We start from the raw sequence: 222359 nt of genomic DNA, 5'->3' as shown, positions 1-222359 counted from the left end.
GTGCGGCGCCGGGCCAGCCTGGTCCGGAACTGCGGCGACTGGATCAGGCAGACGGTGATCACCACGACAGCCTTGAACACCAGGGTGGTCTCGGGCGGGATGCCGATGGTGTAGATGGTGGTGGACAGCGTCTGGATCACCAGTGCGCCGAGCACGGTACCGCCGAGTGAGAACCGGCCGCCGTTGAGCGAGGTGCCGCCGATCACCACCGCGAGGATGGCGTCCAGCTCGATCCAGAGGCCGGCGTTGTTGCCGTCGGCGGCCGACACGTTGGAACTGATCATCAGGCCTGCGACGGCCGCGCACAGCGCGCTGAAGACGTAGACCAGGGCGATCAGCCGGGTCGCCCGGATGCCGACGAGGCGGCTGGCGACCGGATTGCCGCCGACGGACTCCAGCAGCAGGCCGAGCGCGGTGGAACGGGTGAGCAGCGCGGTCAGGAGCACCATCGCGGCGCTGAGCAGGATGGAGAACGGCGCGGTCAGCCAGTAGCCGCCACCGATCAGCTGGTAGGGCGCGCTGGTGACGGTGATGATCTGGCCGTCGGTGATGAGCTGGGCGACGCCGCGGCCGGCCACCATGAGGATCAGGGTGGCGATGATGGGCTGGACGCCGACCCGGGAGACCAGCAGGCCGTTGGCCAGTCCGAGGACGAGCGCGACGGCCAGGGCGAGGGCGACGGCGGTGAGGACGGTGCCGACGCTGCCGGGGTCGGGGGCCTCGCTGATGTGCAGGCAGGCCAGGGCGCCGGCGATGGCGACGGTGGAGCCGACCGAGAGGTCGATGCCGCCGGTGGCGATGACCAGGGTCATGCCCAGCGCCACCAGGATCAGCGGGGCGCCGAAGTGCAGGATGTCGATCAGGCTGCCGTAGAGGTGGCCGTCCTTGATCCGGATCGCGAAGAAGTCGTGCGTGAAGGCCACGTTGGCCAGCAGGAGTGCGGCGAGCACGGCTGCGGGCCAGAAGAGGCGGTGCTTGGTCATCGCTGTGCTCCGCTCGCGATCGTCGTCATGATGCGCTCCGGGGTCAGCTCGCCGTCGTTGCGGAGCTGCGCGACCATCCGGTGGTCGCGCAGGACGCCGACCTTGTGGCTGAGGCGCAGCACCTCCTCCAGCTCGGCGGAGATGAAGAGCACGGCCATGCCGTCCTCGGCGAGCTTGGCCACCAGCTTCTGGATCTCGGCCTTGGCACCGATGTCGATGCCGCGGGTGGGCTCGTCCAGGATGAGCAGCTTCGGGTCGGTGATGAGCCAGCGGGCCAGCAGGACCTTCTGCTGGTTGCCGCCGGACAGGTTGCGCACCAGCGCCTCGGGGTTGTCGGGGCGGATGTCGAGGGCGCGGATCCAGCGGATGGCGAGTTCGTCCTGGGCGGTGCGGCCGAGCGGCTTCGTCCAGCCGCGGGCGGCCTGCAGGGCGAGCACGATGTTCTCGCGGACGGTGAGTTCGCCGACGAGCCCCTCGGTCTTGCGGTTCTCCGAGCAGAAGGCGATGCCGTGGCCGATCGCGGTGCGCGGGTTGCGCAGGGCGGTCTCACGGCCCTCGATCCGGACGGTGCCGCCGTCGGCCTGGTCCGCGCCGAACAGCAGCCGGGCGGCTTCCGTCCGGCCGGAGCCCAGCAGGCCTGCCAGGCCGACGACTTCGCCCGGCTGGATGGCGAGGTCGTAGGGCTCGACGGCGCCGCGGCGGGCGAGCGCGTCGGCCCGCAGGAACGGGGCGCCGCCGCGGAGCGCGGCGGGTTGCTTGCGGGCGGTGCCCGACAGGCTCTCCAGGCCCTCCAGTTCGGCGCCGATCATCCGGGAGACCAGCTGCATCTGGCTCAGGTCCCGGGTGAGGTACTCGCCTTCGAGCCGGCCGTTGCGCAGGATCGTCATCCGGTCGCAGATCTCGTAGATCTGGTCGAGGAAGTGCGAGACGAACAGGATCGCCACCCCGTGGTCGCGCAACCGGCGCATCACGGCGAAGAGTCGGGCGACCTCGTCGCGGTCGAGGCTGGAGGTCGGCTCGTCGAGAACGAGGACCTTGGCGGAGACGTCGACCGCGCGGGCGATGGCGACGAGCTGCTGGACGGCGATCGAGTGGTCGGCCAGCGGTGTCGTGACGTCGATGTCCAGGTCGAGTGCGGCCACCGACCGGGCGGCGCGGCGGCGCAGTTCGGCCCAGTGGATGAGGCCCCGCCGACGGGGCTCGCGGCCGATCAGGATGTTCTCCGCGACCGAGAGGTTCGGGCAGAGGTTCACCTCCTGGTAGACCGTCGAGATGCCCGCCTGCTGGGCCTGCAGCGGGCCGGCGATCCGTACCGGGCGGCCGGAGAGCAGCACCTGGCCGCCGTCCGACGCGTACACGCCCGTGAGGACCTTGATCAGGGTGGACTTGCCGGCGCCGTTCTCACCCATCAGTGCGTGCACCTCGCCGGGGAAGAGCCGGAAGTCGACCCCGTCCAGCGCCAGCACGCCCGGGAACTCCTTGCGGAGCCCGTGCACTTCCAGGACCGGTTGCTGTGGCATCGGCCCTCCTCTCGTGGTGGATCGGGGTGCGGGGCGCCCGCCCGGGGGCAGGTCGGGGGGGCGCCCCGGTCTCCGGGCCGGGTCAGTACTGGCGGTTCGGCAGGGCGGCGGTGGCCTGCTCCGGGGTGAAGGTGCCCTCGGTGGTCTTGATGCGGCGTTCGACGCTCTCGCCGGCCTTGACCTTCTGGGCGAGCTCCATCAGCTGGTCGCCGAGCAGGGGGTTGCACTCAACGTCGAAGTTGATCTTGCCCTGGGACATTGCGGTGAAGGCGTCCTTGACGCCGTCCACGGACACGATCTTGATGTCGGTGCCGGGCTTCTTGCCGGACTCCTCGATCGCCTGGATGGCGCCGAGCGCCATGTCGTCGTTGTGCGCGTAGAGCACGTCGATCTTCGGCTGGGACTTCAGGAAGGCCTGCATGACCTCCTTGCCCTTGGCCCGGGTGAAGTCGCCCGTCTGGGAGGCCACGATCTTGAACTTCGAATCGCCCTTGATCACGTCCGCGAAGCCCGACTTGCGGTCGTTCGCCGGGGCCGAGCCGGTGGTGCCCTCCAGCTGGACGATGTTCACGTCCCCCGGCTTGCCCTGGTACTCCTTCACCAGCCAGTCGCCGGCCTTCTTGCCCTCCTCGACGAAGTCCGAGCCCAGGAAGGAGACGTACAGCGAGGTGTCCTGGGAGTCGACCGCGCGGTCGGTGAGGATCACCGGGATGTGCGCGGCCTTGGCCTCCTTCAGCACGGTGTCCCAGCCCGACTCGACCACCGGCGAGAAGGCGATCACGTCGACCTTCTGCTGGATGAACGAGCGGATCGCCTTGATCTGGTTCTCCTGCTTCTGCTGCGCGTCGGAGAACTTCAGCTCGACGCCGGCCTTCTTGGCCGCGTCCTGGATCGACTTGGTGTTGGCGGTGCGCCAGCCGCTCTCGGCGCCGACCTGCGAGAAGCCGATGACGAGCTTGTGGCCGGAGCCCTTGGCGTCGCCGGCGCCGGCGGCACCCGAGGAGCAGGCGGACAGGGTGGCGATCATGGCGCCGGCGATCACGGCGGCCGCAGCTCTCTTGGACATGGGGTTCTTCCTCTCGGTAGTTCCGGTCCCCCTCCGGCTGCGGGGCCGCGGGGCGGCCGTGGGGCGGCAGATCGGAAGGGTTGTGCAGCGGCCGGGCACGGGGTGCCGGCCTCCGGGGGAGGGGTGGGTGAAGCGTCGGAAGGAGGTGGAGCGGGCGGTGCGGGTGGGGGCCTGGACCGGTGCCCGTGTGTCGGTGGGACGGCGCCGGCGTTTCGCTCAGGTGAGATTGTTAGCGCTAACAAGATGTGGGTGCAAGAGGGGTGCGGCGCGTTATCCAATCTTGACCACGACCGGATCCGGGGTCTGAAGTTCCCCTGGGGAAAGGGCTGTTAGGCCTGGTCCGGGATCGCCTTGCCGGGCTGCGGTGCGGTTCTCCGGCGGGGCGGGAGTCGTGGCGACGGGTGCTCGGTGCGGAGGTCGCGCTGTGCATCGGGGGTTGGTTGGCCCGGCGGCGGTCGGACCTGCGGCGATGTCCGGCACGGGCCGCCCTGTGCGGCTCGCCCTTGTCCTGTGCGGCTTGTGTGGTCGTGGGTCGGCCCTGCGGGCGCGGTTCGGCGGGGCGGTCGCGGTGGCCCGCGACGACCGGTGCGCCGGGGGTGGCGGCGGTGCGGCCCGTTCCGTCCGGTACTGCCGAAGGTCTTGACAGGATGTCTGTGAACGCTAACATCCAATGCGCGAAGCACCACACACCCCTGAGCGCAAAGGTGTTGGGCGGATCACCGCTCCGGCAACCCCATTGGCGCCCGCCGTGCACCGCGGCCCTGCGCCGCAGCCCTGCGCCGGACCCGTTCCGCCGACGGGCCGGCCCGAGAGCCTGCGCGCAGGGGCCCGGGCCGGTGAAAGCCGTGCACGGCCGGGGCGCCCGTGCGGCGCCGCCGGCCGTCGGGGTCAGCCCAGGTGCTCGGCGACCAGGAGGGCGAACTCCTCGGGGAGAGCACCCGGATGCCCAGCTCCTCGGCCTTGGCGCGCTTGGAGCCGGCCTTCTCGCCGGCGACGAGCAGCGTGGTGCGCTTGGAGACCGAGGACGCGGCCTTGCCCCCGCGCGTTCGATCAGCTCGTTCACCGCATTGCGGGAGAGCTCGGCGAGGGCGCCGCTCATGCTGCCGGTGACGACCACGGTCTCGCCGGCGAGCGGACCGGCCGTGGCCCCGGTGTCCTGGCCGGCCGGAGCGGCGGTGGGCTCGCTCACCGCGGTGCCGACGTTCTGGACGATCAGCTTGTCGATGACCGGCGCCAGGGACGCCAGCTCCGCCACGATGACCCGGGCCTTCTCCACGCCGATGCCGTCGACCTCCGCCAGGGTGTCGGCGTCGGCCGCCCTGATGGCCGCCATGCTGCCGAAGTGCGCCGCGATCCGGCGCGACAGCGACCGGCCGGTGCCGCGGACACCGAGCGCGGCGAACACCCGGCCCAGCGGCCGGGTGCGGGCGGCCTCGATCCCGGCGAGGAGGTTGTCGGCGCTGGTGTCGCCCATTCGCTCCAGCGTGAGGAGCTGCTCCTTGGTGAGGGTGAACAGGTCGGCGATGTCGGTGACCAGGCCCGCGTCGACGAGCTGGACGGCGCGGGTGCCGCCGAGGCCCTCGACGTCGAGCTGGTCCCGGCCCACGGCGTAGCGGATGGAGGCGACGGCCTGGCAGCCGCGGCCGCGCACGCAGCGCCAGCGCTGCTCGGAGGTGTCGATGGCGTCGCCGCAGCGCGGGCAGACCTCGGGGAAGACGATCGGCTGCTCCGCGCCGGTGCGCTCGTCGGCCAGCGGTGCCTCCACGCGGGGGATCACGTCGCCCGCGCGGTAGACGAAGACCCGGTCGCCGAGCATCAGTCCGCGGCGGGTGATGTCGGCGGGGTTGTGCAGGGTGGCGTAGGTGACGGTGACGCCGTCGATGACCACCGGTTCGAGGACGCCGCGGGGGCGATGATGCCCGTCCGGCCGACATTCCACTCCACGTCCAGCAGCCGGGTGACCTTGTGCTGGGCGGCCAGCTTCCTCGCGACGGCCCACCGGGGCGCGCGGGAGCCGGAGCCGGCCTGCTCCTGGTCGGCGGCCGAGTCGGCCTTCACCACCACGCCGTCGATGCCGAATGGCAGCGCGGCCCGCAGCGCCGCGATCTCCTCGACGCGCTGCTGGACCTCCTCGACCGTCCCGAAGCGGGCGGGGTGCGCGGCCGTGGTCGCGGCGGTGTTCGCCCCGAGGGCGCCGATCCGGTCGAGGAGCGCCGCGTGGCCGAGATCCCCGTCCAGGCCGAGGGCCCCGTAGGCGAAGAAGGTCAGCTCGATCCGGTACGGCCGGTCCTTCGCCCGCAGGGTGCCGGCGGCTCCGCTGCGGGGGTTGGCGAAGGGAACGGCGCCGTGCTCGGTGCGGACCTGGTTGGCGTGGTCGAACTGATCGCCCGTCAGGAGGACCTCACCGCGCAGCTCGACGTCGATCGGCTCGGCGAGCCGGCCGGGGAGGCCGAGGACGGCGTCGGCGGAGTGGGTGATGTCCTCGCCGGCCAGGCCGTCGCCGCGGGTCAGGACCTGGACGAGCTCGCCCGCCCGGTAGCGGGCGGCGATGGCGAGGCCGTCGAGCTTGGGCTCCACGCACCAGCCCGCCACCGGCCGGCCGAGGCGCCGCTCCAGGCCCGCCGCCCAGGCCGCCAGCTCCTCGGCCGAGAACACGTTGTCGAGGCTGAGCATCGGGGCCTGGTGCGGCACGTCGCCGGTGGCCGCGCCGCCCGCGACCTTCCCCGTGGGGGAGTCCGGCAGTACCTGCTCGGGATGCGCGGCCTCGTACGCCTCGATGCCGCGCACCAGCGCGTCGTACTCGTCGTCGCCCAGGGCGTCGTGCCGTCGGCGTAGTAGGCGGCGGCCGCCGCGACTGCGGTGGCGACGGCATCGGTGTAGGCGCCGGCGGTGGCCAGCGGAGCAGCGTGGGTCATGGATCCATCATCCCGACCGGCACTGACAACGGGCGCCGCCACGCTCCCGGCCGCTCCCGGCTCCGTCCACCCCGGCCGGGCCGGTGGCGGACGGACGGCCACGGCGCGCGCCTGCTCCGCGGGTGCTACGACGCACCGCTCTGCCGCACTACTGCGGGGTCAACTGCCGCAGTCCGTTCTCCAGCAGGTCGAAGGCGTGCTCCGCGTCCGCCAGCGCACCCGCGCTCCGGCCGTCGGCCGACTCCCCGTACGCCAGGCGGTCGGCGTTGTCCTGGGCCAGCGCCCAGTGGACGGCGACGATCTGGACGGCAGCCAGCCGCGCGGTGAGCTCCGGCGTGTCCGCGGTCTCCTGCAGGGCTTGGGCGAGCGCCCGTTCGGCACCGGCCTTGAACCGGTCCATCCGGGCCACCAGCGTGGGCGCGTCGAGGATCATCCGGTGGACCCTCCGCACCTGGGGATGGTCGTTGAGCCCGGTGATCGGGTCCCGGTCGTGCAGCCCCCGGAGGAAGTGCTCGCGGACGGCGCGCAGCGGGGTGGTGCCCTGCGGGCGGGCCCGCACCACGCGGGCGAGCTCGGTCTCGTGGTCGGCGAGGCGGTGCACCACGAGGTCCTCCTTCGCCGGGAAATAGGCGAAGAGCGTGCGCTTGGACACCTCGGCCGCCTCGGCCACCTGGGCCACCGTGACCTGGTTGAAGCCGTGTTCGAGGAAGAGCGTGATTGCCGCATCGGAGATCGCCGCGTGGGTCCGCTGCTTCTTGCGCTCGCGCAGTCCTGGCTTGCCGTCCACGGCAGACACGGTAGCAAGGAACTCTCCCGGGATCATTTCTGCACCTGGTATACATTTGCCCTGAGGCGAGATGAGTAAGGGAGTGGCCATGGTGACGGAGAGCGCGACCGAGGTCGTCGTCGCGGGCGCAGGCCCGGCCGGACTGCTGCTGGCGTACGAGCTGGCACTGGCCGGCGTGGAGACGGTCGTCCTGGAGAAGCTGCCCCGGCGCATCGAGCAGGCGAAGGGCGGCGGGATCCAGCCCCGGACGGCCGAGCTGCTGGAGTCGCGCGGGCTGCTGGAACCGCTGCTGCGACGGACCACGCCGGGCGACCCGGTCGGCGCGCACTTCGCGGCGCTGCCGGTGCCGTTGGACTGCACGCCCTGGCGGACCAGGCATCCCGTCCCGATCGCGATCCCGCAGTGGGAGATCGAGGAGGAGCTCGAGGAGCGGGCGACGGCCGCCGGCGCGAAGATCCTGCGCGGCACCGCCGTGTCAGGGGTCGAGCCGGATGGCGGCGGGGTGGTCGTGACGGCCGACGGTCTGCGGCTGCGGGCTCGCTACCTGGCCGCCTGCGACGGTGCCCACAGCACGGTGCGCAAGCTGCTCGGGCTGCCGTTCCCCGGCAGGCCCGGGACGCATCGGGCGGTGCTCGCCGACGTCCGGCTGTCCGCCGCCTCGTCGCTCGTGCCGCAGCAGTTGGGGCACATGAGCACCATGATGCGTCACGCGGGCGGTCACTGGGCGATGCTGGCCCCGCTCGGCGGCGGCCGGTACCGGTTCACCTTCGGGCGCGCGGAGGGTGCGGACACCGCGGGCGACCCCGGCGATGCGGACACCGCCGGGGGCACCGCCGGCGACACACCGGTCACCCCCGAGGAGATCGCCACCGTGCTGCAGGCCGTGTACGGCCGGGACACCGTCCTCGGAGCGGTGGACAACGCGTCGCGGTTCACCGACGCCACACGGCAGTTGGAGCACTACCGGGCCGGCCGGGTGCTGTTCCTGGGCGATGCCGCGCACATCCACCCGCCCCTGGGCGGCCAAGGCCTCAACCTCGGCCTGCAGGACGCGTTCAACCTCGGGTGGAAGCTGGCCGCCGTCGTCCAGGACCGCGCCCCGCGCGGGCTCCTCGACAGCTACCACGCCGAACGGCATCCGGTCGGCGCCCAGGTCCTCCAGCACACGTCGGCGCAGCGGGTGCTGGCGGATCCGCGACCCAGCGAGGACGTGGCCGCGCTGCGCGACATCGTCGTCGACCTGCTGCGCCTGCCCGAGGCCAACCGCCACCTCGCAGGACTGGTCTCCGGCCTCTCCCTCGCGTACCCGCTGCCGGGCGACCATCCGATCACCGGCCGGCGCGTGCCGGACGCCGACCTGGTGACCGAGGCCGGTCCCCTCCGGCTGTCCACGTTGTTCGGTTCGGGGCACGCCGTTCTGCTGGACCTGGCCGGGGCTGTCCCGGCCGGCCTCCGGCTCCCGCCGCGGGTCGACCTCGTCCGCGCCGCCTGCCCCGACGGACTGGGCGCCGCCGCCCTGCTCATCCGCCCCGACGGCTACGTCTGCTGGGCTTCCGACGGTGCCGCCACCGACACCACGAGCCTGCTCGCCGCAATCGCCGACAACCTGGCGAGGGTGAACTGAGGGGGCACCCGTCATGGGTGGGCAGCCGGTGGCGGGGACGGTCGGCGTCACCAGAGCCAACGGTCGAGGAACGCCGGCCAGGTGAAGGCTTCGTAGCCCTCGAATGCGGAAGGGTCGATCTCCTTGAGGTCGTCGGCCAGGGCCTGCAGTTCGTTGACTGCGGCGTCTTCGTCCTCGAACGGATCGTCGAGCACCCGGGACCGGCTGAGATGGTGGCCGACGTGGTGGAGGGACCGGAGCCACAGCTCGACGGAGCTGTTGGTGAACCGGGCCTCGCCGGTCCACAGGATGTGGTGGACCTCGCCGGTGATCGGCTGGATGCCGAAGGCCTGCCAGAAGTCGGGGTTCGGCTCGCTCCGGATGATCGCGAGCTTGTAGAACTGTCGGCCGCCGGACGCCAGTAGCTCCGGAGAGGGCCCGCCCTGGTAGCGGACGTGGGTGACGATCTGCTCGGTGATCGGGATTCCGACCTCGGTCAGCAGGCGCTTGGCCTCGGGTGGGATGTCCCACGCGGCGACGGTCCGCCGGGCCGCGCGGTGGACCCTGTCCGGGCCCGCCCAGGTGGTGAGGTCTGCGTGGGTGACCATGACGCCGTCCTGCTCCTCGCCGCCGGGATGCTTTCCAGGGCACTCGGGCCTCGGCCCCTCGGCCTGAACCCTCCTGGACCGGACCGGCCAGTGTCTCGATGGGCAGGAGCGGCCACTTCGGCGTCTTCCGGGTGAGGCATGCCAGCTCGTCCGGCGGTTCGGCACCGTCCCGAATCGATGCGACGTAGGCCCGTGCGTCCTGCGGGCTCAGCCGCGGGGCCTGCTTGCGCAGGTGGCTCATCGCGGCCACGACGCCGGCGGAACGAACGAGCGCGCGCGGAGCTGGGCCTTCGGGGCGACGACGTGGTCGTCCTCCACGACTCGGACCGCGTCGCGCTGCGCCTGCTCCCGTGCGATGTTCTGGTCCGGGTCGCGCCTTGGGGGATCGGGCCGACTCCGCGTTCGAAGTGGAGGTCGACCGACGAGCCGCGCCGACGGTTTCTCAGGCCCGCGTGCCACCGGACGGCAGGCGGAAGGCCCAGGCCGAGACGGCGAGGCCGCTCACCACGACGACCACGGGGATCCAACTCAGGCTCTCGCTCCACGCTGCGGAGACGATGCCCAGGGTGCTCCCGATGCCCACCAGTCCGGCGCCGGCGGCCCACCGTCGGGGCGCCTGCACACGCCCGCCGAACCAGCGGGGCTGATGGCCGTGCATCAGACAGGGCCACGCCTGGACGAGGAAGATTGCCCAGATTGCCGCCACACAGGCCCACCTGTAGGTACTCACGCCCCCACCCCCTCGGGTGACACCCTGTCACCGCGTTCGGGATCATCGCACAGCCGCTGCGCCGGAAGGGCCGGCGGGCTTCGGGTCGGCACGCGCCCGGGCCCGCTGCTGCGACATCCTGCAGCCCGGTTCGGCCCCCGGTCCGCCGCGCGGGTGGACTTCCCGGTCTGACGCCGCAGCCTCACCCGTGGGTCGGCCGCCCCGTCAGACCGGTGCGTCGAGTTCGCGCACCAGGCGGGCCGCTTCGCGGGTCATGATCTCCGGGTCGCGCAGGGCGTTGGCGAGCAGCGACATGCCCTGGTAGGCGCCGACGAGGGTCAGGGCACGGCCCTCCGGGTCGGCGGCGCCGAGGAGGCGGTACTGCTCCTCGACCCAGGTCAGCAGCCGCCGGATCACTCGGGCCGCCGCGAGGTCGAGGCCCCCGTCCGCCCGTTTGTCGACCTCGGCGGCCAGGGTGCCCGTGGGGCAGCCGTAGCGGGCGGTGGTGTCGGGCCGGGCTGCCCATGCGTGGACGAGGCCCTTGAGGCGGTCGCGCGGGTCGGCGAGTCCGTCGAGGCGGCCGGTCAGCGTGTCGAGGTGCCGGGTGTGTTCGTCGAGCGCGGCTTCGACCAGCTCGTCCTTGGTCTTGAAGTAGTAGTAGACGTTGCCGGCCGGCACGTCGGCGGCGCGGGCGATGTCGGCGATGGTCGTGCGTTCCACGCCCTGCTCGTGCAGGACCCGCGCGGTGGCCTCGACCAGCCGCTGTCGCTTCGCCGTGGCCGCGGCCCGGGGGCGGCGGGATTCCGATGAGTCAGTCACCCGACTGACTATAGGCGGCGGAGGGCCGCTCCGGTGTGCTAGCGTCCTGACCCACGAAGTAAGTCAGTCAACTGACTAACTGGAATGGAACCGGGGAGATTTCCATGATCGTTGTGACGGGTGCGACCGGGAACGTCGGGCGCGCGCTGGTCCGCGGCCTCACCGCGGCGGGGGTGCCGGTGACGGCCGTGGCCAGGCACATCACCGCTGCCGACGTGCCGTCCGGTGTGCGGGCGGTGGCGGCAGACCTGGCCGATCCGGCCGGTCTCCAGGACGCCTTCCAGGGGGCCGGAGCGCTGTTCCTGCTGGTGGCCGGCGAGGACCCGCGCGGAGTGCTGGACGCGGCGAAGCGGGCCGGGATCCGCCGGATCGTCCTGCTCTCCTCGCAGGGCGTGGCGACCCGGCCGGACGCGTACCGGCACCCGGGTCTGTTCGAGGCGGCGGTCCGGGAGTCCGGCCTGGAGTGGACGGTGCTGCGGTCGGGCGGGATGGCCACCAATGCGTTCGCCTGGGCCGAGTCGATCCGCGGCCGCCGGCAGGCCGCGGCGCCCTTCGGCGGCGTGGGGCTGCCCTTCGTCGATCCGCAGGACGTCGCCGAGGTCGCGGCCGCCGTGCTGCGCCAGGACGGCCACCAGGGCGCCGTCTACACGCTGACCGGCCCCGCGCCGACCACGCCGCGCGAGCGGGCGGCGGCGATCGCGGCCGCGCTGGGCGAGCCGGTCGACTTCGTCGAGCAGACCCGGGAGCAGGCCCACGCACTGATGGCCGGATTCATGCCGCTGCCCGTGGTCGAGGGCACCCTCGCCATCCTCGGCGAGCCGACCGGCGCCGAGCAGCAGGTGAGCCCCGACGTCGAGCGTGTCCTCGGGCGGGCGCCCGGCACCTTCGCGGCGTGGGCCGAGCGGAACGCCGCAGCCTTCCGGTGACCGTGCCCGGGCCGGCCCGGCGCCTCCTGCACCACCCTCACCCCACCCCCAGATGTCAGTACGGAAGGGAACGGACGATGCCCGTCCAGCAGATCCTCGGTTCGACCATGTACCACCGGGAGTCCGGCGCCGGCGCGCCGATCGTCTTCCTGCACGGCAATCCCACCTCCTCCCACCTGTGGCGCAAGGTGATGCCGGTGGTGGGGCGGGGCCGGTTGCTGGCCCCCGACCTGATCGGCATGGGCGAGTCGGGCAAACCCGGTATCGCCTACACCTTCCACGACCACGCCCGGTACCTGGACGCCTGGTTCGACGCCCTCGATCTCCGGGACGTGGTCCTCGTGGGCCACGACTGGGGCGGGGCCCTGGCCTTCGACTGGGCCGCGCGCCACCCGGAGCGGGTGCGCGGCATCGCGTTCACCGAGACCATCGTCAAGCCCATGACCTGGGAGGAGTTCCCGGAGGGCGGCCGGGAGCTGTTCCGGGCGATCAAGGCCGACGGTGTCGGTGAGGCCATGATCCTGGACGACAACGCCTTCATCGAGCAGGCCCTGCCCGGCACCGTCGCCGAACCCCTCGCCGAGGACGACCTCGACGTCTACCGCAAGCCTTATCCGACCCGGGAGAGCAGGCGGCCGCTGCTGCAGTGGCCGCGCGCGATGCCGTTGGGCGGCGATCCCGCGGACGTCGTCGAGCGGATCGAGGCGTACGGGCGGTGGCTGGAGAGCAGTCCTGACGTGCCGAAGCTGCTGGTCACGTTCGCGCCCGGCCCCGGCGCGATGATGCACGAGGGCATCGTCGCCTGGTGCGCCGCCCACATCGCCGGCCTCACCGTCCAACACTTCGACGTCGATGCCGGGCACCACACGCCGGAGGACCGGCCGGACCTGATCGGACGGGCGATTTCGGCCTGGCTGGACGGGCCGGCCGCCGGGAATCCGTGACGGCGGGGGCCCGCGAGCGGAATCCGGTGCACCATTTGTGAATCCGCAGGTCCGGGCAGGTGCGATGACGGGGCCTCGCCCGAAAGGGGGTCGGCGTGTGAAGGTATGGTGCCTCCCGAAGGAGGCAGTCATGATTGCTGGCCCGGGGTTCTGGGATCTGGAGATCGAGCGAGCGGGCTGGTCGCGTGTCCTCTCGCCGGGGGCCGTCGACTTCCCGGAGATCGGTGGCCGCGGCAGGGTGTGGGGCCGGAACTGCTACGTGCGCGGCCGCGAACGGCTGGTCATCGAGTGGTCCGACCAGGTGTCGATATCCGCCGCCCTCCTCAACGGCAGGCCGTGCCCGGCCGGGTCCGCGGACGAGCTCTCGGCCGCCATAGCGCCGGGCAGCCCGGTCTGACGGGACCGGCGGCAGGGCGTTCCGGACGGCGAAATCGGGCCCTGCGGCTCGCTGTTCGCCGTGTCGAGCCCGCCCGACCCGGCCTCCGGTCACCTCAGCGACCGGGTCGGGCGTCTCTTGTCCGCGACTGGGTCCTCGACGCTCAGGGGCATCACTGCCACCCCACCAGGTGAGTCGTCGACCGTACCCGGGCGTGATCCCTGGCCGGGGAATCCCGGCTGAGCGCCCCTCCGCTCTCCGGCCCGGTGAGGGCCGGCCCGGCCGACGTCGGTGGCGTTTCGGCCGCAGGATGGCAGGGAGGGACCGTGCGGCCGGTGCGGCCGGGACCGGGAGGAGGCGGACATGGTGATCCGGTGTGTCGTCGCGGGGGTGGACGGCTCGCGCGCCAGTCTGAAGGCGCTGGACTGGGCGGCCGACGAAGCCGTTCGCAGGGGCGTGCCCCTGCGGTTGGTCCATGCCTGCCCGTGGGAGCGCTACGAACGGGACGTCGACGACGAGGGCGACCCGATCTCCATCCGTGCCGAGACCAGGGTCCTGGTGGCCGGCGCGCTGGACCGTGCCACCCGTCGCCGGCCGGAGGCGGTGGTCTCGACGGAGGTGCTCCCGGAGGGCGCGGAGACGGCCCTGCTGGGCCTCGCCCACGATGCTCCGCTGCTGGTGGTCGGCTCCCGTGGCCACGGCGGCTTCCCCGGCCTGCTGCTGGGTTCGGTGAGCCTGCGCGTCGCCGCCCGGGCCACGTACCCGGTCGTGGTCGTCCCGGACGTCCCACTGCCGGATCGGCCGCGCGGCCGGGTGGTGCTCGGCGTCGGGGACGAGGCCGGGGCGGCGGTCGGGTTCGCCGTCGAGGAGGCGGGTCTGCGGCGGGCCGAGCTGCACCTGGTGCGCGGGCGCCACCCGGACTCCCACGCCGCGGGTGCGGCCGACGCGGTTCCGGCCGGCGGGTCGGGCGGCTCGGCCGGGGCCGCCGGGGGCTCCTGATCGGGGCTGCCGGGCGCGACCTGCCGCCAGGCGTCACCGTCCACCGCCACGAGGCGACCCGCCGTGCGGCGCACGCCCTCCTGGAGGCCGGAGCCGAGGCCGACCTGGTGGTGGTGGGTTCCGTCCACCGGTCCGGCCGTACCGGTCTGCACCTCGGCCCCGTCAGCCACGCGCTGCTGCACCACGCGCCCTGCCCCGTCGCCGTCGTCCCGGCAGACTGACCGGCGCCGGGCTCGCTCCGGCCCGCTCGAACCCGGCCGGACCCGGCCCGACCCGGTCGGGCGGTCGCGCGGCCCGGCCGGCTGGACCGCGCGGGTGAGCGGCGGGCGGCGGGCGCGTGTCGCCGAGCCCGGGGCGGGCGGCGTGGCCTTGAGTGGGCGAGATGTCGGCGACCGCCGGCGGCCCGTCGCGGGCAGCGGTCCGTGTGCGTGGGGACCACGAGTCGAGCGGAGGCGCGATGTACCAGCCGGAGACCGATCCCGTCGAGGGTGCGGAGACCGATCCTGTCGAGGGTGACGCGGTGGTGGTGATCGAGGCGGGGTCGCACGTGAACGTGCGGGCGGCGGAGGCCATCGGCCGGGCCGCGGCAGGGCATGTGCGGCGTGCGGCCAGCGGGATCGCGCTGGATCTGGCCGGGACGGTCACCCTCGACCGGGCCGGCGCCGAGGTGCTGGCGGAGGCCTTCCAGGAACTGGCCGGGGCAGGCGTCGGCGTCGCGGTGTTCGGGCCGTCGCCGGAGGTCGAGCAGGCGGTGCACGTGGCGGGCATCAGCCGGCGCGCCACCGTCTGCGACACCCGGGCCGAGGCGCTGGCGCTGCTGGGCGCGCACTGACACATTCCCGTCCGGCACCGCTCCGGACCTGTGCTGCGGGGCGGGCCGAGCACCAGGCGTCTGGACTGTTCGTCCAGTCTGGACGTACAGTCCAGGCATGGAGACCGAGAACCGCGACCCCCGGGTGCAGAGGTGGGACCCGGTGTGCCGGGCCGTCGCGCTGCTGCTCGGCCCGTACGCCGAGGTCGTCCTCCACGACCCGCGCACCGACCGGGTGCTGGAGATCTGGAACCCGATGACCTCCCGCAGCGCGGGCGATCCGTCGATGCTCGGCGAGCTGGACGCGCTCGACCCGTCCGCCCGCGACGTCTTCGGGCCGTACGAGAAGCTGCTCGCGGACGGCCGCCGGCTCTCCTCGGTCAGCGCGGTCCTGCGCGATGCGGACGGCGAACCCTCGGCCGTGCTGTGCATCAACCTCGATCGCACGCCGCTGGAGCGTGCGGCGGCGGTGCTCTCCGCCTTCGGCGCGCCCGCCGAACCGCGGCCCGAGCCGCTTTTCGACCAGGACTGGTCCGAGCGCGTCCGGCACATCGTCGGCGGCCACGTCCGGGAGACCGGCCGCCCCGTCGAACGGATGACCCGTCAGGACCGCCTCGCGGTTCTCGGCCTGATGGACGAGGCCGGGGTGTTCGCCGTACGGCGGGCCGCACCGGTGGTCGCCGAGGCCCTGCAGGTCTCCCGCTCCACCGTCTACGGCCTGCTGGCCGAGCTCAGAACACCCCGCACGGAGGACCCGTCACGATGACCCGGCTGCCCGACTTCCGCCTGGAAACCTACTTCTCCCGCTGGGAGTTCACTGCCCGCCACCACCTCACCGCCTCCGACGTCCAGACCATGACGCTCGGCGAGCTGCTCGCCCTCGCGGACGACGAGGACCGGGCCGCCTTCGAGAACCTGCCGCTCGGCTACACCGAGACCTTCGGCGACCCGGCCCTGCGGGAGGTGATCGCCCGGACGTACGACCACGCCGTCGCCGACGACGTGATCTGCTTCGCCGGCGCCGAGGAGGCCCTCTACCTCGCGATGAACGTCCTGCTCGGCCCGGGCGACCACGCCGTGGTGGTGACCCCCAACTACCAGGCGGCCGAGACCGTGCCGCTGGCCCTGTGCGAGGTCACCGGCGTGGCCCTCGACCCCGACCGGGACTGGGCGCTGGACCTCGACTGGGTCGCGGACGCGATACGGCCCACCACCCGGGTCGTCTCGGTGAACTTCCCCAACAACCCCACCGGCAAGGTCGTCGACCCCGGCGAATTCGCCGCCCTCGCCCGCCTCTGCGACGAGCGCGGGGTCCACCTGTTCAGCGACGAGGTGTACCGCGGCCTGGAGCGCGACCCCGCCCGCGTGCTGCCGCAGGCGGCCGACCTGTCCGAGCGCGCACTGTCCCTGAACGTGACCTCCAAGTCACTGGGCCTGCCGGGGTTGCGGATCGGCTGGATCACCTGCCGCGACCGCGCGCTGCGCGCCCGGCTGGAGCGGGCCAAGCACTACACCACCATCTGCAACTCCGCGCCCAGCGAGGTGCTGGCCCGCATCGCGCTGAAGGCCCGTGCCACGATCCTGGACCGCAACCGGGCCCTGATCGCCGCCAACCTGCCGCTCTTCGACGCGTTCTTCGCAGAGTTCGCGGACGACTTCCAGTGGCAGGCCCCGGACGGCGGCTGCGTCGCCTACCCCCGCTACCTCGGTCCCGACGGGGTGGAGGAGTTCTGCACGCGGCTGGTGGAGGAGGCGGGCGTCCTGCTGCTGCCGGCGAGCATCTACCGCTCCGAGCTCACCCCGACCCCGGCCGACCGCTTCCGGATCGGCATCGGCCGCCGGCAGCCGGAACGGGGCCTCGCTGCCTTCGCCGACTGGCTGCGGGCCCGGCGCTGACCCGCGCCTTCACGTGCGTGTTCACCGCGGCGGACCGCCCGCCGCCCCCGGAGGCACCGGACGGGGTGCGGCTGCCGGGGGCGGCGGGCGGCGACGGCCTGGTTCAGCACTGCGGCCGCTTGCCGTGGTTCGCGGCGTGGTTGCGACGGGCCTTCTTCTTGCGGCGCCTCTTCGACGACATGACCTGTGCTCCTTTCGACCGGGCGGTTCGGGCCCCCATCCAACGTGCCACCTCCGCGTCCGGTCGGCGCGTCGGCGGCGGTTCGGGCCCGGACGGGAGGCACGGCGCACCGGGGGAAGGCCGCAGTCCGCCGGGGCTGCTGCCGGCCCGTCGCGCTGGGATAAGGTCGCGGGGATCAGTAGCCGTACGGGAGGGGACCGGCCCGCGCCATGTCCAGAGAACTCGCCAAAGCGTCCCGGGTGCGGATCAGCGAGCTGACGCCCGACGCCGACCTCTACCTCGGCGTGCACATCACCGGGCCCGGGCTGTCCTTCGACATCAGTTGCTTCGGTCTCGACGCCGACGAGAAGCTGAGCGACGACCGCTACTTCGTCTTCTTCAACCAGCCGGCCAGCCCCGAGCAGTCGATCCGGCTGCTGGGCGCGCAGAACGGTGACAGCGAGTCGTTCGCGGTGGCCCTGCGAGCCGTGCCGGAGGCCGTCCACAAGCTGGCGCTGACCGCCACCCTCGACGGCGACGGGCAGATGTCGCAGGTCGCCTCCGGGTACGTGCGGATCGTGGCGGGCGGGGCGGAGGTCGGCCGCTACAGCTTCACCGGCGCGGAGTTCTCCACGGAACGGGCCGTGATGCTGGCCGACGTGTACCGGCGCGGCGGCGAATGGCGGTTCGCGGCGGTCGGCCAGGGGTTCGACGGCGGCCTGCGAGCCCTGCTGGAGAACTTCGGCGGCGAGGCGCTCGACGAGGACGAGCCGGCCGCCGAGGCCGCCCCTCCAGTGCCTGCTCCTGCGCCGGTGCCCGCTCCCGCGCCGGTGCCTGCTCCTGCACCGGCGTACGACGCGACCCTGGTCGCGCTGCCCGCGCAACCGCTCCAGCCCCCGTCCGTGCCCCCGTCCGTGCCGCCGTCCGGGCCCGCTGCCCCGGTGGGCTTCGGCGTGGAGCCGGCTCCCGCGCCGGCCGGCGTGCAGGTCTCGCTGACCAAGTACGCCGAGGTGCCGGAGAGCCCGGGCTGGGTGAAGCAGAACGACAAGCTCGTCCGGATCACGCTGACCAAGGGCCAGGACGTCCTCGCCCTGCAGGGCAGCATGGTCGCCTACCAGGGCAAGGCCGACTTCGCGTACGAGGGCTCCGGCATGCTGCGCAAGCTGGTCGGTAACCTGACCGGCCAGCAGCTGAAGCTGATGCGGATCACCGGCGAGGGCCAGGTCTTCCTCGCCGACGAGGCCTGCGACCTGCACGTCGTCCGGCTGGAGGGCGACTCGCTCTGCGTCGGCTCGGACCGGGTGCTGGCCTTCGAGGCGGGCCTGGAGCACGAGGTCCGCCGGATCGAGGGGGAGGGGCTGCCCAACGGCGGCTTCTTCACCCTCCAGTTCAGCGGGCACGGCACGGTCGTGGTGAAGACCAACGGTGTCCCCGTGGTGCTGCCCGTCACCCCTGCCCCGGAGACGTACGCGGACGTGCAGGCGCTGGTGGCCTGGTCGCGCGGGTCGCAGGTGATCACCACGGCGCCGGTGCGGATCCGCCGCTCCGCGTACGCCGGGCACGCGGCCGAGTCCTACAGCCTGCAGTTCCGCGGTGCGCCGGGGAACTTCGTCGTCGTCCAGCCGTTCGAGGTCTGAGGTCCGGGAGAAGTCATGCAGGCACAGTTCCTCGCAGGTGGCGGGCTGGACGGGTACCGGGCCGCCGACACCGCGGCGCGGATGAGCAACCACGGCACGCAGATGTGCCGGGTCGCGCTGACGGCCGGGGCGGACGTGTACGCCAAGGCCGGGGCGATGGTCGCGTACGACGGCTTCCTGCAGTACGAGCCGGTCTCGCAGACCTTCCGCCGGGCGCTCGGCGAGTGGGCCTCCGGCGAGCGGAACCCGCTGCTGCGCTGGATGGGCGACGGTGCGCTCTACCTCGCCGACGCGGGCGCCGACGTGCTCAACCTGCACCTCGCAGGGGAGTCCCTGTCGGTCAACGGCACCCACCTGCTGGCGATGGACGCCACCCTGAGCTGCTCCGTGGAGAAGGTGCGCGGCGCGGCACTGCTGGCCGGCACCGGCCTCTACAACGTCACGGCCTCCGGCACCGGGTGGGTCTCCGTCACCTCCCGCGGGGTGCCCGTGGTGCTGGACTGCGCCGAGGCCGAGACCTACGTCGACCCGGACGCCCTGGTCGCCTGGACGACCGGGCTGGAGGTCCGCACCCGGCGCACGGTCAAGGTCGGGTCGCTGGTCGGCCGCGGCAGCGGAGAGGCCCTGCAGCTCGGCTTCCGCGGCACCGGCTTCGTGGTCGTGCAGCCCAGCGAGGACACCGCCGACCGCCTCAAGATCCGCGGCTGAGAACGAGTTCGAGGAGCCCCTCCGTGCAGAGCCCCCTCCTGGCGCACACCGCCGGCACCGGCACCGACCGCTTCGCGCTGCAGAACGCGCAGATGCTGCGGGTCGCACTCGACGGCCGGTCCGAGGTGCTGGCCCGCACCGGCGCGATGGTCGCGCACGTCGGCAAGATCGCCTTCACCGCCTGGACGCCGCCCTCCGGGAACCGGCGGGCACCGCGGCGCGACCCCGGTGTGCTCGACATGATGCGCTGCGCCGGGACGGGCACCGTCTACCTGGCCAATCTGGCCCAGCACCTGCACATCCTGCCGCTGCGCGACGAACGGCTGGTGGTCGCCAACAGCTTCGTGCTGGCGCTCGACACCTCGCTGGCCTGGCACACCGTGGCGCTCGACAACGGCGACCGGATCGCCGGGGTGGGCGCGCAGTGCCTGGAGTTCTCCGGCACCGGGAGCCTGGTGCTGATGACCTCGGGCCGCCCCCTGGTGCTGCCGGTCGAGCCCGGCCGCTACGTGTACGGCGACGCCGATGCGGTGGTCGGCTGGTCGTCCGGGCTGGAGGTGCAGCTGCAGGCGCAGAGCAGCAACACCGAGGCGTGGCGCCGCCACGGCACCGCCACGGAGGGCTGGGAGCTGGCCTTCACCGGTCGCGGCCATGTGATCGTCCAGCCGAGCGAGCTCCTGCCGCCCCGGCGGGTGCCCCGCGGCTGACTCGCCCACCTCGCAGCCCTCGTCGGCGTCGCAATCCTCGCAGTCCTCGCAGCCCTCGTCGGCGTCGCCGGGGTCAGGCCTGCGGGTGGACCTGCTGCCAGCCGTCCAGCGACCTCGTGACGAACGGGGTCACCCGGTAGACCTTCCGCATCCAGACGGACGCGCCCGTCCCGTAGTCGGCGAGCTCCTCCAGTGCCTCCTCCTCGGAGTCGTACGCGTACGACTTGCCCTTGCGATTGACGATCTTCCACTCCACCGACGGCATGCTCTCAAGACCCACGGACGGACCCTTTCCACCACTCCGGTCGATCCTCCGATGATCGATCCCGCACGGACCCTAGCGTCGGGGGCGACGGCCCGGCAGGTCATTTCCGCCGCGGCCGGACCGGTCCGCACCCCTCGCCGTCAGCCGCCGAGCGGCACCGCCTGCGGGAAGCGGAACATCCCGGTCGGGTCGTAGCTGCGTTTGACGCTCCGCAGCCGGGCCGCGTTCGCGCCGTAGTAGGCCTGCTCCCAGCCGTCCAGCCGGGGGTCCACGTAGTTCTGGTAGGCCTGGCCGCTCGCGTAGGGGCGCATCGCCGTCCAGACGCCGTCCAGCCAGCTCCACGAGCGGTCGGCGCCGGTGCCCCCGGTCACCCCGGCCGGGTAGTTGGCGGTGTACTGCGCGGTGAAGAGGCCGTTCCGGTGGACGAACGCGGTGTCCGCCGCACCGACCCGGTTGATCGCGCCGCCCAGGGCGTCGAAGGCCACCCCGGCGCTGCCGCCCTGCGGGCCGGTGCGCGGGTAGCGGTCGATCGCGGCGACCAGGGCACGGGCGCCGGCGGCGTCGAGCGGCCGGGTGAAGACGTCCGACTTGGCGCCGTAGGACTCGCGCGACAGCCGGCCGGCCGGGTTCTGGCCGGGCAGGCTGCCGGGCAGGTGGGAGGCGGCCTGCGAGTACCCGGAGACACCGCCCATCGCCTGCATGGTCGCCAGGTAGGACGCCGTGTGCAGCTTCGGGGCGGCCGGGGCGACGGCCAACCGGTCGATCAGGTTCGCGAGTTCGTCCTTGGGGCCGAGGTAGTTGACCGTACTGCCCAGCTGGGTCCGCCCGTCCGCCCACACCAGCAGGTGCAGGTCCGCCCAGAGCGCGTCCGGCGCCGCCGGTGCCCAGGCCTGCCAGGCGCCGATCACGGCGGCCGCCTGGGACCACGGCCAGCTCAGGAACGCGTACGAGCAGTCCGCGGCCGGATGGGTCCGGAAGGAGAACGAGGTGACGATCCCGAAGTTGCCGCCGCCCCCGCCGCGCAGCGCCCAGAAGAGATCCGGATCGTGCGAGGCGTCGACCGTCCGGACCCGGCCGTCGGCCGTCACCACCTCCGCCCCGGTGAGGCTGTCGCAGGTCAGCCCGTAGGCCCGGCCGGTGACGCCGATGCCGCCGCCGAGCGTGAGGCCCGCGACGCCGACCGACGGGCAGCTCCCGGCGGGCACCGTGACACCCGCGGCGGCCAGCCCGGTGTAGACGTCGATGAGCCGCGCCCCGGCACCGACCCGCGCCCCGGCCGCACTGCCCGAGACACCGGCCAGTCGGCTCACGTCGATCACCAGCCCGTCCCCGGACGACCAGCCGGCATAGCTGTGCCCGCCGCTGCGCGCCGCCACCGGCAGGCCGTACCGCTGGGCGAAGGCCAGGCAGGTGGCCACGTCCTCGGCGTGCCCGGGGTAGGCCACGGCCTGCGGGCGGAGGGCGTCGTACTGCGGCTGGAACAGCCGGCCGGCGGCGGAGTACCGGGCGTCTCCCGGGCGGATCAGCTGCCCGTCCAGGCTCTGGGCCAGCCCCGCCCAGTCGGCGGCCTTCGGCGGGCCGGGGGAGGCGGACACCGGCGCGCTCGCGGACGGCGACGGGCCGGTGGAACCGGCGGCCCGCGGCGACCGCTGCGGCGCGGGCCCGCTGCCCGCGCACCCGGCCAGGCCCACGCCACTGGCCGCGCCCAGCACGCCGGCCCCCAGGACGGCCCTGCGGGAGACGGTCCGATCGTCCATGCGCTGGCTCGCTCTCTCAGCTCGGCCCGGTCGGTGCGGGGCACCTGCCGCCATTCGCCGGCCACCGGTACGGGGCCGTCGGCCAAGCCTAGGCCTTGCCCCGCACGGCTTCACCGGCCGCCCGCACCCGCAGCGACGGGAGGCAGCGACAGGAGGCCGGCCGGGTGCCGGGTGCCGGGTGCCGGGTGCCAGGTCACGACGGCCGATGCTCAGAAGATGCTCAAGAGGCCTCCCGTGGGCACCCCGCGGTCTGCCAGCATGGGCGCGCTCGCTCAGCAGGACGTTCAGGGGGTTCCATGGCAGGGATCGAGGACGCCGGACCGCCGGTGCTGCAACCGTGCCCGAGCTGCGGGCTCGCGGACCAGGTCGCCGGTGTCCCGGCGGTGTACCTCGCGGGGCGGGACAGCGTCAGGGTCACGACGCCGGCCCGCTTCGACGAGGCGGAGCAGACGGTCACCCGTGAGGTGACGACGGCGTTGTCCCAGGCCCTGGCCCCCGCTCCGCAGCGGCTGACGACATCGCTCGGGGGCTGTGCCGGCGTGCTCCTGGTGATGGTGTCGGTCGGGACGTTCCTCGGGGGCGGCCTCGCCGGCCACTGGTTCAGTGACGGGGCCGGGGCGACCGACCCGCGGAGCACCCCGTTCGATCCCACCCCGTTCGATCCCACGACGGTCACGTCGTCACCGCACCAGGACTTCGCCTTCCTCGGATGGATCTCGGCGCTCGCGATGGTGGCGGCGGTCGCGCTCTTCGTCCATACCGCGCGGCGGCGGTCGGCCCACGCCCGGCTGATGGCGGGGCAGGCGGCCGCGGAGCGGCTCTGGTCACAGGGCTGGTACTGCCGGCGGTGCGGCAGCGTCCACTTCCGCGCCGAGTCGGGCGGTCGGGCGCTCAGCCTCCAGGAGTTCCGGGCGATGGTCTGGCAGGCCGGAGGGTACGGCCACCTCGTCGACCGCACGCCGGTGGCCGGGTGACGCGGACGTTCACCGCACCGCATCGAGCCCACTGCGCGAGCGACAGTGTGCAGCCGTTCAGGCCCCGGTGCCCCCGGCGTCGCCGGGGCCTCCGCCCCGCAGCAGCTCCACCTCCGCCTCGAGTTCGGCGACCCGGGACTCCAGCCGCTGCACGTCCTGGAGGGCGTCCCGGCGCCCCTCCTTGTTGCGCTTGGCGACCTCGCTGAGCGTGTCGACACGGTCGGCGAAGGCGTCGCGTTCGTCGGCGATCGGCTGCACGACCTGGACGGCGACGACCTCGGCGATCCAGCTCACCCATGCACCGATGTGCCGCTCGCCCTCGGGGCCCTGGAGCACGGCGCCCTGCAGCCCCGTGACCATGGCCGGGCGGATGGTGTCGGCGATGCGCTCCTGCGGGCCGAGCGGCTCGGGCACTGCTGCTCCTGCAATGTCGGTACGGACGGCCCCCGGAGATCGGTCCGGTGCCGGTACCACCGATCCTCCCATGCGCCGCGCCCGGCCATCGCGGCGCCGCGGCGGTCGACCGTCCGCGAGCGGCCCGGCGTCCGGTTCAGGGCCCCGGTTCAGGCCTCCGGGGCCGGATCCTGCAACGGCTCGGGCTCGTGGGTGAGGAAGTGCGGGCCGGCCTCCCGCAGCATCAGGAACCGCCCGCGTCGTGCACCTTGCTCAGCGGTGTCCCCCGCGGCCCGAAGCCGACGAGGAGTAGAAGCGGACCGCCCCCTGGTTCCGCGCGAGGATGCCGGCATGGAGGACCGTCACCCCGCGATCCGCGGCTGCCCGCTCGGCCGCCGCCACCAGGGCAGACCCCACCCCTGGCCGCGATGCCCGTCCAGCCCCACGGTGTGGATCTCGGCCGCGCGGCGCGGCACCAGGATCTGATGGTCAGGGGCTCCGCCGGCAGGACGACCTCCACCATGCCCACCGCCTCACCCGCCGCCTCGGCGACCAGGATCACCACGGTGGACCCGTGGGCGAGCACCCCCTCGAAGTACCCGCGCACGGCCTCGACGTCGGGCATGCGGTGGACCCCGGGATCGAGATCGAGATGCCTCGCCGCATTCGCGAGACGCAGACGGACGAGTGCGGGCACGTCGTCCCGCTCCGCGGCCCCGATCACGATCGACATGTGCCGGAGCCCGCCACCCCGCCTTCCCCGCCACAAGGCGACCGGGACCCCTCCCGCGGCTGCGGAGAAAGGTCGGCGGGTGCTGCAACGCAACCGCGGGCCGTCCGCGTTAGCCAGGCATGGACCACTCACCGACGACCGATCAGGAACCACCGGGGCCACTCGACTTCATGGAGTTCGCCGCAGGCTGCGCCGGGCACCTGCAGAAGACGGCGTACCTCCTCACCGGCGGTGATCTCCACCTCGCCGAGGATCTCGTGCAGGAGGCACTGAGCCGGATGTTCGTCCGCTGGCGCAGGCTCTCCCGCGTGGAGAACCCCGCCGGCTACGCCCACACCGTCCTGGTCAACACCTTCCTCTCGCTCCGCCGCCGGCGCAGCAGTACCGAACGGGTGACCTTCGAGTTCCCCGAGATCGCGGTCACCGACGCCGACCCCGCGGTGCGCCTGACCCTGCTGCGGGCCCTCCAGTCCCTCTCCGCCCGGGACCGCGCGGTCCTGGTGCTCCGCTTCTGGGAGGACCGCAGCGTCGAGGACACCGCGGCGGTGCTGCGCCTGAGCGCCACCGCCGTCCGTTCGCGCAGTCACCGGGCGCTGAACCGGATACGCGACCTGCTCGGCGACGGCTTCGTCGAGCGGACCACGGCCGAACCGCGGTGACCGGCGTCCACCGCGCCGATCTCCCGCCACCCGTGGACCTTCCGTCACCCGCGAGCCCTCCGCCACCCGCAGACCCGCTGTCACCTGTCGGACCTCCGGCACCGTCCGACCCCCCGACGTTCCCACCAGATCTGGAAGCAGGCCTCCGCCATGCCCTTTGAGGACGAATTCAGTCACGCCCTGCGGGAGACCGCCGAGGCCTCGCCACCCGCCCGGCTCGGGCTGATCGCGACCGGTGCCGCCGAGCGGGGACGGCGCCGCAAGCGCCGGCGCGCCCTGACCGCGAGCGTCGCCACCGTGGCCGCGGTGGCGTGTGCGGGCATGCTGGCATTCCAGCTGCGCCCCGCGAACGGGCCGACCGGCCCGCTCGACCCCGGGCGGTCCGCCGGTCCGGCCTCTGCTGCCCCCGCCTCCGCGTCCGCGTCCGCCTCGACCGGTCCCTCGCCCTCCGCGGCCACCGGTCCCGCCCAGCTCCTGGAGGTCCTCCGCGCGAAACTGCCCGCAGGTCTCCAGGCCAGCCGTCCGATGTCGTCGGGCCGCGGCACCTCGGGACCGGGCGCAGGCCTGCTGGAGGTCGGCTACACGATCACGAACGGCACGGGCACCGGTAGCGTCCAGGTCACGGTCAACCGCGTCGCACCGGGGGCGCTCCAGGATGCCGATGGCGCCTGTGAGCCCGGACTCGCCGGCTGCACCTCCGTCAGGCAGTCCGACGGGGGCCGTCTGAGGATCTACCGGCCGGCCCGGGCGGCCGGTGGCGAGCAGACCGCGGACGCCACCTTGCGGCGGCCGGACGGGACGGTGGTCTCGGTCAGTGCGGGCAACCTGCCCGGTCCCGGCTCCGGCCGGACGGAGCCCTACCCCAATGCGCCGCTGCTGACCGCGGAACAGCTCGGCGCCCTCGCCCTCGACCCGGTCTGGCAGCCGTTCGCCGCGAGCCTGCCCGTGCGCTGACCCTCCGCGAAGCCGGGGACGCCGGAAGGGACGGTGGCGGGGACGGTGCCATCGAGGGGCAGCGAGGGTGACGGTCGCGCGGGGCGCCAGCCGACGTCCGGGCAGCCGGCTGTCTGAAATCCCGCCGGGCGGGCAGGCGGGGTGGGAACACCCGACCCCGGAGGTGACCGTGAACGTGATGATCCTGCTCCTCGTCCCGCTGGCCCTGGCCGGTGTCCTTGCGGTCGGCCTGTCCGACACGCGGGGACGGCACCGCGGCCGTCGGCTCCGCCTGTGGCAGCCCTCCCACCATGCCGGCACCGCGGCGAAACACCGCGCGTGAGCGCAGCGGTCCCGTCCCGGCGACCGGCCGCCCTGATCGTCCCCACCGGACCGTCCCGCCCGGACCGTCCCGGCGGACCGTCACGGGGCAAGGCACTCCGGCGGCAGCGGGAACCAGCGCAGGGCCTCGAAGTCCGCGGGGAGGCCGCACGGACCCGCGTCGGCCGGTTCGGGCCGCCCGGCGAGCAGCGCGCGGGCCTCGGCCAACTGCTCTGCCAGGACCTCCTCGCCGACCCTGGCCCGGCCGCGGGGCCAGCCCAGGCGCCCCTGCGCGTCGTAGAGGGCGTCGGTCAGCCGCAGCGGCGGTCCGGCCGCGGCGTCCCGGTGGCGCCACAACCCGCTGGGAGGGTCGAAGCGGTAGTCGGGCAGCAGTCGGTGCCCGTGGTCGGCCAGCAGGCCGACGGCGTCGATGAGATAGTCCCGGACGGTGTCGGAGAGGAAGTAGTGGAAGTTGATCCGCGTCCAGCCCGGTTTGATCCCCTCGCACCGGTGCCGGACGATCTCGTCCCGGAAGGCGTGCGAGTGCGACGCGTCGATCGCCAGCAGCCGGTGGCCGTAGGGCCCGGCGCAGGAGCAGCCGCCGCGCGACTGTATGCCGAAGAGGTCGTTGAGGACGGCGACCACGAAGTTGTGGTGCAGGAACCGCTCGCCGTGCCGGATCCGGAAGGACACGATGGACAGCCTCCTGGCGCGGTGGCTGCCGAGCACGTCGATCCCCGGGTTCCGCTCCCAGCGGTCCAGGGCCGTCCGCCACAGGTGCTCCTCGCGGGCCTGGATCAGGTCGGTGCCGACGGCCTGCTTGAGGCCGAAGACCAGCCCGGCGCGGACGGACTCCACGATGGCGGGCGTCCCGCCCTCCTCCCGGGCGACCGGGTCGTCCAGGTAGCGGTGGGTGCGGTGGTCCACGAACATCACCGTGCCGCCCCCCGGCATGGTGGGCACCCGGTTGCGCACGAGGTCCCGGCGCACCACCAGCACGCCCGGCGTCTGCGGTCCGCCGGGGAACTTGTGCGGTGACAGGAAGACCGCGTCCTTGTGGTCGCCGCGCCCGGGCGCGCTCTCGCCGACCCGGATCGGAACGTAGGGGCCCGCGGCCGCGTAGTCCCAGAACGAGAGGGCGCCGTGCTCGTGCAGCGTCCGGGCGACGGTGTCCGCGTCGGTGAGGATGCCGGTCACGTTGGACGCCGCGGAGAAGCTCCCGATGACCAGCGGCCGGTCCGCGAAGCGTCGCAGCCGGGCCCGCAGGTCGGCCAGGTCGATGTGGCCGTCGGCGTCGGCTCCGATCTCGACGACGTCGGCGATCGTCTCCCGCCAGGGCAGCTCGTTCGAGTGGTGCTCGTAGGGGCCGACGAGCACGGCCGGGCGCTCGGCCTCGGGTATCCGCCCGCGCAGGCCGTACCGGTCGTCGAGACCGGCCGGCAGGCGCAGTTCGAGGATGCCGACGAGCTTGTTCACCGCGGCGGTGGCCCCCGACCCGCAGAAGATCACCAGGTGGTCGTCGTCGCCGCCGACGGCGTCCCGGATCAGCCGGCGGGCGTCCTCGCGCAGCCGGCCGGTCTGCAGGCCGGTCCCGGAGCTCTCGGTGTGCGTGTTCGCGTAGCGGGGGAGCACGGCGTCGCGGATGAAGTCCTCGATGAAGTCCAGCGAGCGGCCCGAGGCGGTGTAGTCGGCGTACGTGACCCGCCGCGGGCCGTACGGGCCGTCGAGGATCTCGCCCTCGCCGATGATGCCCGCGCGGATCCGCTCCAGCAGCGGCGAGGTCGGAGCAGGGGGCGCCGACCGCTCGCCCGACGCGATGGTGCTGCTCACGTCGGCCTCCTTCCGGGCCTGCCGGAACGGCCGGTGCGGTTCCGGGGGAGCCCTGTCCTCCCTCAGCATCCCGCAGGGGTAGCCCGCCGGACCAGAGGCGCGCAGCAGCGCGGACGAGAGGCGCGCAGCACCCCGGGCCGTACGTCGCAACCGGGCCGGACGCCGCGGCGCCGCTCAGCCGTCGTGTCCGAGCAGGTACCGGACGGCGCGCCCGAACAGCAGGCGGCCGCACCATGCCGTCGGGGCGTCGAACGCGCGCGGCAGCGCCGCCACCCGTACGTCCTCCCGCCACTGGACGACCGACCCCTGCGGATGGGACCGGACTTCGATCTCCGCCCAGCCGGTCACCACGGTGCCGCGCTTCTCGAGCCGGCACAGCCCCGGCCGGCCCTGCTCCGGCGGCTGCCAGGACGTCACCTCCATCGGGTCGTCGAAGCCCGCCGGCCCGAGGGCCGTCCGCGCGGTGAACAGCGTCCCCACCCCCTCGGGCCGCGCACGGACGACCCGGACCGCCGTGAACGGGACGGGACCGGAGTGTCGTTCCCAGTCGGTCATCCGACGCCAGGCCGCGGCGGGCGGCAGGGCGGAGCGGCGGGTGATCCGGAAGAGCGCCATGGGGCGATCGTAGGCACGGACGGCCGGTCGACCCCGCCTCTCCCGCGCCTCGGGCCTCGCGTCGTTCCGGGCACCGCCGGCCAAATGCCCGTGGGCGACGGACGATCCCTGGCGCACCCTCACCTCTCGGACGACCGGTCCCCGGGCACCCGACCGGCACCTGACCTGCGCCGTCGCCGATGCCGCCGCCGGCCGGGGCATCCGGCGGCGCTGCCGGTCCCGTTCGGGGGAAATCCCCGGCGCGGCGCGGTTCGCCCCGATCGGGGCGGCTCGGGCGGGGAACGCTCCGGCAGCCCCAAGGAGGACCTCGTGCACCGAACCCCCGCACCCCCGGCCGGCCGCAGTCCCGGGCGCCCCGGTCGACGGACCTTCCTCACCGCGATGGCAACCGCAGCCACCGCCCTCACCGGTTCTGTCACCGCCGCCCGTCCGGCCGACCGGCCGACGACGGTGGCCGCGTCGACGGAGGTGGCCGCCACGGCCGGTTCCAAGCGCCAGATGCGGGGCCTGTGGATCACCACCCTGGACAACATCGACTGGCCGGACAGCCCCGGGCTGGACGCCGACACCCTGCGGGCGGACTTCGTCGCGCTGCTCGACGGGGCGCGGGCGATCGGCTTCAACGCCGTGTTCGTCCAGGTCCGTCCCGCGGCCGACGCGCTGTGGCCGTCACCGTTCGAGCCGTGGTCGCAGTGGCTGACGGGCACCCAGGGACAGGACCCCGGCTGGGATCCGCTGGCGTTCATGGTCCTGGCCGCCCACGAGCGCGGACTCGCTTTCCACGCCTGGTTCAACCCGTTCCGGGTGGCGCTGCAGCCGGACCGTTCGCAGCTGGTGGCCACCCACCCCGCCCGCCGCCACCCCGACTGGGTGGTCGCCTACCGCGACGAGCTCTACTACAACCCCGGGATCCCCGCCGTCCGCGCCTTCGTCCAGCAGGCGATCATGGACGCGGTGGTCCGCTACGACCTCGACGGCGTCCATTTCGACGACTACTTCTACCCCTACCCGTCCGAGGACGAGTTCCCCGACGACGAGGCGTTCGCCGCCTACGGTCGGGGGTTCGGCGACCGGGCCGCCTGGCGCCGGGACAATGCCGACCGGATGGTGCGGGAGATGCGCGACCACGTCCGCGCCGCCCGCCCCGAAGCCGTCTACGGCATCAGCCCGTTCGGTGTCTGGCGCAACGACACCACCGACCCGGACGGATCCGCCACCACCGCCCTGCAGTCCTACGACAGCCTCCACAGCGACACGCGCGGCTGGGTCCGCAAGGGGTGGGTCGACTACATCGCCCCGCAGCTCTACTGGCACATCGGCTTCACCGTCGCGGACTACGCCGTCCTCGCGCCGTGGTGGGCACGGCAGACGGCCGGCACCGACACCCAGCTGTGGATCGGACAGTCCGCCTCCCGCCCGGGGGCCCCGGGGCGCCCCGCCCCCTGGCAGGATCCGGCCGAACTCTCCCGCCACCTCACCCTCAACGCCACACTCCCGGCCATCGGCGGAGACCTCTTCTTCAGCGCCCGTACCGTCGGCATCGACCGCATCGGCGCCGTCAGACGCCTCGCGGCCGATCACTGGCAACGCCCGGCCCTCGCCCCGCTCCTGCCCCGGCTGGCGCTCGCCGCCCCTCCCGGCCCGCCGCTGCTCACCCTCGCGCCCGACCGGACGAGCCTGCGGATCACCCCCTCGCCGCACCCGGGCGGCCCGCGCCCGTTCCAGTACGCGGTCTACCGGTACGACAGCCACCCCGGTCCGACCCCGCCCCTCGAACTCCCGTACCTGACCGCGTTGCTGCCCGCCCTCGCCACCGACCACTACCTGCCCGCGAACGCCGCCGCCGGCGCCGCAGGCACCTGGTACGCCGTCACCGCGGTGGACCGCTCCGGCCGTGAGAGCCACGCCGGCCCACCGGTCGCGATCACCGCGGGGTGATCCGCCGTCCGGGCCCCGTCGGACGTGACCTTTCGGATCAGCACGACATCGTTCTGCCCCAAGGGCCGATCCGGAGCGCCTCCGTCGACGGCACCGTCCACCGGCCCGTACGCGCGTGCGGGCGGCCGGGCCGGTGCGTTGGCGGTGCCCGGGCGGTTTGGTTGCGCCGGGGTGCGCCCCGCCCGGCCTGGCGAGTCCGGCCTCTGGGCCGTGGGGCGGATGTCCGCGCTTCCGCCGCGGTCCCGTACGCCCTCGACACCCTGCGACAGGTGCCGGAAGGGTGGGGTGACGCCGCCGGAGCACGGTGGCAGCACCCAGGGGAGGCAGATGTGGGGACCACTCGGAGGTTCCAGCGGTCGGTCGCGGCGACGGTGTTGGCCGCTGCGGCGGTGCTGGCGCCCGTGACGTTCGCCGTGACGCCCGCCGCCGCGCAGGTCGGCAACTGCAGCAAGGGGTACAACAACGCCAACACGGCCTGGGGCACGTGCACCACGGGCAGCGGTGCGTGGAGCCTCACCGTCCAGTGCTACTTCTGGGCGGCCCACACCTCCTACGGCAACGGCCCCGGCAGCATCTACTCCAGCTGCCCGGCACAGTCGCACATCACGAACATCATCCTGCAGACCACCGTCTGACCCCAGGCCCGGCCCCGGTCCCGCTGCCGTGCGCCGGCGCCCCTGGCGGGGGCACGGTTGCGGCTCGGTGACGATGCCCGCGGATCCCGCCCGGACGGGGCGCCGCGGTGCCGGGGCCGGGGCGTGAGGCCGGATCGTCCGGGCGCTGCGAGGCGGCGACCCGGACGTGGCCTTGCTGTTCTTCGCCGTCGCGGTCTGCTTCGGTGCCTGGCTGGTGTCCGGCTTCCCGCACGAGCGGCCGGCGGCCACCGCCGTGCTGACCCTGATCACCCTCGCGGGTGCCGCCTCCGCGGTGCTCATGGCCGGACCGGCCCATGTGCTGAGCCGCCTCCTCCGCGGCACCTACTGACGGCCCGGCCGCCGAAGCACGATCGGGTCTGCCCCCGGGAGCCCGTCAGCCGTCGGCCGCAGCGCCGTCGGAGATTCGACTGTCGGCCGGGAACCAGTCGGTGTCGAGGTCGAACGTCACGCGGTAGCCCGTCAGCGTTCCCTCGGCTCCTGGCTCCACGCACTCGTCATCGCGCTCCTCCGCGGGGGCGCCGAGGGCCAAGCCGTCGACGTAGGTGCCGGTCAGGGCACGGCCCCCGGCCCGCACACGCACGTCCACCCGTCGGCAGAGCGCGGATACCAGAGACAGGTGCAGGGCCGGCCAATGGTTCGCCAGGCGCCCGAAGACGCCGTCCAGGTCGAAGCTGCCCCTCTGCTCCGTGCCGGGAAGACCGTGCCCGTGGACGTCGAGGACCAGCCGGGTGGGCGACGCGATCCGAAGTGCGAACGACCCGACGACACCGGCCGCTACGGCCTCCGTGTACTCCGTGTGCAGTACCTGGACGACGCGGTCCGGCAGGGAGGGATCGTCACGCCCCACCCCGAAGAACATCCCCGGGTACCTCCGGACCGCGGTGAACCCCTCGAACACCACGATGTGCGCGGCGTCGTAGTCCTCGGCGGGGGAGGCACAGTGGCGGCCATGGCCATCCAGTCCTCCGGTCGCGCCGTGAGGCCGTTGGGCGCGAAGAGGGCCGTGCGGGCTGCCTCGGGCAGGCGCCACAGCGCCGCCTCCCCGGCAATGGCCCCGGCGAATGCACGGTGCAGGGGAGGCAGCGGCGGAACGGGTGCGCCGTCAGGGAAGAAGGCCCGCAGATAGGGGGCCAGGGGATGTGCCGCTGACCGGGGCGCGAGTGTCACGGCGGCGAGTGCACAGGGGAGCAGGGCCGACAGGTCGTCCGATCGCCGGACGAGAGCCTCCGCGAGCTGGTCGCGACACGGCCGCACCATGAACTGCACCGGTGCGGCCATGTCCCCAAGGGACGCGCCGAAGGCACGCGGGGAACGGGCCAGCGTGAGCAGCACCTGCACGGCGGCCTTGTCCTGCGCGAGCGTCTCGGCCACGGCCGCGCTGCCGCGGACGGCGGGGGTCGGATCGTCCAGCCACCGGCGAGGCTCACCGCCGAGGTCGCCGATCGCGTACACCAGCGTGGCGCGCTCGTAGGCGCCTGTGGCGTGCTCGGCGAGCCTCTCGATCCTGTCCAGCAGGGCGGGGCGTTGCGCCGCTGCGGCCGGGTGGCGGGCGAGTCTGCCGATGGCGGCCGCCGCGCAGGCCTGCTGCTGCGGACGGTCGGCGACGAGATGCGGAACCACGGCGCTGAGGAGCTCCGGCGCGGCGTCGTAGCAGGCGAGTGCCGCCGCGCGTTCACCGCGCGCCCGAAACTCCTCGGCCTCCGCGCCGAGGTCGCCCGCCACAGCGACCCGGTGGAGGTAGGCGAGCAGGGCGTCGCGTATCGACGGGTCGTCAGGCCCCAGCCGCGGATCGTCCAGGAGCCCGGCGACGACGAGCGCCACGGGCGCCGTCACCGACCAGGCTCCGCCGTCCGGATGCAGGGTTTCCGACCAGAGGTGGGAGTATCCGGCCACGAAGGCGCGCGCGTCGTCGTCGGCGAGCAAGGCGCGCAGGTGCCCGGGCGTGTCCGTGGCCGGACCGCGGGCGTGGGCGAGTCGGGGCCAGTCGAAGTCGCCGAGGCGCTTCGGCACGTCGCGATCCTTCCCTGAGGCGGTCGGCCCGAACCGGCGGAGTCGTCGCGGTGGGAGCGGGTTCGGACGAGCGGTGCGGAGTGCGGGCCGGTGCGTCCGCGGAAGACGGCGGGCCGCGCGTCCGGTGTCAGCTGCGGCGGAACAGTCTCCCCAGCCAGCCGCCGGTCTGCCGGGTGGCCTTGTCGCAGGCGCAGCGGTTCGCTGCCGGCACCCCGGCGAGGACCTGCTCCACGTGCATGCCGCAGCCCGCATAGGTGATCCTGCTGCAGGTCCGGCAGATAGCGCGTCGGCACATCCTGTGCTCCTCTCCTCCGTGGCCCTCGGGTGAGCCTCGGGCTCCACTATACCCCGAGGGGTATAAGACCGGACGGCAGCGCCGGGCGTCCGCCCCTCGTGCCCATGCCCGCGCGGACCGTTCGCGCGCGCTGTTCACACCCGCCACACCCGGTGCACGGCGTGCGGTCGGCCGCGGTTGGGCCGAAGCTGTGAGGGTGGCGGCGCCGATGCCGCCCGGTCGGCACACCCGCCGCCCGAAGGACTCCACCGTGAAGCGCACCGTCTCGTCCGCCGTGGCCCTGGCCGTGACCCTGGCAGCCGCGGTCACCGCCGCCGGCAGCCCCGCCGCTGCCCAGGCGCAGCGACGCGCCCCCGCCCGGACCGACACTTCTACGGTACGAAGACGCCCTACGCCCCGCAGGAGGACCTGCGCGCCTACCAGCCCGCACCGCGCGGATTCACCCCGGTCTTCACCGAGAACGTCGCACGGCACGGCTCCCGGGCCATGACCGACAGCGGCGACGGCGACGCCGTCCTCGCCGTGCTGCAGAGCGCTCAGGACCGCGGCGCGCTCACCGCCCTCGGCCGGCGCCTCGGCCCGCAGGTCCGTGCGCTGCTCGCCGGCGCCTCGTCGATCGGCTACGGCAGCCTCTCCGCCCGCGGCGCCCAGGAGCAGCAGCAGGCCGCGCTGCGCCTGGAGCGCCGTCTGCCCGGGCTCTTCGACGCTATCGCCGCCGGGCAGCAGCCGATCGCGGTCGAGACGTCCGGCGTCGCCCGGGCCGTGGCGAGTGCGAACGCCTTCACCGCGGGGCTGACCGCCGGTGACCCCGCCCTGGCAGCCGTGATCCGGCCGCCCGTCACCGACAAGAACCTGCTGTACTTCCACAAGCAGCCGCAGAACGCCGACTACCAGGCCTACCTCGCGAGCGATCCCGACCTGGCCGCCGTGCTCGCCCGGATCGACGGCGAGCCCGAGACCGCACGGGCGGCCGCACAGGTCGCCGCCCGGCTGTTCCGGCCCGACTTCGCCGCCGCGATGACGGGGGAGGAGCGGCTCGCCTTCGCCCGCTCGCTCTACCAGCTCTACGGCGCAGCGCCCGATCTGCGCGCCGAGGCCCCCGACGTGGACCTCGACCCGTTCCTGCCGGCCGAGGACGCCCGCCGGCTCGCCTACCTCGACGACGCCGAGGAGTTCTACCAGAAGGGCCCCGCCTTCAGCGGACGCACCATCACCTACGGCATGGCGCAGGTCCTGCTCGACGACCTGCTGTCCCAGGCCGCGGCGAAGGCGCACGGCACGAGCGACAAGGGCGCCGTCCTCCGCTTCACCCACGCCGAGGAGATCGAACCGCTCGCCGTCCTGCTCGGCCTGCCCGGCAGCACCGAGCCCGCGGACCCGGCGCAGCCCTACAGCTACGGCACCAACCCGTGGCGCGGCGCCCGGGTCGCCCCGATGGCCGCGAACGTGCAGTGGGACCTGTTCGCCGGCCCCGCGCACGGCGGTGCGGACGCCCGCGCGGCGGGCGGCCGGACGGCGGGGGGCGCGACCGCGCCGGGCGGCACTCGGTACCTGGTCCGGATGCTCTACAACGAGAAGGAGACCGCATTCCCCGCCGCCTGCAGGCCGATCGCCCGGGGCAGCTACTTCTACGACCTCGACGAGGTGGAGCGCTGCTTCGGCCGCCACTGACCGGTCACCCCGCGGCCGGGGGTCCTCCACCGGTCCGCCGACCGCCCGCTGCGCTTCCGTCGTCCGCCGACCGCCCGCTGCGCTTCCGTCGTCCGCCGACCGCCCGCTGCGCTTCCATGCGCCCCCCGTGCACGGCGCAGGCGCCCGGTGTATTCGTGCGCGCGACCGCCGGAACCGGCCAGGATGTGAGCGGAGTCGCCGAGGGGCCCGATCGGGCCGGAGCCGGGGGCGGGCCGGCGGCGAGGCGGGGGAACGGTGCAGGGCGGGGTGGACGTGGTCGGCGGTGCGCCGGAGAGCGAGCCGTGGCCGGAGTTTCTTTCGGGCCGGCCGGTGCTGGTCGTCCCGGCCGCACCCGGCAGGGCGCCCGCGCCGGAGGACGGCTGGACGGACGCCGGTACGGCCCTGGCCCTGACACACCCGCGGGCGGGGTGGTCGGCCGTCCTGAGCGGCCGGCGCCTGTCCCTGCGGCGGCCCGGCGGCGAGGCCTGGTTCGAAGGGGAGGTCGCCGCGACCCGGGACTGGCGCCGGTCGCTGCGCACGCACCGCTCGGTCCTGCTGGTCACCGGCCCGTTCGCCAACCCCTTCGAGCTCCCCGCCGCGGCCGCCGCAGGCCGACTCGTCGTCCTCGCCGCCGCCGCCCGTCTGGCCGACGACTGCCTCTGACCCCTGCCGCCCGCCCCGCGGGGTACGGCCGCGGCTGCGGGCGGCGTGGAGCGGTCTCAGCGGCGCAGGGCGGTCTCCCGTTCCATGCGGGACAGCTTCTCCGGATTGCGCACCGCATAGAGCCCGGTGACGAGGCCGTCGTCGATCCGCACCGCCACGACCGTGTCGAGCACGCCGTCGAGCCGCAGGATCAGCGCAGGGTGGCCGTTCACCTGGGCCGGCACCAGTGACGTCGTGGCGGTGATCCTGCCCAGCCCGCCGGCCAGCAGCCGGGCCACCTTGTCCGCCCCCACGACGGGCCGCAGCACGGCCTGCTTGATCCCGCCCCCGTCACCCAGCAGGACGACGTCCGGCGCGAGGATGTCGACCAGGCCCTGCAGGTCGCCCGTCTCGACCGCCCGCCGGAACGCAACGAGCGCATCCCGGCTCTCGTCCGGGGACACCACTCCGCGCGGACGGCGCGCCGCGACGTGCGCCCGTGCCCGGTGCGCGATCTGGCGGACCGCGGCCGGGCTCTTGTCGACGGCTTCGGCGATCTCGTCGTACCCGACGTCGAACACCTCGCGCAGCACGAACACCGCCCGCTCGGTCGGCGCCAGCGTCTCCAGGACCAGCAGCATCGCCATCGAGACGCTGTCGGCCAGCTCGACGTCCTCGGCCACGTCCGGCGTGGTCAGCAGCGGCTCGGGCAGCCAGGAGCCGACGTAGGACTCCTTGCGGCGGCCGAGCGTCCGCAGCCGGGTCAGCGCCTGCCGCGTGGTGATCCGCACCAGGTACGCCCGCTGCTCCCGCACGGTGTCGAGATCGACACCCGCCCACCGCAGCCAGGTCTCCTGCAGGACGTCCTCCGCGTCGGCGGCCGAGCCGAGCATCTCGTAGGCCACGGTGAACAGCAGGTTGCGATGGGCGACGAACGCCGCAGTCGCCGGGTCCGTGCCCGGGCTGCCGGCGAACCGGCCGCCGGTGTCCTCCACGCCCTCACTGTGCTCGTTCCGCACGGCTGCTCCTTCCCCTCGCTCCCGACGATCCCACGCGCACAGGACGCCTCGCCCCGCCGTTCTGTGACACCCGGTCGCGGTGGCGCACGTCACACCGCCGACCCTGTCACGCGGCGCGGGCCGCCGGCATCTGGTGGTCGTCAGCGCACCACCACGAGTGAGGACGAGGTCATGGACACCCGCATCAACCTCTTCGAGAACGAGATCGGCGCCCGGTTCGCCAAGCGGTTCGCCAATGCGGCCCTGGTGATCCACGGGTCGCCGCTGCCGAGCTCCACCCAGGAGCTGGTGTCCCTGCGCGCCAGCCAGATCAACGGCTGCGGGTGGTGCATCGACCTGCACACCAAGGAGGCCGCGGCCGCCGGCGAGAGTGCCGTCCGGCTCCACCTCGTCGCCGCCTGGCGCGAGTCCACCGTGTTCACCGAGGCGGAGCGGGCCGCGCTGGCCCTCGCCGAGGAGGGCACCCGGCTGGCCGACGCCCACCAGGGCGTCTCCGACGACACCTGGGCCCAGGTGCGCAAGCACTACGACGACGACCAGATCGCCGCCCTGGTCTCCCTGGTCGCCCTGATCAACGCGGCCAACCGGCTCGCCGTCATCACGCACCAGCGGGGCGGCTCCTACGAGCCCGGCATGTTCGCCGCCGCCCTCGACTGACGAACAGCCACATCCGGCCCGGCCCGGGCATCCCCTGCCGGGCCGCTCAGCGGACGGTTTTGCGCAGCGTCCCTCCCGCGTGACTGCCGTGGAGCGCTGCCGCCTGAACGCCGTCCAGCCCGTCCGAGGAGGTCCCCTCGGACGGGCTGGACGGGTGGGAGTCGATCCGCACCGACCGGCTGTTCGCGTGGGCACGGGAGATGACCGTGGAGCCGGGCCGGGCGGTGCGGCGCGTGACGGGCCCGGTCACCTCGATGAGGCCGCTCGACTACTCGCTCCGACCGCCCGGCAGGGCGATCGGCCGGTAGCGGAGCGCCTCGTCGACGATCTGCACGGCGGAGGCGTCCCGGAGGCGGGCCGGGGGATGGAAGATCAGGTCGGCCATGCGGGGATGCGGCACGTTGGCGTCGAGAAGTCGCAGGCAGTGGTGGCTCTCCGGGGCAGCCGCCAGGACCCGCCGGACGAGTTCGACGAGCTCGTCCCGGGTGATGCCCGGAACCCGGGGCCGAGCGGGCCGGGCAGCCTCCACCGCGAGGTCCACCAGGTCGCGGCTGCCGTCGTACTCGGCGAAGTCCAAGGGGCCGTAGTCGTGACCGGTCCTTGCGTTGAATGCCGCGATCGCTCGCTCGGCGCCCGCCTGGTCGGCGGTGAGCATCCCTGCGATCCGCTCGATCTCGCGGCACAACTCGTCCAGCTCGAGCTGCGGAACGGACGGCGGCAGCAGCTCGGGCCTCAGATCCATGCTCCGGACGATGCCAGACGGCGCCGACACCCCCGAGCCGTCAGGCCCGGACGGCCGCTGCCCCGGCCAGGCGTGGTCGGCCGGGCACCGGCAGCCGGATGGGGTCAGCTCGCGGCGGGGGTGTGGCGTGCCGCCGCGAGCCCGGCCAGTGTCCGCAGCTGTGCGTAGAAGGACCGGCAGTCTTCGGTGCCGATCAGCGGCAGGATCCTGTCGAGGTTCGCGATGCATGCCCAGAGGATCGCGATGCCTTCGTCGTCGAGCCCGCGCGTGAGTTCCCTCTGGACGAGGCCGGCCACGTCCGCGTCGAGGAGGATCAGGTCGACGTTCTCGATGTCCACGCCGCGGAAGCTCGCTGGGAACGGCGTGCCTCGGTGCTCGGCCCACAGCCGGGCGAGCCGGTTGTCGGAGGGTGTGCCGCCGCCGTCCTCGGTCGTCGTCCCCGCGGCGGCCGGCGCCGGGAAGAGCAGGGCCGCCGTGTCGAAGGCGGCGCGCACCATCTCGACGGCCCTGGGCAGCGTGAGCGCGGCGCTGGTCACGGTGCCGCGTGCGACCTGGTCGCGCAGCAGACGGCAGGCCTGGAGGAGGTCGGCGGCCCCGGGTGGGACGAGGCCTGCTGCGGCCGCCTGCGTGATGAGGTCCGGGAACGTCGGCCCGACGCCGCAGCGTTCGCCGAGGGCGTGCTCCACGGCGACCAGCGCGTGCGTGACGGCCACGGTGCCGAACTCGTAGCGGTAGAAGGCGTGGCGGACGAGTTCGCGGGAGGTTTCGAGCGCACTCACGACGTACGAGGGTGCGTGCGCGGGCAGGACCAGGTCGGCCACCAGGTCGTCCATGCCCGCGAAGTCGGCCGCGAGGCCGTGGGCCCGCGGGTCGGGCCGCGGAGCGTCGGACGGCTTGAGGGCGGGCGCCAGGGTGTTCACCGCCGCAGTCTCGCCGCCCCCAGGCTTCCGCCGCCAGAGGATTCCACCGTGGCGATGCACGGGGGACCGGGTGGCGGCCCGGCCGACGGCTGCTCTGCGGAGGGGCTGCCGGGGGCCGGTCGGCTCGCTGCGGAGCGTGCCGTCGACCACGGTGACGGCCCGTCCGCGGAGCATGACCCGTTCCCCGGTGACGAGGCAGGCCATCAGTCCGCCGCGCGAGGAGGCCTGGTAGCCGGTCACCTCGGACCGGCCGAGCCGTGCCGCCCAGTACGGTGCGAGAGCGGTGTGGGCGCCACCGGTGACCGGGTCCTCCGGGATGCCGACGGCCGGGCAGAAGTTCCGGGAGACGAAGTCGTAGCCGGCCGCGCGGTCCTCCGCAGGGGCGGTGACGGTGACGCTCCTGATGGGCAGTCGGGCCACCGCGGCGAGGTCGGGGGTGAGGGCGCGCACCGTGCGCTCGTCGGAGAGCAGGACCAGGGCCTTGTCGAGGGCCGCGGTGCGGAGGACTGCCAGCGGGGTGCAGCCGAGGGCGCTCTCCAGGCCGGGCAGCGGCTCGGCCGGGACGGACCTGCTCGCGGGGAGGTCGAGCGTGATCGATCCGTCCGCCTCGGGACGGGCCCGCAGCACCCCGCTGCGGGTGCCGAAGCGCACCCAGTCGCGGCCGATCAGGCCGTCGGAGTGGAGGGCGTGCGCGGTGGCCAGCGTGGCGTGCCCGCACAGATGGGCCTCGTTCACGGGGGTGAACCAGCGCAGGCCCCAGTCCGTCCCGTCAGGGGCGGCGCGCCGCAGGGCGAAGGCGGTCTCGGACTGGTTCATCTCGGCGGCGACCCGCCGCATCCAGGCGTCCTCGGGCCAGGTGCCGTCCGGCCGATCCGGTCCGTCGGGCTGGTGCGTCCAGCCTGGCCGATCCGCCCCGCCCGGGCGATCCGTCTCGTCCAGCACGCAGACGGCGGCCGGATTGCCGCCGAAGGGCCGGTCGGTGAAGGCGTCGATGATCCGGATCCGCATGCGGCGACCCTAGGCGCCGTTGGCGCTCCCCGGGAAAGGCCAATTCCGATCAGGTGGACCGGAATGCCGACGCGGGCCGCGGCGGCTGCGTGCGGAGAGGCGGGCTGCCGGCCGGGCACGGACCCGGAACCGGCCGCCCGGCAGGCTGGTGCACAATGGCACCCGCGGGTCGAGACGACGGAGACAGCGGCATGGTGCAGTGGCGGGGGATCGACTTCACCGTGGACGGACGTGAGCCGACGACGGCCGAGGAGTTCTACCGGATCGGCCTGCACTGTTGGACGGGAACGCAGTACCGGGAGGCGGCCGCCCACTTCCTGGAAGGCGCGGCGTCCGCCGGTCATGCCGACGCCGTCGAGCTCCTGGGACACATCGACTTCGTGCAGGGACGCTACGCGAGCGCGGTGCCGCGGCTGCGGCAGAGCACCGGATCGCCGCGGGCCGCCCACTACCTCGCGACGCTCTACCAGCAGGGATGCCCGCAGGCGGGCATCGCCCGGTCGCTCGACGAGGCGGCCCGCTGGTACCGCACCGCCGCCGAACTGGGCGAGCCCGAAGCCATGCTGGCCCTGGGGGAGCTGTACCTCGAACGGCTGCTGCCCCTGACCCGTTCCCCCGCGGACCACGCCCTGGAGTACTTCCTGGCGGCCGCCGCGCGCCACCACCCCTACGCCCAGTACCGCGCGGCCGAGCTCTACCGCACCCTCCACCAGGACGCCGAGCGGGCCGTCGCCCTGTACCAGGACTGTGTGGACAACCCGCTGACTCCGCGCCATGCGCTCGGGTCGATGATGACCCTGCAGAGCTGGGCACACCTGCGCGAACTGTCGGCGACCCGCACGGCCCGGCTGCTGCAGCAGCGCCGTGACGCCGTCAACCCCGGGCAGCACCGCGGCGACTTCTACTGAACCCACCGTGCGGGCACCCCGGGCGGGACCGGCTGCTCGACCGGTCAGCTGCAGGCCAGGAGCCACAGGAACACGGCGACCGCCGTGACCACGTGCCCCGTCTCCTCGGTCTGGACCTGGAGCGCGTGCGGTACCCGGGCCCGCTCCCAGATCTCCGGGTCCGCGGGCTCCCGCGGCTCGGTCCGCCAGAGGCGTTCGATCTCCTCGGCGCTGGTCCGCAACGCGGCGCAGGCGAGCGCCGTCGCGCCGAGGACCTCGGCCAGTGGACCCGGGCGCCCGTCGTCCGCGGACGGCAGTGCGTCGGCGGTTGCCGCCAGCGCGGTGCCGGCACGGACCAGCCGCGACGCGCGCTCCAGCCAGCTCGGCCCCGGGCCCGCCGGGCCCGCCGGGGCGGTCGCGCGCTCCAGCTTCGGGCCGGTACGCCCGGCGACGAATCGGTCGTGGTCCGTGGGCTGCCAGGTTGCCGCGGCCCGGAGGTCGTCCGCCCGCTGCATGGCCTGTCGCGCCAGGGCCAGCAGCGCCGGCCAGTCTCCGTGTTCCCAGTCCGGTGTCGCCCGCAGCTCCCGGACGCGGTAGCCGAGGGTCCGTTGCACCTCGACGGGGTGATGGCGCGGCAGGTCGGCCGCGAGGTTGGCCTGGAGCACGTCCCTGATCCGGGCCACGGCGCGGGCACCACCCGACAAGGCCGCACCGGGATGGACCGCGCCGGGCCCCGGACCGTCCGACCGAGGACTGTCCGGCAGGAATCCGGTCGGCAGAAACCCGTCCGGAAGGGGCCTTCCGGCAGGGCTTCAGCGGACTCGGGGCCGCACTGGCGCACGGCCTCCGCCAGGGGGACGTCGTCGACCAGGACCCCGGCCTCCCGGGCCGCCCGCCACAGCACCAGGCCCACGGTGGGAGGACTGCTCCGCCACGGCCATTTGGTGCGCGGACCGGGCTGTGCGAGGAGCCGGCCCGTGCGGCCACCGAGGACGAGCGGCTGCTCCTCGTACCAGGCGACCAGCAGGTCCCCGTGCCGGCGCGCCCGTTCCCATGCCCCGCAGCCGTACGCGGCCCGATGCCCGTCCTCCCACCCGCTCATGTCCACGCGACGGACCGTAGCAAACCCCCACCGTTCGTCCCTTGGGCAGGAAATTCTTCGGCACGTCCCTGCGGCGGAGCCGCCAATTCGGCCGTCCTGGCCGGAGGATTTCCTGCCGTCAGCGCTGACCGATGGTCTCGGAACGAGGTCCGGAGGCGGCGAGGACGGCCGGCGGCCGCACAGCCTCGCCCGTCCGGTCTGGACACCGTGCATAGTGTGCCCATGGATCGATTCGTGGGTCGGGCCCGCCTCGAGTGGTGGGCCAATCACTCGACGTACCTTGAGATGTACGACATCGACATCACCGTCACTGTCGACGCGGCCGGCAGCTGGCGGGCAACCGGTCGGCATGCCACGGACCTCGACGCGACCGAGCGCGAGGGCTGGGACTTCCTCATGGGGATGGACCCCCACTTCTCCCTTGCGTTCGCCGACGAGGATCGCGGCGGCATCATGGTGCGGGTCGACGAGGCACAGAACGGCACCCTCACGCTCACGGAGGCGCCGGACTGGGACGGCTCCGTGAACGTCACCTTCGACCTCACCTGAGTTCAGACTCAAGGGCAGGAAACCGACTTCCACGGCGCCGGCCCGTCACCATCGAAACCCGGTCCTTGGTCACACTCGAAGAACCCGTGCGGCCACGGTCACCTCATGGTCGCCCGGCGGTGGCCGTCGAGCGAGTCGTCAAGTGCCGTCCCTCGGACGGGACTTCGGCCAAGTCGAGTTCGCCGACCCGCTGATCCCCGCTCGTCTCCCCGGTCGGCCGGAACCCCAGCCCCAGGTAGAAGCCTTCCGGGCCGTTTCCGCCCGGGTGCCAGGTGGTCGTCAGACGAGTGCCGCCGCGTCGGCGGATCTCGGCGGCCACGGATTGCACCGCGAAGCGGCCGTATCCACGCCCCTGTTCCCCCGCTGCGACGGTGAGGCGCCAGAGGCCGGAGCGAAGGTCGGTGCCCTGACCGTCACCGGCGAAGTCGACGTCGAAGAACGCCATGAGGAAACCGACGGGCCGGTCGCCGTCGAGGATGAGTCGGGGCCAAGCCGTGTCGGGGTGCACATACGCCTCGGCAAGTGACTTCACGACCGGAGCGACCAGGTGCTCCTGATCCGGGCGCACGTTCAGGTTGATCGCGGCATCGAAGTTGTCAGGGGTGATGTTCGCCAAGCTGAGCACGGTCTTCATGCGGGAACCATAGGCCAGTGGATCAAGCGGGTTTCGGCGACCGTCGCGAAGCCGTGCCGGATGACCGCGTCGCTCCACGGGCGTCCAGGTCAGGCGGCGGGCCGCGGGGCGGATCCGTCGCGGCGGCCGTCCCCGGTCACGGAGACGATCACGGCGGAGACCGCGGTGGTCACCAGGAGGCTCGCCACCATGACGAGGCCCACGCCGATCGCGAAGAGGCCGCTGGAGTCGTCCGACCAGTCGTACCAGGCGGCGGCGGTCAGACCGGCCGTGGTGCCGAGCGCCGCGGTCACGGTGTGGCGCCGGGCGGCTGCCCAGCACACCGGTACCAACAGGGTCAGCACCAACCCGATCACCTGCCAGGCCTCGTAGGGGCCCGTCACCGAACCGTCCGGGTGCACGTCACGCTGCTGGTCCCAGCCGAGCCAGGCGGCCCAGGCCGCCACGGGAGCGAGGGACAGCAGGAGGAGGGGAGCGGGATTCACGGTCTTCTGGCGCATGGCCCAAGGATCCCGGGATGCCCCGGCAGCGGGGCAGAGCACGGGTACTCACCTCCCGTTGAGTACCCGGCCGCCTGAACGCCCCCGGGCGGCGGCCGGTTCAGGAGTTCGCGAGCGCCGTCCAGACCCCCTCGGGGTGCGCGGCGGGGTGCAACCACAGCTGCGGCTGGGACCGGCGGTACTGCTCGTCGCTCTCGGGCTGCCACAGGAAGGAGCCGCCGGTGTCGGGCCACACCACCTCCAGGACCGGGAAGGGCGGCCGCCGGTAGAAGGCGATCGCGCAGCCGAAGAACGTCCGGTACCAGCGGAGATCGACGTTCTTCAGTACGACCGGAGCGCCCTCGACGACCCCGTGGTGCTCCTGGTCGGCCGCCGGCGCGGTCCCCGCCGCGGCCTTGTCGCCGAGCGCATTGAGCAGTGTCTGCATGGTGCGGACATCCAGGCCGAACATGGCGAGCTCGGGTGACCCGTGGGTGTGCCACAGCCCGATGGTGTAGGCGAACGCCGGCCCCTCGTCGTCGGCGGGGACCATCACCACGCTCCAGCCGTACTCCTGGACCTGCTCGACCGTCCTCCGGTCCATGTGGTCGGCCTCGTCACGGTCGCCGTAGTCGTGGCAGATGACGCAGCGACAGGCAGGACGATCAGGACGATCAGGGTGCATGCCACCGACCGTACCGGGCCCCGCGCGCGCCGGCGTCCCACCCCGGCCGGTTCAGGCCCGGTGGCCGGCGGCCGGACGGGGGCCCGGCGCCTGCCGCCCCCGCTGCGCCGGGGCCCGGGCTGGGCCTCCTCACGCAGCCGGTGGGTGTGCTGCTGCTGGATGCCACGGCTGAAGGCGAGGAAGTCGATGACCACCTCCAGCTGTTCGGGGGTGAAGCGGTCGAGGACCCGGCGGCCGGCGTCGTCGAGGAACGGCGCCATCAGGGCGTAGGTGCGGTGCGCGGCGTCGGGGGTGACGCGGACGAGGGTCTTGCGCCCGTCGGTGGGGTGCGGGGTGCGGGTGAGATAGCCGAGCTTCTCCAGGCGGTCGAGCATCGTGGTGACGCTGCCCGTGGTGAGACCCAGCTCGGAGGCGAGCTCGCGGGGGTGGTCTCCTCGGTGGCGAGGAGGATCTCCAGGCAGCGCAGATCCGTCTCGTTGACCCCGAGACGGTGCGCGATCACCCGGTCGAAGTCGTCGACCGCGGACTGATAGCCCTGCACCGCTGCTCCGAGCCGGGCCATGACCGGATCCACTTCGCTTGACATTCGAGCTATCTCCCCTCATGGTTGGCCTCACTAGCTTGAAAGCCAAGATACATGACGGCCGAGCCGGGCTGCAGAAGCGCCCGGCCCCGCCGTCTCCTTGCCGCGCCCGCATACCCGCCGCGCCCTGTGTCACACGACTTGAGGTCACCATGGTCACCACCGCACCCGGACCCGGCGCCGGACCCGGCACCGGATTCGTCCCGTCCGCCACCGGCCGCCGCCGCAGCATCGCCCTGTTCGTCGTCCTCCTGGCGATGTTCATGGACCTGCTCGACAACACGATCATCAACGTGGCGCTGCCGTCCATCCACAAGGAACTCGGCGGCAGCTACTCCGCCGTGCAGTGGATCGCCGCCGGCTACACCCTCGCCTTCGCCCTCGCGCTGATCACCGGCAGCCGCCTCGGCGACATCCTCGGCCGCAGACGGCTCTTCCTGATCGGGACCGCCGGATTCACGGTCGCCTCCGCGCTGTGCGGCGCCTCCCGGAGCGGGAGCGAACTGATCTCCGCCCGGGTCCTCCAGGGCGTCACGGCGGCGCTCATGGTCCCCCAGGTCCTGGCCGTCGTCCAGACCATGTACGCGCCCAGGGACCGCGGCAAGGCGGTCGGCATGTTCGGTGCCCTGGCCGGGATGGCGACGGTCGGCGGACCGATCCTGGGCGCGCTGCTCACCAGCGGCGACATCGCGGGCCTGGGCTGGCGCTCGGTCTTCCTGGTGAACGTCCCCGTCGGGATCCTCGCCCTGGTCCTCGGCGCCCGGTACCTGCCCGAGTCGAAGGCCCCGCGGGCGGGCCGCCTGGACCTGGCCGGCGTCGCACTGTCCGCGCTCGCGCTCCTCCTGCTCGTCCTCCCGCTGATCAAGGGGCAGGACCTCGGCTGGCCCGCCTGGACCTTCGTGTCGATGGCCGGCTCGCTGGTCGTCCTTGCCGCCTTCGTCGCCCAGCAGCGGCGCCGCACACGCACGGCAGGTTCCCCGCTGGTCGAGCTCGGACTCTTCCGTCATCGGTCGTTCGCCGGCGGCCTGCTGGTCAACCTGCTGTTCATGGGCGGCGCCATCGGCTTCTTCCTCGTCCTCACCGTCTTCCTGCAGACCGGGCTCGGCTTCAGCGTCCTGCGCTCCGGCCTGACCGGGATCCCGTGGGGGCTGCTGGTGCCCGTGTTCGCCGGCGTCGGCGCCGGTGTCCTCGCCCCCAGGCTGGGCCGGCCCGTCCTGCAGCTCGGCCTGGTCCTCGACATCGTCGCGATGCTCGTCCTGATGTGGACGGTGGGGCGGGGCGACGTGACCTCCGTCGCGCTCGTCCCCGCGCTCGCGATCGGCGGCGCCGGCATGGGGCTCGTCGTCGCCCCGCTGCTCGACTTCACCCTCGCCGACGTCCCGGTCGCCGACGCGGGCTCCGCGTCCGGCCTCTACAACACCGTCCAGCAGATCGGCAGTGCCCTCGGTGTCGCCGGCCTCGGAGCGTTCTTCCTCGGTCGCACCGGCCACGCCGTCCCCGGCGCGACGGCTTTCGGCCCCGCCTTCCAGCACACCCTCTGGCTTCCCGGCGGAGCCTTCGCCGCAGCCCTGGCCGCGACCTTCCTCATGCCCCGGCACGCCGCCCACCACGACGACGTCGCCTGACCGACCCTGTCCGTCCCTGTCGTCCACCACAGAAGAGAGACCGTGATGTCCGAGAACGCCACGCCCGCCACCTCCCTCTCGACCGCACCCGCCCTGACCGCCGAGGACAGGCTCACCCTGCAGGTCGCTGCGCACGGCGTCGTCGCCCTGATGGCCGTCGCCGACCCCGGCGCCATCTCCTCCACCCGGGCCGGGATCGCCGGCGGCAAGGCGCTGTCCGCCGCCACCGGTCTGGTCGGCCATGTCCTGGCCGGCAAGCCCGCCGGCATGAGGCTCGGCGGCACCTCCACCGCCGACCTGGCCGACCAGGTGTTCGCCGCGCTCACCGCCTCCGTGCGCCTGCTCGGCGCCAAGGCCCCGCAGGAGGTCGAGAACTTCCGGGACACCGTCGGCACCGTCATGGCGGCCGCCTCCCGCGCCCACCGCGGACAGCCGGGTCCCGCCGAGGCCGCCATGATCCGCAAGATCACCGCGGCCCTCGACGCCGCTTGATCCCGCCGGCCCGACGGCCCGACCCGTCCGCTCGGTCCGTCCGCCCGACCCCCGTCCGCCGCGGGTGCGGCGCAGGTTACCCGAACGAGAACGGGCGGGCGTACGGCTCGGCCCTCACGCGGTCGTGGACCCCGCGCAGCCACGGCTGACGGACCGCAGGCAGCCGGGCCAACGTGTGGAGGAACACGGCCGAGTCGGGCCGGAACAGGTGGGGTGGGTGCATCGGCAGCGGATCGTCGCGGAGGACACCCTCGGGCGTCCCGCCCGTGACAGGGACGGCCGACCGTTCGTCGTGGAAGGCCAGATGCAGCCACACGTCGGCGGCCAACGGCACGGCAACGGCAGTGCCGGGCGGCTGCCACGCCCTCCCGGTCTGCGGGTGCCGTGGCACCAGGGCGATGTCGGGAGCAGGGTCCGGGGAGGCAGGCCCGGTCCGGCCAGGGCCAGGCCCTTGGTCGGTAGCTCCCGGGGGAGCAGCGCATCGAGCGCGCGGCCGAACGCGCTCGTGACGAGGCCGCCCGGGAGGGTCACGGGGGCGCCGGCCGAGGCCACCAGCAGGTGGGCCAGCGCCGACCCGACGGCCGCCTCCCACCGCGGGCTCCAGTGCCCGGACGGCTCGACCGGCGGCGTGCTCTCCCGTTCCTCCGCCAGCACCGCCCACTCGACCGGCCGGGGAGTCGGGCCGTCCCCGGGAACGCGGCGCACGGCGTTCGGGGCGAGCCTCGTCGACTGCCAGTACGAGCAGTCGTCGATGCGGGTCGCCACGGCCTGCCCGCAGTTCGCGCACGCCAGGTTCGGGCCGTCCCTCCCGTCCAGCCCCATGCAGCGGCCGTCGCACCGCTCCGGGATCAGGACGGTGCTGCGGGTGTCGCCCGGCGCGAGAACGATCGCTCCCGGTGCCCCGAAGGACAGCGAGGGGACCGGCGCGAACACATTGCGGGCTTCCGCTTCGTCAGCTCCGATCTCGCTCCACGAGCGCCAGGGAGGCCCGGCCGGCTCGGGGTCGACGGCGTACGTCCCCGGTGCCATGAGTGCGGGGAGCAGGAGGTGTCCGTACCTCTGGCGGGCATGGACGGGAAGCGCGACCCGGGACACGGCCCCGGTCAGTGCGGTTCCGCACCGCGCACACGCGAACACGGCCATCCGCCCTCCCACGCCCCTGGAGAGCCGAAGTATCCCCGCTCGGTGATCGACCGCCAACACCTTTCCACCGCACTGCCGAGGGCCGCACCGGGGCAGCGCACACGCCGGAGACGGACGACGGGTAACGGACGGGGCCGCCTCGACGCCGCCGGCGGTGGGCGGCAGCGTACCTCAGCGCATCAGGGCCGCGAGCACCCGCCGGGCGGCGGCACGGAACTCCTCGTCGCTGCGGATGATCTCGGTATGACTGCCCGAGCCCACGATGCGGCGGTCCCCGTCGGCGAGCAGCCGGACGCGTTCGAGTCGGGCGGGGGTGAAGGCGGTGGGGCCGAGTGCGGCGAGGGCCTCCAGCGCGGCCAGTGCGGAGTGGAGATGGGCGCCCGGCCGGAGACGCGCGAGAACGCGGTCGGCGAGCTCGGTGCGGCGCACACCGGCGGGGCGGTCGCTGTCCGGGTGGGTGGCCACCAGGGCCCGGGCGGCGGCCGCGACCGTGTCCGGTCGGTCGAGCATCGGCAACAGGTGGGGGACGGTCGGCAGGGCAGCAGGCCCGAGGGCGACGGCGACCTCGGCCGCGCGGTTTGCCGCCCGGTGACCCCAGGGTCTGCCCGCCCACGCCAGTCCTGCCAGGACGACGGGCAGGACCGGCGCCGGATCGTGCGTCAGCTCCCAGACCACGGCGGCCACCGCCAGCTCCGCGACGACCACGGTGCCGTGGGTCCGGGTCTCGGCCGGTTCGGCCAGCAGCGCCAGGAGTCGGGGAGCAGCGGACGGGCATGCTCGCCGAGCGCGACGACCGCCCCGGCGAACTCGTCGCCGATGCCGCTCGGCTCGCCGGGTGCCGGACGCAGGACGGCGAGCAGGGGGCCGGGGTCGCCCGTCTCCTGCTCCTCGTGGCACTACCCGCGTCCGGGCTCCGCGGAACCGGGAGACGCTCTACCAGCGGACCGCCGAGATCAGTCCGCCGGGCTGCTCCTCGCGCTGCGGCGGGGTGGTGATCGGGCGGCCGTAGGCGGCGGCACGCTCGCGCAGGGTGTGGCTGTCGGCCTCCCAGCCGTGTCCGGCCAGCCAGCCCACCGGGTCGTCGGGCATCTCCGAGACCCACATGGACGCTGCCGAGCCCGGTGCGGCGTCCGCGCCGAAGCGCTCGATCACGCCGCGCGAGCCCAAGGTCAGCCCCAGCCGGCTGCCTGCCGCCGACTGCGCGCCGATCCGGGCCAGCAGCAGCTCCACCGCGTCCTCGGGCAGATAGATCAGCAGTCCTTCGGCGATCCACACGGTCGGCGCGTCCGGGTCGTGCCCTGCGGCGGCCAGCGCAGCCGGCCAGTCCTCACGCAGATCCACCGCGACGGTGATCCGCTCGCAGCGTGCGACGGCCCGCTCCTGACGCAGCACCGAAGCCTTGAAGCCCAGTGGCGCGGCGGTGTCGACCTCGAACAGCCTTGTGCCCTCGGGCCAGTCCATCCGGAAGGCCCGGCTGTCCATGCCGGCGCCGAGCAGCACGACCTGCCGGATCCCGGACGCGGAGGCCTGCTGCAACAGGTCGTCGAGGAACTTCGTCCTGATGACGATGGAGAACGACACGGCGAGCCGGCGTCGTCGCGCGGCCTCGTCATCGGGCAGCGGTGGCGGGGAGGGCCACAGGCCGCCGGCGGCGGCGAAGGCCCGTGCCAGCGGGTCGCGGAACAGCGCGCCCTCCCGCTCGGTCTCCAGCGCCCGCACCCTGGCCACCCCCACCGCCGTGGCCCACACTCCCGACGGCTGCACCCGCTCCTGCTCATCAGTCACCGCGCCAGCCTAGATGACCGCTTCATAAGGGCCCGGTGAAGGAAGCCAGGATCATGCGCGGCCGGTCGGTCATGAGCGCACCGACCGCCCACGGCTGCCAAACCACCGTGATGCCGGATCTCGGGCGGCAGCCCGGAGCTGACCGTCGAGCCGGGAACGGGCAAGGGTCACGACCTGTGGATCACTGCAGTTCTTGGTCGGCCTTCGCTGAGAGGCTCTCCAGTTGTCGGCGAAGGCGCCTGACCTCTGCGACGAGGAGAGGAACGGTGTTGCGGGCGGCAGCGATGAAGAACGCGTTCTCGTCCCAGCGTTCGTCGGCGACGTCGACGTAACGGGGTTGCTGGACGAGCGTTGCCGCCACGATCTCGCGGTGGTCGAACCCGGGCCACCGCTTGGTAGGGCCGAGGTCGGGCACGGTGCTCACAGCGACGAGATTCATCGCGTTGGCATCGTCGAGGCCTTGGACATACCACGGCCCTGGGGTCGCGGCCTGAGCGAGTTCGTCGAGCTCGTCCAGCTCTTGGTCGGTAAGTCGTTCCGGGATGGCCATCGAGCCACCAGCTCCTCTCTCCACGAGTCGACCCCCGCGGACTCCACCAGCTCGAACACCCTGGCGAGGGCGACGGTCGTGCCTCCGGCAGGACACACGAGTGGGCCTGGCGCCCCACTCCCGGGTAAGCCGGGTCACGCCCCGGTGAGAGCCCGGGGGCCGATCGGGGTACTCTCGCCGGTCAGCGACAGGCGTTCTCACAAATCGGCTTTGGCACACATTCCGTGAGGACGATCGACGGCGCTGGCGTCCGTCAGCACCAGCAGACCGTGCCGTCAATCAGCCCAGCCCTCGGTGTTGGAGCAGGATTCGTAGGAGTAGCGGGTGTCGCGGTCCCACTCCTCACCTGTGATGCGCTGATATGCGCGGTCCGGTGCGTAGAGCAGGGGCTCGGCCCAGATGAGGTCGGTGGCGTAGGGAGTGAAGGCCGTCGGGTCCTGTAGGACGCTGTCGAACGCGGTGCGGCCGTCGGCAACGACCGCGGCACGGGTGTAGAGGAAGGCGTCATCGGACAGGTTGTGTCCGTACTCCTTGCGGTCCAGCCGGTAGAGCGCCCATGACAGCTGCTCGGCAAACCCGGTGACCAGCGACAGCGGGGACCGGGCAAGGCGTTCGGTCACTGTGGAGGCGAGGAGTTCGGCGTCAGGGTCGGCTTCCGTGGGCCTGCAGTCCTCGATGAGTTGCCAGAAGGCGTCCTCGTTCATGCCGGCGAGCATGCCGCAGGCGTCTGACAGTCCTGTCGAATCAGCACGCCACGAGGTCATCGCACCGCACCCTCGGATGCTGACGATTGCGCTTCGGAGTGACGATTCGTCGCGGGGCCGGCGGTCGGCACTTGCCCGCACCAGATCAGGTGACAGGAACGGGAGCGGCTGCCAAGGATGTGGCCGTGCCGACGATACGAACCGCCTCGCCCGAGGACGCTCCCCTGCTTGCGAGCCTGAACGGCATCGTTCACCAGCTGCATGTGGGGCACCGACCCGACCTGTTCGTCGACTCCCCGGATCAGGACGTCCTCGAAGCGTTCTTTCGGGCCCGGCTGACCGATCCCGCAGTCACAGCTTTCGTGGCCGAGCATCCGGACGGCAGGACCCTCGGGTACGCCCAGGCACGACTCGTCAGCTGGGATTCCGGGGCACTGGTCCGGTCGGACCTGGTCGTTTGTCTTGATCAGATCGCGGTGGTCCCCGATGCCACCGGCACGGGCGTCGGCTCGGCGCTGCTCGAAGCGGTACGGGAAGCGGGGCGCAGGGCCGGGTGTCGACGCCTGGTGACGGAAGTCCGGGACTTCAATGAAGGCGCGCGAGCGTTCTACGACGCCGCCGGTTTTCGGCGCATGAATGTGCGGCTGGATCAGCTGCTCTGACTCAGGCACCAAGGGTGAAGCCAAGTCGATGCATCGGTCGGGGCCTCCCGAGACGCCGGAGGAGGCGTGGGACCTCCGCCCGGGGCAGAACGGGCGCGGTGACTGATGCGTGACTGATTCCGCGGCGCCCGCCGCTTCCTACCGTGGGAACGACACCCGTACAGGAGGAGAATCTGATGACCGCCTACGCCGTCGCCCACGTCCACTCCGTCGAGTTCTGCCCGGACATCGTCGAGTACCTGGAGCGCATCGATGCCACCCTGGACCCTTTCGGGGGCCGCTTCCTGATCCACGGCGGAGCGGTGGAGGTGGTGGAGGGCTCCTGGGGCGAGGACCTCATCCTGATCGAGTTCCCCGACCGTGCGAACATGCTCGCCTGGTACGACTCGCCCGCCTACCGGGAGATCCTGCCGCTGCGCACCCGGCACATGGTGGCCGACGCGGTCATCGCGGACGGCGTGCCCGAGGGTACCGCGCCGCGAGCATGGTGAAGAAGATCCAGAACATGTGACGGACCGACGCTGGAGCGACACGCCGGGCGGGCGCCATCGACCCGCACCTGCCGGACGCGACCGGACGGTGCCGTGGCCCTGAATTCCGGGGTGCACCGTACACCGGGCGGACGTGGCGTCCGCCGGTGCCGGCGTGCCTCCGCACGCTCTGCCCGCCCGCGCTGCGGGGCGGCACGATGGACGGACCGGCCGGGGGACACCCGTTGGTCGTCCTGGGAGTGCGCCGCACGGGTGGGGACGGTTGGCTGGTGCGGGACGGGTACGTCGCTACCGAGCAAGGGGAACGATCATGGCTGTGGTGATGTCGATGGGCTGGGCCGGCGTGACGCCCGCCCAGTACGACCTGGTGCGGGACGCGGTCGACTGGGAGGAGGTCCCGGCGGCCGGTGGCCAGGTCCACGTCGCGTGGTTCGACGCCCAGGGTCTGCGCGTGACCGACGTGTGGACGTCGCAGCAGGCCTTCGAGGCGTTCATGGCCGAGCGCCTGGCGCCGGCCGTCGCGAAGGCCGGGATCACCGGCACCCCCGAGGTCTCCTTCTCGCCGCTCCACCGCCGGTTCGTCGCCCCCGGCATCAGCGGCGCCGAGTAGACCCCGTTGCGGCGGTGGCCCGGGCGTGCCCGGGCCACCGCCTTTTGGCATCCCGGTGACGGTTCGTCACCGACGCCTCGGCCCGCCCCTGATGTCCTGCGCCGGCGGGGCCCGGCCGACGATCGCCGGCAGTGCGTCGCGAATGCGATCCCGCTGCTGCCCAGCGGCCCGCCCCGACCTGAGGCGCGGCGAAGCGGGGACACCGCCGCGCGCTCGGCCCGCGGCCCCACGGCCCACGTCCGCCACAGCGATCCGCGACGCCGGGCTCTCGAACTGACAGGTCATCACCACTGAGTCGCCACCCCCTCTGCGCCCGCCCTCCTGCTCCGCTCGGGGCTCACGCGCGCCGACTTCTGCGCGCTTGATCCGCCCCGGCGATCTCCTGGCCTATCGTCATCACTCCATGGCTGATGCTGATGTGATCAACATTCCTCAAAAGGCCTGAGAATCCGACAGCTCGCGCCTATGATCCGAGCCTGACAAGAGTGATGTGGTGGGCGACACACCCATCCGTGCGCCTGCACGGGCCGTGCGACGTGCGCTCGGCAGCATGCCCACCCACCGCCGACCATTCCACGTGGGGGTTCCATGGCAGCAGGTGTCACCCGGCGGAGCGCCGGACGGAGTGTGGTGGCAGCGATGTCGCTGCTCGCCGGAGCGTTGACCCTCGGTGTTCCGTCCGCGTACGCCGACGGCGTTCCCGGGGACCGGGTCGCCCTGGAGGGGACGAAGCCCGCGTGGACGGCCGCGGCCGCCGACCAGGGCAGCACGGCCGCGTCCGCCCGGGTCGAGGCCCGCGTGTACCTGGCCGGCCGCGACGCGAAGGGCCTGACCGCGTTCGCGGAAGCGGTCTCCGACCCGCAGTCGCCGCAGTACGGCTCGTACCTGACGGCGCAGCAGGCCCAGGAGCGGTTCGGTGCGACGCAGGAGCAGATCGCGGCGGTCACCGGCTGGCTGCGCGCCTCCGGCCTGACCGTGACCGGCACGACCCAGCACTACATCGCGGTGGCGGGTGATGCGGCGGCCGTGCAGCGGGCGTTCTCGACCTCGCTGCACGACTACCGCAAGGACGGCCGGACGTACCGGGCGCCCGACCGTGCGGCCTCCGCCCCCGCGGCGGTGGCCGGCGCCGTCCTCACCGTGACCGGCCTCGACGGCGCGCCGCGCCGGGCGAAGCCGCAGGACACCCTGCCCGGTCCCGGGGACGGCTTCCGCAACGCCGGGCCGTACTCGACGTACTTCGGCTCGAACACCGCGTCCGGCCTGCCCTCCGTCAACGGCGCCAAGATCCCCTATGCCGTGCACGGCTACACGGGCCGTCAGCTGCGGGCGGCGTACGGCGCGGAGGGGTACACCGGCAAGGGCGTGACCGTCGCGATCACCGACGCCTACGCCTCGCCGACGATGGCGGCCGACGCGAGCACCTACGCCAAGCGCAACGGTGACCGCGCCTACCGCAAGGGCCAGTACACCGAGGTCCTCCCCGACTCCTACAACAGCGTGGACGACTGCGGTGGATCCGGCTGGTACGGGGAGCAGTCACTCGACGTCGAGGCGGTGCACGCGGTCGCCCCCGAGGCGAACATCGTCTACGTCGGCGCCGCGTCCTGCAACGACTCCGACCTGCTGGACGCCCTGACCAAGATCGTCGACCACCGGCTGGCCGACATCGTCTCCAACTCGTGGGGCGACATCGAGGGCAACGAGACCCCGGACAGCGCGGCGGCGTACGACCAGACCTTCAAGCTCGGCGCCGTCGAGGGCATCGGCTTCTACTTCTCCTCCGGCGACAACGGCGACGAGCTCGACAACACCGGGAAGAAGCAGGTCGACAGCCCCACCAACTCGGCCTGGGTGACGGCCGTCGGCGGCACCTCGCTGGCGGTCGGCCGCGGCGACACCTACCAGTTCGAGACGGGCTGGGGCACCCGGAAGGCCCTGCTGTCGGACGACGGTGCGAGCTGGACGGACTTCCCCGGTGCGTTCACCGGCGGCGCTGGCGGCGGTACGAGCGCCATCGTCAAGCAGCCGTTCTACCAGCGCGGCGTCGTGCCGGACACGCTGGCCAAGGCCAACGGCTCCACCCGGTTGCGCACGGTGCCGGACATCGCGGCCGTCGCCGACCCCAACACCGGCTTCCTGATGGGGCAGACGCAGTCCTGGCCGGACGGGACGGTCAGCTACGACGAGTACCGCATCGGCGGCACGTCGCTCGCCTCGCCCGTGATCGCCGGCGTTCAGGCGCTCGCCCAGCAGGCCCGCCGCGTCCCGATCGGCTTCGCCAACCCGTCGATCTACGCCCGCTACAACACCCGGCTGCTCCACGACGTGACGGACCAGCCGCTCGGCGCCGGTCACAGCCTCGCCGTGGCCCGGGTCGACTACGCGAACGGTGTCGACGCGGCGGGCGGCACCCGCACGTCCGTCCGCAGCCTCGGCATGGACAGTTCGTTGAACGCCGTCCGCGGCTACGACGACGTGACCGGAGTCGGCACACCGGCCCCCGGCTACGTGGCCTCCTTCGGCTTCCCGTTCCGCCGCTAGGTCCTTCCAGGGATCCCGTACGGCACGACGGTCCGACCCCGGCGCCCTGCGCCGGGGTCGGACCTGTTCGGCGGGGCGCCGAAATTGGCTCCCGCCCGTGTCCGCCCCCGGGATACGCTCCGCCGGTGATCGACAACGACGGGCGCGAGCCCGCGACATCCCCGAAGGGCAGCACCGCGAGCGTGCAGGTGCTGGCAGCGGTGCTGCTGACGGTCTGTGCCGTGGCCGGCGTGTGGGGGACCAGGGTGTTCGGCGGATCGTCCGCCCCGACCGCGAAGCCCGCTCCGTGCAACACGCCGAGGGCCGACGACTCGCCCGAGTACCCCGCGCTGTGCGCCGCGCTCAACCGCCCCGACCTGCCCGCCCTGCTCGGCATGCCGGACGACCACGTCTCGATCGCGCAGTCCGGGGGCGGACAGATCACCTTCGCCGACGGGACGAAGGAGTTCGACGCCTCCGCGCAGATCCAGATCGGTGCGGTCTGCGTGCGGATCTCCCACGACCCCCACTCCTCCGTCGAGGACCTTTCCTTCTTCCCGGGCCTGTTCGCCGAGCGGACGTCCGTGCTCGGCCGTCCCGCGGCGACCTACTCGGCCGGCACCGTGGCCCTCCTGGCCGGCGGCGCGAAGCCCGGGACGCGGCCGGGCGGCCTCGCGCACCACCTGGTCGTCGCGCAGGACCCGCACGCCGGCGGTGACGGGACGTACGAGATCGCCGTCTGGCGCCAGGACGACGTCGCGCCGGACGCCGATGTGCTGCTCCGGATCGCCGAGCAGGTCCTGCCGACCGTCCCGGGCTGGGGCACCGCGTCGTAGGACCGGGGCCCGTCCCCCTTCCGTCAGTCCGCGACCGGCCAGCTGAGCAGGGTCCGCAGGTCGGCCGGATCCATGTCCGGGGACGGCTGTGTGACGTAGGTTTCCCAGCGGTCCTCGCCGGCCCGCAGTCCCTGCGCCTGCAGCCAGGAGCGCAGGCGCTCCCAGGAGGCGCCGAGGCCGTCGAACGACCCGGCGTGCGTCAGCCGTGCGGCCCGGCCACCGGGGAGCGACCCGACCACGACCCCGGCCTCGGGACGGACCTCCCCGTCCGTGACGAACCCGACCTCCAGGTCCACGGTCGCCCCGGGTGTCCCGCGGTAGAGGCCGAAGGCGGGGCTCAGGAGGGTGATCCGCTGCGCCTGGACGGTGCGGGCGAGGGCGCCGAAGGAGGTGTCGAAGAAGTCCCGGAGATCGGACATCGGCACGACGCCGCGGACCACGGCCGTCGTCGCCGGGCGGAGATCCACGAGTTCCGGCTCCGGGGCACCGGCCGTGGTGTCGGGCGTGGGACTGTTCATGCTGCTCCGATCCGGGGTTCGCCGTCGCACGCCGGGTGCGGCCGGTGGTGGGCGCCGAGGGCCCGTGGGCCCCGCTCGCGCGGGCGCGGCCGGGGAGGCCGGCCGGGGGTCAGACGCGCTCGGCCACCGCGAGGTAGCGGTCGTCGGCGTCCGTGAAGGCGGTCATTCGCCAGCCCGAAGCCGCGAGCAGCGGGCGGAGGTTGGCTTCGGCCCGCAGGTCGTCCGGGGTGATCTCCCGCCCGTGCCGGGCGGCGAGCGCGGCCCGGCCGATCGGATGGAAGAGCGCGAGGCGGCCGCCTGGCCTGCAGACCCGGGCGAGTTCGCGCAGGCCGTCCGCGGGGCCGGACAGGTGGGAGATCAGCCCCGCGCCGAAGACCAGGTCGGCGACACCGTCGCGCAGCGGCAGCCGCGCGCAGTCCGCCAGCACCAGGGCCGCGTCGGCGCGGTGCGCGGACGCCTGCAGGAGCATCTCCGGGGTGAGGTCGACGCCGAGCACCGTGCCGGACGGCCCGACCGAGGCCCGCAGCAGCGGCAGAGCCCGTCCCGTGCCGCAGCCCGCGTCGATGACGAAGCCGCCGTAGCCGGGCGACACCTCGGCGATGGCGTCCGCGTAGCGCGGCGCGTCATCGGGGAACTTCGCGTCCCACCCCGCCGCCCGCGCCCCGAAGAACTCCTGCGTGCGTACCCGTTCAGCTCGGTCATCGCCCATGCGGGCAGCATAGGGCCCGGCCGCCGCCCGGACGGCCCGTCGGCGCGCGGCGGGAATCCTGCGCGATCCCGGTCGACCCCGCTCCGTCCCGATCGATCCCGGCGGACGCGTCGGGCCGGCCGGGCGAACGTGAGAATCAGCCGGGAGGTAAGGCTAGGATTGCCTCACCGGGTCTACGCTGCGGCTCCATGGAATCACTGCGGACGCTGCTGGAAGCGGTCCTCGCCGACGGTCACGCCGACCTGCCCAACGAGGCGGACGGCACCACCACCCTGTCGCTGGAGGCGGTGATCGCCCTGTGGGCGGCGGGCCCGGGAGCGCGCGGACGGCAGACCGTCGCCGCGCCCGGAACGTGCGTGGGTGGTGGCCGAGAGCGGCGGTGTGGTGCGCTCCGTGCTGCGGGTCGGCGGACACCGGTACCGCATCGACGTCACCGGCCGCGACGACGCCCTGTGCGGCGTGGCCGGCTGCCCGTGCCCCGCGATCGGCGCCGAACCGCTCCGGACGTGCAGTGACCACCTCGACCGACCCGGGTGCGCACCCCGAGCCGGCATCCGCGACCCGGACGGACTCACCGCCGAGCGCACCAGGGCCTGGCGTGAGCGGACGGACCTGGCTCGGGAGCAATTGCTCGACGACGAAGCCCTGCTCGCCCGATGGGAGGCCGTCGTCGAGCAGGACGTCCGCCACCCGGGCGACTGCGCCTGACCCGGCGGCGCGTCGCGCACGGGCCGAGGGTCTGCCGGACGTCCACCGGCCGCACGCTGCACTCGGCGCGGTGGGACGGGACCGGTGGAGCCCCGGGCGACGAGCTCGGTGGCGCGTTCGACGTGCAGGGTCTCGACGGCGTGACCCTCCATCAGGCGGATCAGCAGGCTGACCATCCGGCCGAGTTCCCCGAGCGGCTGCCGGACGGTGGTGAGCATCGGGACGGTGCTGCTGAGGTAGACGTCGTCGAAGCCCGCGATCGACAGGTCCTCCGGCACCCGCAGGCCGCGTTCGTGGGCGGCCCGGAGCACGGCCGCCCTTCGCTGTTCGAGATGATGGGGCTGTGGATCTCCGTTACTTCAATCAGACCGGCTGGACAGCGATCTTCAACGGCACCGAGACCGAGATCGGTCGCATGCTGCGTGTGGAGGGCTGGGACCGGCCCACCGGGGCGGCGCTGGTCGTCGACCGGAAGCGCGGAGCCCTTCGTCCGGTGACGGACTATGAGGACTTCTCCCATCTGGAGCCGGCCGACCAGGTCGTCGCCGCCGTGCCCGGCGGGGGATGGCGGGCTCACTGGACGGACCAAGGTCCCGGCGGAACCCCGCTGACCGAGCAGGTCCTCGCGTGGCTCATCACGTCGAAGGGGCGGGCGACGGCCATCACGGTCGACGCGTACGGCCATGTCGAGGACGCCGACAGTGCCGACACTTTCATCCCGCCGGGCGAGGAGCTCGGGCCGCAGACGGGATCGTGATCGGCGCAGCCGGCATTGCCTGACGGATCCGAGAGGGCGATGCACGCGTTGATATCCGGATCGTGAGTGGGTTGGGTGAGGTTGGTGGGTCGGGCGTCAGCGTGAGGGTCAGGGGCCGGGCTGGGTGATCACGTGCCGACCGGCTCACCCGGCCGGACCCCGACGAAGTCGCCGAGCTGTACGTTCCACTCCTGCAACCCCTGCTCTGCGGCGACTCCCCGGCCCTCCCGCCCGCATAGGCTCGTCCTGTCAACGGCGAACGCCGGCACAGAACTTCGACATCCTGGAGGTTTCCATGGCCAAGGGCTACTGGGTCAGCGTCTACCGCACCATCTCCGACCCCGAGAAGATGGCTGCCTACAGCAAGCTGGCCGGTCCGGCCGTCCGGGCCGCGGGCGGACGGGTCCTCTCCCGTGGCAGCCGGGTCGTCGCACACGACGACGGAATCGCCGAATTCACCGTCCTGATCGAGTTCGACAGCTTCGAGCAGGCCGTCGCCGCGCGCGAGAGCGAGCCTTACCAGGAGGCGCTGGCCGCTCTGTCCGACGGCGTCGAGCGCGACTTCCGGATCGTAGAGGGCGTCGACTGACACCGGCGATCGCATGGTGGCCGCCTCCCCGGCGGTCACCATGCCCGGGCCACCCTGCATCGGCAGCCGTCGCGACCTCACCCCGCGTCAGCTATCGATGCGGGTCGGCTGCTGCAACAGGTCCACCGACATTGACAAGCGATTGGATCTGATTCTGTTCCCTGGGGGCATGCTTGCTTGCGGCGCGCCTCGGACCGTGCGGCCCGCGCAGCGAACTGACTGGGTCAGGAAGAGCAAGGGTGTGCGGAGTGGTGACCGAGGAGGCTCGCGGCACCGCCCACCCAGACACTGCGTCCTTCCCCCTTGGTCAGGGTGAGGACCGCCGAACGGCCCGTCTGGGTGTATTGGGTGATCTGCAACTGTCGGCCTGCGTGGATGCGGGGGTCGGCGCTGACCTGGGCCGCGCTTGAAACGCCGGTGGCCCGGTCCACGGCGAGATCCCGGCCGAGGTACGCGTTCGTCTGGATCGCGCGTTCGGGCATACCTGTGATGTCGTTGCGGCAGAACAGATGGATCCCGTTGACGTTCAGCTCGCGCTGCAGGGCCATGAGCCGGTCGTAGTCCAGACCGCCCAGTTGTCGCTGCAGTCGGGCGAAGGCGCCGGGTGCCACCTCGACGGTCAACTTGGGCGAGCCGACGGACAGGACCGGCAGCCCGGCGGCCAGGGACGGAAGCGGCACGTGGAAGATCTCCTCCAATGCCTGCGCGCGGCCGTACGCGATCAAGGGCTCACTTGAGTCGAACTGAAGCATGACCGTGCCGTCGCCGGCAAGCGAGGCCCGTGCCGATCCGCCCGACGGCGTGGTGATCAGCAGGTCAAGGCCTGCGGTGATGGCCCCGGTCTGGGTGAGCGCGTGCACGGTGCCGATGAAGCCGTGGGCGCACGCTCCGAGTGCCTTCCCGGTCGGTGTCAGGACGGTCAGGTCGAGCTCGTACCCGGAAGGGCTCTGAAGCCCGGTCCGTTGGCGGACGGCATCGACGAAGACGGTCTCGGGGGCGCCGGTGCGCCGGGCCAGATCCCGGCGTTGGGCTGAGCTCAATGCTGCGACGTCGGCGCCGATGACGACAGCGAAGGGGTTGCCCAGCCCGTTGTTCGGATCGCGGGGGTCGACGAACGCCGAGCCGAGAACGACCCGGACACCGGCCTGCGGCACCACGCGTCGGTCTGCCGTTCTCGCCGCCGGGGAGCCGTGACGGGGCCCGGTCTGGTCCGTGCCGCTCATGCGTCGGGGCACAGGATGAACAGCGGGAAGGCGCGGTGGCTGGGCTGGTCGCCGGCCTGCCTCAGTGCCTCGCGGATGTCACGCAGGTGGCCGGTGGTCATCTGCAGTGGGGGCTCGTCGGGCTGGTAGACGGCGCGGATGGGATAGTCCACGCCCGGTTTCCGGGTCATCTCGATGTGGCAGCCGAGTACATGGGTGACCGTCCGGCGGTCGCAGAAGTCGATCAAGCGATCGATCGTCCGGCTGAATGCCTGCCAGTCCTTGATGGAGAGGCGGCCGGGGTAGACCGTGTCGCCGGTCAGGAGGAACCCGGTCCACGGGTCGTAGAACGTGACGGCGGCCTCGTGGTGGCCCGGGGTGGCCAGACATTCCAGCACTCGGCCCCCGAGGTCGATCTGCGCCACGGCTTCGGGGTGGTCGGTGAATCCGAAGTACGGCCAGGCGGTGGCCGGCTCCGCGCTGACAACCGTGGTGTCAGGGCGATCGGTGAACTGGCCGTCGCCCGCAATGTGGTCGCCGTGCGGATGGGTGTGCAGCACGAGCAGTTGGTACCCGTGCCGGGGGTGACGGGCGAGCCAGGAATCGATGAGCTCGTCGACCGCTCGGCGCAGAGGGAAGAACTCGGACGATGCAGTGGCCCCGGTGTCGATCAGCACCGCCCGGGCGTTGCCGAAGAACAGGAACAGGAACGGCGCCTCGTAGTCGATCGCCATGTTCTGCCGCAGGACGAACGTGTGCTCGTCGTAGGCATGGACCTGGATGTCCGGGTCGGTGTTGTGCTTGGCGGACGGTGATCCGTGGATCCACCGGACGTCCAGTCCATGAGGGCTGAGGGCCTCTCCGGTGAAGTCGATCAGGCAGGTGCGTGCGCCCATGACGTCTCCTCGAGTGCGTCGTCTTGGCGGGCCGGGTACGGCGCACATCTCGTCCGGGGCAGGCAGATCCAAGCCTCCGCCGCAACGCTAACACGGACGGTCGGGTCGCTTCACTGCCCACCGCAGCCACGCCCGTGTGACATGCCAGGCCCCGCCGAGCTGGAAGTCCGCACCCCGGCCGACCGCCCCCGGGGCGCAGGTGGGAGTCCGGGGCCCCGGGGCCGCCGTCCGGCGCGGGGGTCCTCGATGTCGATGCCGACCGCACCGGCGGCGGCGTCCCGGCCGGCGGCGGTGGGGGACCGGCGTGTCACGGGGCGGGGTGGGAGCTGTCCTGGGCGTCGTCCCCGCGTTGGTGGCCACGGCGGGCGTCGCGGTCGAAGATGCCCAGGACCTCGCAGGGCCCGCCCTCGGCGCCGATGGCGTGCGGCAGCATGGTGGGGAACTCCGCCGCCTGGTTCGTCTCCACGCGGATGCGCCGGTTGCCCAGCAGCAGGACCGCGGTGCCGGACAGGACGACGAGCCACTCCCGGCCCGGGTGGGCGCGCAGGCGGCCGGGGTTGTCGGGCGGCGGGTTCGTCATGCGCTGGCGCACCACGCTCATGCCGGGCTCCGCCTTGATCGGCCAGCGCATGAGCCCGCGGGCCCCGTCGATCGTCGGGCTGATGATGACGTCGTCGGCCGCGTTCTCGACGAGCTGGTCCAGCGAGGTGTCCAGGGCCCGGGCGAGCGTGACGAGCTGGTCCAGGGCGAGACGGCGCCGGCCGTTCTCGATCCGGCTGAGCGTGGACGGGCTGACCCGGGCGCGGGAGGCCAGTTCCTCCAAGGACCAGCCCTGCGCCACCCGCAGGGCGCGGATCCGCTTGCGTACCAGGCTGTCCAGCTCACCGTCCTCTTGCGTCATGGGCAACAGGATATGCGTTGACGGCAAGGCGTGGGCTGCCGTGGTGACATGGCCCGTACGTGACGGGGGCGGGGTCCGGCCCTGGGTGCTCGGCTCGGTCCGGAGCCGGCGTGGAAGTCCGAGGCGGATCTCTGATGGTCCGACACCAACGCTCCAGCTCAGCACATGTGAGGACCGTCGCGCGAACGGCCGGCGCAACTCGGCATCCCCACGAAAGCCAAAGAAGACGTTGACAATGATGAATGCCAAAGTACTCTTTGACATATGCGACTGAGCGATCCCAAGGCGATTCGCGCCCTGGCTCACCCGACCCGGCTGGATCTGCTGGAGACACTCGGCAGGATCGGGCCGGCCACGGCGGCCACCTGCGGGCGGCTGCTGGGCGTGTCCCAGGCCAGCTGTTCGTTCCACCTGCGCCATCTGGCGAAGTACGGCTACGTCGAGGAGGCCGGGCCGGGCAGTGACCGGCGCGAGCGGCGCTGGCAGGTCGTCGACCGGCAGATGCTGTTGGCCGGCAGCGGGCAGGTCGATCCGCTGGTGGTGCAGCAGCTGAGCCGGGTGGTGGTCGAGCGCGAGGCCGCCCGGGTGCTCGACTGGGTGGACCGCTCGCCCGGCGAAGACACCGAGTGGCGGGACGCGGCCCGGGGGATGGCGGCCACCGTGCGGGTCACGGCTGCCGAGGCCGCCGAGATCAAGGCGCAGTGGCGGGCGATCCTCGCCCCGTACCTGGCGCGGGACGCGGCCGAGGCCGTTCCGGGCGCCGAGCCGGATGCACCCGTCGCCGACCGGCGGCACGTCCGGTACTTCATGGCGGCATCGCCGCTGGCCGACACGGACCTGGGGGAGAACACCGATGACTGCTGACACCACCACGCCGATCGACTTCACCGGTAGTGCGCCGATCGCCGGAAGCCTCGACGTGCGCTGGAACCACGGCGTGCGGTCGCGGCGGGCCGACGCCGAGCCGCTCATCCAGGTGCACGCCTACGATGAGCACACCTTCGTCCTGCGCCAGAGCAAGAGCGTCAGCTACGAGGCGCCCTTCCTCTACCTGCTCTTCGGCAACGAGCGTGCCCTGCTGCTGGACACCGGGGCCACGGCCGACCCGGCCCGGTTCCCGCTGCGGACGACCGTCGATGCGCTGGTGGACACCTGGCTGCGCGAGCACCCGCGCCCGGACTACGAGTTGGTCGTGGCCCACACGCACGGGCACGGCGACCACGTCGCCGCCGACGCGCAGTTCGCCGACCGGCCGGCCACCACGGTGGTGGCCAGGGAGGCGGAGGCGGTCCAGGAGTTCTTCGGCTTCACCTCCTGGCCGCAGGAGACCGTCGTGTTCGACCTCGGCGGCCGCGTGCTGGAGGTGATCGGCTCTCCGGGCCACCACAAGGCCGCCGTCACCATTCACGATCCGTGGACGGGCATCCTGCTCACCGGTGACACCGTCTACCCGGGCCGGCTCTACGCCTTCGACTTCGCGGAGTTCACCGCGACGCTGGATCGGCTGGTGGACTTCACCCGGAGCAGGCAGGTCACCCACGTGCTGGGCTGCCATGTCGAGCTCACCGACCGCCCGGGCAAGGACTTCCCGCTCGGGGCGCGTTACCAGCCGGGCGAGCGCGAACCGCAGATGACGGTGGAGCAGTTGGTGGCGGTACGGGACGCGGCACACGCCGTCGCCGACCGGCCCGGGGTCCACGTCTTCGACGACTTCATCCTCTTCAACGGGCCGTGCACCTCCGCACAGCTCGGCATGATCGTCCGAGGACTCGCCCACAAGGCGGGCCGGGGCCTCGCCGCCGCCGTCGGCCGGTGACCCACGTCGACGCATCGTCAGATCGGTCTGCTCTCGGGGAGTTGCCCTCCGGGGAGGCGGCCCCGGGTCGGGGTGTCAGGATCGATGTGGCATCGTGGCCCGCATGGCCGAATCGATCGATCCTTCGCTCGCCGATGCCGAACTGACCGCCTTCGTCGAGGCAGTCCGACAGGACCCCGACCTCCGGCCCGTGCCGTGGGCGCGGCGGAGCTGCGGCGCGCCCAGCGTCTCCGTGTCGACGCCCGGCCCCGCGGCCCCGAGATCGCCCACGTCGATGATCTGACGATCGGTCCGGCTGCCGTGGGGGTCCGTCTCTACCGGCCCTCGGCGGCCTGCGGGCCGCTGGTGGTGTTCCTGCACGGCGGGATGTGGACGATCGGCGATCTGGAGTCGCACGATCGGTTGTGCCGCCGATTGGCGTTCAGGACCGGTGCGGCGGTGCTGAGCGTCGACTTCCGCCGGGCTCCGGAGCATCCGTGGCCGGCTGCCGTCGACGACTGCGTGGAGGTCGTCCGATGGGCGGTCGCCGGCGGGGATTCCGGCACCGGGACTGCCGGCCCGATCGTGGTCATGGGTGACAGCTCCGGCGGGAACCTGGCCGCGCTCGCCTGCCTGCGTCTGCGCGACGAGGGCGGGCCGCTGCCGGCCGCCCAGATCCTGGCGTACCCCAACACCGATCTGACGCTCTCCTGCCCCAGCGCACGGTCGAAGGCCGCGGGCTGGGGCCTGGCGGCCGACGACGTCGCGTGGGGGGCCGAGCAATGGGTCCCGGACCCGTCCCGGCGGGCCGACCCCGGGATCAGCCCGCTGTTCGCCGCCGATCTCGGCGGGCTCCCGCCCACCGTGGTGATCACTGCGGAGCACGACCCGCTCCGTGACGAGGGCGATGCCTATGCCGCCCGGTTGGCCGCCGCGAACGTTCCGGTCGTCCACCGTTGCGAGGCAGGAATGATCCATGGATTCCTCACCCTCGACACCCTCTCGCCGGCCACCGCTGCGGCGGGAGAACGGCTCTTCGCGGATCTCACCGACCTGCTCGGCCGGAATCGCTGAGCGTCCCGCGCACAGGGGAGGGCGCCTGCTGGTCGGGCAGGGGGCAGGCCGTAGGATCGCGTGCCATGCCTGCCTCTGAGCCCACCATCCTCGCCACCTCGGGCGGACACCGCGCCGGAGCCCGCACCATGGTCGAGTTCGACGCCCTGGTGCACCACGCCGTCGATCTGTCCGGCGCCCACGGTCGCCGACCCCGGGTGATGTACGTCGGTACGGCCATCGGCGACGCCGAGCACTTCACCTCCCGGATGACGGAGGCCGCCCGGATCGCCGGGTTCGACCTGACCCCGCTCCACCTGTTCCCGCGGCCCAACCACGAGGACGTCGAGGCGACCGTGCTGGAGCAGGACGTGGTCTGGGTGATGGGCGGCTCGGTCGCCAACCTGCTGGCGGTCTGGCGGGTGCACGGGCTGGACGCGATCCTGCGGCGGGCGTGGGAGGCGGGCGTGGTGCTGAGCGGGGTGAGCGCCGGCTCGATCTGCTGGTTCCGCGGCGGCACCACCGACTCCTTCGGGCCCGAGCTGCAGCCGATCACCGACGCCCTCGGCTTCCTGCCCTACGGCAACGGCGTGCACTACGACGTGGACCCGGGCCGCCGCCCGCTGGTCCACCGCCTCGTCGCGGACGGCACCCTGCCCACCACGCACTGCACCGACGACGGTGTCGGTCTCGTCTACCGGGGCACCGAGCTGGTCGAGGCCGTCGCCGAACGCTCCGGCAAGGGCGCCTATCTGGTCACCCGCGACGGTGACGCCGCCGTCGAGCACCGGCTGGACGTCCGGGCCCTCCCCGCCCCCTGATGCGGCGCCGTGCCGACGGCTCGGCGGCTCCGACGGCCCGGAAGGTCCGTTCGGCCGTCCGGGTGGGGTGCCGCGCCGTCGTGTCCGGCGGCACGCGCACGCCCCGCCGAAGAGCCTCCCCCACCTGCCACGGGGCTGACGGCGTGTCGGATGGCGGTCACCGGTCGGCGCCGCAAGAGTGACGGACGGACCTCACGACAAGGAGCGAGCGATGCCCGAAGTCACCACCCCGTACGCGACCGGCACGCCATGTTGGGTCGATCTGATGGCGAAGGACCAGCAGGCCGCGCTGGACGTCTACCGCGACCTGTTCGGCTGGCAGGGGCAGCCCGGCCCGGCCGAGTTCGGCGGGTACGCGGTCTGTGAGCTGAACGGCAAGGCCGTGGCCGGCATCGGTCCGGCGATGGCCCCCGAGGGCATGCCCACCCCGCCCACCGTCTGGACGAGCTACCTGGCCAGCACGGACGCCCAGGCCACCCAGGACGCCATCGTCGGCGCGGGCGGCACCCTGCTCGCCCCGGTGATGGACGTCGGCAACCTCGGCCGGATGCTGATCGCCGCGGACCCGCAGGGCGCGGTCTTCGGTGTCTGGCAGCCCGGCGAGTTCTTCGGCGCCAAGGTGGTCAACGAGGCCGGCGCGCTGACCTGGAACGAGCTGCACACCAACGACGTCCCCGGTGCCACCGGCTTCTACGGGGAAGCGTTCGGCATCGAGATCGAGCCGATGGAGGGCGCCGACTCCTACTGGGAGCTGCGGGTCGGCGGCCGCGCGGTCGGCGGGGTGACGCTGCTCGCCAACGACCCGCCCGGCACGCCGGCGCACTGGCTGACCTACTTCGCGGTCGACGACACGGACTCCACCGTGGACGCCCTGGTCAAGCGCGGCGGCACCGTCCTCGCCCCGCCGTTCGACATGGCGGCCGGCCGGATGGCCGTGGTCGCCGACCCGCAGGGCGCCCCGTTCGCGATGATCAAGCCCACCCCGATGTAGTCCGCACGGCCGGCCTGCCCGCCCGGCCTGCCCGCCCGGGAGCCGCCGGGCGGGCCCAGGCCGTCCATCGGGCCGTGTCGCCGAGCCGTCACCGGGCCGGACGGATCCGGGCCGGCCGCCGCCGTCACTCCGGGGGCATGACCGCCCTCGGAGGTCAGGATGCGTGGCCGGGGGCCCGGTGACCGGTCCGGTAGCGGCCCGGGGTCGTTCCCATGACGTCGGTGAACGCCGCGATGAAGCCGCTGGGGTTGGCCCATCCGCAGGCGTAGGCCGTCCGGGTGGCGTCGTGGCCGTCGGCGAGGAGCACGAGCGCGTGGTGGATGCGCAGTTGGGTGCGCCACTCGTGGAACGTCATGCCGAGCTCGCTGCGGAAGAGCCGGCTGAGGGTCCGGGTGCCGGCCCCGACCGCCTTGCCGAGCTCGGCCAGCGTGGCGTTGTCCGCCGGCGTCTCGTACAGGATCCGGGCGATGGCCCGCAGCCGGTCGTCCCGTGGCTCCGGCAGGTGCAGTGGTTGTTCGGGCGCCTCGCGGAGTTCGTCGACGAGGACCCGGAGCAGGCGCAGGCGCGCCGAGCGGCTGTGGTCGGGCCCGGCGTCGCCGTCCTGACCGGGACGGGTCAGGGCGAGCAGGACCTCGCGGGCGAGGCCGGAGGCCAGGAACACGGCCGGCTGGCCCGGTACGCGCCGGGCGAGGGACGGCGGGAGAAAGACGATCCGCATGTCGGTGTCGCCGTGGGCGCGGTGCTGGTGCGTGCATCCGGCAGGGGTCCAGGCGACCCGGTCGGCGGGGACGATCGAGGTGCCGCGCTCGGTGCGGACGGCCAGGACGCCGCCGGCCGCGTAGACCAGGTGTCCCCGTGCGTGCGACTGCACCGTGCTGGTTCCGCCGGACGGCCAGAGGTGGCGGCCGCCGGACGGCCACGTCTGTGAGGTCACACCCGCGGCCGGGCGGGATTGGCCGTGAACGGGCATCAGTTGGCCTCCTGGCGCTAACGAGCCACACCTTGAGCCGGTGACACTACCTTCCATGCGGAGTGGCCTCCGGCCGGGGAATCGCCCCGGCCGGACCCATGCCGTCGCGGCAGCGTGCCCCGGTGCCGCGTCCCGAGAGAAGGAGCGGCACATGGCGACATTCGTTCTGGTACCCGGCGCGTGGAAGGGCTCCTGGTCGTTCGAGGCGGTGGTTCCGCTGCTGGAGCGTGCCGGGCACACGGTGCATGCCCTGACCCTGACCGGTCTGCGGCCGGACGACGACCGCGCGACGGTCGCGGCCGCCAATCTCGACACGCACGCGGAGGACGTCCTGCGGCTCCTCGATCGTGCCCGCCTCACCGACGTGACACTGGTCGGCCACAGCTACGCCGGGATGGTGGTCGCCGCCGCGGCCGATCGCGCCGGCGGCCGCGTCTCGCGACTGGTGCACCTGGACGCCTACGTGCCGCGCGACGGCGAGTCGTGCTGGTCCTCGACGAACGAGCACTTCCGGGAGGTGTTCGCTGCCGGGGCCGCGGCCACCGGCTACGCCGTCCGACCGCCGGACGGCGGCGATCCCCGCCGCCGTCCCCATCCCCTCGCCTCGTTCCTGCAGACGATCCGGCTCTCCGACCCGCCCGCCCGCATTCCCCGCCGGGAGTTCGTCTACTGCTCGGGATGGGAGGACCGGACGCCGTTCGCCGCACTCCGCACCCGGCTCCGCGCCGATCCCGCGTGGCAGGTCCACGACCTCCCGACCGGCCACGACGCCATGCACGAGGACCCCGAGGCGGTCGCCGCCCTGCTCCTCGGTGCGCCGCACCAGAGGTGATCTGGAAATCAGATCACCTACAACAAAAACGTCTATTAGACAGAATTACCGCCTCGCCCGAGGATTTCTCATGCGGTAGCAACAGTCGTCGCGACACCGGATGGACTACCGCCTGAGTGGAGGTTGCAATGCCCAGTGAAGAGACCGACGTCGTCGTCGTCGGGGCGGGCCAGGCGGGTGTGGCGATGAGCGAGCACCTGGGAGCCCACGGCATTCCGCATGTCGTCCTGGAGCGGCACCGGGTCGCCGAGCGGTGGCGTTCGGAGCGGTGGGACTCCCTGGTCGCGAACGGGCCCGCGTGGCACGACCGGTTCCCGGGGCTGGAGTTCTCCGACATCGACCCCGATGCCTTCGCCTCGAAGGACAGGGTCGCGGACTACTTCTCCGCGTACGCGGAGAAGATCGGCGCCCCGATCCGGTGCGGTGTCGAGGTGACCTCCGTCCGCAGGCACGCCGGTCGGCCCGGATTTCGGGTCGAGACCTCGGAAGGCGTGATCGACGCGCGCTTCGTCGTGGCCGCGACCGGGCCGTTCCAGCGGCCGGTGATCCCGCCCATCGTCCCGGCCGGTGCCGTCCCCGTGCAGATCCACTCCAACGAGTACCGCAATCCGCAGCAACTGCCCGACGGCGCCGTCCTCGTGGTCGGCAGCGGCTCCTCGGGCGTCCAGATCGCGGACGAGCTGCGCCGGTCCGGTCGGCGGGTCCTGCTCTCCGTCGGCCCCCACGACCGCCCTCCCCGCGAGTACCGCGGGCGGGACTTCTGCTGGTGGCTCGGCGTGCTCGGGCTCTGGGACGCCCAGACGCCCCCGCAGGGTGCCGACCACGTCACCATCGCGGTCAGCGGAGCCCGGGGCGGCCACACCGTCGACTTCCGGGCCCTGGCCGCCGAGGGCATCGAGCTCGTCGGTCTGACCACGTCCTACGACGACGGCGTGCTGCGCTTCGCCCCGGATCTCGCCGCGAACATCGCGCTCGGCGACAGCAAGTACCTCGAACTCCTCCGGGCGGCCGACGCGTACGTCGAGCGCAACGGGCTGGACCTCCCCGAGGAGCCGGCGGCCCACATCCTCGGACCGGAGCCGGACTGCGTCGCCCGCCCCGTCCTGGAGCTCGACCTGGCCGGGGCCGGTGTCACCTCGATCGTCTGGGCGACCGGCTACGCCACCGACCACAGCTGGCTCGACGTCGACGCGTTCGACGAGAACGGCCGGCCGGACCAGCGACGGGGAGTCTCCACCGAGCCCGGCGTCTACTTCCTGGGCCTGCCGTGGCAGTCCCGCCGCGGGTCGAGCTTCATCTGGGGTGTCTGGCACGATGCCGCGTACGTCGCCGACCACATCACCACCCAGCGTGGCTACCTCGCCCACGGCACCGCCGACCGACCGGGCGGGGCAGCCGGATAACCCGGTAGCCGATCGCCGGGACGACCGGGGAGCGGGTGGCCCTGCTGTGGCCGCCTGCTCCCGAGGAGTGCTCAGCGGGTTGTGTCAGGAACGTGGGTGGTGAAGCAAGCAGATCCCGGTGCTTCGGGTCCACAGAACCGGTCGACGAGCAGGCGGTTGCCGTCGAGCCCCAGGGAGTCCATGGACGGCCGATGCGGCGGGCGCGCGTCGGCCGCCTGCTTTCCACGGCCGGCGGATCGGCCTCGGGCGTGGCAGCGGGCCTTCGTGTCGTGTGATCCTTTGACGGTCACCGAGGAAGGCCCGCGTTTCCGTGTGGGCCGGGAAGGCGCGCCCGTGCCCACGCCAGACCATGACGACGGCTCCCAGGACCGCGCGGGGAAGTACGCCCTGGTGGAGCGGGAGCGGCGCTTCCTGATGGCCGGTCCGCCGCCGGCCTCGTCCGTCCGGGAAGTGCGGCGGATCACCGATCGGTATCTGACGGGCACCCGGCTGCGTCTGCGCCGGGTGGACCGGGCGGCTCCCGTCCGGACCGAGTTCAAGCTCACCCAGAAGGTGCCCGCCGCCCGGCCGGGCCCCGTGCAGGGGACGATCACCAACACGTACCTGTCCCGGGCCGAGTACGACGTCTTCGCCACGCTGCCCGCCCTGGTGCTGACCAAGACGCGCCTGAGCGTCCCTCCCCTGGGCTTCGACGTCTTCGATCCGCCGCTGCACGGTCTGGTCCTGGCGGAGGCGGAGTTCGGCACGGACGAGGAGACGGCGGCCTTCGAGCCGCCTGCGGACATCGTCGCCGAGGTGACGGCCGATCCGCGCTTCACCGGCGGGCGACTCGTCCGCGCCGGCCGCGCCGACCTGGTCTCCTGGCTCGGCGACTACGGGATCGACCTCGTCCCGGACGACGGGGGCCGTGACCGCACGGGCCCGGCCGCAGCCTGCCGGCTCCTGGTCCGCGCAACGGGTGCGGCGGTCCAGGAGCCGGCGCCGTCAGGGCGTCTGCGGGGCCCCTGTCGCGAAGGCGAGGTTCTCCGGGCTGAGCAGCCGGTCGAGCTGCTCCTCCGTCAGGAGTGCGCGTTCGAGGACGAGGGCGCGGATGCTGCGCCCGGTCGCGAGGGCCTCGGCGGCGACGCCGGTCGCGGCGGTGTAGCCGATGACGGGGTTGAGCGCGGTGACGGTGCCGATCGCGCGGTCGACGTTGCTGCGCAGGTGGTCGGGGTTGGCGGTGATGCCGGTGACGCAGCGTTCGGTCAGGGTCGCGCAGGCGCGGGTGAGCAGGGCCAGCGAGTCCAGCAGGCTGTGGGCGATGACCGGTTCGAAGGCGTTGAGCTGGAGCTGCCCGGCCTCGGCGGCCAGGGTGACGGTGGTGTCGTGGCCGATGACGCGGTAGGCGACCTGGTTGACGGCTTCGGGGATGACGGGGTTGACCTTGCCGGGCATGATGCTGGATCCGGCCTGGACGGGCGGCAGGTTGATCTCGCCGAGCCCGGTGCGCGGACCGGAGGAGAGCAGCCGCAGGTCGTTGCAGATCTTGGACAGCTTGACGGCGATGCGCTTGAGCACGCCCGAGAGCTGCACGAAGGCGCCGACGTCCCAGGTGGCCTCGACCAGGTCCGGGGCGGTGCGGAGCGGAAGGCCGGTCACCTCGCGCAGGTGCGCGCACACCGTCCCGGCGTACCGGTCGGGAGCGTTGAGGCCGGTGCCGATCGCCGTGCCGCCGAGGTTGATCTCCAGCAGCAGCCGGCCCGCCTCGGCCAGACGCTCGACGTCCTCACGGACGGTGGCCGCGAAGGCGCCGAACTCCTGACCGAGTGTCATGGGGACGGCGTCCTGGAGTTGGGTGCGGCCCATCTTCACCACCGGCGCGAACGCGGCGGCCTTCACCGAGAACGCGTCGGCCAGGCCCGTGAGGCCGTCGCGCAGTTCGCCCGCGCCGGTCTGCAGCGCGATGCGGACGGCCGTGGGGTAGGCGTCGTTGGTGCTCTGGCTGAGGTTGACGTGCTCCAGCGGGTGGAGTTCGTCGTAGTCGCCGCGGGGTGGCCGAGCAGTTCCAGGGCGCGGTTGGCGATCACCTCGTTGGCGTTCATGTTGGTGGAGGTGCCGGCGCCGCCCTGGAGCACGTCGACCACGAACGCGTCGTGCAGGCGGCCGGCGCGGATCTCGCCGCAGGCGCGGACGATGGCGTCGGCCCGGCCGTGGTCGAGCAGGCCGAGGTCCCGGTTGGCCAGCGCGGCGGCCTGCTTGACGCAGGCCAGCGCGACGACGAGGGCGGTGTGGACGCCGACGGGCGTACCGGTGAGCGGGAAGTTCTCCACCGCCCGCAGGGTGTGGACCCCGTAGTAGGCCCCGGCCGGGACGTCGCGCTCTCCCAGCAGGTCGTGTTCGGTGCGCTGCGGTGCGGTGGCGGGGGCCCTCATGCCTGGTACTCCGGGAGGATCTCGGTCACCGGTGCCGGCGGAGTGCGGCGGTCGGCGCGCACCGCGACGGCGCGGCCTGCGACGCCGAGCGCGAGCAGCACGGCCACCGTGCCCAGGGTGAAGGTCTCGAAGACGGTGCGCGACACGCCCCAGGTACCGGCGAAGTCGTAGCCGACGCCCAGCGCGTGTTCCAGGACGCCCGGGAAGAGGGCGATCCAGGACCCGAGGGCGATCCACGCGTAGACCAGGCCGAGGCTGATCCGGAACCCCCAGCGGCCGAACGGCACCCGGTACGGGCGCTGCACGTCCGGGTGGTTCCTGCGCAGCGTGCCCAGGGCGGGGACGACGACCAGGTAGGACAGCAGCAGCGTGGTGACGGCCACCGTGAGGACGACCTTGAAGACGGCCGCCGCGCTGCCGTCGACCAGCAGGGTGGCGGCCAGCATGAAGGCGGTCGCGGTGACGCCGGAGACGAGGTTCATCCGGACGGGTGTGCCCAGGCGCGGGTGGAAGGCGCCCAGGGAGCGGCTGAAGAACCCGCCGTCCGCGGCGGCCATGGCCTGCATGCGGTCGCTGACGATCATCCAGGCACTGCCCTGGGTCATCAGCACGAGGACGAACAGGGCGCTGGTGACGGCGAGCATCGCGTGGCCGGCGGCGCCGTAGCTGCCGAACACCAGGGACGCGGCGTCAAGGAAGCCGCCGACGCCGGTGATCCGCTCGGCCGGGACGACGGCGAGGACCGCGAACACCGGCAGCAGGTAGCAGCAGGTGGCGACGGCGCCGGACACCCCGATGGAGACCGGGACGTCCCGCCGGGGGTTGCGCATCTCCTCGCCGGCGGCGTTCGGGGCCTCGAAGCCCACGTAGGCGAACAGCAGGATCGGCACCAGCGCCAGGAACCCGCCGGCGGTGGGTCTGAAACCGGTGTCCGTGAGGCCCTTGAAGCCGTGCTGGAGGCCGTAGACCAGCGCGGTCGCGGTGACCGTCAGCAGGACGACGACCTTGGCGATCGCGCCGACCGTGGTGATCCACTTGCCGCGCCGGAGGAGACCACCGCGGTGAGGATGGCGACCCAGATGAACACCAGCTTGAAGGTGTAGTCGGCGACGGTGCCGCTGCCGAGCCGGGTGATGTGGCCGTCCCAGGCGCCGGCGGCCGCGAAGACCAGCGACCCGCCCAGCCAGACCGGGTTGGTGACCCAGTAGAACAGGGTGGTGAGCGCGGCGGCGGTGCGGCCGTAGGCGAGCCTGACCCACACGTACGGGCCGCCCTCCTGCGGGAACGCCGCGCCGGTCTCGGCGAAGAGCAGCGCGTACGGGACGAGGAAGAACAGCGCCAGGGCGGCCGTCCAGGTGACGGCCTCGCCGCCGCCGGTGGCGATCTGGCCGATCACGTCGGCCGAGATCACCGCGGCGACGCCGAGGGCCATGATGTCGAAGCGGCCGAGGCTGCGGTGCAGGTTCGGCACGGAGTCGGGTCCGTCGCCGGCTGCCCGGCCGTCCGGTGCGGGGGTGGTGGACACGGGAACTCCTCGGAGGGCTGGCGGAGATGGGGGACGTTCAGCGCAGTGCGAGGGTGGGGACCGGGCCGTCCCGACGGGGGCTGGGGACGGCCCGGTGGTCCGTGGGCTGCCGCGCCGTCAGGCGCGGAGCTCACCGGTGGGAAGCACGCGCTCCAGGACCTGACGCATGGCGTCGACGGCCTCCTTGGCCTCGGCCTCCGTCATGATCAGTGCGGGGGAGAGGACCAGGGAGTGCGCGCAGTCGCGGACGATGACGCCGGTCTCGCGGCGGATCACGTCCGGCAGCAGCGGCTGGAGCATCGGCAGCGGCTCGCGGGTGCCTCGGTCGGCGACCAGCTCGACGGCGAGCATCATGCCGACGGACCGGATCTCGCCCACCACGGGCAGGTCGCCGAGCTGAGCCTCCAGCTCGCGGTGCAGGTGGCCGCCGATCTCGGTGGCGCGGGCGAGCAGGCCCTCGCGCTCGATGATGTCCAGGTTCTCCAGCGCGACGGCGGCGGCGACGGGGTGCCCGTTGTAGGTGTAGCCCATCGGGAAGCCGTGGTCGGCGAGCAGCTGCTCGGCGACGCGGTCGCCGACGAGCAGCGCCCCGAGCGGGATGTAGCCCGAGGTGATGCCCTTGGCGGTGACGATGATGTCGGGGGTGATGCCGAAGTGCTGCGCGGCGAACCAGCTGCCGACCCGGCCGTAGGCGGTCACGACCTCGTCGAGGATCAGCAGGATCCCGTGCCGGTCCAGCACCTCGCGCACGCGCGGCCAGTAGTCGGCCGGCGGGACGAGCATGCCGCCGACGCCCATGATCGGCTCGCCGATCATCGCGGCGATGTTGCCCGGGCCGATCTCGGCGATCCGCTCCTCCAGCTCGGCGATGAGGAAGTCGGTCGGGTCCTGGCCGCCGTAGAGCTCGCTGCGGTACGGCCACGGCGGGGTCAGGTGGGAGACGTGCGGCATCATCGGGGCGAAGCCCTCGTGGTACACCGGGAAGCCGGTCGCCGAGCCGCCGCCGTAGCCGATGCCGTGGTAGGCCTTGTGCCGGGCCAGGATCCAGGTGCGGTCCGTCTCGCCGCGCCGGTGGTGGTAGAAGCGGGCCATCTTGATAGCGGCCTCGTTGCCCTCCGAGCCGCCGGAGGTGAAGTAGACGTGGCCCAGGCCCTCGGGCGCGATCGAGGTGAGCCTGGTGGCGAGCTCGATCGCCCGGTCGTTGGAGAACTCCCAGAAGCTGGTGAAGTACTCGAGCTTCGCCATCTGCTCGTAGGCGGCGCGGGCCACCTCCTCGCGGCCGTGGCCGATCTGCGCGAGCCAGAGGCCGCCGGTGGCGTCGAGGTACGAGCGGCCGTCCACGTCGGTGAGGCGGCAGCCGGAGCCGCCGGTCATCACCACCCGCTCGGCCACGGTGCCGGGCAGGTAGGGGTGGATGATGCGGGCCCGGTCGGCGCTCCTCAGCTCGTCGGGAGTCATCGGGGTGCGGCTCATGGTGGTGCCTTCCGTGCAGGGGGTGGGGGAGAAGGTCGGCTGGGAGTCCGGCGGGTGGGCCGGCGTCAGCCGAAGGACAGCCAGGTCGTCTTCAGGCCGGTGTACTTGTCGAAGGAGTGCAGCGAGAGGTCGCGCCCGAAGCCGGACTGCTTGAAACCGCCGAAGGGCGTGGCCGGGCTGAGTGCGTCGACGGTGTTGACCGACACCGTCCCGGCGTGCAGCGCCTCGGCGACGCGGTGCGCGCGGCCCAGGTCCCGCGTCCAGACGGACGCGGCCAGGCCGTACGGGGAGTCGTTGGCGATCCGGACGGCATCGGCCTCGTCCCGGAACGGCAGGACGGTCAGCACCGGCCCGAACAGCTCCTCGCGGGCGAGCGCCGCGTCCTCGCGCAGGCCGGTGACGATCGTCGGCTCCAGGTAGGCGCCGATGCGGCCCGGCCGGCGGCCGCCCACGACGACCTGCCCGCCCGCCGCCCTGGCCTCGTCCACGGCGCCCAGGAGCCGCTGCGCCTGTGCCTCGTCGACCAGCGGGCCCAGCCGGGTGGCCGGGTCGAGCGGGTCGCCGGGTACGTAGCCGGCGGTGTGCGCGGCGACCCGGGCGGTGAACTCCTCGGCGATGTCCGCGTGCACGAGCAGCCGGGTGTTGGCGGAGCAGACCTGCCCGGCGTTGAAGCAGAAGCCGAAGGCGGCGCGCTCGGCGGCGGCGTCGAGGTCGGCGTCCGGGAAGACCAGGTTGGGGCTCTTCCCGCCCGCCTCCAGCCAGACCTGCTTGCCGTTGGACTGCGCGGCGTAGGAGAGGAAGAGCCGTCCGACCGTCGTGGAGCCGGTGAACGCGAGCACGTCGACGTCCTCGTGCAGGCCGAGGGCGCGCCCGGCGCTCTCCCCGAGGCCCGGCACGACGTTGAGCACGCCGGCGGGGATGCCGGCCTCGACGGCGAGCCGGGCCAGCAGCAGTACGGACTGCGGCGACTGTTCGGCGGGCTTGAGGACGACGCTGTTGCCGGCCGCCAGCGCCGGGGCGAGCTTCCAGGAGGCGAGGTCGAGCGGGAAGTTCCACGGGACGACGGCGCCGACGACGCCCAGCGGGACGCGGCGCACCAGGGCGAGGTTGCCGGGCGCGGCCGGGGCGATCTCGTCGTAGAGCTTGTCGACGGCCTCGGCGTGCCAGGCGAAGCAGCTTGCCGCGCCCGGCACGTCGACGGCGAGCGCCTCGGCGACGGGCTTGCCCATGTCCAGCGAGTCGTACAGGGCGAGTTCGGGGCCGTGCCGCTCGATCAGTTCGGCGAGGCGCAGCAGGCGCTTCTTGCGCGCTTCGGGCGCCAGCCCGGACCAGCGGCCGTCGGCGAAGGCCGCGCGGGCGGAGCGGACGGCGGCGTCCACGTCCGCCGCGTCGCAGGAGGCGATCTCGGCGAGGCCTTGCCGGTGGCCGGATCGGTGTCGGTGAAGGTGGCGCCCGAGCGGGCGTCACGGTGGTCGCCGTCGACGAAGGCGCGGGTCTGCGGGGTGAGCGCGGCGGCCCGGCGCTGCCAGTCGGCGTGGGAGTGGGATGCGGTGGAGTCACTCATGGGAGGGGTCCTCAGCTGCGCGCTCGCGAGTTCTTTGATGCGAGATTCAAACAATGGGTCGGACGTACGTCAATGATCGAGAGGTATCAGCGCTGTAAATTTTGATCCGCGTGTCAGAGAATGGCCGGCATGGCACGACCGAAGAACCAAGGGGCCCGACGGGGCGAGCTGATCGACGCCGCCGGGCGGGCCATCGCCGACCGCGGCATGGCCGGCCTGCGCATCAAGGACATCGCCGCCGAGGCCGGTGTCTCGGCCGGATCGGTCCTGTACTACTACCCGGAGCTCGACGACCTCGTCCTGGCCGTCCACCAGGATGCCGTGGAGCGGTACCTGGCCCGGCGCCGCGAGGCCACCGAGATGCCCGAGGGCCCGGTCGCGCGGCTGCGCGCGGCCCTCGGCTCCGGGCTGCCCGAGGGCCCGGACGACGCCGTGCACCGGCTGCTCTTCGAGCTGCACGGCCTCGCCGACCGCAGCGCCGGGCACGCGGCCCTGATGGGCTCGCTCTTCGCCCGCGAGGTCGCGCTGTACTCGACCCTGCTGGAGATCGGCGCGATGACGGGTGTCTTCGCGCTCGCCCTCCCCGTCGCCGACGCCGCACGCAACCTGGTTGCCCTGGAGGACGGGTACGGCCTGCACATCGTCGCCCGGAACCCGGTGGTGGACCGGGCGGCCGCACTCGGCCTGCTGACGGTCCACGCCCGCGCGGTCACCGGCTGCCCCGGGCTGTAGCGGCCGCGCCCAGGTCCGCCGCGGTCAGCGCGAGCGCCAGCGCGCCGTCGAGCAGGGCCGCGTCGGCGGCCGGGGTCGCGCAGGCGGCGGCGAACTCGCGCTGGTGGTTGACGGCGGGCAGCGAGCCGATGCCGATGTACGGGTGCAGTGCCCGCACCACGCGGGAGACGTTGCCCAGATCGGTCGAGGCCCGGTTCATCCGCGCGGCCGGATCGTCCGGCGCGGCGAAGCGCCGGCCGAGACCCTCGGCGTTGCGCCGGTACAGCGCCACCAGCTCCGCGTCGTTGCGGAACTCCGAGTACGGCGGGCTCTCCGGCTCGATCTCCAGCGCGCAGCCGGCGGCCAGTGCCCCGGCCTCGAAGCAGGCCTCGACCCGCGCCTGGACGCGTTCCAGCTCCTCCAGGTTCGCCGCCCGCACGTACCAGCGCCCGTCGGTGCGCTCGGGGATGGCATTGGGCGCCTCCCCGCCGCGGGTCACCAGCCCGTGCACCCGCGTCGTCGGCGGCAACTGCTGGCGCAGCAGGCCGATGCCGACCTGGGCCACGGTGAACGCGTCGGCGGCGTTGCGCCCCTGCTCCGGGTAGGCGGCGGCGTGCGCGGCGCGGCCCGTGTAGTGGACACCCAGATGGGCGACGGCGAAGGGCTCGGCCTCGGCCACGTCGACCGGGCCGGGGTGGACCATCATCGCCACGTCCACGCCCGCGAAGGCGCCGCGCTCCAGCATGACGATCTTCCCGCCGCCGCCCTCCTCGGCCGGGGTGCCGAGAACGGTGACGGTCAGCCCGAGGTCGTCGGCGACCCGGGCCAGCCCGGCGGCCGCGCCCACCGCGGAGGCGGCGATGATGTTGTGGCCGCAGGCGTGGCCGAGGCCGGGCAGCGCGTCGTACTCGGCGCAGAGCGCGACATGCAGTGGACCGCTGCCGACCGTGGCGGCGAACGCCGTCGGCAGACCGTAGGCGCCGGGGGTGACGGTGTAACCGAGGTCGTCGAGGAGCGAGGCCGTCCAGCGGGCCGCCCTCTCCTCCTCCCAGGCCGTCTCCGGGTTCGCGTGCAGCCGGTGCGACAGCGCGACGACCTGGGAGGAGGCCCGCCGCACGGTCTGCGCCAGCACCTTCCGGACGGCGGCGGGCGCCCGGCCGGGCGTGGTCCCGCGGGCCGTCGCGGGCGTCATCGGAGATCCCCGGGGACGCCGTAGCCCGGCGCCAGTTCGGGCGCGAGGGCCCGCCGGACGTAGGCGTCCTGCTGCGGCTCCCACACCCGCCACAGCGCGCCCAGGCCGGCGACCGGGTCGTCCTCCGTCCAGTCGACCCGCAGGTCGACCACCGGCCACGGCGCGGCGTCGGCGACCAGCAGGCCGGCCGAGTGCACCGGCCCCTCCTCGCCGCCCGCCGTGGCACCGGCGGTCAGCGCATCCAGCAGGCGCTGGGCGAGCGGGAGTCCGGGTTGCCCGGCGAAGGCGTCGATCATGGCCTGCGGCACGCCTTCGTGAAGCAGCATGTTGCCGGCCGCCACGCAGTCCGGGCCGACGGCCTGGGCGTGCGTGCCGAGCGCGTGCTCGCCGGAGAACGCGGCCGGGCTCCTCGGTGCCGACGGCCGTCAACTGGCGCCAGGCGATGAGCGTTTCGGTGTCCGCGGTGTGGCGGACGGCGTCCGCGGCGCTGGACCCGGCGGCGATCAGGTCGAGCAGCCACGGGCCGAGCCGGGGGTCGGTGACGTTCTGCGTGCACGCCGCCCCGACCCCCGCCCGCACGTGCGCACAGCGGGAGGCGACGGCCGGGCTGGAGGAGGCTATGGCCACCCCGACCTGCCCGGTGCGGGCGCAGCGGGCCGCGATGGAGAAGGTCACAGCAGCTCCCCGCGTTCGGCGGCCTTCGCGTGCCGGATCCCGGCCGCTTCCGTCCGGCGCGAGGCCGGGATGACGGCGGTGGCATCGATCTCCACCAGCCACTCCGGCCGGGCCAGGGCGGAGACCACCAGGCCGGTGGAGACGTAGTGCACACCCTTGAGCCGGCGGCCCATCACCCGGTAGACCGGCTCCCGGAAGCGGATGTCGGTCAGGTAGACCGTGATCTTCACGATCTCGTCCAGCGCACTGCCGGACTCCTCCAACAGCATGGCGATGTTGGCCATCGCCTTCTCCGCCTGTGCCTCGACGTCACCGACGCCGACGTTCTCGCGGGTCGTGAGGTCCTGCCCGATCTGTCCGCGCAGGTAGACGGTGCCCTCGGCGACGACGGCCTGGGCCAGGTCGTTGGCGAGGTTCTGTTCGGGATAGCTGGCCGCGGTGTTGAAGCGGCGGATGCGGTGGAACGCCATCACGCGGCCCTCCTGCCGCGCGCGCAGCGCATGCGGTCGGACGGCGGCGCGGTGGCCGGTGCCGTGGCCAGGGTCGTCATGACACACCTCTCCCGGGGTCGGTGGGGTGGGGGGATCGCGGCCGGAGGGGCCGCACCACCACTATGGGAGCGGTGCTTCCGCCGGTAAAGCAGATCTTTTAGGGTTGGGTCATCTCGGATTCAGATGAGGCAGGGAGGCGGCGCAGGCATGTCGGAGGCGGTCGGGTTCACGCTGGTGCAGTTGCGGTACTTCGTCGTGGCCGCCGAGGCCGGCAGCATGACCGCCGCCGCCGAACGGCTGCTGATCGCCCAGTCGGCCGTCTCCACCGCCGTCTCGAACCTGGAGCACGAGCTCGGCGTCCAGTTGTTCATCCGCCGCAAGGGCAAGGGGCTCGTCGCCACCGCCGCCGGCGAGCGCCTGCTGCTGCAGGCCCGCGAGCTTCTCGGCCACGCGCGCGACGTGGCCGCCGAAGCCCGCGGCGTCGAGGGCGGCCTGAGCGGGCCCGTCCGGCTCGGCTGTTTCGTCACGCTCGCCCCGTTCGTGCTGCCGCGGCTGCTGGCCGCCGCGGCGGAGCGCCACCCGCAGCTGCGGATCGACGTCCTGGAGGGCGAGGCGGACGACCTCGACCACGCCCTGCGCACCGGCCGGATCGACTTCGCCGTCACCTACAACCTGGGCCTCGGCCTGGGCATCACGCGCGAGACCGTGGCCTCCCTGCCCGCCCACGCGCTCGTCGCCGCCGACCACCCCCTGGCCGGGCGGGGCACGATCGACCTGGCCGCGCTCGCGCACGAACCGTTCGTCCTGCTCGACCTGCCGCACAGCCGCGACTACTTCTGGTCGCTGGTCACCGCCACCGGGATCACTCCCGTCGTCCGCCACCGTTCGCACAGCTACGAAGCCGTCCGCTCCCTGGTCGCCCTCGGCCACGGCTTCTCCGTCCTGCACCAGCGGCCGGCGACGGACCACACGTACAGCGGCGCCCGGGTGGCCGTGCTGGAGCTCAGCAACGAGCACCCGCGGCTGGACCTCGTCCTCGCCCGGATGGACGGCATCCGCCACACCGCCCGGGCCACGGCCGTCGCGCAGCTCGCCCACGAGCTCCTGGCCCCGCCGGCGCCCGCCGGCCGGTCGTGACCGGCGCCGCCCGGCGGGCCTACCCGAACGCTGCACATTCGCTGCGCCTCGCGCGCCGGGTGCCCGGTGCGAGAGTGGAGGCGCGGGAGTCGTTCGACGTGGGAGGTGCTCGATGTCCGATGGCGGATTGAGCGACGAGGACAGCGCTCTGGTGCGCGACTTCGTGGATGTCCCGCCGGGCCTCTCGGTGGACCGCACGGACGTCCAGCGGGCCCGGCTCGCGCAGTCGGTGGGCGGGCGCTTCAGGAAGGTGGCGCCCGGCCTCTACGAGATCGTCACCCACGCCGCGGACCGTGCGGACGCGTGACGCGTGACGCGTGATGCGTGATGCGTGACGCGTGAGGATCGACGCCGGACGCTCGCAGCGCCCGGCGTCACTGCTGTGGCCGCGGCGCCGGCGCCGCGCCTGCCGTCCCCGTCCACGCGCGGAGTTTCTCCGGGTTGCGGACGGCCCAGATGTGCGTGACACGGTCACCGGTGATCCCGAACGCCGCCACCGTCACGGTGACGCCGGCGTGCTGGGCGACCAGACCGGGACGGCCGTTGACCGTCCGTTCCAGGAGCGCGAGGCCGGGGGCCTTGGCCGCGATGTGGATCAGGTACTGGGCGATGCGCGCGCTGCCCTCCACCGGGCGCAGAGCGGCACCGGCCAGGCCGCCGCCGTCGGCGGTCATGGCGGCGTTCGGGTCGAGGAGGCCGACCAGGGCCTCGATGTCGCTGGACTCCCAGGCCTGCTTGAACTGCCGTACCAGAGCGGCCTGTCCGCCGACCGCCGCAGTGGCAGCCGCCGGCGACGGGGCCGCCGAGGCCCGCGCGGCGCGGACGCGCCGACGGGCGGAGGAGGCCAGCTGCCGGCAGGCCGCGGGCGTCCGGCCGACGATCGCGGCCACCTCGGCGAAGGGGTACCGGAACACGTCGTGCAGGATGAACGCCACGCGTTCGGCCGGCGTCATCGCCTCCAGGACGACGAGGAAGGCCATGTTCACCGACTCGTCGAGCGTGATCCGGTCCGCGGGATCGGCCGACTCGGCCCGGCCGTCCGCTCGCCCGTCGATCCACTCCGAACGGTCGGGCAGCGGCTCGGGTATCCATGCGCCGACGTAGCGCTCGCGCCGGGCGCGCGCCGAGCCGAGCACGTCCAGGCAGACGCGGCCGGCCACCGTCGTCAGCCAGGCGCCCGGCGATGCCACGGCCTCCTGCTGCTGCCGTGGCATCGCGTACCAGCGGGAGTAGGTCTCCTGCACGGCGTCCTCGGCCTCGGCCAGCGAACCGAGCAGCCGGTAGGCGAGATTGATCAGGTGCCGCCGCTCGCCGACGACCGCGCCCAGCTCCGGCTCGGACCGCTCGTGCCCCGGCGTGGACGGTGTGCTCATGGTCGTCACTGCTCCCTGGTCCTCGCGTCGGCCGCGGCTCTCTTCCCTTCGACGAAACGCGGCACCGGGTTGTGAGGCCCCACCTCGCCTGACATTTCGCGGGCCTGCGTCGTCGGACGGTCGAGACACTACCGATCCACCGCCGCACGGCAGACGAGAGGACCCCTCATGGCGACAGCGACACGGACGACACCGGCACCGGGCGGAGCGGCCCTCCTGCGGGCCGCGATCACCCTGCAGACCCTGGCCATCCTCTTCCAGGCGGTGACCGCGGGGCTGCTGTTGGCCTCGTCCCACGGCGAGGTGCTGCACAGCGTCGGGGCGCGCGTGATGTACGGCGCGTCGATGCTGTACGTGCTCGCGGCGATCCTGGCGTGGCGCCCGGGCGGCGGGTCACCGCGCCCGGTGCTGTACGCCTCCGGCTTCCTTGCCCTCGCCTCGGTCCAGGTGGTGCTCGGCATCGCGCACAAGCCCGCGCTCCATGTCCCGCTGGGCGTTGTCATGTTCGGCCTGAGCGTGCTGGCACTCGGGCAGGCGTGGTCCGCCGGACGAGCCTCTGCGGGCAGGCGGTGAGAAGACGCGATGCGTGGCAGGCCCGGCCGCCGCAGCCGATCCGGCTACCGGCCGCGGCGGCCGGCGGGCGCGAGGAGGGCGAGGCGCTCGTCCTCGCCGAGTCCGCCCCAAACACCGTAGGGCTCGCGGACGGTGAGGGCGTGTTCGAGGCACTGCGGGCGGACGGGGCATCGGGCGCAGATCCGTTTCGCGGCGGTCTCCCGGTTGTCGTGGGCCTGGCCGCGTTCGCCGGACGGGTGGAAGAACAGCAGTTCGTCCGCTTCGCGGCAGGCGGCGCGCAACTGCCAGTCCCAGCGCTGGTGGACCGGTCCGGGAAGGCGGGATATGACCGTCACGAAGGCTTCCTCCTCGGTGAAGACACGGGCGCCGGCGTTCGGAAACCGGCTCCCTGGAGGGCGTCTTGCCGCCGACCCGTGTTCCACACCCCCGTTCCGGCGGTCATCCGGACGGGGCTTCAACCGGTCGCTCCGGAGTGCGCAGCCGAGGCCTGGGGCCCGCCCGCCCCAGGCGGAGGACGTCAGACGCTGCTCCAGGGAACATCCGGCGTGAGCATCTCGTGGATGCAGCGGCGCAGCCCGCTGCCGTAGTAGTCGACCGGGGGAGCCATGGAACCTGCTGGAACAGCTCGCCGAGTCGGTCGGTGCGGGGGTCGGTGAGGAGGGTGCGGAGTTCGTCGGGGACGGGGTCGTCGACCAGGCACAGCCAGGCAAGGGCAGCGCCGACGCGCGTCTCGAGCGGCTGGTCGCCGTCCGACCACAGGGCCCGGGCCCACGCGGGAGCGTGTTCGTCCTGCTCCTCGCGGGCGAGTTGGGCGATCGCCAGGATCAGGCTCACCCGGACCGCGGGATCGTTCTCCTCGGCCAGCCTGCTGTGCAGGGCGGAGGAGATGCGCGGCATCCCGCCGGTCCCCGTCGCCAGGACGAAGGCGGTGGCGGAGCGGACTTCGGGATCGGGGTCGGGGAGAACAGGGAACAGGAGGTGCAGGTCGGCGGTGATGGCGGCGCGAGCGGCCTGGATCGTCCAGTCCACCGGACACATCGTGGTGCCCTCCGCATCCTCCGGATCCTCGGCGACCTGGAGGAGGCCTTCGCGTCTGCCGTCCCCGAAGTGCTGGCAGCGGGCGATCTCGGCGACCAGGCGAAGGGTCGACGCGCGGAGCCCGGGGAACCCGGTGGCCGCGATCCGGAGCAGGAACGGGACTGCCAGTGCCGCCACCGCGATCGTGCTGCCCTGGTGGTGGAGGCCCTCCCACAGTTCCCCCAAGGCCCGGCGGGCAGCTTCGGCGTCCCGGGAGGCGAGCGTCGCAAGGAGACCGGGAACCTCGTCACCCGGGCCGTAGAAGTGCGAGAACCGCCGCCAAGGGATCTCGTCGTACCTGAACCCGTCCTTGACCGCCTGCGGGATCGCGCCCACGACCGTCCGCATGTCGTCATCCGTGCCCACCCACGGCTCCGGCCACCGATCCCAGCGATCATCGTCCACGGCTTGGCCTTCCCGCCCACCGGCACCATGCGAACTCCGGGAGTCCACCGACCTGATGATCATGTCACGGCCGCTCCTGCCGTACACCGGCGGCGCCGGGAGGTGACTCGGCCCAGGGGCCCGCGAGCCGCGATGACCTGCGGCGTACGGCGGTCGTACGGTGGGACCCGTTGCCGAGGAGGACTTCTGATGCGCAGTGTGACCTATTCGATGGGCGTCTCGCTCGACGGCTACATCGTCGGGCCGGACGGCGGCTTCGACTGGACGGCGCCGGACGCGGAGGTCTTTCGCTTCTGGATCGACGAGATCCGAGAGGTCGGCGTCCACCTGCTGGGCCGACGGCTGTACGAGACGATGCTGTACTGGGAGACCGCCGATCAGGATCCGTCGCTCGACGACTCGATGCTCGAATGGGCCGCGCTCTGGAATCCGCTCCCTAAGGTGGTGTTCTCGACCACGCTGTCGGCGGTGCAGGGCCACGCCCGCCTGGCCTCCGGCAGCCTGGCGGAGGAGATCGAGCGGCTGCGGGCCGAGCCGGGGGACGGCGACATCGCGATCGGCGGGGCGACTCTCGCCGCCGAGGCGGCCGCGTCGGATCTGATCGACGAGTACCGGGCCGTGGTCCACCCGGTGCTGGTCGGCGGCGGCATCCCGTTCTTTCCCCGTCGCGAGCGCCGGGTGGATCTCGAACTCGTCGAGACCCGCACCTTCAGCTCGAAAATCGTCTACCTCCGCTACCGCGTGGTGCGCTAGCCGGCGCGTCCGCCGAGCCGCCCAGCCGGAAACTCCGGGCACCACCGACCTCTTCGGCCGGAATCCGGGCCGCGATTGCCTGGCGTCGTACGCACCCGACCACGCACGTCCGGACCTCGACCGTCGCGGCCGTGTTCCGGGTGAGGGCTTTTGGTCGGGGTGGACCGGGGCAGTCGGTCGGTGCCACAACCACGACGAGGACGGGAGTGCGCCATGGCCGGCCAGGGTGCAGACGTGATCGCGGAACTCGAGGCGGACCACCGGGAGATACAGGAGATCTTCGCGCGGATGTCGTTGGCTCCCGCCGCCGGGCGCAAGGACCTCGTCCACGAGGTCACGATCGCGCTCGTCCGCCACTCGATGGCGGAGCAGGCCCATCTCTACCCGGCGGTGCGCGCCCGCATCCTGGACGGGGACCGCCTCGCCGACGAGGAGGTCGCCGACCACGCGCGGGTCGAACGGATGCTCAAGGATCTCGAAGGCAGGCCCCCGGCCGGTGCGGGCTTCGGGCGGCTGCTGCGGACACTGGTGCGGGAGGTCGGACTGCACATCCAGGACGAGGAGCAGCGCCTGTTCCCGGCCCTGGCTTCCGTCGCCGCGCCGGAGGAACTGGAGAGGCTGGGGAGCAGGTCCGCGCCATGAGGGTGCTGGCGCCGACCCGACCGCATCCCGACCTGCCGTCCTCGCCGACCGCCCGCCGGCTTCTCGCACCGGGCATCGGCCTCGTCGACCGGGTGCGGGACTACGTCTCCGGTCGGGGCTGAGCCCCCGGTGCCGCGTCCCCCGGGGCGCCGGGCCCGGGCCCCACGACGAAGACCTCGTCGGCGCCGGTGGTGTGCAGCAGACCGGTGACGGCCGGGGAGGGGCGGGCGAGGACGAAGGGGATGCCGCGTTGCTCGGCCCGCCGGCGGGCGAGCAGCAGCCCGTTGAGCCCGGCCGAGTCGCAGAAGGTCACCCCGGCCATGTCGACGGTGATCCGGCCGGGCGCGGGGCGGTCGGTGAGGGCGTGCTGAAGGGCGTCGTCGAGCGGCGCGGCCTGGTCGTAGTCGAGTGACCCCGTCACCACGATGACCAGGCCGTCCGCCTCGGCGCGGATCTCGACGGCAAGCTCGATCATCCTGCCAGCATCGCCGGGCCCGCGGCGCCCCGCGAGCGGACCCGTCCGGTCGCGGGGAGGTGGAGGGCCGGCTCAGTGCAGGACGCTGACCGCGCGGGCGATGACGAGCAGCGAGGTGAGCAGGGCGGCGATGCTCTCGATGCTCATGAGGAGCTTGGCGCGGGTGGAGAGCGGCATGGTGTCGGTCGGGCTGAACGCGGTCGAGTTGGTGACCGAGACGTAGAGGTAGTCCGGCAGGGTGGGGACCCAGTCGGACGACCCGCTGGCCCCGTCGGAGACCTCCTGGACGGCGTCGTCGTTCTCGTCCTGGGAGAAGCGGAAGTCCGCGAGCGGGAGGTCGGCGCGCGGTGCCTGGGTACGGGTGACGGGGCCGCCGCGGTCGAGTTCCCAGTAGGCGAGCCCGAAGACGATGATGTTGGTGAGCCAGACCTGCAGGGCGGCGACGAGCAGTTGGCCGCCGTCCTTGACCTGGGACGAGACGAGCGCGTGGATGAGCACGCCGAGTGCGGTGAGGTTGCCGGCGCCGATCAGTGCCACGAGGGTGAGGGAGCCGGCGCGGGAGAGGCGGGTCTGGCGGGTCAGCCGCCGGGGGTTGACGGCGATCAGCGGGACGAGCAGCAGCACCTCCAGCGTCGGCAGCAGGTAACGCGGGGCGACCAGGAGCCGTTCGGGCAGTGCCAGATAGAGCAGGATCGCGGCCAGCGTGGCCGCGACGGCGGGCAGCCGGGCCTCACCGCGTCGTTCGTGCCGCGGATGGCGGTGTCGCAACTCCTCGCGACCGCGCGTCATGATCGTCTCCCCTCGCCCGGAGAATCCGGAGGATGCCGCCGCGGCATCCCCATGACCGTCTGCACACCCGGCTGCCGTTCACACCTGGCGTCCACCGGTCCCGGCCGCCGTCGTCGTGATCGGCAGGCCCGTGGATGGTCGGGAGACCGGTGGAGGGTCGGGAGGCCCGGTCGGACGGCGGCCGGTCATCGGCCGCGGCGGGGATCGGACGGGTCCGGCTCCTTCGCCGCCGCCAGCGCCTGGCCCGCGATGGCGCCGCCGTAGATGGTGTAGCCGACCCCCACCAGCCACGTCTGCAGGACGAGGACCGTCCCGACGGCGCCGTAGGACACCGCGTTGGAGACCAGCAGCGGGGCGAAGACCAGACGGGAGAAGAAGCGCAGGCCGGCCAGGCCGGCCATGGTGGCCACGGCTCCCGGCAGCAGCCGCCGCCACGCGACGCGCGATCCCAGCAGCAGGCGCTGCAACCACCAGAACAGCAGGATGCCGCCGAGCAGGGTGGCCGTGAGGCGCAGGGCGGGCTGGGCCGCGCTGTGCTGCCACGGGTGGCCGCTCCAGGCGGCGACCAGGATGTAGCCGGTCAGGCCGGCCAGGCCGAGGGCCTGACGCCAGGCGGCGTGCCAGGGGCCGCGGTCGAGGTGCCAGATGCGCTCGTAGACGGTCTGGATCGATGCCATCAGCGAGACCCCGAAGACCGCGAGGGCGGCGATGCCGATCCCGGTGGTGGTGCTGAGGACCTGTCCGCGGGAGGTGAAGAGGTCCCGGGTGGCCCGGGAGCCGCGCTCGGTCAGCCCGAGGCCGTCGGCGAACCAGCCGGTAATGCCGCTGCCGCGGGTGGCGGAGGCCGCGGCGATCACGATCAGCAGCGGCACGAGCGTGACGAAGGACAGCGCGGCGAAGGCCATGCACCGCTGGAGGAGCTCGACCGTCCGGGCCTGCCGCCAGACCTCCCGGGCGACCGAGACCGCCCTGCCCCGGCGGGCGGGAGCAGCCCCGGGGCCGGGGTGCTCCCGGGTGCGGTCCTCGTCGGCCACGCCGGCCTCCACGCCTGTCGGCTCCGCCCCCGGTCTACCACAGCCCGCGCCCGCGGGCCCGGTACGACGACGACGGCAGGTCACGCCCCGGCCCGGCCGACGCCCGGGCCGCCCACGCGTGCCGGCGCAGCGGGGGCACCGAGGTCCGTGGTCGCGCCGGCCGGCGGCGCCGTCACGACCACCGGTGTGCCGAAGTCCGTGAGGCGGAGGACGACCTCGGCGGCCGCCGTCGGCGATGCCGTCGCGGAGCCGTCCCCGCGGGTACTCTCGGTGGCCGTCACGTCCAGCCGGACCTTCTCCTGCCGGATCCGGTGCCGGTCGTCGACCCAGACGTCGACCGGGACCCCGGACGGCAGCGAGGCGCCGAGCAGCTGCGCACCGGCGGTCCCCAGGTCGAGCCGGCCCCGGTAGTGCACGGTGGCTGCGCCGTCCACCGTCTCCTGCCCCAGCCGGGTGACGTCGGTGACCCGGGTCAGGAACGCGAGCTGCCGGGACACGTCCGGGATGCCGGTCGTGCCCTGCGCGTCGGCCTTCGCGGTGTCGATCCTGACCCATGACCGGCCCGTGCCCCCGCCGGGCGCTGCGCGGCGGGCAGCTGCTCGTAGACGACCCCGTCCACGATGCGCAGTTCCGTGGCGCGGCCGTCGGCGGTGACGGTGAAGTGTCCGTTGCCGGCCCCGCCGAGCCGGGCGACGCCCTCGCCGTGCACGGTGGCGGTCTTCCCGTCGCTGACCAGGGACTCCTCCAGGACCACCCGGGCGGAGCCGGCCGATGCGGTGGCACCGGCGGCCTGGCGGAGTTCGGCCGCCGCACCGGGCACGGGGGAGACGGCCGCGGCGTCACCGGCGGCCGGCGTCCCGCCGGGGGCCGACAGCCCGCCGCGCCGAGCACGACGACGAGGGCGGCCGCGGCTGCTGCGCCGGCCTGGCGGGGGTGCGGGAACGCGGTCGCTGATCGGCCATGGGGTCCTCCGGCGTCGTCGGCCCGCAGCCGGCCGGATGTCTCGGCCGGGGCCGGGCGGCATCGGGATCCGCTCGGCGGGGACGGGCCTGCGGGCCCTGGTCGGCTCGCGGATACCCGGCCGGGGAGCGGCCATGCCCGAGCCGGGCCTCCGGTGACAGGACGTCAGAGCGGAGCGACGGCCGTCCCGAGGACGGGGAGCGGGCGGCGTCGAACTCCGCCCAGACCGCTTTGCCGTCGCCGTGGGCGACCGCTCCCCAGCGCTGGGAGAGCCGCTGAACGATGTGCAGGCCGTGTCCGCCGGGCGCGTCGACCAGGTGCGGCGGGCGCGGGCTCGGCAGCAGCATCTCGCAGTCCAGCACCTCGACCCGCAGATGCGCGGGCGAGGCGGTGAGGACGAGCTCGCGCGGGCCGCCGCCGTGCAGGCAGGCGTTGGCGAGCAGCTCGGAGACGATCAGCAGGATGTCGTCCGTCCGGGTCTCGGAGTCGCTCCAGCCCCAGTCCTCCAGGGCCTGGCGGGCGAAGCGCCGGCCGTGGCCCACCGGGCCCGGCACCGCCGTGAGGGCCAGGCGACGGCGTTGGCCGGTCTGCGGAAGGTGCGCCCGCGCCGGCCCGCCCGTACTCGGGTCGCTCGAAGTCATGTCGTTCTCACTCCGCCGTTCGGCGTTGTCGGTCAAGCCGGACTCACCGGGATTCTGCGCCGGAGGCCAGGTGCTGCCGCATCCGGCCGACCCCGTGCGCTGTGACACGCCTGCCCACGGAACGCCGGGAGACACGGGCTGTTCCCGACCGCCACCTGTTCCGGTGAAGCCGCCGGACCGACCTCCGCCGGTGGGCGGTCGGACCGGGCGGGTGAAGGCCGCTCCACGGCGGTCCACGGGGGTTCGGGCGGGCGTCATCGGACGGCGAGGGCGCTTGCGAGGGTGGGTTCGAGAGCGAACACCCGGTCCGTGCCGGTGATCTCGAACAGCCGGAGCAGCTGGCTCCGTGCGGCGGCCAGCCGCAGGTCCATGCCGGCCGCCGCCGCGTCGGCGCGCGAGCGGAGCAGCAGATTGAGGCCGGAGGAGTCGCAGAACTCCACCCCGGACAGGTCGAGCACCAGCAGCGGCGCCCCCGACCCGACCGCCTCCGCGAGCACGGGTTCCACCACGGCGGCGGCGTCCAGGTCGAGCTCGCCCGTCAGGGTGCAGACCAGGGCACCGTCGCCGGTGTGCCGGATCTCTCCGCCCGGCAGGTGCTGTGCCGCAGGCCCCGGGGAGTGCGCCGGGTCGTTCATGTCCGTCGTCCAGTTCTCTCGCTGTCGGCGACCGCCGACCGATCCGTGCCGCCCCTGCCGTGCCGCCCCTGCCGTGCCGCTTGTCGGCGCGGGAGCCTCGGCCCGGGTGCCGCGGCGGCGTCCGGGCGCGCCGGGCCTACTTGTCGCTGAGCAGCGCGGTGCGCAGCTGGGCGAGGGTGCGGTTGAGCAGCCGGGAGATGTGCATCTGCGACAGCCCCAGCTCCTCGCCGATCTGCGCCTGGGTCATCTCGGCGCCGAAGCGCATCGAGAGGATCGCCCGGTCGCGCTCGGGGAGGGCGGCGATCAAGGGCTTCAGCGTCTCCAGGTGCAGGACGGCCTCGAAGCCGGTCTCCTCGACGGAGAACCGGTTGGCCAGGCCCGCACCGGAGTCCGGGTCCTCGCTGTCGGCGGGGGCGTCCAGGGAGTGGGCGCGGTAGGCGTTGGCGGCCTTCCGCCCCTCGATCACCTCGCGCTCGGTCAGGCCGAGGTGGGCGGCCAGTTCGGCGGTGGTGGGCAGCCGGTCGAGGACCTGCTCCAGCTCGTCGGAGGCCTTGGCCAGCGCCAGCCGCAGCTCCTGCATGCCGCGCGGCACGTGGACCATCCAGGAGGTGTCGCGGAAGAACCGCTTCATCTCCCCGGTGATCGTGGGCAGGGCGTAGGTGGCGAACTCGAACTCGCGGGTGGGGTCGAAGCGGTCGATGGCCTTGATCAGACCGATGGTGCCCACCTGGAGGATGTCGTCCATCGGCTCGGTGCGGTTTGCGAAGCGCCGGGCGGCGAACTTCACCAGCGTCATGTTGAGCTCGATGAGGGTGCCGCGGACGTACGAGTACTCCTTGCTGCCCTCGTCGAGCTCCCGCAGGCGCAGGAAGAGGTCCTTCGACAGCACCCGGGCGTCCGCGGGCGCGACCGCTCCCAGGTCCTCGATCCCCGCCACCGGGCCGACCGGGAGGTCGTACGCGGACGTGCCGGACGCGGCACCGAGGCGGGTCGCGACGGTGGTGGCCTGGAGGACTGTCATCAGGATCGCTCTCCCGGGGTCGTGGCGTCGCCGGACGGTGGCCCAACGTTACGTCAGCGGCCGCTACCCCCCATTCGCGAGGGCATGCGCGATTCCCCGAAATCGGTCCCTTATGCGTGCTATGTCATGGTTTGCTGCGGCGATCCACGCCACGGACCCGACCATGGTCGTGACGTTCGAGGGCACTTCTGCCCGGATCCGCCCGGAGCACACCCCGGCAGGCCCGAGGGTTTGCCGGTGCCCGGGCGGGGCCAGACGCGGGAAGATCATTCACCGAGGACAGGAGCTTCCCGATGCTGTCGATCCTGGTTCTGCTGAGCGCGCCCGTGCTGCTCGCCGTCATCCTGCTGCTCGGCCGCACCCCCGCACGCCGGTGGGCCGGCCGGTCGTCCGGCGGGTCCGGCAGCGCCGGGGCGCGCCGGCGGCTGATCGCCCGCCACGGGCGACCGGTCCGGTGACCCCGGGGGTCGGTCCGGCCGGCCGGCCCCGCACCGCACCGGGCCGGGGCAGGCGCAGCGGTGGACGGTGGGTCCCACGGGGATAGAGTGGCCTGTCAGGGGCGGGGCAAAGGAGCTGGGGTGAGGACAGCACACGGTGTGGCGACACTCGATCCGGTCGACGTCGGGGACCACGTCTGCTGGCTGGTCGGTCCGGGCGAGGACACGGCCGGGCCGGCGCGGGCGTTCATGGCCGACGGCGAGCTGTTCGGCGACATGGTGCTGGTGCTCGGGGGCTCGGACGGGGCGCGCCGCGGCCCCGCGTCCTGGGAGTCGTTCTTCAGCGAGGTCAGCAAGGGCGCCGAGCGCGCCGACCGGCAGGGGTTCCGTGCCCTGCGGGTGCTGGCGGACCTGAGCGGCCTGCCCGCCGACGACACCCGTCCGGAGATCCTCGCCCGCCACGAGCTGCGACTGGACGCCCTCGCCGCCGACAGCGGCGCGATCCTGGTCTGCGTCTACGCCCGGGCGGCGCTGACACCGCAGGCCATCGACCAGGCCGCCGGCGTACATCCGCACCATCTGGGCAGAGGAGCGGTCGGCCCGGCCTTCCGACTGTTCAGCGCGGCCCGGGACCGCTGGAGCGTCAGCGGCGTCGTGGACACCGAGGGTGCCGAGTCCTTCCGGACGGCGCTCGGCGAGCTGCTGACGCTGGCGCCGGTGCTGCACCTGGAATGCGGGGGCTGGAATTCATGGACAGTGCCGGGTTGACCGTCCTGGCGGGGGCCGCGCGCGGGCTGCCCGAGCGCCGGATCGAGATCCACCACGCCAACGACACCCTCCGCCGCAGCTGGTCGCTGCTCGGGTTCGAGAACCCGGAGATCCCCGTGGAGCTGAAGCAGTGAACCACTCCGACACCGCTCCCGCTCCCGCTGCCGCCCCGGAGAAGGGCGTGCGCCACATCCTGTTCCCCTACGCGGGCGAGGACGGCTTCCTGACCGGCACCCTCTCGTTCGTCGAGCACGCCCTGGGCGCGGGCGAGGCGGTCGTGGTCGCCGTCTCGGGCCCGCGCGAGCAGCTGATGCGCGAGGCGCTGGCCGGCGCCGGCACCGGGGACCGGGTGTCCTTCCTCGACACCGGTGAGCTGGGCAGCAACCCGGGCCGCCTGATCCCGGGCTGGCAGGCGTGGATCGGCAAGGTCGCCGAGGCGGGGCGGCCGGTCCGTGCCATCAGCGAGAACCGGTGGACGGGCCGGACGGTCGCCGAGACCGCCGAGCTGCGCTACCACGAGTGGCTGCTGAACCGGGCGTTCGCCGAGTCCCCGGTCTGGTGGCTGCTCTGCCCGTTCGACACCGGCACCGTCCCCGGCGGCACCCTGGAGGTGCTGGAGCGCTGCCATCCGCTGGTGCTCGGCCCGGACGGGCCGGTGCCCGGACTCGGCTACGCCGAGGGGCCGTACGCCTTCGAGGTCCTCGGCGACCCCAGCGACCCGGACGAGGAGCTGGCCTTCGCCTCCGGCGGGCTCGCCGCCGTCCGCGAGCAGGTCACTGCCTGCGCGGCCCGGTACGGCCTGACCGGCGACCGGCTGCGGGACCTGCTGCTCGCCGCCACCGAGGTCGCCGCCAACAGCATCAAGTACGCGGGCGGCGGGACGCTGCGCACCTGGGCGGAGGAGGCCCGGGTGGTCTGCGAGTTCCGCGACGGCGGGTACATCGAGGACCCGATGGCCGGCCGGCTCCGGCCGACGATGGACCAGGTCGGCGGGCGGGGCCTGTGGCTCGTCCAGCAGATGTGCGACCTCGTCCAGATCCGTACCAGCCCGGAGAACGGCACCGTCGTCCGCCTCACCATGGGCGCGGCCGCCGGCTGAGTGCCGTGGCGGCCCGGTGCGGCGGCCCACTGGATCCGACGATTCGGCCGGCCGACCGCGGGTACGAGCCGGACATGCTCACCGTGGGTGTGGAGGAGGAGTACCTGCTCCTCGACGCCGCCACCGGCCTCCCCGCCGCCCGGGCAGGGCAGGTCCGGCGGGCGGCGGACCTGCAGCCTGCGATCGACGGCTCCGAGGTCCAGCGCGAGCTCCTCCAGGCCCAGCTGGAGATCGCCACCCCCGTCTGCGGGTCGGCCGCGGAGATCGGCGCCCACCTGGAACGGCTGCGGCACGCCCTCGGAGCGGCCGCCCGGGCCCACGACTGCCGACTCGCGGCCTGCGCCACCGCCCCCTTCACGGACCGCATGCCCGTGCCGGTGACCGACACCACCCGCTACCGCGCCATGCGCGCCGACGCCCCGCAGCTGACGGACGAGCAGCTCATCACCGGGATGCACGTCCACGTCGGCGTGCCCGACCGGGACGCGGGTGTCGCCGTCCTGGGCCGGCTGCGCCCCTGGCTGCCGCTGCTGGTCGCACTCTCGGCCAATTCGCCGCTGTGGCAGGGCGTCGACACCGGCTTCGCCAGCTGGCGGACGGTCGTCTTCGGCCGGTGGCCCGTCAGCGGGGTGCCCCCGCGGTTCGCCGACGCCCGCGACTACGACGACCGGATCCACGCCCTCGTCCGGAGCGGCCTGATCGGTGACGTGGGGCAGCTCTACTGGCAGGTCCGGCTGTCCGAGCGCTACCCCACCGTCGAGATCCGGGCCATGGACGTCCAGCTCCGCGTCGACGAGGCGGTCATGCTGGCCGGGCTGGTCCGGGCCGTCGCCGCCGTGGCCCTGGCCGGCCGCTCGGCGGGGCAGGGGCAGGGGCAGCCCCATGGGCTCCCCCATCCGGACCGGCCGCCGCACCCGCACCCGCACCAGGAGACCCTGTCCGCCGCGGTCTGGTACGCGGCACGCCACGGCTGCACCGAGCGCCTCTACGACCCGATCGGCGGCACGCTGGACTCCCCGCCCGCGGTCGTCGGACGCGTCCTGCAGGCCCTTGGCCCCGCACTCGCCGACAACGGCGACACCGACCGGGTCGAACCCGTCCTCGGGCGGCTCCTCCAGGACGGCAACGGCGCCGTCCGGCAACGCCGCGAGCTGCGCCGCGGCGGCCGCGCCGGTCTCCTCGACACCGTCGTCGAGGAGACCGATCCCTGAGTGCCCGGTCACGGGGCCGCGGGCGTTCACCGTGCCGCGGCCGGTCAGCGTGCGGCCCTGCTCCGCTCGGCGCGGCGCAGGACGAGGTGGGGGAGCAGCAGCCACGAGGTGGCGAACCAGCCCATCACGGCGGCGCTGAGGATCCAGGCGAGGGTGGGGTTGCCGGTGGCCGTCCGCAGCAGGAGCAGCAGCGCGCAGCCGATGGTGAGGGCGAGCAGGGCCAGGCCGAACGCGATCATGCGGAAGGCGGTGCGGACGAGGGCGGGCTTGAGGTTGTGGCCGGCGAGGAAGTGGTGGAAGGACACCGGTGCGATGAGGGTGCCGGTGGCGCAGGCGCCGAGGACGACGGTGACGACGTAGAGGTCCGTGTCGAAGCTGCCGAGGCGGGCGAAGACGGGCGTGAAGGCGACGCTGACGAGGAAGCCGAAGAGGATCTGGGCGCCGGTCTGCGCGACGCGGACTTCCTGGAGCACCTCGTTCCAGCGCCGGTCGGCCCGTTCCTGCGGGGTCTCGTCGCGGCCCGGTCCGCCGCCGCGGTCGGGCGGGGAACCGTGCGCGGTGTGCTCCAACCGTCTCGTCTCCTTCGGCGGGGAGGGGTGGCCGCAGCGGTGGGCCGGACTGTCGGGCGACCGGTTTCAGGGGCGGGGCGACCAGGCGGTGTCCAGGTGTGCGGTGCCGCGGGCGAGGTCGCTCCACGGGCCGGGGAAGCTCAGGACGAGGACGCCTGCGGTGCGGAGGCCGGACTCCTCCAGACGGGTCCGCAGATCGCCGGTCGCACTGCCGGCGAGGTCCAGGGCGAGCTCGCGGATGCCGGGATTGTGGCCGACGAGTGCGACGCTGGCGGTGTCCTTCGGCAGGCGCCGGAGCCGGGCGAGGATGGTGTCGGGGGCGGTGTGGTAGAGGCCCTCCTCGAAGGCTGCCGGGGGCGGGTGGGGCAGTTCGGCGGCGATCAGCTCCCAGGTCTGCCGGGTCCGCGCGGAGGTCGAGACGAGGGCCCGGTCGACGGCCGGGCCGGGCCCGGCGAGCCAGCGGCCCGCGAGCACGGCGTCCTGCCGGCCGCGGTCGGTCAGGGGCCGCTCGTGGTCGGGGTGCACGGTGTGCTGCTTCGGGTCCGCCTTGGCATGCCGCACCACCACGATCCTGTGCATCCGCTCCCCGCTCATGTCGGTCCCTCCGGCCCGCCGTGTACCGCCGTGTACCCGCCGATCCGAGGCTACCGGCGAGCCCGGGAGGACCCGGGGACCCGGCGCCGTGGCGGCGGCCCGGATCCGGCACCGGCGCCGCTGGGTGGCTTCACCAGGGATTCTCCCCGGACGACTCGAAGAGGACCGAGAGATCGTCGGGCACGGCGAGCCGGGCCGTCTCCGACCCGGCGGGCACCAGCGCGTACGTCGCCCGCAGGAACGTCTGCAGCGCCCGGGTGCTCACGTGCACGACCGCCGCGCCGCCGGGGGCGGCGAAGGACAGCTCCAGCAGCTCCGCGGTCAGCGGGCGCACCGCCACATCGCCGGTCCCGCAGGGCCTGGCCAGCCCCACGGTGAGGAGTTCCCGCCCGAGCCACCAGGTCACCGCGCCGTCCTCCGCAGCGCGACCTTCCCCCGCAGCGCGACCGTCCTGCGCGCCGCGACCGTCGGGCGCATCGGGGGTGTCCGGCTCGTCGGGATCGAGGAACACCAGGCGCACGGCGTAGGGATCGCCGCTCCGGTACCGCATCAGCATCCGGAGGTCGCCGGCCGCGGGGCCGGTGAGGTGGACGGTCGACTCGTGCTCGACGGTGGCGGGCATGGCACTCCTCTGTGCAGATGTCTCGGCGCGCCGTCTGCCCGTCCTGCCACGCCGCATGCGGCCGGAGCACAGGACTGTGGCCGACGTCACCCGTCCGGCCCAACATGCTGTCGACAATGCGCTCATGACGGGCCGTCCGCAGGGGGACCGCCTGACGCCCGGTCACCGTCCTTCGCGCGGGAGGCGCCGGTGAAATCGACGTCGACATGCTGCTCGGGACGGCGTTCCTCCTGGCGGGCGAGGGCCTCCAGCACCTCCTGGTCCGGGCCGGTGAGCGGCGGCTGCAGGAGGCTGCGGGGCCACAGTCGGCGGGCGAGGACGGTGTTGGCCTCGGCCGCGTACACGGTGACCTGGGACGCCAGGTAGATCCAGGACAGCAGGCCGATCACCGTGGCGAAGAAGCCGTAGATCGCCGTGGCGTGCCGGAGCTCGCGGGTGACCAGCAGCGCGCCGAAGGCCTGGAGCAGGGTGAACAGCGGGCCGGCCAGGACGCAGCCGGGCCACAGGCTGCGGGTCGCGATCTCCTTCGGGGTGAGGATCCGGAAGCAGGCCAGGCAGAGGGCGGTGTTCAGGGCGGCGGACAGGAGAAGCCCGCCGATCCGGGCGGCCGGTCCGGCCAGGGCTGTGCCGACCAGGGCGGCGCAGGCGGTGGCGAGCACCAGACCGGTGCCGAGGGCGGCCAGCAGCAGGAGGCTGCGGGCCAGGCGGGCCCAGTAGCCGGGCCGGTCGGTGCCGCGGACGTTCCAGACCTCGGCCATCGCGTGCTGGAGGACCTGGGCGATGCCGAGGGCGCCGTAGAGCAGGCCGAGCAGGGCGACGACCAGAGCGAATCCGCTGCCCTGGACGGAGTGGACGTTCTGGCGCAGTTGGTCGCCGATGATGGGGAAGTCGGCGAGCGCCGAGTCGAGCACCGCCTGCTGCGCGCCGGGGTGGCTGTGCAGCACGAAGCCGAGCACGGTGCTGAGCAGCAGGAGCAGGGGGATCAGCGCGACGAAGCCGTAGTAGGTGATCAGGGCGGCGAGCAGGCCGCCCCGGTCGTCGCCGTACTTCTTGACGACGCCGACGACCACGGCGGGGGCGGTGCGCCGCCGCTGCGCACGGTCGACGGCGCGCAGCGTGCGTTCGAAGGGGTTCATGGCGCGCTCCTCGCTGGTGCGGGGCACGCCCGTCCGTGGGGTGGCCCGTGAGCTGCGTCTGCCCGGTGCGGTGGCGCTCAACAGCGCTAGGGACGGCGTTCCGCCGGTGCGGCCGGTGCGGGAGGAACGGTGCGGCGATCCGGTGGTCGTGCGGCCCGCCGGGTGTGGTCGGGGGCGCCGGGTGGGATCCCTCTGCGGACCGGCCGGACGGACAGGCCGGACGGCATCGAGAGAGGCAGGCGGATGCCCGGTACGACGGAGACCCGGACGGGCCTGGAGGTGAACGGCACGCACCACACCCTGGTGCTGGACAACCGGTGCACGCTGCTCGACGTGCTGCGCGAGCACCTGGACCTGACCGGCCCCAAGAAGGGCTGCAACCACGGGCAGTGCGGGGCCTGCACAGTGCTGGTCGACGGGCGGCGGCTGAACAGCTGCCTGGCGCTCGCCGTCGCCCTCGACGGCTCCGCGGTGACGACCGTCGAGGGGCTCGCCGACGGCGACGCGCTGCACCCGGTGCAGCAGGCGTTCCTGGACGAGGACGCCTTCCAGTGCGGGTTCTGCACGCCCGGGCAGCTCTGTTCCGCGGTCGCGTTGCCGGCCGAGGCCGGGGCGGCCGGGGAGGTGCTCGACGAGGCGGCGGTCCGCGAGCTGATGAGCGGCAACATCTGCCGGTGCGGCGCCTACCCTGCCATCGTCCGGGCCGTCTTGGCGGCGGTCTCATGAGGAGTTCGGCTATCTGCGCCCTGCCGATCCGGCGGAGGCGGTGGCGCTGCTCGCAGCCGACCCGCACGCCCGCTACCTGGGCGGGGGCACCAACCTGGTCGATCTGATGAAGCTGGGCGTGGAGCGGCCCCGGCTGCTGGTCGACCTCGGACGGCTGCCGCTGGCCGACATCGCGCCGACCGGGGACGGGGGCCTGCGCATCGGCGCGCTCGTCCGCAACGCGGATCTGGCCGCGCACCCGCTCGTGCGCACGGCGTACCCCGTGCTGTCGCAGGCGCTGCTGTCCGGCGCCTCCGGGCAGCTGCGCAATGCGGCGACCACCGGCGGGAACCTGCTGCAGCGCACCCGCTGCCTCTACTTCCAGGACACCGCGAAGCCGTGCAACAAGCGGCGACCCGGCTCCGGCTGCCCGGCCCGCGAGGGCGTCCACCGCGATCTGGCGGTGCTCGGCCACTCCGAGCACTGCGTCGCCACCCATCCCTCGGACATGGCGGTCGCGCTGGCGGCCCTGGATGCCACCGTGGCCCTGCTGGGGCCCGACGGCGCCCGCAGTCTGCCGCTCGGCGACCTCCACCGGCTGCCGGGCGACCGGCCGGACGTGGAGCACCGGCTGCTGCCCGGCGAACTGATCACCGCGGTCGTGCTTCCGCCGCCCGGCCCGGGGCGCTCGGCCTATCGCAAGGCGCGCGACCGCGCCTCGTACGCCTTCGCGCTGGCCTCGGTCGCCGCGGTGCTCGGCGTGCGGGACGGCCGGGTCACCCGGGTGGCGCTCGCCTTCGGGGGTGTGGCACCCAAGCCGTGGCGGGCGTGGGCCGCCGAGGACCTGCTGCTCGGTGCGCCCGCCGACGAGGCGTCGTTCCGGGAGGCCGCGGAGGCCGAACTGGCCGCCGCCCGGCCCCTGCGCGACAACGGTTTCAAGGTGCCGCTGGTCCGCAACCTGGCCGTCCGCGTCCTGTCCGATCTCGCCGAGGAGGCCGCCGGATGACCGCCGACCACGTCCGCCTGGAGGGCCGTGCCAAGGTCACCGGCGCGGCCCGGTACGCCGCCGACCGGCGGCCCGCCGGGGCCGTGTACGGGTGCCCGGTGCCTGCCACGATCGCGCGCGGCGAGGTCGTCGCCGTGGACAGCGACCCGGTCCTCGCGGACCCGCAGGTGCTGGCCGTCCTCACCCACCGGAACGCGCCGCGGCTCGGCGAGGCGGACGACCCGACGCTGGCCGTCCTCCAGGGCGCGAGGGTGGCGCACCGCGGCCAGTACGTCGCCCTGGTCGTCGCCGGGACGCCGGAGGCCGCCGAGCAGGGCGCGGCGAGGCTCCGGGTGGAGTACGCGCCGGAGCCGCACGACGTGGCGCTGGTCGAGGGGCACCCGGGCACCTACGCGCCCGAACTGGCCAACGGCGGCCACCCCGCGGACCGGCTGCGGGGCGACTTCGACACGGCGTACGCGGCCGCCGCGATCCGGTTGGACGCCACCTACCGGACCGGCCCGCTGCACAACCACCCGATGGAGCCGCACGCCTCCACCGCGCAGTGGGACGGCGACCGGCTGACCGTCCACGACTCCAGCCAGGGCGGGCACGGGGTGCGGCGGGCGCTGGCCGCGCTGTTCGGGCTGCCGGAGGAGCACGTCCTGGTGGTGAACGAGCACGTGGGCGGAGGCTTCGGCGCCAAGGGCACGGCCCGGCCCAACGTGGTGCTCGCCGCGATGGGCGCCCGTGCGGTGGGCCGGCCCGTCCGGCTCGCGCTCCCGCGGGCGCACCTGGCTGCGGTGGCCGGCCACCGGGCACCGACCGTGCAGCGGGTGCGGCTGGCAGCCGGCCCGGACGGGCGGATCGAGGCCCTGGCCCACGAGATCCTGACCAGGTCGTCGACCCTGAAGGAGTTCGTGGAGCAGGCGGCGGTGCCCGCCCGGGTGATGTACCGCTCGCCGGTGTCGCGGACCACGCACCGGGTCGTCCGGCAGGACGTGCCGACCCCTCCTGGATGCGGGCCCCCGGCGAGTGCCCCGGCATGTTCGCGCTGGAGTCGGCGATGGACGAACTGGCGCTGGCCTGCGACCTGGACCCGGTCGAACTCCGGCTGCGCAACGAGCCGGAGACCGAGCCGGACAGCGGCCGGCCGTTCTCCAGCCGCCATCTGGCGGAGTGCCTGCGCGAGGGCGCCCGCCGTTTCGGCTGGGCCGGGCGCGACCCGCGGCCCGGCGCCCGCCGGGAGGGCCGGCTGCTGGTCGGCACCGGTGTGGCCGCCTCCACCTACCCCGTGCTGATCGCCCCGTCGGCCGCCGAGCTCCGCGCCGAGCCGGACGGCACCTTCCTGGTGCGGGTGAACGCCGCGGACATCGGCACCGGCGCCCGGACGGTGCTGGCGCTGGTCGCCGCGGAGGCACTGGCGGTGCCGGTGGAGCGGGTGCGGATCGAGATCGGGCGCAGCGACCTGCCGTACGGGTCGGTGGCGGGCGGCTCCAGCGGGACGTCGTCGTGGGGCTGGGCGGTGCACGAGGCCGCCTCGCGGCTGCGGGAACGGCTCGCCCGAGGCGCGGCGGTGCCGCCGGAGGGCCTGTCGGTGCGCGCGGACACCCGGGAACTCGTGGGGCGGGGCGCGGAGTTCGCCCGGCACGCGTTCGGCGCCCAGTTCGCCGAGGTGCAGGTGGACGCGGACAGCGGTGAGGTGCGGGTGCGCCGACTGCTGGGGGTCTTCGCGGCCGGGCGGATCCTCAACGCCCGCACCGCCCGCTCGCAGTTCGTCGGCGGGATGGTGATGGGCGTCTCCATGGCGCTGCTGGAGGAGTCCACCATGGATCCGCTCTTCGGCGACCACGCCGAACGGGACCTCGCCTCCTACCACGTGGCGGTCAACGCGGACGTGCCGGACGTGCGTGCCCACTGGATCGAGGAGCGGGACGCGCACGTCAGCCCGCTCGGATCGAAGGGCATCGGCGAGATCGGCATCGTCGGTACGGCGGCGGCGGTCGCGAACGCGGTGCACCATGCCACCGGGATCCGCGTCCGCGAACTGCCGGTGACCTCGCGGCAGATGCTGCAGGGGCTCGCCTGACGGTACTCGCCCGGGCCCGACCGTGCCGTGGGGCCGCCCGGGCCCGCTCCCCTGTGCGGGGAGACCGCCGGTGACGCGGCGTGGCCGTGGTGCGTGCCCGGGGTGCCCGGCCTACCGTCGGGGGAGGTACCCGGAGGAACTGGAGAAGCGCCGTGCCGGAGCAGAAGATCACCACCTTCCTGTGGTTCGACCACCAGGCCGAGGAGGCGACGCGGTTCTACACCTCGCTGTTCGCGGACTCCCGGATCGTCGGCGTGCAGCGGTACGGGGAGTCGGGCCCCGGCGAGGCCGGGTCGGTGATGACGGTGGTGTTCGAGCTCGCCGGGCAGGAGTACGTCGCGCTCAACGGCGGCCCGCTGTTCCCGTTCACCGAGGCGATCTCGCTGCAGGTCAACTGCGAGGACCAGGCGGAGGTCGACCGGCTGTGGGCCGCGCTCACCGAGGGCGGCCAGGAGAGCGACTGCGGCTGGCTGAAGGACCGGTACGGCCTGTCCTGGCAGATCACCCCCGCCGGCTGATGGAGTTGATCGGCGACCCGGACCCGGCCAGGGCCCAGCGGGCCATGGGGGCGATGCTCCGGATGAGGAAGATCGACATCCAGGCCCTGGAGGACGCCGTCGCGGGCGGCGACGGGACCGCACCGGCCTCGTAGCCGCATTCTCCAGGCCGCGTCCGGCCGCGTCCGGCCGTGTCCGGCCGCGGCGGGCGTCCGGGTGGGGCCCGGGCCCGTCATCCGGCCGGTGACGCGGCCGAGGAGCCCGCCCGGACGGCCTGCGCGGGAACGAGGTGGTCGAGTCCCTGCGCACTGCCCGTCGCGGCCTCGGTCGAGCGCGGCAGCATGATGCTCTCGTAGGCGCGGACGGCGTCGTCGACGCCGGCTTCGGAGACGAGAGCGCGGGCGAGGTCGGCGCCGTCGAGCATGGCGAGATTGGCGCCCTGCCCGACCGGGGGCATCAGGTGCGCGGCATCGCCGAGCAGTGTGACGCCGGGGACGTGCTCCCAGGTGTGCGGGGTGGGCAGGACGAACAGGGACCGGTTGACGAACCCGCTGTCGCTGTTGCGCAGGATGGAGCGCAGGCTCTCGTCCCAGTCGTCGAACAGCGTCAGCAGGTGCGTGCGTACGGCGCGCCGGTCGCCGAGGTCGACACCGGCAGCCACGTGCCAGTCCTCCGGCGCGCGGAGCGCGATGTAGGCGCGGATGTGGCCGTTGCTGTTGCGCTGGGCGACCAGGGACCTGCCGGCGCCCTTCGCCAGCATCGATCCGTTGCCGACCAGCCGCGCGAGGTCGGGATGGCGGGTGTCGCAGTGGTCGAATCCGGTTTCGACGAAGGTGACACCGGTGTAGCGGGGCACCGCCTGCGACAGGGCCGGGCGGACGCGCGACCAGGCGCCGTCGGCGCCGACCACCAGGTCGAAGTCCTCGGTGGTGCCGTCACGGAAGTGCAGCCGACAGGTGCCGTCGGCGAGCGGGGTGACACCGGTGACGGCACGGTCCCACCGCACCGTGCCCGCGGTGAGCGAGTCCAGGAGCAGGCCCCGCAGTTGGCCGCGATCGATCTCCGGCCGACCGCCGTCGGCGCCCGGCCCCTGATGCGCCAGGAGGGCGGCGTCGGCGAAGTCGAGCACGCGCCACTCGTCCCCTTCCGGGCGGGCGAGGGCTTCGAATCTGTCGAGGAGCCCCGCCGCCCGCAGGGCCGCCTGACCGGTGTCGGCGTGCAGGTCGAGGGTGCCGCCCTGGGGACGGGCGTCCGCGGAGGCCTCGCGTTCGAGGACGGTGACCGAGCGGCCGTGTTGCTGCAGGATGCGGGCGCAGGTGAGGCCGCCGGGGCCGGCGCCGACGATCGCGATGCGGGGATCACGGGAGGAGTGCACAGGAGTGTCCCTTGAGAGGTGGGTGAGTGGCCGGGAGATCCGGCCCCACCACAAAAGCACAATCACCAAATAAGTGCAACGACTCAACTTTTGCAGTTGATTCACTCTGGGGTACGGTGGCCGGGTGACCGAACCGACCGGGCGCCGCGAGCGCAAGAAGGCCCAGACCCGCCAGTCCCTGGCCGACGCCGCACTCGAGCTCTTCCTCGACCGCGGCTACGACCAGGTCGGTGTCAAGGACGTCGCCGACGCCGCCGACGTCTCGGTGACCACCTTGTTCAAGCACTTCTCCGGCAAGGAGGCCCTGGTCTTCGACCAGGAGGACGACCTGGAGGCAGCGCTCGTCGCCGCCGTGCGCGACCGCGCCCCCGGCACGTCGATCCCGCAGGCTCTGCGCGCGCACATCCTGCTGAAGCAGACCCAGTTCGCCCTGCACGCCAACGACCCGCGGTTCGCCGATTTCCTGCACATGGTGCAGGAGACCCCTGCGCTGCGCGACTACGCCCACCGCATGTGGACGCGCCACGAGGCGGCCCTGGCGCGGGCCGTCGCCGAGGCCGCCGGCGCCCCCGAGGACGACGTCAGCTGCGCCGCACTGGCCCGTTTCGCCCTGGAGGCCCGCGGCCTCATCCTGCGGCACGCCGAGCCGGACCGCGCCGCCGCCGAGGCCTTCGCACTGCTCGAACACGGCTGGGCGGCGTCCCACCCGGGCAGCTGACCCGGTCTGCGCGCAACCCCGATGCACCGCGTTTCCGCCTGGTTCAGCATCCTCGGTCGTAGATCGCCCGCAGCCACGGCTCCCTGACAGCGGGCATCCGCGCGAGCGTGTACCGGAATGCCTCCCCGGACGGCCGGAACGGGTGGCACGGGTACGGCGGCAGCGGGTCGTCCCGTTCCACGCCTGCCGGCAGTCCGCCGACCGCAGGCAGGCGGGTCCGCTGCGGCGGAAAGGCGAGCTCGGCCCAGAGCGCGGCATCCATGGGCACCGGCACCGCTCCGGCACCCGGCTGCCACATGTCTCCGGTCTGCGGATGTACCGGCACCAGCACCAGGTCGGCGACCGGCTCGCCGAACCCCGGTCCTGCCAGGTCGAGCCGCTTTGCGCCGTCCCCGACGGGCAGCAGCGCACCGAGTGCCCGGCCGAGGAGTTCCGCGACCGGTCCGGGCGCCACCTCGACGGGCGCGCCCCCGGCGGCGGCCACCACCTGGGCGAGAGCCACACCGGCCGCGATGTCCCGGTACTCGCCCAGCCGGTGCCACAGCGCGCCGGTGGCCAGCAGTCCCGCCCAGTCCATGACCGGCCGCTCCGGCGGGCCGGGCAGGCGCACCACCGCCTGCGGGACGAGCCGGACGATCTGCCAGCACCCGCAGTCGTCCATCCTTGTCCCGACCGGCAGGTCGCAGCCCTGGCAGGCGAGGTTCGGCCCGTCCCTCCCGTCGATCCCCAGGCAGTAGCCCCCGGCCCGCTCAAGGATCAGCCGGGTGCCGCGCATGTCGCCGGGCGCGAGGAGGACGCTGTCCGACGGCCCGTCGGACAGTGCGCCGAACGGCGCGAAGTGCCCCCGCTCCGCCGCCTCGCGTGCCCCGACCTCGTCCCACTGCCGCCATGGCGGCCCGTACGGCGCGGGGTCGACGGCGTAGGACCCGGCTTCCAGTAGTGGCGGGTGCAGTTCCTCCCAGTGGGTGTCGGCCAGGTGGATCGGCAACGCCACCTCCGACACCGCCGCCGTTAGGACCGCGCCGCAGCCCGCACACCCGAACACCGCCAAGCCGTCCCCTCCCGCCGTCGAAGCCCCTGCATCCCACCAAGCAGGCGGACCGGGGGCAAAGGGTTTTCGGACGATGCCCTGCGCGCCATCGGCAGGGGGCGGTCCTCGCTGTCCCGGCTATGCCGTTGTCGCGCCACCGGCGTTGACGGTGTTTCGCCGACCGCTCGGACACCCGCACAGCGGCAGCGATTTCCTGGGTCGTCTCCCACCAGAGGTCTTCATCGGCCAGTGGCCTCCGGCTGGTCATGTCGTGGTCACCTTGCAGGCGTAACCTCCGCGGCTGGACGTATGCCAAGGACGCGGTGGGTGAAGCAGTGAACTTCCGTCTGCTCGGGGCGGTTTCGGCGGATGGTACGGGCAGGTCCCGTTGCCGGCCCGACGACACGTCAGCGCGCGGCCACCGCCGCAGACCTGCCCGCGCCCGCCGTCGGCCCCGTACGGACGAAGGAACACCATGAGCAACGACGAGCCGGTCCGGTACGCGACCGAGGCCGTGCCCGCCGAGCCGTTGCGCCGGATGTCGGCCACGCTGCCGACTCAGCAGGCGCAGCCCCGTACCGGCACGTACGCGGCCGAGCGCGCCGCCGGCGCGTCCGGCGACGGGGGAGGGGCGCCGGGCAGGGGTTCCAGGTCGACCCGGAGCAGTACCGGTCCGCGGTGTCGCCGGTGCTCGCCGCGTCCGAGCAAGTCCGTTCGCTGTACACCTCGTTGAGTGCCTTCCTGACTTCGCTTGAGGCGCAGAAGCCGTGGGGCGACGACGAGTCCGGCAAGAAGTTCGCCGAAGGCGACAAGGGCTACCTGAAGTACAGCAAGGACACCCTGGACGTCATCAAGGGCCTGCCCGAAGCCCTGAAGGGCATCGCCGACGGCCTGAAGGCGATGGCCGATGGCTACGAAGGCGCGGACGGGACGATCGCCACCGAGTTCGACGGCATGGACACCGGCGCGAACCCGATGCCCGCTGCACCGTCCCTGCCGAGCGCCCCGGTGAACAACCCCGTACACATCCCGGTGACCCCGCGGATCGCTCCGAGCGGAAGGCACTGACCAGATGGCCGTCGAACTCCCCGAGCCCCTCCAGTGGGTGCTCCTGCTGCTCGCGGGTTGCCGCTGGCCGGAGGCGGACGAGGACCAGCTCCGCGACATGGCCGCGCACTGTCGCAAGGCCGCCGAGGACCTGAAGGACGCTGCACAGGGCTCCGATGCCGCGATCAAGCGCGCGCTCGACGGACAACAGGGCATGGCCGCCGAGGCGTTGACCACGTACTGGGCCAAGTTCGCCACCGGCAAGGGCACGCAGGAGGACCCCGGCTACCTGCCCGGCGCGGTCAACGCCCTCGACGGCATGGGCGACATGCTGGAGCAGATGGCCAACTCCGCCGAGACCGCGAAGATCCAGATCATCGCGCAGCTCGGCATCCTCGCCTTCGAGATCGCCACCGCCGAGGCCGAAGCCCCCTTCACCGCGGGCGCCTCGCTGCTCGAGGTCCCCGTGATGATCGGGGCCAGCCGGGCCGTGGTCTCCACCCTGCTGAAGACCCTGCTCAAGGAAATGATCACGATGGCGGCCAAGCAGGCCGCCCAGATGGCCGCGATCAACCTGCTCGCCCAGGGCATCGAAGTCGCCGAGGGCCACCGCAAGAGCATCGACATGAACGAGCTCGGCCAGAACGCGCTCGGCGGCGCGATCGGCGGAGCTTCCGGCCATCTGATCGGCCGGGGAATCGGCGGCGCGGGCAAGAAGCTCGGCGCGGAGAGCGCACTGAACTCCACCGCCGGCAAGATGGCCACCGGAGCGGTAGTCGGAGTGGGCGCGGACGTCTCCACCCAGCTCATCACCACCGGCAAGGTCGACGGCGAGTCCCTGCTCGGCTCCGGCCTCTCCGGCGGTGCGGGCGCAGGTCTGCACGCCGGCGCTGCCGCGATCAAGGGCCATGCCAACGCCCCCAAACCGGCCGAGGCGCCGCACCTGGACCTGCCGAACGCCGCTGCGCACGGCGGCCAGCACGGCCCGCCGACCTTCTCGAAGCCCACCGCCTCCTCGGGAGGCGGCAGTTACCACGGCCCGACCGACGAGGCCGGCGGCGGTACCGCCACCCGCTCACTGGACGGCGTGAACGGCGCCAGCTCGTTGGACGGCGGGAACGCCTCCGGCACGGACACGGCGGAGGGTCCGGGTCCGGTCCCGGGTTCGGTCCCGGGTGTGGGCGGGTCCCGGGTGAGTGGGCTGATGCCCTTCGGCTCCGCACGAGCGGCCGAGGTCTCGTCGTCGGTCGGGCCCACCGGCGGCGGCAGCCACCCGGAAGCGGCCACCCACGAGGCGCAGACGAGCAGTTCGGGCGGTGGCACCCGTTCGTTCGATCCCCCTGCCCAGCGTCCGGACACCGCTCCAGCCGGGTCGCAGGAGCCGACACTCCGTCGGGAGTCGGAGTCGACATCCCACCAGGAGCCCGACGCGCACGATCCAGTGGCGCTGCGGGATGGGCAGGAGCCGCTGCCACGGCACGGCCGGCCCTCGCAGGAGTCGACGGTGGGCCAGGAGACGGATTCGCGCCGGCGGATCCCGGAGCAGACGTCTGAGCAGATGTCGGATCCGATCTCGGAGCGCGGCGGACACCAGGACGCGCAGCGACAGGAACCGCCCGTCGAGTCCGGCGGGCCCCGGTCGGGTGCCCCCGTGCACGGGCAGTCCGCGGCAACCGACTCCGCTGCTGGGCAGGGCGTTGCGCCGGTGCGTGAGACGGTGGCGGAGCCGTCCGGCGTCGCGGCGCAGCGAAGCGGTACGGGGGCGGCGCCCGACCTGTCCGGGGTGCTCGGCGGTGCCGCGCATCTCCCCGCGGCCGGAGGCAGCACGAACCTCGATGGCGGGACCCGGATCTCCGGCGGGCATGCGCCGACCCGTACCGATCCGGAGCAGGTGGTGCCGGTCCAGACCGTGCCCGACGCGTCCGTGTCGTCCGCTGCGCAGAGCCCGACCGCCGGTCCGCCGGTGGGCGGCGGGTTCCTGCCCGGCCCGGTCGGGAGCGGTGGCACGACCGGTCACCAGGGTGGCGGCAGCCGGTCCGGCTCCGGTGTGCCGTCGGTTCCGCCTGCTCCGAGGCCGCCGGTGGCGCAGCCCATCACGTCCACCGGCTCAAGCGGCACGGTCCGCCCGGGCGCAGGGCGGACCGGCGCCGACCGTCTGCCGCCACCGCCGCCGCCCACCACCCGCACGGCCACCGGAAATCCGGTGCACGGCAGCCAGGGCGGACCGGCCGGAGGTGCCACCCGCAGCACCCCGTCGACGACCGGCCACGACGAGGTCCTGGCCAGGCAGAAGCAGGAGCGCGACGCCGAACTGAGGGCGCTGTCCGGCAGGTCCTCGGTGCGCGACGCGGTCGACCGACTCGGGCGCGAGCAGCGTCCGGTGTCGAGGCCGCCGGCGGATGCGGACCGGCTGCGGCGGGAGCTGCCGACGATGTCGCCGCAGGAGCGGGCGCAGGAACTGGCCGCCATGGCCCCGGAGGACCGGCGTTGGCTGGCGCGGGACCCGCAGACGGTGGATGCGCTGAAGAACGGTCTGCCGCCCAAGGAGTTCGCGAGGACCGCGGCGGAGCTGATCGTGCACGTCGATCCGCGGGCGGAGCGCGCGGCCTCGGCACGGCAGGAGGCACAGCGGCAGGTCGCCCGGATGCTCCAGGACCCGGAGACGGCGGCGCGGTTGCTGAAGAGCGGTGCGGACGTGGTGGTCGTCCCGAAGGACGTGCGGATGCCGGATGTCCCGGAGCTGCACAACCTGCGCGGGGTGCACAACAGTTCGTCGGCGGGCGCCGGCCGCGGGTACGACGACATGCGCGGCTCGGGCGGACGGCACTCGGCGGTCACCGAGGAGAACCTGCTCGGCGAGCACACCCCGATCGGGCACGGCGGGCACTACGAGGACGGGTACTCCACCACCACGCACGAGTTCACCCACACCGTGCACCGGTACGGCCTGGACGCGACCGAGCAGAAGCTGATCACCGACACCTTCCGGCAGAAGCTGGGCGACCCGAAGGCGGCCTGGCCGGACGGGCCGCGCCACGACAGCAGCGGGAAGCCGGTGGACAACTACTCGTCGCGCGACGAGCAGGAGTACTTCGCCCAGCTCACCAACGCCTACCTGGGCACCAACCACGGCACCGACCCGTACACCGGCCGGCCGCGGAACAACGGGGCCGACTGGGTGCGGCGGAACGAGCCGGCCATGCTGCCGCTGCTGGAGAAGCTGTACGGCAGGGACCCGGGCACCGTGCACGACGGGCAGGCCAACCCGGTGCACGCCACCACGGCGGACAACCGGATGTACGAGGGGTTCCGGGAGTTCATGGAGGGTGTCGACGGCACCGGGAGCAACGCACCGGGGCACCGGCCGCCGACCGCCCCGCCGCCGGCCCCGCCGGCGGGCCGGAACCACGGCCCGCAGGCCGACGCCGCCGGGCCCGGCGGAGGCTCCTCGCACCTGCCTCCGCCGCCACCGAAGGCCCCGGGCGACCGCGAGGCCGCGACCGATGTCGGCTTCCCGCCGCCCGGGGCGCGGGTGGAGGTGGCGGGCGACGGCCTCTGCCTGCTCCACTCGGTGGCCGTGAGCGCGCCCGACCTGGTGGGGGTGCGGACGGGATCGCCCGGCGGAGTCGCCCGGCGGCTGCAGTCCGTGGTCGAGGATCACTTCGCCGAACTCCCTCCGGAACACTGGCCGGCCGAGGTGGTGTCCAACTACCGCGGTCACCTGCTCGCCCGGCAGGACCTGGGCGCGAACGTCCTGCTCGACCACCTCCCGGCCGACGTCCGGGAGGGGTACGCCGGACTGCCGCTCGCGGAGCTGAGGCAGATCGTCGGCGACCACCTCACCCGCAGCGCGCCGCCGCCGTCGCCGCGCGAGCGGGAGGCCCTGCTCCGGACCGTCCGGGACTGGGAGTCCCGCTGGCTGACCACCGAGGGGAGATGCTGCCCGCGGCAGCGGCGCACGCACTGGGCCTGCGGTTGCGGGTGGTCGGCCACGACGGCACCCCCTGGCGGTCTTCGGACCCTCGGACGGGCGGCCGGTGACGGTGTATCACCAGGGCAACCACTACGACGGCAGCGAACCGGTGCCCTCCGGGACGGCGGATACCCACACCCCCGCCACCGCGCGGGAGGGTGCGAAGGATCCCGTCCCGGAGAGGGGCCCGGACCGGGAGAAGCGCCCGGACCCGGCGAAGGAGCCCGCCGCCGAGGAGCCTGCTGCGGAGGAGCCTGCTGCGGAGGAGACCGGCGAGAAGCCGGCGGCGCCGCCCGAGGACGAGCCGCAGCCGCAGCCGCCGCACACGGCCATGGAGCCCGAGCCGCAGCCGCCGCACACGTCCGTGGAGCCCGAGCCGCAGCCGCCGGCACCGCACCAGGATGCCGCCGGCCCCCGGCCGATCGCGGGTACCGACCTCGTGGTCGGTCTGACCGGGAACGAGGCGGCTGTCCGGGAGAAGGTCATCGCCGTCCTCGCAGGAGCGGTGCCGGGCGACCGCGCGGCGGCCCGGGCCTTCGCCGACGCCCACTTCGGCCCGGCCACCCTGCGCCCGATGCTCAGTGCGCTCTCCCGAGGCGAGGTGTGGACGGCCCGGTTCGACGGAAACGGCTTGAGCGGCACCATCAAGCTGCGCGGCCAGGTCACCGCGTCGACGCACCTGCGCACCGAGAAGATCGAGTTCGAGAACGGCGCCGACCGGACGGTGACGGTCGGGACCGGCCGCGACGCCCAATGGCAGTACAACGTCGGGGTCCAGGCCCGGCAGTCGGGCGGCATCGCGGAGCCGGCGGAGCTCGCCGGCTACTTCCACGACCGCGGCCACGGGCAGGTCGACCTCGACCTCGGCGGGATGGTCGCGCGGTCCAAGACCGCCGAGCCCGCCGACGTGTTCGAGTCGAGGATGCGACTGGAGCTCGACTTCGACGACCTGCGCCACGAGGGCGTCCCGGTGCGCACCGGATCCGGCGGTCACACCGAGGCGGTGGACCTCGGCCTGACCGTCGCCGTCCCGGTCCGTCCTGACGCCACGTCGGTCGGCGAGCAGCGGACACCCCCGCAGCGTCTGCTGGACGGCCGCGTCGGCGGCCAGGAGATCGTGCTGGACCTGTCGCCGCGCGGCGCGTCCCAGGGCCACCCGCCCGTGGAGGCACTGCTCGACCATGTGGAGCAGGCGGCCAGGCAGGAGTTCGGCAAGGACTGGCCCGCGATGCGCGACAAGGTCCTCGCGGAGGTGGACTTCGCCCGGCTCCAGCGGGACCTGAAGAGCATGACGGCCGGTGAACCGGTCACGGTCGCGCTCACCGACCGGCGCGGCCGGACGGTCGGCACGGTCCGGATCGGTGCGCGGGTCGGCGACCTGCGCCAGACCGGCACCACCAAGGAGACCGAGTTCAACATCGGCACCAGCGTCCAGCAGGTGCGCAGCACCGCGACCAACCGCGGCCATGCGGGGCAGTTCGGGCTGGCGAACGCGCTGAAGCCGGGGGCCGCCCTGATCGGCGCCGGCGGCGCCGGGCGGCTCGGCCGGGACCGGATCGAGATCGCGGGTGACAGCCGGGCCGCCCAGCTGACCAGCAAGTCCAAGGTGCCCGGCGTCCGCTACGACGGCGCCGTCCACTTCGAGATGTCGTTCAACGGAAAGGCCGACGCGCACGAGGCGGGAACGGCGGACGTCCGCCTGTTGGTGGACCGAGCGGACACCACCCCCGTGGCGGTCGAGGCGGAGTCCGCGCCCCACGACCACGACACCACCCCGTCCGAGCCGCAGAAGCCGGCCGCACCCGCCACCGAGGGGACGGCCGCGGTCGACGAGACCGCGGCGCCGCCGATGCACGAGGTCACCGGCCCACCGGAGTCGGTCTGGCACGGCGGCGACGACCGGGGCGGGCTGGGCGAGACCGTCGTCGTCCGGGACGTGGAGAGCACCGCCGCGCTGCGCGCGGCCGTCGACGCCCGGGGGCGGGAGCGCTTCGGTGACGACTGGGACGCCGTCCGGGACCAGGTCCTGCGGGGGTTCAGCCAGCCGAACCTGGCGGCGCGGCTGACCGGGATGACCCGCGGCGAGGCACTGGAGGTGAAGATCCCCGGCAAGGAGAGCCTGGTCGTCACCGCGGTCGCCAGGGTCGAGTCGATGACCTATCGCCGCGAGGACGGCAAGGCCGAACTCAACACGGTCAACGAGACCGGCGCGTTCAGCGTGGACCGCCGGCTGCTGGCGCGCACCGTCGCGGCCAACGGCGGGCTCGGCGGCACCGTCGCCAAGGGCACGCCCGGCGCCGACCTGCTCGCCACGGGCTCCGGCCAGCAGCGCGAACGCGTCGGCGGGCAGGGCCGCCAGGCCGACCGGGTGTACGCCAACGGGAAGTACAGTGTGCCGCAGGTCATCTACGGCGCCGAGTTGGCCGTGGACGTGCATTTCGGCCGGCCCGGCGAGGCGCCCGGCGGGCGGTCCGACGTCTCGGCACCACTGCGCGTCGAGGTGGGCATGGACGCCCGCGACACCGTCAAGGTCCAGGCCCCCCAGAGGGAGGACGGTGCGATCGCCTTCAAGCGGCCCACCGGGCCCGCCGAAGGCACGGCGCCCGCCCGCGACGACCGGTCCGCGGTGGCCCGCCGCAACGCCGTTGAGCTCGACCGGCCCGCGGCGACCCACACCGCGCCGCGCCGCATGCGGGAGCAGCACGAGCTGAACGCGTCGTACGTGGTGCACAGCCTGAGCGGCGCCGACAAGGTGCGTACGGCGGTCGAGGATGCCATCCGGTCCAAGTACGGCGAGCCGTCGCCGGAGGTGCAGCAGCGGATCGGCGCCACGTTCGACAGGGTCGCGCTCAGGACGCAGCTCTCCCGGCTCACCCGTGGCGGGAAGATCACCGAGACCGTCTCCGGTACGACCTGGAAGGCCGAGGTCACCGTCACCGCCAGGGTGGCGGACGCCACCTACCACTCCACCGCGGACAAGTACGAGTTCGAGTCCGGCACCCGCACCTCCCGTGGGCAGGGCAACGTGCGGGACCGCCGCAACCGCCTGGACGCCGGCGGCCGGCTCAACGTGAAGGCGCCGTTCGTGACGGTCGGGGGCGGCTACGCCCATCGGATGGACCGCAGTTACGGCCACGGCGCGGAGACCGTCGGCTCCTCCTCGAACCGGGGCAAGCACGTCGAGCCGGCGGTGTTCTTCGACGTCGACGCGGCCTACGACGTCAAGGTGACGTTCAAGCGGCTGAACGTGTCCGACGGCTCGCACACCCAACAGGTCGACACCGTGGCCCGGGTGGCCGTCCCGATGCGCGACGCCGACCCGGTGTCCGGGCCGGTCGAGCGGACCACGACGAAGCAGCCGAAGGGCTTCGTGGAGGGACGGCGGCTCGACTCCTCGGCGATCGTCACCGACGTCCACGCACTGCCCGGCACGGCAAGCGGCACGGCGCACGACACATCGGACGGCACATCGCACGGCACGGCGGGGCCGGTGGCGGCCCCCGGCGCACCCTGGGCGAGTCGATCCTGTCCCAGGTGGAGTCGGGGTGGCAGCCCGGCGCCCGACGTCGGACGAACGGGACGTCGGCCGGCCGGCCGCAGCCGGAGCGCAACCCCTTCGGGAGCGACTGGGCGGGCATCCGCCGCAAGCTGGACGAGGAACTCACCCCCGACCGGCTTCAGTCCAGGCTGAAAGGGATGACGGCCGGTGACGAGATCGTCGTGCGGCACGGGCGCACCACCGTCCGCGTGGGCGCGGTGCTCCGCGACCGGATGGACCACCTGGGCGAGTCGGGCACCACCGAGTTCAACACCGGCACGGACGTCCAGCGGTCCTTCGCCGACTCCGACGGCACCGGCCACGGCCACCAGGGCACCCTCGGCGCGACCGCCGCCGTCCCCGTGCCGGGCGCGCCCGTCTCGGTGACGGCCGGTCTGACCGGCACCGGGGGACGGGGCCACGACCACGCCGACATCCGGACCAGCAGCACCACGGCCGGCTCCGCCACCAAGGCGAAGCTGCCCGGCAGCGCCTACCGCGGCGAGGCGGAGCTGCAGTTCACGATCACCAGGCGGCCGTGGGCCGGTGCCTCCGTCCACCAGCGGCGCACCGCGGCGATCGGCTTCGAGACCATCGTCGAGTCGGGTGAGACCCTGCCCGTCGCCCCGAAGCGTTCCGACGACGCGGCGACTGCGGAGCGGCCGCCGCGGACACTCCCGGTCGAGGCACCCGCGCAGGCCGGCGTCCGGATCCCGCCCGAGCGGGTCTGGGAGACCGGGTTGCGCGACACCGACGTGCTGCGCTGGCTCGGCGACGTCGGCGGGGTCCAGGACCTGGTGCGGCTGCGCGGTCCGGAGTTCTTCGGCAGGGGCACCTGGCAGGAGATGGAGCCCGTGGTCGGCACCGTCACCTCGCACAGCCACCTGTCGGCCCTGTTCGGCACCGCGAGCCAGGGCACCGAGGTGGCGGCGACCGTCCCGACCCGGCGGGTGACGCTCGGCGGCGGCAAGGGGGTGGAGGTCGGCGTCAGGGTCGTCTCCCTCGAACACCGGGACACCGACACCGCGGTCGAGCTGAGCCCGTCCAACGGCACCTCCTCCGGCGTCGCCCGCTCCGACCTGTCGGCGAGGAACGCGGGCGTCCAGGGCCTGGTCGGGGCCAGGATCACCGGGGACGTCGGCAACAGCCCGGCGATCACCGGCGGCGCCCAGCGGCTCCGCCGCGAGGGCGGCACGCACGCAGACTCGGGCCTGACCGTCTCGAACGGCAAGTTCGCCACCCCGATGGCCCGTTACAGCGGTGCCGCCGAGGTGGAGGTGACCCTCTTCGACGGGAGGCGCAACCCGGTCAAGGAGAAGGGGATCGTCCCCTTCACCGTCGACATCCCACTCTCGGAGACCACCGGGGTGGACCTGCCGGCCGACCACTACCTCGCCTTCACCGAGGACCGCAAGGGCGGGGAACTGCGCTTCGGCGAAGGAGCCGGGCTCCTCGACGACGTCCACCGGACGCTGGCGGAGGGCGGCCGGACGTTCGACCACGCCACCGCCACGCCCGCCGAGCGCGAGCAGCTGATGGGCACCGTCCGCGTCGGACGGGCGGTCTTCGGCGGGGAGTTCACCGCCGCGACCGAAGCCGGGACCGCCCGCATCCGGGCAACCCACCGGCTGGTCGATCTCGCCGGCGGATCCTCCACCGCCACCTCCGCCCTGCTGGGGGACCTGCTCGGCACGCCGGACGGCACCGGACCGAAGGCCGACGACGTGCGCAAGGTGATCGACTACGTGGCGCGCAGGACGGCCGAGGGGCCCGTCACCCTCGACGACCTCGTCGCCGGGGCGCAGGACGGCTGGCCCGCGCACGAGCCGTACGACATCCACCGCGAGGCGTGGACGGACCACGGCCCGGCCAACGAGCTGGTCACCGCCGCGATGGCCGCGGCCGCGGCCGCGACCCGCCCGCTGCTCCAGGACGGGCTGCCGACGGTCGGACGGCTCTACCTCACCGTCTCCGGTGAAGGCGCGGAGCTGCCGCTGCGCCGGGAGTTCGAGCTGAGCGGCGACCCGCAGGAGCAGGTGCGCATGATCGAGGAGGCCACCTACCTGAAGCCGGGGACGCGGCCGAGCGAGGTCACCGTCCGGTTGGCCGGTGCGCCCGGGGCCGGTCACGACTGGGATTTCCGGGTCACCGCCCGTCCCGAGGGCAGCCGTGAACTGACGCTCCGTCACCGCAGGCCCTCGGACGGGCAGCAGCCGGACGACCAGGTCCGGACGGCTGCCGCGGCGAGCGTCACGGCGGCGGCCGCCTTCGCCGCCGGGCGGACCGCGGGGCCCGCCGACCCCGCCCCGCGGACGGCCCCGTCATCGGCGATCTGATGCGGCGGCCCGGGCCGGGGAACCGATCACGCCCCGGGCTTCGACCCTACGGGCGGTCGGTGGTGTCGGTGGTGCCGGTGGTGCCGGTGGGGGTGGGTTCGAGCTTGGTGTGGAGGACTTCGCGGGCCTGTTCGGCGGCGCGGGTGATGCTCTCGCTGATGAAGTCGAGGAAGCGGGCGATGTTCTCCAGGCGGACGGCGGCGGGGGTCTGGGGGCCGAGGATGGCGACGCCCTGGCGTGCCGTCCGGACGAGTTGGTCGTTGGCCCGGGCGCTGGCGATGGTGGCCTGGTAGAAGAGCTCGTTGTCGACCAGGTAGCGGTCCCGGCGGCGTTCGTCGCGTTCCCGGCGGACGAGGCTCTGGCTCTCCAGGAACGCGATGGCCTTGGAGATGGACGCCGGGCTGACCTGGAGACGCTGGGCGAGTTGGGATGCGGTGAGGCTTCCCGCGTCTGTGGTGAACAGGCAGGTGAGCACGCGGGCGGCCATCTTGGTCAGGCCGGAGGCCATGAGGACGGTGGTGAACGTCTCCTCGTAGTCGGCGACGGCGTCTGCGTCGCGTCCGTGGGCCTGGGCGGCGGTCTCGGGGCTCCGGGGGTCGCGGGCCGGCGGCGGTGGGCGCGGTGTTCGGTGGCGCGGTGGGCCAGGTCGGCGCGGTAGGCGGTAGGGCCGCCGTTGCGCATCACCTCGCGGGTGATGGTCGAGGTGGGGCGGTCGAGGCGGCGCGCGATCTCGGCGTAGGGCAGGTTGTCGGCCAGTCCCAGTGCGATCTGCTGGCGTTCCTGCTGGGTGAGCCTGCCTCCCGGCATCGTGGTCTCCTCGGTGGTCCGTGCGTGGTGGTCCCTGATGGCCTCACCATAGCGTTCACTTCTCTCCCATTGCAATGGCTGGAGCGACCGTCGTTGCGTTGCTCGCGTGGTCGTTGCAACACTTTTACGGCCTTGGCCTGCATGAATTCCAATGCAATGCAACGAGTGTATTGCCGATACATGGAAAGCAACGTAGCGTTTCCGGTGTCAGAAACAGTCAGCGAGTACAGGAGAGCACGATGCAGAAGTTCGCCAGCCCCGCCCCGGTCTCCGTCGTCCTGGACCTCCCCGCCGGCCGTGTCCAGCTGATCGCCGCGGATCGCGCCGACACCACTGTCGAGGTGCGGCCCGCCGACCCGTCCAAGGGCCGCGACACCAGGGCTGCCGAGCAGACCACCATCGCCTTCGCCGACGGTGTCCTGCGGATCACGGCGCCGGCCGCGGGCAACCGGCTGCTGGGCCCCTCGGGTTCGCTGGAGGTCACCGTCCAGCTGCCCGCCGGATCACGTGTCGAGGCCAAGGCGGCGTCCGCCGAGCTCCGCGGCGTCGGGCGCCTGGGTGACGTCGCGTTCGACGGCGCGTACCGGCGGATCAAGCTGGACGAGGCCGCCAGTGTGCGCCTCACCGCCGTCGACGGCGACGTCGAGGTCGGCCGACTGGGCGGCCCCGCAGAGATCACCACCGCGCGGGGCGACATCCGGATCGCCGAGGCCGTGCGCGGCACGGTCGTGCTCCGCACCGAGTCCGGCGACATCTCCGTCGGCGCCGCGAGCGGTGTCTCGGCGACGCTGGACGCCGGCACCGGCCACGGCCGCATCGGCAACACCCTCAGGAACGACGGTGCCGCCGCACTGGAGATCCGCGCCACCACCGCCCACGGCGACATCACCGCCCGCAGCCTCTGACGAGGCCGGGGCCGTCCGAGCGGACGGCCCCGGGCCGGTGACCCGTGTGCACGGCCCCGCGTCACCCACGACGAACAGCGCGAACGGCACGACCAGCCCGAGCACGACGACCGACGCGTACACGGCGATCGACGCCGACACCACGCCCGATGCCGACACGACGACCGACCCTGCACGGCGACCGACTCGAACAACTGGCGGCGCGTCGTCGCCGAACCGGGGGCAGGGTGGCGGCACATCACCTACGACGAGCGGGCCCGCGGCAGGAAGAAGGGCTCTGCCGGCCGGCCGCCCATGTGTGCCGGATTCCGGTCCCTGGCAGGATCACGGCCATGACATCGGAGCGGTGGAGCACCCACGCGGTCGACCTGGGCACCGTCACGGTCACCAAGCGGTTCGGCCCGCAGGACGGCGACCGGCATGCCCGCGAGTGGCGCGCTCTCACCCTGCTCGCCGAACATGCGCCCGGGCTGGCCCCGGAACCGCTGCACGGTGGCACCGACGACGGGCGGCCGACCGTGGTGATGTCCAGGCTGCCCGGGGCACCGCTGCGGGGGTGCGGATGGGCGCCCGCGAGACGGCGGCCCTCGCCACCACGCTGACGGAATTGCACACCTGCCTGCCGGCCGCGCGGTTGGCCGAAGTCCCCGCACGTCCCGGGCGCCCGGCCGGGATCGCCGCCAGGATCCGCACCTGGCAGGCGGCCGGACTGCCTCGCGCCCAGGCCCCGGAGGTTTCCGCGGCGCTGCGCGGCGGGCTGCGCTGGCTCGACGGATCGGACGTGGCGCGGCCGTCCGCGGGCGCCGTCCCGGCGGTCTTCGGCCCGGGCGACGGCAACCTCGCGAACTACCTGTGGGACGGCGCACGGGTGCGCGTCGTCGACTTCGAGGAGTCCGGCCGCAGCGACCGCGCCTTCGAGATCGCCGAGGTCACCGAGCACGTGTCGGCGTGGCTGGGCGGCAGCCTGGACGTGCCGGGCCTGCTGCACCACCTCGATCTCACGCCGGCCGAAACCGCCCGGCTGACGGAGTGCCGCCGACTGCTCGCCCTGGTCTGGCTGTTCATGCTCGCCCTGGACGCCCCGGACCGGCCGCGCAACCCGCCGGGCACTGCCGCCCGTCAGGCCCGGCGGCTGCTCGACCTTCTCGGCTGAAGGCCACCGACGATCTCGACCGGACGGGCCGGCACGTTGGGAACACCGCGCCCGGCACGCCCTCAGACCTGCTGGGGCACGGGCACCGCGGGGACGGAATCGCCGCGTCCGGGGAGGCCAGTTCGGCAGTCCCGGGGACGGCCAGGACGCCGTAGGTCGACACCAGCAGCACCAGCACCGCGACGAGGGCGAACGGGGTCAGGCCGATGAGCTGGACGAGCAGCGGCGCCGCCGCCAGTGCGATCGGCTGGAGACCGAAGCTGGCCAGGGCCTCCAGGGCGAACACCCGGCCCTGGACGTCCTCGGGGAACTCGGCCTGCAGCGAGCTGTACCAGAGGACCATGAAGCAGCCGACGCCGACCGAGCCGACCGACACGGCGGCGCAGAAGGCCCACAACGGGACGTGGACCGCCAGGCAGAGCGGGGTCAGCAGGCAGGGGGCCAGCGCGTTCATGGCCCACAGCCCCGGCCGGCGGGACCTCACCCGGCCGCCCAGCACCGACCCCAGCACCGAGCCGACGAAGGTCGCCGCACTCACCCAGCCGAACGCGGGCAGTCCGTAGCGGGCCTGGCTGACCATCGGGACGAGGACGTAGTTCGGGCCGAAGAGGAAGAAGACCTGTGCCGTGCCCTGGAGCATCAGGGCCGACACCCAGGGCCGCTTCCGCACCTCGACGAGTCCGGTCCGGGCCTCGGCGACCACGGCCCGCAGGCCCTGCTCGGGCGTCGCCCCGCTGGCGGCGGCCCGCACCCGCGGGAGCCGCAGCCACACCAGGGTCACCAGGCTCACCGCGAACGTGGCGACGTCGACCAGCAGCGTGCGCGGCGGCGAGATGCCGGCCAGCAGCAGGCCGGCGAGCAGTGAGCCCACCAGGCCGCCGACCCGCTTGGTCGCGGAGTCGAGGGCGTTGGCCCTGGTGCGGAGCTCCTCCGGCACGATCTGGGCCAGGGCCGCGCGGTGCGTGGGCTCGTACAGCGCCGCCCCGGCCCCGCTGAGCGCGGCGGACACCAGCAGCAGTGGCAAGGGGCCGTGGGCGGCGAAGACCATGAAGCCGAGGACGCCGACGAGCCGGAAGACGTCGGCCGCCGCCATCACCAGGCTGCGCGAGTAGCGGTCGGCGATCACCCCGCCGAGCAGGAGCAGCACTCCCATGACGGCCGACTCCACCGCCAGCAGGAGGCCGAAGGCACCGGCTCCCCTGCCGGGCACCACCAGCGCGGGGAGCACGACGACGGTGAGCTGGTTGCCCAGGGTGCTGGTCGCCTGCCCGAGCCAGAACGCCCGGTAGCGGGCGTCGCGTATCAGACTGCGGAGTCCGGTGTCATTCGTCATGTGCAGGCCCACCAGGTGTTCGAGAAGGGCACAGCCTAGATCACATGACGCGACGTCACCCGGGAACCCGGCCCTGCAGGATCGGGAGGCCTGGTTCGTCCGCGTCGACGCGGTCCGGACGGGCCCGGCGTGGATGCCGCCATCGAGGTCGCGCCCTTCCTGACCTGAGCGGGGCCCGCCGTCCGTCGTCCGCCGTGCACCGGTGGAGCGGCACCCGGTCGTTCCGGATCTTGCGTCTGATCGTGTGTGTCGGGCAGGCCGCGGGTGCGGCGGGCGGCCGACAGGTGGGATGGTGGTGACACGGGCAGGACCGGCGACCGGGCGCGCGCCGGCCGGTACACTCCGCCGGCCGGGCAGGCGGCGCGACCCGCCCGCCGGAAGCGACCCCCGACGAGAAGGTACCGCCTTGGCAACCGACTACGACGCCCCGCGCGACAGCGGTGACAGCAGCAGTGACGACAGCATCGAGGAGCTGAAGAGCAAGCGCGACGACAAGCAGGGATCCGCGGTCGACATCGACCCCGAGGCCGTCGAGGGCCTGGAGCTCCCGGGCGCCGACCTGTCCGGCGAGGAACTCACCGTCCGGGTCGTCCCCCTCCAGCAGGACGAGTTCACCTGCATGACCTGCTTCCTGGTCCACCACCGCGCGCAACTCGCCGGCGAGGACAGCAAGGGGCAGCCCATCTGCCGCGACTGCGCGCCCTGACCTTCCCCGCAGAGCCGCGACCCGCAGAGCCAGGCCTCGCAGGGCCATGATCCGCAGCGCCACGGCAGGCGCCGCCCGGCGGGGCCCCGGACACGCAGGCCGGGGACCGCCGCCCGGGTGGCATCGTGGATGCGGCGGTTCGTCCGCTGTTGTCCCGGTGCATCCGGTGTTGTACTGGTCCGTATGGTCAGTGGACAGGCCCGCCGCCGCAGGCGGCGCGGCGCGGGCGGAGCAGGAGCGCGCCGCGCAGGAGACGCGCACCCGGGTGCAACTGCTGATCGAGCTGACCGCGCGCAACGCCGTCTACCGCAAGGGGCTGCTTGCCGCCGTCAAGGGGCTGAGCCCGCAGGAGGCCGTGATCCTCGCCGACCTGGAGCGGCACGGCCTCCAGGTCCCGCAACTGCACGACGTGCTGTGCGGCGGCCACGTCCTGGTCGACGAGCCGCAGCTCTACGAGGCCTGGCGGTTTCCGGAGGTGAGCCACCACCGGCTCTCCAGCCATCACCGCGACATCGACAAGTCCCGCTACCCCGACATCGGCATGCGCGGTCAGGTGGTCCGCGAGAAACTGCACGGCCGCACCGCCAACGGCACCTGGCTGCAGCTGGAGAAGACGCCGGCCGCCTCGGGGCCCGCAAACTGCCCAGCCTGGACGACCTGCGCCATCTGATGGACTACGTCGTCTACCGGATCACCCGCAGCAACGTCGGCCCGTGGGGGCTCTCCCGGGTCACCGAGCGGCGGCCGATGTACCTCTCACCCGCGTTGGCCGTCCCCACCGCGCTGACCGCGCCCGTCTCCCGGTCGCTGGCCGAGACGCTCCGGCGGATCGAGGCCGACGACGACACCAGCTCGGCCTCCGCCGATCTTGCCGGGCGCTTTCCCCGCCCGAGCGCGTCGAGCCGTCCGACGAGCTGGGCGGGTCGCTGTCCGGCCGCTCCGGGCGCGGACTCTTCGGCAACTCCCAGGTGTGGATCAGTGAGGCACCGCTGCCGCCCGCGGCGCGCGTGCTCTCGGCCCCGGACGGCGGGCCGCCGCCGGGGACCCGATGGACGGAGGACGACCGGTGAGCGAAGGCGATGCCCCCGGGCCCGAGGCGGGGTCCGCATCCGTCCCGGAGGGGCTGGTGACCACCGTGGTCGACCTGGTCCACACCGGGGCTGTCCCGCTCGGCGCCTACACGGTCGCCGAGCTGACGGTGGTGGACGCGGTCGTGGACTTCCTGGAGGCCCGCCCCTCCGACGAGGTGCTGGCCGAGGCCGTGCGCTCGCTCGCCGCACGGCAGCTCCTCGTGCCCGGCGCCGGCGAGGACCGGATCCAGGTCCGGGGCGACCTCGGGATCGCGGTCGCCTTCCAGCGGCGTGCCCGGGCTGTGCTGGACGCGCGGATCACGGGCGCGGGGCCCGGCGAGCCGTGGCGGACGCTCCTCCTGCCCCAGCCGGAACGCGTCTGCCTGATCGTCCGCATCGACGCGCTGGGCGTCCACGAGCTGTCGCTGCGCACCCTCGACGAGACGCTGCGGATCATGGCCGATTGGCTGCCGCAGGGGTCGTGGGCGCCGTCCGACCAGACGGGCGACGCCGAGGCGGTGCTCGCCGCTGCGGAACGCTCCGCCCTGCTCACCACCGTCCGTTACACGACCGTCGGCTCGGCGGAGATCGCCGGCGAGACCACCGACCTGGTCCTGGCCTCCCGGGGCGGGAAGCTGCACGCCTTCACCCGCGACCCCGCCGACCGGGCCCGCCTCGTGCCCAGGAGTGGTCGTGCCACCGGCGTGCGCGACACCGTCGCAGCCCTCCTGGACTTCCGCCCGGCGGACCGGCGCGACGGGCCCGCCTGACCGGATGGTCCGTCACCTGCCGCCCGGCCCCCGCCGCACGGCGGGAGGCCGACCCCCGAACGGCGGGTGGCAATTCCGGCATCCTCGCCGCAATCAGGCGGGCCGACCTGGAATGTCTTCCATTCAACAAAAGAAATGCGGAATACGTTCCTTCCCTTTTCCTCCGCCCCTCCGTCGGAGTCGCGATGAGATGTACCTCACGCGGGAATTCCCGCTCCGGCGGCAGAGGCCGTTGACGGAGCCTCAGGCCGCCTTCTTGCATGACTCGACCGAGCTTCGGGCTGGAATGTGAAGGCAACTGAAGGTGCTAGCCTTTCTTCCGTCGAGGGGGACGTCGACTTCTCCTCACTTCGTGTCAGTTGACCGACGATCTCTCCGTATCCGTCCATCCGGTGCCGCGCCTTCGGCCCCATCCGTTCCGGCGACTCCCCGGGGTCGGCAGTGAAGCGGGATTCCGCAGGCCATCGGCCTGCGGCCACGGATCGACCATTCCCAGCCCGTCCATCGGGCGAGGTCACGCACCCAGCGCCCTCGCTCCGCCCACGCATGCCGTAAAAGCAGGAACCTATGCCCGTTCACCCCATAGCGGAACTCATCCGCTTCGTACGCCGCAATTCCCCCTTCTATGCCGACCTGTACGCCGCACTGCCCGGCCGGACGGCGGAGTTGACCGATCTTCCGGTCGTCCCGCAGGCCGAGTACTGGCAGGCGAACACCCCGCGCCACAACCGGCTGCTGACCGGGCCGTTGACCGAGGCGGTGGTCTTCAAGAGCGGCGGCACCACCGGCACCCCGAAGTTCTCGTTCTACTCCCGCGACGAGTGGCGGGAGTTCACCGCCTCCTTCGGCGCCGGGCTCGTCGACGCCGGGCTGCGCCCCGGGCACCGGGTCGCCGACCTCTTCTACGCGGGCGACCTGTACGCCAGTTACAGCTTCGTCCTCGACTCCCTGCACCGCTCGCCGGTCGCCAACGTCCGACTGCCCATCGGCGGCGCGGCGCCGCTCCACTCGACCGTGCCGACCCTGGAGCAGTTCGGCGCCGAGGTGGTGGCCGGCACCCCGACCACACTGTGCGCACTGGCCGACCACCTGCTCGCGACCGGCCGCGAACTGCCGGACGTGGCACTGCTGCTCTTCGGCGGCGAGGGCCTCTATCCGGACCAGCAGCCACTGTTGGCCAAGGCCTTCCCCAACGCCCGCGTGTCGTCCATCGGTTACGCCGCCGTCGACGCGGGGCTGCTCGGCCGCCCGGTCCCGGGCCGGGACACCCGGTGCACCGGGTGTTCGCCCCGAGACGGTGGTCGAGATCCTCGACGACCACACCGGCGAGCCGATCACCGGCCCGGGCGTACCGGGTCGGGTCGTCGTCACCGACCTGCGACGACGGCTGATGCCCGTGCTGCGCTACCCCGTCGGCGACCGCGCCGAGTGGACGGACGTCGTCACCGGGCACTTCCGCATCCTCGGCCGGGCCCAGGAGGGCGCCCGGGTGGGACCGGTGTCGCTGTACACCGACGACGTGCTCGACCTCGTCCGGGCCGCCGATCCGGCGGGACGCATCACCGGCGTCCAACTGGTGCTGCGCCGCTGGGACGGCCGGGACGGGCTCGTGCTCCGCCTGGCCTGCGACGGCGACCCCGCCGGGCTCTCCACGACGGCCGCCGCCGTCGTGGACGCCATCCACACGGCCCGCCCGCCGTACCCGGCGGCGGTCGCCGCCGGGCACGTCCACCCGCTCTCCGTCACCTGGGTGCGGCATGCCGAGCTCACCGTCAACTCCCGTACGGGCAAGCTGATCCGCGTCATCGACGAACGGCCGCACGCATGACCGCCGACCGGGCGGCCGGCCGCGGCCGGCCGCTCGTCCTGCGCAACCGCCGGTTCGGAGCCGTCTGGGCCGCCCAGGTGCTCACCCAGGCCGCGGGACGGATGTTCCAGGTCGGCGCGGTGTGGTGGCTGGTGGCCCGCTCCGCCGACCCCGGCCGCGGGCTCGCCTCCGGCGCCTTCCTCGCCGTCAGCACCCTGCCCGCGGTGGCGCTGGCGCCGCTGGTGGCCGCGGTCGTCAGCCGCTTCCCGCACCGCGCGGTGCTCGCCGTCTCGGCCGCCGCCGCCGGTCTGGTCGCCCTCGGCACGGCCGGCTGGATGTGTGCGGCGACGCCGCCGACGGCCGTCGTGTACGGCGCCGCGCTGCTGCTGGCCTGCTCCCAGGCGTTCTTCGACCCCTGCCTGACCACGTCCGTCCCCGCACTGGTCGAGGACGCCGACATCGAGGCCGCGACCGGCTTCGAGCTCGGCACACAGTCGGTCGCCGGGCTGGCCGGCGGGCTGCTCGGCCCGTTGGTGGTCGACGCGGCGGGGCTGACAGGCGTCGTCGCCGGGTGCGCCGGCGCCGGGCTGCTGGCCGCCGTGCTGGTCGGTGCCACCCGCTTCCCCGCCGCCCCGGGCACCCCGCCCACGGCCGCGTCCACGGCCACCGACGCCGCGTCCACGGCCACCGACACCGCGCGCCGCCCGCTGCGCCGCATCCTCGCCGACCTGCCGTTCATCCGGCGCGTGCTGCTCTGCTTCACCGCGGCGAACGTCTTCACCACGGCGGTGTTCGTGGTGATGCCGCTCTACACCCGGACGGTGCTGCACGCCGACGGCTCGACCGTCGCCGCCCTGGAGGCGGCCCTGGGCGCCGGCACCCTGGCGGGCGCGGCCACCGGCGGCCGCCTGCGCGGCGCGCCCACCGCGGTCGGCGCCGGCTGCCTGGCCCTGATGGCGGCCGCGCTCGCCCTGCCCGGCCTGGCCGCCGCTCGTCCCGCGGCCGTGGCCGCTATGGCGGTCGCCGGATGGTGCGTCGGTGTGATCGGCGTGCGGTTCGTGGCCCTGTTCCAGCGGCTGGTGCCGGTGGGGGACCGGCCCGGCTTCTTCGCCGTCATGCAGGCTCTGCTGGGAGCCACCCTGCCCGTGTCGTCGCTGGTGTTCGGCCTGCTCGGCGACCACCTCTCGCCGCGCACGCTCTGCCTCGTCCAGGCCGCCGGTGTGCTGCCGGTCGCGGCCGCACTCTGGTGGACCGGCCGGTACGGACCGGCTGCCCCCGAAGCCGCCCCCGAAGCCGCGCCCGAGTCCGCCCCGCGCCACGAGCCGGTCCTGTTCCCGATCCCGTCCCCGTCCCCCGCCCCGTCCCCCGCCCCGGCCGCGGAGCCGGTCGGAGGCGCGCGATGACCGCCGTGATCGCTCCCGCGGCGCCGCAGGACGTGGCGCAGCTGCGACAGCTCTACTTCGACGTCTACGGGCACGGCTATCCGGTCGCGCTCGGCAGCGACCCCGCGGAGATGCGCCGCCTGATCGACGACCCGCACACCCACTGGCTGACCGCCCGTCACGACGGCACCGGCCGGACGGCCGGGTCCGTGGTGGTGCAGACCGACCCGGGGAGCCGGATCGGCAAACTCGTCGGCCTGGCGGTCCACCCGGATCAGCGGGGCAGCGGGCTGGCCGGACGGCTGACCGCCGCGGTGTGCGAGGACGCCTTCGCGACGGGCGCCCTGGACTCGGTCTACGCGACCGTCCGGGTGGTCACGCCCGGCCCGCAGCAGGTCTTCGCCCGGCACGGCTTCCAGGCCCTCGGCCTGCTCCCGAACGCGGTCGAGGTGGCCGGGTGCGAGAGCCTCGCGCTGTTCGCCCGGCACGCCGACGGCGTCCTGGCCCGGCGTGCGGTCGTCGACCGGGTGCCGGCGGGCCTCGCCCCGCTGCTGGAGGCCACCCGGCGGAGCACGGGCCTGGACTTCGGCCGCCCGCGCGCCGAGGGCGAGGGCCCCGGCGAGCCGTCGGCGAGGCGGGGCGCGCCGGCGACCGGGCCGATGGAGCTGATCACCGCGCCGGGTTTCGTCGGCCGCCGCTTCCTGGAGCGCTTCCCCGACCCCGGCGAGCGGTTCTTCCCGCTGCACGTCCCGAACGCCGTCCTCACCCCGCCGGACGGCGCGTTCGAGGCCTACGCCGACCTGGACCCGGTCGCGGCGAGCTGTTCGCTGATCGCGGTCCACCCGTCCCCGGCGGCGGCCTCCGGCGCGCTGGAGCCGCTGATGGCGGCCGTCACCCGGGCGGGCGCGGACTACGTGGAGACGCTGCTGCCGCTGGCCGACACCGCCGGCCTCGGCGCCTTCCTGGCCGCCGGGTTCATCCCGAGCGCCGTCTACCCGGCGATGCGCCGGATCGGCGACCGGTTCCACGACCACGTGGTGCTCTCCCGGACGAGCCGTCAGATCGACTTCAGGGCCACCGCCGTCAGCGAGCCGCTGCGGCCCTACCTGCGCGCGTACCTGACGGCCTGGACGTCGACCTACCTACCCCTTCCCGAGGTTGCCCCGTGAACATCCATCTCGCGCCGATCGAGGTCCCCGACCCCGCCGCGCTCCCGCACGTCCAGCAGCTGTGCGACCTGGCCGCTCCGTACCAGGCCGGCGTGGCGGCCGACACGCTGTTCGCCGCCGCCATGGCCGAGAGCAACGCCTGGCACGCGCAGCGCTCGACGTTCCACCGCTCCCTGCTCGACGGCCCGGTGGAGACCCCCGCGCCGTCCGTCGGCGACGGCATCCGCACGCCGCTGGTGCACGCCAACTTCTTCAAACGGCACGAGGTGCTGTCCATCCCGCGGGACGAGGTCTTCCTCCATCTCACGTCCTCCGGCACCACCGGCCAGAAGTCGCAGATGTTCTTCGACACCTGGACGATCCGCTCGGCCCAGCGCATGGTGGCCAGGATCTTCGACCACTACGGCTGGATCACCCCCGACCAGCCGGTCAACTACCTGCTCTACAGCTACGAACCGGCGCCGCAGCTGAAGCTCGGCACCTCCTTCACCGACAACTACCTGTGCGACTTCGCACCGGCCAACGAGACCACGCACGCCCTGCGGCACACCGGCGCCGGGCACGAGTTCGACGTCCACGGCTGCATCGCCGCGCTGCAGCGGTACGCCGAGGGCGGGCTGCCCGTCCGGATCCTCGGCTTCCCCGCGTTCCTGCACTTCACCCTGGAACGGATGCGGGCCCTCGGCCTCCCGCCGCTCCGGCTGCCGGCCGACTCCCTGGTGCTGCTCGGCGGCGGCTGGAAGGGGCACGCCGACCGGCAGATCGGCAAGGACGAATTCTACGCCGAGGTCACCGAGCAGCTGGGTGTCCCCTCCGAGCGGATCCGCGACACCTTCGGCTCGGTCGAGCACTGCGTGCCGTACATCGAGTGCGGGCACCACCGCCTGCACGTCCCGGTCTGGTCGCGGGCCGCCGTCCGCGACACCCGCACCCTGGAACCGCTGCCGTACGGCGAACGCGGCTTCCTCCACCTGGTCTCCCCGTACATCACCTCGGTGCCGGCGCAGAGCGTCGTCATGGGCGACCTCGCCTCGCTGCACCCCGGGCAGGAGTGCCCGTGCCCGCTGGCCACGCCCTGGTTCACCATCCACGGCCGGGCGGGCGTCAGCCGCAACCGCACCTGCGCGGCCGCCGCCGCCGAACTCCTGAAGGGAATGTCGTGACCGACCGACCGCACTACTGGCAGGGCACGTTCGTCGACGACGAGGAGGCCGCCCGGCGGCTCGCCGACCTGCCCGCGATCGCCGCCCGCGCACTGGCCGAACCGCTGCCCGCCGAGCTGGTGCTGAACGCCTGCCGGCACCTCGCCGACGCCCTCCGCACGCCGGACGGCCCCGTCCGTGCCCGCCTGCTCACCCACCTCACCGACGGCGGGACGGCCCCGCAGGAGGCCGCCGCCGTGCTCGCGGAGATCGCCGCCGCGATCGACCGACCCGCGCTGGAACGCAAGCTCCGCCGCGAACTCGGCACGCCGCACCCCGAACGCCTCGGCCGGCCCGACGCCAGGGAGACCGTCTTCGAGGCATGGGCGCCGGTCGGTCTGCTGGTCCACATCGCGCCCGGGAACGCCGCCGCCGTCGCCCCGCTGAGCGTCGTGGAGGGCCTGCTGACCGGCAACCTCAACGTGCTGAAGACCAGCAGCGCCGACACCGCACTCGCCCAGCACCTGCTCGCCGAGCTGGCCGCCGCCGACCCCGGCGGCGCGCTGGCCCGCCGGATCGTCGCCCTGCGCTTCCCGTCGGCCCGCACCGACTGGCTGCGGCTGATGTGCGCGCCCGCCGACGCGGTGGCCGTCTGGGGCGGCGAGGACGCCGTCCGCTCCGTCGCCGGACTCGTCCCGGCGGGCTGCCGCCTCGTCGAGTGGGGACACCGGATCTCCTTCGCCTACCTGACCCGTGACGCCTGGTCGGACGGCGCCGCCCTCGACGCGCTCGCCGCCGACGTCTGCCGCTTCGAGCAGCAGGCCTGCTCCAGCCCCCAGGTCGTGTACCTCGACACCGAGGACGAGAAGGAGGCCTTCGCCTTCGCCGAGCGCTTCGCCGCGCACCTCGCCGCCGCGTCCGCAGCGCTGCCCCGCCCCGAGCTCGAACCGGCCGAACACGCCGAGATCACCACCACCGAACTGGTCGCCCGGCTGGAGGAACACCTCGGCCTCACCCGCGTCATCGCCGCCGAGGACGGATCCTGGCGGATCCTGGCCGACACCCGGCCGGCCCTCGCCGCCTCGCCGCTGAACCGCAGCGTCTGGGTGAAGCCGCTGCCCCGCACCTCGGTGATGTCCGTGCTGCGGCCGATGCGCCGGTACCTGCAGACCGCCGCGATCGGCGGCAGCCGCGCCGACGTCGCCCGGCTCGCGCAGGCGGTGATCGCCGCCGGTGTCCTGCGGGTCACCCCGGTCGGCGGCATGCTGGACTCCTACCAGGGCGAACCCCACGACGGCGTCTACGCACTCCAGCGCTACAGCCGCCGGGTCGCCGTGCGGACGGGCCCGGACTTCGCCACCACCGCCTGCCTCGACGACCTCGCCGGGCCGGCCGCCGTCCCGCCCGCGCCGACCGGCCCGCTGCTGGACAAGGCCGGGGTGCAGGAGCAGCTGCGCACCCTCGCACCGGACCACGCCCACCTGTTCTTCCGCAGCGGCGGCAGCACCGGTGCCCCGGCCCTGTCGGTGTTCACCAATACCGACTACGACACCCAGATGCGGGCCGCCGCCGACGGCCTGCTCGCCGCGGGCTTCGACCCCGCCCGGGACCGGGCCGCCAACCTGTTCTACTGCGGCGGCATGTACGGGAGCTTCATCAGTTTCTTCTCGATCCTGGAGCGCCTCAACGCAGGCCAGCTCCCCATCGCGGCCGGGCCCGACCATGCGGCTACCGCCGAGGCCCTGGTGACGTACGGCGCGACCACCGTGTTCGGGATGCCCTCCTACCTGTGGCAGCTGTTCCATGCCGAGGGCGACGCCCTGCGCGCGTACGGCGGCATCCGCAAGGTGTTCTACGGCGGTGAGCACTTCACGGCGGAGCAGCGCCGGGTGCTGACCGAGGAGTTCGGCGTGGAGGTGATCCGTTCGGCGGCGTACGGCAGCACCGACCTGGGGCCGCTCGGCTACCAGTGCACGCACGCCGAGGGGTCCGTCCACCACGTGCTGACCGGGCTGCACACCCTGGAGATCCTGGACCCGCAGGCCGACCGCCCGGTGCCCGTCGGGCAGCCGGGGCGCCTGGTGTTCACCAGCCGCACCCGGGCCGGGCAGCGCCTGGAGCGGTACCAGATCGGTGACCTCGGCCGCAGCGTCGAGGGCGTCTGCCCCTGTGGCAGTCACACCCCGCGTATCGAACTCCTGGGCCGGTACGGGGATGTCGTCCGGGTGGGCACGTACTTCCTCAACGTCCGGCGCTTCATCGCGGTCGCGGCGGAGGAACTCGGCTACCGGGGCGAGCTCCAGCTGCTGCTGGACGGTGGCGACGACCGGGAGCGGGTCACCGTCCGGTTGGACGCGCGGTACGCACCGGACGGGCCCGTGGCGCGGGCCGCGTTCCTCGCCGCGATCCCCGAGCTGGCGTCGGCCGCGGACGAGGGGCTGCTCGCCTGCACCGTCGAGACCGTGCCGAGCGCCGCCTTCGAGCGGACTCCCACCAGCGGCAAGTTGCGCACGGTGATCGACCGCCGGCAGGGCGCGGTCTGACGGCGGGGTGCCGCCGCGACCGCCGGTCCGAAGCCCGTCGCGGACCGGCGGTGGTGGCGGAGGGGCGGAGGGGATCGGCGGGGCCGCCGGAGGAGGCGATCGTGAGCGGCGAGGGGGACGGGCGTGGCGCGCCCTCCTCCGCCCGGCGCGGCGGGGCTTCGTCCGGGCGTGGCCGGCTCACCCGGGCGCGGGTGCTGGCGGCGGCGGTCGCCCTGATGGACCGCGAGGGCATGCCGGTGGCGGACGCGCATCCGGCCCTGCTGCCGCTGGTGATCGCCCGGCCGCTCTCCGTCCCGCTGGCCCGGCGGCCCACCTCGATGCTCCAGCTGAACGAGCGGTTCCTCGGGCTGATCGGCCGGGGCGGCTTCGACGGGGCGGAGGCGCTGTGGATCTACCGTGCCCTGGTGGGCTGGATCCTGGGCTACCTGCTGGTCGACAAGCGGCAGATCGTTGACAACCCCGACGAGCCCGAACCGCTGCTGCGACTCGGTCTGCACCGCCTCCCGGCCGCCGAGTACCCGCGGCTGCGCGCGCTGGCCCCGCTGCTGTCCGAGCACGACGCTCCGGCGGAGCTGGCGGCCGGCCTCGACATCCTGCTGGAGGCGCTGACGGCCGGGCCCTGGCGGCCGGGTGCGGCCAGGGCGGAATTCCCTGGACAGGGGATGGCGGCTCGGCCATGATCACCGCGTGCCGCGTGAACCCCGCCTCCGACCGTCCACCCCGTCCCGTCGGCGTGCCCTCCGGTCCGGGGCCCGGCCGGTCGCCGCGCTGGTTGCCGTGCTCGCAGCCGCCGCGGCCGGGTGCCTGCCGGTCCATCGGCAGAGCCTGGACGGAGTGGACGCTTCCGCAGCGCCGCGGGTCGGCACCGAGTCCGCGCAGAGCCCGGCGGAGGCGGCCCGGATCCTCGAAGCCGAGATCCTCCCCGTCCCGTCCGGTGCCACCGCCTGGGCGAAGCAGCCGACCGGTGTCCTCGGTCTCGACCAGTACATCGACGCGATGTACGACCCCCGGACCGCACCGCGGCGCGCGGCCTCGCGGTGCAGCGACGATTCGTCACGGCGGTCCGCCGCGGCTGGACGTCGGCCGACGACAGCCAGGACGAGGTCATCCTGATCCGCTACCAGGCGGCTAGCGGCGCGCAGAGCATGCGACTGAATCTGTGCCGCACCTGGCAGCGGGACTCCACCGTGACCTGGTTCGCCGGCCCCACGAACGACTCCTGCGGGGTGGACCACAAGGAACTGGACTCCGACGGCTTCACCAGCAGCGAAGTCTTCACCACCCGGGGCAGCCTCGTCGTCTGGGCGATCCACTTCAGTGCGGGCAGCCCGGACCGCGAGGCCACCCGCGCGCTCGCCCAGCGCCAGTTGAACGCCGTGCACGGGTAGGTCGTTCGGTGCGCCGGGAGCCGTCCACGCGAAGGATCTTGCCAGCGTCACCACCAGGTGATTCCATGTCCGCTCGTCGGACCTGCCCCAGGAGCAACATGTCGCCGCTCGAGACCTCGCCGCCCGTCCACGGGACGCCGCCGGACGGTGCGGCGTCGCCGTTCGCCGCGGTGCCGGAATCGGTGCAGGTGCACCAGGATTCGCCGCGCCGGCTGCGCCGGTGGCTGCTCGTCGGCTCCGCCGCCGTCGTGCTGGCGCTGGCCGGGGCGGGGTACGCCACGGCCGACCGCTTCGCGGCCCTCGGCGCCTACCGGTTCGTCACGCCGGACCGGTTCAACGGGGCGTCGGCCGACCTGGACAGCCCGTTGGTGAAGCGGGTGCGCAGTGACGCGGCGTCGGGAGCGGCCGACCCGAAGGCGTTCGCGGCGAGCTACGGCACCCCGAGTACCGGTTACGTCATGGTGATGGGGTACCGGCGCCACGACTTCGTGCCGTCCTGGTCCCTGGACCGGGCGATCCAGCGCGCCGCCGCCACGCAGCACGTCCCCGAGATGCACAGCGCGGACCCGGGTCCGCGGGGCGGCGCGATGAAGTGCGGCCTCCAGCCCGCCGAGGAGTTCGGCAGCCCCGGCTCGGCCATGTGCCTCTGGGCGGACGGCAGCATGCAGGCGATGTTCAGCGAGTTCGGTACCGCCCGCTCGCTCGACCTGGAGCAGGTCGAGAAGGACGCCCGCGCCTTCCGGCTGCTCGCCGAGCAGCCGGCCTGACGCCTCGCACGGAGGGCCACGGTCGCGGACCGTCCTCCGTCACGCGGCCCCCGGCCGGGGAACACCCGAGCGAGGTGGTAGCGGAGCACGGCAGCCGCGTCGTCCGCCGTCCGCTGACCGAGCAGGACGCTCAGGCCGAGGCCGGCCGAGACCGCCAGGAGGACGACGGCCTCCTGCCGGGCGTCGAGGCGGGGATCGGTGGCGCCGGCCTGCTGGGCGGCTGTCAGCTGTCCGACCAGGAAGCCCTCCATCTCGTCGGGCGCCGCGAGGAACGACTGGCCGGCGAGTACCGGGTCGGTGACGGAGAGCACCGCGTACTCGGTGTAGACGAGGTGGAAGGTCCGGCTCTCCTCGTCGGTCGGGACGGCTTCGAGCAGGACGGCCTCGACGACGTCGCGCGGCGCCGTGGAGGAGCCGACCGCCCCGACCCTGTCCCGGATCCGCTCACCCATGCGTACGGCCAGGCGGGTGAGCGCGGCGAGCAGCAGTTGCTCCTTGGTGTCGAAGTAGTACTGCACGAGTCGCACCGAGACGCCTGCCGCGGTGGCGACGGACCGCATGGTGACGGCGTGCAGCCCGCTGTCCGCCGCGGTGCGGAGCAGGGCGTCGACGATGTGGGCCCGGCGCTCCTCGTGGTCCACCAGTTTCGGCATCGGGTTCCCTTCGGCGTTTTTATGGTACAAACGTATCATCAAGTGCTGCTGTTTCGCATGTCGGGAGGGACCATGACCAGGACGAGCGTCGGACGTTTCGTCAGCGAGGAAGCCCGTGCGAAGTTCCTTGAGGCGTACGACCGTGCGATGGGGCTGTGGCCGGGCCCCCGAGACGAATTCGACGTCGACACCGCCTTCGGCACCGTCCACGTCCACCGCTACGGGTCCGAGAGCGGCGAGCCGATCGTGCTGCTGCACGGCCACGCCGGACACGCGTCCAACTGGTACCCGCAGGTCGCCGCCCTGGGCGCGAGCCACCCGGTCTATGCGATCGACTCGCTGGACGATCCGGGCCGGAGTGTGCAACGTGCCGTCGCGACCGGCTTCGAGGACAATGCGGCCTGGCTCGGAGAGGTGCTCGCCGGCCTCGGGCTGGAGCGGGTCCACCTGGTCGGTGCCTCCTACGGCGGGTGGCTGGCGCTCAACCAGGCCGTCCACGCACCCGAGCGCCTCGCGTCGGTCGCGGCGCTGGATCCGGGCGGCATCGCGAAGGTCCCCGCGCGCTTCTACGCCCACATGATCCTGGGCCTGTTCGGGATGCTCGCTCCGCGCCGGTTCCGCCCGGCGGTCGGGCGGCTGCTCGCCAACCCCGCACTCACCTCCCCACCCGAGATGATCGCTCCGCTCATGCTGGGCATGCGGACCTACAAGCCGAACAGCCGCCCTCCGGCCAGGGTGTTCACCGACGCGGAGCTGGGCTCCATCCGGCTCCCCACCCTGGTCCTGGTGGGAAGCCGCAGTGCGCTGCTGCGGCCGCGCCTGGCGCTGGCGCGGGTGACCGCACTGATTCCCGGCGTGAGCACGGAGACCGTGGAAGGGGCCGGCCACGGCCTCAACCTGGACCGCCCGAAAACGGTCAACGGCCACCTGCTGCGGTTCATCACCTGCTGCGAGCAGAAGGCAACGGCCTGAACGGCGGCGATGCTGCGCCGGAGGCCCCCATCCGCGGCCCGTACGACGGTGGCGCGTCGGCCTGCCGGGGGCGACCGGCGGAACGCACCGGCCGCCCCGACCAACGCCCGAGGGGTCAGCGGTATTCGCAGAGGTAGGCGGTGTCGCCGTCGACCTTGAGGTCGAACGCGCTGTTGCCGGGGACGTCGAACCGGGTGCCGGCGGTGAAGGTCTCCCAGCCGTCGGCGCCGGGCAGCCTGACGGTCAGGGCGCCGCTGATCACGTGCATGGTCTCCGGGGCGGCGGTGTCGAACCGGTAGTCGCCGGGGGCCATGACACCGACCGTCGCGGGCCCGTGCTCCTGCTGGAAGGCGATCGACGTGACCGTGCCGTCGAAGTATTCGTTGACCTTGAACATGGGATCCCCCTCGGGGAACGGGCGGGAACGAGCGGGCCGCTCGCCGCAGGCTGGGTGTCGGCAGGGGAAAGCTACCGGTGGCGCGGTCGGGGCCGGTGACCCGTCTCGCCCCGCGAACACGCTCGATGGCAGGCCGGCCTCGCTGACCGGCACCGCCGGGCGAAACCCGGCCCGCGGCCCGGTCAGTCCGGGGTGGGCCAGGTCCGGAGCAGCCTGCGGGCGGCTCCGCTGTCCCCGAGCTGGTGGACGGCGACGGCGGACGGGCGGACAGTGAAGGCGTCGAAGGGCTCGGCCTCGATGGCCCGGAGGTCGTCGAGGGTGGCGAAGCCGACGGTGATGTGCGCCGTGTACCGGTCGGGCCCGATCTGGTCGGGGACGTAGCTCTCGACCCAGTCGAGGGTGCTCCGGCTGATGCTCCCGCCCGGGTCGGTGACGAAGGCCGCCGCCGTGCCGCCGGACTCGGTGAACGGGGCGATCGCGTCCAGGAGCGCGGCCTGGAGGCCGAGTACCTGCGGGCCGGGCCGCAGGAGGATGCCCGCGAGGCCCTGGCCCGGCACGCCCCGGTCGGCGTGCCCGATGGCGACGGCCCGGTAGGAGAGGCGGCTCGCGTCGGTGGCGGCCAGCGTCAGCCGGACGGCCTCGTACACGTCGTCCAGGTCGGCCGTCCGGACGTAGCGCTGGAGGGTGGTGATGTGCGGCCGGAGGAGGCGTCCAGGGTGAAGCCGTCCGGGACGCCCGCGCGCATCCGGGCGTTCCAGGCGTGGGCGTGCCGCGCGGTGGTCGCGTCCGGGGCGACGAGCACGTTGACGGCGGTGAGGTCGTTCAAGGCGTCCGTCCTCCTGGTCGGACGGGCATCCCGGGCGCAACGGCGTCCTGGTCGCACGGCGTCCTGGTCAGAACAGCGTCGCCCAGTCGCTCTTCATGCTCAGCACCGTCCAGCCCAGTTCCTCGGCCGCGGCGAGCGAGGCCTCGGCGCCCTTGGTGTAGGCGTACTCGCGCCGCTCGTCGTCGTGGCGGACGAGCAGCGCGAACGCGGCGCTCGGAGCATCTCGATGTCGACATCGGCGTTGCCGCCCGCGAAGGCGGGCAGTCGGCCGGTGTGGGCGAAGATGTGCTCGGGCTTGCCCGGCCCCAGGTCCAGGCCGCCCAGGAACTCGGGGGAGCGGACGATCCTGCCGCCCGTCCAGGTGTAGGCGGCCGCCGTGCCGATGACGTTCTCCTTCGGGATCCCCCAGGTGTCCTCCGCGAACACCCGCATGAAGTCGCGGCCGCCGCCCGAGCACACGAACACCCGGAACCCGTGCGCCCGCAGGAGGTCGAACAGCTCCAGCATCGGCCGGTAGACCAGCTCCACGTACGGGACGCCGAAGCGCGGGTCCCGCACCGTCCTGGTCCACTCCCGCACCTGCGCGTCGAACTCCGCGGGCGGCGTGCCCGCCCACGACCGGGCGAACGCCTCCAGCAGGGTCGCCACCACCTCGGGTTCCTGGGTCGCCACGCCCTCGAAGAACCCCTGGTCCCGCTCCACGAGCGCCTTGTAGGGCTGCCGCTCGGCGAGCGAGGGGTCGGCCTTCACCTCTTTGCCCCAGGCGCGGAACACGAAGTCGAACTGCGGTGGCAGCGGCTGCTCCACCCACAGCGTGCCGTCGTTGTCGAACGTGGCGATCCGGTCGGCCGGCTCGACGAACGCCGCCCCCGGTGTCGTCGCCGCGCGGACATGGTCCAGGATCGCCTGCCGGGCCGGGCCCTGGTTCCAGCTCGGCAGCACCTGCTCGGTCACGGGGCACTCCTCCGCTCGGCGGCCGCGCTCGTCGAACGGCGACCCAAGGGCCTTTCTGAGGCCATGGTCGCTCCGGACGGCAGCGGGCGCGACCACTGGTCCTCCCTGCCGCCCCACGGCTGGCAGGACTGCCGCGTGCGGGGCCGCCGACTCGGGGCGGTGGGCCCACGACCCGCCCGGTTCAGGCCGCCGGAACGGTGAGCCCGTTGGTGCGGACGGCGGCGACGAGGTCGGGCGGGGCGGTCGTGGTCGAGCCGGCGTTGTACGGCGGCTGGGGGTCGTACTCGGTGATGAGCTGGATGGCCTGGGCGACCTGGTCGCCGTGGATCCGGCCGGCCAGGTGCAGCGCCAGGTCGATTCCGGCCGAGACGCCGGCGGCGGTCGCGTACTTGCCGTCGAAGACGACGCGTTCGGCGACCGGGACGGCCCCGAACGTGGCCAGTGCCCGGGGGCCGAACCAGTGGGTGGTGGCGCGCCGGCCGGTGAGCAGTCCGGCCGCCGCGAGCAGGATCGAACCGGAGCAGACGGACGTGGTCCAGGTCGTGGTGGCGTCGATGGCGCGCAGCCATTCGAGGACGGCGGGCTCCCCGTGCATCCGCTCGGATCCGGGGCCTCCCGGGACGAGGAGCAGGTCGGCGGCGGTGATCTCGTCCAGGGCGGCGTCGGCGGTGAGGGCCAGACTGCCGAGGTCGCCGCGGACGGGGCCGCGCCGGAGCGCGGTGAGGACGACCTCGCTGCCGGGCATCCGGGCCAGGATCTCGTAGGGGCCGACGACGTCGAGGGCGGTGAAGCGGTCGTAGAGCAGGATGGCGATCTTCAACGCGGTGTCCTCCGGTGGGCGGCCGAGGCGTTCTCGGGCGCGGTGATGGCGGTATCGGCGGTCGGGCAGGCGCCCGGACTGCTGGAGGCCGGCCGCGGGGGCCGGGCGGGGTGGAGCGGCGGAAGCGGCGGCGGTAGTCGAGCGGGCTGACGGCCAGGGTCCGGACGAAGGCGCGTCGCATGGCCTCCGCGGTGCCGTAGCCGCTGGCGCGGGCGACCTGTTCGATGGCGTCGTCGGTGTCCTCCAGCCGTCGGCGGGCGGCCTCCAGACGGATTCCGTCCACGTAGCGGCCCGGCGTGGTGCCGGTTTCGGCAGCGAAGGCGCGCGCGAACTGACGCGGCGACAGGGCGGAGCGGCGGGCCAGCGCCTCGACGGACAGGTCCGCGTCCGGGTTGTCGGCAATCCAGTGCTGCACGTCCCGCAGCGGCGCGCGGACGGCGAGTTGGGTGGCGAGCTGGGTGGAGAACTGGGCCTGGCCGCCGGGGCGGCGCAGGAACATCACCAGGTGCCTGGCGATGGCGAGGGCCGGCTGCCGGCCGAGGTCCTCCTCGACCAGGGCGAGCGCGAGGTCGATGCCCGCCGTGACGCCGGCGGAGGTGGCCACCGGCCCGTCCCGCACATGGATCGGGTCGGGTTCGACCCTGATGTCGGGGAACCGGCGGGCGAGCGTCTCGCAGTACGCCCAGTGGGTGGTGGCACGACGGCCGGCCAGCAGCCCGGCCTCGGCCAGCAGGAAAGCGCCGGTGCAGACGGACGTCACCCGCGTTGCGCCGGCGGCGAGTTCCGCGATCCGGCGGATCAGCGCGGGGTCGGGATCCCTGGTGCCGGGGCCGCCAGGGACGATCAGGGTGTGCGGGGGATCGGCGTGCGCCAGGTCCTCGTCGGCCAGGAGCTGCAGGCCGCTGCTCGTCCGGACCGGGCCGCTGCCCGCGAACGCGGTGCGGATGCGATACGCGCCGGCTGAGGCGAGGACCTCCAGCGGGCCCGTGACGTCGAGGCTCTGCACGCCCTCGAAGAGGACGATGAGCACGCTGCGGTCGGCCATGCGCCAAGCCTCGCAGCGGCCCACTGCGGCAGCAATGACGGATGTCCCACCTTTACTGCCATCGCCTCGACCGGGGAATCGACCGGGGAATCGACCGGGGTTCTCGGTCGGGGTTCGCGGTCGTGGAGCGATGTGTCGACGGCGAGGCGGGATCGGCGCGGCGGGGCCGGGTGCGGCACCGGCAGGCCGCTGGGAGGATCGGGCAGGAGCCGTCGCCGAGGCGGGCCGCACGGTCGTCATCATGAACGTGAACCCGTTCGCCCCGACCCAGGGCGCGGCCTTCCACCCGGACGCGGTCTACCGGATCGACATCGACACCGACGGCAACAACCGGGCGGACATCGCCTACACCTTCGTCTTCTCCCCGCCGCGGGACGGCAGCGAGACCGTCACCGTGCACCGGGCCGAGGGCCCGGCGCCCGGCAGCACGACGCCGCCGGCAGTGCCGTCCTGTCCGATGTCGCCGTCGACTTCGGCCACGGATCGTCGACCGGCGTGCAGAGCGGCAGCCATCGGTTCTACGCCGGGCTGCGCAGCGACCCGTTCTTCGCCGACCTGGACGGCATCGTCAACGACTTCCAGTGGACCGGCAACGACTTCGGCATCGACAAGAACGTCCGCTCTGCCCTTCCCCTACCTCGGTGAGCCGCACCCGGTGAAGGCCCCCTGACAGCCGGGGTCCGCCCACCGGCCGCCCCGCCCACTGGCCGCACCGTCCTCGGGCCGCCCCGTCCTGCGGCCTCGGACGGCGTGCTCCGGGTGGGTGACGGAGGGCAACGGACTCCGCGGCGGGGACGGACGGGGCGGGGGAGGGCAAGCGAGCGGACGGCGGACGGCCCGGGCACCATCGCGCCCCGTGGCGCGTCTAGAGCTGTGTCGGTCCGTCCCCGAGCAGGAAGTACTCGTCATGACCTCACAGGCCCTCGAACGTGTCGCCGGATACGAGCGAAGCTTCAACACGCTCTTCGAGGAGTACTTCGACAGGTTGGGCGCCGACGCGGACGCGCCGTCGTTCAGCCGCTTCACTCCGGAGTGCGTGCGCCTGCTGCGGGAGTTGTCCCTGCGCGGCGGGAAGCGGATGCGGGTCGTCCTGCTGCACGAGGCGGCGAGGCTGGTGACCGACGGGCGGGTCGACGGACTGGACGCCGCCGGGCTGAGCATCGAACTGCTGCACACCCACGGCCTGGTGCACGACGACCTGATCGACGACAGCCCCATCCGCCGCGGTGGCCCGTCCACCTACTACGCCTACCGTGACCGGTTCCCGGCCCACCCGCAGGCGGCCCTCGGTCTGACCGTGCTCGCCGGCGACCTCGCCCTCGCCCTGTCCCTGCAGGTGCTGCTGGAGGCGGAGCTGCCTGTGGCGGTGCGCCAGGCCATGGTGGAGGTGCAGACGCGAGCGGCGACCGACACGTTCGTGGGTCAGATCATCGATCTGGAACGCGACTTCATCGCCGCGCCCGAGGACGACGTCCTGCACGGTGTGGCCGACTTCAAGTCCGCCCGCTACTCGATCCTCGCGCCGATCCAGCTCGGCCTCCTGGCCGCGGGCGGGCAGCCGGCGCTCCACGACAAGGAACTGCGCGCCTACGCGCGGCTGGTGGGGATCTGCGGGCAGATGCGCGACGACTACCTCGATCTGTTCGGCGACGCGGCCGTCATGGGCAAGCCGACCGGCACCGACATCCGCGACGGGCGGCACAGCTACACCGCCAGCGCCCTGCTCGCGGCCGTCGAAGGCGCCGAACGCGTGCAGGTCCGGGCAGCTCTCGGCGACCCGGGCTGCACACCGGAGACCATTGCCGCGCTGCGGGAGATCGCCGAACGCCGCGGTGTGCCGGACAGGATGCAGGCCGACATGCGCCACTACGCGCAGCAGGCGTCCGCGCTGGCCGCCGGCTGGCGCTCACGGTGGCGGGAGGAGGCGGTCACCTTCTTCGAGCACATCCCGCTGTGGAGCATCGACCGCAACGCCTGACCGGGCCGCGTCCACCGCGCGCCGGAGCAGTCACCACGACCGTCACCGGGACCGTCACCGCAGGAGGGCGAAGACGGGCCCGGCGACGGTCGAGCCGATCAGCAGGCCGACGGCGACCTGGCCCGGGGTGTGGCAGCGCAGCCGGATGCGGGACCAGCCGATCGACGCGACCAACGGCGCCAGCGCGAGCATCCAGGGGCCGAAGACCGCGGTGAGGACGGCAAGGGCGCCGGCCGCGACGGCGGAGTGCACCGACACCTTCCAGACGAAGGTGACGGCCAGCAGGGCGAGCAGGACGGCGACCATCGCCGTCACCAGGGCGGACACCTCCGCGGGAGCACCCAGCCCGTACAGCAGGGCGGTGCCGGTCAGGACGGAGGCCATCACGCCGGGGGCAGCCACGATGCGGTCCTGGCGGCGCCGTACGTGCCGGTCCCCCCAGTAGCGGCGGCGCTCACCGAAGCGCAGGATCAGCGTGGGCAGCACCGCGGTGAACACCGCCGCGGTCACGCCCCAGCCGACGCCGGCCCAGCCGTCCGCGTGCAGGCCCAGCAGCGGGGCCAGGACGAGCATCCAGTTCCGCGGTTCGCCGCCGTCACTGAGCAGCCGGGCCCAGCGCGCCTCGCCGCGCGGCACCACCGCATCCGGGGCCGGCCCGGAAGGACCCGTTGGGGGTGGGGCCGAAACGCCCGGTGCAGCAGTCGAAGCCCGGCTGTGATGCGACACCTCGGTGCGTCCCGCCCCTCCGCAGGGTGGCGCCGCCGTGCGCGGTGTCCACCGTTCGAACGACATGCTTACCAGAGCGGGCGATGCACCGGCGCGGCCCGGACGGCGCGGGACTCAGCGGGCGCTGCCGAGGTCCCGGTCGCCGTCGGTGCCCTGGAGCATGAGGGTGGTCTCCTCGATGCGGCGGAAGCGGCCGTCGGGTGCGAAGTCGGCGAAGACGTAGACCTCTATGCGGACGGTGGCGCCGTCGGTCTTGGTGACCTCGACGGTGTGGCGGTCGGCGTAGCGCGTCCCGTCGACCAGTTCGTCGTGGACCTCGACGGTGCCGCCGGCGACGACCGTGCGGAGGTGGGCGATGTGGGCGAGGAACTCGGTGCGGTCGGCCCAGTCGCCGTCGGTGCGCTGGCGGTAGTCGGGGGCGAAGTGCCGGTCGGCGGCCTCGTCCAGGTCGAGCCCGGGGGTGAAGAGCAGGTCGGTCAGGGCGGCGCGGATGTCGGTGCGGTTCACGGGGATTCCTCCGGTCCGTGGGGCGTGGCCGGCCCCGGTCGGGGCGGGCATGATGCGTGCCTTGAGCACGCTTATGAACGGTAGCAGGAGAAGCGTGCGCGATGCACGCTAATCTGGAGAGGTGAACAACTCGACCGGCCAGGACATCGCCGACGCGCTGGGCATCCTCCTGCGGAGGAGCACCCGCGCCCGCCTCTACACCCGTCTCACCGAGGGCCTGGGGGAGGCGGTCGACGACCTCACCTACCCCGTCCTCAGCGGCCTCGCCCGGACCGGCCCGCGCAGCGCCGCCGACCTCGGCCGCGAGATCGGCCTGGACCGCACCACCGTCACCCGCCGCGCCGACCGCCTGGAGCAGGCCGGCCTGCTCCGACGCCAGCCCGACCCGGCCGACCGCCGCGCGACCCTGCTCGCCCTCACCGACGACGGCCACAGCACCGTCGCGGCCACCAGGCAGCGCCTGGCAGCCGCCATCGAGGACTCGATCGCCACTTGGCCGCAGGCCGACGCCCAGTCCTTCGCCCGTCGGCTGCGCCGCTTCGTCGACCAGGGCCCCTTCGCCGCCGATCCCGACTGACCGTCACCGGCCGCGCCACGCCGCCGGCACCGGAAAAAGGGCTGGGCCTCGGCGAAGTCAGTGTCCGTCCGTTTCGTGATCAGTTGAGGTCAGGGTAGGCGAGACAGTGTTGGGGGCGGCGTGCCTTGTGAGACGACGGCCCTGGAGAGCGATCAAGGGCCCCACTTCACCGAAGTGAAGCAGGGCCCTGACCTGGGCCTGAAGCCCGCTGCGCTGGCGCGCTCATCACGACTCGGACCTGCAGCCTCTTGATCCGTAGCTTCGGGCACCGCCTTGACCTGGGGCTTCGCCCTGGGCGGTACTGGTCGCCTGGTCGTTCCCGGCTGTCTCCCTACGCCCTCGTTGCCGTCAGGACTGCCGTCAGTCGAACGGGCAGAGAGCATGGCCCGCTGGTCGGGTCGGCATCACATGCGGGGTGCGGCCATGGCGGCAGCGGGCGTGTGGGAATCCGGGTTCTCGGTGTCCAGCTCGTTCTCGAGGCGGTCCAGTTCGTCGCGGGTGCCTGCTTCGCGCCAGTCGGCGCGGTCGTGGCCGTCGAGGTAGGCGCCGTGGTCGGTGATGGTGACGCGGGTGCCTGCGTCCGCGGCGTCGAACTGGATGTGGACCAGGTTGACCGCGATGCGGGTCTCGTCGCTGTGCATGTGGTTGGTCAGGACGATGCGCTCGTTCGGCACGATGTCGCGGAAGACGGCCTCGTAGGTGAACACGGGGCCGCCCTCGGTGTTGGCGAACGCGGTGCGCTCGGTGCCGCCGACTCGGAAGTCGAGTTCCATCGCTGCGGCGTCCCCTTCGGTGCTCTGCTGGCCGGCGAACCACCGGTTCTTGATCACCGGGTCGCCCCAAGCGGCGAACACGCGCTCGAGCGGGGCATTGAATACGCGCTCAATGGTGAACGTGGAGTGGGTGACGGATCGATCGGTCATGGCTGGTCCTTGTCTTCGGAGTGCTCGGCGAGGATGTCGTCGAGTCGGTCCAGGCGGTGCTCCCAGGGCGTCCGCTGTGCGGCGATCCACCCTTCGGCCGCGCGCAGGGCGGCGGCCTCGATGCGGCAGGTGCGGACGCGTCCGACCTTCTCCGACAGCACCAGGCCGGCGGCCTCCAGCACCTGGAGGTGCTGGACCACCGCGGGCAGCGACATCGGCAGCGGCTTGGCCAGCTCGCTCACCGAGGCCGGCCCGCGGGTCAGCCGCTCGACCATGGCTCTGCGGGTGGGGTCGGCCAAGGCTTGGAAGACTCGGTCCAGCTGCACCTCATGGTTAAGCATGTACTTAAGCTTAGGGGCTGCGCCCGACATCGGTCAAGCATCTGCTTAAGCATTCGAGGAGTCCACAGCGCGACGCACTCGGGTACGCCCGTCACCGACGTGCCATCTGGCCGCTGCCTGACAGGGCCCCAGAACAGCGTTGCACGAGGAGACGTCAGAGGCCCTTCACCGTCTCCAGCGGCGGACCAGGGCCTCTGGCGAGGTCAGCGTCCGTCCGGTTCGTGATCAGGTGAGGCCGAGGTAGGCGAGGGGACGTTCAGGGCGGCGTGCGTTGCGTCGTAGGGCGGCGGCGATGTTGTTGGCGCCGGTCAGGCGCAGGGCTCCGATGGCCAGGTTGCGGAGGCTGGCCATCGCTCGTGGGGCGTTGCCGGTCCGCAGTTGGGAGGCGTCTTCAGCGAAGGTCGTGTCTCTCACGTGGTGTAGGGCCTCGACTTTCCAGTGCTCCCGGACGAGTCGGGCGATCTTGGAGGAGGCTTGCCCGGCGGTCAGGCTGGTGACGGCGTAGACGGTCGTGATCGTGGTTGTACCGGTCTTGCGGTCGGTGCGGCACCGTTTGACCTGGATGGCCTGGCGGGCTCCGGGGAAGCGCAGGTTGTTCACGGTGGCGACCTTGATCCGGCGGATCTCCGAGCGGCCGTGGCCCACATCCTTGACGCGGCCTTGGAGCGGGATGTCCGCCCAGGGCAGGGACTTGAGCTGCTTGCGCAGCTTCTTCGTGTTGCCTTTGACGATCACGATGTAGTGGGCCTGCCGCCGATGGAGGTGGGCGGCGTGTTCGCGCTGGGTGTGCAGCGCGTCGGCGGTGACGACCACGCCGGTCAGGTCGGCAATGCGTCCAGCAGCGGCTCGAAGCGGGTGATTTCGTTCGACTTCTCGCCGACGTCCAGCTGTGCCAGGACCACGCCGGTCGTGTGTTCCAGTGCGGCGAGCAGGTGGATCTTCCGGCCACGGGCCTTGGCGGCGCCCCGCAGGCTCTTGCCGTCCACGGCCAGGCCCCGAAGTCCTGCGCGTCTGGTCGCCTCGGGGCGGCGGTCGGCCAGCCAGCGGCCGACCGCCCGGTCCAACGCGTCGCCGTCGATGCGCACCAGCAGCCGACGCACCGCGGACTCCGAGGGCACAAGACGCCGCGACAGCAGTGGATCAGGGCGAACTCCGAGCTGTTCCAGCACGTGGGTCGGTGCGTCAGCGATCCACTCGCCGACCGCCAGCAACGACGTCGCCCCGGCGAGTACCGCGCACGCAGTCAGCGCCAGCACCGCGGCAAAGGCGTGGCGCACACCGCGCGGATCACGCGGGTCCGGGACCTCGGCCAGCCGCTCCAGCAGGCCCGGGACCTCCTTGGGTTCAAGCTGGGGCTGCTCGCGGAGCTGGTCAAGGGCAGGCAGGATCGGCGATGATTCCTCGGCAGGCACGGTCTTCCACTGGGATCACGGGGCGTAGAGAACTCCATGATCTTGGAAGTCCGTGCCTGCCTCGTTCCCGGGCCCCGCCTCAGCGGCCAGATCGCCCCGAACCGGACACCATCCGACTACGCCGAAGCCTTGGGAAAAAGGGCCTGTCCGTGGGGCCGGCAATGCGGCGGTGCCTTCGGGCTCGAACGGCAGGAGCGCACGGATCGCATTTCCCCTCGGGACGGCACGTCAGAATGCTTCGGCGGAAAGGGGACCGACTCTCCGGATTTCCTTCGCCCGCCCGTCGGACCACGTGTGATCGGCCCATGGAACCGCAGGTCGGGACGGGCTGTCAGTGTCCCGCCGTAGTGTGGGAACCACGCCGAAGGGGCGCCGTGAAGGCGTCGGAAAAGGGCTTGGAAAAGGGGCGGAACCATGTCTGCGAACAGGATCAACCACAAGGTCAACCACGTCTCGCTCGTGGTCGACAAGTCCGGATCGATGCGTCAGCACGAAACGCAGCTCATCCGTGTGGTGGACGAATTCGTGAAGGGCCTTCAGGAGGAGTCCGACCGGCTCGGCCACGAGACCCGCATCAGCCTCTACGCCTTCGACCACGAGGTGCAGAACCTCGTCTGGGACATGGACGTCAAGCACCTGCCCTCCCTGCAGGGCCTCTACAAGGTCGACGGCGGCGCGACGGCGCTGATCGAGGCGGCCGTGAAGTCCGTCGACGACCTGAAGAACATCTGGGAGGGGTACGGGGAGCACGCCTTCCTCCAGGTCGTCGTCACCGACGGCGAGGAGAACGCCTCCGGCTGCTCGGAGACCGGCCGGATGCACACCCGCATGGGCGCCGGCCAGGGCAGCGCCGTCCTGCGCACATGGATGGACCGCATCCAGAGCGCCATGGACAACCTCCCCGACCACTGGACGTCGGCGATCCTTGTCCCGAACTCCCTGGCCAAGCGCACCGCCCAGGAGTACGGCTTTCCCGCGGGCAACATCGCGATCTGGGACGCGGATTCCAGCAAGGGCGTCGAGGAGGCCATCGGCACCGTCAAGACGGCTGCCACCAGCTTCCTGCGCGGCCGCGAACAGGGCGTGCGCGGCACCAGGAACCTGTTCGCCATGGGCCAGGACTTGAGCGCCGCCGAGGTCAGGGCCAACCTCGACGCCCTGGACACCGGCAAGTACATCCTCGTCCCGGTCGACCAGTCGACGCCGATCCGCGACTTCGTCACCAGCGCCGGGCACCCGTACACGACCGGCTGCGCCTTCTACGAGCTGTCCAAGCGGGAGAAGATCCAGGGCAGCAAGCAGCTCGCCGTGGCGGAGAAGGACCCGGCCACGGGCCGGATGACGGGCCGGGTGTTCTCGGGCCCGGCGGCGCGCCGGCTCCTCGGCCTGCCGACGTCGGAGGCCACGGTCAAGCCGGGCGACAACCCGACGTACACCGTGTTCGTCCAGTCCACCTCCGTCAACCGGAAGCTGGTCCCGGGCACCAAGCTCCTTGTCCTGCTGTAGCCGGAATGGCGATCCGGCCCCGCCCGTCAGAGGCGTTCCCGGGCCGGACGATCGGTCCTGCGGCGGCGCCGGACGACGGCACCTGCCCCCAGCGCGGCGGCGACCACGAGCCCGAGCCCGGCAGCGTACGGGATCATGCCGGGGCGTGAACTGCCCGCCGTCCCGAGCGTGATGGTGGAGGGGCTCGACGACGGAGCCGGCGCCGTCGCGACCGGATCGGCGGGGGCGGTGGCGGGGGCCGGCGCCGAGGGGGTTGCACCGGTCGGGGTGCCGGCGGGCGTCGGGGACTCGGCGGGCGGCTCGGAGGTCCGCACCGGCTCCGGTGCGTGGCTGGACGGTGCGGCGCGGGTCGGGGCCGGAGCACCGCCGCCGGAGCTGCCGCCGGATCCGTACTGGAAGGTGACCTGCGGCATGTTGTAGTTGTCCAGCGCCCCCTGGACACCGCGCCCGGCTGCGTCGAGCAGCGAGTAGCCGGAGACTCCGTTGGTGAGAAGCCGGAACTTCCCCGCGTGGGCCTTGCTGCTCAAGGTGACCCGCGCGTGGACGGCGAGCGAGCCGTGCGCCGGGATCACCACGTTCGAGTTCATCACGTCCAGGGTGAAGTCCTGACCGGTGGTGACATCGGGAGCGCGCCAGCTGGCCGTGCCGGGGTCGTCGAACATCACGGAGACCCCACCGCCGCCCTGGCCGATGTTGTAGACGCTGAGGAAGAAGTCGTCGCACAGGATGCGGTACTGCGAGCTCGACCGGATGGTCAAGGTCACCTCGAAGCTCCCGCCCACCGGCACCGACGACGGCACACCACTGATCGTGGTGATCATCGCACCGTTGCCGGCAGCCTGCGCCGGTACCGCCGAGCCGGCCAGGAACAGAAGTCCGGCCGGTACGACGGCCAAGAGACCGATACGACGCATCGCGCGCCCCCGAGATCCGTGGCCCCTCATCCAGTGGGGGCCGAGCGGCGCATGCTAGCAAAGCCGATCATGGGATTCGCACGGCAGATCCCCGACGACCGGACCTCCTCCGGCGGCGTGCGCCCGGCGGGGGCCGCACAGCCGTGCCGACCCTGCACAGCCGCAACGGGCGCACCGTCCCGCTCCTCGACCTCGACCGGGGCGCCGTCCGTGCTCTCCCGGGATGTGCTCGTCGGGCGGACGTGGTAGCCCGGAGTCATGGATGCAGGGACCGACACGGCAGACGGGGGCCGAATCGACCCGGGCGCGGGTGACCGCCCGACCGTCGGGGTCGAGGAGGAGTACCTGCTGCTCGATCCGGAGAGCGGTCTGCCGCTGCCCCGGGTCGAGGAGGTGTGCAGGATCGCGGGCCTGCACCCCGCGGTGCACCACGAGGAACTGCAGAACGAGCTGCTGCAGGCGCAGGTGGAGGTCGCCACCCCGGTCTGCCGGGATCTCGACGAGGTCGGCGGGCACCTGCTGCGGCTGCGGCACGCGCTGGCGACCGCGGCGGAGACGGCCGGCTGCCGGCTGGCGGCCTGCGGCACCGCCCCGTACGCACCGCCGGTGCCTCCGGAGATCGTGGACGCCCCCGGTACCACTCGATCAGAAAGGTCGTCTCGCGGCTGGCCGACGAGGCCATGATCAACGGCATGCACGTGCACGTGGCCGTACCGGACCCGCAGACGGGGGTCGCGGTGCTCAACCGGCTCCGGCCCTGGATGCCGGTGCTGATCGCCCTGTCGGCGAACTCGCCGCTCTGGCAGGGCTCCGACACCGGCTATGCGAGTTGGCGCACCGTCGTCTTCGGGCGCTGGCCGATCAGCGGGATCCCGCCGCACTTCGCGGACGCGCAGGACTACGAGCGCCGGATCGACCACCTCCTGGCGGCCGAGCTGATCCGCGACCGCGGGCAGGTGTACTGGCAGGCCCGCCTCTCGGCCAAGTTCCCGACCGTGGAGCTGCGGGCCATGGACGTCCAGCTCCGCGCCGACGAGGCGGTCATGCTGGCCGGGCTGGTGCGGGCACTGGTCGTCACGGCGATGCAGGACGAGGCGGCGGGGCGGCCCCCGGCGCCGCGGACACCGGAGAGTCTGGAGGGCGCGGGCTGGCATGCCGCCCGCTACGGCCTCGACGGCACCCTGCACGACCCGGTGACCGGGATGTCCCGGCCGGCGGCCGAGCTCGTCCGCGGCATGCTGGAGCAGCTCGGCCCGGTCCTGGCGGCCCTGGGCGACACCCGGGCGGTGGCCCCGCTCGTCCACCGCCTGCTCGCGGAGGGCAACGGCGCCGAACGCCAGCGCCGCCACCTCGCCGAACACGGGCGGGCCGGGCTGATCGCGATGATCGCGGCGCAGAGCGGGGCGTCCTGAGCCCGGCTGCCGTCCTCGGCCCCCGATGCCGTGCTGAGTCCCGGCCGCTCGGGTGCACGTCGGCCGGCCGGAGCCGGGTCCGGCCGGAGGCGCACCGGCCCAGGGCGAGGCAGAGCCCCGACGCCCGGAACGCCGCAGCGCCGGGCGTCGTCCCAGCAGGTGGAGCCGCCGGACGGGCGGCCATCGAACATCACGGGCCGCGCGGCACACGCACGGCCCCGCAGGGGGCAGCAGTGGACCTTTCCTTCCGGCGCCGACCGGAGCCGTACGACCTCGGGCCCGATCCCGATCTCGGGATGTGGCTTGCCGAACTGGGGGAGTGGCAGGACCGCGTCGTCGCGCTCGGACCCGACGACGGCCGGAGCCACGGGCAGCTCTGCTGGGACGTGCTGGAGCCCACGGGCCTGCTCGCGGCGCACTGTCGGGACTGCCGGCACGGCCACGGCGGCCCCCGTGACCCCGCGCGGATGGACGCGGCCCTCAAGATCAGAATCCCGGCCGAGGAGATCGTCCCGTGGACGGCGGCCACCCTCCTCCGCGACCTCGTCTACACCCTCGGCGCCGGTGACGGCGCTCTGCGGCCCATGGCGGAGGCGATCGGCAGAGGACTCGTCGACCTGCTCGGGCCCGACGCCGACTGGCGGGCCAACGGCTACGCCGCCTACCGGGAGGGTGCGACGGGCAACGTCCACTGGGCGCCGGTCAGCGAGGCCACCTTCGATGCGGCGGTCGTCGGCATCGGCAACGGCCACACGGTGGTGATCGTCGCCACCGGCGAGGACTGACGGCGGCGCCCGCGGGCCGCGCGCTGCTCAGGTGGCCCGCTCGTCGGAATAGGGCTGGCCACCCAGGGCAAGGCGGTGCAGGGCAGCGCAGGGCGGTGGTGCCCGGCCCTGTACCGCCGGCACGGGGTCCCGACCGTCCTGTCGGAGGCGGCTGGGAAGATCGCACCCATGCACCCTGATGACGTCCTCGCCGGCCTCGACGCCCACCCCTGGGCCGACGTCTCGCACGCCTACGGTCCTGCCGAGGACCTGCCCGACCTGCTGCGCGCCCTCGCCGAGGGCGGGGAGGACGCCGAGGAGGCGATCTCCGAGCTGTACTCGTGCATCCTCCACCAGGGCACGGTGTACTCCGCCAGCGTGGACGCCGTCCCGTACCTCGCCCGGATCGCCGCTGCCGCAGGGCCCGGGACGGCCGAGGTCCTCCGCCTGCTCGGCGGGCTGGCCGAGAGCGACGACGAATGGGAGATCGCGCCGGGCGCCGTCCGGGCCGCCGTCGTCACCCGGATCCCGCTGCTGATCCCGCTGCTGACGCACCAGGACGCGGACATCCGGCTGCTCACTGCCTGGACGCTCGGCCGCACCCGGGACGCCGAAACCGCCCCCGCCGCCCTGCGGACCCGCTGGACGGCCGAGCCCGATCCCGGCATCCGGGCCGAGATCCTCGTCGCCCTCGGCCGGGTCGACCTCCCCGGCGCCGCCGCCGAAGCCCGCGCGCTGCTCGGCGCCACCACACCCACGCCGCTGCGCCTGGCCGCGCTCCTCGTCGCCCTGGACGCCGCCGAGCCGTGGACCGACGCCCACCACGAGGCCGCGCTCGGCCTGCTGCCCGCCCGCGAACTCACCGTCGGCCGGTACGGCATGCACCACCGCGACCCGCTCCACGCGATCGTCGACAACCTGCTGCACCGCGGGACGGACGCGGACCGCGAAAGCGCGTTCGCCCTGCTGGACGCCGCGCTGCGCGACGGCCGCCCCGAGGTGCGGACCGAGGCGCTCGCGGCGGCCGACCACGCCTGCCACCTCTCCCGCGGCGCCCCCGACGGCTCGTCCCGGCCATCGCCCCGCTCGCGGCCGCCTTCCCGGCCGCAAGCCTGCTCGGCAAGCTCGGCCCGGCCGCCGCCGAAGCCGCGCCCGTCCTCGCCGAACTCGCCGCCCAGGCCGACGAGGAGGCAGCCGACCAGGCCCTGGCCGTACTCGTCCGGGTCGCACCACGACAGGCCGCCCCGCTGCTGGCCGAGAACCTCGACCGGCGCCCCCGCGCGCTCGATGCCGCAGGCGACTTCCAGGCCCCCGCTTTCCCCTTCGACCCGGCCCTGCTCGCCGCCGTCCGCACCCGGCTGGCCGCGGACGGGCTCGGCAACAACGAGACCGCCGACCTGGTCCACCTGCTGCGCCAGTGGGGCCCGCAGGCCGCCGCCGCCCTGCCTGAGCTGTACGCCGTGCTGCCCCGTTTCCTGTACGCGGCCACGGCCATCAGCGCCGCGGCCGCGGCCGCGCCGCAGGCCGAGCGTGAGCAGGTGCAGCGTGACCGGGCCGAGGTCGACCGGGTCGAGCGCGACCGGGCCGAGGTCGACCGGGCCGAGCGCGACCGGGCCGGCGCCGTGCTGCGCGACTTTGGCGGGTCGCTGATGGCGGCGCGCGCCCACCACGACCTCACCGGCGAGACCGACCTCCTGCTCGACGCCGTCGCCGAGGGCCTCGCCGCCGGCCCGCGCGACGGCGCCGAGGCCGCCCAGGCGGCAGCCGCCCTCGGCCCGGCCGCCGCCGGACTGGTCCCCGCCCTGCGGGCCGCCGTCAGCGAGGACGCCGAGCCGACCACCCCGCAACTGGACCGCGACATCGCGATCGCCACCGCCCTGTGGCAGATCGACGGCGATACCGGGGGAGCCGTCACGATCCTGGCCTCCGTCCTCGACCGCACCGCCGGCAACCAGCTCTGGTACCGGTGGACGGTGATCCGCGCCATCCGCGCCGCCGCCCTCCTCGGCCAGGCTGCCCGGCCCCTGGTCCCCCGCCTGGAGGGCCTGCTCGCCGACCCCGAGAAGGCGCCCGCCGCCGTCCTCGCCCTGCTGGCCGTCACGGACCCTGCTGCCGTCGATCGCGGCCGGCTCGCCGAGGCCGCCCTCCACGCGGCCGAGACCGGAGGGGACATCCCCGGCGCCTGCGAGGCTCTCCAGGCCCTCGGCGCCACCGCCCTGAGCACCCACCAGCGCCTGCGCGTCGCCGACCTCGCCGAGAACGACGGGCGCATCGTGCGCTCGGGCCTCGCCAACGGCATCATCCGGGAGGACGAACGGCTGCGCGCCCTCCTGGCCGCCATCTGACCCGCCGCCGGCCGTGGGTCGGCATCACTCCAACGCGGCTGCCTTGCGCAGCAGTACGGACCGTTCGCGGGCGTTGCCGCACAGTCGGGCGGCGAGCTCCAGCTCGGCCCGGGCCTCGCGGGTCCGGCCGAGCCGGACCAGCAGTTCGCCGCGCACGCCCGGGAGCAGGTGGGACCCCGACAGGCGGCCGGAGGCGACCAGGTCGTCGACCATGGACAGCGCCTGGTGCGGTCCGCCCGCCATGGCGACGGCCACGGCCCGGTTGAGCTCGACGACGGGGGAGGGGGCCACGCGGCCGAGCGCCTCGTACAGGAGCACGACACGCTCCCAATCGGTCTCCTCCACCGAGGGCGCCGTCGCGTGGCAGGCGGCGATCGCGGCCTGCAGCCCGTACGGTCCGAGGCCCCGCCCGACGGCCGAGGCCCGGCCGAGCGCCGCCAGACCGCGACGGATCGCCGAGCGGTCCCACAGCCGCCGGTCCTGGTCCTCCAGGAGCACCGCCTCCCCATCGGGCCCGGTGCGCGCCGGAAAGCGCGCGGCGGTGAGCTCGAACAGCGCGAGGAGCCCGCACACCTCCGGCCCACCGGGCAGCAGCGCGGCCAGCGTCCGGGCCAACCGGACGGCCTCGTACGCGAGATCGGGGCGCAGCAGGCTGTCACCGGTCGTCGCCGTCGAGCCCTCCGTGAAGATCACGTACAGGACGCTCAGCACTCCGCCGAGCCGCGCCGGCCGCTCCTCGGCCGGCGGCAGCTCGAACGGGACGTGCGCGGCGGCCAGCGTCTTCTTCGCCCGGGTGATCCGGGCCTGGACGGTCGGCACCGGTACGAGGAACGCCCGGGCGATCTCCTCACTGGACAGGCCGCCCACCACGCGCAGCGTGAGCGCCACCCGGGCCTCGGGCGAGAGCACCGGATGGCAGGCCGTGAACATCAGGGCCAGGACGTCGTCATCGACGCGGTCGGGATCCCACGGGAGATCGTCCGGCCGGCCGGGCGCCGTCCCCGCGCCGGCGCTGAACTCGCCGTCGGCCAGCCGGCCCGCCAGCATGGCGTACCGCTCGTCCAGCGCCGACCTGCGACGGAAGGCGTCGATGGCCCGCCGCCGTGCGGTCGCCAGCAACCAGCCCACCGGGCTGGCCGGCGCACCTTCGCGCGACCAGGTCACCAGTGCCTCCGCCAGTGCCTCCTGGGCGACATCCTCGGCGAGCGCGAAGTCCCCGGTGTAGCGGGCCAGCGCACCGACGATCCGCGCCGACTCGATCCGCCAGACGGCCTCGACGGCCCGCCGCGCCGATTCGGCGTTCGGCGGGCCGTCGGTGGCTGCGGGCGTCAGATCTGGCCGGTCTGCTCGCGCCACGCCCGCTCCTTGATGATCCACTCGTTGTCCTGCGGGAACTCCTCGATGCCCGGCACCCGACGGACCTCGCACTTCGAGCCGGGGAAGGCCGGGAGCCGCTTGGCCCACTCGACCGCCTCCTCCTTCGAGGCGACGTCGATCAGGTAGAAGCCGCCGAACAGTTCCTTCGTCTCGCCGTAGGGGCCGTCGGTGACCACCGGGGTCTCCCCGCTGAAGTCCACCACCACACCCTGGGACGGGTCGTCCAGTCCCTCGGCGGCGACGAGCACGCCCGCCCGGATCAGCTCCTCGTTGAACCGGCCCACGGTCTCGAGCATCTCCTCGAAGGGGGTCTCCATCATCTTCGCGAGGGACTCGTCCGTGCCTCGCATGATCAGCATGTACTTCGCCATCGTCCGTCTCCTCGATCGGGGGCCGCCTTCCGGCCCTCTCTACCCCAGGTCGAACGGCGCGGCCACGGATCGACACGCAGGACTGCCTCGGGCCATCTTTTTCGCGACTTTCTCCACGGGCGTCCGGTCCGGACCCGGCAACGGTGAACCGACGAGGGCCGGTGGTCGGATCGTAGGGCTCAGAGCCAGCCGTGGTGGGCGGCTTTGATACCGGCTTCGAAACGGCTGGTGGCGTCGAGGCGTTCCATGATCGAGGCCATGTGGCGGCTGACGGTGCGCGAGGAGATGCCGAGGCGCTGGCCGGCTGCGTCGTCGGTGAGTCCGGCGCCGAGCATGCGGAGGAGTTCGCGTTCGATGTCGGTCAGGCCGCTGGAGGGGTCGGTGGGGCGGGTCGCGCCGAGGGGGACGGCGGTGCTCCATGCCTGGTCGAACAGGTCGAGGAGGGCGGAGAGGATGCCGGGCTCGGTGACGTGCAGGGCGCCCGCGCGGGTGTCGGCGGGGTCGATGGGGACGAGTGCCTGGGCGCGGTCGACGATGATCAGGCGCTGGGGTATGACGGGTGCGGTGCGGACCTCGCTGCCGAGGTCGAGGAGCCAGTGGGCGTAGGCGGTGGTGTGCGGGTCGTTGCGGGTGGCGTCCTGGTAGAGGGACTTGATGGTGATGCCGCGGGCGATGGCGTCGGCGTTGGCGGGGCGTCCGGCGGCCAGGTCCTCGGGGCGCATCGCGGGGCCGGGGTGCACGCCGAGGATCTCGGTGCGGGCGCCGTGGCCCATCTGTTCGAGCCGCGCCTGGATGGCATCCATGCCGAGCAGGCGCTGTCCGTGGGCGCTGCGCTGTTCGGCGCGGTCGGCGACCATGCGGGTGACCGCGGCGCGGGAGGCGGCCAGCTGGGCCTGGCGGGCAGCGAGTTCGGCCTCCTGGCGGGCGAGGATGTCCGCCAGGCCGATCTCGGGGCTGACCGCGCGCATCTGCCCGGGGTGCTCGCTGGAGGCGCGCACCAGCATGAGCGCGGCGAGTTCGTCGAGGCAGTCGTGGACCTGGGCGGGGCCCAGGTCGCAGGCCGCGGCCAGCCGGTCGACGGCCAGGCCCGGGTGATCGAGCATGGCCTCGTAGACGGCGCCCGCTGTGGCTGTCAGCCCCACGGTCTCCAGCACGGTGTGAACCCCCCGGTTGCACGAATTTCTTGATCGAAATGACGAGTCGATACGTCTCGTTTCGCCGCGCACATGCTGGCGGAGCGGGGGCGGCCGCGTCAAGACGAGACGCTCCGTCTCGTGAAACAATTCCGGTCATGGCCCCCGCACCGAATCCGGATCTGCGCAATCGGCGCTCCCACCAGGCGATCCTCGACGCCGCCCTCGAACTGGCCGCCCGTGACGGCTACGCCAAGGTCACCGTGGAAGCCATCGCCGCTGCCGCGGGGGTCGGAAAGCAGACCATCTACCGCTGGTGGCCCAGCAAGGCGGCCGTGATCCTCGAAGCCCTCAACGACCGGACCGGACCGTTCTCGGGAGTCCCGGACACCGGAGACGTCGCCGCCGACATGGCCGCCGCGGCGCAGGGGGTCGTCGAGGCGTTCGGCACCGACCTCGGAACGATCTGGCGCGGCCTGGTCGCCGACGCCCAGAGCGATGCCCGCCTTGCCGGCGACCTGCTCACCGATTTCCTCGAACCCCGCAACAAGTGCTGGCAGGACCGCCTCGACGCGGCCGTCGCCGCCGGCGAACTGCGCGCCGACGTCCCGACCCGGACCATGGTCGAACTCCTCTTCGGCCCGGTCTACTACCGGCTCCTGCTCGGCACCGACCCCCTCGATCCGGAGAACACCACCGCCCGCGTCGAGTACCTCCTCAACGGCCTCCGGCCGCGCTGACGGCCTCCGTGCGCTGAGCAGTTCCGGATCGCGGCAGGGGCGAGTCCATGGGGCATGTCCGGGCTCGCCCGCAGTCTCCTCGCTGTGGACTTCCTTCCCCTTTGAACCATGAACAGTGTTGTCATGTTCATGTCTTCTGTCGCGATCCCGCCAGGCGACTTGGCGACAGCCGGAAACCCTTCCCCGACGTTCCGGTCCAGGCGAAGCTATTGATCGCCGGCAGGGAAACACTCCGAACGGCAACCGGACGAAGCGTCAACCGCGGGACGCAGAAACGGCGAAGACCACACCGACCGTCACGTCAGCAAAGGACCACTGCCATGATCCGCACCCGTATCGCCCAGGTCGCCGCGGCCGCCACCATCTCCCTGGCCGCGCTCACCGCCACAGCCGCCCCTGCTGCTGCCGACGAGAGCCCCGACAGCTCCGCCGCTGCCGCCGCCCCGTCCACCCACGTCGCGGCCCCGGACAACCTGACCTGGGGCTGATGCAGGCATGGACATCGTCTACGCCAGCCTGAGGCGCAGACACCACTTGCCGGCCCGGGCCGGTGAAGCGGCCGAGGTCACCGGGGCCCTGTGGGCGCACGCCACTCCCGATGACGGCCTCGAACACGCCACCGCCGTGGTCGAGCCGGACCGGGTCGACCTCCTGCTCTACCTCCTCACCCGCACACCGCCCACCCCTGCGGCACCCACTGCCGTGCAACGAGCGGCCGACCTGCTCACCCGCTGTCACCAGGCCTCTCCGCACCTGCGCCGGAGCTACCTGCCGCCGACCCCACCCGCGGCCGCCACCCAGCGCTGACCCGCACACCCGCCGCAGTCCCGCACACCCCGTACAACCCGCACATCCAGCCGGCCCCGTACGTCGCACGCCGCCGGCTCCGCGGGACCGCTCCCTGCCGGGCGGCCGTCCGGGCCGCCCCGTGCCCCGCGCACCGAAGACCTGCCTCGCCCCTTGCGGGTCGTGCCCCACCGGGCTGCGGATCCCTCTCCTCGCACCTGTCCGCACCCCGTGCGCTCCTGGCTTCTCCCCGTCCCCGCTCCGGCTGCTCCTGCAGGGCAGCCGTCCACGCCCTGGGCCGGGCCCTGCCCGGCCAATCCATGAATCCGACGGTTCGTCGGATCGACCTCGATGGGAATCTCATGTCCATTCGTCAGCGCACCACTGCTGCTGTTGCCACGCTGCTCACCGCCGGTCTCGCCTCCGCTGCCCTGGCCGCACTGCCCGCCCACGCCGACACCGTGGTGTCCGGCTACCAGTCCGTCACGTCCACCGGCACGCTCGGCGGCGGCGCTGCGCCGGGCGGCCAGGTCACCCGCCCCCAGGCGGTCCAGCGCGCCCAGGACTGGGTCAACAACCTTGTCCCGTACAGCCCCCACGGCCTCAGCTCCCCCTACGGGTGGTGGGCCGACAACGCGACCGGCGGCCGCTACCGCGAGGACTGCTCGGGCCTCGTCTCGATGGCGTGGCAGCTGACGAGCAGCCTGACCACCAGCAGCCTGCCCAGTGTTTCCACCAAGCTCGCCAGCCTGGACGACCTCCGTCCCGGTGATGCGATCAACAACATCAGCACCCACGTCGTCCTGTTCGCCGGCTGGACGGACGGCAACCACAAGGTCGCGAACGTCTTCACCGAGTCGGGCACCGACTACCCGACCCGCTACACCACCTACACCCGTGACTACCTGGAGAATCACGGCTTCGAGGGCTACCGCTACAACAAGATCGTCGACTCGTCGGGGCCCCAGGGCTACCCCGATCCGGCAACGGAGCCCACCGGCACCCTGGTGAAGTCGCCCAACAATGCGACGGTGAAGCTGATCATCAACGGGGCGGGCCTGGACATCGCCGGATCCGACGTCGGCCCGGACGGCTACGACCTGAGCCGGGTCGTGACCGTCGACGACGCCAAGTTCTGGGCCCTTCCCAGCTCGCTCCCGTCCGGCAGCGTGGTCCACGACCAGGCCGGCGGCAACAGCCGCTACGTCATCGTCGGCGGCGCCGCACTGCCGATCACCGGCGCGGAGTGGACCGCGGACGGCTACAACACCGTCGCCGACATGGGCGTGCCAACCTCCTGGCTGAACAACGCCCTGAAGGCCACCCTCCCGGCCGGCATGGTGGTGATGGACCAGTCCGGCACCGACACGAACCGCTACGTGATGATCGGCGGCGCCGCCCTGCACATCTCCGGCGCGGAGTGGACCGCCGACGGCTACAACACCCAGGCCCTCATGGGCGTCCCCGGCACCTGGCTGGCCCAGGCCGCCACGAAGACCCCGCCCACCGGCACCGTGCTGATGGACCAGTCCGGCACCGATACGAACCGCTATGTCATGGTGGCCGGTGCGGCCGTGCACATCTCCGGCGCGGAGTGGACCGCCGACGGCTACAGCGGGCAGTCGCTCATGGGCGTCCCCGGCGCCTGGCTCGCCGGCGCCGCCGGCTCCACCGTCGCCGACGGCACCCTGATCAAGGGTCAGTCCGGCGCCGACCCCTCCGTGTACGTGATGGTCAACAACTCCGCCCTCCCGCTGACCAACGCGGAGTTCACCACCTCCTACGCCAACCAGCCGGTGGTCGGCGTCCCGGAGACCTGGGAGGCCGGTGCGGTCGGTCGCCCGCTGAAGAACGGCACCGTGATCAAGAACGTCTCCGGCGCCGACCCGTCCGTCTACGTGATGGCCGGCGGCATGGCCGTCGCGCTCGGCTACGCGGACTTCACCGGCTTCGGCTACGACAAGCAGCCGCTGCGGCCCGTCCCCGGTACGTGGGAGGCCTCGGCCGCCGCCAGGACCGCCCCGAGTGACGGCACCCTGCTGCAGTCGCCCGACAGCACCACGGTCTGGCAGGTCGTCAACGGCGGCAGCAAGAAGGCCGCCACCGCCGGCTCCTACAACACGGCCGACGTGGTCAAGGTCCCCACTGCCCTCACCGCCAAGCTCCCCACCGTCACCCAGTAACCCCGCACCCGCACCGCACCGGCCGGGAAGCCCCGGCCAGCGACTCCGCAACCGCGCCCGTCGGGGCAGCCCGGCCCGCACCGGTCGGACTGCCCCGCGCACGGCCGCACCCCACCCAGTCTCCGTCCGCATCCGTTCCAGGGGGAACCCGCCATGACCGTGCACTCCCGCAAGATGTCCACCCTCGCCCTCACCGCCACCACTCTGCTCGCCCTCACCGCCCCGCTCGCCGTCGGCGGACAGGCCTCTGCCGCCTCCGTGTCCACCTGGGACAAGGTCGCCCAGTGCGAGAGCGGCGGCGACTGGGCGATCGTCTCCTCGAACGGCCTCTACTACGGCGGCCTGCAGTTCTCCCAGAGCACGTGGCTCGCCTACGGCGGCGGCCGGTACGCGCAGTACGCCAACCGGGCCACCAAGCAACAGCAGATCGAGATCGCCGAGAAGGTCCTCGCGTCCCAGGGCGAGGGCGCCTGGCCCCACTGCGGCCCGCTCGCCGGGCTCGGCAGCGACCACGCCGACCCGTATCCGACCACCACCACCTACCCCGACCCGGCCTCACTGCCGAACGGGACGCTCGTCAAGTCGCCCGGTGGCCCCTCGGTCAAGGTGATGATCAGCGGGGCCGGCCTTCCGGTGGCCGGATCGGACGTCGGCCCGGACGGCTACGACCTGAACGGGATCGTGCCGGTCGACAACGCGGCGTTCAACGCCCTCCCCACCACACCGCCGGCAGGCACCGTGGTCCACGACCAGGCCGGCGGGAACAGCCGCTACGTGGTGGTCACCGGCGCAGCCCTGCCGATCTCCGGCACGGACTGGACCACGGACGGCTACAACACCCGCCCCGACATGGGAGTTCCCTCCTCCTGGCTCGCGACCGCCACCACGACCGGGCTGCCCAGCGGCCTGGTGGTGATGGACCAGTCCGGCACCGACGCGAGCCGCTACGTCATGGTCGACGACGCCGCCCTGCACATCTCCGGCGCCGAGTGGACCGCCGACGGCTACAACACCCACACCCTGATGGGCGTCCCCGGCACCTGGCTCGCCGAGACGGCCGCCAAACCGGTGGCCAACGGCACCGTCATCAAGAACATCTCGGGCGCCGATCCGAGCGTGTACGTGATGGCCGGCGGCATGGCCGTCCCCCTCACCTCCGCCGACTACACCGGCCTGGGGTACGACAAGCGCCCGCTGACCGCAGTCCCCGGCACCTGGGAAGCCACCGCAGCGGCCAGGACCGCACCGGCCAACGGCACCCTGCTCCTGTCACCCGACAGCGCCACGGTCTGGCAGACCGTGAACAACGGCAGCAAGAAGGCCCTGACCGCCGCCGACTTCGGCCCCGGCAAGCTCAGCCTCGTCGACGTGGTCAACGTCCCGACCACCCTCACCGCCAAGCTCCCCACCATCCAGTAGCCCGCACGCACCCACGGCAGCCCGGCCCACCCGGCCGGGCTGCCGTCTTCCTGCCACACGTGGCCTCCGGCCCCGGCGTCGTCCTTGACCTGTGAACTCTTGCCAGAAAGCGGAATACCCGATAGTCATATGCATCGCTGACGGGGGCGCCAGAGAGCTTTCTCCCACAACCTAAGGATCGACGTGTCCCAGCCCATCCATGAGGCCACCCCCGATGCGCACGCGCCGTACGGCTACCCGGCGCCGGTCGAGCCGAAGCGCAGGAACGGCTTCGCCGTGGCGTCGCTGATTTTCGGTCTGATCGGCGGCATGCTCTTCGGGCTCGGCTTCGGCATCGCCGGGTTGGTTCGCGCGAAGAAGGTCGGCCGGGGCAAGGTGATGTCCTGGATCGGCATCGTCCTGTCGATTCTCTGGATAGCCCCGGTCGCCTACGTCGTTCCGCACCTGCTCAAGGCGTCGGACAGCGGCTGCGTGTCGGCGAAGCAGACGATCGCCACCTACGGCGAGGCGAAGCTGAACGCGGACCAGAGCGACCCGACCGCGCTGAAGGCCGACTTCCAGGCCCTCGCCACCCAGTTGGCCGACGCAGCCGCCAAGAGCGGCGACGCCACCGCCCGTGCGGCCATCCAGCGTCTGGCCGGCGACTTCCAGGAGCTCAACACCGCACTCGCCGCCGGGCAGGCCCCCGCAGCGGACCTGGAGGGCCGCCTCACCGCCGACGGGACCAAGGTCGACTCTGCCTGCGGGACGTTCGGCAGCTGACCCGGTCCGGGAACCGACAGGGGATGCGTCGGGCCCCACGGAAGCGACGGCTTCCGTGGGCCCGGCCACCCGCCGGACCGCAGCCGCGGGTCGGGTCAGCCGCATCCGTATCCGATCCGCGCGACACCGCCGTGCACGTCGTCAGAGCGCCGATCAGGGTTCAGCAGGGCGACGGCGGCCCGGGTGAGCGGCTTGTGGTCGACGTCCCCGTTGTCCTCATCCCGAAGGTCCACAGCCACGCTCCGCCGACCGATGTCCGAGGTCTCGCGCCAGAAGCACACCGTTGCCCTCAGCGTGCCGTCACTTTCGCAGAATGCCCGCTCGGTCAGGAGCGGGCGGAACGCCTCGGGTACCGAATTCACCAGCCCCGGCCACAGCCTGAGCGGATCTTCGGCCCGAGGGGTCATCGGAGATTCGTGGTCGAAGACCCGGGCAAATGCGCCGGCCGGCGAGAACACCGCCGAGTGGTCGTTCCCTGAGCCGTCGGCCATGGAAGCCGGCATCTCCGTCTCCGACCAGGCCGGATCGAACGAGAAAAACGCAGGGACGGCTCGTCGCACACGATCAGGTCCAGCACGGCCAAGGCTTGAGCTCGCCTTCGGACAGCCGAGATCTCCGGCAGTCGGCTCGTCACCCCGTGGACAGTCATGGGCTCATTCCATCGTCGCCCACGGACGCAACCCGATCGCGGCCTCGACGGGGCCATGCAGCGCACGCCGGATCGTGCCCCGGCCCGTGGCGCCGTGCCGGACTCTCCGGGCGTGTTCCCTGGTGCGAGGCCACGGTGCTTCCGCTCTGATGGTTCTGCCGGGTCAGGAGGCCCGTGCGCACCCGCACAGAGAGGTGCCATCCGTGACCACGCCGTTCCCCGACGTCGAACCCCGCCCGTCGGCGAAGGCCGGCAGCGGGACCATCGGACGCGGCCTGCCGCTGCCCGCCCCGGGCAGCAAGGACCAGGTCCTGCCGCAGACCGTCATCCCCGCCACCCTCGCGCAGTACCGGCCCTGCACGACCCTGGCCAACCTCATCGCCTTCCCCCATCGCGGACACCCGTCGGCCCTCGACGGATGCCGGCGCGGGCCGTCGCCCACGGGCCCCGGCCGGCTGCGGAAGCGGACTCCGGAGGCCCGGCGATGACCCCTCCCGCGGCGCCACGGGCCGGAGCCGGGGGCGTCGATCAGGGCCTGGCCGGACAGACCGTCGTCGTCACCGGGGCCGGGCGCGGCATCGGGCTCGCGATCACCGAGGCGTTCCTTGCGGCTGGATGCCACGTCGTCGCGGGATCGCGCCGACGCACCGAGGCCCTCGACGCGCACCTGGAGCGGGGCGCGGACCTCACCGTCGTGGAGGTCGACCTGGCCACGCCCGGCGGTCCGGCCGCCCTGGTCACCGAGGCCGTCGGGCGCCACGGCGGAGTCGACGTGCTGGTGAACAACGTCGGGGCGGTCCGGCCCCGGGTGGACGGCTTCCTGAGCGTGACGGACGAGGACTGGGAGTGGGCCCTGACCGTCAATCTCATGGCCGCCGTCCGCGCCACCCGGGCCGCACTGCCGCACCTGCTCGCCTCCGGCAATGGACGGATCGTCACCGTCTCCTCGGTCAACGCCCGCCTGCCGGACCCGCTGGTCATCGACTACGGCGCCGCCAAGGCCGCGCTCACCAATTTCTGCAAGGCCCTGTCCAAGGAGGTCGGGCCGCGCGGTGTGCGGGTGAACACGATCGGTCCCGGCCCGGTGGAGACGGCGCTGTGGCAGGGCGCGGACGGCGTCGCCGCCACGGTCGGGCAGTCCCGGGGCATCGACCCCGGCGACGTGGCCCGCGCGGCGGCGGCCCAGTCGGCGACCGGCCGCTTCACCCGTCCGTCGGAGGTCGCGGATCTCGTGCTGTTCCTGGCCGGGCCAGGCGGCGCGAACATCACGGGCGCCGACTTCGTCGTCGACGGAGGCCTGGTGGATTCCCTCTGACCCCCGGCCCCGGTCGCCCCGACCGAGCGGCGGCGTTCGCCGCTCGGTCGATGGGGGCCGGCCCGGAACCGCCTGTTGGCTGCTGTTCGAAGTTGCGGGTTTGCCACTCGAGATGGCGCTGTGCGGGGCGAAGCGAGTCCGCTGGTGGGGCTCCAGCGGGCTGTTTGATTTGCCTACCGCGGCGTCTTCGGCCCGAGGACGGAACCGACCGGGACCGCAGGCTGTGTGCGGCCGTGAGGGAAGACCAAGTAGCGTGTGCAGTCATGACCGATCAGCCCAAGACCGTCCTGGGAGACGTGCTCGCCCACGTAGGGAGCTGCGACCACGACGGCGAAGAGCCCGACCTCAGCGGTGGTCGGCGAGTCGAATACGTGGTGACCGGGATCCGTGGAGCGCTCGTCGACGCCCACGCCGTCGACGACCCGACGACCAGATACGTGAGCTCGGCCGCCGTTCTCTCGCAGAACCTCAAGACCGAGGTCGCTTCGTTGCTTGGGTGCCGCTTCAGTTGCCGGGTCGTGCCCGGCAACCCCGGCACCTTCTTCGTCGATTTCCAGCTGACCGCAGAGTCCGCCGCCCAAGCGTTCACGTGATCGGAGTGTGGACAAGCCGGTCCTGGACCGGCTTGTCGCTTGTCACGCATCATCGCCGAGCAGGTCGACGGCCGGGGTCGGCGGTCCTGGTCGGGCACGAGGACCACCGACCCGATGGGCGCCCACAGCTGTGCCGCCTTCGGCACACCGACCGCCAGCAACTCCGCCACGCACGTTGCCGCCACCCCCGCCGCACCGTCGTTCCGTGCGGCGATCCTACGGGCGGGCACGGTTGCTGATGCCACGTTGGCTGTGGGTCGCCGAGCGGTGTCCGCGGACAGGCCGGTGCCCCGAGCCGGTTGTCCGGGCGGCTGCGCCGCGACGGGTGGACAGCGACCCCGCGCCCGGGCCTCAGACGTGGAGCTCCCGCGGGAAGCCGGTCCAGCGGATCTCGGCGGGGAGGTGGCCGGTGTCGTTGAAGAGGAGAACGGCCGGCGGACGGTCGGGGGTGTAGCGGATGACGGTCAGGGCCGCGTTGGCGTGGTTGATGCCCAGCCACCGCCACGCGGGCGCGGAGAGCGCGGCCCGGACGAGCCAGCCGATGAGGAAGTTGTGGGTGACGAGAAGCTCGTGGCGCGGCTCGTCGGCGACCACAGGTCCGGTGAAGTCCGCGAGCGCCGCCGCCGCGAGCCCGGGGCCCTGCTCGCGTTCCTCATCGGTGAACTGGCCCAGGAACGTGAGCCAGGTGTCGGCCGCCTCCGGCGGAAGCTCCTCGCGTGTCGGCAGGTAGGGGACGTAGTCGCCGGCCGTTTCGGAGCGGCGGCAGGGGACACCGTCGAGCTGCTCACCGACCAGCCGGGCGGTCTGTTCGGCCCGGGCGAGAGGCCCGTGGTGAATCACCGCCAGCGGGATCCCGCGCAGGCGTTCCCCCAGCAGGGCGGCCTGGCGGCGGCCCGCATCCGTCAGTTCGCTCTCGTCCGGCGATGCCTCGCCGTGCCGAGCGAGATAGAGGTGGCGGGCGGCTGTACCGGTCATGTGAGCGTCCTTCAGTGACGTCGATCGTGCGGACGCACGGAGTGACGCCACCTCCACGGGGCCGGTTGCACGGATGCGGTGTCCGACGACGAGTTCTGCTGCGCCGACCCGGTCGGCCCTGACATGCCCACTTGGATTCCCCGCAGTGGACATGGCCTTGGGAACACCGACCGCGAGAGCGGCGGTCGCCACTGAGCGGGTGGGGGCGGAGAGCAGCTACCTGCGGCCTACCTGACGATTGATCATCTGGCGGGTTCGTGCGACCAGGAGCGCGGCCAGGACGGCCCGGACGCATAACCGCCGGCTCGGTGACAAACCGAAGACGGCCCCGAGGCCGGTGCCGTGACCGGCACCTGGCGAAGAGCCGAGCCCTACCGGCCCGAGGTGCGCCCGCCCCCGCTCCCGCGATGTCCTATGCCTCCGGCTCCCAGGCGCGGAGCAGGTCGAGCAGGCCTGCGTCTCCGTCGACGTGCATCGAGGCGGCCTGGATACGGTCGTACAGGTAGAGGACCAACTCACCGGCCGTGCCATGGACGGCGGCTCCGGCTGCGTCCGAGCCCTCGGCGGTTGCGGCCGTGGGCGCGGGGATGCGGGTGGTGCGTGCGCCGTCGCCGTCGACCGTGAGGCGCCAGGAGCGGCCCTCGGCGGAGTGGAAGTCGAAGGCCGTGGGCTTGTGCGGCCAGGCGATCGGCGTTGCGCAGACGGTGAACAGGAACTCCTCCACACCGTCGAGTGCCACCTCGGCCGGCAGCGGCTGCGAGGTGCCCGAAGCGAGTTGGGCGTCGTAGGTGTGCACCGTGGTCTCCTGGACCCGGTGCCGGGCGACACCGCCAGAGGTCCGCGGCGTCTGCAGGGCGTTCCACCACGTCCAGCAGCCGGCATCCGGTCCCGCCTCGCGCAGGGCGCTCAGCAGAAGCTGCGTCGATGCGGCCAGCCAGGCCACCAGGGCCTCGCGCTCCCGCGGCACCTCCAGAGCGGCGCGCGCAGCGGCGGCCTCGGCCGGGGGACCGTCGGCAGGCCCCGCGCCGACGATGGCGGCCCAGAAACGGTCTCCTCCACCCAGGTGCTTCACCAGATCGAACAGCGTCCACCCGGGGCAGGACGGCACCTGTGCATCGAGACTGGGCGCGGCGGCGACCGTGGCGCGGAAGGCCGTCGACCGTTCGTCGATCAGTCGCAGCAGCTCGGGGAACTCGAGATTCTTTTCCACGCCGGATGTCTACCACCGTGCTCCGGTCATCGGACAGCGATTTTCACCGTCGCCGCCGGTCGGCCTTGCGGGCGCCGTCCCCGCCTCCCACCGGCCGGGCGGGGCCGGTGATCTGCGGGGCCTTCACCGAACACCGCAGCCCGGGTCGCTAGAGTGTGCGGTCGTCGATGGGCGACGGGGGAGAGGGACACCGTGAGTGGCGGCTGGAGCAGTCAGGGATTCCCGCCCGGAGCGGCCGGGGGCGGTCCGGACTGGGCGGCGATGGCCGAGGCGAACGAACGGGACGTCCGCCGGCGAAAGCAGCGGATCCGGGTGATCGTCGGCGGGGCCGGTGCGGTCGCCCTGATAGGCATCGTCGGTGCCGCGGTCGCGGTCCAGGGAGCGGACACGTCGCACCCGACGGCCGGTCAGCAACTCGCCGCCACCTCCTCCGCCGCCGCCACCTCCGCCGGTGCCGGAGCCGCGCCCGGTTCGCCCGCAGCATCGGGAGCGGCCGACGCCTCGCCCCAGGCCTCCGCGCCGAGCGGATCGGTGTCCGGCACGCCCGCGCCCTCGGCCACGGCCTCCGGCGCGGCGCCCGTCGAGGTCCCCGGCGTGCGGCTCGGCCCGGCCGCCCGGCCCGGCACGGTCGCCGGGCACAGCGGGCCGGCGCTGACGCTGCCCGGCAACGGCGACGGCTGGGCCGCGACCGACTCGGGCGGCATCGACACCTCGGCGAGCTTCACCGTCTCCGCCGTGGTGAGCAACAGCGCCGCGACCGATCCCAAGGCGGCGGTCTCCCAGGGCGGCGACGCCTTCTTCTCGCTCTACCTCGGCCGCGACGACTCCTCAGCCGCCAACCACAACCGGTGGGTGTTCAAGGTGCAGTCGGCCGCCGAGACCGGCAAGAGCGTCATGGCGCTCTCCTCCGGACCGGCCGCCCTCGGCCGCTGGACGACGCTGACCGGTGTCTACGACGCCAGGGCGAAGAGCATATCGCTGTACGTCGACGGAGCCCTTGCCGAAACCGTCCCGGTGCCCGGCATCCTGCCGTCCAGCGGTCCGCTCCAGATCGGTCGGGCCCGCTACAAGTCGCACTGGGTCGATGCCTGGAACGGTTCGGTCGCCGACGTCGAGACCTGGGCCCAGCCGCTGTCCGCCCGCCAGGTCGCCCAACTCGCGCAGTCCCGTGCGACGGACGTCCCGCCCCGCGGGAGCTGGCTCCACTCCTGAATCTCCGCCAGTACCCGTTGCCCACCGCGAGCACCCGACGACGTCGGGCTTTCCGAGCGAGGCCGGCATCTCCGCTTTCGCGGTCGGCCCGGAGATGTTGGGCGCCAGGAGTGCCGTTCGGAGGTGCCGCCGGGACGGGCCGAGTCGGCGGCCTCAGCGCTCGTCGGTCCCGGGCGCCCTGGGCGTCCCGGGCCAGTCCAGTTGGAGTCGCTGGAGGCGGGGGAGCTTGGCGACGATCAGGTCGTAGGAGTCCTCGATCATTTCGCGGACCAGGGTGTCGGGCAACGATCCGTCGAGGGCCACCGTGTTCCAGTGACGCTTGTTCAGGTGCCAGCCGGGGGTGATTGCCGGGTGGGCCGCGCGCAGCCGCACGGCGAGTTCGGGTTCGCACTTCAGGCTCACACTCAGCGGGTCGGCGTCCAGGGCGCTGATCGCGAACACCTTCCCCCGACCTTGAAGACGGAGGTCTCCGGGTTGAAGGGGAAGGTCTCGACCGTGCCGTTCAGTCCGAGGCAGACGGCTTTGAGTGTGTCGGGCGTCATGGGGACAAGTGTGCCGTGCGGCGCCGACGTCCTCGACACCTGAGGGCCACCGCCCCGACCTGACCGCGGATCTGATGCCGTCCCCGACCCGGGACGTGGAAGCCGCCCCCTTGCCGGGACGGCCATCATGGCCGGGGTGCAGGCCTCCACCGAGCGGCAGGTGCCCCGTACTACTTCTCGAAGAAGACGAGGTCCTCGATGGGGCGGGTCATGCGCAGCGTGCTGCCGTTGGTGACCTCGACCACGTGCTGCAGGCCGATGACGTGCTTCCTCCTGGGGTCGTCGGTGAACCAGAACTCGTCCCCACCGCCGGCCAGGAAGGCGGGCAGGCCGATCAGGTCCGGGCCGAAGACCCTGACGTAGTCCGCGAGGCGGCGGAAGAGTTTGGGCAGGATGACCAGGTCCTCGGTGATCGAGTCGAGGTTCTCGATCTTCGCGCCGGTGGTGGTCACGTCGTTCAGCCAGACGCTGTTGGGGGTCTTGGCCGTCCGTGCCTGTTGCGCGGTGGCGGTCATGTCCGTCCGCAGGGCGTCGGGGAGGTTGTCGTAGAAGGTGGGGTAGACCGGTGAAGCCCAGCCAGTTCAGCAGCTCGTTCCGGGCGGCGTGGGCGCCGAGCCCCAGGGGCTGGTGCACGGAGCTCGGGCCGACGCCGGGGTAGTGGGTCTCGGTGGCGTCGATCCCGTCCAGCCGGATCGGGACGCCGCCGTGCTCGTCCCGCTTGACCTTGTGCCTGCCGGGAAGGTCGCACCAGAAGGCCGGGTCGTTCGGCACGAAGTGGACGGTGTCGCCGTCGGGGCTGTCGCCGAGGATCTGGTAGGTCCCGGTGATGAGCAGCATGGACATGGTTACCTCCGGTGTCCGATGGAGCTCTCATCGTTGCTTGGCATCCGAACCATTTCCGGGATGTGTTCGCGCGAGTCCGCGCGTTCGGATCTCCGCGCGCCCCCGGCGCATGCGCCATCACAGCCGTGCGCCGGAGGCGCGGCGTTGCTGCGGGGCTCGACCGCGCGGAGGTGAGGCGCCGTCGGTAGGGGAGGGGACCACCCCGGGACCGGGCCGTGGCCTCCCGGCCCGTACTCCTGACGGTGCGGCAGGCCAGGATGAGGACGAGACCCCCGTGCTGGCGCGCCTGCTGTCACCTCTCCGGGCGACGCTCCACTCCCCGCGCGGTGTGCGGCATGATCGCGTCCTCCGGAATCACCCCGAGCCGGCCGGCCTCGTAGTCCTCCATGGCCTGGATGACCTCGGCCTTGGTGTTCATCACGAACGGCCCGTAGTGGAAGACCGGCTCCCGGATCGGCTCGCCGCCCAGGATCAGCACGTCCAGCTCGGCCGTGCCACCGTCGGGTCGGCTGCTCGCGGTGACGGTCAGGGCATCGCCCGCGCCGAGGACCGCGAGCTGGTGAGCGGCAAGGGGCCGACCCTCGGCGCCCACCGAACCGTGCCCCGCCAGCGCGTAGACCAAGGCGTTGAAGTCGGGGCGCCACGGCAGGACGAGGCGGGCACCCGGGGCGATGGTGGCGTGGGCCAGGGTGATCGGGGTGAACGTCGAGCCGGGGCCGGGATGTCCGTCGAGGTTTCCGGCGATCACCCGCACCAGCGCGCCGCCGTCGACGGAGGACAGCAGCGTGACCTCGTGGCCTTCGATGCTCTGGTACTTGGGCGGGTTCCACTTGCTGGCCTTGGGCAGGTTGACCCACAGCTGGACGCCGTGGAACAGGCCGCCGGAGACGACCAGCGCCTCGGGCGGCGTCTCGATGTGCAGGATGCCGCTGCCCGCGGTCATCCACTGGGTGGCGCCGTCGGTGATCAGACCGCCGCCCCCGTGCGAGTCCTGGTGCTGGAAGAGGCCGTCGATCATGTAGGTGACGGTTTCGAACCCCGGTGCGGGTGCCACGGCGTCCCCTTGGGCTCGCCCGGTGCGTAGTCGACCTGGCCCATCTGGTCCATGTGGACGAACGGGTCCAGCGCCTGTGTCGGAACGCCGGCGAAGGCCCGGTACACCGGGAAGCCCTCGCCCTCGAAGCCGCTGGGCGCCGACGTCACCGTCGTGACCGTCCGCTGCGCGGCGACCTGCGGATCGGGCTCGGCGATACGCGGAAGATCCAGCACATTGTCAACGGTCACGGCGGGCATGACAGCCTCCCCGAGGGGTCGGAAGGTCCGATCCAGTCTAGTGTTCGGGTGGCCCACGGGCATCTCACACCGCGGGCGGGTGCTCCTCCGGACGCTGTCGGGGCCACGGTCCCGTCACCGAGTGCCACCGAGCATCTCCGAGTGCCACCGAGTATCACCGACAATCCCTGACCATCACCAGGTGGCTGCGGGACCTCCGAGAGCCCCACGCGGGCACGGGCGGCGAGCGATCCTTCGGCGAGCCTCCCGAGGCCCGGCCGCCGCCGCTGCTGCCCAGGCTGCCGCCCCCGCCGGCCCGCGGCTTGCGCGGCACTAGAATCGGCGCTTCGCTCGATCAGGGGAGTCGTCGATCATGAGCCATCGTCCACGCACGGCTGACGAGATCTGGCAGGCGGCCGATCTTCCGGCCCGTCGGCTCGCCGGGCTGGCACTCAACCCCAGCGCGGGCACGGACGTGCTGCTCCGGCTCCTCGCCTGCGACTCGGCCGCCGTGCGGATGATCCTCTGCCGGGACCGGGACCTGCCACCGGAGGTGGTGGACGCCGTCCTCCTCCACCCCGACCACCGCACCCGGAGCTTCTTCGCCGCCAACCCGCACGTCGACCCCGCCCGGCGCGCGGAGCTGGTGGACGACGAGCACTGGCTGGTCCGTGCCTGGCTCGCCCAGGGACCGGGCCACGCGCACGGGCGCAGCGAGCTCCCGGAGCACACGGTCGTCCGGATGCTCAAGACCTACGATCCTGAACTCCTCGGCATGCTCCACCGACAGGTCCCGGGCTCGGCGCGGCGGACGTTCCCCTCGCACCCGGAGTCGAAGGTCCGGGAGTACGCCTGCAGTTGGTGGTCGGAGCTGACCGCGCAGGAACGGTCGGCCCTGCGCGCCGACCCGGACGAAGGGGTGCGCGAGCACGTCCTGCTCAAGGAGAGAGACCTCGACCCCGACCTTGTCGAGCGCGCGCTGCCGGACCGGCCCTGCCACGCGCGGACCCACCTGCTGATGCACGGCGCGCTCTCCCGCCGGGTGGTGGAACGGGTGATGGCGGCCCCGGCGGGGAGGGAGGACCGGGCGATGATCGCCGGCAATCCGAGCCTCCCGCTCGACGTCCTGGCGCTTCTGGTCCGCGATCCCGACCCCCGCGTGCGCGAGACGGTGGCGGGCCGACCGGAACTGACGGCGACGCAGCGGCAGGCCCTCGCCGACGACCCCGACCCGGCCGTGCGCACCCGGATCTCGCTGCACCCGGCGCTCACCGAGGACGAACGCGGCGCGATCGACTACCAGGTCGACCCGGACGGCTCCTTCGGCCGCTCCGACGTCCCCGCCCGGATGTTCGATCCTGCCCGCTCCCGCCGCCATTCCCTGAGCGGCCACGCCCTGCTGCGCCGCCGGGCCGCGTACGACCCGGGCCTGCCGCCGGACCTCGTGGCCCGGCTGTCGTGCGATCCCGATCCGGGCGTGCGGGTCCTGCTCGCCCAGAACCACCCGCACGCCCCGGCGACGCTGCTGCTGCGCTGCCTGCTGGAGTACACGGGCCGCGACCGGTGGGCGCTGACGACCCGTCCGAACTTCCCCACCGCGGGGCTGGCCGGCTACGCCGACGCCCCGGACCCGGTGATCCGGCGGCTCGCCCTCCTCGACCCCCGGACACCTCCGGGCACGGTGGACCGGCTCTCCGCGGACCCCGACCCGGACGTACGGGCCGATGCCGCCCGGCACCCGCGCCTGCCTGCGCGGCGACTCGCCGAACTCCTGGACGACGAGGAACTCGCCCACGCGGCAGCCGCCAACCCGGCTCTGCCGCTGCCCGTGCAGCACGGGCTGCTGGCGGCGCTCGACGGATGAGCCGCCCGGCCGCGCGCTCGGGCCGATGCAGCGCTGCTGCCCCCTGTCGAGTCGGTGCGGGGCCCGGGCCTTCTCTCCTCGCCATAAAAGTGATATCACTTTGCTAAGCCCGCGCTAGCGGGCAACGGAGGAGAGAGGAGACGGCCTGATGGCCGCTCAGGAGTACGACAACGCCGCCATGCCGGCCCCCAAGGTGACCGAGCGCGTGATCACCGGCCGTGCAGGACTGCCCGTGCTGGCGCTCTGCCTGCTGCTGCTCCTCCTCGTCGGGCCGGGGATGATCGCCGTCGGTGCCGTCCAGCAGGCGAACGGCGGCTCGCCGGCCGGCGTCACCCTGCTCGTCGTCGGCCCGCTGACCCTGATCGCGTCCCTGATCCTGATGCGCGGCCTCACCGTGGTCGCCCCCGGCCAGGCCCGCGTGGTCCAGCTGCTCGGCAGCTACCGCGGCACCATCCGCGCCGACGGCCTGACCTTCGTCAACCCCTTCACCTCACGCCGTCGGATCTCCACCCGGATACGCAACCACGAGACCGAGACCGCCAAGGTCAACGACGCCGACGGCAACCCGATCGAGATGGCCGCCGTCGTGGTCTGGCAGGTCGAGGACACCGCCAAGGCCGTCTTCGAGGTGGACGACTTCGTGGAGTTCGTCGCCATCCAGACCGAGACCGCCGTCCGCCACATCGCCAACAGCTACCCCTACGACGCCCACCAGCCGGGCCAGTTGTCGCTCCGCGACAGCGCCGACGAGATCACCCGGAAGCTGGACGAGGAGATCGCCAGCAGGGTCGCCTCGGCCGGCGTGCGGGTGGTGGAATCGCGGATCACCCGGCTCGCCTACGCCCCCGAGGTGGCCCAGGTGATGCTGCAGCGCCAGCAGGCCGGCGCCGTGGTGGCCGCGCGTCGGCTGATCGTCGAAGGCGCGGTCGGCATGGTGGAACTGGCCCTCGACCGGCTCGCCGAACGCGACGTGGTAGAGCTGGACGAGGAGCGCAAGGCAGCCATGGTGAGCAATCTCCTGGTCGTGCTCTGCGGCGACCGTGGCACCCAGCCGGTGGTCAACACCGGTTCCCTGTACCAGTAGTGAGGAGCGACCAGTGGCGACGGAGCGAAAGAAGATCCTGCTCCGGCTCGACCCGGCCGTCCACGACGCGCTGGCCCGCTGGGCCTCCGACGAACTGCGCAGCACCAACGCGCAGATCGAGTTCCTGCTCCGCCGTGCGCTGACCGACAGCGGCCGGATGCCCGGCGGAGTGGGCCGGCTGCCCAGGCGGGGCCGCCCGACCAGTGGCGAGGACCCCGACCGTTCCCCGGATCCGGAAGGTTGACCCCATGCCAGCACAGCCAGGCTCCCTGCCCGGCATGCTCTACCTGCTCGCCTACGACCCGGAACGCGGCCGGCTCACCGGGACGCGCAACCTGGAGATGCTGCTCCGCGCGGCGGCCCTGACCGAACTCCTGCATCGCGGCCTGCTGCGGGACGCCGACGGCAAGGCGGCGATCGCCGCGAAGGCCCCGGCCGGTCTCGACCCGCTGCTCGGCGAACTGCTGGCGGAGGTCGCCGAGCGGAGGCCGACCGCGTGGCGGACCATCGTCGCCCGGCGCCGCCACACCGTCCGTACGGTCACCGCGCAGCTCGCCGCGGCCGGCCTGCTCCGCACCGAGCAGCACCGGATCCTCGGACTCTTCCCCGCCACCAGGATCGAGCTGCGCGACCCACGCCCGCGCAGGGCACTGGTCGCCACCTTCGACGCTGCGCTGCGCACCCCGCTCGGCCGGGTGGAACCTCGCGCCGCCGCCCTGGTGGCGCTCGCCGCCGCAGCGCAGCTGCGACTGCTGCTGAGTCACCGCCGACGACGCGAGCACCGCGACCGGATCAGGCAGCTCACCCTCCTCTGCGGCCCGCTGCCGCTCGCCCTGCGCCAGGCGATCAGCAGGCGGGACTCCGCAGCCGGATGAGGCCACCCGCACCGAGCGGCCGAAACGCCACCCGCGCGCGGCACCCGGCCCCCGGAGAGCCACGTCGACGCGGTGTCGGCGGTGTACGCCCCATCGCCGGAGCGCCCACCGAGATCGCGTTGTCCGGCGGCCGGTTCTCGAGCGGTCCGATGAACCCGTGCAGGAGGTCCTCTCGTTCGGGGTCGCGGAGCGGAAGTTCGGCGGGCCTCACACCTGAAGCGGGACGCCCGTCGGGACGGCCCGGACGCGGCTGCCACGGCCTGCCTCTCCGGACATCCTCGAACCGCGTACCGCCGCCGTGCCGGCCGTGTCGCGCGAGCTCCTCCGACACGCCTTCGCATCCTGAGCGCGACGGACGCCCCGCAGGCAAGGTCGCTGATCGGGCTCCTCCAGGAAAATCGGTCGGCTTGGCAGGGCCCGGCGGGCAGGATGGCGGCATGGCTGATCTGCTGTGGGACGACCAGGTCGCCTCGCTGCTCGATCCCACGGATGGGGGCTGCCTGCCCGATGTGTTCGTTGAGGACACGACGGAGGCCGACTGGCAGGCCGTGCTCGACCTGATCGAGGAACGGGGCTGGGCCTTCGAGTACGCCGAGGGCGACGCAGTGCTGCCACTGCCCCGCGCCCAGGCCGTGCTGTCCCGCCCGGCGGACGCGGAGTGCCCGAGCCTGAAGGCGTGGCCTGATCCCGAGGTCTGCGCGATCTTCCGGTTCCTCGGGGGCGAGCAGATCGACTTCGATGTCGACCTCCGGGAACTTCAGGGACAGGCGCGACTGGACGTCCTGTGCGGGCTCCTGAGCGCGATAGGGCGCCGCCTGGGCAAGTCGGTGCCGCTCTTCCCCGAAGGCGGCGGCCCGCAGCCGCTGCTCGGATTCGACATCGCCGCCGACCGGGTCAGGGTGATGTGGACACCACCGGAGGAGTGACGCGAGCCCTCACTGGAGCCGGCTGCCAACCTGTATCGAGGAGCATGGTGACTGACCGATTCGTGCTGATCTGCGACCACATCCCCCAGGACATCGTGCTCCTCGACGTGGGCCCGCGGCCCCTCGAAGTGGCGAAGGCGCTCCGGGAACTCATGGGCATGGGCATCGGTCTCTGGCGGGCCAAGCAGATCGTGACCCAGGCGCTGCCGGTCCGCCTCGCCGAGGGGGTCGGGGATGACGTGACGGCCACGTGGGTCGGCCCTCTGCGCGACGCGGGCGCGATGATCGAGCTGCAGACGTGGTGGCGATACCAACCGGATCAAGGGCAGCTGCCGGTAGGCCGAGCCATGACGGGCTGAGCCGGACCTCGCCGGGCGACCGCCGAAAGTCCGGCAACAAGAACCGACAGAGCAGCGACGAGGGCGACGTTCCACTCAAGGCGGTCCACTCAACAGGTCGCCGATCGGCTCCGGACGCACCTGGAACCCAAGGGCATGGTCACCGAGGCCGAACACACCCGCATGACCCTCCGCGGCGTCCGGGCGACCCGAGTCGCCACCTCCGCCTCCACCCTGCTCGGCACCCCGGCCGTACAGGAAATCCCGAATCCCGGGGGAGCGATCTTGCTCGACTGCGCGGTGTTCGCGGGCTGAGGTGCGTGTTCGGGGGCGGTCGGGGTCTGCGGTCTCCTCGGGCGTCAGGAGTGCCCCATCGGCGATCTGGTGTACCGCGAGGGAGATGGGTAATACTGCCGTGTCGACCGGGCGGTGGACGCCGTCGACCCTGGGCGGTGACGGTGGCTGTACGTGGCCATGTCCGAGGAGCGCGTCCTCGCCGCCTGCCCCGACGTGCACGACTGCACTGTGGTGGCGGCGGAGGTCGGGGGCGGATCGTGAAGGACGTGCTGCGCGCGCTGTCAGCGCTGCACACCCGCCGCGGCGCCGATGCTGCGCAGCGTGCGCGTGATCTCGGAAGCGCACCTGATCACGGGGCCGACCGGCACGGTGGGGCCGACTTGCGAGTGCGGACGTTCCTGATGCGGCAGCGCCACCGGGCGCAGACGGCGAGGGTGTGAGATGCGGACCGAGGGGAGGCGGCGGACGCCGCCGAGGTGGGCGGGGCCGCCGGGTCGGCGGGGCCCGTTGTGCCTGCCGCCGCCGAGCGCGTGGCGGTCGACTTCGCCGGCGAGGGCGAGGGCCTGGAGGAGATGTCCTGGGGGATGTGGGAGATCTGGCAGGCGATGGGCCGGCAGCGCAACCAGCTGCCGATCGGTGGCCGGTCCCCGGTGGAGCCCGGCACGACGCTGGACGACCTCGCCGCAGAACTGCGCTACCTGATGGAGCGTTTCCCCTCGATGCGCACCCGGCTGCGCTTCGCCCCGGGAGGCCGGGCGCTCCAGCAGCTCTTCTCTGCCGGGCAGGTCACGCTGGAGGTGTACGACGCGCCGGCGGACGCCGACCCGCTGGAGGTCGCCGCCGCGGTCGAGGAGCGTTACTGCAGCGAGCCGTTCGACTTCGCCGGGCAGTGGCCGGTGCGGATGGCGGCCGTACGTCAGCACGGCCGTCCGGTCCAGCGGGTCACCGTCATGCACCACCTGGTCACCGACGGCCTCGGCGGCGCGATCATGCTCGGCCAGGTGCGGGCCCGGAACACCGAGCCGGTCGGTGGCATGCAGCAGCTGGAGCAGGCGCGCTGGCAGCGGTCCGCCGAGGGACGGCGGCAGAGCGAGCGGGCGCTGCGGCACTTCGAGGGCGTACTGCGGTCGATGCCCGCGCAGCAATTGCCGGGCCCCACCGATCCGCGCGAGCCACGGCACTGGGGTGCGCAGTTCCACTCGGCGGCGCTGACGGCGGCGCTGCCGGCGATCGCCGCGCGGACGGGTACCGCGGTGCCGGGGATCCTGCTGGGCCTGTTCGCGGTCGGGCTGTACCGGGCCACCGGCATCAGCCCTGTGGTGGTGCGGCCGGTGGTCAACAACCGCTTCCGGGCGGTGTTCGCCGACGTGGTCTGCATGGTCGCACAGGCGGGCGTGTGCGCCGTCGACGTCGCGGGGGCGAGCGCGGCGGAGGCCGTCGAGCGGGCCGGGCGGGGCAGCACGACCGCCTACCGGCACGCCTACTTCGACCCCGAGGCGCTGGACGAGCTGGTCGAGCGGGTCTCGATCGAGCGCGGCGAGGACGCGAACATCAGGACGTACTTCAACAACCGCAGCACCTACGCCCTGCCGGCGGAAACCGGCCGGGAGATGGACCCGCAGGAGCTGGCCGGGGAGCTGCGGGCGGCCAGCCGGGACACCGTCTTCCACTGGTTCGCCCGGGAGGAGGCCCAGCGGGAGCGGTTCTTCGTCCACGTCGACGACACCCCGGAGGGCGGGCTGCGCTTCGAGATCCGCGTCGACACGCACTACGTCTCGCCCGCGCAGGCCGAGGCGTTCGCCTACGCCATGGAGGCGGCCGCGATCGAGGCGGCGCTCGGGGAGGGAGCCGCGCAGGAGGTGGAGGGGAGACCGCCGGGACGCCCGCACCGGGAATGGTCGCAGAGGCCGCCGCCGGGTCCGAGTAGGCACCGCACGGGAAGTCCCGGTGAGCGCCTCCGCCGACGTTCGTCCGATCACACCCGGGGACCGGGTGGGTCAGCGAGTCGGCGGGGCGCAGCGGCCTGCTGCGGACTGCCACACCTTCGGGCAGGACGACCTGCCCGAAGGTGACGGACAATCAGGCTCAGGGAACGTCCAAGACCACACCGGCCGGACGCGCCGTCAGAAACGCGAGTGAGCTTCAGCTGCTCCTGCGCAGGTGTGGGGGATGATGGGCGCGCCGATCAACGACGACCTCATGGGAGTGCGTGTGTCGAACATCCCGGCTGATCTGCGGTTCGCGGAGTCGCACGAGTGGGCGCGTCTGGAGTCGGACGGCTCGGTGACGATCGGGCTCAGTGACCATGCCCAGCGGGCCCTCGGCGACATCGTGTTCGTGGAGCTGGTGGAGGTCGGGAAGGTCTTCGAAGCGGGTGAGCCCGCAGGCGTCGTCGAGTCGGTCAAGGCGGCGTCGGACATCTACGCGCCGGTCGGCGGCAAGGTGATCGCCGTGAACGAGGAGTTGGCCGACACTCCGGAGCTCATCAACGAGGAGCCCTACGAGGCCTGGATCTTCAAGCTCAAGCCGTCGGCCGAGTCCGAGATCGACAAGCTCCTCGACGCCGCCGGCTACAAGGCCGCCATCGGGTGAGGCCCGCTGTCGCACGTGTCCCCGGCCGGTCAGGGCGGGAGGTGCTGTGATGACACAGGGCCAGAGCCTGCCCGATGAGGGGTAGCGTCGGGGCTGATGCGGATCCGCACACCGCGGTCCACGCGCCGGGGCCGGCCGCCCCGGGAGGGCGGCCGGCCGTGGTCCGACCAGGGCTCAGAGGTCCAGCACCTGGTCCGGGAAGATCAGGTCCGGGTTGCCGCCGACGGTCCGGATGTTCCTCGCGTACAGGCTCCGCACGTCGGTGCCGAACTTGACCGCGATCTCGCTCAGGGTGTCGCCGCTCTTGACGGTGTAGGTGCCGGTGGGGGCGCCGTTCCTCGGGGAGTTGACCGGGGACGACGGGGTCGGCGTCCGCGCCGATCGCGTGGCGTCGGTGGAGCTCCGGTCGGTCATCGGGGCGGGGGCGGGCTTCCGGGCGGACCCGGACGTGCGGGGCAGCTTGGGCTTCGTGGCGGTGTCGACCTGGGCCGGCGCGCCGCCCCTGGTCAGACCGGCCTTCCTGGAGCAGACCGGCCAGGCACCGGGGCCCTGCGAGGCGAGCACCTTCTCGGCGACGGCGATCTGCTGCGCCCTGCTGGCGCGGTTCGCCTGCTGTGCGTAGGCGGTGCCGCCGTACGCCCGCCAGGTGCCGGCGGTGAACTGCAGGCCACCGTAGAAGCCGTTGCCGGTGTTGATCGACCAGTTGCCACCGCTCTCGCACCGGGCGACGGCGTCCCAGGTCGAGGCGGAGGCGGCCGAGGCCGAGGGGGTCGAGACGAGTCCGGCCACCGGCAGCGCGGCGACGGTGGCGCCGGCCACGATGGCCACGCGGACCCGGTTGCGCTTGGTGGTGGCCTTGGCGGAGATGGCGGCAGCAGTGGTCTCGTGACCGGAAGTCATGTACATCCTCTCGACAAGCCCCGGGCAGGCATGCGGAACCAGGCCCCGGTGGGGCCCACGTTTCGCTCACCTCACTCGATGGGCGGCCGGCACGTGTCCGACGTGCCGTGCCGCCCCGGTCTCCCCGCTCACCGCCGGCCCGTTCGGAGCTCGGCCGGTCGGCGGGCACGGCCCCTCGCACCGGGGGTCAGCCGGCGGGCCGTGCATCGGGGGAACCCGGGTGGTGCTCGTTGCACCGCCCAAGAAGCTACGGGTGGTTGCGGTCTGTCATCAAGTAATTCCCTGACAGGGCAGGTCAGGTGGGTGTTACCGGCGGTAAAGATCACAAAGTGGAGCCGGGAATGCCAGCTTTTGCGGCGATTTTCGTGATCAAAAGGGCCGCCAATGCGCCCCCGATCACACCAATGCCCCGGCGAAGTCGCCCGCGAGCTCCACTCGAAGCGATCGTCATGTGACGATCCGTCACCGAATTGGGCGGAGTTCCCGCTTCCGTCGCCTGTCGTGGTGGCACCGGCCACATCCGTCACCCGAGGCATGCGGAGCAGTCGCACGGCGTGATGGCCCGCCAGTCCGTGCCCGGCGCAGGAGGTCGGTTCCCGCGCCTTCGGCGCGAGGCGCGCGCCCATCAGCACTCCTGCTGCCGCCAGGAACTGCTGCCACGTCAGTGGGGCCACACACGCCCGGCCATGCACATCCGGCCACGAACGCCGAACTCTCGCGGACAGCTTTTCTGTCAAGACATGACGGCCAGTCGCCGGGCGAGAAGGCTGTTCATCGGCTGCTGTCAGATGGGCGCGGTAATATCCGGATCTTCGTTTCTAGGGGGTCTCTATGCGTCAGTTCTTGCTCGGTCTGATCGTTGCCGTCTCTGTGGTCCCGCTTGCCGCGTGCAGTGGCGGCTCGTCTTCCGGCAGTCCGACCTCGGCCGCTACCGCGCCGTCGGTCTCAAGCCCGCCCTCCGCTGTCAATGCATCGACGCTTTCCGGGGATGCCCAGGTCAAGCTCGTCGCATGGTTCCAGGACAGTCGCCACAAGCAGGGGATGCACGCTCTCGACCACGACCTCGGCGACTTCCGGCGCAGTGTGGCCATCGACCCGGCCGCCCCTGCCGACTTCTCGGCGGTCCAGTCGGCGTGCAGCGACCTCGACCATGATCTCAACATCATCAAGGGCTTCGACCCCATCCCCGACGCGCAGTCCCAGGCCTTGTGGTCCTCGGCGCTGACGAACCTGCGGCAGGGTGCGACCGGCTGCGTTGCCGGTGCGACCGCCAACGACGCCGCCCAGGTCGCCCAGGCCAAGGCCGTACTCGCCAAGGGGGACACCGACTACTCGGCCGTCGTGGCCCGGCTGGGCAGCGTACTCGGGGTCGCCCCCACCGCCACCTCCAGCTGACGCCGGCGCACACGCCGGGGCGGCCGGGGGCGTCGATGGTGCCGGCCGCCCAGGTGTCCGGTTCGCGCGGCAGCGGCCCAGGGCTCGCTGCTGTCGGGCAGTGGCGTGGTGGGCGGGTGCGGGTGACAGGCGGGGGCGGTGGGCGCATGGTGGATTGAGGGGTGTCGTACGCCGTCACGGGAGGTGCCCGGGATGAGTGCCGCGTCGGGGCCTGATCCGGTTCCGCCGTACGGGGTGGTGCGGAGCCGGATCGGTCCGGCGCTCGAACCGGGCTCTGTCGAGCGGCGCAGGAGCGTGGTGCCGATCGACGAGGAGAATCGCAGCCCGGTGCTGGTCGAGGTGGACCTCGCCCGGGACGCGGACACCGAGCGCACCCGGAGCGAGTTCCTCGGCCTGTACGCGCGAGTCTTCCCGGGCGGGCCGGAGCCGATCCGGGTTGCCGCGTCCTATCTGCGCTGCCTGCTCAGCCCCGAGGAGATCGAGCTGCTGCTGCAGCGGGACCAGGAGTCCGCCGCCCGGCCGACCGTGTTCCGGGTGTGGCCGGACTACACGATGGAGGCGCACATCGACCGTTCGATCTCCACCATCAAGGCCGATGCCGTCACCCGCTGCTACGGCGCTTCCGGTCTGGGTGTGGTGTGGGCGGTCATGGACAGCGGTATCGACGAAAGCCATCCGCATTTCGCCGCCGGCACCCTGCAGGGCCCGGTCGCCGCACTCCACCGGGACTTCACCGGTCTGGTGCCGGACGGCCCGGACGGCCCGGCCGATCCGGCGGAGCAGCCGCTCACCGACCCCGTCGGCCACGGCACGCATGTGGCGGGGATCATCGCCGGCGGCCTGCCACCGGACAGCACTCCGCTGATCACTCGCCTGAAGCTGATCGGCGGCTTACCCGTCCGGGAGTCCCGCGAGCTCGCGGAGGGCGGTTCACTGCAGGGCATCGCCTCCCGGGCCCAGTTGGTCAGCCTGAAGGTGCTCGCCCCGCGCGGCGACTTCCTGGTCACATCGTCCAGCGCGGTGATCGAGGCGCTGTACTACCTGCGGGAGAAGGTGAACACCGGCGGCCGGATGCTGGTGGTGCACGGCGTCAACCTGAGCCTCGGCTGTCCCTGGGACGCCGCCGAGTACGCCTGCGGTCAGAGCCCGGTCTGCCGGGAGGTCGACCTGCTCGCGGCCAGCGGAGTCGTGGTCGTGGTGAGCGCGGGCAACGGCGGGTTCGGCACCCGGCTGCCGGGCGAGGGCGGCACCGACACCCGGGGGTGCCGGCCTCCATCACCGACCCGGGGAACGCCGATGGCGCGATCACCGTCGGCTCCACCCACCGCGATCGCCCGCACGAGTTCGGTGTCACCTACAACTCCTCGAAGGGACCGACCCTGGACGGCCGGCTGAAGCCGGACCTGCTGGCCCCGGGCGAGCGGATCACCTCCTGTGCCACCGGCAGCCTGCGCGGCGACCCGACCACGCTGCTCCCGCCGGGTGCAGACCCGGCGGCCGTTGCGGTCTACACCGAGCAGAGCGGCACCTCGATGGCGGCCCCGCACGTCTCCGGCGCCGTTGCCGCCTTCCTCTCCGTCCGGCCGGAGTTCATCGGCCGCCCGCGCGAGGTCAAGGACCTGTTCTGTGCCAGTGCGACCTCGCTCGGCCGCGACCGGTACCTGGAGGGCCACGGCCTGCTCGACCTGATGCGCGTGATGTCCAACGTCTAGAACCGAGGAGATGGCTCGACCATGGCTGCACCGATCGGCGGACTCCCGTACTGGGAGGTCCGGTTCGACAGGGACGGGCGGCTGCTGGACGACGACGGCCTGGTGGCCGCACTGCCCGGCAGTGGTGTGCGGGAGCTGTTCGTCTTCTGCCACGGCTGGAACAGCTCGGACACCGGCGCCCGCGCCCTCTACGCGTACACCTTCGGGGAACTCGCTGCCCAGATCGACTCGTTCGTCCCGTCCTGGCACGGGAAGGCGGGCGTGGTCGGCGTGTTCTGGCCCTCGATGCTCTTCCCCGAGGACGCCCCCGACAGCCCGTCCACCGCCTCCACTCCCGCCGAACTCGCCACCGCACTCGCCCCCGCCTTCGCCCCGGCGGAACAGGCGAAGCTGACCGGGATCACCGCGCTGCTGGACAAACAGCCCGAGGACGCCGAGCAGTTGCAGGCCTTCCACCGGTTGGTCGGCGGCCTGGTCACCTCCCGCCGCTGGCGGCCGAGGACACCGGGCAGCAGGCGGTGCTGGACAAGCCGACCGGCGAGGTGTTCAGCGCGCTGGCAGGGCTGGCGAGCGAGCAGGGCGACGCCCAGGGTCTGCCCAACCCGTTCAAGGTGCTCTGGCACGGCGCCCGGGAGGCGCTGCGCACCGCCAGCTACTACGAGATGAAGAACCGTGCGGGGGTGATCGGCAGGGACGGACTCGGCCCGTTGCTCGGCCGGTGCGCCGGCAACGGCCGCCGGGTGCACCTGATGGGGCACAGCTTCGGCGCCAGGCTGGTCGCGTTCGCGCTGCCCGGCCTGCCGGACGGCATCGGCAGCCCGGTCGCCTCCGTGCTGCTCGTCCAAGGCGCCTTCTCGCACTTCGGCTTCGCCGCGCCGATGCCGGTGGACATCGACCGCAACGGCTTCCTGGCCCCGTACTTCGACCGGGTCGCCGGGCCGCTGCAGTCCACCTTCTCGCTCGCCGACCGGGCGGTCGGCTGGTGGTACCCGGCGGCGTCGATGCTCAACAACGAGGACGACCAGGCGGCCTCCGACCTGACCTACCGCTGGGGAGGGATGGGCCACGACGGCTTCCAGCAGGGCGGCGTCGACCAGTTCGACCTCAGACCCGCGGGTGAGCCGTACCCGCTGCAGGGCCGGCACTTCTACCGGCTGTGCGGCGACGAGGTCATCAAGGCCGACCAGTCGCCGTTCGCCGGCGCACACGGCGACATCAAGCACCCCGAGGTGGTCTGGGCCGCCCTCGCCGGCGCGACCACGGGTCTTGACCTGGCTGTCTGACGGCGCGGTACCGTCGGCGGTCGGTGTCGGGCGGTGGCGGGCGGCGTCTGGAGGTCGGAGCCGCGGCTGCTCCCTCGTGCCGCGGACCGGCGCAGCCTGCCACCGGTCGACCGGGCGCTGTTCCTGCCGCCCGGCCCGCACACGAACCGGACCCGGCACCAGTGCGCCGCCCTCCGGCCGAGGGCGGGCTGACCTTCTCCGGTGACTCCTGGACCGTGCACCGTCGGCGCCCACCCTCCCGGGCCGACGGAGGGCCGCCCGGGGCTGCTGCGTTCGGGTGCCGACAGGATTCACGGAAGCACCGTCCTGGGCATCGCCTTGGGTATGACCACACCCTCCCACCGCCGTCGTCGTCCTGCCACCACCGCTGCCTCCGCGCCCGCTGACCCGGCGCGCCCGCCGGCGGCTGCTGTCGGTCCTGGTTCAGCGAGCGCATCGTCCGGGGCGGGACAGTGGTCCGGACGCTGTGGCACGAACCTGTGTGTACGGCCGAGCGCTGACCTCGGGCCCGGAAGAGCGATGCGGCGCCCATCTGGCCGCTGGGAACGGGAGCCGCCGCAGCCGCGGTCGCAACCGCAGGTTGTGCCGTGTTCCCGAGCCGGCCCTGCGCTGCCCGGGCGCGCCAAGCCGTCTGGGTGAGCCAAGCCGGCCGGGAGCGGCTCACCCGGACGGCCGGAAATGTCGGGCGCGGGGGATACGGTCGGCCCGTGAACACTGGAGCCCTGCCGGTTGAGCACCTGGTCGACCAGGTGGTCGACGAGATGGTCCGCACCGGAGAGGTGGGCGCGGGCCGGCTGCTGCTCGACGAGCGGGAGCGCCGAGGCGAGGCCGCGGCGTGGGAAGGAGCGCTGTCCCTCCCCGGCATCCTGGCGACAGGCGCGGTTCACGGCCTGCCCGAGCGCTCCGGGGTGGACCGCCTGCGCACGGTCGCCCGCTCGACGCCGGAACCGCGTCACCTCGCTGGTCCTGGAGATCCGGGCCGAGTACCGGGGAGCAGGCCAGGGGCCCGCGCGCGAGGTGGGGGACTACGCGGACGCCGAGGTCCGCAGGGCGGGGCTGCTGCAACTCCTGGTCGTGATGTGCTCCGCGGTCGGCTCCGACCACGGCCGGCTCAGGCCCGTCCGGGCCGTGCCCCCGAGCGGCTGGGCCGCCGTCCTGGACGCCCTGGAGCCGATCGTGCCTCGCGCGGCGGCGACCGTGGCCGACCAGCTGGGCCGCCGAGTACCCGAGTCCGTTTCGTCCGGATCCTCATCGTCGATTGTGAGCGCACTGCGTGATAGCGAAACTGCCCTTGGACAGCCCCCGTTGGCGCGACCTCGACGGTGTGTCGATCGAGGAGTTGAAGGAGGTTCTGGAGGCGATGGCCGCCGCGGGCGCTGCCGGCGCGGGGGAGGAGTGGAAGGAGCCGTGGAGCCGCGTCCGCGACGGCCTGTTGGAGCAGGAGACCCTCTACAGCGGGGCCTTCGCCGTCCTGCCGCACGTCGTCGAGGCCGCGGCGGCGTCGCCCGGCCGGTTCGTGGGCCTGTGGGTGGACCTGGGGCTCATGGTGACCGCGGCGCCCGCGACGCCGATTCCCGCCGACCTCGAAGCAGGGTTCACGGCCGCTGTTCGACTGGCCGCGCAGGCAGCGGTGCGCGGGTACCTCACGGCGGGTGCGCCCGCCGCGGAGTGCGTGTATCTCGCGCTCTCCTGCGCGGCTCTCGCCGGCCACCGCATCGGAGAGGTGCTGTGGCACTCCGTCGGGCTCGAGGAGGGCAGCATCGTGCTGTCCTGCCCCGGCTGCGAGTACGAGACCGAGATCGCCGACTTCTTCGTGGACCCGGTACGCCCGCTCTTCGAGGCACCCGGACTGCCGGATCCCGCGGCGGCGTCCCGGGACGGGCACGTCTGGGGTGAGGTCGCCGGGGCGCTGCCGGACGGGGCGCTCGGGCAGGAGTGGGTGCCCTTCCTGCGGGTGGCCCGCGCGGTCGCGGTGGCCGGTCTGCCCGTCGGGACGCCGGGGCGGGCCGTCCTGTGCCTGCTCGCGGCCATGGTGGCGGTCAGGGGCACTCCGGACTGGGCCGGGAAGGAGTGGGCCCGCAAGCTCATGCTGCTGACCGGAGACTTCCAGTGCCCGGATTGCGAGCAGACCTGGTCGATCGCCGACTGCCTGGTGGAGGACCCCGACGGCTCCCGCCCCCACGACGCACCCGGGCGCGTGCGGACGGAGGACGGCTGGTCGGACCCGGCGACGGCGACGCCGACGGCTCCGGAAGCGGGGCGGACCGGTGAGCCGGGGGCGGGGCTTCGGCTGGAGGGCGGCGTGCTGCTCGGGGCCGACCGCACGCCCCGGGGCCGGGTGAAGGTCCTCTCCGGCCCCTCGTCCGGGCCCGGTCCCGGTGAGGGCGTCAGCGCGCTCGCGGTCGTGTCCTCGCCCGTCGGGCCGACGCTGGTGGCGGCGGCCGGGGACACCGGCACGGTGTTCCTGTGGGACGCGGCCGACGGTCGGCTCGTCCACGCGCCGCTCGCGGCGCATCGCAGCCCCGTCCGGTCGCTGACGGCCCTTCAACTGCCCGAGGGACCGGTCGTCCTGGCGAGTGGGCACGCGGACGGCACGCTCGTCCTGTGGGACCCGGGCACCGGGCAGCCGCTGTGCGAGCCCGTCGCCAACTGGCTCGGCTCCGTGGAAGCCATGTGCGCCGCGGCCGTCCCGGACGGCCGGACCCTTCTCGTCACCGCCACTCCACGCGGGGCGGTCCGGTTGCGGGACCCGCGGACGGGCGAGTCCGTCGCGCGTCTCAACCCCACCGGCCGTGCGATCGCATCGATCGCCGCCGTGCCGATCTCGCCCGGACACACGCTGGTGGCGGCCTCGGACACCCAGGGCGACGTCCACCTGTGGGATCCGTCCGTGGACGATCCCTGGGAGCCCGGGGCCGCGACACCGCCGAGCAAGCGGGTGCGGGAGGACCACCGCCATCAGGTGGCTCTGGTGGCGACCGTACCCGCTCAGGACCGTGACCTGGTGGCCACCGGGGACCGCCGCGGCGTGGTCATGCTGTGGGATCCCGCCACCGGCACCCCGGTCGGCGACGGGCTGCCCGCGGACGCTCCGGGCAGTCTCCTGACGGCCATGACCGCCACCACGCTCCCCGGCCGGCGGACCGTCCTGGTCACCGGCAGCAACTCCGGGCGGGGCCTGCGGGTTTGGGAACCGAGCAGCGGCACGGTGCAGCACCTGGCCCTGGACGTGGCGGTCACCTGCCTGGCCGCCGCCGGCTCCGACCTCGTCGTCGGACACGCCGGCGGAGTGCTCACGCTCCGGCTCACCTGACGACATGTCCGGCGGCCCACCTCCCGCGTGAGCCGCACGGCATCCATGACGCCCGGGCGTGCGCTCCGCGGACGTCCGGCACGACGGAGGAGGATCATGGGCGAACCCACGGCGGACCCGGCACCGGGTGGATCTGCGTCTCCCGGCCCCGCCGAGCTGGCCCGGCTCGCCGGGGACGCCGGTCTCTGCGAGGAGAGGCGCGTGTCCGCGGCAGTGGCCCTGTCGTTCTGGGACGGCCATCGTGAGGCGGGGGCAGCCCTGCTGGCACGCCTCGCCGACGACACCTCACTGGCCGGTCACACCCGTGTGGACGCGGCTGCGGCGTTGGCCCGGGTGGTGGGCCACGCCGAGGACGGTGCCGAGCGCTTGGCACGCCTGGCCGACGACAGCACCAGGACGTGGCCGAAACGACGCCGGCTGCTGCGGAAGTGGCTCTGGCTGGACGGGTTCGCGGACGACCTCGACCGTCTGAACGCGGCGGTGGCCCTGAGCGCCGTGGAGGGGCACCAGGAGGCCGCGGCCGCCCTGTTGACCCGTACCGCCCGGGACGCCTCGCTGAACGACTACCTCCGCCGAAGTGCGGCCGCCACCTTGGCGGGGATGGCGGCGCACCGGGAGGACGGAGCCGCCCTGCTGACCCGCCTCGCCCAGGACACCACCATGGGCCACGGTCGCATCCACGCAGCCAGGACCCTGGCGGCCCTGGACACGCACCGCGAGGACGGCGCCGCTCTGCTGACCGCGCTCGCGGACGACGCGAGGCTCCGGTACGCGCGGGCGTGGGCCGCCGACTACCTGGCCGCCCTGGACGGGCACGGGGAGGCCGGGACCTCCCGTCTGGTGCGCCTGGCCGAGACCCCCGCGCAGAGCCCGGCGGCGCGGTGGTGGTGGCCGACGTGGGTGCACCGCAGGGTGCAGGAGCGCGTCTTCGACGATGACCGCGGTCGGGTGTGGGCGGCTGCTGCGCTCGCCCGCAGGGACGAGTCCCGCGCTCTCGGTGCCGCGCTCCTCGTCCGGCTCGCCACCGACCCGACCCTGCACGACAGTCGCTGCCGCCTGGAGGCGGCCCAAGGCCTGCTCGTGCTCGAGGAGCACTGGCAGACCGGTGCGGAGCTCGTGTGCCTCCTCGTCCGCGGCACCTCCCTGAACAGCGATCAGCGCCGCAAGGCGGCCCGCAGACTGATCGACACCGACGGCTGCCAGGCCGCCGGCGCCGCGCTCCTGACCGAACTCGCCCACGACAGCGCGCTCAAGGACTGGGAGCGAACCGCAGCGGCCGAAACCCTCGCGGCCTCGGCCGGCTACCAGGAGGCCGGAGTCGCCGTCCTGATCGGCCTCGCCGACGACAGCACCGCCGGCGGCCATCTGCGTGTCCTGGCCGCCAAGGCCCTGTGCGAGGTCGACGGCGGCCGGGATACCGGTGCCGCGCTGCTCACCCGGCTGGCGGAGGACGGGGCTCTGGACACCCACGACAGGGTGCAGGCCGCCAGGTCGCTCGGCACGGTGGACGGGTACCGGTACGAGGCCCTTCGCCTCCTGAACGAGCTGCACCTCGTGGTGCGGCGGGAACACTGGGACAACCCGGTGCCTGCGAGTCTGGTCCAGGGCTACATCGACCGCTTGGAGGAGCCGAAGGCCGCCCCGTATTGAGATCTCGGGCTGTGTGCCGTCGCGGGTCCGGACAGGCAGGGAGCGCTCGGGGACGCTTTCGATCACGGAGTCCGATGAGTTGCTGTCCGCGGTCGAGATCACCCCACCCTGCTGTGACCGACGCGGAACCGAGCCGGCACCTGCACCGACCGCCTGGAGCCGGATCCCGCCGTGGTGCGGCCCGGGCGACGCCTCACAGCGGGACGACGACCAGGCCGGCGACGTAGCGGGCGAGCCGCGCCGGGCCGTGTCCGGCGAGCGCCCGGTGGACGTCGTCGGGCACCGTGGGCCGCAGACCGGCGGCGACATGGCCGAGATGGGCGACGGCATCGAACCCCGACCTCCGCTCGGGTCCGTCGAGCAGGGTGCCGTCGGTGGTCCGGGCCGCGCACGGTGGCTGGGGCTGCAAGGCGTCGTGGATGATCCGGGCGACCGCACCCGCGCCGGACTGTGGCTCGGCGATCAGCGGCCGCAGCGGGCGGTGCACGCCCCGCCGGGCGAGTTCCTCATTCGTGGTGAGGGGCGGAAGCGGCTCGGTGCCGGGGTCGAGAAGCGACGCGAACGGGACGGCGCGCTCCAGCAGCTCCGGTCCGTCGAGGCCACCGAGCCGGAGCCCGGCGTTCTCGGCCTCCGCGGCCCGGATCCGGAGGTCGCCACGGACCGTCAGGGCCGGCAGCAGGCCGGCAGCCCGGGTGTACGGCTGATGGTCGTCCGCGGCCGCCTCCGCGGCAGCCGCTTCTTCCGCAGACCCGCCGGCGGTGGCGGTCGCGGTGGGCGTCCCGGGGTGGAGCAGCAGTGCGGCCGGTACGTCGAAGTGCTTGGACGTGTACAGCAGTCGGGTCAGCTGCGTGTCCGGGTGGGCCCGGCGGTCCGAGCCGATTCGCCAGACACCCGCGTGTCGGGTGAGGCTCCGGACCTGGATCAGGCAGCCGAAGCCCCGCCCGCCCGGCTCCACCCACCACCAGAGCAGGTCGGCGCCGGTGGCCTTCCCGAGGTGGCTGTTGAAGGAGACGTACCGGGCCGCGGGCGGCAGCTCCCGCAGCAGCTCGCGGACGATCGCCTCCTCCGCCGGGAAGGACCCCGGAAGAGCTCCCGGGCAAGCGTCAAGGGGCGGCGGCTGCGGGCAACGGCCCGGCCGTCGATCGGCAGGCGTGCTCGGCCGGCCAGACTCATCGGGCTGCGCCCCTCCGGTGCCCGGGCCGGCGGCCGGGTCGCGGGCCGCCGTCGTGGTCGGGCCCATGATGACCCATCACTGTGTCCGCCGAGAAGGCGCCCCGGCACCTGCACGCGCGGCCGGAGCCCTTCACCCCGACCTTGCCGCCCAGCTGGATGCCTTCGGCATCGACCGGACCACGTCCGAGCCGGCCGACCCGTTCACCACCGGCCCGGCCGATGCCCGCTCCTTTCACACCCGGCCCGGTCACCTGCGCCCGCCCCACAACACCGTCCACAACACCGTCCACAACACCGTCCACGACGGCGTCAACCGCAGCGCCCGTCCGTCGGCAGGTGCAGCCTGCTCGTGACGACGCGGGCATTCCTGGCCGCACGCGCCGACCGGTCACAGCCCAGGGCCGTCCCGCTTTCGCGACAAGGGGCGCCCACGGCCGGGTGCTCCGCCGGTAGATCGTGATCACGGACGGGAAGGTCAGGCCCGGGACGCTCCGAGGAACCGGAGCACGGCCAGGACGCGGCGGTGGTCCGCGTCGACCACGGGCAGGTCGAGCTTGGCGAAGATGTTGTTGATGTGCTTCGCCACGGCGCTCTCGCCGACCACCAGCGCCTGCGCGATGCCGGCATTGGAGCGCCCCTCGGCCATCAGGCCGAGCACCTCCCGTTCGCGGGGAGTCAGCCGCGCGAGCGGGTCGCTGTCGCGCCGCAGCAGCAACTGGGCGACGACCTGCGGGTCCAGGGCCGTGCCCCCGTCCGCCACCCGCCGGACCGCCGCCACGAAGTCGGCGACATCGGCGACCCGCTGCTTGAGCAGGTAGCCCACACCGCTGGTGTTCGCGGACAGCAGGTCGGCCGCGTACCGCTCCTCCACGTACTGGGAAAGCAGCACCACCGCCGTCCCCGGCCAGCGCCGGCGGATCTCCATCGCCGCTCGCACCCCCTCATCGGTGAAGTCCGGCGGCATCCGGACGTCGATCAGGGCGAGTTCGGGCCGGTGCTCCGCCACCGCCGCCAACAGCCCTTCCGCATCACCGGCTTCGGCGGGAACCTGGAACCCGCCCATCTCCAGCACCTTGACCAGGCCGACCCGCAACAGCACCGAGTCCTCGGCGATCACCGCGCGCACGGCAGCTCCGCGGTGATGGTGGTGGGTCCCCCGACGGGGCTGCTGACGTGGAAGGTCCCGTCCAGGGAGCCGACCCGCCTGGCCAGCCCGGTCAGCCCCGTGCCGGCGGCGGCGTCGGCACCGCCCAGCCCGTCGTCGGTCACGCGCACGCGCAGCACCTCGCCGACCCGACGGACCAGGACCTCCGCACGCATCGCGTCGGCGTGCTTCGTCGCATTGGTCAGCGCCTCCGAGATCACGAAGTACGCGACCGACTCCACGCTGGGCGCCACCCGCTCCTCCAGATCGACCCGCAGCCGCACCGGTAGGGACGTGCGGGCAGCCAGCCCGGACAACGCCGCGTCCAGACCTCGGTCTTCGAGCACCGCCGGGTGCAGCCCCGCACCAGGTCATTGAGTTCGGCGATCGCCTCCTTCGCCTCCAGGTGCGCCCTCGCGATCACCTCGCGGGCATCACCCGGCAGGTCCGGGCGGGTGGCAAGGGCCAGGCCGAGGTTGACCGCGAGGGATACCAACCGCTGCTGGGTGCCGTCGTGCAGGTCGCGCTCGATGCGGCGGCGCTCCGCGTCGACGGCTGCGATCAAGTCGCTCCGGCTCACGGCCAACTGATCGACCCGCTCCTGGAGCCGCTGCGCCCGGCTGGGCCCGAGCATGCCCAACGCCAGCCGCGCCTCGGCCCCGGCCACTGCCCGCGCGGTCCAGGGCAGGGCGCACAGAAGGAGGAGTCCAGCCGCTGTGTAAGCCGGCAGCTGGGTCACGTAGCCGAACCAGTCCTGGCGGATCCCGGTTGGCAGCGCCCACGCCCAGGCGTAGGCGATGACGCCCGCCGGGCACGCCACCGCCACCGCGAGCACCAGTAGCTCCAGCAGCGCGAGCAGCGGGCCCAGCAGGAGGTGGTAGCCGATTGTGCGCCAAGGCCGCGTCGCCGCGAGCCGCCGGGCGGTCGAGGCCCACGTCCATGGTTCCGGCGCGGTGGGGGTGAGCCGGGGGACGTCCACACCGATGAACAGCCGGTAGCGAGCCCGCTGAACGGCCGTCAGCACCGGGGTGCCGATCACGGCCAGGGCGGCCGAAAGGGAAACCGTAAGGAGCCAGTTCCCCGTCCTGGCGGTAGTCGCCGCCGCCCAGGCCCATACGGGCACCAGTCCCAGGTGCGGCAGCACACCGGCGGCAAGAAAGCCGGTGTCCCGCCGCACCCGGAGGACCGTGCGTCTCAGTCCGGCTGGAATCGTCATGGCACGACGCTATGGCACCGCAGGAGGACAGTGCCATGAAACCTGTACCCGATCTCCTGGTGAACCTGGTACCAGCTGTAGATCCCGATCTCGGCCTGTGGGCGGACGGCATCTCGGGTCGGCAGGTCGGCTTCCGCCGGCCGCCGGCAGGTGGAAGGGGCCCGCTGGAACGGGCACCGTGCCCCGGTGAGTATCGCTGTGTCCGCACCCGTGAACAGCCCAAGGAGTGAACCCGGCGGCCGCCACGGTAAGCACCGTTTCAGCACTACGGCTACGGCCGTCCGGTCTACGCTCCGGCCGGGCGGGAACCGCCCGAGCGGCGTCAGGCGTCGATCGGACGCAGCACCGCGTAGTACGCGAACGGCGGACCGTACAGCCGGGCGACCCGCAGCCCGGCTCCCTCCGCCAGGCTGATCAGCGCGGACGGCCGGATCTGGTGCCGGTCGAAGAACTCGCCGACCACCAGTCGCCCGAACGGTTTCAGCACCCGGCGCAGCTCGGCCAGCGTACGCGCCGGGTCCGGGATCTCGCCCAGCGCCGTCACCAGGTATGCCGCATCGAACGAGCTGTCCGTAAAAGCAAGTTCATGTGCGTCGGCGCAGTTCGGCACGATGTTGTCGACGCCCTGCTCCTTGGCCCGGCGGCCCACGTGGTCGAGCATCTCCTGCTGGATGTCCACGATGTCCAGCCTGCCGTTCGGGGTCAGTTGCGGTGCGACATGCAGCGACTGCAGGCCGGTTCCGGGGCCGATCTCCAGGATCCTCTCGCCCTCCCGGGCCTGCAGCACATGGTCCAGACGCTTCAGGGTCAGGAACGGCAGTGGCAGGTCGAGCAGTCGGCGCTGGGAGTACGGGTACGGCGCGGAGTCGGTGAACCACCAGGTGCCGGCGATGGCGGCAGCAGCTCCCGCGCCGATCAATGCCCGCGAATGCCTCATATTTCCTCCCCAAATGTTCGATTGGTCCATCGGAGCATCCTGATGGCCCATCAGTTGTGTTGGTGTGCAATCTGCTTGTGCCGGCACCGGCTTTGTCGGCAGGCGAACCGGGCGGGCCGAACGGACCGGGCGGGCCGAACGAATCGCCCGTGGACCGCCGTTGCGGCAGGCCGGGGACTTCCTCAACGGACCGGACCGCAAGCGCCGATCACATCACGAGCTCTTCCGCCCGGCGGCACGGCCGAGGGATGGCGCGGGTCGCGAGAAACGCGCAGACCATGGCCAGCGGCAACTCGGCGAAGACCGCCATCAGCACCGCCAGCTTGACGTCCGAACCCGGGGCAGCCGTCATGACGTCGAACCAGGCGTCGACCAGCAGCAGGGCCGAGGCCGCGGCGGAGGTCAGGCCGGCCCGGCAGTCGCCGCGCCTGAGGAGCAGCCCGGTGGAGAGCAGGCCGAGCGCCTCGAAGCTGTCCAGACCCGTCCACGTCCAGGCCCAGTGCGAGGCCTGAGCGGTGGCCGGCAGCCCGGTGTGCAGGAAGGCCAGCCAGGGAATCATCACCAGCCCGAGCACCGTGAGGACCGTTGCCGCCCGGCGAAGCAGCGGGGGTAACGTCGGAGCGGCCGCGGCCTTCGGAAGGATCGGCGGGACACCGGAGCCCGGACCGGCGTCCGCGCGGACCAAGCGGAGCGAATGAGCGCCGGTCGGTTGAGTGCTCGCCATGACACCTGACTCCCTCCCGTGCCCGTCTCTCGGGCACACGATCAGCCTGTCGTTCGCGCGCGCCCGAGGCAGTAGTGCTCCTATCCGACTTGATGGTGGTGCTGGGTACACCCCTCCGCATCCGGCTCTCCGGGTGCGGGTGGTGCACCGGCCGGCCACCCGGTCGTGCGGCGCCACCAGGCGCGTCGCGCCGACGGTGTCGCGTTGCCCGGGGTCCGCTTCGGCCGCCGACCGCGCGACCAGGCCGTCGAGCCGGGTGAGCAGTTCGTCGGGGCCGAGTTCTCCTCGCCCACGCGCCGGCCCGGGTGCAGCAGCAGGCCCTGGCCTGCTGCCGGGCCGGCCAGAGCGGCGACGCCCTGCACAGCGCCCTGGACCTGCGGCGGACGCTCGCCGGGATCCGGCGCCACGGGTACGTGGTGGGCGCGCGCCGCGCCCCGTGGCCGACGGGTACCGCCGCGACACCGCCCGGTCCGTCGAACTCGGCACGTGTGCCGGATCGTTGCCCGATCGTGCCGGTCGAGCATCCGCTCGGCACCGACAATTTTGCGATCATCGACGCATGCTTGCGTGGAACCGTTCGAGGGTCCGTCCGATGTGGCCGGCCACCTCCGGTACCGGAGGACGATCATGACCGGCGCGTCGGACCCCGCGTCGGACTCTGTGCCACCGAGAGCAGCCGGGTCATCGGCCGGGGCCCCACGCAAGGGCCGCGGATGCGTGGGTGCCCTGGCCGCAGTCGGCGTGGTCCTCGTCCTGCTGATCGTCTGGGCCTGTGTCAGCGTCCACGACTACCTCGACCCGGCCATGCCCGACGTCCACGGGATCTCGACATCCGCGGAGGTCGCCACAGCCGACCGGGCCGCCACCACCCGGCTGGACGACGCCCTGGCCCAGGTGCGCACCGCCGTCCCGTGGATGACCGACGCCGGCCGGAGCGCCGACGATCTCTGCTCCACCAACGACAACGTCGCCTTCATCGGTGAACGGCGCCGCTGGGCCCCGGTCAGTTGCATGCGCACCTCGGCATGGTTCGGTGCCTTCGACGGTAGCCTCCCCGAGGAGCTGACCCGGATCAACCGGGCGCTGAGCCGTGCAGGTTGGACACCGCAGGCCACACCGATGGACGAGCTTTTCCGGATCGATCAAACCCGCATGGCGACCGCCTCCCCGAGCTCCGGCCGGCCACGGCCTGCCTACGCCTACGGCTCGTACCGGAAGGGGATCAACTCCTGCACGTCGAGGTGACCCAGCTTCCACTCGCACCGTTCAGCGATCACTCCCGGATCGCCCCGGTCCCCGCCACCGCTCCTGCCCGGCCCGCGCCGAACGAGGCGAGCACCTACCACCGTGAGTACCGGTCCATCTCCCTCGACAGCCTGATCGGGCGGGCCGGTGGCGAGAACCGCTACGTCCTCGGCGTCGAACTCGACGCCCAGTACTACACGGCGCCGGTCCCCGGCGCGTCCGCCCCGACCGCACCACCGCCGGACAGGGGGTACGCCTGCCGCACGGGCAGCGGCACGTGCGTCGGCGGGTGATCCGCCCGCGCCGATGACCGGGGGCCGCCGGGTCGACCGACGTGCACCCGGTCGCGGTAGCCGGGACGGCCGGTGCGGGTGGGGCGAATCCCACCCGGACCGGCCGTCCGGCGTCGTGGCCGCGTCGGCACGCCGCGGGTGCGTCAGCCGGCGACGGAGGCCCACGCGTCGGGGAAGCGGCCGTCCGCGCGGAAGGAGGCCAGGAACGCGAACCGGGCCGCGTCCGGGTCGGCGACCGTCGACGGCGTGGACGCCAGGTCCAGCAGGGCGGACCCCGTTCCCGCGTACCGGCGCCACCCCGGCGCGCCGGGGGAGTCGGGCTCACCGTACCGGGCGAAATTCACCCAGTAGACGTAGACCGGCGCGTGACCGGTGCGCTGAGGGACGGACTCCAGGCCGACCTGGTGCTGATCGACGGCGACCCCACGACGGACATCACCGACTCGCTGTCCATCCGCGTGGTCTGGCGCCGGGGCGAGCGGCTCGACCGGACCCCGGGGATCCCGGGGTGACCCGGGGATTTCAGCCGAGAGCGAGAGCCTTCAGACGGTCGTAGGCGCCGTTGAAGCGGTCCTGGTCGCCGGGCAGCGTGCCGGAGTCCGCGTACTGCCAGAAGGTCTGGAAGCTCCAGCCGGCCGGCAGGGTGCCGACCGAGGAGCTGTAGCGGGCGATCCACAGCGGGTTGGTGGTGCCGAAGCCGCTGTAGTTGCCGGTGCACTGCTGCCACCAGCTGGTGGTGGTGTAGATCACCGGGTAACGCCCGGTGCGGCTGTGCACCGTGGTGCTGAACGAGCGGATCCACGACACCATCGCGCTCCGGCTGAGGCCGTAGCAGGAGGCGCCGTACGGGTTGTACTCGATGTCGAGGGCGGGCGGCAGGGTCTTGCCGTCGGCCGACCAGCCGCCGCCGTGGTTCACGAACCAGGTGGCCTGGGCGGAGCCGGAGGAGTGGTCCGGCAGCGCGAAGTGGTACGCACCGCGAATCAGCCCGGCCCGGTAGGACCCGTTGTACTGCTGGGTGAAGTACGGGTTGGTGTAGGTGCTGCCCTCGGTGGCCTTCACATACGAGAACTTGGCGCCGTTCGCGGCCGCAGTGCTCCACGCCACGTTCCCCTGCCAGCCGGAGACGTCGTTGCCGGGGGTCTGGGTGACGGCCAGCGTGCGGGCGGCGCTGCCGGAGCCGCTGCCCTCGTGGGCGGCGACGGTGGAACCGACGTGGTCGCGGTCGAAGTGGTGCGCGGGACTCGGTTCGGCGGCCAGCGCGGGGGCGGACGCGCCGAGGAGCAGCGCCGCCGAGGCGGCCGCGACGGCGCACCGGCGCAGCCCCCGGTGAGAGGCGAGGGGGCGTGCGGCGCGCAGGGCAGTGGGGGGCACGAGCAACTCCTTCGTATCCGCGTTCGCGGGTGAGGTGTGTGATGCGCTCGGACGTGGAGCGAATGGCGCACGCCGAAGCGGTGGTTCCGGTCGGGGCGAATCGGGCCTGATGGGCGGCCGGTCACACCGATATGTGAAGGGCTGTCACATGGTCATCTGAGCCACTGTCATCTCATCGCGCATCTCGGGCGAACCCGCAACAGACACTCCGCAGAGACCAGGGCCGAATGTGCGGTACACGCACGGCTCAGCCATGACGGTGCCGAACGGGGGTCCGGCGGTGAACGGCGCGGTGGAGCCATCCGAGCTGGCTAGCTGCACCCGAACGGGCGACGCCCCGCCTGACAGTCCGTCGGCCATCCGGCGCCGGGCCCTGCCCCGCGTCCGTCGTCAGGCTCCCCGGCACCCGCGGATCCTCCTGCGACTCCGGGGGCAGTCCGTACCGGTGGTCTCCGCGCGCCTGCATCGCAAGCGATGGTGACCGAGTTCACTCAAAGGTTCTGCTGGATATTTCGGGACGTCAATATGTCGGCACACCGCCCCCGCTACGGTCTCCCCGTCAGCCATGATGGCTGCCCGGGGAGCCAACTCCGCTGCTGAGAAGGTGCTTTGCGCCGCCCGGGCACGCCCCGACCCTGTGGGGGTCACCTTCACCGATGCCTACGCCAAGTGCGGCTCCACCACGAAGGCGCTGGGCAAGCTCAGCCCACTACTGCAACACCAGGTGGAACTTCCACGGCGCGCCCGACACCGAGCTCGCCTATCCCGGAGCCATCAACAGCGCGGGAGACACCTTTGCGACGCACTTCAAGAGCCACGGCGCCCGGCACAAGGCCAGTACCTGCAACGCCTGCTAGCGACCCGCCGGCGCGCAGTCCCCGTCACGGGCGCTTCCGGCAACCTTCCCTGACCCGGCCTCCGCCGCGCCACGCCGCGCCTCGAGGCTTTCGACAGCTTACGCGGCACAGGACCGTCGGTACCGGAGCGGCAGCCGGTGCCGACGGGCCTGCCGCGTTTCCGGGGCACCCCTTCGCCTCGGCCCACCTCCACGCCGAGTTCCCCCGGTCCGGCAACCGGCCCCTGTTCCTGCAGTTCAGGGCCGGATCTATTCGGCCCAGGCGTGCTCCAGCAGGGTGCGGAAGGTGGCGGGCTCGCGGCCGATCAGTTCGGCCAGTGCCGGGTCGGCGCCGGCGAACTCGCCGTTCCGCGCCGCCGCGAAGATGCTCACCAGCAGGTCGGCGATCGGGGCCGGGGCACCGTGCCCCAGGGCCTGCTCGCGGAAGGCGGCATCGGGGACGACCGTGCGGGTGAAGGACCGTCCGGTGGTCTGGGTCGCGATCTCCGCGACGGCGCCGAAGTCGAGCGCCGTCGGGCCGGTGAGTGAGGGGGTGGGTCCTTCGAAGCGGCCCTCGTCGGCGAGGATCGCCGCGGTCGCCTCGGCGAGGTCGTCGTGGCCGGTCCAGGCGACGGGGCCGTCGGCGGGGAGGGCGATGTCGCCGGTGCGGCGGGCGGAGTCCAGGAACTGCAGGGCGCTGGCGGCGTAGAAGCCGTTGCGCAGCGCTGTCCAGGGCAGGCCGGTGGCGCGCAGCAGGTCCTCGGTCCGGGCGTGGTCGCGGCATGCCTGGAAGCGGGAGTCGTGGGCGGCGCCCATCTGGCTGGTGTAGAGGATGCGGCCGACGCCGACCTTCACGGCGGCGTCGATGGCGGCGCGGTGGCCGGTGACGCACTCCTCGCCCGTGCGGTCGAGGGAGACGAGGAGCAGTTGCTCGGCGCCCTCGAAGGAGTGCACGAGCGAGGCGGGGTTGTCGAAGCTGCCCTGCCGGACGCGGACGCCGCGGTCGGCGAGGTCCTGGGCCATGCGGGGGTCGCGGACGCTGACGCCGAGGTGGTCGGCGGGGAAGCGGTCCAGGAGGCGTTCGACGGTACGGCGGCCGAGCTTTCCGGTGGCTCCGGTCACGATGATCACGGAAGTACTCCCCATGCTGTTTCCAGTGGAATCATCTCGATGGTAACACTGGTACTAACGATGGAATCAAGCATCCGATATCATCGATTCATGACTGTGCGCGATACCTCCGACAGCTCTCGCCGCCGTATCGTCGCGGCGGCCGTCGAGCTGCTGGAGAAGGGCGGGCCCGACGCGGTGAGCACCCGCGCGGTCGCCGCCGCAGCCGGGATGCAGCCACCGGCGATCTACCGCCTCTTCGGCGACAAGGAGGGGCTGCTGGAGGCGGTCGCCGAGCACGGCTACGCACAGTTCCTGGAGAGCAAGCGCGCGCAGCTCGACCCCGCCCCGGAGGATCCGGTGGAGGAGCTGCGCCGCGGTTGGGACTTGGTGGTGGAGTTCGGGGTCTCGCGCCCGGAGCTGTTCGCGGTGATGAACCGGGCCACCGGCCGGGGTCGGACGCAGCCCACCGCGCGGGCCTGGAGATCCTCCACGGGCGGGTGCGCCGGCTGGCTGCCGGGGGTGGCTGCGGGTCGACGAGGAACTGGCCGCCCAGATCATCCAGGCCACCGGCCAGGGCGCGGTCATCACCTGGCAATCCACCCCCGCGGAACGCCGCAATCCGGCGCTGCTGACCATCCTGCGCGAATCCATGGTCGCCGCCGTCACCCGCGCCGAACCGACGGTCTCCGCCGCGGAGACCGGCCCCGCCCCGGCGGCCCGCGCGCTGCGCGCCGCCCTCCCCGACGACGCCGACGTCCTGAGCGACGCCGAGCAGCGCCTGCTCCGCGAGTGGCTCACCCGCCTGGCGGCGGACGGTGGTGCGGGGCAGGCCTGATCCCGCGTCACGGGGAGCCGCCGGCCGGCAGGTGGCCGGTGTACGGCCGCGGGCCGGTCGGTGCCGGACGGCGTCGACGGGGGCGCCCCCGTGTGCGGTCAAGCGGTCGGGAGACAGCGGAGGGATCGCGTGGCAGGCTGTCCGGCATGGATCATGAGCCGGTCGTCCGGGTGCCCGCCGAAGGGGCGGTGCGTCCTTGTGTCTTCTGCGGGCACCCGGTGGCCATGGAGTCGCAGGACGAGTACGACTGTCCTGTCTGTGGGGAGCCTGAGTCCCGGTGATTCAGGCGGAGCCGGCGGACCGAGGTTCGTAGAGGTGCCGTCGCGGAGCATCGCGAAGAGGACGCCGGCTCTGCGTCGGGCGCGGTCGGGCTGCTCAAGGACATCGCCTGACAACGGACTTCGCTGCGCCGTCGCCCCGCCCCCGGACCGGTCAGACGCCCGTGAGGGCCTCCGCGTTCGGGACGGGGGCGGGCCGCGGGGCCGTGCGGTGGCGGCGTTCGACGGCCTGGCCCCAGGAGGTGCCGGCGACCATGAGGACCGCGCCGAGCGCGGCGATGAGCGCGAGGTGTTCGCCGCCGACGGCGACCCCGGTCACGACCGCCCACACCGGTTCGGTGCCGAGCAGCAGGCTGGCCCGGCTGGCCGAGGTGCGTTGCACGGCCCAGGTCTGCGCGAGGAAGGCGAACACGCTGCAGAACAGGGCGAGGTAGAGCAGTTGGCCCCAGGTGGCGGCCCCGCTGCGGGCCAGCGCGGGCAACTGCGTCGCGGCGGCGGGCAGGAACAGCACGGTGCCGACGGCGGTCTGCACCGTGGTCAGGTGCAGCGGACGGATGGCCCCGTCCGCCGTGCGCCGGCCGACCAGCACGACGTGCCCGGCCCGGACCACGGCCGCCGCCACCATCAGCAGGTCGCCGGTGCCCGGCAGGTGCAGTCCTGTTCCGGACATCAACAGGCCGACGGCCAGCACGCACGTGCCGGCGGCGGCGTGGAACGCGCCCGGCAGCGGGCCGCGTCCGCCCGCCCGGTCGAGCAGCGGGGTCAGCACGATGGTCAGGCTGATGATGAGGCCCGCGTTGGCGGCGCTGGTGTGCGCGACCCCGTACGTCTCCAGGACCAGGACGGCCGCCTGGGTGACCCCGAGCAGGACACCGGAGCGGAGCTCGTCCGGGGTGAACCGCCTGGTCCCGCGGCGTGCCGCGACCAGTCCGCCGCAGGCGACGGCGGAGACGGCGTACCGGACGAGGAGCACGGTCAGGACGGGCACGGCCGTGGTCGCCGTCTTCGCCGCCAGGTAGCTGGAACCCCAGACGACGGCGACGAGCAAGAGGATCACATCGGGGCGGCGCGAGGGGCCGCGGGCATCGGACACGCCCCAACCGTGCACCGGGACGGATGCTGTAGCCCAGTACCACTTACTGAAGGAATGCTGTAGCAGACCTACACTGTCGGCATGGATGCACGGCAGTTGCGGATCCTTCGTGAACTGGGCGAACTGGGCAGCGTGACCGCGGTCGCCGAGGCGTTGCTGGTGACCCCGTCGGCGGTCTCCCAGCAGCTGAGGCTGCTGCAGCGCTCCGTCACGGTGCCGCTGACCGAGCGGGCCGGGCGCCGGGTCGTGCTGACCGACGCGGGGCGGGCGCTGGCCGAGGCGGCCGTCGGGGTGGAGACGGCGCTGGCCCGGGCACGGCAGACCGTCGCCGACTTCGCCGAGCGGCCGGACGGGGACGTGTCGGTCGCCGCCTTCCACAGCGCGGGTGCGGCGTTCTTCCCGCTGCTGCTGCGCGGCCTGGCGGCCCCCGGCGGGCCGCGGCTCTCCTTCGCCGACCAGGACGTGACCCAGGACCGCTTCCCGCCGCTCACCCGTTCGTACGACCTGGTGATCGCCCACCGCCTGGACCACGCGCCGCCGTGGCCGCGCACCGTCACCGCGACCACCCTGCTGCGCGAGCCGCTGGACGTCGCCCTGCCGGCCGGCCACCCACTGACCGCCAGGCGGCGGCTGACCCCGCGCGAGGTGGCGGACGAGCCCTGGATCACCGTCCACGACGGCTTCCCGCTGATGGCCACGGTGGACGCGGTCGCCACGGCGGCCAACCGGCCGCTGCGGATCGCCCACCGGATCAACGAGTTCAGTATGGCCGCGGAGGTCGTCGCGGCCGGCGGCGGCGTCGCCCTGATGCCGCGCTGGACGGCAGGTCCGCACCCCGGCGTCGTGCTCAGACCGCTCACCGGTCTCCACGCCCGGCGGCAGGTCGACGTCCTGCACCGGCCCGAGCGGACCGCCCGCCGGGCGGTCCGTACCGTCCTGGCCGAGCTGGGCCGGGCCGCCGAGGTGATCCGCGGCCGGGACGCCGGTGCGTGCACCCCGGGATGCTGACGACAGGTGGCCGCCGCCGCCGGGACGGAGGTGCCGATGGAGTCCGTGAGGTTGTCGAAGCTGTGGGCAGTGGTGGGCCGGGTCAGGACTTCGGCACGGTGTTGATGTAGTCGGTGTTGGCGCTGTAGAAGCCGTCCACCGTCTTCTGGACGTCCGCCTGGGACACGGCCTCACCGGCCTTGTAGTAGAACCAGTTGACCTTCATGTCCCACGTCCGGGAGCCACCGGTGAAGGGGAGGTCGATGAACCAGTTGCTGAAGTGGATGTCCATGTTCTCGCGTGGGACGTACTTGCCGGAGCTGGTGAACAGCTCCTTGCCGTCCATGGAGTACGTGACCTTCCCGTTCATGGCAGTGACCATCATGATGTGCCAGCCGCCGAGGTGCTGCCTGAGGGCATGGGTGACCCGGTCCGGCGGGTCGGCCCGGTACCAGCTCGTGGTGTCGAGTTCCGGTCCCACCGAACCCCAGCCGCCGTTGGGCATGTACTCGAAGTCGAGTTCGCTGTAGTTCGCCGACGAGTCCTCGGGGGAGATCGGGAAGTACGACTGGACGACGTGGTCGCCGTTGCGACCGCCGGTGGGCTTGTCGCCGAGGTAGACCCGGGCGGCGAAGGTCCCCGTGAGGAGGCCGGTGCCGGTGCTCTGCACCTCGACCTGTTTGGTGCCCTGCTTGGTGCCGTCGGTGGACGCCTGCAGTTGCAGAGTCCTGCCCCCTGGGCGGTTGCGTCGGCGGGGAAGCCGGCGCCGGCGGCGGACCAGGTGTCCTTGACCCCGGGGCCGCCCTCGCCCTCGCGGACCTGCCAGCCGTGCGCGGTGAACGAGGGGTCGTCGGGACCGCTGTAGTGGAAGTCGTCGAAGAGGGTTCCCGGCGGTCCGGACGGGGTCGCCGAGGCGCTGCGGGCGGGCACGCCCTGCGCGGGCGCGTCGGCACTCCCGCCGGTCGTGGTGGCGCCGGAACACGCGGCGAGTACGCAGACGAGGGTCGGCAGCGTGAGCACGGTCCACGCGCAGCGGCGAGGGGTGCGGCGGGGCTGGCTCACGGGGGCTCCTTGGGGCGTGGAGGCGGCACCAGGACACGCCCTTTGCAGAATGATCAACGACTGATCACATCGATCGAGGGCGTCATCCTAGCGAAGCGCGCGATCCCTGCCGCCCCGCACGTGGTCGGGATCACGGTCCGAGCCCGGGGGTGACGGCGCGCTCGGAGGCCCCGGATCCCGCTGTATGCGAACGACTGCTAGGAGGGCTGGATCGGCCGGCTGCGACCGAGAAATGTACCGATCGGTAGCCGGCGACCGTGCGGATGCCCCCATGGCCCCTGACCTGCCGTTAGGCATTCCAGTTCGATTACAACACCTGAACATATCGGACCAATTGCCACCATCGAGGCCAATTCGGATCATGCCGGTGCACTACCGTTCCCCCTCTACGCCCACGCGGTCCACGTACCCTGCACGGAAAGGCCTCGCAAGGTGCGCGAAGTCATCACGTCCCTCGAACGCGGACCGGCGCAGCGGGCACAGCCTGACATGTTCGAGTCGGAATACGAGGAGCCCGCTCCCGCACCGGTGTTCGTCGACCAGTCGGGCGCGCGCGGCCGACTGCTGCGCGGCTTCGGCTGGCCGGTCTCCGTGGTCGGCGCGGTCCTGGCGGCCGCCATGGGCAGCAGCCTGATCGGCGTGCAGGCGGCCGCTCCCGCGATGGGGATACCCGTGCAGCCCTCGCTGTCGCCCACCCCGTCGCCCTCGCCCACCCCGTCGCTGTCGCCCACCCCGTCACCCTCGTCGTCCGCGCACCGGACTGCCACGGGATCCGCGACGGCCCACGCGAAGCGCTCGGCCACCGCGCCGAGGGCCGCGACCACCACTGCGCACGAGGCGACGCGTTCGGGTCAGCCGACCAAGCACGCCTGACCGCCCGCATCAATCGATTCCAGGAGCGTCATTGTCCCGCCCCCAGCGCGGCCTACGCCGCCGGCAGGCCCTGCTGAGGCCGCGCCGACTGGCCGCGCCACCGCTGCGCTTCTTCATGCCGCTGTCCCTGCTGGCGTGCCTGCTCGCGCTCCTCGTCCTGCGCGGCCTCGCCACCAACGAGGTCTTCCACGACACCCGGATCGCGATCTCGGTCGACAAGACGACCGTGCCGGACTACCTGCTCAAGGGCGGCCCGATCATCGATGCGCGGGGCAGCAAGAACGAACACCCCGTGAGCTACCGCATACCCGACCGCACCGTGGTCCTGAGCTTCGACGACGGTCCCTCGCCACAATGGACCCCGAAGATCCTGGACGTGCTCGCGGCCCACCACGTCCGTGCCGACTTCTTCGTGACCGGCGCGATGGCCACGCGGAACCCGGAGCTGATCCGGAAGATCGTCGCGGGCGGCAACGAACTCGGCGTGCACACCTTCACCCACCCCGATCTGGTCTACCAGTCCCACGCCCGGATCACCTGGGAGCTGGCGCAGACGCAGCTGGCCCTGGCCGGTGTCGCGGGCGTCCACAGCGCGTTGTTCCGCCCGCCGTACTCCTCCGACGCGTCCGCGCTGGACGACTGGAACTACCCGGTGCTGAAGTACGTGGGTTCGCACGGGTACGTCACCGCGTTCATCGACGCCGACACCGACGACTGGAAGCGTCCCGGTGTCGACAAGATCGTCCAGGCGGCGATGCCGCCCAGGCCCGGCGCGGGTCGGCTGATCCTGTTGCACGACGCGGGCGGCGACCGCGCCCAGACCGTCACCGCGCTCGGGCGGATCATCGACCGGTTGCAGGGCCAGGGGTACCGCTTCACCACCATCTCCGACGCACTCGGCGCGTCCAGCGCGATGACCCCGGTGCACGGGTACCAGCTGTGGGCGGGCAAGGGGTTCATCTGGGCCAGCCGCGTGGCCGTGCTCACCCTGCCGGTCCTGGTCGGGCTGCTGGCCGCCGTCGGCTTCCTCAACTTCGGCCGGTTCGCGCTGATGATCGTCCTCGCGCCGATCCACGCCCGCCGCTCCCGGCGACTGGACGCCTGGGGGCCGCCGTTCACCGAACCGGTCACTGTGCTCGTCCCGGCCTACAACGAGCGCGAGTGCATCGCCAACACGCTGAACTCCCTTGCCGCCAGTGACTATCCGATCGAAGTGATCGTCATCGACGACGGCTCCACGGACGGCACCGCGGACATCGTCGAGAGGATGGACCTGCCGTTCGTCCGGCTCATCCGCAAGGTCAACGGCGGCAAGTCCACCGCGCTCAACACCGGGATCGCGGCCGCCTCGTACGACATCATCGTGATGATGGACGGCGACACCGTCTTCGAGTCCACCACCGTGCGCGAGCTGGTCCAGCCCTTCGGCGACCCGGCCATCGGCGCGGTCGCGGGCAACGCCAAGGTCGGCAACCGCGAGAGCCTGATCGGTGCCTGGCAGCACATCGAGTACATCCTGGGCCACAACCTGGACCGCCGGATGTACGACGTGCTCAACGTCATCCCGACCATCCCCGGCGCGGTCGGCGCCTTCCGCAGGAGGCCCTGCAGCGGGTCGGCGGGATGAGCGACGACACCCTCGCCGAGGACACCGACATCACCATTGCGGTGCTCTGCGACGGCTGGCGGATCGTCTATGCCGAGCGCGCCCGCGCCTGGACCGAGGCCCCCGCCAGCCTCCAGCAGCTCTGGTCCCAGCGGTACCGCTGGAGCTACGGCAGTATGCAGGCGATGTGGAAGCACCGCCGCGCCGTGACCTCCCGCGGTCCGGCGGGACGCTTCGGCAGGCTCGGGCTGCCGCTCGTCGTCCTGTTCGGCGTCATCGCCCCGCTGCTGGCCCCGATGGTCGACCTGTTCCTGCTGTACGGGGTGCTGTTCGGGGACGCCTCGCTCACCCTCGCCAGCTGGGGCGGCTTCATCCTGCTCCAGGGCCTGCTGTCCTGGTACGCCTTCCGGCTCGACCGGGAGAAGCCGATGTACCTGATCAGCCTGCCGCTCCAGCAGCTGGTGTACCGGCAGCTGATGTACATCGTCCTGTTGCAGTCCGCGATCACGGCGATGACCGGTGGCCGACTGCGCTGGCAGAAGCTCCGGCGCACCGGCGAGGTCGCTGCACCGGTGGAGGCCCGATCATGACCGCACCCACCGATCTCACGTGGGCCCAGGGCGACACCCTCCGGTTGAGGGTCCCCGCCGTTCTGCGACAGGAGCCACCGGCGGCGGCACCGTCCGGGCGCAAGGGCGGCCGGGACCGCTATCTCGACCTGCTGCGCGCACTGGCGTTGGTGCGCGTGGTGCTCTACCACAACTTCGGCTGGTTCCTGCTGCCCCTCGTCTTCCCGTCGATGGGCGTGATGTTCGCGCTGGCCGGTTCGCTGATGACCCGCTCGCTCGACCGTCCCGCGCTCGGGGTGATCCGCGGCCGACTGCGCCGGCTGCTGCCGCCCATGTGGCTGTTCGGCGGCATCATGATCACCCTCCAGATCCTCGACGGCTGGGGCCCGCAGTCCGAGGGCCACCCCTCCTGGTGGTGGGGCAAGATGGCGTTCTGGCTCCTGCCGCTGAGCACTCCTCCGTACGCGGAGGGCCTGGCCGGTTTCCATCACCACGTGGAACACACCTGGGCCGAGCAGCTCGTCGTCCCGCTCTGGTACCTGCGGGCCTACCTGTGGTACGTCCTGCTCTCACCGCTGATGCTCCGGGCACTGCGACGCTTCCCGGTGGTGACGCTGTTCACCCCCTGGCGATGGTGATCGTCATGAACACGTTCTTCGCCGACCAGGAGTTCATCTACGGTCGGGTCTGGGAGACCGCCAACGACTTCGCGACCTTCGGATCCTGCTGGATCCTCGGCATGGCCCACCAGGAGGGGCTGCTCAAGAGGATGTCGCCGTACATCCTGCCGTCCCTCGCGCCGTTCGTCATGGCGGCGGCCTGGTGGTACCTGCAGACCCGGCCCGTCGATCCGTCGGAGCCGACCGACATCGAGAGCTGGCCGATCGCCCAGGCCCTGTGGTCCTTGGGCTTCGTCGCCCTCCTGCTCCATGTCAGCCCCTCCTGGGACCGGTGGCCCAGACCGCTGGAACGCTGGAACGGCCTGGTCAGTCTCCTCAACTCGCGTGCCGTGAGCGTCTACCTCTGGCACGAGACCGCGCTGCTGGTCGCCGTCCCGCTGATCGATCCCCTCTGGGGCGTCGATTTCGTCTACAAGCACTTCCAATGGCTGCTGACCAGCCAATGGTTCACGCTGCTGGTGGCGATCCCGCTGCTCGGCCTGTTGGTGCTGACCTTCGGCTGGGTCGAGGATGTGGCCGCCAAACGCTCTCCGCGGCTCTTCCCGTACCCGCGCCGCCGGGCGGGCAGGCGCCGGATCGTCGCCTGACGGGGCTGCAGGCAGAGCACGGGCTCTCGGGCTCACCCCTCTCGGATGCCGACAGGGGTGACGCCGGCCGAAGGCAGCGCAACATCGGGCCCGTCTCCGGGAAGCCGTCAGCACTCACCTGGCCGGGCCTGTAGGCGGCGGTCCGGCGCCGATCCCCGGCGGCGGAAGCCGCCCCCGAGGGGCGGGCCCGGACGGGCGCCCGCGGTCACTCGCCCTGGCCGGCGCTTCCCATCGGGCCGATCTTCACCGGGGAGCCGCTGCCGTCCGTGACGGGCAGCGAGCCGGCGCCGGGCCAGGACAGGGTGACCGGGTGGGTCTCGTCCGGCGGGGTCACCACCAGGCCGGTGATCCGGACGCCGGAGCCGCCCGAGGTGTTGGCCGGGTAACTGATGCCGAAGTACGTCGACTTGCCGTTCTTCAGGGTGCCCGCGACGACCGGTTCGCCGGACCGCTTCGCGGACAGTGTGCCGGCCGAGGTCTTGAGGTCGACGCCCGCGTACCCGGCAAGGGTGCAGTCCTTGCCGCTGTGGTTCTTCAGCTCGACCACGACGGTGTTGTCGGCGTCGCCCGTGATGGTGCGGTCCGCGGCGGTGATGGTCAGGTCGGCGGTTCGGCACTTGGCGGCCTTCCCGGCCCCGGTGGAGCCGGCCGGTGCGGCGGTGGGCGGGGTGCTGCCCTTCCCGGGGCCGCCCGAGGTCCCAGTGCCCGAAGTCGGGCTGTCCGAGGCCGGACCGCCGGTGGGGGAGACGGCGGTGGACGCGGTCGGGGCGCCGGCCGCGGTGCCCGCCTGGTCGTCCTGGCAGGCGGTGAGCGAGAGGGCGGCGGTGACGGCCAGGGCGGCGAAGGCGAGCTTGCGGACGTGCATGGTGTTCCTCCGGTCGGGGTGGCGGTGCCTGGTGCTCGGTGCGAGCGGGTTTCCGAAGATCAGGACCGCCGGCCCGGACGAACCGTTCCGCCCGGGCCGCCCCCAGGACAGTGCTGTGACATGTACGGCCGCAATCGACCCGCTCCGCTGCCCGCGTGCCGTGCCGCGCCCCGCCGCCGACCTGCCCTGACGCCCAATCACACCGCCGCCCCGCACTGCCGATGCATTCGCCGACCGCCGGGACAGACCCGTGACCCGGAGCACCTTGACCGCAGTACATGACCATGGAAGCTCGGCGCGCTCGGCCCCGGTCCCAGGTTCCGGTTCGGGCCCGTCGGCGGGGCGGCCAGTGGCGAGCGACCAGGTGCGCGCAGCGCCGACCCCACGTCCTGGCAGCCGCCCCCGACCACCTGACCCGCCCGACGCGCACCTGCGAGCGTTCCGGCCGCGGATGCCAAAGGCCAGGTTCCTGTCCTGGAGGCCCCGCCGTGCCGAGGGGCCGTCAGTCCGGTGCCTGGCGGCAGCGCCGGCGCGCCTGGTTTGCCGCGGTGTGTCCCGCCCGGAGCATCGCAGGTTCCTCCGGCATCTCCGCCACCCTCGTCCGTCGCCTGCTGCGCGCACTCGGGGCGTCGTCCGGCGCGGATCGCCAGCGGCTCAACGGACGCGGTCCTGGGTGCCCCGGTGTCCGGCGGCGACCAGCCTTCGGCACTCGGCCGGGTTTGATGGTGGCAGGGGCGCGGCCAGGCAATGCCGCGGGTGGAATGAGCACGACCGGCAAGTCGGTGTCCGGAGGGCCGGGTCAGCTGGGGTGAGGCTCCTCGGGGGTGTCCTCGAGCCGCTTGAGTGCGGCCTTGCGCAGTTGCGCCAGCTGGAAGGCCCCGGCGCGGGCGGGTTCGTCGCCGTGGAACGCTGCCAGCACGGTGCCGTCAGGTGCGGTCAGCGTACGTGCCTCTCCGGAGTAGTGGTCCCCTGCGCTCCAGTACTCCCACGCGCGGCTGTCGAGGCGGACGTCCTCCCACCGCAGTGCGCGCAGCACGCCCCGCCTGCCGGCCACCAGGCCGTGCTCGTAGCAGTACAGCCTGGGAGCCGGCCCACCCGGGCGCCGGGAGAAGGTGTCCAGATACGTCATCAGGACCAGCCCCACACCGACGAGCAGCACGCTCCAGAAGAAGGACACCGCAAGCCAGGAGGAGCCGTGCCGCAGGAGACCGAGGACCCCGCCGGCAGCGGACGCGCCGCCGACCGGCACGAAGAACCACATCTCGTCGTTGTAACTCGGACTGGCGAACCGTACGTACCGGCCCAGACCCGCCTCGGCGGCCATGTCGTCGGCCCTCTGCCGTTCCTGACGCACAGTTTCCCCTTCCTCGCCCGGCTCCCTGGAAGGGACGCAGCCCGGCTCCGCACCGTTCCCGGCGGCAGGGCCGGGGCCTGGGGAAACGTCATCCAGATATTTCGTGTTCGTGAGCGCATCGGCCGGATAGCGTCTGCGGGTGATCACTATGCAGGTGAGGTCGGAGTCCGGGGAGATTCTGGCCAGGGCAGTTTGCGGCTTGGCCTGGTCCGGGGCCCTTGCCGGCCTGGAGCAGGCGGGCTTCCCCATGCTGGGCGGCCTGCTCCCGTATGCCGAAGCGGTCTTCAACCAACGCCAGGTCCCGGTGCTGATCAGTGAGTTGGACCGGCTCCCGGACGAGCTGCGCGGGCCGTGGGTGGACGAGGTCCGCATCCTCGGGCAGGTCGTGCTGGAGGGTCCGCACCGGTATCTGTGGTTCGTCGGCGACTGACCGCCGTCAGTCCGGGGCCTGTCCCAGGGCCTGCCATCCGCCGGGGCCGGGTTGGACGGAATGGGCCTCGTCCGCGCGGACGGCGACGCCGACCGCGGCGGTCGCGTCCAGGTGGTCCACGATCGCCGCGGGCGGGCCGGCGGCCGCGATGGCGGAGGCCTCGAGCCGGTCGACGGGCCCGTGATCGCCCACCTCGATCGTGAGCAGCGCCCGGACGAACGCCCGCCGGTCGATGCTCCCGTACAGGAACTGGAAGGACCGATAGACGTTCCCGGGCGCGAACCGGGCCGAGCGGGTGCAGCCGGCGAGCAGGCAGGACGCCTCCGCCGCGAGCGCGAGCCGCTTGGACGCCTGGTCCTTGGCCAGCGTGGTCTGCGCGTCGCAGCCCGGATGATCGAGCGTGATCCAGTGGTGTCCGGTGGTCTCAACGGCGGTCAGCCGGCCGCCGCCAGGGGTGACGAACCGCCCCTCGCGATGTCCCCGAACGGGTGGGCCACCGGCAGACCCGCCTCGCTCCCGCGCAACGGCGGCAGCCCGTCGTACGCGGTGCGCCGGCCGAGAATTCCACGGTCGGCGTCCAACGGAGCGCTCCCTCGACAACGGCCTTCACGTCGGACTGACGAGTCCTCAGCAGGCGGCGCACGCATGTACAGCCGCCCCGGAATTCGGACACCGGGTCCGGCGGCGAACCTACCGTTACTGGGGGAGGGGCCATTCGCCGCTGTCGTCGGATCGCCGGAGCCGGCAGGAGGACCAGTGCCGACTCCCCCCACCTGGCCTGCCGTCGCGACCTCGAGGTGTCGCCGTGGTCCGGCATGACCCGGGAGCTCCCGCCACACGGAGGCGTCCCGAGGCCTTTCATCCGCCACACCGTTCGCCGCCTCACGGGGCGGCCGACGAGGCTGCTCACCGCGATGCGGACCGGTTCCCTCATCGCCGAGAACTGTCCGGAACGGGCTTCCTCACTGCGGTTCAGCTCCCAGGGCGAGCAGGGTGTTCTGTACCACTTCGGTCAGGGCGGGGTGGATCCACAGCGGCCGGTGGGTGACCTCTTGGGCGGTCATGCCGCTGGTCATGGCGAGGACCAACGGTTGCACGAGGGCGGCGGCCTGCGGGCCGAGCAGGTGGGCGCCGAGCAGCCGTCCCACGAGATCGTAACGATGCGTCATCGGAGCGTACCCGCCGAGCGGGTGCGGCCCACCGGGGCGGTGCCGCTGACCCGGCCGGTGACCTGGCCGGTGGTGATGCGGTCGTGCGAGATCGCGATGCCGCTCATCGGTTCTCCTCACGAGTGGCGCGGTGGGACCGGTCAGCTGCGCAGGCGCTTGTACGCCCTCGCGGCGGCTTCGAGGTCGCGGCGCTGGTGGCGGCGCTGGGCTGCGTGCAGAACTCCGAGGCCGAAGGCCTCCGGGGCGGCGGTCGACGGTCGCGATGCGAGGGCGCGCAGTGCCTGCTCGCGCATGACGCCGTCCTGGTGGCTGCCGAGCGGCTGCTGGACCTTCTTCATCCGCTTGCGGAGCTGCGCGGCCCGGCGCTCGGTGAGGGGGAGGACGCTCTCGGCCGCGTAGCGGGCCCGCTTGGCCGCCTTGCGGGCCCGGTGCAGGGCCCGGTCGCGCTTCGGCCCCGGGGGAAGGCCGAGTGCGCTGCCGAGCCGCTCGGTCGTCCGCCGCCGTTGCCGCCGCAGCATGCGGCGTGCCTGCGCCCGGCCCTTGCGGGCGCGGCGGCGCAGCGGCGGGTCGTCGGCCAGCCGTTCCAGGGCGTCCAGCAGGGCGAAGTAGCGCGGGCTGTCCATGGCCTCCACCGCGGCGGCATGTGCCTCGTCGTAGCGCCGGGCGAAATGCGAGGCGAGCAGCTGCCCGGTCCGGGCGGGATGGGCGTCAGCCGGGAGGTCGTCGGCCCCGGCGGTGAGCGATGCGCCGAGAACCTCGGCGTCCCTGGCCCGTCCGAGGACCTTCCCCCACCACCGGAGCTCCTGGTCGAGCCGATCCGTCGCGTGTTTGCGCAGGATCCGGCGGTGGGCGGCGAGTGCACTGCGCAGTCGGCGGACGTGGACCCGCATGCGGTGCACGGAGTCCGGTTCGTCGAGCCGAACGGCCGGGTCGAGCGCCCGCAGCCCCGCGACCTGGTCGCGCAGGTAGGCCGTCACCGCGTCCCCGAGGGAGCGGGTGGGGTGGAGCGGGCGCGCGGGTGCCGCGGCGCGGTTGCCGTCGGGGCCCTCGGGCAGGCGACCGCGCAGGACGCGGCCGAGCTTGGAGGGGGAGGACGACAGGTGCAGCCCGTGCTCGGCGAGGGCCGCCTCCACCGTGTCGAGCAGCTCCGGGTCTCCCTCGGCCAGTTCCACCTCGGTCTCCACCCACTGCGTGTCACCGGCGCTCCGCCCCGCGCCGCGGGCCGGCGGCCCGGAGGAGCCCGGCAGTTCGGCGGAGACGGTGTCCCGCGCCACTTCCGCCAGGGTGCGGCCGTCGGCGCCGACCAGCAGGGTCAGGTCCCGCCTGGTCCGCAGGTGGGCCACCGCGGCCAGCGCGGATCCGCGGGCATCCGTGCGGGTCCTGGCCACCAGCTCGGGTGGAGGCGAGTCGCCTCCGTCCAGCGGCAGCCGGATCTCGGTGCGGGTTCCGTTCCCGCCCGGCGTCTTGAGGTGCCAGCCGGCGTCGTGGCCTCCCGCACGTCGGCGCAGGGTGATCCCCCGGCGCAGCAGCCGGAGATCCTCCGTGTCGAAGTAGACGGCGTCGAGAGTCTCGGTGCCGCCCGACCGGACCGCTGCCACCTGCGGCAGTGAGGCCGCCGACAGCCGTCCCTGGAGGGCGCCGTCGTACGTGCGCTCGTTCTCCTCGTGCACAGTCGCCATACTCCGCGTCTGTCCTGTCCGTGCTGCTCCAACCCTCGCAGGGCACCCCCTGCTCCGGCCTGCCTGCCGATGAGCCCCGGCACCGGTGTGCCTCCGTGGACCCGGCGCCGCGCGCTCCATGGTCCGCGTTCCTCCGGGGACGGTCAGAGGACGCGTCGGCCCTTGCCCTCCGGGACGTCGTCCTGCGGCAGGTGCACGTCGGTGACACGGAGGTTCACCTCGACGACCTCCAGACCGGTCATGTCTTCCACGGCGGAGACCACCCGGGCCCGCACGGCCGTCGCCAGTTCGGGGACGGAGGCGCCGTACTCGATGACGAGGTCGAGGTCGGCGGCTGCCTGTCGTCGGCCGACCTCCACCTGCACGCCCTGCTCGGGGCCGGGCCCGCCGCCGAGATCGTGGACGCCGGGGACCTCACGGGCCGCGGTGCCGACGATCTTGGCCACGGCTTCCTCCGAGACGGTCGTCCCGCCCTCGCTGCGGCCTGGCCGGCCGTCGTCGGCATCGTTGCCGTTCGGGCGGGACCCGGCGTCGTCCGGTCCCGTGCCACCGGGCCGCGGGCCGGTCCGCTGCGGCCCGCCCGGGAGAGGGGAACCTTCCGGCCTCGCGACCGTCGGCGCCGGGCCGTGTCCGGCCGGATCGGTGGGGTCGATCCTCATCATGCTCACCTGCCTGCACGCGGATTGCCGACCGCCCCGGTCGGCCCGAGAAGCGCCTGCCCGGCGTCGGGGGGACGAACCCTTCGCGTACCGGCCCGTCGTGGCCGGCGGACGGGCTGCCTGGCCACCCGGCGCACGGTGGGGGAGAGGGGCGGCGGGGCCGAGCGGCCATCCGGGCGTGCCGGGGCGCTGCCCTCACGATCCGGGGTGCCATTCGACGAGCATGACCGTGGCGTCGTCCCGCAGGTCGTGGTCGCGGTGGGCCAGGAGCGCGTTCATGAGACGTCGGAGGGCCTCGGGAGCCCGCTCGCCGGTGCTGGTGGCGCGCACGACCGTGTCGATGAGGCGCTCCTCGCCGAAGAGGTCGCCGGTGGTTGAACGGGCCTCGGTCACGCCGTCGGTGTGGATGAGGACCCGGTCGTCCGGCTGCAGCCGCGCCCGGTGCAGCGGCACCGGTGCGAAATCGCCGCCGAGTCCGAGCGGGAGGTGCGTCCGGCGCTCGAGCGCGCCGGGCACCACACGGCCGGCCCGGATCAGCAGCGGGGGAGGATGGCCACAGTTGACCCAGGAGAGCAGCCCGGTGGCGGTGTCGAGGTCGGCGATCACCGCGGTCAGCAGTCGGTCGGGGATCCAGCGCGTCAGCGCGCCGTCGATGGCCTCGGCGATGTCCGTGGGCGTGCCGTCGGCCCGGCGCGTCGAGCGGCAGGCAGCGAGAGCGACGGCGCTGGCACCACCTGAGGCGAGATCGTGCCCCATCGCGTCGACGACCGTCAGGTGGAGCAGATCGCCGGCCAGACTGTGGTCGAACGCGTCCCCGGCCACGTCGTAGGCCGGTTCGAGGAGAGCGCTGGAGGTGACCGTGCGGGTGCCGATCGTGCGGGGCGGCACGAACGCCCACAGCAGTTCGGACTGCAGACTCATGGGCCGGGTCCGGACGGTGCGGACGAACACGTCGCTGAACGTGCTCTTCGACACGACGATCAATGTCACCAGGGAGGCGAGCGCCTGGGCACGGGCGAGCAGGCGGCCTTCCCCGGCCTCGGCCACCACCTTCAGCACCCCGATGCGTTCGATCCCGTCGACCAGCGGGACCCAACCCACGCCCGGGGAGCCCGGGGCCGCCTCGGTGCGACGCAGGCGGTAGGCCCGCCCGGCCAGCGTGCCGTCCACGTCCAACGCACCGGCCGGCTTGCGCATGTGCGGATCGGGCAGCGGCACCAGCAGGCGTTGCTGCAGATCGGCCAGGTACACCTCCGCCCGCAGCAGACCCAGGGCCCGCCCCGCTGCTCGGATCAGGGCGGGGACGTCCCGCGGTGCGGCATCGTGCGAAGCCTCCAGCACTGCGGCGAGGACCGCGCCCAGCAGGGCGTCACCCTCCCCGGCCGCCGCGTCGGACACCGCGTCCACGCCCGGACCGCCCACCCTGATCACCTCCTGTCGGCCCGTCGGGGCCGACGGCCTGACCGGCGCGACTGTCCTGACGTTACGGTCGGGGCCTCCTGCGCGCGCGCCGGCTTCGGCCACGGTCGGGGCTTCGGGTACCAGTGGTGACGTCGTCGGCTGCCTGCGCCGGAGGGCCCGGCTGCGGGGCGGGGGTGTCGCTGCGGGAGATCCGGCAGATGCTGCAGGTCTGCCAGCGCAGGGCAGGCGGTGGCTCGTCCGGGGCGGTGGCCCCGGACGGCCCCGACGGCATGTCCCGGGTCGGCAGGCCGCACAGCGTGACGGCACCGCGGACCCCGGGGGCATCGGGATCCGTGGCGGCGACGTGTGCGCGGCGGACCGGCCCCGGGGGTCGGCAGGTTCCTGCCCGGGGCCGAGGAGCCGCACGTTGGTGGGGACGTCCAGTTCCAGGACGAAGACGACGTTCATCCTTCCACCGTGGCCCGGGATGCGGGAGTCCGCATGCGAGGGATGCCATCCGGGCCCTCGGTGTGCCCTGATTCCCGGGTGGCCCGGTGGGCGGGGCTCCCGGACGACCGGTCGATCGAACGCCGACGCCGAGGGAAATCCCCGGGGGGACGGTATGGCTGCGGGCCGTGGGGGCAGGCGCCGGTGGACCGACGAAGCCGAACGGAAGAGAGGGCGCGAGCAATGAGCACCGTGCAGGAATCGATCGACGTGGCCGTCCCGGTCAACACCGCCTACAACCAGTGGACCCAGTTCGAGGACTTCCCGAAGTTCATGGACGGCGTGGAGGAGATCACCCAGATCGACGACCGCCGGAGCCACTGGAGGACGAGGGTGGCCGGCGTGTCGCGGGAGTTCGACACCGAGATCGTGGACCAGGTCCCCGACGACCACGTCGCCTGGCGGACGACCGGCGGCGATACGCACCAGTCCGGGGTGGTGTCGTTCCAGATGATCGACGCCACCCACACGCGGGTGATGATGGCGATGGACTTCGAGCCGGACGGGCTGGGTGAGAAGGTCGCCGGCGCCCTGGGCATCGTCGACCGGCAGGTGAAGGGCGACCTGCGGCGTTTCAAGGCGTTCATCGAGGCGCGGGGCGTGGAGTCCGGAGGATTCCGCGGCCGACTCTGACGGCCCTCCGCCACCCGGTTCCGGCCGGACCCGCCCGTGGGGTGGGTCCGGCCGTCGTGCCGTGCGGTGATCGGTGGGGTGAGCGGTCAACGCCTGCTGTCCTCCGGTTCCTCCTCGTCCTCGTACGCCGCGTCCTCCGGCTCGTCGTCCTCGACGTCCTCGCCGTCGGGCGCATCGTCGTACTCGTCCTCGGAGTCGTACTCCTCCTCCTCCTCGTCGTAGTCGTCGTCCCCGGGCGCCTCCTCCTCGTCTGCGGCGTCCTCACCCTCCTCGCCCTCCAGGTCGTACTCGTCCAGGTCGTACTCGTCCTGGTCGTCCTCGCCGTCCTGCTCGGCGGCCTCTTCCTCCTCGACGGCCTCCTCGTGGGTCTTGACGACCTCGCCGTCGCGGATCTCGCCGCGCCAGCCGTCGGCCTCGTCGTTGCTGAGCGAGACGTAGCGCTGGAAGTTCTTGAAGTCCAGGCGCAGCCGGCGGCCCTGGGCGCGCCAGATGTTGCCGGTCTTCTCGAAGAATCCCGCGGGGTAGTACTCGACGACGAGGACGATGCGGGTCAGGGTGGGGTGATCTCGTGGAAGCTCACGGCGCCGCGGGTGCTGCCCTTGGCGCCCTGTGAGGTCCACACGATGCGTTCGTCCGGTACCTGTTCCTGCACGGTGGCCTTGAAGCTGCGCTTGGACGGCCCGACCTTGACCTTCCAGTCGGTGGTGACCTCATCGCCCTGGGAGACGCTCTGCACGCCCTTCGCGAAGCCGCTGAAGTCCTCGTACTTCGTCCAGTGGTCGTACGCGGTGCGCAGCGGAACGCCGACGTCGAGGGTCTCGATGATGTTCATCGGCTTCTTGCCGGACTTCCGTCCGGGCTTGCCGCCACCACCGCCGCCGAACGCGCCCTTGACCTTGTCGACGACGTTGTCCTTGACGCTCTTCGCCTTCTCGCCGAGGAAGGCCTTGAGCGGTGAGTCCCCTTGGAGGACACGGGCGCCGACCTTGGGGAGGACTCCGCCGTTCTCGACGACCTGGCCGAGTTGGTCGGTGACGTCGGCGACCTTGTCGCCGGCCTTCTCGGCGAGGTGCTCCACCTGTGCTCCGAGGAAGTCGACGACCTCCTGCCGCAACCGGTCGATACCGGGGGTGTCGCTGCGCGAGGTCTGCTGGGTGCCGGCCATGGTCTACCTCCGTCGGGTGGAGCGCCCGGACGGCTTGGCCGCGGTCTTCGCCGCCGTCGTGGTCTTCTGGGCCGCGGTCTTCCGGGCCGCCGTCTTCTTCGCGGGAGCCCTCTTGGCGGGGGCCGACTTCTTGGCCGGGGAGGCCTTCTTCGCGGCGGGCTTGGCGGAGGCGGTCTTGGCCGGGGTGGCGCGGCCCGTCGAGCGCTTGGCCGGGCTGCTCTTGGCCTGGCTGCTTTTGGCCGGGCTCCGCCCGGCTGTGGGTGCAGCCGTCTTCTTGGCGGGCTTGCGCGCGGCCGGGGCAGGCTTGGACGAGGCACGCGAGGAGCGCGGGCGTTCGGCGGAAGGCGCGGTCCGACGGCGTCGGCGGGGTGCCTGCGGTTCCTCCTCCTCGTCCGGCTCCTCCTCCTCGCCGTGCGGCTCCTCGTCCTCTGCCTCCTCGGCTGGTTCGTCCTCCTCGTACTCGTCCTCCTCGTACTCGTCCTCCTCGTACGGCTCGTCGTCGTCCGACTCGTCCTCGTCCCGGCCCTCGTCCGGCTTCGGCTTGCGGACGTTCAGCCTCCGCTCGCGGAGGGAGTCGGCGAATTCTCCGATGCGACGGTCGGCCGCACTGGCCAGCGCGTGTTTGCCGGCGTCGAGCAGCTCGCCCTTGACCTGGTCGTTCAGCTCGGCTACCTGAGGGATCTCGCCGAGTCTGCGGAGACCCTCGGTGGCGAGCCGCCGCGGATCGAGGTCGAACCGGCGGCCGGCGAGGTAGGTGGCGACGGCGAACGCCATGCGCCCCTTCTTGGCCCGCCCCAGCACGTAGCCGCCGGCGACGGCGGCTGCCAGGGCGGCCTTGGTGGTGTCGTTCATGGGTCATCCCTTTCCGGCGCGCGCCCGTTCCGGCGGGAGCGCGCGAGCACGCACCTACGGCCGCCACGGCCGCTCCAGGTGCGGTGCACGGTGGAGTGGTGCGTCGCGAACCAGACCCCGGAACATTCCGCCGCCGGGGCCCCGCAATACCGATACGTCTGCGCAGAAAATCAGATTCGTAACCGAATCGAGGAATACATTTCGTCGTCAGTGGAAGGCGTCCTTTGGTATGCACAGCACGCGATCTCCGAATCCGGGGAGAGGCCGGGTCATGGCGTCAGGCAACGAAGGCGAGGCGCGGCCGCGCAAACGGGCCGCCGCGGATCCCGCCGAGCCCCGCGCCTCCGCGAAGGCGCGCCGTCCACGCGGCGATGAGCCCCGAGCCGGTTCCGGGCGTCGCATCCCGGCACCCCAGGCCATGCGCCACGCGGCCGGGCAGCTCGCCGAACTCCTCGGCCGCACGCCGGAATCCGTGTCCGCACTCAAGCCGACCGAGGACGGCTGGCAGGCCGACGTGGAAGTGCTGGAACTGGAGCGGATCCCCGACACGACCAGCGTCCTGGCCAGCTACCGGGTGTCGCTCGACGCGCACGGCGACCTGGTGGCCTACGAGCGGATCCACCGATACACACGAGGCCAGATCGACCGTCGGACGTGAAGCGCCCGGGCCGATGAACGGCCGTCGGAAGCGTGCCGCCCGGTTGTGGCGGGCGCCGACGAAGGGAGACGACATGACCGTGGTGCCCCAGAGCACAGCAGCCGGGGTGGCCCGAGGCGGGAGTACCGGCAGTCTGTACGACATCCTCGAACTGATCCTGGACCGTGGCCTGGTCATCGACGTCTTCGTCCGGGTGTCCCTGGTCGGCATCGAGATACTCAAGATCGACATCAGGATCGTGGTCGCGAGCGTCGACACCTACCTGCGGTTCGCCGAGGCCTGCAACCGCCTCGACCTGGAGGCCGGCCGCAAGGCTCCGACCCAGCTCACCGACATCGTCGGCGAGGTCACCGAGAAGGGTGCGCGCGGCAAGAGCAAGGGCGCACTGTCCGGCGCTGTCGAGGCTGTCGCCGACACCCTCCACCTCGGACGCGACGAGGACGAGGAGGAGCCGGAACCCGAACCCAGGCGGACCCGGCCGGCCCGCAGGCCCGCACGACGCCGGGAGGAATGACATGGCCCTCTACGTGTACGCCGTCGTCGGTGCCGGACACCCCGTGCACCTGGACGGGCTCGAGGGCGTCGGCGTGACGCCGGCGGCGCTGCGCACCGTCGAGGCCGGGCCGCTCCGGGCGGTGGTCGGCGAGGCCCCCGACGGCCTGCGCCCCAAGCGCCGTGACCTGCTGGCCCACCAGGCCGTGCAGGAGCGGCTCATGAACGACGGGACCGTCCTGCCGATGCGCTTCGGGCTCACCGCCCCCGACGAGGGCACCGTCGTCACCGCCCTCAACGACCGCCGTGCCGAGTACCTCCAGCGCCTCGAAGAGCTGGAGGGGTGCGCCGAGTACCATCTCAAAGCCGCCGTGGACGAGGACGAACTCCTGCGTCGGATCCTCAGTGACAACCCGCCGGCACGCGAGCTCAACGACCGGATCAGGGCCGGGGATCAGGGCCCGGACCTCCCGCTGGCCCTCGGCGAACTCGTCGCCGGAGAGGTCCAGGCCCGGCACGAGGCACTCGCCGCCGGGATCATGGGGGCCCTGCAGCCCTTCGCCCTCCGTGATCTCGCCACCCCGCCGACCGGGACCGACTTCCTCAACGTCTCCTTCCTCGTCGCCGAGGACCGCCGGGCCGCCTTTCTCGCCGCCGAGAAGAAGCTGTTCGCCGACTTCGGCGACGACATCGACGGCCGGTTGCACGGCCCCCTTCCGCCCTACAGCTTCGTCTGACATCCGCCGAGGAGGAACATCCGCCATGGGCCTCGTGACGCAGCTCCTCACCCTGCCGCTGGCACCGATCCGCGGCACCGCGTGGATCCTGCAACGCGTCGTGGAAGCGGCCGAGGACGAGTACAACGACCCGCGTCCCGTCGAACGCGCGCTCGCCGACCTGGAACAGGAGCTGCTGGCCGGTCGCATCGACGAGGAGACGTTCGACCGCCGCGAGGACGAACTGCTCGACCGGCTGGAGGAGATCCAGGCCCGCAGGCGACCGGGCGGCCCGTGACCCGACGTCCACGTCCCTCCACACCCATCGGCACCGATCAGGCACAAAGCGAGGCGAACACGATGAGCGACCCCATCGCCGACCGGCTCGGCGCGCTGCCCTCCCGCTCCGCCCCCGCCTACAGCCAGGGATCCTCCGCGAACCTCGCCGACATCCTCGAACGGGTCCTCGACAAGGGCATCGTCATCGCGGGCGACATCCAGATCAACCTCCTCGACATCGAGCTCCTCACCATCAAACTGCGCCTGCTCATCGCCTCGGTGGACAAGGCCAAGGAGATGGGCATCGACTGGTGGGAGCGCGATCCCGCACTCTCCTCCCGGGCCGACGGCCGTCCGTCCCTCGCGGAGGAGAACAGGCGCCTGCGGGCGGAGCTCGACTCCCTTCGCCGCGGCGCCGAGATCGCTCCCGGAGCAGGTGAGGACACCGCCGACTCCGCTGAGGCGCCGCCGTCCGCCGCCGCCGGAGCGCGGTCACGTCCGACCCGCCGGAGGCAGCCGTGACCTCCACCCTCAGCTACACCTACGCCGTCGCCCGCCCCACCCCGGACCTGGCCGAGGCGCTGACCCGGACCGCAGGCGTCGCCCGTGCACCCGTCCACCTGGTCCACGCCGCAGGCAACCGGGACGTGGCCGCCGTGGTGAGCCCGGTCGGCGCCGACGACTTCGGGCAGGAGGCCCTCCGCCGGCACCTGGAGGACCTCGACTGGCTGGAGGCCGTCGCGCGCGCCCACCACGGCGTGGTCGAGATCGCCGCCGCCCGGACGACCGTCCTTCCGCTCCGGCTCGCCACCGTCCACCTCGACGACGGCAGGGTGCGGCAGATCCTCGACGACCGCCACGACGAACTCGCGGCGCAGCTGGACCGGATCGCCCACCAGCAGGAATGGGGGGTGAAGCTCTACCTCGCACCCGCCGCCGACCCCCCGCCGCCCCCTGCGGACCCGGACCTCACACCGGGGCGCGCCTACCTGCGCGGCCGCCGTGCCCGGCGCCTCACCCAGGAGGACGCCCGACGCGCCGCCGGGACGGCGGCGGCCCGCATCGAGGCCGTCGCCGGCTCCCACGCCACGGCCCTGACCCGGCACCCGGTCCAGCAGGGGCAACTCGCGACCGGGCCGGGCGACAACATCCTGAACGTCTCCTGCCTCGTCCCGGTGGCGCACGCGGATGCGTTCCGCGACGCCCTCGCCCACACCGTCGATGACCTGCCCGCCGTCCGCATCGACATCACCGGTCCCTGGGCGCCCTACTCCTTCGCCGCGGCTCCAGGCTCCGCCGAACCCGGCCCGGAACTCCCGTGAGCACCCCGAACGAATTCGCCCCGGTCGACGGCCCGCACCTGCCCGACCGCCAGGTCGCCCTGATCGACCTCCTCGACCGGCTGCTCACCGGCGGGGTCGTGCTCGCCGGCGACGTCGTCCTGTCGATCGCCGACATCGACCTCGTCCGCATCTCGCTGCGCGCCCTGGTCGTCTCCATCAGCGAGGACAATCCGGCGCCTTGGGCCGTCCCGGCCGACCCGGAGCTCCGCCGATCATGACCGACGACCGTGCCCGGCCACCCGACCGTCTCCAGGAAGTGGCGGATGCGGCGGCCCGTGCCTTCCGCCTGCTGCCCGCGGGGCCGCCTGGCGATCCCGACACGGGGCCCGGCCCCCGCAGCGTCGTGGCGCGGCGTGTCACCACGGGCCCCGACAGCGTCGAACGCGACCTGATGAGACTCGTCCTCACCGTGGTGGAACTCCTGCGCCAGCTCATGGAGCGCCAGGCCCTGCACCGGGTCGACGCAGGAGACCTGACGGAGCAGCAGGAGGAGGAGCTCGGCGCCACGCTGATGGCCCTGCACGACCGCATGCAGGGGCTCTGCGCCCAGTACGGCCTCACCCTGGAGGACCTCAATCTCGACCTCGGCCCGCTCGGACCTCTTCTGCCGCCCCCCGAATGACGCCGGCCGGGCACGGTGTCGGCGTTGCGATGGGGCCGCCGGAGTCCTGCGGCAGACGGCGCATGGTCTTCCCGGAGCGGGTCTGCGGCAGCGGTCACCGCCGATGACGTGTCGGCAGTACATCCAGACCTCCTGGTTGATCGGCCCGCCGATCGAGCCGATGACGCGCAGGCCGGTCGGGTCGAAGCCGGCCGGCACCTGCTCGCCCCATTGCGTGAAGGCGCGGATCGCGGTCGGCGCGCAGGACAGGATGCCGACCCGGTCCTTCCTGCCGTGCCGACCCGGTCCCGAGGAGCCGGGGGC

The 222359-nt window shown here is 73.1% G+C and carries 222 protein-coding genes, 21 pseudogenes and 1 riboswitch (1 of these 244 only partly in view); of the genes and pseudogenes, 133 read left to right on the top strand and 110 right to left on the bottom strand.

The window, feature by feature from the left end:
* From ABEB13_RS03790 to ABEB13_RS03770, 5 genes and pseudogenes are all read right to left on the bottom strand, one after another.
* Positions 1–983, bottom strand: the 5' portion of a protein-coding gene (locus tag ABEB13_RS03790) for an ABC transporter permease (protein ID WP_345704272.1). The gene continues 64 nt to the left of window position 1, outside the view; 983 of the gene's 1047 nt are visible here — the first part of the coding sequence; it begins with the start codon at positions 981–983; its stop codon lies off the left edge, out of view.
* Positions 980–2503, bottom strand: a complete 1524-nt coding sequence (locus ABEB13_RS03785) for a sugar ABC transporter ATP-binding protein (protein WP_345704271.1) — start codon at positions 2501–2503, stop codon at positions 980–982. The genes ABEB13_RS03790 and ABEB13_RS03785 overlap by 4 nt, the downstream gene beginning before the upstream one ends.
* A gap of 82 nt (positions 2504–2585) precedes the next feature.
* Positions 2586–3569, bottom strand: a complete 984-nt coding sequence (locus ABEB13_RS03780; protein ID WP_345704270.1) for an ABC transporter substrate-binding protein — start codon at positions 3567–3569, stop codon at positions 2586–2588.
* 888 nt (positions 3570–4457) lie between these two features.
* Positions 4458–6484: pseudogene (gene ligA, locus ABEB13_RS03775) on the bottom strand (NAD-dependent DNA ligase LigA).
* 148 nt (positions 6485–6632) lie between these two features.
* Positions 6633–7280 carry a TetR/AcrR family transcriptional regulator gene (locus tag ABEB13_RS03770; protein ID WP_380231381.1) on the bottom strand — a complete coding sequence of 216 codons (648 nt, stop codon included), beginning with the start codon at positions 7278–7280 and terminating at the stop codon, positions 6633–6635.
* 61 nt (positions 7281–7341) lie between these two features.
* On the opposite strand from ABEB13_RS03770, the gene ABEB13_RS03765 reads away from it, so the two are divergent.
* Positions 7342–8895: an FAD-dependent monooxygenase gene (locus tag ABEB13_RS03765; RefSeq protein WP_345704268.1), complete on the top strand. Its 1554-nt coding sequence runs from the start codon at positions 7342–7344 to the stop codon at positions 8893–8895.
* Between the two features lie 47 nt (positions 8896–8942).
* On the opposite strand, the gene ABEB13_RS03760 is transcribed toward ABEB13_RS03765, so the two are convergent.
* Positions 8943–9482, bottom strand: a complete 540-nt coding sequence (locus ABEB13_RS03760; protein WP_345704267.1) for an SUKH-4 family immunity protein — start codon at positions 9480–9482, stop codon at positions 8943–8945.
* A gap of 282 nt (positions 9483–9764) precedes the next feature.
* Here ABEB13_RS03760 and ABEB13_RS03755 point away from each other — a divergent pair.
* Positions 9765–9913, top strand: a pseudogene (locus ABEB13_RS03755) (aminoglycoside phosphotransferase family protein); the annotation flags it as partial.
* An 11-nt stretch (positions 9914–9924) separates the two neighbouring features.
* Here ABEB13_RS03755 and ABEB13_RS03750 read toward each other — a convergent pair.
* A complete protein-coding gene (locus ABEB13_RS03750; RefSeq protein ID WP_345710000.1) occupies positions 9925–10212 on the bottom strand; it encodes a hypothetical protein in 288 nt (95 codons plus the stop codon).
* 204 nt (positions 10213–10416) lie between these two features.
* Positions 10417–11010 (bottom strand): TetR/AcrR family transcriptional regulator, encoded by a 594-nt coding sequence (locus ABEB13_RS03745; protein ID WP_345704266.1) that lies wholly within the window; start codon positions 11008–11010, stop codon positions 10417–10419.
* A 104-nt stretch (positions 11011–11114) separates the two neighbouring features.
* Between ABEB13_RS03745 and ABEB13_RS03740 the strand changes: the two genes are divergently transcribed.
* The 8 genes from ABEB13_RS03740 to ABEB13_RS03705 all read left to right on the top strand — a co-directional run bounded on the left by ABEB13_RS03740 (position 11115) and on the right by ABEB13_RS03705 (position 16962).
* Positions 11115–11936 carry an SDR family oxidoreductase gene (locus tag ABEB13_RS03740; protein WP_345704265.1) on the top strand — a complete coding sequence of 274 codons (822 nt, stop codon included), beginning with the start codon at positions 11115–11117 and terminating at the stop codon, positions 11934–11936.
* Positions 11937–12013: 77 nt separating this feature from the next.
* Entirely contained in the window at positions 12014–12880 is an 867-nt protein-coding gene (locus ABEB13_RS03735; protein ID WP_345704264.1) for a haloalkane dehalogenase, read from the top strand.
* A gap of 130 nt (positions 12881–13010) precedes the next feature.
* Complete coding sequence (locus tag ABEB13_RS03730) at positions 13011–13277, top strand: hypothetical protein (protein WP_345704263.1); 267 nt, start codon at positions 13011–13013, stop codon at positions 13275–13277.
* A gap of 342 nt (positions 13278–13619) precedes the next feature.
* Entirely contained in the window at positions 13620–14255 is a 636-nt protein-coding gene (locus ABEB13_RS03725) for a universal stress protein (protein WP_345704262.1), read from the top strand.
* The gene (locus tag ABEB13_RS03720; RefSeq protein WP_345709525.1) at positions 14252–14476 is read left to right on the top strand and encodes a universal stress protein; all 225 of its coding nucleotides are present in this window, start codon (positions 14252–14254) and stop codon (positions 14474–14476) included. The genes ABEB13_RS03725 and ABEB13_RS03720 overlap by 4 nt, the downstream gene beginning before the upstream one ends.
* A gap of 236 nt (positions 14477–14712) precedes the next feature.
* The gene (locus ABEB13_RS03715) at positions 14713–15087 is read left to right on the top strand and encodes an STAS domain-containing protein (RefSeq protein ID WP_157819003.1); all 375 of its coding nucleotides are present in this window, start codon (positions 14713–14715) and stop codon (positions 15085–15087) included.
* A gap of 97 nt (positions 15088–15184) precedes the next feature.
* Positions 15185–15832, top strand: coding sequence for a helix-turn-helix transcriptional regulator (locus ABEB13_RS03710; RefSeq protein WP_345704261.1), 648 nt, complete (start codon positions 15185–15187; stop codon positions 15830–15832).
* Complete coding sequence (locus ABEB13_RS03705) at positions 15829–16962, top strand: aminotransferase class I/II-fold pyridoxal phosphate-dependent enzyme (protein WP_345704260.1); 1134 nt, start codon at positions 15829–15831, stop codon at positions 16960–16962. Before ABEB13_RS03710 ends, ABEB13_RS03705 begins: the two co-directional genes overlap by 4 nt.
* A gap of 103 nt (positions 16963–17065) precedes the next feature.
* Here ABEB13_RS03705 and ABEB13_RS41085 read toward each other — a convergent pair whose 3' ends face one another.
* On the bottom strand, positions 17066–17143 hold the full coding sequence (locus ABEB13_RS41085; RefSeq protein ID WP_465262253.1) for a hypothetical protein: 78 nt from the start codon (positions 17141–17143) through the stop codon (positions 17066–17068).
* 209 nt (positions 17144–17352) lie between these two features.
* Here ABEB13_RS41085 and ABEB13_RS03700 point away from each other — a divergent pair, with 209 nt between their 5' ends.
* Genes ABEB13_RS03700 through ABEB13_RS03690 form a run of 3 tightly spaced genes read left to right on the top strand, consistent with a single transcriptional unit; the run spans position 17353 to position 20174 of the window.
* Positions 17353–18759 (top strand): TerD family protein, encoded by a 1407-nt coding sequence (locus ABEB13_RS03700; RefSeq protein WP_345704259.1) that lies wholly within the window; start codon positions 17353–17355, stop codon positions 18757–18759.
* A 15-nt stretch (positions 18760–18774) separates the two neighbouring features.
* A complete protein-coding gene (locus ABEB13_RS03695; protein WP_100892172.1) occupies positions 18775–19467 on the top strand; it encodes an AIM24 family protein in 693 nt (230 codons plus the stop codon).
* A 23-nt stretch (positions 19468–19490) separates the two neighbouring features.
* On the top strand, positions 19491–20174 hold the full coding sequence (locus ABEB13_RS03690; RefSeq protein ID WP_345704258.1) for an AIM24 family protein: 684 nt from the start codon (positions 19491–19493) through the stop codon (positions 20172–20174).
* A gap of 73 nt (positions 20175–20247) precedes the next feature.
* On the opposite strand, the gene ABEB13_RS03685 is transcribed toward ABEB13_RS03690, so the two are convergent.
* Both ABEB13_RS03685 and ABEB13_RS03680 read right to left on the bottom strand, forming a co-directional pair.
* On the bottom strand, positions 20248–20454 hold the full coding sequence (locus ABEB13_RS03685) for a hypothetical protein (RefSeq protein WP_345704257.1): 207 nt from the start codon (positions 20452–20454) through the stop codon (positions 20248–20250).
* A 125-nt stretch (positions 20455–20579) separates the two neighbouring features.
* Complete coding sequence (locus tag ABEB13_RS03680) at positions 20580–22196, bottom strand: FAD-binding oxidoreductase (protein ID WP_345704256.1); 1617 nt, start codon at positions 22194–22196, stop codon at positions 20580–20582.
* Between the two features lie 296 nt (positions 22197–22492).
* Between ABEB13_RS03680 and ABEB13_RS03675 the strand changes: the two genes are divergently transcribed.
* Positions 22493–23170 carry a hypothetical protein gene (locus tag ABEB13_RS03675; RefSeq protein ID WP_345704255.1) on the top strand — a complete coding sequence of 226 codons (678 nt, stop codon included), beginning with the start codon at positions 22493–22495 and terminating at the stop codon, positions 23168–23170.
* 57 nt (positions 23171–23227) lie between these two features.
* Here the strand turns inward: ABEB13_RS03675 and ABEB13_RS03670 are convergent, their stop codons facing one another.
* Positions 23228–23584, bottom strand: coding sequence for a hypothetical protein (locus tag ABEB13_RS03670; RefSeq protein ID WP_345704254.1), 357 nt, complete (start codon positions 23582–23584; stop codon positions 23228–23230).
* A 252-nt stretch (positions 23585–23836) separates the two neighbouring features.
* Positions 23837–23965: a hypothetical protein gene (locus ABEB13_RS40240; protein ID WP_425559949.1), complete on the bottom strand. Its 129-nt coding sequence runs from the start codon at positions 23963–23965 to the stop codon at positions 23837–23839.
* Between ABEB13_RS40240 and ABEB13_RS03665 the strand changes: the two genes are divergently transcribed.
* The 4 genes from ABEB13_RS03665 to ABEB13_RS03650 all read left to right on the top strand — a co-directional run bounded on the left by ABEB13_RS03665 (position 23915) and on the right by ABEB13_RS03650 (position 26231).
* Positions 23915–24049, top strand: a complete 135-nt coding sequence (locus ABEB13_RS03665) for a hypothetical protein (RefSeq protein ID WP_345704253.1) — start codon at positions 23915–23917, stop codon at positions 24047–24049. The two genes, ABEB13_RS40240 and ABEB13_RS03665, sit on opposite strands and share 51 nt — an antisense overlap.
* A 417-nt stretch (positions 24050–24466) precedes the next feature.
* Positions 24467–24955, top strand: a complete 489-nt coding sequence (locus ABEB13_RS03660) for a SigE family RNA polymerase sigma factor (protein WP_345704252.1) — start codon at positions 24467–24469, stop codon at positions 24953–24955.
* Positions 24956–25105: 150 nt separating this feature from the next.
* Positions 25106–25909, top strand: a complete 804-nt coding sequence (locus ABEB13_RS03655; RefSeq protein WP_345704251.1) for a hypothetical protein — start codon at positions 25106–25108, stop codon at positions 25907–25909.
* Positions 25910–26078: 169 nt separating this feature from the next.
* A complete protein-coding gene (locus tag ABEB13_RS03650; RefSeq protein WP_345704250.1) occupies positions 26079–26231 on the top strand; it encodes a hypothetical protein in 153 nt (50 codons plus the stop codon).
* 80 nt (positions 26232–26311) lie between these two features.
* Here the strand turns inward: ABEB13_RS03650 and ABEB13_RS03645 are convergent, their stop codons facing one another.
* Both ABEB13_RS03645 and ABEB13_RS03640 read right to left on the bottom strand, forming a co-directional pair.
* A complete protein-coding gene (locus ABEB13_RS03645; RefSeq protein ID WP_345704249.1) occupies positions 26312–28039 on the bottom strand; it encodes an aminotransferase class V-fold PLP-dependent enzyme in 1728 nt (575 codons plus the stop codon).
* A 174-nt stretch (positions 28040–28213) separates the two neighbouring features.
* Positions 28214–28654: an SRPBCC family protein gene (locus tag ABEB13_RS03640; protein WP_345704248.1), complete on the bottom strand. Its 441-nt coding sequence runs from the start codon at positions 28652–28654 to the stop codon at positions 28214–28216.
* A 381-nt stretch (positions 28655–29035) separates the two neighbouring features.
* Between ABEB13_RS03640 and ABEB13_RS03635 the strand changes: the two are divergent.
* The 3 genes and pseudogenes from ABEB13_RS03635 to ABEB13_RS03625 all read left to right on the top strand — a co-directional run.
* Positions 29036–30238 (top strand): annotated as a pseudogene (locus ABEB13_RS03635) (glycoside hydrolase family 10-like protein); the annotation flags it as partial.
* Positions 30239–30993: 755 nt separating this feature from the next.
* Positions 30994–31227 carry a hypothetical protein gene (locus ABEB13_RS03630; RefSeq protein WP_345704246.1) on the top strand — a complete coding sequence of 78 codons (234 nt, stop codon included), beginning with the start codon at positions 30994–30996 and terminating at the stop codon, positions 31225–31227.
* 166 nt (positions 31228–31393) lie between these two features.
* Entirely contained in the window at positions 31394–31576 is a 183-nt protein-coding gene (locus ABEB13_RS03625; RefSeq protein ID WP_345704245.1) for a hypothetical protein, read from the top strand.
* Between the two features lie 45 nt (positions 31577–31621).
* On the opposite strand, the gene ABEB13_RS03620 is transcribed toward ABEB13_RS03625, so the two are convergent.
* The 3 genes from ABEB13_RS03620 to ABEB13_RS03610 form a co-directional block, all read right to left on the bottom strand.
* Positions 31622–32107, bottom strand: a complete 486-nt coding sequence (locus ABEB13_RS03620) for a hypothetical protein (RefSeq protein WP_345704244.1) — start codon at positions 32105–32107, stop codon at positions 31622–31624.
* Positions 32023–33258: a hypothetical protein gene (locus ABEB13_RS03615; RefSeq protein WP_345704243.1), complete on the bottom strand. Its 1236-nt coding sequence runs from the start codon at positions 33256–33258 to the stop codon at positions 32023–32025. Before ABEB13_RS03615 ends, ABEB13_RS03620 begins: the two co-directional genes overlap by 85 nt.
* Before the next feature lie 127 nt (positions 33259–33385).
* Positions 33386–33553, bottom strand: coding sequence for a hypothetical protein (locus ABEB13_RS03610; RefSeq protein ID WP_345704242.1), 168 nt, complete (start codon positions 33551–33553; stop codon positions 33386–33388).
* Between the two features lie 486 nt (positions 33554–34039).
* Here ABEB13_RS03610 and ABEB13_RS03605 point away from each other — a divergent pair, with 486 nt between their 5' ends.
* Together ABEB13_RS03605 and ABEB13_RS03600 are read left to right on the top strand one after the other, a co-directional pair.
* Positions 34040–35224 (top strand): histidine-type phosphatase, encoded by a 1185-nt coding sequence (locus tag ABEB13_RS03605; protein ID WP_345704241.1) that lies wholly within the window; start codon positions 34040–34042, stop codon positions 35222–35224.
* Between the two features lie 255 nt (positions 35225–35479).
* Positions 35480–35887 (top strand): hypothetical protein, encoded by a 408-nt coding sequence (locus ABEB13_RS03600; protein WP_345704240.1) that lies wholly within the window; start codon positions 35480–35482, stop codon positions 35885–35887.
* 56 nt (positions 35888–35943) lie between these two features.
* Here ABEB13_RS03600 and ABEB13_RS03595 read toward each other — a convergent pair whose 3' ends face one another.
* On the bottom strand, positions 35944–36861 hold the full coding sequence (locus tag ABEB13_RS03595) for an RNA polymerase sigma-70 factor (RefSeq protein ID WP_345709524.1): 918 nt from the start codon (positions 36859–36861) through the stop codon (positions 35944–35946).
* A 195-nt stretch (positions 36862–37056) separates the two neighbouring features.
* On the opposite strand from ABEB13_RS03595, the gene ABEB13_RS03590 reads away from it, so the two are divergent.
* Positions 37057–37542 carry a carboxymuconolactone decarboxylase family protein gene (locus ABEB13_RS03590; RefSeq protein WP_345704239.1) on the top strand — a complete coding sequence of 162 codons (486 nt, stop codon included), beginning with the start codon at positions 37057–37059 and terminating at the stop codon, positions 37540–37542.
* Between the two features lie 268 nt (positions 37543–37810).
* Here the strand turns inward: ABEB13_RS03590 and ABEB13_RS03585 are convergent, their stop codons facing one another.
* Both ABEB13_RS03585 and ABEB13_RS03580 read right to left on the bottom strand, forming a co-directional pair.
* Positions 37811–38284, bottom strand: a complete 474-nt coding sequence (locus ABEB13_RS03585) for a hypothetical protein (RefSeq protein ID WP_345704238.1) — start codon at positions 38282–38284, stop codon at positions 37811–37813.
* 104 nt (positions 38285–38388) lie between these two features.
* Positions 38389–40212, bottom strand: a complete 1824-nt coding sequence (locus tag ABEB13_RS03580) for a PhzF family phenazine biosynthesis isomerase (protein WP_345704237.1) — start codon at positions 40210–40212, stop codon at positions 38389–38391.
* Positions 40213–40403: 191 nt separating this feature from the next.
* Here ABEB13_RS03580 and ABEB13_RS03575 point away from each other — a divergent pair, with 191 nt between their 5' ends.
* The gene (locus ABEB13_RS03575) at positions 40404–41120 is read left to right on the top strand and encodes a tetratricopeptide repeat protein (protein WP_345704236.1); all 717 of its coding nucleotides are present in this window, start codon (positions 40404–40406) and stop codon (positions 41118–41120) included.
* 44 nt (positions 41121–41164) lie between these two features.
* Here ABEB13_RS03575 and ABEB13_RS03570 read toward each other — a convergent pair whose 3' ends face one another.
* A complete protein-coding gene (locus ABEB13_RS03570) occupies positions 41165–41782 on the bottom strand; it encodes a hypothetical protein (RefSeq protein ID WP_345704235.1) in 618 nt (205 codons plus the stop codon).
* A 641-nt stretch (positions 41783–42423) separates the two neighbouring features.
* On the opposite strand from ABEB13_RS03570, the gene ABEB13_RS03565 reads away from it, so the two are divergent.
* Positions 42424–42750 carry a hypothetical protein gene (locus ABEB13_RS03565; RefSeq protein ID WP_345704234.1) on the top strand — a complete coding sequence of 109 codons (327 nt, stop codon included), beginning with the start codon at positions 42424–42426 and terminating at the stop codon, positions 42748–42750.
* A gap of 103 nt (positions 42751–42853) precedes the next feature.
* On the opposite strand, the gene ABEB13_RS03560 is transcribed toward ABEB13_RS03565, so the two are convergent.
* From ABEB13_RS03560 to ABEB13_RS03545, 4 genes are all read right to left on the bottom strand, one after another.
* Positions 42854–43384 (bottom strand): GNAT family N-acetyltransferase, encoded by a 531-nt coding sequence (locus ABEB13_RS03560; RefSeq protein ID WP_345704233.1) that lies wholly within the window; start codon positions 43382–43384, stop codon positions 42854–42856.
* Positions 43385–43473: 89 nt separating this feature from the next.
* Positions 43474–43884 (bottom strand): hypothetical protein, encoded by a 411-nt coding sequence (locus ABEB13_RS03555; RefSeq protein ID WP_345704232.1) that lies wholly within the window; start codon positions 43882–43884, stop codon positions 43474–43476.
* A 100-nt stretch (positions 43885–43984) separates the two neighbouring features.
* Entirely contained in the window at positions 43985–44467 is a 483-nt protein-coding gene (locus ABEB13_RS03550) for a DUF4262 domain-containing protein (protein WP_345704231.1), read from the bottom strand.
* The gene (locus ABEB13_RS03545; protein WP_345704230.1) at positions 44416–45153 is read right to left on the bottom strand and encodes a MarR family winged helix-turn-helix transcriptional regulator; all 738 of its coding nucleotides are present in this window, start codon (positions 45151–45153) and stop codon (positions 44416–44418) included. Before ABEB13_RS03545 ends, ABEB13_RS03550 begins: the two co-directional genes overlap by 52 nt.
* Before the next feature lie 130 nt (positions 45154–45283).
* On the opposite strand from ABEB13_RS03545, the gene ABEB13_RS03540 reads away from it, so the two are divergent.
* Together ABEB13_RS03540 and ABEB13_RS03535 are read left to right on the top strand one after the other, a co-directional pair.
* The gene (locus ABEB13_RS03540) at positions 45284–46756 is read left to right on the top strand and encodes an MFS transporter (RefSeq protein WP_345704229.1); all 1473 of its coding nucleotides are present in this window, start codon (positions 45284–45286) and stop codon (positions 46754–46756) included.
* Between the two features lie 45 nt (positions 46757–46801).
* Complete coding sequence (locus tag ABEB13_RS03535; protein WP_345704228.1) at positions 46802–47248, top strand: hypothetical protein; 447 nt, start codon at positions 46802–46804, stop codon at positions 47246–47248.
* A 76-nt stretch (positions 47249–47324) separates the two neighbouring features.
* Here the strand turns inward: ABEB13_RS03535 and ABEB13_RS03530 are convergent.
* From ABEB13_RS03530 to ABEB13_RS03510, 5 genes and pseudogenes are all read right to left on the bottom strand, one after another.
* A pseudogene (locus ABEB13_RS03530) lies at positions 47325–48391 on the bottom strand (hypothetical protein).
* Positions 48392–48562: 171 nt separating this feature from the next.
* A complete protein-coding gene (locus tag ABEB13_RS03525; RefSeq protein ID WP_345704227.1) occupies positions 48563–49096 on the bottom strand; it encodes a hypothetical protein in 534 nt (177 codons plus the stop codon).
* A gap of 228 nt (positions 49097–49324) precedes the next feature.
* Positions 49325–50140, bottom strand: a complete 816-nt coding sequence (locus ABEB13_RS03520) for a class I SAM-dependent methyltransferase (protein ID WP_345709523.1) — start codon at positions 50138–50140, stop codon at positions 49325–49327.
* 217 nt (positions 50141–50357) lie between these two features.
* Positions 50358–50726, bottom strand: a complete 369-nt coding sequence (locus ABEB13_RS03515) for a hypothetical protein (protein WP_345704226.1) — start codon at positions 50724–50726, stop codon at positions 50358–50360.
* 275 nt (positions 50727–51001) lie between these two features.
* Positions 51002–51430 (bottom strand): DUF4240 domain-containing protein, encoded by a 429-nt coding sequence (locus ABEB13_RS03510; protein ID WP_345704225.1) that lies wholly within the window; start codon positions 51428–51430, stop codon positions 51002–51004.
* 185 nt (positions 51431–51615) lie between these two features.
* Here ABEB13_RS03510 and ABEB13_RS03505 point away from each other — a divergent pair, with 185 nt between their 5' ends.
* The 5 genes from ABEB13_RS03505 (at position 51616) to ABEB13_RS03485 (ending at position 56552) form a co-directional block, all read left to right on the top strand.
* The gene (locus ABEB13_RS03505; RefSeq protein ID WP_345704224.1) at positions 51616–52092 is read left to right on the top strand and encodes a GNAT family N-acetyltransferase; all 477 of its coding nucleotides are present in this window, start codon (positions 51616–51618) and stop codon (positions 52090–52092) included.
* 176 nt (positions 52093–52268) lie between these two features.
* A complete protein-coding gene (locus ABEB13_RS03500) occupies positions 52269–52583 on the top strand; it encodes a DUF1330 domain-containing protein (protein WP_345704223.1) in 315 nt (104 codons plus the stop codon).
* A 310-nt stretch (positions 52584–52893) separates the two neighbouring features.
* A complete protein-coding gene (locus ABEB13_RS03495; protein ID WP_345704222.1) occupies positions 52894–53193 on the top strand; it encodes a hypothetical protein in 300 nt (99 codons plus the stop codon).
* Between the two features lie 639 nt (positions 53194–53832).
* Positions 53833–55737, top strand: coding sequence for a S53 family peptidase (locus ABEB13_RS03490; RefSeq protein ID WP_345709522.1), 1905 nt, complete (start codon positions 53833–53835; stop codon positions 55735–55737).
* Between the two features lie 125 nt (positions 55738–55862).
* A complete protein-coding gene (locus ABEB13_RS03485; protein ID WP_345704221.1) occupies positions 55863–56552 on the top strand; it encodes a DUF6215 domain-containing protein in 690 nt (229 codons plus the stop codon).
* A gap of 23 nt (positions 56553–56575) precedes the next feature.
* Here the strand turns inward: ABEB13_RS03485 and ABEB13_RS03480 are convergent, their stop codons facing one another.
* Both ABEB13_RS03480 and ABEB13_RS03475 read right to left on the bottom strand, forming a co-directional pair.
* Positions 56576–57070: a GyrI-like domain-containing protein gene (locus ABEB13_RS03480; RefSeq protein ID WP_345704220.1), complete on the bottom strand. Its 495-nt coding sequence runs from the start codon at positions 57068–57070 to the stop codon at positions 56576–56578.
* 109 nt (positions 57071–57179) lie between these two features.
* Positions 57180–57779: a class I SAM-dependent methyltransferase gene (locus ABEB13_RS03475; protein ID WP_345704219.1), complete on the bottom strand. Its 600-nt coding sequence runs from the start codon at positions 57777–57779 to the stop codon at positions 57180–57182.
* Between the two features lie 360 nt (positions 57780–58139).
* Here ABEB13_RS03475 and ABEB13_RS03470 point away from each other — a divergent pair, with 360 nt between their 5' ends.
* On the top strand, positions 58140–58487 hold the full coding sequence (locus ABEB13_RS03470) for a hypothetical protein (protein WP_345709999.1): 348 nt from the start codon (positions 58140–58142) through the stop codon (positions 58485–58487).
* Positions 58488–58582: 95 nt separating this feature from the next.
* On the opposite strand, the pseudogene ABEB13_RS03465 reads toward ABEB13_RS03470, so the two are convergent.
* A pseudogene (locus ABEB13_RS03465) lies at positions 58583–58798 on the bottom strand (substrate-binding domain-containing protein); the annotation flags it as partial.
* 32 nt (positions 58799–58830) lie between these two features.
* Here ABEB13_RS03465 and ABEB13_RS03460 point away from each other — a divergent pair.
* Positions 58831–59244 (top strand): hypothetical protein, encoded by a 414-nt coding sequence (locus ABEB13_RS03460; RefSeq protein WP_345704218.1) that lies wholly within the window; start codon positions 58831–58833, stop codon positions 59242–59244.
* Between the two features lie 295 nt (positions 59245–59539).
* On the top strand, positions 59540–59833 hold the full coding sequence (locus ABEB13_RS03455; protein WP_345704217.1) for a DUF1330 domain-containing protein: 294 nt from the start codon (positions 59540–59542) through the stop codon (positions 59831–59833).
* A gap of 224 nt (positions 59834–60057) precedes the next feature.
* Here ABEB13_RS03455 and ABEB13_RS03450 read toward each other — a convergent pair whose 3' ends face one another.
* From ABEB13_RS03450 to ABEB13_RS03440, 3 genes are all read right to left on the bottom strand, one after another.
* Positions 60058–60990, bottom strand: a complete 933-nt coding sequence (locus tag ABEB13_RS03450; protein WP_345704216.1) for a hypothetical protein — start codon at positions 60988–60990, stop codon at positions 60058–60060.
* A gap of 62 nt (positions 60991–61052) precedes the next feature.
* The gene (locus tag ABEB13_RS03445; protein ID WP_345704215.1) at positions 61053–61931 is read right to left on the bottom strand and encodes an MBL fold metallo-hydrolase; all 879 of its coding nucleotides are present in this window, start codon (positions 61929–61931) and stop codon (positions 61053–61055) included.
* Between the two features lie 12 nt (positions 61932–61943).
* Positions 61944–62011: riboswitch (guanidine-III (ykkC-III) riboswitch) on the bottom strand.
* A gap of 227 nt (positions 62012–62238) precedes the next feature.
* Positions 62239–62832, bottom strand: coding sequence for a helix-turn-helix domain-containing protein (locus ABEB13_RS03440; protein WP_345704214.1), 594 nt, complete (start codon positions 62830–62832; stop codon positions 62239–62241).
* Positions 62833–63096: 264 nt separating this feature from the next.
* Here ABEB13_RS03440 and ABEB13_RS03435 point away from each other — a divergent pair, with 264 nt between their 5' ends.
* The 6 genes from ABEB13_RS03435 to ABEB13_RS03410 all read left to right on the top strand — a co-directional run bounded on the left by ABEB13_RS03435 (position 63097) and on the right by ABEB13_RS03410 (position 67492).
* Positions 63097–63696, top strand: coding sequence for a winged helix-turn-helix domain-containing protein (locus ABEB13_RS03435; RefSeq protein WP_345704213.1), 600 nt, complete (start codon positions 63097–63099; stop codon positions 63694–63696).
* The gene (locus ABEB13_RS03430; RefSeq protein WP_345704212.1) at positions 63686–64648 is read left to right on the top strand and encodes an MBL fold metallo-hydrolase; all 963 of its coding nucleotides are present in this window, start codon (positions 63686–63688) and stop codon (positions 64646–64648) included. The genes ABEB13_RS03435 and ABEB13_RS03430 overlap by 11 nt, the downstream gene beginning before the upstream one ends.
* A 103-nt stretch (positions 64649–64751) precedes the next feature.
* Positions 64752–64931: a hypothetical protein gene (locus ABEB13_RS03425; protein WP_345704211.1), complete on the top strand. Its 180-nt coding sequence runs from the start codon at positions 64752–64754 to the stop codon at positions 64929–64931.
* A gap of 17 nt (positions 64932–64948) precedes the next feature.
* Positions 64949–65701: an alpha/beta hydrolase gene (locus ABEB13_RS03420; protein WP_345704210.1), complete on the top strand. Its 753-nt coding sequence runs from the start codon at positions 64949–64951 to the stop codon at positions 65699–65701.
* A 65-nt stretch (positions 65702–65766) separates the two neighbouring features.
* The gene (locus ABEB13_RS03415) at positions 65767–66501 is read left to right on the top strand and encodes a Type 1 glutamine amidotransferase-like domain-containing protein (RefSeq protein WP_345704209.1); all 735 of its coding nucleotides are present in this window, start codon (positions 65767–65769) and stop codon (positions 66499–66501) included.
* Positions 66502–66712: 211 nt separating this feature from the next.
* Entirely contained in the window at positions 66713–67492 is a 780-nt protein-coding gene (locus tag ABEB13_RS03410) for a VOC family protein (protein WP_100886509.1), read from the top strand.
* Positions 67493–67646: 154 nt separating this feature from the next.
* Here ABEB13_RS03410 and ABEB13_RS03405 read toward each other — a convergent pair whose 3' ends face one another.
* Entirely contained in the window at positions 67647–68363 is a 717-nt protein-coding gene (locus ABEB13_RS03405; RefSeq protein WP_345704208.1) for a helix-turn-helix domain-containing protein, read from the bottom strand.
* 250 nt (positions 68364–68613) lie between these two features.
* Between ABEB13_RS03405 and ABEB13_RS03400 the strand changes: the two genes are divergently transcribed.
* Both ABEB13_RS03400 and ABEB13_RS03395 read left to right on the top strand, forming a co-directional pair.
* The gene (locus ABEB13_RS03400; RefSeq protein WP_345704207.1) at positions 68614–69294 is read left to right on the top strand and encodes an alpha/beta fold hydrolase; all 681 of its coding nucleotides are present in this window, start codon (positions 68614–68616) and stop codon (positions 69292–69294) included.
* Positions 69295–69422: 128 nt separating this feature from the next.
* Positions 69423–70697, top strand: a complete 1275-nt coding sequence (locus ABEB13_RS03395) for a flavin-containing monooxygenase (RefSeq protein ID WP_345704206.1) — start codon at positions 69423–69425, stop codon at positions 70695–70697.
* Positions 70698–71681: 984 nt separating this feature from the next.
* On the opposite strand, the pseudogene ABEB13_RS03390 reads toward ABEB13_RS03395, so the two are convergent.
* The 5 genes and pseudogenes from ABEB13_RS03390 to ABEB13_RS03370 form a co-directional block, all read right to left on the bottom strand.
* Positions 71682–73108, bottom strand: a pseudogene (locus ABEB13_RS03390) (aspartate ammonia-lyase).
* Positions 73105–74540, bottom strand: a pseudogene (locus ABEB13_RS03385) (APC family permease). Before ABEB13_RS03385 ends, ABEB13_RS03390 begins: the two co-directional pseudogenes overlap by 4 nt.
* 210 nt (positions 74541–74750) lie before the next feature.
* The gene (locus tag ABEB13_RS03380; RefSeq protein ID WP_345704205.1) at positions 74751–76106 is read right to left on the bottom strand and encodes an aminotransferase family protein; all 1356 of its coding nucleotides are present in this window, start codon (positions 76104–76106) and stop codon (positions 74751–74753) included.
* Positions 76107–76171: 65 nt separating this feature from the next.
* Complete coding sequence (locus ABEB13_RS03375; protein ID WP_345704204.1) at positions 76172–77485, bottom strand: aldehyde dehydrogenase; 1314 nt, start codon at positions 77483–77485, stop codon at positions 76172–76174.
* Positions 77380–77670, bottom strand: coding sequence for a hypothetical protein (locus ABEB13_RS03370; protein ID WP_345704203.1), 291 nt, complete (start codon positions 77668–77670; stop codon positions 77380–77382). Before ABEB13_RS03370 ends, ABEB13_RS03375 begins: the two co-directional genes overlap by 106 nt.
* A gap of 129 nt (positions 77671–77799) precedes the next feature.
* On the opposite strand from ABEB13_RS03370, the gene ABEB13_RS03365 reads away from it, so the two are divergent.
* The gene (locus tag ABEB13_RS03365) at positions 77800–78402 is read left to right on the top strand and encodes a TetR/AcrR family transcriptional regulator (RefSeq protein ID WP_345704202.1); all 603 of its coding nucleotides are present in this window, start codon (positions 77800–77802) and stop codon (positions 78400–78402) included.
* On the opposite strand, the gene ABEB13_RS03360 is transcribed toward ABEB13_RS03365, so the two are convergent.
* From ABEB13_RS03360 to ABEB13_RS03350, 4 genes and pseudogenes are all read right to left on the bottom strand, one after another.
* A complete protein-coding gene (locus tag ABEB13_RS03360; RefSeq protein WP_345704201.1) occupies positions 78380–79573 on the bottom strand; it encodes an amidohydrolase in 1194 nt (397 codons plus the stop codon). The two genes, ABEB13_RS03365 and ABEB13_RS03360, sit on opposite strands and share 23 nt — an antisense overlap.
* Positions 79570–79917 (bottom strand): annotated as a pseudogene (locus ABEB13_RS41080) (DUF1028 domain-containing protein); the annotation flags it as partial. The pseudogene ABEB13_RS41080 and the gene ABEB13_RS03360, both read right to left, overlap by 4 nt.
* A gap of 121 nt (positions 79918–80038) precedes the next feature.
* Positions 80039–80200 (bottom strand): annotated as a pseudogene (locus tag ABEB13_RS41075) (DUF1028 domain-containing protein); the annotation flags it as partial.
* A gap of 44 nt (positions 80201–80244) precedes the next feature.
* On the bottom strand, positions 80245–80718 hold the full coding sequence (locus tag ABEB13_RS03350) for a RidA family protein (protein WP_345704200.1): 474 nt from the start codon (positions 80716–80718) through the stop codon (positions 80245–80247).
* Between the two features lie 228 nt (positions 80719–80946).
* On the opposite strand from ABEB13_RS03350, the gene ABEB13_RS03345 reads away from it, so the two are divergent.
* Both ABEB13_RS03345 and ABEB13_RS03340 read left to right on the top strand, forming a co-directional pair.
* Positions 80947–81876 (top strand): LysR family transcriptional regulator, encoded by a 930-nt coding sequence (locus ABEB13_RS03345; protein WP_345704199.1) that lies wholly within the window; start codon positions 80947–80949, stop codon positions 81874–81876.
* Between the two features lie 112 nt (positions 81877–81988).
* Positions 81989–82183, top strand: a complete 195-nt coding sequence (locus ABEB13_RS03340) for a hypothetical protein (protein WP_345704198.1) — start codon at positions 81989–81991, stop codon at positions 82181–82183.
* Positions 82184–82250: 67 nt separating this feature from the next.
* On the opposite strand, the gene sigJ is transcribed toward ABEB13_RS03340, so the two are convergent.
* A complete protein-coding gene (sigJ, locus tag ABEB13_RS03335; RefSeq protein ID WP_345704197.1) occupies positions 82251–83249 on the bottom strand; it encodes an RNA polymerase sigma factor SigJ in 999 nt (332 codons plus the stop codon).
* 168 nt (positions 83250–83417) lie between these two features.
* On the opposite strand from sigJ, the gene ABEB13_RS03330 reads away from it, so the two are divergent.
* Positions 83418–83822 carry a hypothetical protein gene (locus ABEB13_RS03330; protein WP_345704196.1) on the top strand — a complete coding sequence of 135 codons (405 nt, stop codon included), beginning with the start codon at positions 83418–83420 and terminating at the stop codon, positions 83820–83822.
* A gap of 44 nt (positions 83823–83866) precedes the next feature.
* On the opposite strand, the gene ABEB13_RS03325 is transcribed toward ABEB13_RS03330, so the two are convergent.
* The gene (locus ABEB13_RS03325) at positions 83867–84157 is read right to left on the bottom strand and encodes a WhiB family transcriptional regulator (RefSeq protein WP_345704195.1); all 291 of its coding nucleotides are present in this window, start codon (positions 84155–84157) and stop codon (positions 83867–83869) included.
* A 103-nt stretch (positions 84158–84260) separates the two neighbouring features.
* A complete protein-coding gene (locus ABEB13_RS03320) occupies positions 84261–85265 on the bottom strand; it encodes a hypothetical protein (RefSeq protein WP_345704194.1) in 1005 nt (334 codons plus the stop codon).
* A gap of 228 nt (positions 85266–85493) precedes the next feature.
* Here ABEB13_RS03320 and ABEB13_RS03315 point away from each other — a divergent pair, with 228 nt between their 5' ends.
* Positions 85494–86057, top strand: a complete 564-nt coding sequence (locus tag ABEB13_RS03315) for a dihydrofolate reductase family protein (protein ID WP_345704193.1) — start codon at positions 85494–85496, stop codon at positions 86055–86057.
* A gap of 234 nt (positions 86058–86291) precedes the next feature.
* Positions 86292–86699 (top strand): hemerythrin domain-containing protein, encoded by a 408-nt coding sequence (locus ABEB13_RS03310; RefSeq protein ID WP_345704192.1) that lies wholly within the window; start codon positions 86292–86294, stop codon positions 86697–86699.
* 100 nt (positions 86700–86799) lie between these two features.
* Here ABEB13_RS03310 and ABEB13_RS03305 read toward each other — a convergent pair whose 3' ends face one another.
* The 8 genes from ABEB13_RS03305 to ABEB13_RS03270 form a co-directional block, all read right to left on the bottom strand.
* On the bottom strand, positions 86800–87174 hold the full coding sequence (locus tag ABEB13_RS03305) for an STAS domain-containing protein (RefSeq protein ID WP_345704191.1): 375 nt from the start codon (positions 87172–87174) through the stop codon (positions 86800–86802).
* A gap of 72 nt (positions 87175–87246) precedes the next feature.
* The gene (locus ABEB13_RS03300; RefSeq protein ID WP_345703956.1) at positions 87247–87963 is read right to left on the bottom strand and encodes a hypothetical protein; all 717 of its coding nucleotides are present in this window, start codon (positions 87961–87963) and stop codon (positions 87247–87249) included.
* A gap of 185 nt (positions 87964–88148) precedes the next feature.
* On the bottom strand, positions 88149–88997 hold the full coding sequence (locus ABEB13_RS03295; protein ID WP_345704190.1) for a ribonuclease BN: 849 nt from the start codon (positions 88995–88997) through the stop codon (positions 88149–88151).
* Positions 88998–89077: 80 nt separating this feature from the next.
* A complete protein-coding gene (locus ABEB13_RS03290; protein ID WP_486335370.1) occupies positions 89078–89542 on the bottom strand; it encodes an LppX_LprAFG lipoprotein in 465 nt (154 codons plus the stop codon).
* Positions 89470–89817 carry a hypothetical protein gene (locus tag ABEB13_RS03285; RefSeq protein ID WP_345704188.1) on the bottom strand — a complete coding sequence of 116 codons (348 nt, stop codon included), beginning with the start codon at positions 89815–89817 and terminating at the stop codon, positions 89470–89472. The genes ABEB13_RS03290 and ABEB13_RS03285 overlap by 73 nt, the downstream gene beginning before the upstream one ends.
* A 19-nt stretch (positions 89818–89836) precedes the next feature.
* Positions 89837–90598, bottom strand: a complete 762-nt coding sequence (locus ABEB13_RS03280) for an ATP-binding protein (protein WP_345704187.1) — start codon at positions 90596–90598, stop codon at positions 89837–89839.
* 254 nt (positions 90599–90852) lie between these two features.
* On the bottom strand, positions 90853–91233 hold the full coding sequence (locus tag ABEB13_RS03275; protein WP_345704186.1) for an STAS domain-containing protein: 381 nt from the start codon (positions 91231–91233) through the stop codon (positions 90853–90855).
* Between the two features lie 136 nt (positions 91234–91369).
* A complete protein-coding gene (locus ABEB13_RS03270; protein ID WP_345704185.1) occupies positions 91370–92254 on the bottom strand; it encodes a SigB/SigF/SigG family RNA polymerase sigma factor in 885 nt (294 codons plus the stop codon).
* 293 nt (positions 92255–92547) lie between these two features.
* Between ABEB13_RS03270 and ABEB13_RS03265 the strand changes: the two genes are divergently transcribed.
* The 5 genes from ABEB13_RS03265 to ABEB13_RS03245 all read left to right on the top strand — a co-directional run bounded on the left by ABEB13_RS03265 (position 92548) and on the right by ABEB13_RS03245 (position 95769).
* Positions 92548–92712 (top strand): hypothetical protein, encoded by a 165-nt coding sequence (locus tag ABEB13_RS03265; RefSeq protein ID WP_345704184.1) that lies wholly within the window; start codon positions 92548–92550, stop codon positions 92710–92712.
* Positions 92713–92832: 120 nt separating this feature from the next.
* A complete protein-coding gene (locus ABEB13_RS03260) occupies positions 92833–93459 on the top strand; it encodes an MEDS domain-containing protein (RefSeq protein WP_345704183.1) in 627 nt (208 codons plus the stop codon).
* The gene (locus ABEB13_RS03255) at positions 93456–93593 is read left to right on the top strand and encodes a hypothetical protein (RefSeq protein WP_345704182.1); all 138 of its coding nucleotides are present in this window, start codon (positions 93456–93458) and stop codon (positions 93591–93593) included. The genes ABEB13_RS03260 and ABEB13_RS03255 overlap by 4 nt, the downstream gene beginning before the upstream one ends.
* Entirely contained in the window at positions 93590–94558 is a 969-nt protein-coding gene (locus ABEB13_RS03250) for an anti-sigma factor RsbA family regulatory protein (protein WP_345704181.1), read from the top strand. Before ABEB13_RS03255 ends, ABEB13_RS03250 begins: the two co-directional genes overlap by 4 nt.
* A 74-nt stretch (positions 94559–94632) precedes the next feature.
* A complete protein-coding gene (locus tag ABEB13_RS03245; protein WP_345704180.1) occupies positions 94633–95769 on the top strand; it encodes a carboxylate-amine ligase in 1137 nt (378 codons plus the stop codon).
* A gap of 44 nt (positions 95770–95813) precedes the next feature.
* Here ABEB13_RS03245 and ABEB13_RS03240 read toward each other — a convergent pair whose 3' ends face one another.
* The 4 genes from ABEB13_RS03240 to ABEB13_RS03225 all read right to left on the bottom strand — a co-directional run bounded on the left by ABEB13_RS03240 (position 95814) and on the right by ABEB13_RS03225 (position 98690).
* Positions 95814–96338, bottom strand: coding sequence for a DUF6328 family protein (locus tag ABEB13_RS03240; RefSeq protein ID WP_345704179.1), 525 nt, complete (start codon positions 96336–96338; stop codon positions 95814–95816).
* 66 nt (positions 96339–96404) lie between these two features.
* Positions 96405–96932, bottom strand: a complete 528-nt coding sequence (locus tag ABEB13_RS03235) for a SixA phosphatase family protein (protein ID WP_345704178.1) — start codon at positions 96930–96932, stop codon at positions 96405–96407.
* Positions 96933–97062: 130 nt separating this feature from the next.
* Positions 97063–97554, bottom strand: a complete 492-nt coding sequence (locus ABEB13_RS03230; RefSeq protein ID WP_345704177.1) for an SsgA family sporulation/cell division regulator — start codon at positions 97552–97554, stop codon at positions 97063–97065.
* Positions 97555–97676: 122 nt separating this feature from the next.
* Complete coding sequence (locus ABEB13_RS03225) at positions 97677–98690, bottom strand: YihY/virulence factor BrkB family protein (protein ID WP_345704176.1); 1014 nt, start codon at positions 98688–98690, stop codon at positions 97677–97679.
* 243 nt (positions 98691–98933) lie between these two features.
* On the opposite strand from ABEB13_RS03225, the gene ABEB13_RS03220 reads away from it, so the two are divergent.
* From ABEB13_RS03220 to ABEB13_RS03205, 4 genes and pseudogenes are all read left to right on the top strand, one after another.
* Positions 98934–99416: a (2Fe-2S)-binding protein gene (locus tag ABEB13_RS03220; RefSeq protein WP_345704175.1), complete on the top strand. Its 483-nt coding sequence runs from the start codon at positions 98934–98936 to the stop codon at positions 99414–99416.
* Positions 99379–100401, top strand: coding sequence for an FAD binding domain-containing protein (locus ABEB13_RS03215; RefSeq protein WP_425559947.1), 1023 nt, complete (start codon positions 99379–99381; stop codon positions 100399–100401). Before ABEB13_RS03220 ends, ABEB13_RS03215 begins: the two co-directional genes overlap by 38 nt.
* Positions 100398–102469, top strand: a pseudogene (locus ABEB13_RS03210) (xanthine dehydrogenase family protein molybdopterin-binding subunit). The gene ABEB13_RS03215 and the pseudogene ABEB13_RS03210 overlap by 4 nt, the downstream one beginning before the upstream one ends.
* Before the next feature lie 152 nt (positions 102470–102621).
* Positions 102622–103121: pseudogene (locus ABEB13_RS03205) on the top strand (VOC family protein).
* Positions 103122–103198: 77 nt separating this feature from the next.
* On the opposite strand, the gene ABEB13_RS03200 reads toward ABEB13_RS03205, so the two are convergent.
* Positions 103199–104341 carry an FAD-dependent oxidoreductase gene (locus ABEB13_RS03200; protein WP_345704174.1) on the bottom strand — a complete coding sequence of 381 codons (1143 nt, stop codon included), beginning with the start codon at positions 104339–104341 and terminating at the stop codon, positions 103199–103201.
* A gap of 124 nt (positions 104342–104465) precedes the next feature.
* Between ABEB13_RS03200 and ABEB13_RS03195 the strand changes: the two genes are divergently transcribed.
* The gene (locus tag ABEB13_RS03195) at positions 104466–105059 is read left to right on the top strand and encodes a TetR/AcrR family transcriptional regulator (protein WP_345704173.1); all 594 of its coding nucleotides are present in this window, start codon (positions 104466–104468) and stop codon (positions 105057–105059) included.
* A 43-nt stretch (positions 105060–105102) separates the two neighbouring features.
* Here the strand turns inward: ABEB13_RS03195 and ABEB13_RS03190 are convergent, their stop codons facing one another.
* Positions 105103–106110 carry a hypothetical protein gene (locus tag ABEB13_RS03190; protein WP_345704172.1) on the bottom strand — a complete coding sequence of 336 codons (1008 nt, stop codon included), beginning with the start codon at positions 106108–106110 and terminating at the stop codon, positions 105103–105105.
* 657 nt (positions 106111–106767) lie between these two features.
* Here ABEB13_RS03190 and ABEB13_RS03185 point away from each other — a divergent pair.
* The 3 genes from ABEB13_RS03185 (at position 106768) to ABEB13_RS03175 (ending at position 116983) form a co-directional block, all read left to right on the top strand.
* Positions 106768–107157: a WXG100 family type VII secretion target gene (locus ABEB13_RS03185; protein ID WP_345704171.1), complete on the top strand. Its 390-nt coding sequence runs from the start codon at positions 106768–106770 to the stop codon at positions 107155–107157.
* Between the two features lie 4 nt (positions 107158–107161).
* Positions 107162–112153, top strand: a complete 4992-nt coding sequence (locus ABEB13_RS03180) for a WXG100 family type VII secretion target (RefSeq protein ID WP_345704170.1) — start codon at positions 107162–107164, stop codon at positions 112151–112153.
* A 2652-nt stretch (positions 112154–114805) separates the two neighbouring features.
* Complete coding sequence (locus ABEB13_RS03175) at positions 114806–116983, top strand: hypothetical protein (protein ID WP_345704169.1); 2178 nt, start codon at positions 114806–114808, stop codon at positions 116981–116983.
* Between the two features lie 46 nt (positions 116984–117029).
* On the opposite strand, the pseudogene ABEB13_RS03170 reads toward ABEB13_RS03175, so the two are convergent.
* Positions 117030–117790 (bottom strand): annotated as a pseudogene (locus ABEB13_RS03170) (helix-turn-helix domain-containing protein).
* Between the two features lie 239 nt (positions 117791–118029).
* Here ABEB13_RS03170 and ABEB13_RS03165 point away from each other — a divergent pair.
* The 3 genes from ABEB13_RS03165 to ABEB13_RS03155 all read left to right on the top strand — a co-directional run bounded on the left by ABEB13_RS03165 (position 118030) and on the right by ABEB13_RS03155 (position 119848).
* Complete coding sequence (locus ABEB13_RS03165; protein WP_345704168.1) at positions 118030–118695, top strand: DUF4097 family beta strand repeat-containing protein; 666 nt, start codon at positions 118030–118032, stop codon at positions 118693–118695.
* Between the two features lie 332 nt (positions 118696–119027).
* Positions 119028–119297 carry a protein kinase family protein gene (locus ABEB13_RS03160; RefSeq protein WP_345704167.1) on the top strand — a complete coding sequence of 90 codons (270 nt, stop codon included), beginning with the start codon at positions 119028–119030 and terminating at the stop codon, positions 119295–119297.
* Positions 119258–119848, top strand: coding sequence for a phosphotransferase (locus tag ABEB13_RS03155; RefSeq protein WP_345704166.1), 591 nt, complete (start codon positions 119258–119260; stop codon positions 119846–119848). The genes ABEB13_RS03160 and ABEB13_RS03155 overlap by 40 nt, the downstream gene beginning before the upstream one ends.
* On the opposite strand, the gene ABEB13_RS03150 is transcribed toward ABEB13_RS03155, so the two are convergent.
* Complete coding sequence (locus tag ABEB13_RS03150) at positions 119757–121181, bottom strand: MFS transporter (protein WP_345704165.1); 1425 nt, start codon at positions 121179–121181, stop codon at positions 119757–119759. The genes ABEB13_RS03155 and ABEB13_RS03150 overlap by 92 nt on opposite strands.
* A gap of 406 nt (positions 121182–121587) precedes the next feature.
* On the opposite strand from ABEB13_RS03150, the gene ABEB13_RS03145 reads away from it, so the two are divergent.
* The 12 genes from ABEB13_RS03145 to ABEB13_RS03090 all read left to right on the top strand — a co-directional run bounded on the left by ABEB13_RS03145 (position 121588) and on the right by ABEB13_RS03090 (position 133925).
* Positions 121588–121887: a DUF4193 domain-containing protein gene (locus ABEB13_RS03145; protein WP_345704164.1), complete on the top strand. Its 300-nt coding sequence runs from the start codon at positions 121588–121590 to the stop codon at positions 121885–121887.
* A 190-nt stretch (positions 121888–122077) separates the two neighbouring features.
* Positions 122078–122557 carry a hypothetical protein gene (locus tag ABEB13_RS03140; RefSeq protein ID WP_345704163.1) on the top strand — a complete coding sequence of 160 codons (480 nt, stop codon included), beginning with the start codon at positions 122078–122080 and terminating at the stop codon, positions 122555–122557.
* 396 nt (positions 122558–122953) lie between these two features.
* A complete protein-coding gene (locus tag ABEB13_RS03135; protein WP_345704162.1) occupies positions 122954–123727 on the top strand; it encodes a hypothetical protein in 774 nt (257 codons plus the stop codon).
* Between the two features lie 1297 nt (positions 123728–125024).
* A complete protein-coding gene (locus ABEB13_RS03130; protein WP_345704161.1) occupies positions 125025–125555 on the top strand; it encodes an acyl-CoA synthetase family protein in 531 nt (176 codons plus the stop codon).
* Positions 125552–126937 carry an MFS transporter gene (locus ABEB13_RS03125; protein ID WP_345704160.1) on the top strand — a complete coding sequence of 462 codons (1386 nt, stop codon included), beginning with the start codon at positions 125552–125554 and terminating at the stop codon, positions 126935–126937. Before ABEB13_RS03130 ends, ABEB13_RS03125 begins: the two co-directional genes overlap by 4 nt.
* Positions 126934–128085: a GNAT family N-acetyltransferase gene (locus tag ABEB13_RS03120; RefSeq protein WP_345704159.1), complete on the top strand. Its 1152-nt coding sequence runs from the start codon at positions 126934–126936 to the stop codon at positions 128083–128085. The genes ABEB13_RS03125 and ABEB13_RS03120 overlap by 4 nt, the downstream gene beginning before the upstream one ends.
* On the top strand, positions 128082–129248 hold the full coding sequence (locus tag ABEB13_RS03115) for a LuxE/PaaK family acyltransferase (protein ID WP_345704158.1): 1167 nt from the start codon (positions 128082–128084) through the stop codon (positions 129246–129248). The genes ABEB13_RS03120 and ABEB13_RS03115 overlap by 4 nt, the downstream gene beginning before the upstream one ends.
* Complete coding sequence (locus tag ABEB13_RS03110; RefSeq protein WP_345704157.1) at positions 129245–131770, top strand: acyl-CoA reductase; 2526 nt, start codon at positions 129245–129247, stop codon at positions 131768–131770. The genes ABEB13_RS03115 and ABEB13_RS03110 overlap by 4 nt, the downstream gene beginning before the upstream one ends.
* 101 nt (positions 131771–131871) lie before the next feature.
* Positions 131872–132450, top strand: coding sequence for a hypothetical protein (locus tag ABEB13_RS03105; protein WP_345704156.1), 579 nt, complete (start codon positions 131872–131874; stop codon positions 132448–132450).
* Between the two features lie 154 nt (positions 132451–132604).
* Positions 132605–132883 carry a hypothetical protein gene (locus ABEB13_RS03100; RefSeq protein WP_345704155.1) on the top strand — a complete coding sequence of 93 codons (279 nt, stop codon included), beginning with the start codon at positions 132605–132607 and terminating at the stop codon, positions 132881–132883.
* 32 nt (positions 132884–132915) lie between these two features.
* Complete coding sequence (locus tag ABEB13_RS03095; RefSeq protein WP_345704154.1) at positions 132916–133158, top strand: hypothetical protein; 243 nt, start codon at positions 132916–132918, stop codon at positions 133156–133158.
* Positions 133159–133256: 98 nt separating this feature from the next.
* A complete protein-coding gene (locus ABEB13_RS03090; RefSeq protein ID WP_345709998.1) occupies positions 133257–133925 on the top strand; it encodes a hypothetical protein in 669 nt (222 codons plus the stop codon).
* A 119-nt stretch (positions 133926–134044) separates the two neighbouring features.
* Here ABEB13_RS03090 and ABEB13_RS03085 read toward each other — a convergent pair.
* A pseudogene (locus ABEB13_RS03085) lies at positions 134045–134485 on the bottom strand (TetR family transcriptional regulator C-terminal domain-containing protein); the annotation flags it as partial.
* A gap of 114 nt (positions 134486–134599) precedes the next feature.
* On the opposite strand from ABEB13_RS03085, the gene ABEB13_RS03080 reads away from it, so the two are divergent.
* On the top strand, positions 134600–135550 hold the full coding sequence (locus ABEB13_RS03080) for an alpha/beta fold hydrolase (RefSeq protein WP_345709520.1): 951 nt from the start codon (positions 134600–134602) through the stop codon (positions 135548–135550).
* 115 nt (positions 135551–135665) lie between these two features.
* Here ABEB13_RS03080 and ppnP read toward each other — a convergent pair whose 3' ends face one another.
* From ppnP to ABEB13_RS03050, 6 genes and pseudogenes are all read right to left on the bottom strand, one after another.
* Complete coding sequence (gene ppnP / locus ABEB13_RS03075) at positions 135666–135947, bottom strand: pyrimidine/purine nucleoside phosphorylase (protein ID WP_345704153.1); 282 nt, start codon at positions 135945–135947, stop codon at positions 135666–135668.
* A 182-nt stretch (positions 135948–136129) separates the two neighbouring features.
* A complete protein-coding gene (locus tag ABEB13_RS03070) occupies positions 136130–136594 on the bottom strand; it encodes a hypothetical protein (protein ID WP_345704152.1) in 465 nt (154 codons plus the stop codon).
* Positions 136573–136773, bottom strand: a complete 201-nt coding sequence (locus ABEB13_RS03065) for a hypothetical protein (protein ID WP_345704151.1) — start codon at positions 136771–136773, stop codon at positions 136573–136575. The genes ABEB13_RS03070 and ABEB13_RS03065 overlap by 22 nt, the downstream gene beginning before the upstream one ends.
* Positions 136774–136872: 99 nt before the next feature.
* Positions 136873–137727 (bottom strand): HAD family hydrolase, encoded by an 855-nt coding sequence (locus ABEB13_RS03060; RefSeq protein ID WP_345704150.1) that lies wholly within the window; start codon positions 137725–137727, stop codon positions 136873–136875.
* Positions 137728–137908: 181 nt separating this feature from the next.
* On the bottom strand, positions 137909–138547 hold the full coding sequence (locus ABEB13_RS03055; protein ID WP_345704149.1) for a DJ-1/PfpI family protein: 639 nt from the start codon (positions 138545–138547) through the stop codon (positions 137909–137911).
* 103 nt (positions 138548–138650) lie between these two features.
* Positions 138651–139592: pseudogene (locus ABEB13_RS03050) on the bottom strand (GlxA family transcriptional regulator); the annotation flags it as partial.
* Between ABEB13_RS03050 and ABEB13_RS03045 the strand changes: the two are divergent.
* Together ABEB13_RS03045 and ABEB13_RS03040 are read left to right on the top strand one after the other, a co-directional pair.
* The gene (locus tag ABEB13_RS03045) at positions 139492–140262 is read left to right on the top strand and encodes a DUF4331 family protein (RefSeq protein WP_345704148.1); all 771 of its coding nucleotides are present in this window, start codon (positions 139492–139494) and stop codon (positions 140260–140262) included. The pseudogene ABEB13_RS03050 and the gene ABEB13_RS03045 sit on opposite strands and share 101 nt — an antisense overlap.
* Before the next feature lie 237 nt (positions 140263–140499).
* A complete protein-coding gene (locus ABEB13_RS03040; RefSeq protein WP_345704147.1) occupies positions 140500–141570 on the top strand; it encodes a polyprenyl synthetase family protein in 1071 nt (356 codons plus the stop codon).
* A 54-nt stretch (positions 141571–141624) separates the two neighbouring features.
* On the opposite strand, the gene ABEB13_RS03035 is transcribed toward ABEB13_RS03040, so the two are convergent.
* Positions 141625–142206 carry a phosphatase PAP2 family protein gene (locus ABEB13_RS03035; protein ID WP_345704146.1) on the bottom strand — a complete coding sequence of 194 codons (582 nt, stop codon included), beginning with the start codon at positions 142204–142206 and terminating at the stop codon, positions 141625–141627.
* Positions 142207–142410: 204 nt separating this feature from the next.
* Positions 142411–142803 (bottom strand): nuclear transport factor 2 family protein, encoded by a 393-nt coding sequence (locus ABEB13_RS03030; protein WP_345704145.1) that lies wholly within the window; start codon positions 142801–142803, stop codon positions 142411–142413.
* 121 nt (positions 142804–142924) lie between these two features.
* On the opposite strand from ABEB13_RS03030, the gene ABEB13_RS03025 reads away from it, so the two are divergent.
* Positions 142925–143380, top strand: a complete 456-nt coding sequence (locus ABEB13_RS03025) for a MarR family winged helix-turn-helix transcriptional regulator (RefSeq protein WP_345704144.1) — start codon at positions 142925–142927, stop codon at positions 143378–143380.
* Positions 143381–143784: 404 nt separating this feature from the next.
* Here the strand turns inward: ABEB13_RS03025 and ABEB13_RS03020 are convergent, their stop codons facing one another.
* From ABEB13_RS03020 to ABEB13_RS03005, 4 genes and pseudogenes are all read right to left on the bottom strand, one after another.
* Entirely contained in the window at positions 143785–144303 is a 519-nt protein-coding gene (locus tag ABEB13_RS03020; protein WP_345704143.1) for an SRPBCC family protein, read from the bottom strand.
* Positions 144300–144644 (bottom strand): ArsR/SmtB family transcription factor, encoded by a 345-nt coding sequence (locus tag ABEB13_RS03015; protein WP_345704142.1) that lies wholly within the window; start codon positions 144642–144644, stop codon positions 144300–144302. Before ABEB13_RS03015 ends, ABEB13_RS03020 begins: the two co-directional genes overlap by 4 nt.
* Before the next feature lie 384 nt (positions 144645–145028).
* Positions 145029–145457 (bottom strand): annotated as a pseudogene (locus ABEB13_RS03010) (ISAs1 family transposase); the annotation flags it as partial.
* 5 nt (positions 145458–145462) lie between these two features.
* Entirely contained in the window at positions 145463–146056 is a 594-nt protein-coding gene (locus ABEB13_RS03005; protein WP_345704140.1) for a transposase family protein, read from the bottom strand.
* 414 nt (positions 146057–146470) lie between these two features.
* Here ABEB13_RS03005 and ABEB13_RS03000 point away from each other — a divergent pair, with 414 nt between their 5' ends.
* Positions 146471–147562: a vWA domain-containing protein gene (locus ABEB13_RS03000; protein WP_345704139.1), complete on the top strand. Its 1092-nt coding sequence runs from the start codon at positions 146471–146473 to the stop codon at positions 147560–147562.
* Between the two features lie 26 nt (positions 147563–147588).
* Here ABEB13_RS03000 and ABEB13_RS02995 read toward each other — a convergent pair whose 3' ends face one another.
* Positions 147589–148326: a hypothetical protein gene (locus ABEB13_RS02995; protein ID WP_345704138.1), complete on the bottom strand. Its 738-nt coding sequence runs from the start codon at positions 148324–148326 to the stop codon at positions 147589–147591.
* 408 nt (positions 148327–148734) lie between these two features.
* Here ABEB13_RS02995 and ABEB13_RS40235 point away from each other — a divergent pair.
* The 4 genes and pseudogenes from ABEB13_RS40235 to ABEB13_RS02970 all read left to right on the top strand — a co-directional run bounded on the left by ABEB13_RS40235 (position 148735) and on the right by ABEB13_RS02970 (position 152997).
* A pseudogene (locus ABEB13_RS40235) lies at positions 148735–149888 on the top strand (carboxylate-amine ligase).
* 233 nt (positions 149889–150121) lie between these two features.
* On the top strand, positions 150122–150673 hold the full coding sequence (locus ABEB13_RS02980; RefSeq protein ID WP_345704135.1) for a hypothetical protein: 552 nt from the start codon (positions 150122–150124) through the stop codon (positions 150671–150673).
* 168 nt (positions 150674–150841) lie between these two features.
* Entirely contained in the window at positions 150842–152302 is a 1461-nt protein-coding gene (locus ABEB13_RS02975; protein ID WP_345704134.1) for a HEAT repeat domain-containing protein, read from the top strand.
* Positions 152191–152997: a hypothetical protein gene (locus tag ABEB13_RS02970; protein WP_345704133.1), complete on the top strand. Its 807-nt coding sequence runs from the start codon at positions 152191–152193 to the stop codon at positions 152995–152997. The genes ABEB13_RS02975 and ABEB13_RS02970 overlap by 112 nt, the downstream gene beginning before the upstream one ends.
* Positions 152998–153021: 24 nt before the next feature.
* Here ABEB13_RS02970 and ABEB13_RS02965 read toward each other — a convergent pair whose 3' ends face one another.
* The 3 genes from ABEB13_RS02965 to ABEB13_RS02955 form a co-directional block, all read right to left on the bottom strand.
* Positions 153022–154353 (bottom strand): RNA polymerase sigma factor, encoded by a 1332-nt coding sequence (locus tag ABEB13_RS02965; RefSeq protein ID WP_345704132.1) that lies wholly within the window; start codon positions 154351–154353, stop codon positions 153022–153024.
* Positions 154326–154745 carry a YciI family protein gene (locus tag ABEB13_RS02960; protein ID WP_100886421.1) on the bottom strand — a complete coding sequence of 140 codons (420 nt, stop codon included), beginning with the start codon at positions 154743–154745 and terminating at the stop codon, positions 154326–154328. The genes ABEB13_RS02965 and ABEB13_RS02960 overlap by 28 nt, the downstream gene beginning before the upstream one ends.
* Before the next feature lie 179 nt (positions 154746–154924).
* Complete coding sequence (locus tag ABEB13_RS02955) at positions 154925–155899, bottom strand: LuxR C-terminal-related transcriptional regulator (protein ID WP_345704131.1); 975 nt, start codon at positions 155897–155899, stop codon at positions 154925–154927.
* 137 nt (positions 155900–156036) lie between these two features.
* Here ABEB13_RS02955 and ABEB13_RS02950 point away from each other — a divergent pair, with 137 nt between their 5' ends.
* From ABEB13_RS02950 to ABEB13_RS02925, 6 genes are all read left to right on the top strand, one after another.
* Positions 156037–156618, top strand: coding sequence for a TetR/AcrR family transcriptional regulator (locus tag ABEB13_RS02950; RefSeq protein ID WP_345704130.1), 582 nt, complete (start codon positions 156037–156039; stop codon positions 156616–156618).
* 320 nt (positions 156619–156938) lie between these two features.
* A complete protein-coding gene (locus tag ABEB13_RS02945) occupies positions 156939–157106 on the top strand; it encodes a hypothetical protein (protein WP_345704129.1) in 168 nt (55 codons plus the stop codon).
* Positions 157107–157113: 7 nt separating this feature from the next.
* Positions 157114–157425 (top strand): hypothetical protein, encoded by a 312-nt coding sequence (locus ABEB13_RS02940; protein WP_345704128.1) that lies wholly within the window; start codon positions 157114–157116, stop codon positions 157423–157425.
* 341 nt (positions 157426–157766) lie between these two features.
* Complete coding sequence (locus ABEB13_RS02935) at positions 157767–159587, top strand: NlpC/P60 family protein (RefSeq protein ID WP_345704127.1); 1821 nt, start codon at positions 157767–157769, stop codon at positions 159585–159587.
* Positions 159588–159740: 153 nt separating this feature from the next.
* On the top strand, positions 159741–161006 hold the full coding sequence (locus ABEB13_RS02930; RefSeq protein ID WP_345704126.1) for a transglycosylase family protein: 1266 nt from the start codon (positions 159741–159743) through the stop codon (positions 161004–161006).
* Between the two features lie 183 nt (positions 161007–161189).
* On the top strand, positions 161190–161768 hold the full coding sequence (locus ABEB13_RS02925; protein ID WP_345704125.1) for a hypothetical protein: 579 nt from the start codon (positions 161190–161192) through the stop codon (positions 161766–161768).
* Positions 161769–161863: 95 nt separating this feature from the next.
* On the opposite strand, the gene ABEB13_RS02920 is transcribed toward ABEB13_RS02925, so the two are convergent.
* Positions 161864–162259 (bottom strand): hypothetical protein, encoded by a 396-nt coding sequence (locus ABEB13_RS02920; protein ID WP_345704124.1) that lies wholly within the window; start codon positions 162257–162259, stop codon positions 161864–161866.
* A 361-nt stretch (positions 162260–162620) separates the two neighbouring features.
* Between ABEB13_RS02920 and ABEB13_RS02915 the strand changes: the two genes are divergently transcribed.
* The 3 genes from ABEB13_RS02915 to ABEB13_RS02905 all read left to right on the top strand — a co-directional run bounded on the left by ABEB13_RS02915 (position 162621) and on the right by ABEB13_RS02905 (position 164325).
* A complete protein-coding gene (locus ABEB13_RS02915) occupies positions 162621–162905 on the top strand; it encodes a hypothetical protein (RefSeq protein WP_345704123.1) in 285 nt (94 codons plus the stop codon).
* Positions 162902–163732 carry an SDR family NAD(P)-dependent oxidoreductase gene (locus ABEB13_RS02910; protein ID WP_345704122.1) on the top strand — a complete coding sequence of 277 codons (831 nt, stop codon included), beginning with the start codon at positions 162902–162904 and terminating at the stop codon, positions 163730–163732. Before ABEB13_RS02915 ends, ABEB13_RS02910 begins: the two co-directional genes overlap by 4 nt.
* A gap of 263 nt (positions 163733–163995) precedes the next feature.
* Positions 163996–164325, top strand: coding sequence for a hypothetical protein (locus tag ABEB13_RS02905; protein WP_345704121.1), 330 nt, complete (start codon positions 163996–163998; stop codon positions 164323–164325).
* A gap of 351 nt (positions 164326–164676) precedes the next feature.
* On the opposite strand, the gene ABEB13_RS02900 is transcribed toward ABEB13_RS02905, so the two are convergent.
* Both ABEB13_RS02900 and ABEB13_RS02895 read right to left on the bottom strand, forming a co-directional pair.
* Positions 164677–165300, bottom strand: a complete 624-nt coding sequence (locus ABEB13_RS02900; RefSeq protein ID WP_345704120.1) for a histidine phosphatase family protein — start codon at positions 165298–165300, stop codon at positions 164677–164679.
* Between the two features lie 412 nt (positions 165301–165712).
* On the bottom strand, positions 165713–166510 hold the full coding sequence (locus ABEB13_RS02895) for a maleylpyruvate isomerase family mycothiol-dependent enzyme (RefSeq protein WP_345704119.1): 798 nt from the start codon (positions 166508–166510) through the stop codon (positions 165713–165715).
* Between the two features lie 192 nt (positions 166511–166702).
* Here ABEB13_RS02895 and ABEB13_RS02890 point away from each other — a divergent pair, with 192 nt between their 5' ends.
* Positions 166703–167722, top strand: coding sequence for a LamG domain-containing protein (locus tag ABEB13_RS02890; RefSeq protein WP_345704118.1), 1020 nt, complete (start codon positions 166703–166705; stop codon positions 167720–167722).
* 153 nt (positions 167723–167875) lie between these two features.
* Here ABEB13_RS02890 and ABEB13_RS02885 read toward each other — a convergent pair.
* The 3 genes and pseudogenes from ABEB13_RS02885 to ABEB13_RS02875 all read right to left on the bottom strand — a co-directional run bounded on the left by ABEB13_RS02885 (position 167876) and on the right by ABEB13_RS02875 (position 170400).
* Positions 167876–168264 (bottom strand): annotated as a pseudogene (locus tag ABEB13_RS02885) (MmcQ/YjbR family DNA-binding protein).
* Between the two features lie 170 nt (positions 168265–168434).
* Positions 168435–168779, bottom strand: coding sequence for a hypothetical protein (locus ABEB13_RS02880; RefSeq protein WP_345704117.1), 345 nt, complete (start codon positions 168777–168779; stop codon positions 168435–168437).
* A gap of 620 nt (positions 168780–169399) precedes the next feature.
* Positions 169400–170400, bottom strand: a pseudogene (locus ABEB13_RS02875) (pirin family protein).
* Positions 170401–170752: 352 nt separating this feature from the next.
* Between ABEB13_RS02875 and ABEB13_RS02870 the strand changes: the two are divergent.
* The 9 genes from ABEB13_RS02870 to gcvH all read left to right on the top strand — a co-directional run bounded on the left by ABEB13_RS02870 (position 170753) and on the right by gcvH (position 178355).
* Positions 170753–172243: a hypothetical protein gene (locus ABEB13_RS02870; protein WP_345704116.1), complete on the top strand. Its 1491-nt coding sequence runs from the start codon at positions 170753–170755 to the stop codon at positions 172241–172243.
* 148 nt (positions 172244–172391) lie between these two features.
* Complete coding sequence (locus ABEB13_RS02865) at positions 172392–173327, top strand: SPFH domain-containing protein (RefSeq protein WP_380230944.1); 936 nt, start codon at positions 172392–172394, stop codon at positions 173325–173327.
* Between the two features lie 13 nt (positions 173328–173340).
* Entirely contained in the window at positions 173341–173571 is a 231-nt protein-coding gene (locus ABEB13_RS02860) for a type II toxin-antitoxin system antitoxin (RefSeq protein WP_345704115.1), read from the top strand.
* A gap of 4 nt (positions 173572–173575) precedes the next feature.
* Positions 173576–174202 carry a GOLPH3/VPS74 family protein gene (locus ABEB13_RS02855; RefSeq protein WP_345704114.1) on the top strand — a complete coding sequence of 209 codons (627 nt, stop codon included), beginning with the start codon at positions 173576–173578 and terminating at the stop codon, positions 174200–174202.
* A 437-nt stretch (positions 174203–174639) separates the two neighbouring features.
* Positions 174640–175128 (top strand): hypothetical protein, encoded by a 489-nt coding sequence (locus ABEB13_RS02850; RefSeq protein WP_345704113.1) that lies wholly within the window; start codon positions 174640–174642, stop codon positions 175126–175128.
* Positions 175129–175190: 62 nt separating this feature from the next.
* The gene (locus tag ABEB13_RS02845) at positions 175191–175487 is read left to right on the top strand and encodes a ribosomal protein L7/L12 (protein WP_345704112.1); all 297 of its coding nucleotides are present in this window, start codon (positions 175191–175193) and stop codon (positions 175485–175487) included.
* A gap of 135 nt (positions 175488–175622) precedes the next feature.
* Positions 175623–175781, top strand: coding sequence for a hypothetical protein (locus tag ABEB13_RS02840; RefSeq protein WP_345704111.1), 159 nt, complete (start codon positions 175623–175625; stop codon positions 175779–175781).
* A 491-nt stretch (positions 175782–176272) separates the two neighbouring features.
* Positions 176273–177835, top strand: coding sequence for a condensation domain-containing protein (locus ABEB13_RS02835; RefSeq protein ID WP_345704110.1), 1563 nt, complete (start codon positions 176273–176275; stop codon positions 177833–177835).
* A 97-nt stretch (positions 177836–177932) separates the two neighbouring features.
* Positions 177933–178355, top strand: coding sequence for a glycine cleavage system protein GcvH (gene gcvH, locus ABEB13_RS02830; protein ID WP_425559857.1), 423 nt, complete (start codon positions 177933–177935; stop codon positions 178353–178355).
* Positions 178356–178529: 174 nt separating this feature from the next.
* Here the strand turns inward: gcvH and ABEB13_RS02825 are convergent, their stop codons facing one another.
* The gene (locus tag ABEB13_RS02825; protein ID WP_345704109.1) at positions 178530–179255 is read right to left on the bottom strand and encodes a transglycosylase family protein; all 726 of its coding nucleotides are present in this window, start codon (positions 179253–179255) and stop codon (positions 178530–178532) included.
* Between the two features lie 1041 nt (positions 179256–180296).
* Here ABEB13_RS02825 and ABEB13_RS02820 point away from each other — a divergent pair.
* From ABEB13_RS02820 to ABEB13_RS02795, 6 genes are all read left to right on the top strand, one after another.
* Positions 180297–180650, top strand: coding sequence for a hypothetical protein (locus ABEB13_RS02820; RefSeq protein WP_345704108.1), 354 nt, complete (start codon positions 180297–180299; stop codon positions 180648–180650).
* 192 nt (positions 180651–180842) lie between these two features.
* Complete coding sequence (locus tag ABEB13_RS02815; RefSeq protein ID WP_345704107.1) at positions 180843–182045, top strand: S8 family serine peptidase; 1203 nt, start codon at positions 180843–180845, stop codon at positions 182043–182045.
* Entirely contained in the window at positions 181955–182362 is a 408-nt protein-coding gene (locus ABEB13_RS02810) for a S8 family serine peptidase (protein WP_345709517.1), read from the top strand. The genes ABEB13_RS02815 and ABEB13_RS02810 overlap by 91 nt, the downstream gene beginning before the upstream one ends.
* A gap of 518 nt (positions 182363–182880) precedes the next feature.
* Positions 182881–183645: a hypothetical protein gene (locus ABEB13_RS02805; protein WP_345704106.1), complete on the top strand. Its 765-nt coding sequence runs from the start codon at positions 182881–182883 to the stop codon at positions 183643–183645.
* A gap of 1291 nt (positions 183646–184936) precedes the next feature.
* Positions 184937–186958, top strand: coding sequence for a WD40 repeat domain-containing protein (locus ABEB13_RS02800; RefSeq protein ID WP_345704105.1), 2022 nt, complete (start codon positions 184937–184939; stop codon positions 186956–186958).
* 201 nt (positions 186959–187159) lie between these two features.
* Positions 187160–188608, top strand: a complete 1449-nt coding sequence (locus ABEB13_RS02795) for a hypothetical protein (RefSeq protein ID WP_345704104.1) — start codon at positions 187160–187162, stop codon at positions 188606–188608.
* 193 nt (positions 188609–188801) lie between these two features.
* Here the strand turns inward: ABEB13_RS02795 and ABEB13_RS02790 are convergent, their stop codons facing one another.
* Positions 188802–189848 carry a hypothetical protein gene (locus ABEB13_RS02790; RefSeq protein WP_345704103.1) on the bottom strand — a complete coding sequence of 349 codons (1047 nt, stop codon included), beginning with the start codon at positions 189846–189848 and terminating at the stop codon, positions 188802–188804.
* On the opposite strand from ABEB13_RS02790, the gene ABEB13_RS02785 reads away from it, so the two are divergent.
* Entirely contained in the window at positions 189847–190134 is a 288-nt protein-coding gene (locus ABEB13_RS02785; protein ID WP_345704102.1) for a hypothetical protein, read from the top strand. The genes ABEB13_RS02790 and ABEB13_RS02785 overlap by 2 nt on opposite strands.
* 122 nt (positions 190135–190256) lie before the next feature.
* Here ABEB13_RS02785 and ABEB13_RS02780 read toward each other — a convergent pair whose 3' ends face one another.
* The 5 genes from ABEB13_RS02780 to ABEB13_RS02765 form a co-directional block, all read right to left on the bottom strand.
* Positions 190257–190907 carry a response regulator gene (locus tag ABEB13_RS02780; protein WP_345704101.1) on the bottom strand — a complete coding sequence of 217 codons (651 nt, stop codon included), beginning with the start codon at positions 190905–190907 and terminating at the stop codon, positions 190257–190259.
* On the bottom strand, positions 190895–191179 hold the full coding sequence (locus ABEB13_RS40230; RefSeq protein WP_425559856.1) for a sensor histidine kinase: 285 nt from the start codon (positions 191177–191179) through the stop codon (positions 190895–190897). Before ABEB13_RS40230 ends, ABEB13_RS02780 begins: the two co-directional genes overlap by 13 nt.
* Positions 191143–191964 (bottom strand): sensor histidine kinase, encoded by an 822-nt coding sequence (locus ABEB13_RS02775; protein WP_425559855.1) that lies wholly within the window; start codon positions 191962–191964, stop codon positions 191143–191145. The genes ABEB13_RS40230 and ABEB13_RS02775 overlap by 37 nt, the downstream gene beginning before the upstream one ends.
* 499 nt (positions 191965–192463) lie before the next feature.
* Positions 192464–193078: a class I SAM-dependent methyltransferase gene (locus ABEB13_RS02770; RefSeq protein ID WP_345704100.1), complete on the bottom strand. Its 615-nt coding sequence runs from the start codon at positions 193076–193078 to the stop codon at positions 192464–192466.
* Between the two features lie 208 nt (positions 193079–193286).
* The gene (locus ABEB13_RS02765; RefSeq protein ID WP_345704099.1) at positions 193287–193637 is read right to left on the bottom strand and encodes a hypothetical protein; all 351 of its coding nucleotides are present in this window, start codon (positions 193635–193637) and stop codon (positions 193287–193289) included.
* A gap of 882 nt (positions 193638–194519) precedes the next feature.
* On the opposite strand from ABEB13_RS02765, the gene ABEB13_RS02760 reads away from it, so the two are divergent.
* Together ABEB13_RS02760 and ABEB13_RS02755 are read left to right on the top strand one after the other, a co-directional pair.
* Positions 194520–195047, top strand: coding sequence for a hypothetical protein (locus ABEB13_RS02760; protein ID WP_345704098.1), 528 nt, complete (start codon positions 194520–194522; stop codon positions 195045–195047).
* The gene (locus ABEB13_RS02755) at positions 195044–195340 is read left to right on the top strand and encodes a hypothetical protein (RefSeq protein ID WP_345704097.1); all 297 of its coding nucleotides are present in this window, start codon (positions 195044–195046) and stop codon (positions 195338–195340) included. The genes ABEB13_RS02760 and ABEB13_RS02755 overlap by 4 nt, the downstream gene beginning before the upstream one ends.
* 143 nt (positions 195341–195483) lie before the next feature.
* On the opposite strand, the gene ABEB13_RS02750 is transcribed toward ABEB13_RS02755, so the two are convergent.
* On the bottom strand, positions 195484–195684 hold the full coding sequence (locus ABEB13_RS02750) for a hypothetical protein (protein ID WP_345709997.1): 201 nt from the start codon (positions 195682–195684) through the stop codon (positions 195484–195486).
* 21 nt (positions 195685–195705) lie between these two features.
* Here ABEB13_RS02750 and ABEB13_RS02745 point away from each other — a divergent pair, with 21 nt between their 5' ends.
* Positions 195706–195852: a hypothetical protein gene (locus ABEB13_RS02745; RefSeq protein ID WP_345709996.1), complete on the top strand. Its 147-nt coding sequence runs from the start codon at positions 195706–195708 to the stop codon at positions 195850–195852.
* A 10-nt stretch (positions 195853–195862) separates the two neighbouring features.
* Here ABEB13_RS02745 and ABEB13_RS02740 read toward each other — a convergent pair whose 3' ends face one another.
* Positions 195863–196714, bottom strand: a complete 852-nt coding sequence (locus ABEB13_RS02740; protein WP_380230955.1) for a lysozyme — start codon at positions 196712–196714, stop codon at positions 195863–195865.
* A gap of 656 nt (positions 196715–197370) precedes the next feature.
* Between ABEB13_RS02740 and ABEB13_RS02735 the strand changes: the two genes are divergently transcribed.
* Positions 197371–197571, top strand: a complete 201-nt coding sequence (locus ABEB13_RS02735) for a hypothetical protein (RefSeq protein ID WP_345704096.1) — start codon at positions 197371–197373, stop codon at positions 197569–197571.
* A 248-nt stretch (positions 197572–197819) separates the two neighbouring features.
* On the opposite strand, the gene ABEB13_RS02730 is transcribed toward ABEB13_RS02735, so the two are convergent.
* Entirely contained in the window at positions 197820–198680 is an 861-nt protein-coding gene (locus ABEB13_RS02730) for an SDR family oxidoreductase (protein WP_345704095.1), read from the bottom strand.
* 60 nt (positions 198681–198740) lie between these two features.
* Between ABEB13_RS02730 and ABEB13_RS02725 the strand changes: the two are divergent.
* Positions 198741–199497: pseudogene (locus tag ABEB13_RS02725) on the top strand (TetR/AcrR family transcriptional regulator).
* A 432-nt stretch (positions 199498–199929) separates the two neighbouring features.
* Here the strand turns inward: ABEB13_RS02725 and ABEB13_RS02720 are convergent.
* Positions 199930–200868, bottom strand: a complete 939-nt coding sequence (locus ABEB13_RS02720) for a DMT family transporter (protein WP_345704094.1) — start codon at positions 200866–200868, stop codon at positions 199930–199932.
* 81 nt (positions 200869–200949) lie between these two features.
* Here ABEB13_RS02720 and ABEB13_RS02715 point away from each other — a divergent pair, with 81 nt between their 5' ends.
* On the top strand, positions 200950–201876 hold the full coding sequence (locus ABEB13_RS02715) for a LysR family transcriptional regulator (RefSeq protein WP_345704093.1): 927 nt from the start codon (positions 200950–200952) through the stop codon (positions 201874–201876).
* Positions 201877–201958: 82 nt separating this feature from the next.
* Here ABEB13_RS02715 and ABEB13_RS02710 read toward each other — a convergent pair whose 3' ends face one another.
* Positions 201959–202525, bottom strand: coding sequence for a LamG domain-containing protein (locus tag ABEB13_RS02710; protein WP_345704092.1), 567 nt, complete (start codon positions 202523–202525; stop codon positions 201959–201961).
* 881 nt (positions 202526–203406) lie between these two features.
* Between ABEB13_RS02710 and ABEB13_RS02705 the strand changes: the two genes are divergently transcribed.
* From ABEB13_RS02705 to ABEB13_RS02690, 4 genes and pseudogenes are all read left to right on the top strand, one after another.
* Entirely contained in the window at positions 203407–203790 is a 384-nt protein-coding gene (locus tag ABEB13_RS02705) for a hypothetical protein (RefSeq protein ID WP_345704091.1), read from the top strand.
* 103 nt (positions 203791–203893) lie between these two features.
* Positions 203894–205986, top strand: a pseudogene (locus ABEB13_RS02700) (bifunctional polysaccharide deacetylase/glycosyltransferase family 2 protein).
* A complete protein-coding gene (locus ABEB13_RS02695) occupies positions 205983–206603 on the top strand; it encodes an acyltransferase family protein (RefSeq protein ID WP_345704090.1) in 621 nt (206 codons plus the stop codon). The pseudogene ABEB13_RS02700 and the gene ABEB13_RS02695 overlap by 4 nt, the downstream one beginning before the upstream one ends.
* Positions 206604–206608: 5 nt before the next feature.
* Complete coding sequence (locus ABEB13_RS02690; RefSeq protein ID WP_345704089.1) at positions 206609–207232, top strand: hypothetical protein; 624 nt, start codon at positions 206609–206611, stop codon at positions 207230–207232.
* A 205-nt stretch (positions 207233–207437) separates the two neighbouring features.
* On the opposite strand, the gene ABEB13_RS02685 is transcribed toward ABEB13_RS02690, so the two are convergent.
* Complete coding sequence (locus tag ABEB13_RS02685) at positions 207438–208097, bottom strand: DUF4232 domain-containing protein (protein WP_345704088.1); 660 nt, start codon at positions 208095–208097, stop codon at positions 207438–207440.
* A gap of 799 nt (positions 208098–208896) precedes the next feature.
* Entirely contained in the window at positions 208897–209451 is a 555-nt protein-coding gene (locus ABEB13_RS02680) for a hypothetical protein (protein WP_345704087.1), read from the bottom strand.
* Positions 209452–209650: 199 nt separating this feature from the next.
* On the opposite strand from ABEB13_RS02680, the gene ABEB13_RS02675 reads away from it, so the two are divergent.
* Positions 209651–209881: a hypothetical protein gene (locus ABEB13_RS02675; protein WP_345704086.1), complete on the top strand. Its 231-nt coding sequence runs from the start codon at positions 209651–209653 to the stop codon at positions 209879–209881.
* A 6-nt stretch (positions 209882–209887) separates the two neighbouring features.
* On the opposite strand, the gene ABEB13_RS02670 is transcribed toward ABEB13_RS02675, so the two are convergent.
* The 5 genes from ABEB13_RS02670 to ABEB13_RS02650 all read right to left on the bottom strand — a co-directional run bounded on the left by ABEB13_RS02670 (position 209888) and on the right by ABEB13_RS02650 (position 214810).
* The gene (locus ABEB13_RS02670) at positions 209888–210481 is read right to left on the bottom strand and encodes a DUF6420 family protein (RefSeq protein ID WP_345704085.1); all 594 of its coding nucleotides are present in this window, start codon (positions 210479–210481) and stop codon (positions 209888–209890) included.
* 362 nt (positions 210482–210843) lie between these two features.
* Complete coding sequence (locus ABEB13_RS02665; RefSeq protein WP_345704084.1) at positions 210844–211050, bottom strand: hypothetical protein; 207 nt, start codon at positions 211048–211050, stop codon at positions 210844–210846.
* 140 nt (positions 211051–211190) lie between these two features.
* Complete coding sequence (locus tag ABEB13_RS02660; protein WP_345704083.1) at positions 211191–212729, bottom strand: CYTH and CHAD domain-containing protein; 1539 nt, start codon at positions 212727–212729, stop codon at positions 211191–211193.
* Positions 212730–212872: 143 nt separating this feature from the next.
* Positions 212873–213388, bottom strand: coding sequence for an Asp23/Gls24 family envelope stress response protein (locus tag ABEB13_RS02655; protein WP_345709515.1), 516 nt, complete (start codon positions 213386–213388; stop codon positions 212873–212875).
* Positions 213389–213583: 195 nt separating this feature from the next.
* Positions 213584–214810 carry a PP2C family protein-serine/threonine phosphatase gene (locus ABEB13_RS02650; protein WP_345704082.1) on the bottom strand — a complete coding sequence of 409 codons (1227 nt, stop codon included), beginning with the start codon at positions 214808–214810 and terminating at the stop codon, positions 213584–213586.
* Between the two features lie 669 nt (positions 214811–215479).
* On the opposite strand from ABEB13_RS02650, the gene ABEB13_RS02645 reads away from it, so the two are divergent.
* On the top strand, positions 215480–215929 hold the full coding sequence (locus ABEB13_RS02645) for an SRPBCC family protein (protein WP_345704081.1): 450 nt from the start codon (positions 215480–215482) through the stop codon (positions 215927–215929).
* Between the two features lie 86 nt (positions 215930–216015).
* Here ABEB13_RS02645 and ABEB13_RS02640 read toward each other — a convergent pair.
* Together ABEB13_RS02640 and ABEB13_RS02635 are read right to left on the bottom strand one after the other, a co-directional pair.
* Positions 216016–217094: pseudogene (locus ABEB13_RS02640) on the bottom strand (SRPBCC family protein).
* A gap of 3 nt (positions 217095–217097) precedes the next feature.
* Positions 217098–217946 (bottom strand): histone protein, encoded by an 849-nt coding sequence (locus ABEB13_RS02635; protein ID WP_345704080.1) that lies wholly within the window; start codon positions 217944–217946, stop codon positions 217098–217100.
* 271 nt (positions 217947–218217) lie between these two features.
* Here ABEB13_RS02635 and ABEB13_RS02630 point away from each other — a divergent pair, with 271 nt between their 5' ends.
* The 8 genes from ABEB13_RS02630 (at position 218218) to ABEB13_RS02595 (ending at position 222056) form a co-directional block, all read left to right on the top strand.
* Positions 218218–218604, top strand: coding sequence for a gas vesicle protein GvpO (locus tag ABEB13_RS02630; protein WP_380232983.1), 387 nt, complete (start codon positions 218218–218220; stop codon positions 218602–218604).
* A 73-nt stretch (positions 218605–218677) separates the two neighbouring features.
* Positions 218678–219118, top strand: a complete 441-nt coding sequence (locus ABEB13_RS02625; RefSeq protein ID WP_345704079.1) for a gas vesicle structural protein GvpA — start codon at positions 218678–218680, stop codon at positions 219116–219118.
* Position 219119: 1 nt separating this feature from the next.
* Positions 219120–219833 (top strand): GvpL/GvpF family gas vesicle protein, encoded by a 714-nt coding sequence (locus ABEB13_RS02620; RefSeq protein ID WP_345704078.1) that lies wholly within the window; start codon positions 219120–219122, stop codon positions 219831–219833.
* A 25-nt stretch (positions 219834–219858) separates the two neighbouring features.
* Complete coding sequence (locus tag ABEB13_RS02615) at positions 219859–220110, top strand: gas vesicle protein GvpG (protein ID WP_345704077.1); 252 nt, start codon at positions 219859–219861, stop codon at positions 220108–220110.
* A gap of 62 nt (positions 220111–220172) precedes the next feature.
* Positions 220173–220613 (top strand): gas vesicle protein, encoded by a 441-nt coding sequence (locus ABEB13_RS02610; protein ID WP_345704076.1) that lies wholly within the window; start codon positions 220173–220175, stop codon positions 220611–220613.
* Positions 220610–221413, top strand: a complete 804-nt coding sequence (locus ABEB13_RS02605; RefSeq protein ID WP_345704075.1) for a GvpL/GvpF family gas vesicle protein — start codon at positions 220610–220612, stop codon at positions 221411–221413. The genes ABEB13_RS02610 and ABEB13_RS02605 overlap by 4 nt, the downstream gene beginning before the upstream one ends.
* Positions 221410–221652: a gas vesicle protein gene (locus ABEB13_RS02600; protein ID WP_345704074.1), complete on the top strand. Its 243-nt coding sequence runs from the start codon at positions 221410–221412 to the stop codon at positions 221650–221652. Before ABEB13_RS02605 ends, ABEB13_RS02600 begins: the two co-directional genes overlap by 4 nt.
* Positions 221649–222056 carry a gas vesicle protein K gene (locus tag ABEB13_RS02595; RefSeq protein WP_345704073.1) on the top strand — a complete coding sequence of 136 codons (408 nt, stop codon included), beginning with the start codon at positions 221649–221651 and terminating at the stop codon, positions 222054–222056. Before ABEB13_RS02600 ends, ABEB13_RS02595 begins: the two co-directional genes overlap by 4 nt.
* The last annotated feature ends 303 nt before the right edge of the window (positions 222057–222359 follow it).

Source organism: Kitasatospora paranensis (assembly GCF_039544005.1).
Classification (GTDB): Bacteria; Actinomycetota; Actinomycetes; order Streptomycetales; family Streptomycetaceae; genus Kitasatospora; species Kitasatospora paranensis.
The sequence above is the reverse complement of the archived record's forward strand: the minus strand, read 5'-3'. Positions and strand labels throughout refer to the sequence as shown.

Excerpts from the sequence above, each read along its gene's own strand:
- ABEB13_RS03785 (WP_345704271.1), bottom strand. The coding sequence starts at position 2,503 with ATGCCACAGCAACCGGTCCTGGAAGTGCACGGGCTCCGCAAGGAGTTC.
- ABEB13_RS03780 (WP_345704270.1), bottom strand. The coding sequence starts at position 3,569 with ATGTCCAAGAGAGCTGCGGCCGCCGTGATCGCCGGCGCCATGATCGCC.
- ABEB13_RS03765 (WP_345704268.1), top strand. The coding sequence starts at position 7,342 with ATGAGTAAGGGAGTGGCCATGGTGACGGAGAGCGCGACCGAGGTCGTC.
- ABEB13_RS03760 (WP_345704267.1), bottom strand. The coding sequence starts at position 9,482 with ATGGTCACCCACGCAGACCTCACCACCTGGGCGGGCCCGGACAGGGTC.
- ABEB13_RS03740 (WP_345704265.1), top strand. The coding sequence starts at position 11,115 with ATGATCGTTGTGACGGGTGCGACCGGGAACGTCGGGCGCGCGCTGGTC.
- ABEB13_RS03735 (WP_345704264.1), top strand. The coding sequence starts at position 12,014 with ATGCCCGTCCAGCAGATCCTCGGTTCGACCATGTACCACCGGGAGTCC.
- ABEB13_RS03730 (WP_345704263.1), top strand. The coding sequence starts at position 13,011 with ATGATTGCTGGCCCGGGGTTCTGGGATCTGGAGATCGAGCGAGCGGGC.
- ABEB13_RS03725 (WP_345704262.1), top strand. The coding sequence starts at position 13,620 with ATGGTGATCCGGTGTGTCGTCGCGGGGGTGGACGGCTCGCGCGCCAGT.
- ABEB13_RS03715 (WP_157819003.1), top strand. The coding sequence starts at position 14,713 with ATGTACCAGCCGGAGACCGATCCCGTCGAGGGTGCGGAGACCGATCCT.
- ABEB13_RS03710 (WP_345704261.1), top strand. The coding sequence starts at position 15,185 with ATGGAGACCGAGAACCGCGACCCCCGGGTGCAGAGGTGGGACCCGGTG.
- ABEB13_RS03705 (WP_345704260.1), top strand. The coding sequence starts at position 15,829 with ATGACCCGGCTGCCCGACTTCCGCCTGGAAACCTACTTCTCCCGCTGG.
- ABEB13_RS41085 (WP_465262253.1), bottom strand. The coding sequence starts at position 17,143 with ATGTCGTCGAAGAGGCGCCGCAAGAAGAAGGCCCGTCGCAACCACGCC.
- ABEB13_RS03700 (WP_345704259.1), top strand. The coding sequence starts at position 17,353 with ATGTCCAGAGAACTCGCCAAAGCGTCCCGGGTGCGGATCAGCGAGCTG.
- ABEB13_RS03695 (WP_100892172.1), top strand. The coding sequence starts at position 18,775 with ATGCAGGCACAGTTCCTCGCAGGTGGCGGGCTGGACGGGTACCGGGCC.
- ABEB13_RS03680 (WP_345704256.1), bottom strand. The coding sequence starts at position 22,196 with ATGGACGATCGGACCGTCTCCCGCAGGGCCGTCCTGGGGGCCGGCGTG.
- ABEB13_RS03675 (WP_345704255.1), top strand. The coding sequence starts at position 22,493 with ATGGCAGGGATCGAGGACGCCGGACCGCCGGTGCTGCAACCGTGCCCG.
- ABEB13_RS03665 (WP_345704253.1), top strand. The coding sequence starts at position 23,915 with ATGGAGGACCGTCACCCCGCGATCCGCGGCTGCCCGCTCGGCCGCCGC.
- ABEB13_RS03660 (WP_345704252.1), top strand. The coding sequence starts at position 24,467 with ATGGAGTTCGCCGCAGGCTGCGCCGGGCACCTGCAGAAGACGGCGTAC.
- ABEB13_RS03655 (WP_345704251.1), top strand. The coding sequence starts at position 25,106 with ATGCCCTTTGAGGACGAATTCAGTCACGCCCTGCGGGAGACCGCCGAG.
- ABEB13_RS03640 (WP_345704248.1), bottom strand. The coding sequence starts at position 28,654 with ATGGCGCTCTTCCGGATCACCCGCCGCTCCGCCCTGCCGCCCGCCGCG.
- ABEB13_RS03620 (WP_345704244.1), bottom strand. The coding sequence starts at position 32,107 with ATGTTCTTCGGGGTGGGGCGTGACGATCCCTCCCTGCCGGACCGCGTC.
- ABEB13_RS03610 (WP_345704242.1), bottom strand. The coding sequence starts at position 33,553 with ATGTGCCGACGCGCTATCTGCCGGACCTGCAGCAGGATCACCTATGCG.
- ABEB13_RS03605 (WP_345704241.1), top strand. The coding sequence starts at position 34,040 with ATGACCGACAGCGGCGACGGCGACGCCGTCCTCGCCGTGCTGCAGAGC.
- ABEB13_RS03590 (WP_345704239.1), top strand. The coding sequence starts at position 37,057 with ATGGACACCCGCATCAACCTCTTCGAGAACGAGATCGGCGCCCGGTTC.
- ABEB13_RS03585 (WP_345704238.1), bottom strand. The coding sequence starts at position 38,284 with ATGGATCTGAGGCCCGAGCTGCTGCCGCCGTCCGTTCCGCAGCTCGAG.
- ABEB13_RS03580 (WP_345704237.1), bottom strand. The coding sequence starts at position 40,212 with ATGCGGATCCGGATCATCGACGCCTTCACCGACCGGCCCTTCGGCGGC.
- ABEB13_RS03575 (WP_345704236.1), top strand. The coding sequence starts at position 40,404 with ATGGTGCAGTGGCGGGGGATCGACTTCACCGTGGACGGACGTGAGCCG.
- ABEB13_RS03565 (WP_345704234.1), top strand. The coding sequence starts at position 42,424 with ATGGATCGATTCGTGGGTCGGGCCCGCCTCGAGTGGTGGGCCAATCAC.
- ABEB13_RS03560 (WP_345704233.1), bottom strand. The coding sequence starts at position 43,384 with ATGAAGACCGTGCTCAGCTTGGCGAACATCACCCCTGACAACTTCGAT.
- ABEB13_RS03555 (WP_345704232.1), bottom strand. The coding sequence starts at position 43,884 with ATGCGCCAGAAGACCGTGAATCCCGCTCCCCTCCTCCTGCTGTCCCTC.
- ABEB13_RS03550 (WP_345704231.1), bottom strand. The coding sequence starts at position 44,467 with ATGGACCGGAGGACGGTCGAGCAGGTCCAGGAGTACGGCTGGAGCGTG.
- ABEB13_RS03545 (WP_345704230.1), bottom strand. The coding sequence starts at position 45,153 with ATGAGGGGAGATAGCTCGAATGTCAAGCGAAGTGGATCCGGTCATGGC.
- ABEB13_RS03540 (WP_345704229.1), top strand. The coding sequence starts at position 45,284 with ATGGTCACCACCGCACCCGGACCCGGCGCCGGACCCGGCACCGGATTC.
- ABEB13_RS03535 (WP_345704228.1), top strand. The coding sequence starts at position 46,802 with ATGTCCGAGAACGCCACGCCCGCCACCTCCCTCTCGACCGCACCCGCC.
- ABEB13_RS03515 (WP_345704226.1), bottom strand. The coding sequence starts at position 50,726 with ATGGCCATCCCGGAACGACTTACCGACCAAGAGCTGGACGAGCTCGAC.
- ABEB13_RS03510 (WP_345704225.1), bottom strand. The coding sequence starts at position 51,430 with ATGAACGAGGACGCCTTCTGGCAACTCATCGAGGACTGCAGGCCCACG.
- ABEB13_RS03500 (WP_345704223.1), top strand. The coding sequence starts at position 52,269 with ATGACCGCCTACGCCGTCGCCCACGTCCACTCCGTCGAGTTCTGCCCG.
- ABEB13_RS03495 (WP_345704222.1), top strand. The coding sequence starts at position 52,894 with ATGGCTGTGGTGATGTCGATGGGCTGGGCCGGCGTGACGCCCGCCCAG.
- ABEB13_RS03490 (WP_345709522.1), top strand. The coding sequence starts at position 53,833 with ATGTCGCTGCTCGCCGGAGCGTTGACCCTCGGTGTTCCGTCCGCGTAC.
- ABEB13_RS03480 (WP_345704220.1), bottom strand. The coding sequence starts at position 57,070 with ATGAACAGTCCCACGCCCGACACCACGGCCGGTGCCCCGGAGCCGGAA.
- ABEB13_RS03475 (WP_345704219.1), bottom strand. The coding sequence starts at position 57,779 with ATGGGCGATGACCGAGCTGAACGGGTACGCACGCAGGAGTTCTTCGGG.
- ABEB13_RS03455 (WP_345704217.1), top strand. The coding sequence starts at position 59,540 with ATGGCCAAGGGCTACTGGGTCAGCGTCTACCGCACCATCTCCGACCCC.
- ABEB13_RS03445 (WP_345704215.1), bottom strand. The coding sequence starts at position 61,931 with ATGGGCGCACGCACCTGCCTGATCGACTTCACCGGAGAGGCCCTCAGC.
- ABEB13_RS03440 (WP_345704214.1), bottom strand. The coding sequence starts at position 62,832 with ATGACGCAAGAGGACGGTGAGCTGGACAGCCTGGTACGCAAGCGGATC.
- ABEB13_RS03435 (WP_345704213.1), top strand. The coding sequence starts at position 63,097 with ATGCGACTGAGCGATCCCAAGGCGATTCGCGCCCTGGCTCACCCGACC.
- ABEB13_RS03430 (WP_345704212.1), top strand. The coding sequence starts at position 63,686 with ATGACTGCTGACACCACCACGCCGATCGACTTCACCGGTAGTGCGCCG.
- ABEB13_RS03425 (WP_345704211.1), top strand. The coding sequence starts at position 64,752 with ATGGCCGAATCGATCGATCCTTCGCTCGCCGATGCCGAACTGACCGCC.
- ABEB13_RS03415 (WP_345704209.1), top strand. The coding sequence starts at position 65,767 with ATGCCTGCCTCTGAGCCCACCATCCTCGCCACCTCGGGCGGACACCGC.
- ABEB13_RS03410 (WP_100886509.1), top strand. The coding sequence starts at position 66,713 with ATGCCCGAAGTCACCACCCCGTACGCGACCGGCACGCCATGTTGGGTC.
- ABEB13_RS03400 (WP_345704207.1), top strand. The coding sequence starts at position 68,614 with ATGGCGACATTCGTTCTGGTACCCGGCGCGTGGAAGGGCTCCTGGTCG.
- ABEB13_RS03395 (WP_345704206.1), top strand. The coding sequence starts at position 69,423 with ATGCCCAGTGAAGAGACCGACGTCGTCGTCGTCGGGGCGGGCCAGGCG.
- ABEB13_RS03380 (WP_345704205.1), bottom strand. The coding sequence starts at position 76,106 with ATGAGCCGCACCCCGATGACTCCCGACGAGCTGAGGAGCGCCGACCGG.
- ABEB13_RS03370 (WP_345704203.1), bottom strand. The coding sequence starts at position 77,670 with ATGAGTGACTCCACCGCATCCCACTCCCACGCCGACTGGCAGCGCCGG.
- ABEB13_RS03365 (WP_345704202.1), top strand. The coding sequence starts at position 77,800 with ATGGCACGACCGAAGAACCAAGGGGCCCGACGGGGCGAGCTGATCGAC.
- ABEB13_RS03360 (WP_345704201.1), bottom strand. The coding sequence starts at position 79,573 with ATGACGCCCGCGACGGCCCGCGGGACCACGCCCGGCCGGGCGCCCGCC.
- ABEB13_RS03350 (WP_345704200.1), bottom strand. The coding sequence starts at position 80,718 with ATGGCGTTCCACCGCATCCGCCGCTTCAACACCGCGGCCAGCTATCCC.
- ABEB13_RS03345 (WP_345704199.1), top strand. The coding sequence starts at position 80,947 with ATGTCGGAGGCGGTCGGGTTCACGCTGGTGCAGTTGCGGTACTTCGTC.
- ABEB13_RS03340 (WP_345704198.1), top strand. The coding sequence starts at position 81,989 with ATGTCCGATGGCGGATTGAGCGACGAGGACAGCGCTCTGGTGCGCGAC.
- sigJ (WP_345704197.1), bottom strand. The coding sequence starts at position 83,249 with ATGAGCACACCGTCCACGCCGGGGCACGAGCGGTCCGAGCCGGAGCTG.
- ABEB13_RS03330 (WP_345704196.1), top strand. The coding sequence starts at position 83,418 with ATGGCGACAGCGACACGGACGACACCGGCACCGGGCGGAGCGGCCCTC.
- ABEB13_RS03315 (WP_345704193.1), top strand. The coding sequence starts at position 85,494 with ATGCGCAGTGTGACCTATTCGATGGGCGTCTCGCTCGACGGCTACATC.
- ABEB13_RS03305 (WP_345704191.1), bottom strand. The coding sequence starts at position 87,174 with ATGATCGAGCTTGCCGTCGAGATCCGCGCCGAGGCGGACGGCCTGGTC.
- ABEB13_RS03300 (WP_345703956.1), bottom strand. The coding sequence starts at position 87,963 with ATGACGCGCGGTCGCGAGGAGTTGCGACACCGCCATCCGCGGCACGAA.
- ABEB13_RS03280 (WP_345704187.1), bottom strand. The coding sequence starts at position 90,598 with ATGACTTCGAGCGACCCGAGTACGGGCGGGCCGGCGCGGGCGCACCTT.
- ABEB13_RS03275 (WP_345704186.1), bottom strand. The coding sequence starts at position 91,233 with ATGAACGACCCGGCGCACTCCCCGGGGCCTGCGGCACAGCACCTGCCG.
- ABEB13_RS03270 (WP_345704185.1), bottom strand. The coding sequence starts at position 92,254 with ATGACAGTCCTCCAGGCCACCACCGTCGCGACCCGCCTCGGTGCCGCG.
- ABEB13_RS03265 (WP_345704184.1), top strand. The coding sequence starts at position 92,548 with ATGCTGTCGATCCTGGTTCTGCTGAGCGCGCCCGTGCTGCTCGCCGTC.
- ABEB13_RS03245 (WP_345704180.1), top strand. The coding sequence starts at position 94,633 with ATGCTCACCGTGGGTGTGGAGGAGGAGTACCTGCTCCTCGACGCCGCC.
- ABEB13_RS03235 (WP_345704178.1), bottom strand. The coding sequence starts at position 96,932 with ATGAGCGGGGAGCGGATGCACAGGATCGTGGTGGTGCGGCATGCCAAG.
- ABEB13_RS03230 (WP_345704177.1), bottom strand. The coding sequence starts at position 97,554 with ATGCCCGCCACCGTCGAGCACGAGTCGACCGTCCACCTCACCGGCCCC.
- ABEB13_RS03225 (WP_345704176.1), bottom strand. The coding sequence starts at position 98,690 with ATGAACCCCTTCGAACGCACGCTGCGCGCCGTCGACCGTGCGCAGCGG.
- ABEB13_RS03220 (WP_345704175.1), top strand. The coding sequence starts at position 98,934 with ATGCCCGGTACGACGGAGACCCGGACGGGCCTGGAGGTGAACGGCACG.
- ABEB13_RS03180 (WP_345704170.1), top strand. The coding sequence starts at position 107,162 with ATGGCCGTCGAACTCCCCGAGCCCCTCCAGTGGGTGCTCCTGCTGCTC.
- ABEB13_RS03175 (WP_345704169.1), top strand. The coding sequence starts at position 114,806 with ATGACGGCCGGTGACGAGATCGTCGTGCGGCACGGGCGCACCACCGTC.
- ABEB13_RS03165 (WP_345704168.1), top strand. The coding sequence starts at position 118,030 with ATGCAGAAGTTCGCCAGCCCCGCCCCGGTCTCCGTCGTCCTGGACCTC.
- ABEB13_RS03160 (WP_345704167.1), top strand. The coding sequence starts at position 119,028 with ATGACATCGGAGCGGTGGAGCACCCACGCGGTCGACCTGGGCACCGTC.
- ABEB13_RS03155 (WP_345704166.1), top strand. The coding sequence starts at position 119,258 with ATGGGCGCCCGCGAGACGGCGGCCCTCGCCACCACGCTGACGGAATTG.
- ABEB13_RS03150 (WP_345704165.1), bottom strand. The coding sequence starts at position 121,181 with ATGACGAATGACACCGGACTCCGCAGTCTGATACGCGACGCCCGCTAC.
- ABEB13_RS03125 (WP_345704160.1), top strand. The coding sequence starts at position 125,552 with ATGACCGCCGACCGGGCGGCCGGCCGCGGCCGGCCGCTCGTCCTGCGC.
- ABEB13_RS03120 (WP_345704159.1), top strand. The coding sequence starts at position 126,934 with ATGACCGCCGTGATCGCTCCCGCGGCGCCGCAGGACGTGGCGCAGCTG.
- ABEB13_RS03095 (WP_345704154.1), top strand. The coding sequence starts at position 132,916 with ATGCGACTGAATCTGTGCCGCACCTGGCAGCGGGACTCCACCGTGACC.
- ABEB13_RS03090 (WP_345709998.1), top strand. The coding sequence starts at position 133,257 with ATGTCGCCGCTCGAGACCTCGCCGCCCGTCCACGGGACGCCGCCGGAC.
- ABEB13_RS03080 (WP_345709520.1), top strand. The coding sequence starts at position 134,600 with ATGGTACAAACGTATCATCAAGTGCTGCTGTTTCGCATGTCGGGAGGG.
- ppnP (WP_345704153.1), bottom strand. The coding sequence starts at position 135,947 with ATGTTCAAGGTCAACGAATACTTCGACGGCACGGTCACGTCGATCGCC.
- ABEB13_RS03045 (WP_345704148.1), top strand. The coding sequence starts at position 139,492 with ATGCGATACGCGCCGGCTGAGGCGAGGACCTCCAGCGGGCCCGTGACG.
- ABEB13_RS03040 (WP_345704147.1), top strand. The coding sequence starts at position 140,500 with ATGACCTCACAGGCCCTCGAACGTGTCGCCGGATACGAGCGAAGCTTC.
- ABEB13_RS03020 (WP_345704143.1), bottom strand. The coding sequence starts at position 144,303 with ATGACCGATCGATCCGTCACCCACTCCACGTTCACCATTGAGCGCGTA.
- ABEB13_RS03015 (WP_345704142.1), bottom strand. The coding sequence starts at position 144,644 with ATGCTTAACCATGAGGTGCAGCTGGACCGAGTCTTCCAAGCCTTGGCC.
- ABEB13_RS03000 (WP_345704139.1), top strand. The coding sequence starts at position 146,471 with ATGTCTGCGAACAGGATCAACCACAAGGTCAACCACGTCTCGCTCGTG.
- ABEB13_RS02975 (WP_345704134.1), top strand. The coding sequence starts at position 150,842 with ATGCACCCTGATGACGTCCTCGCCGGCCTCGACGCCCACCCCTGGGCC.
- ABEB13_RS02960 (WP_100886421.1), bottom strand. The coding sequence starts at position 154,745 with ATGGCGAAGTACATGCTGATCATGCGAGGCACGGACGAGTCCCTCGCG.
- ABEB13_RS02950 (WP_345704130.1), top strand. The coding sequence starts at position 156,037 with ATGGCCCCCGCACCGAATCCGGATCTGCGCAATCGGCGCTCCCACCAG.
- ABEB13_RS02945 (WP_345704129.1), top strand. The coding sequence starts at position 156,939 with ATGATCCGCACCCGTATCGCCCAGGTCGCCGCGGCCGCCACCATCTCC.
- ABEB13_RS02940 (WP_345704128.1), top strand. The coding sequence starts at position 157,114 with ATGGACATCGTCTACGCCAGCCTGAGGCGCAGACACCACTTGCCGGCC.
- ABEB13_RS02935 (WP_345704127.1), top strand. The coding sequence starts at position 157,767 with ATGTCCATTCGTCAGCGCACCACTGCTGCTGTTGCCACGCTGCTCACC.
- ABEB13_RS02930 (WP_345704126.1), top strand. The coding sequence starts at position 159,741 with ATGACCGTGCACTCCCGCAAGATGTCCACCCTCGCCCTCACCGCCACC.
- ABEB13_RS02920 (WP_345704124.1), bottom strand. The coding sequence starts at position 162,259 with ATGGCCGACGGCTCAGGGAACGACCACTCGGCGGTGTTCTCGCCGGCC.
- ABEB13_RS02910 (WP_345704122.1), top strand. The coding sequence starts at position 162,902 with ATGACCCCTCCCGCGGCGCCACGGGCCGGAGCCGGGGGCGTCGATCAG.
- ABEB13_RS02905 (WP_345704121.1), top strand. The coding sequence starts at position 163,996 with ATGACCGATCAGCCCAAGACCGTCCTGGGAGACGTGCTCGCCCACGTA.
- ABEB13_RS02900 (WP_345704120.1), bottom strand. The coding sequence starts at position 165,300 with ATGACCGGTACAGCCGCCCGCCACCTCTATCTCGCTCGGCACGGCGAG.
- ABEB13_RS02880 (WP_345704117.1), bottom strand. The coding sequence starts at position 168,779 with ATGACCGCCACCGCGCAACAGGCACGGACGGCCAAGACCCCCAACAGC.
- ABEB13_RS02870 (WP_345704116.1), top strand. The coding sequence starts at position 170,753 with ATGAGCCATCGTCCACGCACGGCTGACGAGATCTGGCAGGCGGCCGAT.
- ABEB13_RS02865 (WP_380230944.1), top strand. The coding sequence starts at position 172,392 with ATGGCCGCTCAGGAGTACGACAACGCCGCCATGCCGGCCCCCAAGGTG.
- ABEB13_RS02855 (WP_345704114.1), top strand. The coding sequence starts at position 173,576 with ATGCCAGCACAGCCAGGCTCCCTGCCCGGCATGCTCTACCTGCTCGCC.
- ABEB13_RS02850 (WP_345704113.1), top strand. The coding sequence starts at position 174,640 with ATGGCTGATCTGCTGTGGGACGACCAGGTCGCCTCGCTGCTCGATCCC.
- ABEB13_RS02840 (WP_345704111.1), top strand. The coding sequence starts at position 175,623 with ATGGTCACCGAGGCCGAACACACCCGCATGACCCTCCGCGGCGTCCGG.
- gcvH (WP_425559857.1), top strand. The coding sequence starts at position 177,933 with ATGATGGGCGCGCCGATCAACGACGACCTCATGGGAGTGCGTGTGTCG.
- ABEB13_RS02825 (WP_345704109.1), bottom strand. The coding sequence starts at position 179,255 with ATGACTTCCGGTCACGAGACCACTGCTGCCGCCATCTCCGCCAAGGCC.
- ABEB13_RS02820 (WP_345704108.1), top strand. The coding sequence starts at position 180,297 with ATGCACGCTCTCGACCACGACCTCGGCGACTTCCGGCGCAGTGTGGCC.
- ABEB13_RS02815 (WP_345704107.1), top strand. The coding sequence starts at position 180,843 with ATGAGTGCCGCGTCGGGGCCTGATCCGGTTCCGCCGTACGGGGTGGTG.
- ABEB13_RS02785 (WP_345704102.1), top strand. The coding sequence starts at position 189,847 with ATGATGACCCATCACTGTGTCCGCCGAGAAGGCGCCCCGGCACCTGCA.
- ABEB13_RS02790 (WP_345704103.1), bottom strand. The coding sequence starts at position 189,848 with ATGGGCCCGACCACGACGGCGGCCCGCGACCCGGCCGCCGGCCCGGGC.
- ABEB13_RS02770 (WP_345704100.1), bottom strand. The coding sequence starts at position 193,078 with ATGAGGCATTCGCGGGCATTGATCGGCGCGGGAGCTGCTGCCGCCATC.
- ABEB13_RS02765 (WP_345704099.1), bottom strand. The coding sequence starts at position 193,637 with ATGATTCCCTGGCTGGCCTTCCTGCACACCGGGCTGCCGGCCACCGCT.
- ABEB13_RS02735 (WP_345704096.1), top strand. The coding sequence starts at position 197,371 with ATGCCTACGCCAAGTGCGGCTCCACCACGAAGGCGCTGGGCAAGCTCA.
- ABEB13_RS02715 (WP_345704093.1), top strand. The coding sequence starts at position 200,950 with ATGGATGCACGGCAGTTGCGGATCCTTCGTGAACTGGGCGAACTGGGC.
- ABEB13_RS02705 (WP_345704091.1), top strand. The coding sequence starts at position 203,407 with ATGTTCGAGTCGGAATACGAGGAGCCCGCTCCCGCACCGGTGTTCGTC.
- ABEB13_RS02695 (WP_345704090.1), top strand. The coding sequence starts at position 205,983 with ATGACCGCACCCACCGATCTCACGTGGGCCCAGGGCGACACCCTCCGG.
- ABEB13_RS02690 (WP_345704089.1), top strand. The coding sequence starts at position 206,609 with ATGAACACGTTCTTCGCCGACCAGGAGTTCATCTACGGTCGGGTCTGG.
- ABEB13_RS02685 (WP_345704088.1), bottom strand. The coding sequence starts at position 208,097 with ATGCACGTCCGCAAGCTCGCCTTCGCCGCCCTGGCCGTCACCGCCGCC.
- ABEB13_RS02665 (WP_345704084.1), bottom strand. The coding sequence starts at position 211,050 with ATGACGCATCGTTACGATCTCGTGGGACGGCTGCTCGGCGCCCACCTG.
- ABEB13_RS02660 (WP_345704083.1), bottom strand. The coding sequence starts at position 212,729 with ATGGCGACTGTGCACGAGGAGAACGAGCGCACGTACGACGGCGCCCTC.
- ABEB13_RS02655 (WP_345709515.1), bottom strand. The coding sequence starts at position 213,388 with ATGAGGATCGACCCCACCGATCCGGCCGGACACGGCCCGGCGCCGACG.
- ABEB13_RS02645 (WP_345704081.1), top strand. The coding sequence starts at position 215,480 with ATGAGCACCGTGCAGGAATCGATCGACGTGGCCGTCCCGGTCAACACC.
- ABEB13_RS02635 (WP_345704080.1), bottom strand. The coding sequence starts at position 217,946 with ATGAACGACACCACCAAGGCCGCCCTGGCAGCCGCCGTCGCCGGCGGC.
- ABEB13_RS02630 (WP_380232983.1), top strand. The coding sequence starts at position 218,218 with ATGGCGTCAGGCAACGAAGGCGAGGCGCGGCCGCGCAAACGGGCCGCC.
- ABEB13_RS02625 (WP_345704079.1), top strand. The coding sequence starts at position 218,678 with ATGACCGTGGTGCCCCAGAGCACAGCAGCCGGGGTGGCCCGAGGCGGG.
- ABEB13_RS02620 (WP_345704078.1), top strand. The coding sequence starts at position 219,120 with ATGGCCCTCTACGTGTACGCCGTCGTCGGTGCCGGACACCCCGTGCAC.
- ABEB13_RS02615 (WP_345704077.1), top strand. The coding sequence starts at position 219,859 with ATGGGCCTCGTGACGCAGCTCCTCACCCTGCCGCTGGCACCGATCCGC.
- ABEB13_RS02610 (WP_345704076.1), top strand. The coding sequence starts at position 220,173 with ATGAGCGACCCCATCGCCGACCGGCTCGGCGCGCTGCCCTCCCGCTCC.
- ABEB13_RS02595 (WP_345704073.1), top strand. The coding sequence starts at position 221,649 with ATGACCGACGACCGTGCCCGGCCACCCGACCGTCTCCAGGAAGTGGCG.